Source organism: Pantoea sp. X-Soil-OKNW-713, from assembly GCF_059730685.1.
Window position 1 is genome coordinate 1 of sequence record NZ_AP035997.1, and the last position, 229,795, is coordinate 229,795.

The 229,795-nt window shown below is 53.8% G+C and carries 220 protein-coding genes and 1 pseudogene (1 of these 221 cut by a window edge); 104 read left to right on the plus strand and 117 right to left on the minus strand.

Translation table 11 applies throughout. The annotated features are described in order from the left end of the window. The 6 genes from AC6I8R_RS23635 to AC6I8R_RS23660 form a co-directional block, all read left to right on the plus strand. Positions 1-180: hypothetical protein (locus AC6I8R_RS23635; RefSeq protein ID WP_497833068.1), on the plus strand; the 180-nt coding region annotated here is incomplete at its 5' end. A 23-nt stretch (positions 181-203) separates the two neighbouring features. Continuing rightward, complete coding sequence (locus AC6I8R_RS23640; protein ID WP_021186305.1) at positions 204-1,223, plus strand: RepB family plasmid replication initiator protein; 1,020 nt, start codon at positions 204-206, stop codon at positions 1,221-1,223. A 1,360-nt stretch (positions 1,224-2,583) separates the two neighbouring features. Further along, positions 2,584-3,792, plus strand: a complete 1,209-nt coding sequence (locus AC6I8R_RS23645; protein WP_036627981.1) for an AAA family ATPase — start codon at positions 2,584-2,586, stop codon at positions 3,790-3,792. Further along, entirely contained in the window at positions 3,789-4,772 is a 984-nt protein-coding gene (locus AC6I8R_RS23650; RefSeq protein WP_497833069.1) for a ParB family protein, read from the plus strand. Before AC6I8R_RS23645 ends, AC6I8R_RS23650 begins: the two co-directional genes overlap by 4 nt. A 156-nt stretch (positions 4,773-4,928) precedes the next feature. Next, positions 4,929-5,537, plus strand: a complete 609-nt coding sequence (locus AC6I8R_RS23655; RefSeq protein WP_208727274.1) for a TetR/AcrR family transcriptional regulator — start codon at positions 4,929-4,931, stop codon at positions 5,535-5,537. Positions 5,538-5,539: 2 nt separating this feature from the next. Further along, a complete protein-coding gene (locus AC6I8R_RS23660) occupies positions 5,540-5,722 on the plus strand; it encodes a hypothetical protein (protein WP_021186300.1) in 183 nt (60 codons plus the stop codon). Positions 5,723-5,733: 11 nt separating this feature from the next. Here AC6I8R_RS23660 and AC6I8R_RS23665 read toward each other — a convergent pair whose 3' ends face one another. Continuing rightward, positions 5,734-7,134, minus strand: coding sequence for an aminotransferase-like domain-containing protein (locus AC6I8R_RS23665; protein ID WP_415174560.1), 1,401 nt, complete (start codon positions 7,132-7,134; stop codon positions 5,734-5,736). A 368-nt stretch (positions 7,135-7,502) separates the two neighbouring features. Here AC6I8R_RS23665 and AC6I8R_RS23670 point away from each other — a divergent pair, with 368 nt between their 5' ends. The 8 genes from AC6I8R_RS23670 to AC6I8R_RS23705 are packed head-to-tail and all read left to right on the plus strand — an operon-like array spanning position 7,503 to position 14,838. Then, entirely contained in the window at positions 7,503-7,985 is a 483-nt protein-coding gene (locus AC6I8R_RS23670) for an MSMEG_0572/Sll0783 family nitrogen starvation response protein (RefSeq protein ID WP_021186297.1), read from the plus strand. Between the two features lie 13 nt (positions 7,986-7,998). Further along, on the plus strand, positions 7,999-9,000 hold the full coding sequence (locus tag AC6I8R_RS23675) for a Nit6803 family nitrilase (RefSeq protein WP_415174561.1): 1,002 nt from the start codon (positions 7,999-8,001) through the stop codon (positions 8,998-9,000). Beyond that, on the plus strand, positions 8,960-10,069 hold the full coding sequence (locus AC6I8R_RS23680) for an MSMEG_0568 family radical SAM protein (RefSeq protein WP_415174569.1): 1,110 nt from the start codon (positions 8,960-8,962) through the stop codon (positions 10,067-10,069). Before AC6I8R_RS23675 ends, AC6I8R_RS23680 begins: the two co-directional genes overlap by 41 nt. 10 nt (positions 10,070-10,079) lie before the next feature. Continuing rightward, positions 10,080-10,643, plus strand: coding sequence for an MSMEG_0567/Sll0786 family nitrogen starvation N-acetyltransferase (locus AC6I8R_RS23685; RefSeq protein WP_208727351.1), 564 nt, complete (start codon positions 10,080-10,082; stop codon positions 10,641-10,643). Next, positions 10,640-11,599 carry a sll0787 family AIR synthase-like protein gene (locus AC6I8R_RS23690; RefSeq protein WP_415174562.1) on the plus strand — a complete coding sequence of 320 codons (960 nt, stop codon included), beginning with the start codon at positions 10,640-10,642 and terminating at the stop codon, positions 11,597-11,599. The genes AC6I8R_RS23685 and AC6I8R_RS23690 overlap by 4 nt, the downstream gene beginning before the upstream one ends. Positions 11,600-11,613: 14 nt before the next feature. Further along, positions 11,614-11,904: an MSMEG_0570 family nitrogen starvation response protein gene (locus AC6I8R_RS23695; RefSeq protein WP_415174563.1), complete on the plus strand. Its 291-nt coding sequence runs from the start codon at positions 11,614-11,616 to the stop codon at positions 11,902-11,904. A 17-nt stretch (positions 11,905-11,921) separates the two neighbouring features. Then, positions 11,922-13,187: an MSMEG_0569 family flavin-dependent oxidoreductase gene (locus tag AC6I8R_RS23700; protein WP_021186291.1), complete on the plus strand. Its 1,266-nt coding sequence runs from the start codon at positions 11,922-11,924 to the stop codon at positions 13,185-13,187. Beyond that, positions 13,168-14,838 (plus strand): AMP-binding protein, encoded by a 1,671-nt coding sequence (locus tag AC6I8R_RS23705; protein WP_497833070.1) that lies wholly within the window; start codon positions 13,168-13,170, stop codon positions 14,836-14,838. Before AC6I8R_RS23700 ends, AC6I8R_RS23705 begins: the two co-directional genes overlap by 20 nt. 65 nt (positions 14,839-14,903) lie before the next feature. Here the strand turns inward: AC6I8R_RS23705 and AC6I8R_RS23710 are convergent, their stop codons facing one another. Then, positions 14,904-15,302 carry a hypothetical protein gene (locus tag AC6I8R_RS23710; RefSeq protein ID WP_235056635.1) on the minus strand — a complete coding sequence of 133 codons (399 nt, stop codon included), beginning with the start codon at positions 15,300-15,302 and terminating at the stop codon, positions 14,904-14,906. 728 nt (positions 15,303-16,030) lie between these two features. On the opposite strand from AC6I8R_RS23710, the gene AC6I8R_RS23715 reads away from it, so the two are divergent. The 10 genes from AC6I8R_RS23715 to AC6I8R_RS23760 all read left to right on the plus strand — a co-directional run bounded on the left by AC6I8R_RS23715 (position 16,031) and on the right by AC6I8R_RS23760 (position 24,746). Continuing rightward, positions 16,031-16,870, plus strand: a complete 840-nt coding sequence (locus AC6I8R_RS23715) for a DeoR/GlpR family DNA-binding transcription regulator (protein WP_021186286.1) — start codon at positions 16,031-16,033, stop codon at positions 16,868-16,870. Between the two features lie 4 nt (positions 16,871-16,874). Then, positions 16,875-17,858: a substrate-binding domain-containing protein gene (locus AC6I8R_RS23720; protein ID WP_021186285.1), complete on the plus strand. Its 984-nt coding sequence runs from the start codon at positions 16,875-16,877 to the stop codon at positions 17,856-17,858. A gap of 1 nt (position 17,859) precedes the next feature. Further along, positions 17,860-19,368, plus strand: coding sequence for a sugar ABC transporter ATP-binding protein (locus tag AC6I8R_RS23725; RefSeq protein ID WP_021186284.1), 1,509 nt, complete (start codon positions 17,860-17,862; stop codon positions 19,366-19,368). Next, the gene (locus AC6I8R_RS23730) at positions 19,361-20,350 is read left to right on the plus strand and encodes an ABC transporter permease (RefSeq protein ID WP_021186283.1); all 990 of its coding nucleotides are present in this window, start codon (positions 19,361-19,363) and stop codon (positions 20,348-20,350) included. Before AC6I8R_RS23725 ends, AC6I8R_RS23730 begins: the two co-directional genes overlap by 8 nt. Positions 20,351-20,364: 14 nt before the next feature. Next, entirely contained in the window at positions 20,365-21,414 is a 1,050-nt protein-coding gene (locus tag AC6I8R_RS23735) for an ABC transporter permease (RefSeq protein ID WP_021186282.1), read from the plus strand. Further along, the gene (gene alsE / locus AC6I8R_RS23740; protein WP_021186281.1) at positions 21,414-22,106 is read left to right on the plus strand and encodes a D-allulose 6-phosphate 3-epimerase; all 693 of its coding nucleotides are present in this window, start codon (positions 21,414-21,416) and stop codon (positions 22,104-22,106) included. Before AC6I8R_RS23735 ends, alsE begins: the two co-directional genes overlap by 1 nt. Then, the gene (alsK, locus tag AC6I8R_RS23745) at positions 22,103-22,993 is read left to right on the plus strand and encodes an allose kinase (protein WP_497833071.1); all 891 of its coding nucleotides are present in this window, start codon (positions 22,103-22,105) and stop codon (positions 22,991-22,993) included. The genes alsE and alsK overlap by 4 nt, the downstream gene beginning before the upstream one ends. A 2-nt stretch (positions 22,994-22,995) precedes the next feature. Beyond that, positions 22,996-24,000, plus strand: a complete 1,005-nt coding sequence (locus tag AC6I8R_RS23750; protein ID WP_415174567.1) for a ribokinase — start codon at positions 22,996-22,998, stop codon at positions 23,998-24,000. A 191-nt stretch (positions 24,001-24,191) separates the two neighbouring features. Continuing rightward, positions 24,192-24,434 carry a type II toxin-antitoxin system CcdA family antitoxin gene (locus AC6I8R_RS23755; RefSeq protein WP_036624317.1) on the plus strand — a complete coding sequence of 81 codons (243 nt, stop codon included), beginning with the start codon at positions 24,192-24,194 and terminating at the stop codon, positions 24,432-24,434. Positions 24,435-24,437: 3 nt separating this feature from the next. After that, complete coding sequence (locus AC6I8R_RS23760) at positions 24,438-24,746, plus strand: CcdB family protein (protein WP_021182259.1); 309 nt, start codon at positions 24,438-24,440, stop codon at positions 24,744-24,746. 10 nt (positions 24,747-24,756) lie between these two features. On the opposite strand, the gene AC6I8R_RS23765 is transcribed toward AC6I8R_RS23760, so the two are convergent. The 3 genes from AC6I8R_RS23765 to AC6I8R_RS23775 form a co-directional block, all read right to left on the minus strand. Further along, positions 24,757-25,710 (minus strand): aliphatic sulfonate ABC transporter substrate-binding protein, encoded by a 954-nt coding sequence (locus tag AC6I8R_RS23765; RefSeq protein ID WP_021182260.1) that lies wholly within the window; start codon positions 25,708-25,710, stop codon positions 24,757-24,759. Between the two features lie 214 nt (positions 25,711-25,924). After that, on the minus strand, positions 25,925-26,608 hold the full coding sequence (locus tag AC6I8R_RS23770; protein ID WP_497833072.1) for a type 1 glutamine amidotransferase domain-containing protein: 684 nt from the start codon (positions 26,606-26,608) through the stop codon (positions 25,925-25,927). Positions 26,609-26,634: 26 nt separating this feature from the next. Next, positions 26,635-28,062 carry a coniferyl aldehyde dehydrogenase gene (locus AC6I8R_RS23775; RefSeq protein WP_497833163.1) on the minus strand — a complete coding sequence of 476 codons (1,428 nt, stop codon included), beginning with the start codon at positions 28,060-28,062 and terminating at the stop codon, positions 26,635-26,637. 115 nt (positions 28,063-28,177) lie between these two features. Here AC6I8R_RS23775 and AC6I8R_RS23780 point away from each other — a divergent pair, with 115 nt between their 5' ends. After that, positions 28,178-29,068, plus strand: coding sequence for a LysR family transcriptional regulator (locus AC6I8R_RS23780; protein WP_415175578.1), 891 nt, complete (start codon positions 28,178-28,180; stop codon positions 29,066-29,068). Between the two features lie 27 nt (positions 29,069-29,095). Here AC6I8R_RS23780 and AC6I8R_RS23785 read toward each other — a convergent pair whose 3' ends face one another. Both AC6I8R_RS23785 and AC6I8R_RS23790 read right to left on the minus strand, forming a co-directional pair. Continuing rightward, positions 29,096-30,880, minus strand: a complete 1,785-nt coding sequence (locus AC6I8R_RS23785; RefSeq protein ID WP_497833073.1) for a tannase/feruloyl esterase family alpha/beta hydrolase — start codon at positions 30,878-30,880, stop codon at positions 29,096-29,098. Between the two features lie 294 nt (positions 30,881-31,174). Beyond that, positions 31,175-31,513 (minus strand): DUF488 domain-containing protein, encoded by a 339-nt coding sequence (locus AC6I8R_RS23790; RefSeq protein ID WP_497833074.1) that lies wholly within the window; start codon positions 31,511-31,513, stop codon positions 31,175-31,177. 208 nt (positions 31,514-31,721) lie between these two features. Here AC6I8R_RS23790 and AC6I8R_RS23795 point away from each other — a divergent pair, with 208 nt between their 5' ends. Beyond that, complete coding sequence (locus AC6I8R_RS23795; protein ID WP_497833075.1) at positions 31,722-34,013, plus strand: FepA family TonB-dependent siderophore receptor; 2,292 nt, start codon at positions 31,722-31,724, stop codon at positions 34,011-34,013. 504 nt (positions 34,014-34,517) lie between these two features. On the opposite strand, the gene AC6I8R_RS23800 is transcribed toward AC6I8R_RS23795, so the two are convergent. From AC6I8R_RS23800 to AC6I8R_RS23820, 5 genes are all read right to left on the minus strand, one after another. Then, positions 34,518-34,715 (minus strand): hypothetical protein, encoded by a 198-nt coding sequence (locus tag AC6I8R_RS23800; protein ID WP_021182267.1) that lies wholly within the window; start codon positions 34,713-34,715, stop codon positions 34,518-34,520. A 107-nt stretch (positions 34,716-34,822) separates the two neighbouring features. After that, positions 34,823-35,404: a flavodoxin gene (locus AC6I8R_RS23805; RefSeq protein WP_497833076.1), complete on the minus strand. Its 582-nt coding sequence runs from the start codon at positions 35,402-35,404 to the stop codon at positions 34,823-34,825. A 303-nt stretch (positions 35,405-35,707) separates the two neighbouring features. Then, on the minus strand, positions 35,708-36,925 hold the full coding sequence (locus AC6I8R_RS23810) for an OprD family outer membrane porin (protein ID WP_235056546.1): 1,218 nt from the start codon (positions 36,923-36,925) through the stop codon (positions 35,708-35,710). A gap of 275 nt (positions 36,926-37,200) precedes the next feature. Continuing rightward, positions 37,201-37,848 (minus strand): Rossmann-fold NAD(P)-binding domain-containing protein, encoded by a 648-nt coding sequence (locus AC6I8R_RS23815; protein ID WP_415174232.1) that lies wholly within the window; start codon positions 37,846-37,848, stop codon positions 37,201-37,203. Between the two features lie 14 nt (positions 37,849-37,862). After that, the gene (locus AC6I8R_RS23820) at positions 37,863-38,816 is read right to left on the minus strand and encodes a LysR family transcriptional regulator (RefSeq protein ID WP_415174233.1); all 954 of its coding nucleotides are present in this window, start codon (positions 38,814-38,816) and stop codon (positions 37,863-37,865) included. 143 nt (positions 38,817-38,959) lie between these two features. Between AC6I8R_RS23820 and AC6I8R_RS23825 the strand changes: the two genes are divergently transcribed. After that, complete coding sequence (locus AC6I8R_RS23825) at positions 38,960-39,250, plus strand: DUF1330 domain-containing protein (RefSeq protein WP_021182273.1); 291 nt, start codon at positions 38,960-38,962, stop codon at positions 39,248-39,250. A gap of 50 nt (positions 39,251-39,300) precedes the next feature. Further along, positions 39,301-39,825: an NAD(P)H-dependent oxidoreductase gene (locus AC6I8R_RS23830; RefSeq protein ID WP_415174234.1), complete on the plus strand. Its 525-nt coding sequence runs from the start codon at positions 39,301-39,303 to the stop codon at positions 39,823-39,825. Positions 39,826-39,868: 43 nt separating this feature from the next. On the opposite strand, the gene AC6I8R_RS23835 is transcribed toward AC6I8R_RS23830, so the two are convergent. Both AC6I8R_RS23835 and AC6I8R_RS23840 read right to left on the minus strand, forming a co-directional pair. After that, positions 39,869-41,224, minus strand: a complete 1,356-nt coding sequence (locus AC6I8R_RS23835) for an MFS transporter (protein ID WP_497833077.1) — start codon at positions 41,222-41,224, stop codon at positions 39,869-39,871. A gap of 166 nt (positions 41,225-41,390) precedes the next feature. Beyond that, positions 41,391-42,359 (minus strand): AraC family transcriptional regulator, encoded by a 969-nt coding sequence (locus tag AC6I8R_RS23840; protein ID WP_021182276.1) that lies wholly within the window; start codon positions 42,357-42,359, stop codon positions 41,391-41,393. A gap of 178 nt (positions 42,360-42,537) precedes the next feature. Here AC6I8R_RS23840 and AC6I8R_RS23845 point away from each other — a divergent pair, with 178 nt between their 5' ends. Further along, positions 42,538-43,728 carry an MFS transporter gene (locus AC6I8R_RS23845; RefSeq protein ID WP_415174236.1) on the plus strand — a complete coding sequence of 397 codons (1,191 nt, stop codon included), beginning with the start codon at positions 42,538-42,540 and terminating at the stop codon, positions 43,726-43,728. A gap of 17 nt (positions 43,729-43,745) precedes the next feature. Here the strand turns inward: AC6I8R_RS23845 and AC6I8R_RS23850 are convergent, their stop codons facing one another. The 7 genes from AC6I8R_RS23850 to AC6I8R_RS23880 all read right to left on the minus strand — a co-directional run bounded on the left by AC6I8R_RS23850 (position 43,746) and on the right by AC6I8R_RS23880 (position 51,154). Beyond that, the gene (locus AC6I8R_RS23850) at positions 43,746-45,002 is read right to left on the minus strand and encodes a chloride channel protein (RefSeq protein ID WP_021182278.1); all 1,257 of its coding nucleotides are present in this window, start codon (positions 45,000-45,002) and stop codon (positions 43,746-43,748) included. Between the two features lie 110 nt (positions 45,003-45,112). After that, positions 45,113-45,328, minus strand: a complete 216-nt coding sequence (locus AC6I8R_RS23855; RefSeq protein ID WP_021182279.1) for a hypothetical protein — start codon at positions 45,326-45,328, stop codon at positions 45,113-45,115. Positions 45,329-45,501: 173 nt separating this feature from the next. Further along, complete coding sequence (locus tag AC6I8R_RS23860) at positions 45,502-45,900, minus strand: (R)-mandelonitrile lyase (RefSeq protein WP_415174238.1); 399 nt, start codon at positions 45,898-45,900, stop codon at positions 45,502-45,504. Positions 45,901-46,044: 144 nt separating this feature from the next. Beyond that, a complete protein-coding gene (locus tag AC6I8R_RS23865) occupies positions 46,045-49,188 on the minus strand; it encodes an efflux RND transporter permease subunit (RefSeq protein ID WP_497833078.1) in 3,144 nt (1,047 codons plus the stop codon). Then, on the minus strand, positions 49,188-50,348 hold the full coding sequence (locus tag AC6I8R_RS23870; RefSeq protein ID WP_497833079.1) for an efflux RND transporter periplasmic adaptor subunit: 1,161 nt from the start codon (positions 50,346-50,348) through the stop codon (positions 49,188-49,190). Before AC6I8R_RS23870 ends, AC6I8R_RS23865 begins: the two co-directional genes overlap by 1 nt. A 36-nt stretch (positions 50,349-50,384) precedes the next feature. Continuing rightward, positions 50,385-50,735, minus strand: coding sequence for a helix-turn-helix domain-containing protein (locus tag AC6I8R_RS23875; RefSeq protein ID WP_208727225.1), 351 nt, complete (start codon positions 50,733-50,735; stop codon positions 50,385-50,387). A gap of 164 nt (positions 50,736-50,899) precedes the next feature. Continuing rightward, positions 50,900-51,154, minus strand: coding sequence for a YdgH/BhsA/McbA-like domain containing protein (locus tag AC6I8R_RS23880; protein ID WP_208727227.1), 255 nt, complete (start codon positions 51,152-51,154; stop codon positions 50,900-50,902). A gap of 281 nt (positions 51,155-51,435) precedes the next feature. Between AC6I8R_RS23880 and AC6I8R_RS23885 the strand changes: the two genes are divergently transcribed. Next, positions 51,436-52,329 carry a LysR family transcriptional regulator gene (locus AC6I8R_RS23885; RefSeq protein ID WP_415174241.1) on the plus strand — a complete coding sequence of 298 codons (894 nt, stop codon included), beginning with the start codon at positions 51,436-51,438 and terminating at the stop codon, positions 52,327-52,329. A gap of 36 nt (positions 52,330-52,365) precedes the next feature. Here the strand turns inward: AC6I8R_RS23885 and AC6I8R_RS23890 are convergent, their stop codons facing one another. Beyond that, complete coding sequence (locus AC6I8R_RS23890) at positions 52,366-53,421, minus strand: NAD(P)-dependent alcohol dehydrogenase (protein WP_208727230.1); 1,056 nt, start codon at positions 53,419-53,421, stop codon at positions 52,366-52,368. Between the two features lie 24 nt (positions 53,422-53,445). Next, complete coding sequence (locus tag AC6I8R_RS23895) at positions 53,446-54,102, minus strand: carboxymuconolactone decarboxylase family protein (RefSeq protein ID WP_497833080.1); 657 nt, start codon at positions 54,100-54,102, stop codon at positions 53,446-53,448. 320 nt (positions 54,103-54,422) lie between these two features. On the opposite strand from AC6I8R_RS23895, the gene AC6I8R_RS23900 reads away from it, so the two are divergent. The 3 genes from AC6I8R_RS23900 (at position 54,423) to AC6I8R_RS23910 (ending at position 57,385) form a co-directional block, all read left to right on the plus strand. Next, positions 54,423-55,694, plus strand: a complete 1,272-nt coding sequence (locus tag AC6I8R_RS23900) for an NTP/NDP exchange transporter (RefSeq protein WP_415174085.1) — start codon at positions 54,423-54,425, stop codon at positions 55,692-55,694. Positions 55,695-55,744: 50 nt separating this feature from the next. Next, positions 55,745-56,419 (plus strand): NADPH-dependent F420 reductase, encoded by a 675-nt coding sequence (locus AC6I8R_RS23905; protein WP_415174086.1) that lies wholly within the window; start codon positions 55,745-55,747, stop codon positions 56,417-56,419. Between the two features lie 138 nt (positions 56,420-56,557). Beyond that, the gene (locus AC6I8R_RS23910) at positions 56,558-57,385 is read left to right on the plus strand and encodes an SDR family oxidoreductase (RefSeq protein ID WP_208727237.1); all 828 of its coding nucleotides are present in this window, start codon (positions 56,558-56,560) and stop codon (positions 57,383-57,385) included. Between the two features lie 3 nt (positions 57,386-57,388). Here AC6I8R_RS23910 and AC6I8R_RS23915 read toward each other — a convergent pair whose 3' ends face one another. From AC6I8R_RS23915 to AC6I8R_RS23930, 4 genes are all read right to left on the minus strand, one after another. Beyond that, positions 57,389-58,216, minus strand: coding sequence for a PRD domain-containing protein (locus tag AC6I8R_RS23915; protein ID WP_208727239.1), 828 nt, complete (start codon positions 58,214-58,216; stop codon positions 57,389-57,391). A 22-nt stretch (positions 58,217-58,238) separates the two neighbouring features. Beyond that, positions 58,239-59,705 carry a glycoside hydrolase family 1 protein gene (locus AC6I8R_RS23920; RefSeq protein ID WP_497833081.1) on the minus strand — a complete coding sequence of 489 codons (1,467 nt, stop codon included), beginning with the start codon at positions 59,703-59,705 and terminating at the stop codon, positions 58,239-58,241. After that, complete coding sequence (locus tag AC6I8R_RS23925) at positions 59,702-61,507, minus strand: beta-glucoside-specific PTS transporter subunit IIABC (RefSeq protein ID WP_497833082.1); 1,806 nt, start codon at positions 61,505-61,507, stop codon at positions 59,702-59,704. The genes AC6I8R_RS23920 and AC6I8R_RS23925 overlap by 4 nt, the downstream gene beginning before the upstream one ends. 182 nt (positions 61,508-61,689) lie before the next feature. Next, positions 61,690-62,703, minus strand: coding sequence for a LacI family DNA-binding transcriptional regulator (locus AC6I8R_RS23930; RefSeq protein WP_415174090.1), 1,014 nt, complete (start codon positions 62,701-62,703; stop codon positions 61,690-61,692). A gap of 271 nt (positions 62,704-62,974) precedes the next feature. Here AC6I8R_RS23930 and AC6I8R_RS23935 point away from each other — a divergent pair, with 271 nt between their 5' ends. The 9 genes from AC6I8R_RS23935 to AC6I8R_RS23975 all read left to right on the plus strand — a co-directional run bounded on the left by AC6I8R_RS23935 (position 62,975) and on the right by AC6I8R_RS23975 (position 71,105). Beyond that, on the plus strand, positions 62,975-63,295 hold the full coding sequence (locus tag AC6I8R_RS23935; RefSeq protein ID WP_013512635.1) for a PTS sugar transporter subunit IIB: 321 nt from the start codon (positions 62,975-62,977) through the stop codon (positions 63,293-63,295). Beyond that, positions 63,295-64,611: a PTS sugar transporter subunit IIC gene (locus tag AC6I8R_RS23940; protein ID WP_208727244.1), complete on the plus strand. Its 1,317-nt coding sequence runs from the start codon at positions 63,295-63,297 to the stop codon at positions 64,609-64,611. Before AC6I8R_RS23935 ends, AC6I8R_RS23940 begins: the two co-directional genes overlap by 1 nt. Then, positions 64,611-64,943: a PTS lactose/cellobiose transporter subunit IIA gene (locus tag AC6I8R_RS23945; RefSeq protein WP_497833083.1), complete on the plus strand. Its 333-nt coding sequence runs from the start codon at positions 64,611-64,613 to the stop codon at positions 64,941-64,943. The genes AC6I8R_RS23940 and AC6I8R_RS23945 overlap by 1 nt, the downstream gene beginning before the upstream one ends. 38 nt (positions 64,944-64,981) lie before the next feature. Continuing rightward, positions 64,982-66,421 carry a 6-phospho-beta-glucosidase gene (locus AC6I8R_RS23950; RefSeq protein WP_415174092.1) on the plus strand — a complete coding sequence of 480 codons (1,440 nt, stop codon included), beginning with the start codon at positions 64,982-64,984 and terminating at the stop codon, positions 66,419-66,421. Positions 66,422-66,490: 69 nt separating this feature from the next. Next, the gene (locus tag AC6I8R_RS23955) at positions 66,491-67,291 is read left to right on the plus strand and encodes a Cof-type HAD-IIB family hydrolase (RefSeq protein ID WP_415174093.1); all 801 of its coding nucleotides are present in this window, start codon (positions 66,491-66,493) and stop codon (positions 67,289-67,291) included. Positions 67,292-67,426: 135 nt separating this feature from the next. Beyond that, complete coding sequence (locus tag AC6I8R_RS23960; RefSeq protein WP_415174094.1) at positions 67,427-68,836, plus strand: 6-phospho-beta-glucosidase; 1,410 nt, start codon at positions 67,427-67,429, stop codon at positions 68,834-68,836. A 74-nt stretch (positions 68,837-68,910) separates the two neighbouring features. Continuing rightward, entirely contained in the window at positions 68,911-69,360 is a 450-nt protein-coding gene (locus tag AC6I8R_RS23965; RefSeq protein ID WP_497833164.1) for a MarR family winged helix-turn-helix transcriptional regulator, read from the plus strand. A gap of 19 nt (positions 69,361-69,379) precedes the next feature. Next, positions 69,380-69,715, plus strand: coding sequence for a hypothetical protein (locus AC6I8R_RS23970; protein ID WP_415174096.1), 336 nt, complete (start codon positions 69,380-69,382; stop codon positions 69,713-69,715). A 4-nt stretch (positions 69,716-69,719) separates the two neighbouring features. After that, positions 69,720-71,105 (plus strand): DHA2 family efflux MFS transporter permease subunit, encoded by a 1,386-nt coding sequence (locus AC6I8R_RS23975; RefSeq protein WP_497833084.1) that lies wholly within the window; start codon positions 69,720-69,722, stop codon positions 71,103-71,105. A gap of 135 nt (positions 71,106-71,240) precedes the next feature. Here the strand turns inward: AC6I8R_RS23975 and AC6I8R_RS23980 are convergent, their stop codons facing one another. Together AC6I8R_RS23980 and AC6I8R_RS23985 are read right to left on the minus strand one after the other, a co-directional pair. Beyond that, positions 71,241-72,476 carry an MFS transporter gene (locus tag AC6I8R_RS23980; RefSeq protein WP_208727249.1) on the minus strand — a complete coding sequence of 412 codons (1,236 nt, stop codon included), beginning with the start codon at positions 72,474-72,476 and terminating at the stop codon, positions 71,241-71,243. 63 nt (positions 72,477-72,539) lie between these two features. Continuing rightward, on the minus strand, positions 72,540-73,490 hold the full coding sequence (locus AC6I8R_RS23985) for a sugar phosphate isomerase/epimerase family protein (RefSeq protein ID WP_208727250.1): 951 nt from the start codon (positions 73,488-73,490) through the stop codon (positions 72,540-72,542). Between the two features lie 235 nt (positions 73,491-73,725). On the opposite strand from AC6I8R_RS23985, the gene AC6I8R_RS23990 reads away from it, so the two are divergent. Both AC6I8R_RS23990 and AC6I8R_RS23995 read left to right on the plus strand, forming a co-directional pair. Next, positions 73,726-74,607, plus strand: coding sequence for a MurR/RpiR family transcriptional regulator (locus AC6I8R_RS23990; protein ID WP_208727251.1), 882 nt, complete (start codon positions 73,726-73,728; stop codon positions 74,605-74,607). A gap of 10 nt (positions 74,608-74,617) precedes the next feature. Further along, positions 74,618-75,550, plus strand: a complete 933-nt coding sequence (locus AC6I8R_RS23995; RefSeq protein ID WP_497833085.1) for a ribokinase — start codon at positions 74,618-74,620, stop codon at positions 75,548-75,550. A gap of 47 nt (positions 75,551-75,597) precedes the next feature. On the opposite strand, the gene AC6I8R_RS24000 is transcribed toward AC6I8R_RS23995, so the two are convergent. Beyond that, a complete protein-coding gene (locus AC6I8R_RS24000) occupies positions 75,598-76,251 on the minus strand; it encodes a GntR family transcriptional regulator (RefSeq protein ID WP_415174099.1) in 654 nt (217 codons plus the stop codon). A gap of 281 nt (positions 76,252-76,532) precedes the next feature. After that, on the minus strand, positions 76,533-77,417 hold the full coding sequence (locus AC6I8R_RS24005; RefSeq protein WP_497833086.1) for a transporter substrate-binding domain-containing protein: 885 nt from the start codon (positions 77,415-77,417) through the stop codon (positions 76,533-76,535). 204 nt (positions 77,418-77,621) lie between these two features. Here AC6I8R_RS24005 and AC6I8R_RS24010 point away from each other — a divergent pair, with 204 nt between their 5' ends. From AC6I8R_RS24010 to AC6I8R_RS24025, 4 genes are all read left to right on the plus strand, one after another. Next, on the plus strand, positions 77,622-79,058 hold the full coding sequence (locus tag AC6I8R_RS24010; protein ID WP_415174101.1) for a protoporphyrinogen/coproporphyrinogen oxidase: 1,437 nt from the start codon (positions 77,622-77,624) through the stop codon (positions 79,056-79,058). Continuing rightward, entirely contained in the window at positions 79,055-80,092 is a 1,038-nt protein-coding gene (locus tag AC6I8R_RS24015; protein WP_415174102.1) for a Gfo/Idh/MocA family protein, read from the plus strand. Before AC6I8R_RS24010 ends, AC6I8R_RS24015 begins: the two co-directional genes overlap by 4 nt. 167 nt (positions 80,093-80,259) lie before the next feature. Next, the gene (locus AC6I8R_RS24020; protein WP_013508023.1) at positions 80,260-80,469 is read left to right on the plus strand and encodes a YdgH/BhsA/McbA-like domain containing protein; all 210 of its coding nucleotides are present in this window, start codon (positions 80,260-80,262) and stop codon (positions 80,467-80,469) included. A 123-nt stretch (positions 80,470-80,592) separates the two neighbouring features. Beyond that, positions 80,593-80,808: a YdgH/BhsA/McbA-like domain containing protein gene (locus tag AC6I8R_RS24025; RefSeq protein WP_497833087.1), complete on the plus strand. Its 216-nt coding sequence runs from the start codon at positions 80,593-80,595 to the stop codon at positions 80,806-80,808. Positions 80,809-80,925: 117 nt separating this feature from the next. On the opposite strand, the gene AC6I8R_RS24030 is transcribed toward AC6I8R_RS24025, so the two are convergent. From AC6I8R_RS24030 to AC6I8R_RS24050, 5 genes are all read right to left on the minus strand, one after another. After that, on the minus strand, positions 80,926-81,888 hold the full coding sequence (locus tag AC6I8R_RS24030) for a dihydrodipicolinate synthase family protein (protein WP_415174858.1): 963 nt from the start codon (positions 81,886-81,888) through the stop codon (positions 80,926-80,928). Between the two features lie 149 nt (positions 81,889-82,037). After that, a complete protein-coding gene (locus tag AC6I8R_RS24035) occupies positions 82,038-82,943 on the minus strand; it encodes a dihydrodipicolinate synthase family protein (protein WP_415174857.1) in 906 nt (301 codons plus the stop codon). A 25-nt stretch (positions 82,944-82,968) separates the two neighbouring features. Next, positions 82,969-84,033, minus strand: a complete 1,065-nt coding sequence (locus AC6I8R_RS24040; RefSeq protein ID WP_497833088.1) for a proline racemase family protein — start codon at positions 84,031-84,033, stop codon at positions 82,969-82,971. Further along, on the minus strand, positions 84,026-85,138 hold the full coding sequence (locus AC6I8R_RS24045) for a mandelate racemase/muconate lactonizing enzyme family protein (RefSeq protein WP_415174855.1): 1,113 nt from the start codon (positions 85,136-85,138) through the stop codon (positions 84,026-84,028). The genes AC6I8R_RS24040 and AC6I8R_RS24045 overlap by 8 nt, the downstream gene beginning before the upstream one ends. Positions 85,139-85,258: 120 nt before the next feature. Further along, on the minus strand, positions 85,259-86,479 hold the full coding sequence (locus AC6I8R_RS24050; protein ID WP_021186476.1) for a D-arabinono-1,4-lactone oxidase: 1,221 nt from the start codon (positions 86,477-86,479) through the stop codon (positions 85,259-85,261). Positions 86,480-86,659: 180 nt separating this feature from the next. On the opposite strand from AC6I8R_RS24050, the gene AC6I8R_RS24055 reads away from it, so the two are divergent. From AC6I8R_RS24055 to AC6I8R_RS24070, 4 genes are read left to right on the plus strand one after another with little or no spacing between them, the layout of a single operon-like run. Continuing rightward, positions 86,660-87,544: an amino acid ABC transporter permease gene (locus AC6I8R_RS24055; protein ID WP_235056642.1), complete on the plus strand. Its 885-nt coding sequence runs from the start codon at positions 86,660-86,662 to the stop codon at positions 87,542-87,544. Between the two features lies 1 nt (position 87,545). Further along, positions 87,546-88,337, plus strand: a complete 792-nt coding sequence (locus tag AC6I8R_RS24060; protein WP_021186474.1) for an amino acid ABC transporter ATP-binding protein — start codon at positions 87,546-87,548, stop codon at positions 88,335-88,337. A 21-nt stretch (positions 88,338-88,358) separates the two neighbouring features. Then, positions 88,359-89,831, plus strand: a complete 1,473-nt coding sequence (locus AC6I8R_RS24065) for an aldehyde dehydrogenase (protein ID WP_497833089.1) — start codon at positions 88,359-88,361, stop codon at positions 89,829-89,831. Positions 89,832-89,843: 12 nt separating this feature from the next. After that, positions 89,844-91,421 (plus strand): aldehyde dehydrogenase (NADP(+)), encoded by a 1,578-nt coding sequence (locus tag AC6I8R_RS24070; RefSeq protein WP_415174852.1) that lies wholly within the window; start codon positions 89,844-89,846, stop codon positions 91,419-91,421. Between the two features lie 72 nt (positions 91,422-91,493). Here AC6I8R_RS24070 and AC6I8R_RS24075 read toward each other — a convergent pair whose 3' ends face one another. The 7 genes from AC6I8R_RS24075 to AC6I8R_RS24105 form a co-directional block, all read right to left on the minus strand. Further along, positions 91,494-91,931 carry a 6,7-dimethyl-8-ribityllumazine synthase gene (locus AC6I8R_RS24075; RefSeq protein WP_021186471.1) on the minus strand — a complete coding sequence of 146 codons (438 nt, stop codon included), beginning with the start codon at positions 91,929-91,931 and terminating at the stop codon, positions 91,494-91,496. Between the two features lie 33 nt (positions 91,932-91,964). Then, positions 91,965-92,933, minus strand: a complete 969-nt coding sequence (locus AC6I8R_RS24080; protein ID WP_021186470.1) for a sugar-binding transcriptional regulator — start codon at positions 92,931-92,933, stop codon at positions 91,965-91,967. Between the two features lie 121 nt (positions 92,934-93,054). Then, positions 93,055-93,912 carry a phosphogluconate dehydrogenase C-terminal domain-containing protein gene (locus AC6I8R_RS24085; RefSeq protein ID WP_013512673.1) on the minus strand — a complete coding sequence of 286 codons (858 nt, stop codon included), beginning with the start codon at positions 93,910-93,912 and terminating at the stop codon, positions 93,055-93,057. Positions 93,913-93,914: 2 nt separating this feature from the next. Then, entirely contained in the window at positions 93,915-94,727 is an 813-nt protein-coding gene (locus tag AC6I8R_RS24090; protein WP_497833090.1) for a sugar phosphate isomerase/epimerase family protein, read from the minus strand. After that, positions 94,727-95,503 carry a triose-phosphate isomerase family protein gene (locus tag AC6I8R_RS24095; RefSeq protein WP_497833091.1) on the minus strand — a complete coding sequence of 259 codons (777 nt, stop codon included), beginning with the start codon at positions 95,501-95,503 and terminating at the stop codon, positions 94,727-94,729. The genes AC6I8R_RS24090 and AC6I8R_RS24095 overlap by 1 nt, the downstream gene beginning before the upstream one ends. 3 nt (positions 95,504-95,506) lie before the next feature. Further along, the gene (locus tag AC6I8R_RS24100) at positions 95,507-97,252 is read right to left on the minus strand and encodes a dihydroxyacetone kinase family protein (protein ID WP_497833092.1); all 1,746 of its coding nucleotides are present in this window, start codon (positions 97,250-97,252) and stop codon (positions 95,507-95,509) included. Then, positions 97,252-98,595: an MFS transporter gene (locus AC6I8R_RS24105; protein WP_021186466.1), complete on the minus strand. Its 1,344-nt coding sequence runs from the start codon at positions 98,593-98,595 to the stop codon at positions 97,252-97,254. The genes AC6I8R_RS24100 and AC6I8R_RS24105 overlap by 1 nt, the downstream gene beginning before the upstream one ends. A 434-nt stretch (positions 98,596-99,029) precedes the next feature. On the opposite strand from AC6I8R_RS24105, the gene rpiB reads away from it, so the two are divergent. The 3 genes from rpiB (at position 99,030) to AC6I8R_RS24120 (ending at position 102,662) form a co-directional block, all read left to right on the plus strand. Continuing rightward, positions 99,030-99,488 (plus strand): ribose 5-phosphate isomerase B, encoded by a 459-nt coding sequence (gene rpiB / locus AC6I8R_RS24110; protein ID WP_208727258.1) that lies wholly within the window; start codon positions 99,030-99,032, stop codon positions 99,486-99,488. 31 nt (positions 99,489-99,519) lie between these two features. Then, positions 99,520-101,511 carry a transketolase gene (gene tkt / locus AC6I8R_RS24115; protein WP_497833093.1) on the plus strand — a complete coding sequence of 664 codons (1,992 nt, stop codon included), beginning with the start codon at positions 99,520-99,522 and terminating at the stop codon, positions 101,509-101,511. A gap of 164 nt (positions 101,512-101,675) precedes the next feature. Then, complete coding sequence (locus AC6I8R_RS24120; RefSeq protein ID WP_036627312.1) at positions 101,676-102,662, plus strand: Rpn family recombination-promoting nuclease/putative transposase; 987 nt, start codon at positions 101,676-101,678, stop codon at positions 102,660-102,662. A 103-nt stretch (positions 102,663-102,765) separates the two neighbouring features. Here AC6I8R_RS24120 and tal read toward each other — a convergent pair whose 3' ends face one another. The 5 genes from tal to ptsP form a co-directional block, all read right to left on the minus strand. Next, the gene (tal, locus tag AC6I8R_RS24125) at positions 102,766-103,716 is read right to left on the minus strand and encodes a transaldolase (RefSeq protein WP_497833094.1); all 951 of its coding nucleotides are present in this window, start codon (positions 103,714-103,716) and stop codon (positions 102,766-102,768) included. Positions 103,717-103,792: 76 nt separating this feature from the next. After that, on the minus strand, positions 103,793-105,043 hold the full coding sequence (locus AC6I8R_RS24130) for a class II D-tagatose-bisphosphate aldolase non-catalytic subunit (RefSeq protein WP_497833095.1): 1,251 nt from the start codon (positions 105,041-105,043) through the stop codon (positions 103,793-103,795). Between the two features lie 9 nt (positions 105,044-105,052). Continuing rightward, positions 105,053-106,156, minus strand: a complete 1,104-nt coding sequence (locus tag AC6I8R_RS24135) for a PTS fructose transporter subunit IIC (RefSeq protein ID WP_021185452.1) — start codon at positions 106,154-106,156, stop codon at positions 105,053-105,055. Positions 106,157-106,330: 174 nt separating this feature from the next. After that, the gene (locus AC6I8R_RS24140) at positions 106,331-106,651 is read right to left on the minus strand and encodes a PTS fructose transporter subunit IIB (protein WP_021185453.1); all 321 of its coding nucleotides are present in this window, start codon (positions 106,649-106,651) and stop codon (positions 106,331-106,333) included. A 59-nt stretch (positions 106,652-106,710) separates the two neighbouring features. Beyond that, complete coding sequence (gene ptsP / locus AC6I8R_RS24145) at positions 106,711-109,221, minus strand: phosphoenolpyruvate--protein phosphotransferase (protein ID WP_497833096.1); 2,511 nt, start codon at positions 109,219-109,221, stop codon at positions 106,711-106,713. 396 nt (positions 109,222-109,617) lie between these two features. On the opposite strand from ptsP, the gene AC6I8R_RS24150 reads away from it, so the two are divergent. Beyond that, positions 109,618-110,367, plus strand: coding sequence for a phosphatase (locus tag AC6I8R_RS24150; RefSeq protein ID WP_497833097.1), 750 nt, complete (start codon positions 109,618-109,620; stop codon positions 110,365-110,367). Here the strand turns inward: AC6I8R_RS24150 and AC6I8R_RS24155 are convergent. From AC6I8R_RS24155 to AC6I8R_RS24175, 5 genes are all read right to left on the minus strand, one after another. Then, positions 110,364-110,753: a PTS fructose transporter subunit IIB gene (locus tag AC6I8R_RS24155; protein WP_021185456.1), complete on the minus strand. Its 390-nt coding sequence runs from the start codon at positions 110,751-110,753 to the stop codon at positions 110,364-110,366. The genes AC6I8R_RS24150 and AC6I8R_RS24155 overlap by 4 nt on opposite strands. Continuing rightward, on the minus strand, positions 110,750-111,604 hold the full coding sequence (locus tag AC6I8R_RS24160; protein ID WP_021185457.1) for a helix-turn-helix transcriptional regulator: 855 nt from the start codon (positions 111,602-111,604) through the stop codon (positions 110,750-110,752). The genes AC6I8R_RS24155 and AC6I8R_RS24160 overlap by 4 nt, the downstream gene beginning before the upstream one ends. An 8-nt stretch (positions 111,605-111,612) precedes the next feature. Then, positions 111,613-112,632 (minus strand): PTS fructose transporter subunit IIC, encoded by a 1,020-nt coding sequence (locus tag AC6I8R_RS24165; protein WP_021185458.1) that lies wholly within the window; start codon positions 112,630-112,632, stop codon positions 111,613-111,615. A gap of 26 nt (positions 112,633-112,658) precedes the next feature. Continuing rightward, positions 112,659-114,221 (minus strand): PTS sugar transporter subunit IIA, encoded by a 1,563-nt coding sequence (locus AC6I8R_RS24170; protein WP_497833098.1) that lies wholly within the window; start codon positions 114,219-114,221, stop codon positions 112,659-112,661. Between the two features lie 275 nt (positions 114,222-114,496). After that, positions 114,497-115,384: a LysR family transcriptional regulator gene (locus AC6I8R_RS24175; protein WP_021185460.1), complete on the minus strand. Its 888-nt coding sequence runs from the start codon at positions 115,382-115,384 to the stop codon at positions 114,497-114,499. A 365-nt stretch (positions 115,385-115,749) separates the two neighbouring features. Between AC6I8R_RS24175 and AC6I8R_RS24180 the strand changes: the two genes are divergently transcribed. Genes AC6I8R_RS24180 through AC6I8R_RS24195 form a run of 4 tightly spaced genes read left to right on the plus strand, consistent with a single transcriptional unit; the run spans position 115,750 to position 120,830 of the window. Then, complete coding sequence (locus AC6I8R_RS24180; RefSeq protein WP_021185461.1) at positions 115,750-116,208, plus strand: (2Fe-2S)-binding protein; 459 nt, start codon at positions 115,750-115,752, stop codon at positions 116,206-116,208. Then, the gene (locus AC6I8R_RS24185; protein WP_497833099.1) at positions 116,205-118,445 is read left to right on the plus strand and encodes a xanthine dehydrogenase family protein molybdopterin-binding subunit; all 2,241 of its coding nucleotides are present in this window, start codon (positions 116,205-116,207) and stop codon (positions 118,443-118,445) included. Before AC6I8R_RS24180 ends, AC6I8R_RS24185 begins: the two co-directional genes overlap by 4 nt. Positions 118,446-118,463: 18 nt before the next feature. Beyond that, positions 118,464-119,792, plus strand: a complete 1,329-nt coding sequence (locus tag AC6I8R_RS24190; RefSeq protein ID WP_497833100.1) for a c-type cytochrome — start codon at positions 118,464-118,466, stop codon at positions 119,790-119,792. Between the two features lie 18 nt (positions 119,793-119,810). Further along, the gene (locus tag AC6I8R_RS24195) at positions 119,811-120,830 is read left to right on the plus strand and encodes an XdhC family protein (RefSeq protein ID WP_497833101.1); all 1,020 of its coding nucleotides are present in this window, start codon (positions 119,811-119,813) and stop codon (positions 120,828-120,830) included. Here AC6I8R_RS24195 and AC6I8R_RS24200 read toward each other — a convergent pair. Next, positions 120,782-121,726 (minus strand): GlxA family transcriptional regulator, encoded by a 945-nt coding sequence (locus AC6I8R_RS24200; protein WP_021185465.1) that lies wholly within the window; start codon positions 121,724-121,726, stop codon positions 120,782-120,784. The genes AC6I8R_RS24195 and AC6I8R_RS24200 overlap by 49 nt on opposite strands. A gap of 178 nt (positions 121,727-121,904) precedes the next feature. Here AC6I8R_RS24200 and AC6I8R_RS24205 point away from each other — a divergent pair, with 178 nt between their 5' ends. Beyond that, complete coding sequence (locus tag AC6I8R_RS24205) at positions 121,905-122,711, plus strand: SDR family NAD(P)-dependent oxidoreductase (protein WP_415175535.1); 807 nt, start codon at positions 121,905-121,907, stop codon at positions 122,709-122,711. Position 122,712: 1 nt separating this feature from the next. Continuing rightward, positions 122,713-123,255: a carboxymuconolactone decarboxylase family protein gene (locus AC6I8R_RS24210; RefSeq protein ID WP_497833102.1), complete on the plus strand. Its 543-nt coding sequence runs from the start codon at positions 122,713-122,715 to the stop codon at positions 123,253-123,255. Between the two features lie 49 nt (positions 123,256-123,304). On the opposite strand, the gene AC6I8R_RS24215 is transcribed toward AC6I8R_RS24210, so the two are convergent. Continuing rightward, positions 123,305-123,934, minus strand: a complete 630-nt coding sequence (locus AC6I8R_RS24215; RefSeq protein ID WP_208727359.1) for a LysE family translocator — start codon at positions 123,932-123,934, stop codon at positions 123,305-123,307. Positions 123,935-124,049: 115 nt separating this feature from the next. Here AC6I8R_RS24215 and AC6I8R_RS24220 point away from each other — a divergent pair, with 115 nt between their 5' ends. From AC6I8R_RS24220 to AC6I8R_RS24240, 5 genes and pseudogenes are all read left to right on the plus strand, one after another. After that, positions 124,050-124,445 (plus strand): ACT domain-containing protein, encoded by a 396-nt coding sequence (locus tag AC6I8R_RS24220; protein WP_497831352.1) that lies wholly within the window; start codon positions 124,050-124,052, stop codon positions 124,443-124,445. A gap of 7 nt (positions 124,446-124,452) precedes the next feature. After that, positions 124,453-125,175 (plus strand): metallophosphoesterase, encoded by a 723-nt coding sequence (locus AC6I8R_RS24225; RefSeq protein ID WP_497833103.1) that lies wholly within the window; start codon positions 124,453-124,455, stop codon positions 125,173-125,175. A 67-nt stretch (positions 125,176-125,242) separates the two neighbouring features. Continuing rightward, positions 125,243-125,374 (plus strand): annotated as a pseudogene (locus tag AC6I8R_RS24230) (DUF924 family protein); the annotation flags it as partial. 103 nt (positions 125,375-125,477) lie between these two features. After that, a complete protein-coding gene (gene vapB, locus AC6I8R_RS24235; RefSeq protein WP_415175562.1) occupies positions 125,478-125,708 on the plus strand; it encodes a type II toxin-antitoxin system VapB family antitoxin in 231 nt (76 codons plus the stop codon). After that, the gene (locus AC6I8R_RS24240) at positions 125,705-126,124 is read left to right on the plus strand and encodes a type II toxin-antitoxin system VapC family toxin (protein WP_415175538.1); all 420 of its coding nucleotides are present in this window, start codon (positions 125,705-125,707) and stop codon (positions 126,122-126,124) included. Before vapB ends, AC6I8R_RS24240 begins: the two co-directional genes overlap by 4 nt. A gap of 182 nt (positions 126,125-126,306) precedes the next feature. On the opposite strand, the gene AC6I8R_RS24245 is transcribed toward AC6I8R_RS24240, so the two are convergent. Beyond that, entirely contained in the window at positions 126,307-126,456 is a 150-nt protein-coding gene (locus tag AC6I8R_RS24245; RefSeq protein ID WP_497833104.1) for a hypothetical protein, read from the minus strand. 154 nt (positions 126,457-126,610) lie between these two features. On the opposite strand from AC6I8R_RS24245, the gene AC6I8R_RS24250 reads away from it, so the two are divergent. Genes AC6I8R_RS24250 through AC6I8R_RS24265 form a run of 4 tightly spaced genes read left to right on the plus strand, consistent with a single transcriptional unit; the run spans position 126,611 to position 129,464 of the window. Further along, positions 126,611-127,666 carry a catalase family peroxidase gene (locus AC6I8R_RS24250; protein ID WP_021185474.1) on the plus strand — a complete coding sequence of 352 codons (1,056 nt, stop codon included), beginning with the start codon at positions 126,611-126,613 and terminating at the stop codon, positions 127,664-127,666. Next, on the plus strand, positions 127,663-128,202 hold the full coding sequence (locus tag AC6I8R_RS24255) for a cytochrome b (RefSeq protein WP_497833105.1): 540 nt from the start codon (positions 127,663-127,665) through the stop codon (positions 128,200-128,202). The genes AC6I8R_RS24250 and AC6I8R_RS24255 overlap by 4 nt, the downstream gene beginning before the upstream one ends. 9 nt (positions 128,203-128,211) lie before the next feature. After that, the gene (locus AC6I8R_RS24260) at positions 128,212-128,721 is read left to right on the plus strand and encodes an RNA polymerase sigma factor (RefSeq protein ID WP_021185476.1); all 510 of its coding nucleotides are present in this window, start codon (positions 128,212-128,214) and stop codon (positions 128,719-128,721) included. Continuing rightward, positions 128,718-129,464 (plus strand): anti-sigma factor family protein, encoded by a 747-nt coding sequence (locus AC6I8R_RS24265; protein WP_021185477.1) that lies wholly within the window; start codon positions 128,718-128,720, stop codon positions 129,462-129,464. Before AC6I8R_RS24260 ends, AC6I8R_RS24265 begins: the two co-directional genes overlap by 4 nt. Before the next feature lie 93 nt (positions 129,465-129,557). Here AC6I8R_RS24265 and AC6I8R_RS24270 read toward each other — a convergent pair whose 3' ends face one another. The 5 genes from AC6I8R_RS24270 to AC6I8R_RS24290 all read right to left on the minus strand — a co-directional run bounded on the left by AC6I8R_RS24270 (position 129,558) and on the right by AC6I8R_RS24290 (position 135,874). Beyond that, on the minus strand, positions 129,558-130,106 hold the full coding sequence (locus AC6I8R_RS24270) for a GNAT family N-acetyltransferase (protein ID WP_497833106.1): 549 nt from the start codon (positions 130,104-130,106) through the stop codon (positions 129,558-129,560). A gap of 95 nt (positions 130,107-130,201) precedes the next feature. Further along, on the minus strand, positions 130,202-131,563 hold the full coding sequence (locus AC6I8R_RS24275; protein ID WP_497833107.1) for a putative bifunctional diguanylate cyclase/phosphodiesterase: 1,362 nt from the start codon (positions 131,561-131,563) through the stop codon (positions 130,202-130,204). Positions 131,564-131,803: 240 nt separating this feature from the next. Further along, positions 131,804-133,423 carry a methyl-accepting chemotaxis protein gene (locus tag AC6I8R_RS24280; RefSeq protein WP_021185481.1) on the minus strand — a complete coding sequence of 540 codons (1,620 nt, stop codon included), beginning with the start codon at positions 133,421-133,423 and terminating at the stop codon, positions 131,804-131,806. A 111-nt stretch (positions 133,424-133,534) separates the two neighbouring features. Beyond that, positions 133,535-134,611: an alpha/beta fold hydrolase gene (locus AC6I8R_RS24285; protein ID WP_497833108.1), complete on the minus strand. Its 1,077-nt coding sequence runs from the start codon at positions 134,609-134,611 to the stop codon at positions 133,535-133,537. Between the two features lie 276 nt (positions 134,612-134,887). After that, positions 134,888-135,874 (minus strand): nitrilase family protein, encoded by a 987-nt coding sequence (locus tag AC6I8R_RS24290; RefSeq protein WP_415175544.1) that lies wholly within the window; start codon positions 135,872-135,874, stop codon positions 134,888-134,890. 93 nt (positions 135,875-135,967) lie between these two features. Here AC6I8R_RS24290 and AC6I8R_RS24295 point away from each other — a divergent pair, with 93 nt between their 5' ends. Further along, a complete protein-coding gene (locus AC6I8R_RS24295) occupies positions 135,968-136,834 on the plus strand; it encodes a LysR family transcriptional regulator (RefSeq protein WP_497833109.1) in 867 nt (288 codons plus the stop codon). Between the two features lie 173 nt (positions 136,835-137,007). Beyond that, a complete protein-coding gene (locus AC6I8R_RS24300) occupies positions 137,008-138,390 on the plus strand; it encodes a diguanylate cyclase (RefSeq protein ID WP_415175546.1) in 1,383 nt (460 codons plus the stop codon). A gap of 106 nt (positions 138,391-138,496) precedes the next feature. On the opposite strand, the gene AC6I8R_RS24305 is transcribed toward AC6I8R_RS24300, so the two are convergent. Beyond that, on the minus strand, positions 138,497-138,856 hold the full coding sequence (locus tag AC6I8R_RS24305) for a helix-turn-helix domain-containing protein (protein ID WP_021185486.1): 360 nt from the start codon (positions 138,854-138,856) through the stop codon (positions 138,497-138,499). Between the two features lie 189 nt (positions 138,857-139,045). On the opposite strand from AC6I8R_RS24305, the gene AC6I8R_RS24310 reads away from it, so the two are divergent. Then, a complete protein-coding gene (locus AC6I8R_RS24310; RefSeq protein ID WP_021185487.1) occupies positions 139,046-139,675 on the plus strand; it encodes an ECs1377 family protein in 630 nt (209 codons plus the stop codon). A gap of 41 nt (positions 139,676-139,716) precedes the next feature. Here AC6I8R_RS24310 and AC6I8R_RS24315 read toward each other — a convergent pair whose 3' ends face one another. From AC6I8R_RS24315 to AC6I8R_RS24330, 4 genes are all read right to left on the minus strand, one after another. Beyond that, positions 139,717-140,043 carry a hypothetical protein gene (locus AC6I8R_RS24315; RefSeq protein WP_021185488.1) on the minus strand — a complete coding sequence of 109 codons (327 nt, stop codon included), beginning with the start codon at positions 140,041-140,043 and terminating at the stop codon, positions 139,717-139,719. Between the two features lie 31 nt (positions 140,044-140,074). Beyond that, a complete protein-coding gene (locus AC6I8R_RS24320; protein WP_497833110.1) occupies positions 140,075-141,742 on the minus strand; it encodes a methyl-accepting chemotaxis protein in 1,668 nt (555 codons plus the stop codon). Positions 141,743-141,901: 159 nt separating this feature from the next. After that, positions 141,902-142,906, minus strand: coding sequence for a GlxA family transcriptional regulator (locus AC6I8R_RS24325; protein WP_208727155.1), 1,005 nt, complete (start codon positions 142,904-142,906; stop codon positions 141,902-141,904). A 369-nt stretch (positions 142,907-143,275) separates the two neighbouring features. After that, entirely contained in the window at positions 143,276-144,061 is a 786-nt protein-coding gene (locus tag AC6I8R_RS24330; RefSeq protein ID WP_497833111.1) for an SDR family oxidoreductase, read from the minus strand. Between the two features lie 149 nt (positions 144,062-144,210). Between AC6I8R_RS24330 and AC6I8R_RS24335 the strand changes: the two genes are divergently transcribed. Beyond that, on the plus strand, positions 144,211-145,104 hold the full coding sequence (locus AC6I8R_RS24335) for a LysR family transcriptional regulator (protein ID WP_497833112.1): 894 nt from the start codon (positions 144,211-144,213) through the stop codon (positions 145,102-145,104). Positions 145,105-145,138: 34 nt separating this feature from the next. Here the strand turns inward: AC6I8R_RS24335 and AC6I8R_RS24340 are convergent, their stop codons facing one another. The 6 genes from AC6I8R_RS24340 to AC6I8R_RS24365 all read right to left on the minus strand — a co-directional run bounded on the left by AC6I8R_RS24340 (position 145,139) and on the right by AC6I8R_RS24365 (position 150,580). Beyond that, complete coding sequence (locus tag AC6I8R_RS24340; RefSeq protein ID WP_415175550.1) at positions 145,139-146,128, minus strand: aldo/keto reductase; 990 nt, start codon at positions 146,126-146,128, stop codon at positions 145,139-145,141. Positions 146,129-146,230: 102 nt separating this feature from the next. Further along, positions 146,231-147,082 (minus strand): aldo/keto reductase, encoded by an 852-nt coding sequence (locus tag AC6I8R_RS24345; protein WP_415175551.1) that lies wholly within the window; start codon positions 147,080-147,082, stop codon positions 146,231-146,233. A gap of 125 nt (positions 147,083-147,207) precedes the next feature. Then, positions 147,208-147,951, minus strand: coding sequence for a carboxymuconolactone decarboxylase family protein (locus AC6I8R_RS24350; RefSeq protein ID WP_415175552.1), 744 nt, complete (start codon positions 147,949-147,951; stop codon positions 147,208-147,210). After that, positions 147,929-148,396 carry a (R)-mandelonitrile lyase gene (locus AC6I8R_RS24355; RefSeq protein WP_497833113.1) on the minus strand — a complete coding sequence of 156 codons (468 nt, stop codon included), beginning with the start codon at positions 148,394-148,396 and terminating at the stop codon, positions 147,929-147,931. The genes AC6I8R_RS24350 and AC6I8R_RS24355 overlap by 23 nt, the downstream gene beginning before the upstream one ends. 65 nt (positions 148,397-148,461) lie before the next feature. Beyond that, on the minus strand, positions 148,462-149,895 hold the full coding sequence (locus AC6I8R_RS24360) for a heavy metal sensor histidine kinase (RefSeq protein ID WP_497833114.1): 1,434 nt from the start codon (positions 149,893-149,895) through the stop codon (positions 148,462-148,464). Between the two features lie 7 nt (positions 149,896-149,902). Further along, positions 149,903-150,580 carry a heavy metal response regulator transcription factor gene (locus AC6I8R_RS24365; RefSeq protein ID WP_497833115.1) on the minus strand — a complete coding sequence of 226 codons (678 nt, stop codon included), beginning with the start codon at positions 150,578-150,580 and terminating at the stop codon, positions 149,903-149,905. Positions 150,581-150,782: 202 nt separating this feature from the next. On the opposite strand from AC6I8R_RS24365, the gene AC6I8R_RS24370 reads away from it, so the two are divergent. Further along, positions 150,783-151,832, plus strand: coding sequence for an alpha/beta hydrolase (locus tag AC6I8R_RS24370; RefSeq protein ID WP_497833116.1), 1,050 nt, complete (start codon positions 150,783-150,785; stop codon positions 151,830-151,832). A 163-nt stretch (positions 151,833-151,995) separates the two neighbouring features. On the opposite strand, the gene AC6I8R_RS24375 is transcribed toward AC6I8R_RS24370, so the two are convergent. The 14 genes from AC6I8R_RS24375 to AC6I8R_RS24440 form a co-directional block, all read right to left on the minus strand. Then, a complete protein-coding gene (locus tag AC6I8R_RS24375; RefSeq protein WP_497833117.1) occupies positions 151,996-153,207 on the minus strand; it encodes a multidrug effflux MFS transporter in 1,212 nt (403 codons plus the stop codon). Positions 153,208-153,447: 240 nt separating this feature from the next. Further along, positions 153,448-154,476: a tyrosine-type recombinase/integrase gene (locus AC6I8R_RS24380; protein WP_497833118.1), complete on the minus strand. Its 1,029-nt coding sequence runs from the start codon at positions 154,474-154,476 to the stop codon at positions 153,448-153,450. Positions 154,477-154,826: 350 nt separating this feature from the next. Continuing rightward, positions 154,827-155,219 carry a putative quinol monooxygenase gene (locus AC6I8R_RS24385; protein WP_036627224.1) on the minus strand — a complete coding sequence of 131 codons (393 nt, stop codon included), beginning with the start codon at positions 155,217-155,219 and terminating at the stop codon, positions 154,827-154,829. 52 nt (positions 155,220-155,271) lie between these two features. After that, entirely contained in the window at positions 155,272-155,676 is a 405-nt protein-coding gene (locus tag AC6I8R_RS24390; protein ID WP_415175557.1) for a nuclear transport factor 2 family protein, read from the minus strand. A 151-nt stretch (positions 155,677-155,827) separates the two neighbouring features. Then, positions 155,828-156,745: a LysR family transcriptional regulator gene (locus AC6I8R_RS24395; protein ID WP_208727140.1), complete on the minus strand. Its 918-nt coding sequence runs from the start codon at positions 156,743-156,745 to the stop codon at positions 155,828-155,830. Between the two features lie 134 nt (positions 156,746-156,879). After that, complete coding sequence (locus AC6I8R_RS24400) at positions 156,880-157,203, minus strand: hypothetical protein (RefSeq protein ID WP_497833119.1); 324 nt, start codon at positions 157,201-157,203, stop codon at positions 156,880-156,882. A gap of 321 nt (positions 157,204-157,524) precedes the next feature. Then, a complete protein-coding gene (locus tag AC6I8R_RS24405) occupies positions 157,525-157,725 on the minus strand; it encodes a hypothetical protein (protein ID WP_415174393.1) in 201 nt (66 codons plus the stop codon). Between the two features lie 411 nt (positions 157,726-158,136). Beyond that, positions 158,137-159,246 (minus strand): M24 family metallopeptidase, encoded by a 1,110-nt coding sequence (locus tag AC6I8R_RS24410; protein WP_021185510.1) that lies wholly within the window; start codon positions 159,244-159,246, stop codon positions 158,137-158,139. After that, entirely contained in the window at positions 159,246-160,472 is a 1,227-nt protein-coding gene (locus tag AC6I8R_RS24415; RefSeq protein WP_497833120.1) for a M20 family metallopeptidase, read from the minus strand. Before AC6I8R_RS24415 ends, AC6I8R_RS24410 begins: the two co-directional genes overlap by 1 nt. A gap of 10 nt (positions 160,473-160,482) precedes the next feature. Further along, the gene (nikE, locus tag AC6I8R_RS24420; RefSeq protein WP_497833121.1) at positions 160,483-162,120 is read right to left on the minus strand and encodes a nickel ABC transporter ATP-binding protein NikE; all 1,638 of its coding nucleotides are present in this window, start codon (positions 162,118-162,120) and stop codon (positions 160,483-160,485) included. Continuing rightward, the gene (locus tag AC6I8R_RS24425; protein WP_021185513.1) at positions 162,120-162,947 is read right to left on the minus strand and encodes an ABC transporter permease; all 828 of its coding nucleotides are present in this window, start codon (positions 162,945-162,947) and stop codon (positions 162,120-162,122) included. The genes nikE and AC6I8R_RS24425 overlap by 1 nt, the downstream gene beginning before the upstream one ends. After that, positions 162,940-163,887 (minus strand): ABC transporter permease, encoded by a 948-nt coding sequence (locus tag AC6I8R_RS24430; protein WP_021185514.1) that lies wholly within the window; start codon positions 163,885-163,887, stop codon positions 162,940-162,942. The genes AC6I8R_RS24425 and AC6I8R_RS24430 overlap by 8 nt, the downstream gene beginning before the upstream one ends. A gap of 9 nt (positions 163,888-163,896) precedes the next feature. Next, a complete protein-coding gene (locus AC6I8R_RS24435) occupies positions 163,897-165,495 on the minus strand; it encodes an ABC transporter substrate-binding protein (RefSeq protein ID WP_021185515.1) in 1,599 nt (532 codons plus the stop codon). 21 nt (positions 165,496-165,516) lie between these two features. Further along, positions 165,517-166,797, minus strand: a complete 1,281-nt coding sequence (locus tag AC6I8R_RS24440) for a M20 family metallopeptidase (protein ID WP_415174397.1) — start codon at positions 166,795-166,797, stop codon at positions 165,517-165,519. A gap of 79 nt (positions 166,798-166,876) precedes the next feature. Here AC6I8R_RS24440 and AC6I8R_RS24445 point away from each other — a divergent pair, with 79 nt between their 5' ends. From AC6I8R_RS24445 to AC6I8R_RS24485, 9 genes are all read left to right on the plus strand, one after another. Beyond that, the gene (locus AC6I8R_RS24445; protein ID WP_021185517.1) at positions 166,877-167,647 is read left to right on the plus strand and encodes a GntR family transcriptional regulator; all 771 of its coding nucleotides are present in this window, start codon (positions 166,877-166,879) and stop codon (positions 167,645-167,647) included. Between the two features lie 74 nt (positions 167,648-167,721). Continuing rightward, positions 167,722-169,806, plus strand: coding sequence for an AAA family ATPase (locus tag AC6I8R_RS24450; protein ID WP_497833122.1), 2,085 nt, complete (start codon positions 167,722-167,724; stop codon positions 169,804-169,806). 33 nt (positions 169,807-169,839) lie between these two features. Further along, the gene (locus AC6I8R_RS24455) at positions 169,840-170,820 is read left to right on the plus strand and encodes a helix-turn-helix transcriptional regulator (protein ID WP_497833123.1); all 981 of its coding nucleotides are present in this window, start codon (positions 169,840-169,842) and stop codon (positions 170,818-170,820) included. Continuing rightward, positions 170,817-172,049: a hypothetical protein gene (locus tag AC6I8R_RS24460; RefSeq protein ID WP_497833124.1), complete on the plus strand. Its 1,233-nt coding sequence runs from the start codon at positions 170,817-170,819 to the stop codon at positions 172,047-172,049. The genes AC6I8R_RS24455 and AC6I8R_RS24460 overlap by 4 nt, the downstream gene beginning before the upstream one ends. Beyond that, positions 172,046-174,022 carry a hypothetical protein gene (locus AC6I8R_RS24465; protein ID WP_497833125.1) on the plus strand — a complete coding sequence of 659 codons (1,977 nt, stop codon included), beginning with the start codon at positions 172,046-172,048 and terminating at the stop codon, positions 174,020-174,022. The genes AC6I8R_RS24460 and AC6I8R_RS24465 overlap by 4 nt, the downstream gene beginning before the upstream one ends. Next, positions 174,015-176,549 (plus strand): helicase-related protein, encoded by a 2,535-nt coding sequence (locus AC6I8R_RS24470; protein ID WP_497833126.1) that lies wholly within the window; start codon positions 174,015-174,017, stop codon positions 176,547-176,549. Before AC6I8R_RS24465 ends, AC6I8R_RS24470 begins: the two co-directional genes overlap by 8 nt. Positions 176,550-176,551: 2 nt before the next feature. Next, positions 176,552-178,915, plus strand: coding sequence for a dynamin family protein (locus tag AC6I8R_RS24475; protein WP_497833127.1), 2,364 nt, complete (start codon positions 176,552-176,554; stop codon positions 178,913-178,915). Further along, positions 178,912-179,817 carry a diguanylate cyclase regulator RdcB family protein gene (locus AC6I8R_RS24480; protein WP_036627241.1) on the plus strand — a complete coding sequence of 302 codons (906 nt, stop codon included), beginning with the start codon at positions 178,912-178,914 and terminating at the stop codon, positions 179,815-179,817. The genes AC6I8R_RS24475 and AC6I8R_RS24480 overlap by 4 nt, the downstream gene beginning before the upstream one ends. Then, on the plus strand, positions 179,814-180,899 hold the full coding sequence (locus tag AC6I8R_RS24485) for a patatin-like phospholipase family protein (RefSeq protein WP_497833128.1): 1,086 nt from the start codon (positions 179,814-179,816) through the stop codon (positions 180,897-180,899). Before AC6I8R_RS24480 ends, AC6I8R_RS24485 begins: the two co-directional genes overlap by 4 nt. A gap of 73 nt (positions 180,900-180,972) precedes the next feature. Here AC6I8R_RS24485 and AC6I8R_RS24490 read toward each other — a convergent pair whose 3' ends face one another. From AC6I8R_RS24490 to AC6I8R_RS24500, 3 genes are read right to left on the minus strand one after another with little or no spacing between them, the layout of a single operon-like run. After that, the gene (locus AC6I8R_RS24490; RefSeq protein ID WP_497833129.1) at positions 180,973-181,683 is read right to left on the minus strand and encodes an ArsR/SmtB family transcription factor; all 711 of its coding nucleotides are present in this window, start codon (positions 181,681-181,683) and stop codon (positions 180,973-180,975) included. Continuing rightward, complete coding sequence (locus AC6I8R_RS24495) at positions 181,680-182,072, minus strand: amino acid-binding protein (RefSeq protein WP_415174405.1); 393 nt, start codon at positions 182,070-182,072, stop codon at positions 181,680-181,682. The genes AC6I8R_RS24490 and AC6I8R_RS24495 overlap by 4 nt, the downstream gene beginning before the upstream one ends. Continuing rightward, entirely contained in the window at positions 182,065-182,388 is a 324-nt protein-coding gene (locus AC6I8R_RS24500; RefSeq protein WP_415174406.1) for an antibiotic biosynthesis monooxygenase family protein, read from the minus strand. Before AC6I8R_RS24500 ends, AC6I8R_RS24495 begins: the two co-directional genes overlap by 8 nt. Before the next feature lie 386 nt (positions 182,389-182,774). Between AC6I8R_RS24500 and aegA the strand changes: the two genes are divergently transcribed. From aegA to AC6I8R_RS24520, 4 genes are all read left to right on the plus strand, one after another. Further along, positions 182,775-184,724, plus strand: coding sequence for a formate-dependent uric acid utilization protein AegA (aegA, locus tag AC6I8R_RS24505; RefSeq protein WP_497833130.1), 1,950 nt, complete (start codon positions 182,775-182,777; stop codon positions 184,722-184,724). A gap of 388 nt (positions 184,725-185,112) precedes the next feature. After that, on the plus strand, positions 185,113-186,456 hold the full coding sequence (locus AC6I8R_RS24510) for an MFS transporter (RefSeq protein ID WP_497833131.1): 1,344 nt from the start codon (positions 185,113-185,115) through the stop codon (positions 186,454-186,456). 277 nt (positions 186,457-186,733) lie between these two features. After that, positions 186,734-187,417: a helix-turn-helix transcriptional regulator gene (locus AC6I8R_RS24515; protein ID WP_036627247.1), complete on the plus strand. Its 684-nt coding sequence runs from the start codon at positions 186,734-186,736 to the stop codon at positions 187,415-187,417. 6 nt (positions 187,418-187,423) lie between these two features. Continuing rightward, a complete protein-coding gene (locus tag AC6I8R_RS24520; RefSeq protein ID WP_036627251.1) occupies positions 187,424-188,071 on the plus strand; it encodes a PAS domain-containing protein in 648 nt (215 codons plus the stop codon). A 44-nt stretch (positions 188,072-188,115) separates the two neighbouring features. Here AC6I8R_RS24520 and AC6I8R_RS24525 read toward each other — a convergent pair whose 3' ends face one another. From AC6I8R_RS24525 to AC6I8R_RS24550, 6 genes are all read right to left on the minus strand, one after another. Beyond that, positions 188,116-189,351 carry an MFS transporter gene (locus tag AC6I8R_RS24525; protein ID WP_415174409.1) on the minus strand — a complete coding sequence of 412 codons (1,236 nt, stop codon included), beginning with the start codon at positions 189,349-189,351 and terminating at the stop codon, positions 188,116-188,118. 10 nt (positions 189,352-189,361) lie between these two features. Then, on the minus strand, positions 189,362-190,498 hold the full coding sequence (locus AC6I8R_RS24530; RefSeq protein WP_415174410.1) for a metallo-dependent hydrolase: 1,137 nt from the start codon (positions 190,496-190,498) through the stop codon (positions 189,362-189,364). A gap of 287 nt (positions 190,499-190,785) precedes the next feature. Continuing rightward, positions 190,786-192,054: a histidine-type phosphatase gene (locus tag AC6I8R_RS24535; protein WP_415174411.1), complete on the minus strand. Its 1,269-nt coding sequence runs from the start codon at positions 192,052-192,054 to the stop codon at positions 190,786-190,788. 23 nt (positions 192,055-192,077) lie between these two features. After that, entirely contained in the window at positions 192,078-193,436 is a 1,359-nt protein-coding gene (locus AC6I8R_RS24540) for an MFS transporter (protein ID WP_208727354.1), read from the minus strand. 105 nt (positions 193,437-193,541) lie between these two features. Then, positions 193,542-194,351 carry an inositol monophosphatase family protein gene (locus AC6I8R_RS24545; protein ID WP_497833132.1) on the minus strand — a complete coding sequence of 270 codons (810 nt, stop codon included), beginning with the start codon at positions 194,349-194,351 and terminating at the stop codon, positions 193,542-193,544. A 124-nt stretch (positions 194,352-194,475) separates the two neighbouring features. Next, positions 194,476-195,456 carry a LacI family DNA-binding transcriptional regulator gene (locus tag AC6I8R_RS24550; protein ID WP_497833133.1) on the minus strand — a complete coding sequence of 327 codons (981 nt, stop codon included), beginning with the start codon at positions 195,454-195,456 and terminating at the stop codon, positions 194,476-194,478. Positions 195,457-195,713: 257 nt separating this feature from the next. Between AC6I8R_RS24550 and AC6I8R_RS24555 the strand changes: the two genes are divergently transcribed. Continuing rightward, positions 195,714-196,877, plus strand: coding sequence for an AAA family ATPase (locus AC6I8R_RS24555; protein WP_497833134.1), 1,164 nt, complete (start codon positions 195,714-195,716; stop codon positions 196,875-196,877). Between the two features lie 15 nt (positions 196,878-196,892). Here AC6I8R_RS24555 and AC6I8R_RS24560 read toward each other — a convergent pair whose 3' ends face one another. After that, on the minus strand, positions 196,893-197,228 hold the full coding sequence (locus AC6I8R_RS24560) for a hypothetical protein (protein WP_497833135.1): 336 nt from the start codon (positions 197,226-197,228) through the stop codon (positions 196,893-196,895). A 93-nt stretch (positions 197,229-197,321) separates the two neighbouring features. On the opposite strand from AC6I8R_RS24560, the gene AC6I8R_RS24565 reads away from it, so the two are divergent. Beyond that, positions 197,322-197,588, plus strand: coding sequence for a DksA/TraR family C4-type zinc finger protein (locus AC6I8R_RS24565; RefSeq protein ID WP_036627261.1), 267 nt, complete (start codon positions 197,322-197,324; stop codon positions 197,586-197,588). A 15-nt stretch (positions 197,589-197,603) separates the two neighbouring features. Here the strand turns inward: AC6I8R_RS24565 and sgrR are convergent, their stop codons facing one another. Continuing rightward, a complete protein-coding gene (sgrR, locus tag AC6I8R_RS24570; RefSeq protein ID WP_497833136.1) occupies positions 197,604-199,304 on the minus strand; it encodes an HTH-type transcriptional regulator SgrR in 1,701 nt (566 codons plus the stop codon). A gap of 96 nt (positions 199,305-199,400) precedes the next feature. Between sgrR and AC6I8R_RS24575 the strand changes: the two genes are divergently transcribed. After that, a complete protein-coding gene (locus tag AC6I8R_RS24575) occupies positions 199,401-200,222 on the plus strand; it encodes a shikimate 5-dehydrogenase (RefSeq protein WP_497833137.1) in 822 nt (273 codons plus the stop codon). On the opposite strand, the gene AC6I8R_RS24580 is transcribed toward AC6I8R_RS24575, so the two are convergent. From AC6I8R_RS24580 to AC6I8R_RS24595, 4 genes are read right to left on the minus strand one after another with little or no spacing between them, the layout of a single operon-like run. Beyond that, positions 200,219-200,521: a PTS lactose/cellobiose transporter subunit IIA gene (locus tag AC6I8R_RS24580; protein WP_036627274.1), complete on the minus strand. Its 303-nt coding sequence runs from the start codon at positions 200,519-200,521 to the stop codon at positions 200,219-200,221. The genes AC6I8R_RS24575 and AC6I8R_RS24580 overlap by 4 nt on opposite strands. Further along, positions 200,521-201,912, minus strand: coding sequence for a glycoside hydrolase family 1 protein (locus AC6I8R_RS24585; RefSeq protein WP_021185545.1), 1,392 nt, complete (start codon positions 201,910-201,912; stop codon positions 200,521-200,523). The genes AC6I8R_RS24580 and AC6I8R_RS24585 overlap by 1 nt, the downstream gene beginning before the upstream one ends. Then, positions 201,893-203,239 (minus strand): PTS sugar transporter subunit IIC, encoded by a 1,347-nt coding sequence (locus AC6I8R_RS24590; protein ID WP_021185546.1) that lies wholly within the window; start codon positions 203,237-203,239, stop codon positions 201,893-201,895. Before AC6I8R_RS24590 ends, AC6I8R_RS24585 begins: the two co-directional genes overlap by 20 nt. Positions 203,240-203,249: 10 nt before the next feature. After that, entirely contained in the window at positions 203,250-203,567 is a 318-nt protein-coding gene (locus AC6I8R_RS24595; RefSeq protein WP_021185547.1) for a PTS sugar transporter subunit IIB, read from the minus strand. A gap of 336 nt (positions 203,568-203,903) precedes the next feature. Here AC6I8R_RS24595 and AC6I8R_RS24600 point away from each other — a divergent pair, with 336 nt between their 5' ends. Next, complete coding sequence (locus AC6I8R_RS24600; RefSeq protein ID WP_021185548.1) at positions 203,904-204,845, plus strand: LacI family DNA-binding transcriptional regulator; 942 nt, start codon at positions 203,904-203,906, stop codon at positions 204,843-204,845. Here AC6I8R_RS24600 and AC6I8R_RS24605 read toward each other — a convergent pair. Beyond that, entirely contained in the window at positions 204,828-205,016 is a 189-nt protein-coding gene (locus AC6I8R_RS24605; RefSeq protein ID WP_415175808.1) for a hypothetical protein, read from the minus strand. The genes AC6I8R_RS24600 and AC6I8R_RS24605 overlap by 18 nt on opposite strands. Here AC6I8R_RS24605 and AC6I8R_RS24610 point away from each other — a divergent pair. The 4 genes from AC6I8R_RS24610 (at position 205,002) to AC6I8R_RS24625 (ending at position 209,607) form a co-directional block, all read left to right on the plus strand. After that, positions 205,002-205,172, plus strand: coding sequence for a hypothetical protein (locus AC6I8R_RS24610; protein ID WP_415175807.1), 171 nt, complete (start codon positions 205,002-205,004; stop codon positions 205,170-205,172). The two genes, AC6I8R_RS24605 and AC6I8R_RS24610, sit on opposite strands and share 15 nt — an antisense overlap. 299 nt (positions 205,173-205,471) lie before the next feature. Then, entirely contained in the window at positions 205,472-207,340 is a 1,869-nt protein-coding gene (locus AC6I8R_RS24615) for a beta-glucoside-specific PTS transporter subunit IIABC (RefSeq protein ID WP_497833165.1), read from the plus strand. Continuing rightward, a complete protein-coding gene (locus AC6I8R_RS24620; protein ID WP_497833138.1) occupies positions 207,337-208,761 on the plus strand; it encodes a glycoside hydrolase family 1 protein in 1,425 nt (474 codons plus the stop codon). Before AC6I8R_RS24615 ends, AC6I8R_RS24620 begins: the two co-directional genes overlap by 4 nt. A gap of 3 nt (positions 208,762-208,764) precedes the next feature. Further along, positions 208,765-209,607 carry a PRD domain-containing protein gene (locus tag AC6I8R_RS24625; RefSeq protein WP_021185552.1) on the plus strand — a complete coding sequence of 281 codons (843 nt, stop codon included), beginning with the start codon at positions 208,765-208,767 and terminating at the stop codon, positions 209,605-209,607. Positions 209,608-209,753: 146 nt separating this feature from the next. On the opposite strand, the gene AC6I8R_RS24630 is transcribed toward AC6I8R_RS24625, so the two are convergent. The 7 genes from AC6I8R_RS24630 to AC6I8R_RS24660 form a co-directional block, all read right to left on the minus strand. Further along, on the minus strand, positions 209,754-211,397 hold the full coding sequence (locus AC6I8R_RS24630) for a GMC family oxidoreductase (RefSeq protein ID WP_021185553.1): 1,644 nt from the start codon (positions 211,395-211,397) through the stop codon (positions 209,754-209,756). Next, positions 211,394-211,924: a sugar dehydrogenase complex small subunit gene (locus AC6I8R_RS24635; RefSeq protein WP_497833139.1), complete on the minus strand. Its 531-nt coding sequence runs from the start codon at positions 211,922-211,924 to the stop codon at positions 211,394-211,396. The genes AC6I8R_RS24630 and AC6I8R_RS24635 overlap by 4 nt, the downstream gene beginning before the upstream one ends. After that, positions 211,914-213,323, minus strand: coding sequence for a c-type cytochrome (locus tag AC6I8R_RS24640; RefSeq protein ID WP_497833140.1), 1,410 nt, complete (start codon positions 213,321-213,323; stop codon positions 211,914-211,916). The genes AC6I8R_RS24635 and AC6I8R_RS24640 overlap by 11 nt, the downstream gene beginning before the upstream one ends. A 118-nt stretch (positions 213,324-213,441) precedes the next feature. Beyond that, the gene (locus tag AC6I8R_RS24645) at positions 213,442-214,149 is read right to left on the minus strand and encodes a hypothetical protein (protein ID WP_415175798.1); all 708 of its coding nucleotides are present in this window, start codon (positions 214,147-214,149) and stop codon (positions 213,442-213,444) included. Positions 214,150-214,230: 81 nt separating this feature from the next. After that, complete coding sequence (locus tag AC6I8R_RS24650; protein WP_415175797.1) at positions 214,231-215,379, minus strand: lactonase family protein; 1,149 nt, start codon at positions 215,377-215,379, stop codon at positions 214,231-214,233. Positions 215,380-215,416: 37 nt separating this feature from the next. After that, positions 215,417-216,055, minus strand: coding sequence for a 3-oxo-tetronate 4-phosphate decarboxylase (gene otnC / locus AC6I8R_RS24655; RefSeq protein ID WP_497833141.1), 639 nt, complete (start codon positions 216,053-216,055; stop codon positions 215,417-215,419). A gap of 11 nt (positions 216,056-216,066) precedes the next feature. Next, the gene (locus AC6I8R_RS24660; RefSeq protein WP_415175795.1) at positions 216,067-217,374 is read right to left on the minus strand and encodes an MFS transporter; all 1,308 of its coding nucleotides are present in this window, start codon (positions 217,372-217,374) and stop codon (positions 216,067-216,069) included. Between the two features lie 265 nt (positions 217,375-217,639). Between AC6I8R_RS24660 and AC6I8R_RS24665 the strand changes: the two genes are divergently transcribed. Next, positions 217,640-218,674 (plus strand): LacI family DNA-binding transcriptional regulator, encoded by a 1,035-nt coding sequence (locus tag AC6I8R_RS24665; RefSeq protein WP_021185561.1) that lies wholly within the window; start codon positions 217,640-217,642, stop codon positions 218,672-218,674. Here AC6I8R_RS24665 and AC6I8R_RS24670 read toward each other — a convergent pair. Then, positions 218,671-219,360: a molybdate ABC transporter substrate-binding protein gene (locus AC6I8R_RS24670; protein WP_497833142.1), complete on the minus strand. Its 690-nt coding sequence runs from the start codon at positions 219,358-219,360 to the stop codon at positions 218,671-218,673. The two genes, AC6I8R_RS24665 and AC6I8R_RS24670, sit on opposite strands and share 4 nt — an antisense overlap. After that, positions 219,360-220,610: an alpha-hydroxy acid oxidase gene (locus tag AC6I8R_RS24675; protein WP_415175793.1), complete on the minus strand. Its 1,251-nt coding sequence runs from the start codon at positions 220,608-220,610 to the stop codon at positions 219,360-219,362. The genes AC6I8R_RS24670 and AC6I8R_RS24675 overlap by 1 nt, the downstream gene beginning before the upstream one ends. Before the next feature lie 206 nt (positions 220,611-220,816). Between AC6I8R_RS24675 and AC6I8R_RS24680 the strand changes: the two genes are divergently transcribed. The 4 genes from AC6I8R_RS24680 (at position 220,817) to AC6I8R_RS24695 (ending at position 223,521) form a co-directional block, all read left to right on the plus strand. Then, on the plus strand, positions 220,817-221,482 hold the full coding sequence (locus AC6I8R_RS24680) for an aspartate/glutamate racemase family protein (protein ID WP_021185564.1): 666 nt from the start codon (positions 220,817-220,819) through the stop codon (positions 221,480-221,482). Further along, positions 221,476-222,747, plus strand: a complete 1,272-nt coding sequence (otnK, locus tag AC6I8R_RS24685; protein ID WP_497833143.1) for a 3-oxo-tetronate kinase — start codon at positions 221,476-221,478, stop codon at positions 222,745-222,747. Before AC6I8R_RS24680 ends, otnK begins: the two co-directional genes overlap by 7 nt. Positions 222,748-222,868: 121 nt before the next feature. After that, positions 222,869-223,225: a type II toxin-antitoxin system RelE/ParE family toxin gene (locus AC6I8R_RS24690; RefSeq protein WP_415175812.1), complete on the plus strand. Its 357-nt coding sequence runs from the start codon at positions 222,869-222,871 to the stop codon at positions 223,223-223,225. Beyond that, positions 223,222-223,521, plus strand: a complete 300-nt coding sequence (locus AC6I8R_RS24695; RefSeq protein WP_208727324.1) for a helix-turn-helix domain-containing protein — start codon at positions 223,222-223,224, stop codon at positions 223,519-223,521. Before AC6I8R_RS24690 ends, AC6I8R_RS24695 begins: the two co-directional genes overlap by 4 nt. Before the next feature lie 38 nt (positions 223,522-223,559). Here the strand turns inward: AC6I8R_RS24695 and AC6I8R_RS24700 are convergent, their stop codons facing one another. The 6 genes from AC6I8R_RS24700 to AC6I8R_RS24725 all read right to left on the minus strand — a co-directional run bounded on the left by AC6I8R_RS24700 (position 223,560) and on the right by AC6I8R_RS24725 (position 229,263). Continuing rightward, positions 223,560-224,858: an MFS transporter gene (locus AC6I8R_RS24700; RefSeq protein ID WP_021185566.1), complete on the minus strand. Its 1,299-nt coding sequence runs from the start codon at positions 224,856-224,858 to the stop codon at positions 223,560-223,562. A gap of 207 nt (positions 224,859-225,065) precedes the next feature. Then, complete coding sequence (locus tag AC6I8R_RS24705; protein WP_437180300.1) at positions 225,066-226,247, minus strand: pyridoxal-phosphate-dependent aminotransferase family protein; 1,182 nt, start codon at positions 226,245-226,247, stop codon at positions 225,066-225,068. 58 nt (positions 226,248-226,305) lie between these two features. Then, positions 226,306-227,043, minus strand: coding sequence for an amino acid ABC transporter ATP-binding protein (locus AC6I8R_RS24710; protein WP_013512794.1), 738 nt, complete (start codon positions 227,041-227,043; stop codon positions 226,306-226,308). Beyond that, positions 227,021-227,710 carry an amino acid ABC transporter permease gene (locus AC6I8R_RS24715; RefSeq protein WP_021185568.1) on the minus strand — a complete coding sequence of 230 codons (690 nt, stop codon included), beginning with the start codon at positions 227,708-227,710 and terminating at the stop codon, positions 227,021-227,023. Before AC6I8R_RS24715 ends, AC6I8R_RS24710 begins: the two co-directional genes overlap by 23 nt. Next, positions 227,710-228,378, minus strand: a complete 669-nt coding sequence (locus tag AC6I8R_RS24720; protein WP_497833144.1) for an amino acid ABC transporter permease — start codon at positions 228,376-228,378, stop codon at positions 227,710-227,712. Before AC6I8R_RS24720 ends, AC6I8R_RS24715 begins: the two co-directional genes overlap by 1 nt. Before the next feature lie 66 nt (positions 228,379-228,444). Beyond that, positions 228,445-229,263 (minus strand): transporter substrate-binding domain-containing protein, encoded by an 819-nt coding sequence (locus tag AC6I8R_RS24725; protein WP_497833145.1) that lies wholly within the window; start codon positions 229,261-229,263, stop codon positions 228,445-228,447. Between the two features lie 158 nt (positions 229,264-229,421). Here AC6I8R_RS24725 and AC6I8R_RS24730 point away from each other — a divergent pair, with 158 nt between their 5' ends. Continuing rightward, positions 229,422-229,706, plus strand: coding sequence for a (2Fe-2S)-binding protein (locus AC6I8R_RS24730; protein ID WP_021185571.1), 285 nt, complete (start codon positions 229,422-229,424; stop codon positions 229,704-229,706). Continuing rightward, a protein-coding gene (locus AC6I8R_RS24735) for an FAD-dependent oxidoreductase (RefSeq protein WP_497833146.1) crosses the window boundary here: on the plus strand, positions 229,693-229,795 show its 5' end (the start). The gene runs 1,313 nt beyond the window's last position; only the first 103 of its 1,416 coding nucleotides appear in the window; its start codon is at positions 229,693-229,695; the stop codon falls past the right edge of the window. The genes AC6I8R_RS24730 and AC6I8R_RS24735 overlap by 14 nt, the downstream gene beginning before the upstream one ends.

The following is a 229,795-nucleotide window of genomic DNA, read 5'->3' on the forward strand; positions in this document are numbered from 1 at the left end:
TCGCTACAGGCCTTGGTATCTCTGGGTTACGTTAAGGTCTGGGTTATCCGTCATATGCAAAAGGTTTCCGTCCGTATGCAAAAGGTTTCTGGTCATATGCAAAGGGTTATCTGTCAGGTGCACTTTGATTTCCGCTTATATGCTGGTAAGGTTATCGGTCATATGCGGTGGCAAATTTAACTGTTGATAAATGGATCCTGTTTATGGCTAAGAAAGTCAATGACTTAGATAGCATGACCGAGGAAGTTAATAAGAAAACGGGCGAAGTTGTCCACTTAAATCCTTCGGCAACTGCAACGGTGCAGCCTGTAGCTCTGATGCGGCTAGGGCTTTTCGTGCCAAATACGGATCACGCGAAGGCTAAGAGCTCCGTCAATACGGTTAAGTCCACCGTGGATGCTACCGAGGATCTTTACCATCTGGAAGTCGTAAAGCGGGAAGGGTATAAAGATATCTCTATCCGCTCTGAACGCCTTGATATGGCGACAGATTTCCGTGTCTGGCTGGGGATCATTCGTTCGATCTACGATAACGGTACCTTTGCCGGTAAGTTAAAACTCCCTTTCACCAAGTTTTTACAGAACTGTGGGTTCGACTCAAAACGTTCAAACAAAGACATGAAGAAGCGTATCGATGACTCATTGATGCGCCTGCGTGGTGTGACAATTCAGTTCCGTAATGACACGGGTTCTCTGACTACCGGCCTGGTCAATAGCGCGCATTACAACATGGCGAAGAACGAAGTCGAAATTGAGGGAGATCATCGGCTGGCTGACCTCTATCAGATGGATTACAAGGTTTATCTGCGTCTCAAAGCTATCGATCATTTGCCCCGTAAAGAGTCTGCACAGGCCCTCTACACGTTTATTGAAAGCCTCCCCAGAAATCCGGCCCCGGTCTCAATGAAACGCCTGAGAGAGCGTCTGAGGCTGAAATCGCGCATTGCTTACCAAAATCACATTGTGCGTAAGGCGCTGGAGGAGCTCAAAGAGATCAATTATCTCGAATACACCGAAACCAAGCGGGGCAGGTCGGTCTATTTCAACATTACCAAGCGAAATCCAAATCTTATCCCGGATAAATCGTTGAAACTCGACAGGAGCACGGAGGATGAACCTCAGGTTGTTGATGAGGCAATGATCGCCAAAATCAGTAAGCTGAAAGATTCCGGCTTTAGCGAGGAAGAGATAGCCAAGATCCTGATCAGTCTCGATTCCCGGTGAGTGGCATCTCAGTGATAACTTTGCCAGCATACCACGGCTAACCTTTCTAATTTCATCAGCTCATTCAGCCAGTTATGGATGAGCTGATTGCTTTTCTCTGGTGCGAACCATCGCTTTCACAGTGCGGTTATCTGCAAACATAACTGCAAAACAGCATACAACCGATAACCTTTCCGTTTATTCAAACCTGATAAGCATACGACCGATAACTTTTAAAACCCCATATGCTCCATCAATACAATATCTGCGTACGACAGCCAACCTTCCAGTTATGAAACCCTGAAAGATAAACCTAATATTCTGATTTTTAATGGGAAAACCAGCATCACACGTTGCCACAATGCATCAATAAATGCGGTATCTTCAGCATACGGCAGATAACCTTTTAGCATACGACTGAAAACCTTTTATGCATCATATGGCAAAAAACAGGAAGTTAACGCATTTGCGTCATTCCGGGTGACTGGCATATGACGGGAAACTTTTTGCATACGACAGATAACCTTTTGACCCGGCAAATACCCTGTCTGCGTACATTGTGTTTAAACTTCAAACGGCCAGAGGATCCTCGACGTGTTTAGAGCATATGACGGGAAACCTTTTGCATATAACAGCCAACCTTTGTTGATCAGGAAAGGGCCGTAAACGATCTTCACACGACCGCCAATACTGCTAATTTCTGGCATATGACAGATAACTTTTTGCATACGACTGGAAACCTTAAAAGATAGAAAGTGAGTGAGTTGACTGATAAATAAGAAGAAGTCATTTTGCATATGACTGATAACCTTGCGCTCCATCCTGGTGAGTGATCTACGTCACATTTTTCCAGATCGCTGAATTATCAAAGGGTAGAAGCGTATGAATGCCAATTTTCAGCATACGACTGGAAACCTTTGAGCAAACTCTGCGGTGTAGCTTTAAAAGATCGCAGCCCGGATCCGATATGTGATCCTGTCACGTTGAACGTTTTGGCATATGACCGATAACCTTTTTGGGGGATACCCAGAAGATCCGGCCGTGGAGTATTAATGTATCCATATGAATTTTATATATTTACAATAAAATTCAACTCATATTTTGTTCATTTTAATCCGTCAGACCGTGTGTCACTGAACCCTACGGAGCATATAACTGGAAACCAATGCGCAAATATTCATCAGCAATGTGACAGGATCACAAATTGATTCTTGTGACACGGCATAGTTGAGAACAGAACCCTCCATTTAACGCACACCTCTTGTTCAGGAGATGTACTGGCATTGTCGGCGCGTACAACTTTTTTCTGAAAAACGAAAAATGTTGCACGTAGCAGAATGCCATGTACACTTAGGAAAAATTTTGCCAATGGAGTAATGGTATGAAAAGTAACTATGGTGGCGTGGACGAAACTGCCCGCAGGGCGAACGCTATGCTGCGCAGTATGAGTGACGACATCATCGATAAACGTCATGAATTTGGACTTGACCGTTACTATCAAACCTTTACCCGAAATTCAGTTGCAAACATGCCGAAACTCAGCCGTCGTGCTGTTGAGCAGGCCATTGATGAAATGGAAGCCGCCGGTCATGAGTTTGGTAAGAAAGATGCCGGTAATGCCCGACATTACGCGCTGACCGTGCAGGATGTGGTGGATATTTATGCCCACCGCAAGGTGCCTAAGTATCGCGATATTCACGCCGGTAAAGGCCCGTTCGTTATCTTTGTGGTGAACCTGAAGGGTGGGGTATCTAAAACCGTCAGCACCGTAACGCTGGCGCACGGGCTTCGCGTGCATCCGGATCTGTTGCAGTATGATCTGCGTAACCTTGTCATCGATCTCGACCCGCAGGCTTCCAGCACCATGTTCCTGAACCATACCAACAGTATCGGTTCCATCATGGAAACAGCGGCACAGGCTATGCTGAATGACCTCGATGCCGAGCAACTGCACAAGGACATCATCCAGCCAACCATCATTCCTGGTGTGGATATCATCCCAGCCTCCATCGATGATGGCTTTGTCGCCAGCCAGTGGAATGAGTTAGTGCACGAACATTTGCCTGGCCTGTTGCCCTCTGAGGTGCTGCGTCGCAATATTATCGACCGTGTCGGGAACGATTACGATTTCATCTTCGTGGATACCGGGCCGCATCTGGATGCCTTTATGCTCAACGCGATTGCGGCAAGTGATTTGCTGCTTACCCCGACGCCACCGGCCCAGGTCGATTTTCACTCGACACTGAAATACCTGACTCGTCTGCCAGAAATGCTGGAGCAACTGGAAGAGGAGGGGATTAACCCGCGCATTAAGGGCAATATCGGATTCATGTCAAAAATGACCACCAAACGTGATCATGAGATGACACATGGTCTGGCCCGCGACGTATTCACATCCTACATACTGGACGCTACTTTGCCGCGTCTTGACGGATTCGAGCGTTGTGGGGAAACCTTCGACACGATAGTAAGTGCTGACCCACAATCTTATCCTGGCAGTGCTGAAGCGCTGAAAAATGCTAAGCGCGAGGCCGAGCGATTTACCCAGGCGGTTTTCAAAAGGATCGAATTTGTGAGGGGTATCAAATGACCAAAGTCATGAAGAAAATGGGCCGCACATTAGGGAACTCTAATTTCTCTAAAATGCTGAGTGAAAGCGAAGGCGCCCGAGTATTCGTTCTCAAGTCTGGAAAAGAAGCCCGTTTTGTCCTCACGAAAGTACTGCACGACGACATTGAAGCGCAGACCTATATCGATTCTTCCGTTAATGGACGTGATCAGTCGTTGCTGACACCTGAATCCGTGGCGGATATTTCCCGTACCATTACGTTGCAACAGTTCTTCCCGGCGATTGGCAGGGAAGTCGATGATCGTATCGAAATTCTCGACGGATCGCGTCGCCGTGCTGCCTGTCTGTACAACGGGACGCCATTCGAGGTTCTGGTGACCAAAGATGAGCTGGATCTGGCCGATGCGCGCCAGCTGGCCGTGGACATTCAGACCGCCAAAGAACATACCCTGCGTGAACTGGGTAAACGTCTTGAACTGATGTATCCCGATGATATGAGCCAGGCAGAGATTGCGAAATCAGAAGGGATCTCTGCGGCAAAAATCACCCGTGCATTCCAGGCGGCATCCGTCCCGGAAGAGATGATCGCCGTTTTCCCGTCAGGCAGCGATCTCGCGATTGCCGATTACCAGTTTTTGCTCGATGTGGCGGAAAAGGCCAAAAGCAAAAAGCTGGCTATCAGCGACATTGTGGCTGGGGTGCGCGAGCGTATTGAGAAACAGGGCGAAACGGAATTTGATGATCCGGTCACCAAAGCGAAAATCATTGGCTATTTCCGGGCCGAAAGCAGCCGTCTGAAAACCCCCAAAGCGACCAAAAAAGCGGCGGCGGAAAATCTGGTGGTGTTTAAAGACAAGAAACAGTTTGCCCGTAAAAAGGTCGATACGGAAAAACGTCTGGTGACGTATGAATTCTCGCGTATTTCTGCGGAATTTCAGGCCGAGCTTGATGCGGCGATCCGGGCGGTGGCTGAAAAAATGGTCGCGGATAAACAATCTTAACGACCACATTTCCCGTAGCGTCGCGATTTATCGCACTGTTTAAACCTGCGCGATAAATCGCGACGCTACGGATTTTTCAACCTGCTGATTTTTTGTTTTCAATTGTAGATTGATCGATCTACAATTGTCGCAACATCCACCCAGAATGATGCAATCATGAAATCAGGACCAGGCAGACCCAGAGAATTTGATCCGCAGGTTTTCCTCAATTCAGCGCTCGAATGCTTCTGGCAAAAAGGGTATCGATCGACATCAATGGCCGATTTAATGCAGGCATCCGGGTTAGCGAGCGCCAGCATTTACAAACTCTATCCCGATAAGCGTTCAATCTTTCTCGCTGCTCTCCAGCAATACATGGATGCCGGACTGGTTCGCGGTCAACAACGTGACGAGGAACTGGCACCAGAAACTGCATTGCGGGAAACGCTGGAATTTGTCGCGCTGTTTTCTTCCGGGCCACAAGGCGAGAAGGGGTGTTTCACCATCGCTGCGGCCTGCGAGTTGCTGCCGGGTGATGATGAAGTCAGAAGCCGGGTTGAATACAAATTTCGCGGGATAGTGGCGCGCCTGAACAGCATCCTGCGCAAAGGTCAGGAAACGGGGGTATTCCGTTCTGACGAACCGGCAGAAGTGATGGCGGAATGCATTTTTATGCTGCTGGAGGGCATGCGCGTCTACGGCAAAATCAAACCGGAGATAAGCGTGCTGAGAAAAAGTAATGAATTCATTATCCAGTCCGTACTGGCCGGTGCGGGGCAGAGGTGAGCATGCTGATGCCCGGGGCGCTGGTTCGTCGCCAGAGAAGAAGAAAAGTGATGGTGGTCCTGCAAACTGAGGGCGATAGCATCACCTGTGGCTGGACAGACAATGGCCGGTTTTATAAGCGACGTTTTCCGGCCGACCAGTTGCGCTTGTGTATGCCCTGGTCGGATATGTGGCCCATGACCTGAAGATCAGATCTTCACAGGATCACGCTGCCAAAATGCAGCGGATTACGCATGACATGAGCAATAGTTTGCAGGTTCTCTGCGCACATCTCGCGTGACCAGGAACCACCGAGGCAGATACGCAACGCGTCCGGGGGATTATTATCGGTACAGAAAGCCGCGCTTGAAACCGCGCTGACCCCCAGTTCACGTAACCGTACCGCCATTTCAGCCGGATTCCAGTCAAAATGACGTGGCAACAGTAACCAAAGGTGAAAACCCTGCGGCGTGGCGCGGAAAGTAAACTCCTTCAGGATCTCCGATGCCATTTTCTGACGAATCACCGATTCCGCGCGTACCGATTGCAGCACCCGGTCAGCGGTGCCGTCGTTGATCCACTGCGAAGCCAGTGCGTTGGTGATCGGACTGGCCATCACATTCAGGGCGCGTAATGCCCCCGCCAGCAACTGTGTCTGGTGTTTGCCCGGACCTTTAATAAAGGCGGTGCGCAGCCCCGGACCAAAGCATTTTGACATGCCGGTAATGTACCAGGTGAGTTCAGGGATCAGTTCACTGAACGACGCAATATGTTGGGTCGCCAGCGCCGCATAGGCTTCATCTTCAATTACCGGAATGCTGTAGCGTGCTGCCACATCAGCCAGCGCTTCGCGTCGCCTTAACGGCAGGGTCAGGGTGGTGGGATTCTGGATCGTGGGATTGATATACAGGGCGCTGATGTTACCGGTCTGGCACTGGTATTCAAACACCCGCGGCAGCGGGCCATCTTCATCACAGGGCAGGGATTGCAACGTAATATTCAGTTGGCTGGCGATGGCTTTCAGGCCGGGATAAATCAAATCACTCACGCACACGCTGCCTCCCTTGCGGCACAGCAGCGTCAATAATCCCACCAGCGCGCTGTGAATACCCGGTGCTATCAGGATTTCATCCATATTCACCGAGGGTAGCTGCTTCTCCAGCCAGACTTTCGCCATCGCTTTATCATCCGCCTGGCCGCCGAAGTCCTGATAACGCAACAAGCCAAGAATATTTTTTTGGCTAAAGAGATTGATTGCTCCCTGACTGATGGCCTGCGCCAGCTCTTCTCCCGGCTCAATCGGTGAATTCATGGTCATTTCATAGCTGCTGCCGCCACTCAACGGTACCGCAGGCACCTTACCGCGAATATAGCTGCCGAGCCCCCGGCGCGAGTCGATCAAGCCGCGCCGGGTGGCCTCGGCATAGCCACGCGTGACGGTGGTGTAATTCAGGGCGAGCTGGATCGCCAGTTCGCGCAGCGGCGGCAGGCGGTCGCGCGGTTGAAACTCGCCGCTGTTGATGCCATCAGCAATGATGTCAGCAATCAACAGATAAGCCGGACGTGCGGTGTTCTGACTTTGGTGGTGATGCCAGCGGCTGACGAGTTTAGTAAGCATGGATTCGATTCCGACAAATGGAGAAGAGAGCCTCACTATTGCCTGGTGGAGGTTATTCTGCAATCACCTTTATCATTGATTGCATCAATGATTGCATAATGATTTTTATTGTGTGCATTTTTGGTGCGAATTGGCATCAATCTGGTGCAAAATTCCGCGTAACGCCGTTGTGCCCCTGCGCTAATCCCGTGCCATTCACAGGGTTTAAAAATTTTTTAGCTCACAAGTTGAGCAGTTGATGGGATCTTGATTGCATCCCTGCATTTGGCGGCTGGCACGACCCTTGCTCCATTCTCCCTGCATCACCTGCGGATGTGCCATAACGGGGAGCGTGGCTCCCCCCTGATAAAGACTGGGAGAAAAGTGCTATGCCAAAAGTTACGATGCCTGCCCACCAGACCGGTGATTTCTTTGTTGACTACGAAGAGAAGGTTTTTGAGGACGTAAAAGCGGAACCGGGCCAGAAAGCGTTGGTGACCTTTCATACGGTCGCGTTTGAAGGTTCCATTGGCTTCGTCAATATGTTGCAGGCAACTCGTCTGCAACGCAAAGGCTTCGAAACCTCCATTTTGCTGTATGGACCGGGTGTGCTGCTCGGCGTACAGCGCGGCTTTCCTACCCTCGGCGCGGAAGCTTTTCCGGGGCACCAAAACTACGCCAACCAGCTGAATAAATTTATGTCGGAAGGTGGCAAGGTTTACGCCTGCCGCTTCGCGCTCCAGGCGCTCTACGGTCACGGCGAACCGTCGCTGCTGGAAGGCGTGCGTCCGATCAATCCGCTTGATGTGCTGGATCTGAAGCTGCTGCATGTCCGTGACAACGCGGTGATTATCGACACCTGGACCATGTAAGCGGAGGCGCGCTATGGCTGGATCACGCATTATCCGTGCCGCCGCCGCCCAGATTGCGCCAGATCTCCATGAGGCCAGCAAAACGCTGGCCCGGGTACTGGAGGCAATCGATAAAGCGGCAGAGCAGGGCGCAGAGATCATCGTTTTCCCTGAGACTTTTGTGCCTTATTACCCTTACTTCTCGTTCATCACACCCGCAATGACTGCCGGTGCCGCCCATCTGAAACTTTACGACCAGGCGGTGGTGGTCCCCGGTCCGATTACCCACGCGGTGGGGGAGCGCGCCCGGCTGCGCAAAATGGTGGTGGTGTTGGGCGTCAATGAACGCGATCACGGCACGCTTTACAACACCCAACTGGTGTTTGATGCCAGCGGCGAGCTGGTACTTAAGCGCCGCAAAATTACTCCGACCTACCATGAACGGATGATCTGGGGGCAGGGTGATGGTGCCGGGCTGAAAGTGGTCGAAACCGCTGTCGGGCGCGTGGGGGCGCTGGCCTGTTGGGAGCATTACAATCCGCTGGCTCGCTACAGCCTGATGACGCAGCACGAAGAGATCCATTGCAGCCAGTTCCCCGGTTCACTGGTGGGACCGATCTTTGCCGAGCAGATGGACGTCACCATCCGTCATCACGCGCTGGAGTCCGGCTGCTTTGTGATCAATGCCACCGGCTGGCTGACTGAGGAACAAATCAATGAACTCACTGCGGATCCGGCGTTGCAGAAGGGGCTACGGGGTGGCTGCAATACCGCCATCATTTCCCCGGAGGGACGTCATCTGGTGCCACCGCTGACGGAAGGTGAAGGCATTCTGATTGCCGACCTGGATATGGCGTTAATCACCAAACGCAAACGCATGATGGATTCCGTCGGGCATTACGCGCGCCCGGAATTATTGAGCCTGCGTCTGGACGCGACCCCTGCCCGCTACGTGGTGGCGCGTGATGATGAATCCGAAACCGGAGGAGAGCGCGATGCAGAACGTTCCGTCTACTCGCCAGCAGCTGATCACTGAGTTACTGACCCAGGGGGTCAACGTCATCAACCCGCAGCAGGAGCATGTCAGTCGTCATGGTGGTGCCGGGCCGTCCGACCACCAGGCGATGAACATTGATGGCGTGACCGTGATGGTGCCGATCTACACCCATTCCGCCCGCCAGTCGCCGTGGCAGGTGAAGCATGAGACGTCCGGGGCCACCCGGCTCTACAACAACACCATTCCGGTGCGGGAAATCAGCATCGCCCATAAGCCCAGATTTTATGAACGGCAGACGGCGGAGGGGATTCCCTATTCACAGATCGCCACGTTACACGGCACCGATGTGCTGGCGACCACCGTGTTGCAAACCTGCATCCGCTATGAAAATCGCGCGAAGGCTTGCCAGTTCTGCGCCATCGGCCAATCGCTGGCGGCGGGCAGCACCATTGCGCGTAAAACACCGGAACAACTGGCCGAGGTGGCGAAAGCGGCGGTTGAGTTGGATGGCGTCAAGCATATGGTGATGACCACCGGCACGCCATCCGGTAGCGATCGCGGTGCACGCATTCTGGTGGAAAGTGCGCTGGCGATTAAAGCCGCCGTGGATTTGCCTTTGCAGGGGCAGTGTGAACCCCCTGGCGATGCGAAGTGGTTTCAGCGCATGAAAGATGCCGGGATTGATGCGCTCGGCATGCATCTGGAGGCGGTAACCCCGGCAGTGCGCGCCCGCATTATGCCGGGCAAGGCGCAGGTCAGCGTTGATCAATATCTTGAGGCGTTTGCCGATGCGGTGGCGGTGTTTGGTCGCGGTCAGGTCAGCACCTATATCCTCGCGGGACTGGGCGATACCCCCCAGGCGATTCTGTCGCTGTCGGAAACCCTGATCGCGCTTGGTGTTTATCCATTCGTCGTGCCGTTTGTGCCGATCAGCGGCACGCCCCTGGAACACCATCCGGCACCCGACAGCCAGTTTATGTCATCCATTTTGCAACCGTTGGGGCAGATGCTGAGTCAGGCCCGTTTGCGATCCAGTGATATCAAGGCGGGTTGTGGTCGTTGCGGTGCCTGCTCGTCACTTTCCAGCTTCGAGCAGGCGATGGCGTAAGGAGTGAATGATGAACGAGTACGCGGGTTACACCATCAAGTGGGTGACGCTGCCGTGGGAACGGGAGCAGGCTTATGCGTTGCGCCAGCGGGTATTTTGCCAGGAGCAGGGGCTATTCGCCGGACATGATCTTGATGATATCGATCGCCATGCCCGCCTGCTGGTGGCGCTGGGCAGTGTTGGCGGGTGGCACGATGCGGTGGTCGGTACGGTGCGTATTCATGAGACAGCTCCCGGCATCTGGCAGGGATCGCGTCTGGCGGTGGATAGCGACTACCGTCGCCAGGGACAGCTTGGCCCGACGTTGATCCGCCTGGCGGTGTGCAGCGCACATGCGCTGGGCTGTCGGGAATTTTATGCGCAGGTACAGCATCAAAACGAACCGCTGTTTCGCCGTATGCACTGGCACACGCTGGACTGGCTGGAATTGCGCGGCGTGCGACATGCACGCATGCAGGCCGACCTCAACTTCTACCCGCCCTGTCACGATCCCCTCAGCGGCATGGTCATTAGCGCGGCGACACGCAGGCGGGTTGTGGAGATGCCAACCTTTTTAACGGGGGCGACGGTATGAACCTGAGTTTACCGGCGCTGATTGAGCGCCTGCATACCTTCAGCGGCATCGCACACAAGCGAGATATCCAGCAGGTGGCAAAACAACTGCGGGAAGCCTGGCCGAACCCCAACCCGAATGGTGACGACTGTGCGCTGATCCCTGACGGCGACGGCTACAAGTTGCTGGCGATGGAGGGCTTCATCAACCGTTTTGTGGCGGATGATCCCTGGTTCGCTGGCTGGTGCGGGGTGATGGTGAATCTGAGCGACATCGCGGCAATGGGAGGACGTCCCCTGGCGGTGGTGAACGCTTTGTGGGATGACGCGTTGCCCCATGCGGAACAGATTTTACAGGGCATGGCTGCGGCCTCACGCGCGTATCAGGTGCCGATCGTGGGTGGGCATACCAATTTGCGTAGCGATCAGCCGCAACTGGCGGTGGCCATTTTGGGCGAAACCCGCACCCCGCTCAGTAGCTTTGCGGTGCAATCGGGGCAAACGTTGATGGTAGCCATCAATCTTCAGGGACGCTGGCATCCCCCCGGTTACAACTGGGATGCCGCCACCGAGGCGTCTCCTGCGGCACTGCGCCAGGCCTGGTCATTGCTGCCCGAGCTGGCGGAAACCGGGTTAATCCACGCCGCGAAAGACATCAGCCAGGCGGGTCTGACCGGGACTCTGGTGATGATGCTGGAAAGCTGTGGTCTCGGCGCTGAACTGGATTTGGATCAGATCCCGATACCGCCAGATGTCACGCTGGAGCAGTGGCTGTGCGCCTTTCCCAGCTTTGGTTTTTTGCTGGCGGTGGAGGAAGAACATCGCGAGGCGGTACAACAACGCTTTGCCCACTGTGACATCGCCTGTGCTGCGGTGGGTCGTTTCACCCCGCACAGAAAGCTCGACCTGCATTTCCGGCAGCAGCACGCCTGCTACTGGGATCTTACACAACAATCCCTTACCGGGATGACCTGTTAACAGAGGAAGACATCATGCCTGCTATGCACTTTGTCGTTTGCTGGCCTGACGGCAGCAAAGATACTTGCTACTCCCCCTCCACCGCGATTGAGAAGCACCTGGAGGTTAACCATCCTTATGCTCTGGAAGAATTCGTGGCTATCACCACCCGCGCCCTCGACGAGGCCAGTGAGCGGGTGAAAGCGAAATTCGGCTATTTCTGTTCCAGCGCCCAGGATCAGTCAGCGGTGATCGTGCAAAAAGCCCGGCAGTTCGGGGCCGAGCAGCAGGTCATAGTCGAAAAGATCACTCCCGTCCCGGCCTGATAACCAGCGAGAAAACCATGAACAACAACCATTATCCTGTCGTCATTATTGGCGGCGGGCAGGCCGGTCTCGCCATGAGCTGGAACCTGGCACAAAAAAATATCCGTCATCTGGTGCTGGAACGTCACCGTCTGGCCTGGGCGTGGCGTGAGCAGCGTTGGGACAACTTTTGTCTGGTGACGCCGAACTGGCAATGCAAACTGCCCGGTTTTCCCTATGACGGTGACGATCCGCACGGCTTTATGCTGCGCGATGAGATCGTCGATTATGTCGAACGTTATGCGCGGAGCTTTGACGCGCCGCTGCGTGAAGGGGTCAATGTACTGCGGGTAGTGAAAACCGATGGCGGCTTCCTGCTGCATACTTCGGCAGGTGAATTTAGCGCGGATCAGGTGGTGGTTGCCGTCGGTAACTACCATCGTCCACGCTTCCCGGCGATTGCCGCAGAGCTGCCCGCACATATCATGCAGGTGCATTCCGCCAACTATAAATCGGCGCAGCAACTGCCGGCAGGCGAGGTGCTGGTGGTCGGTTCAGCGCAATCTGGTGCGCAAATCGCTGAAGATCTGCATCTGGCTGGTCGCCGCGTCCATTTGTGTGTGGGAAGCGCACCGCGTGTGGCGCGTTTCTATCGCGGGCGTGACGTGGTGGACTGGCTGGATGATATGGGCCATTACCGGTTGACGGTGGATGATCATCCACTCGGTGAAGATGCGCGACGCAAGACCAACCACTATGTCACCGGACGTGATGGTGGACGTGATATCGACCTGCGCGCCTTTGCGTTACAAGGCATGCAGCTTTATGGCCGTCTGCTGGGTTATGGCGATGGCGAGTTACTGACCGCTGATGACCTGCAACAGAATCTTGACGGCGCGGATGCGACCTCGCAAAAAATCAAAGACAGCATTGATGTCTGGATTGCAGAACAGGGTATCGATGCACCGGAAGAGGCACGCTATCAACCGCTGTGGCAACCGGAGAATCCCGCCACCCGCATTGATCTGACCGCTATCTCCGCCATTATCTGGGCGGTCGGTTTTCACACCGATTTTAGTTGGATCGAGGCGCCTGCATTTAATGATAACGGCTATCCCCTGCATAGCCGGGGTGTTTCGGTACAGCCGGGCCTCTATTTCCTTGGCTTGCCCTGGTTGTGGACATGGGGTTCCGGCCGTTTTGAGGGGGTAGGGGAAGATGCGGCCTGGCTGGCAGAGGCCATTGCCGCACACCCGCTGCAAGCCACGCATGCGGAGGGTGTTTATGTCCACGATCACCGTTAATGACGCGGCTTTCTGGCAACAGGAGGCGCAGCGTCTCGACTGGCAGCAGGATTTCACCTCCGTGGTAGAAGAGATCGACGGTGGGCCACGTTGCCGCTGGTTTCCTGGCGGGCGCACCAATCTGAGTTATAACGCGCTGGACCGTCATCTGGCGGAAAAAGGCGATCGCTGTGCGATTATCCAGCGTGACTACCGGGGAGCGACGCAGCGACTCAGCTACCGTGAGTTATGGCAACAGGTGAATGCGTTAAGCCACCTGATGATCAGCTGGGGGATACGTCAGGGTGACCGGGTAATGATTGTGCTGCCGATGACGCCGTTGGCTGCCGTTGCCATGCTGGCCTGTGCCCGATTAGGGGCGGTGCATGTGGTGGTCTATTCGGGCGTGACCAGCGATGCGCTGGCGCAACGTGTCGCTGCTTGTCAGCCTGTGCTGCTGCTGCATAGCAGCGAACCCCGTGGCCGTCAGGAATTACCGTCGATCCTGACAGCCAGCGCCACCTTACGGGCGGTGGATTGCTATTCCCCGGACTTTACCCAGGCACTGGCACAGCATATCGGTTGTGTCGTGCCCTGCGTCTGGCTGGAGGCTTCTCAGCCCTCACATCTGTTGTTTACCTCCGGCACCACCGGGGCACCAAAGGGGATTGTGCGGGATACCGGCGGCTACGCGGTGGCTTTGCTGGCCAGCCTCCGACATCTGTTTCATGTTCAGGATGATGAGATCTTCTTTACCACTGCGGATGTGGGTTGGGTCACGGGCCACAGCTACGGTATTTACGCGCCGTTGCTGGCGGGGATCACCACGGTGATGTACGAGGCCAGTACGGTCAATACCCCTGGAGAAAGTTGGTGGCAGATGGTGGCGGAGCTGGGGATCACCCGTATGCTGACCATCGCCGGGGCGATTCGTCTGGCACGGCAGCAGGGAAAACCCCATGCCAGTCTGGCATCGCTGCGTTCTCTCTATCTTGCGGGGGAACCGCTGGACCCTGCGACCCACGGCTGGGTCACCCGCGGGATGGGCGTTACCTGTGAAAATCACTACTGGCAGACTGAATCTGGCTGGCCGTTGCTGGCAGGCACCGGCAGCGGTTTAGCGCCGGTATTTACGCGCGCGGTGGACATTGTTGATGCCACCAGCGGTGAGTCCTGCGCGCCGGGGCTGGCCGGTATGCTGGTGATTAAGGACACCCTTGGGCCAGGGGGAATGTCTACCCTATGGCAGGACGACACACAACATGATCAACGTTACTGGCTGCGGCGTGATGGGCGGTGGTTTTACGCCACGCATGATTGCGCGGTACGGCAAAACGACAGTATCGTCATTCAGGGACGGATGGATGATGTGATTAATATCGGCGGTAAACGTCTGGCGACAGCCGAGGTGGAAAATGCTCTGGCTGGTATCGCGGGTATTATTGAAGTCGTCGCTACCCGCACGCCGCACCATTTACTGGGCGAAATGGTGGCGTTGTTTGTTGTCACCGAGGGGTTAACCGTGCAGCAGGAAGGGATGTTGAAACAGCAGATACGTGAACGGTTGGTCAGTCGTTGTGGCCGGTTTGCCTTGCCGAGAAAAATCCATTTCCGTCGTTCATTGCCGAAAACGTTTTCGGGCAAGTTTCTACGCCGGATGCTAACGGCATAGCCAGACGCGGGTAATGCGATATCGCACGCTGAATATCGCATTGCACCTGCCGGTAAACACCGTATTTATGCCAGATTCATGGGTTTAGGTTGATAACGTTGTGCCCAGCTATCCAACACGTCGGTGTCGCCATCAAGGGTACCGAACACAATCACCGTGGCTTTGCGACCATGTGATTCAATGACATTCAACAGCTCCGCGTTGGGAAACGTCACCAGATAAACAGCGTCCAGCAGGATATGTTCTTTCCTGAGCGTCTGACTTGAGAACAAACCGATCTTCACGCCTGATGAGATCAGTTGTTTTTTATTACGCATCGCGCGGTAAATTTGCCCGTCAAACACCTGACTGAGAAAATCTTCACAGAATGGGGAAGATTTGTTTGGCACGCAAATCCTGACGTTACGCCCGGACTGGCTGGCATGGTTGATGGCAAATGCAACCACGTTGTTGTACTGCGACACCAATTCATTCTGAGGTTTAACAAGGATAAATCTTTCTTTCAACGGCATGATTTTATGTAAAGTTCCTGAGCAAAAAAACGAAGCCCCGACGTTAATCGGCGAGGTTTTAGTTAGCGCATCATCTCATCAGGAAGATAACGACACAGATAATGGTGCGAACTGCCTTCAGGGCGACCAGCATATTTTCCTTTCTGCTGCTGTTCTGAGTTTGGGGCATCGCCTTGTGCAGTCAGTTGGAGGAATCCATTACTTTGATAATAGCCTGGGCTATGATTTCGCGCCATGAAGGGCAGCAGGTTCTTATGACGTTATGATTGGGCTGTCGCTAATTTTTTAATAGCCGGCGCATTGTCTAAAGATTGATCAGTAATCATTCTCATCATTCCATTCTTTTCCCGCACTTAACGCAAATCATCTTGTCGGATTTATTTATTTCCAAAGTATGCTTTTGTTCGCAAAACGGTCATTCACACACAAACGGTCAAACTCGGTCATGATAGTTTCATTTTAAAATTATTTCGCACCGTTGCGATTTGTTCTGCGTTTTTATTAAAACAGCCGTTATCTGTGATGAAGGTCGCGTTATTAAATGTATATAAATCATTTTTTCATTTTTTATTTAATGAAAGTCACTTTTTTGGCGGCGGTAAATTCGCTGCCTGACACTTTTGCCTGGTGCACATTTTGCACCGGTCGAATCCACTAACTTAATGGCATCGGAGGTCACCATGTTACCGATTGAACGTCACCGTCAGATCATGGAGGAATTAAATTTACATGGTCGGGTATTGGTGGTTGAGCTGGTTAAACTTTGTCGGGTTTCTCAGGAAACCATTCGCAGGGATTTATCTCAGTTAGAAAAAAAAGGATTATTACAACGCAGTCACGGCGGTGCGGTGATGGCGCAGAAACACCAGGGGAATCTGGCAGGAAAAAATAATAAACCGAACGAGTATGAATCTACATTTCGCCTGCGCATGAATGAAAACACCCAGGCAAAAACATTAATCGCAAAAAGAGCGCTCGATTTTATCACGCCGGGCGACTGTATATTGCTGGATAGCAGTACCACCTGTTGGTTTTTGGCCCGGCAATTGCCAGACATCGAACTGACGGTGCTGACTAACTCGCTACGTATCGTGCAGACACTGGCCGCCAAAGGCCATATCCGCACCATCTGCCTGGGAGGAGAGTATTCCGATCACAATGAAGATTTTAATGGCATCGTTGCCGAGCAGCCGCTGAAAGATTATTTAATCAACAAAATATTTTTCTCCTGTAGCAGCCTGGGCAATGACGGATATTTACGTGCGGCGAACGAAAATAACGCACATCTAAAACAACAAATGCTGATGGCATCAGAAAGAAAATATCTGCTTATTGATGCGGGGAAATTCCTTCGGCCATCTTTTGCCAGAATCTGCCATTACCGTGAAGTGGATTTTTTAATTACCGACAGTATGAAAGATAAAGAATTACAACAGGAACTGGCCTGGAACGGCGTCAATATTATCGATTGTTCACAACGCCAGAATACCATGCAATTAATGAACTCTCAGGATATTTAACCCTATGAAAAAAACATTTATCGCCTGTTCCCTGCTGGCGCTGTTTGCTGCCACCACCGCCCATGCTGCTGACAAGCTGCGTATGGGGATCGTGGTCAAAGTGGGCGGCATCCCGTGGTTTAACGCGATGGAAGCGGGCATCAAGAGCGAAGCGGCCAGGGAGGGGATCGATGCCTGGATGGTTGGCCCTACCTCGGCTGACCCGGCGTTGCAGGTCAGGGCGATTGAAGATCTGATTGCGCAGAAAGTTGACATCATCGGCGTGGTACCGAATGACCCGAAAGTGCTGGAGCCGGTGCTGAAACGCGCCCGTGATGCTGGTATCCGCGTGCTGGTGCATGAATCGCCGGATCAGAAGTACGCCAACTGGGACTTTGAGTTGGTCGATGCCAAAACCCACGGCGAAAACCATATGAAGGCGCTGGCCGAATGCATGCACGGCGAGGGCAAATATGTCGCCTACATGGGCGGCCTGACGGTGCCGCTGCACAACGCCTGGGTGGATTCCGCCGTGGCGTATCAAAAAGCCCATTTCCCGAAAATGCAGATGGTTGGCGACAAGTTTGGCGTTGGCGAATCACTGGATGACTCCATCCGTACCACCAACGAAGTGATGTCTAAATACCCGGATCTGAAAGGCATCATCGCCTTTGGTTCACAAGGGCCAATCGGTGCCGGTCGCGCGGTGATGGCGCGTAACAAAATTGACCAGGTCTGCGTGATCGGGGCCTTTAGCCCAGGGCAGGGTCAGATGCTGGTTAACCGTGGTGCCATTAAAGGTGGCTACATCTGGAACCCGATGACGGCAGGTGAAGTCTTCGTGCGTCTTGCGGGCATGATGCAGAAAAACCAACCGATTACCGACGGCATGACCATCGAAGGTCTGGGCAAGGTGAAGGTCGATGAGCAGACCCACACCATCCTCGGCAACAACACCGAAAGTCTGGACAAAACCAACCTGCCAAAACTGGTCAAACTGGGGCTGTAATATGCAACTGATCGAACCACAGACGCTGATTGCCCTCGAGAGCCTGTCGAAAACCTTCGGCGGCAACCGGGCATTAAGTGATATCTCACTGTCGTTAATGGCTGGGGAAGTGCATTGCCTTGCTGGTACTAACGGCTGTGGTAAGAGCACCCTGATTAAAGTGATCTCCGGGGTGCATGCCCCGGATGCAGGTAGCAAAATCATCCTCGGTGACCGTGGCGAACGCTTTCCGCGCCTGACGCCAAAACAGGCGCGCGATTTTGGTGTGCAGGTGATTTATCAGGATCTGTCGCTGTTTCCCAATCTCAGCGTCGCCGAGAACATCGCGTTTGAGCACAACCTCGGTAACCTGCTTGGCTGGTACAGCAAGAAAAAACTGCGTGCCAGCGCTGAGAAAATCATCACCGAACTGAAGTTTGACCTGAATCTCGATGCCAAAGTGGCTGAACTGTCGATTGCACAACGTCAGCAGGTGGCGATTTGTCGTGCGCTGGTGGCGGACGCCCGTCTGGTGATCATGGATGAGCCAACCGCGTCGCTGACCCGCACCGAGGTGAATCAGCTGCTGCGTACCGTGCGTTACCTGAAAGAGAAAAATATCTGCGTGGTGTTTGTCAGCCACCGTCTGGATGAAGTGCTGGAGATCTCCGATCGCGTCACCGTGATCCGTGATGGCCGCAAAATGGGTACCTGGCCTGCCAGCGAAATGGACGGCCATCGCCTGACTGAACTGATGACCGGGCTGACACTCGATTATCACCTGAAAACCCCAACCCTGAATCCACATCGCAAGCTGCTGGAGGTGGAAAACCTCAGTCGCAAAGACCAATACCATGATGTCAGTTTTTCGCTGCATGAAGGCGAAGTGCTGGGGCTGTGTGGCCTGCTGGGTTCCGGGCGTACCGAACTGGCGTTGTCGCTGTTTGGCATGACCAAACCGGACAGCGGCAAGATCTGGCTCGACAGCAAGCCGGTGCGTTTTCGCAACCATGAAGATGCTATCAAATCTGGCATTGGCTACGTCTCAGAAGACCGTCTGACGCTCGGCCTGGTTCAGCAACAGTCGGTCGCCGATAACATGGTGCTGTCGATTCTCGACCAACTGCGCAACCGCTTCCACATCATCGATGAATACCGCAAAAACAAACTGATCCACGACTGGATTCAGCAGTTGGGCGTTCGCGTGGCCGACCCGGAACACGCCATCTCCACGCTCTCGGGGGGGAACCAGCAAAAGATCGTGCTGGCGAAATGGGTGCTGACCCAGCCCAAAATCCTGATCCTCGATTCGCCGACCGTCGGCGTCGATGTCGGCGCCAAGGCGAGTATTTACACCCTGATCCATCAACTGGCGAAAGAGGGGCTGGCGATCATCCTGATTTCCGATGAAGTGCCGGAGGTTTATTACAACTGCGACCGCATTCTGCATTTCCGTGACGGCACCGTGCATGCCGAGTACCAGCCACAACAGGTGGCGCAGCAGCAACTGGCGGAGGTGATTAATGCCTGATTTATCGTTCTTCAAACCCCAGTCGAGTCAGGGCTGGCTGGCCTGGGTGCTGGTGTTCTTCTTCGTAGTGTTCTCCCTCGCCAGTGACCAGTTCCTGACATTGCAGAACCTGCTCGACCTGACGGAAACCTATGCTGTCACCGGCATCTTCGCCCTCGGCCTGTTTGTGGTGCTGGTCACTGGCGGGATCGACATCTCCTTTGCGGCGGTGGCTTCGGTGGTGCAGTACGTCATCGCCTCGTTGTTTGTGCAGTTCGGTTTCGACAATGCCCCGCTCAGCATCCTGCTGGCGATTGCCTGCGGCACGTTGTTTGGGGTGATCAATGCGGTGCTGATCTACTGGCTGCGCATTGTCTCGATCATCATCACCATCAGCATGCAGTCGCTGCTGTTTGGCATGTTGATGTGGATTACCGAGGGACGCAGCCTCTACAACCTGCCGGAGTGGTGGGTGACGCTGCATAACATCCTGCCGTTTAGCGTCCACGGCCAGACCTACCAGATTGGCCTGCCGCTGACCATCATGCTGGTGATTGCCGCCATCACCTGGCTGCTGCTGAACAAAACCCATCTGGGCCGTCAGTTGTACGCCACTGGTGGCGATCAGGAGTCGGCTCGCCGTATCGGCATTCGCGTCGGATTGATCCATATCCTTGCCTACGGTTGGCTGGGCGCGCTGGCGGCGGTGGGTGGCCTGGTACAGGTCTACCGGGTCGGTGAAGTGGTGCCCAATGCGTTGGTTGGCGGCGAGCTGGATGTACTGGCGGCCACGGTGCTGGGGGGGGCCAGTCTGATGGGCGGCAAAGGCACCGTCACCGGGACACTGATGGGGGTCTTCCTGATCGCCATCCTGAAAAACGGCCTCAACCTGGTCGGTGTCTCCAGCTACTTCATGAACATTGTGATCGGCGTGGTGATTATGGTTGCCATCACCGTCACCCATTACAAAAAGCGCAAAGAAACCGACGTCAGCTTCGTCTGATCGGGGAGAGTGTGATGAAACATCTGAATTTTCTGACCAGTGAAAAAGCGCATCCCGGATTGCTGTTGCTGATTGCGCTCGGCGTTGCGGTGTTCAGCATTATGCTGCCGGGCCGCTTCCTGACCGACTCTACTTTTATGAGCATGGCTTTCCAGTTGCCGGAACTGGGCCTGCTGACGCTGGCGATGTTTATCGCCATTCTCAGCGGCGGTCTTAACCTGTGCATCATCGCCACCGCTAACCTGACGGCGCTGTTTATTGCCTGGGTGTTGTTGAACTTTATGCCTGCCGGGGCGGGCACCGGGCTGCAACTGTTGTGGCTACTGATGGCGCTGGTGGGTGCGGCATTGATCGCCACGCTGATTGGGGTGATCACCGGGCTGATGGTCAGCCGGGTTGGGGCGCACCCGATTCTGGTGACGCTGGCCACCATGATGACGGTCAACGGCATTGGTATCTGGCTGACACGCGGCGCCGCCGTCAGTGGTATGCCGGATGTGGTACGTGCACTCGGTGCAGACACCTTCCTGACCATTCCGTTGCCGCTGTGGCTGTTCTTCGCCACCGCCGGACTGATGGCGCTGTTCCTTGGCAAAACCCGTGCCGGTAAATGTATCTACATGGGCGGCAGCAACATCAATGCCACCTGGTTCAGTGGCGTGAATACCCATCGTCTGCTGATTCTGGTCTACGTCATCTCCAGCCTGCTGTGCGTGCTGGCGGGGCTGGTGATGATGGCACGGTTTAACTCGGCGCGTATGGGCTATGGCGACTCTTATCTGCTGATCACCGTGTTGGCGATCATTCTCGGTGGTACGGATCCCAACGGCGGTTTTGGTCGCGTCACTGGCGTGGTGCTGTCGCTGATTGCGCTACAAATCCTCTCCACCGGCTTCAACCTGTTAAATATCAGCCAGCACTTCAGCCTGGCGATGTGGGGTGCGGTACTGATTGTGGTACTGGGCCTGAAGTTCTTTAAAACCAAATTCACTCATTCCCGTGCGGTGCGTCGCAGTACTTTACTTGCACGCCAGGCCGGCCTGACTAAAAAAAAGGAAGTCTGATGCGTACCCAAATTTCTCCCTCTTTGATGTGCATGAACCTGATGGAAATTAAACAGCAGTTGGCCGTGCTCGACACCCGAGCTGATTTCCTGCACATCGACATCATGGACGGTCACTACGTCAAAAACATCACCCTGTCGCCGTTCTTTATCGAGCAGATCCGCCCGCACACCAAAGTGGCGCTCGATGTACATCTGATGGTGGAGGAACCGACCGACTTCATCGAGGTGATTGCCAAAGCAGGCGCGGATTACATCTGCCCGCATGCGGAAACCATCAACCGTGATGCGTTCCGCGTGATTAACCAGATCCGCTCACTCGGCAAGAAAGTGGGTGTGGTGCTGAACCCGGCAACGCCGGTGTCATACATCCATCACTACATCCATCTGCTGGATAAGATCACCGTGATGACCGTTGATCCTGGTTATGCGGGCCAGCCGTTTATCACCGAGATGGTGAAGAAGATTGAGGAGCTGCGCGACCTGAAAGCACGCCACGGCTACAACTATCTGATTGAGATTGATGGCTCCTGCAATCAGCGCACCTACCGTACATTGCTGGAAGCGGGCGCAGAAGTGCTGATTGTCGGCACCTCCGGGTTGTTTAACCTCGATGACAACCTTGAAACCGCCTGGGACCAGATGATGGACAACATCGAGCAGGCAAAAGGTGCGTTACGGGAGTCAGCATGAGTCGAACCTGGCTGGGTATAGATATTGGTGGTACCAGCACCCGGTTGCTCACCCTGCGCGGAGAGGATCAGTGGGCGGGATTTCGCAAATTGCCGACCGCCAGCTGGGCACAGTCAGTCGATGCGCTGGGTGCACTGGCGGGGTTGATTAATGAGGTGCTGGCACAGCAACCGATTGATGGCGTGATGCTCGGCCTGCCGGGCATCCTGAGCCGCGATCGTCAGCATGTGGTGTCGTTACCCTTTATCCAGGCGCTGGACGACACCCCGGTGGCGACGCATCTCAGTGAGATGACCGGTATCCCGGTGGCGATGGATAAAGACGTTAACCATCTGATGTTATGGGATTTAATGCAACTTGATACGCTGCCGGATAACGCCGTGGGTTTATATCTGGGCACCGGCATGGGCAACAGTTTGTGGCTGAACGGTCAGTTCTACCACGGCGAGCACGGCGGCGCGGGCGAGATTGGTCATATCCCGCTGGCAAATAACGATCTGCCCTGTCCGTGCGGGAATCACGGCTGTGCCGAAACCCTGACGTCAGGACACTGGCTGAGCCAGTGGGCGCGTCAGCACTGCGCACAAACCGATATGTCGCAACTGTTCACGCTGCACGGCGATCATCCTGATTTGCAGCAGTTTGTCAGCCGCCTGGCAAAAATCATCGCCAGCGAGATGAACATTATTGACCCGCAATATCTGATCCTCGGTGGCGGCGTGCTGGCCATGAATGATTTTCCGCTGGCGTCGCTGCGCAACCAGCTCGTGCGGCATTTGCGCCCACCGGTAACCCGCAGTGGATTGCGCATGGTAATCAGCCACGCCACCGATCAGACCGGTTGTCGTGGCGCCTGTCTGGCGGCTGCTCGGCAGTTTGGGAGGTAAACATGAAAGGCAAAGTGTGCGTGTTTGGCTCGTTCAACCTCGATATCGTCACCAAGATGTCGCGGTTTCCGCAGCCTGGCGAGTCACTGGTTGCACACAGCAGCATGATGGGGCCGGGCGGTAAAGGCTCGAATCAGGCCACGGCGGCACTGCGAGCCGGTGCCAGGGTGCACTACATCGGCAAGGTCGGTAATGACGACTTCGGTCTGTTCGCCCGTCGCCATCTCGAGAAGACCGGCTTTGACGCCATCACGTTGTTCACCTGCAAAGAAAAACCGACCGGTAACGCGATGATCTACGTGGCCGGTGATGATGCCGAAAACATGATCTCGGTTTATCCCGGCGCCAACCTGATGGTCACGGCGGCGGAGGTGAACCGTTGCCAGCCTACAGTGGCGGCCGCTGACATTTTGCTGGTGCAACTCGAAAACAACCTGAGCGCCATTCAACGGATGGTGGATAACGCCCGTCAGGCGGGAACCTATGTGATTGTGAACCCGGCCCCGTGGCAAAAGGTGAGCGATGCCTTTCTGCGTCATGTTGACCTGCTCACGCCGAACAGCACGGAAGCCGGCCAACTGACCAACACCAAAGTGACCGACCTGGCTTCAGCACAGGTGGCGGCGCAGATCCTGCACGGCAAAGGGGTGCGTCAGTTGATCATCACCCTCGGTATCCAGGGCGCGCTGCTCTCAACCGGTGAACGGATGTTGCTTGTGCCGGTCTTTCCGGCGCAACCGGTGGACAGCACTGGCGCGGGGGATTCCTTTAACGGCGCACTGGCGGCGCGCCTGGCGGCCGGAGAACCGCTGGAGCAGGCGGCGCTGTTCGCTTCGGCGTACGCCTCGGTGTGTGTCGAACGAGCCGGGGCAGCGAACTCAATGCCGCGTTATGACGACGCCGTAAAACGGATGCAGCAATACCCGGAACTGGCGATCAGCGAGATCGGTGTTTCCGCCAGCGCCATACCGAAGAACCGGCAGTACCCTACACAGACAATGCGTTAGTTGGGGGGGGTTACCGAGATGGCGACAGGCATTGAAACCCTGGGTCGGTTAACCCTCGGACAAACCGTGCCACTGTACAACACGCCAGCCAATGTGCGCGTATGCCTTAATAGTCTGTGTCAGACATGCGTTTCCATAAGTGTATAATACTGTGTAGACTACACATGTAACGGTATGGACGGAGGTGCAGTATGCCAAACGCAGTGCTAAAAACACGCAAGCAGAACGTCACACTAACTCTGGAACCCTTGCTACTTCAGCAGGCAAAGGAGGCAGGGTTAAGTTTGTCTCAGCTATTAGCCAATGCGATAGCCGAAAAACTACGTGAAAATGCGGTTGAACAATGGCAGCGGGAAAATACAGATGCCATTTCAGACTTGAACCGACACATGGCGCAAAACGGCGTATTTTCAGACATGCACAGGAAATTTTAACTGATGCAGTATCGGGTGTATAAAAACAAAAATGCGTCTAAGTTTTATCCACTGTTGCTGGATGTACAGAGCGATATTATTGAAAGTATTGATTCGCGCATCGTGATCCCGTTGACCCCAATTGAACTCTATCAGGGAAAAGTTGTGCAGCGTCTAAACCCAACTCTACATGTTGAAGGTAATGATTATCTGATGATGACGCATGAGCTGGCAGGTGTTCAACTCACTGTTCTGGGTACAGAAGTCTGTAGCCTTGCCAGCCAGCGTGAAACGATCAGGACCGCTCTGGATTTCATTATTGACGGATTCTGAACCGCCAGAATTACGGCTTACCCGGCTGCCATATCCCCACATCCTGCGCATCAATTCGTTTTGGCAGCAGTTTCGCAGCATAAAACGCATCGGCAATCTTCTGCTGTTCGCTCAGGTCGCTGCTTTTCACCGGTTCAATCTGGTAGCTGCGCTGAGCATTGGCCTGCTCCACGGTCGCGACGGGTAGATTCCCCCATAACGGTGACAGGATTTTTGCCGCCGCCGCAGGGTGGGCTTTCAGCCATGCCGCTTCCTGATGCAGGGCGTTAAATACCGTGTTCAATACCTGAGAATGCGCTTTAGCGTAAGGCGTCGAAACCAGATAGTAGCGTTGATAGCTCGCCAGACCTTTGCCGCTTACCAACACGCGCGCGTGCTGCTCTACCTTCGCGCTGGTGACGTAAGGTTCCCAACTTACCCAGGCATCAACGCTGCCATTTTCCAGTGCCGCGCGCCCGTCAGCCGGTGTCAGCCAGGCGGTGTTAACATCGCTGAATGTCAGCCCGGCCTTTTGTAAGGCGGCGATCAACAGGTAATGGCTGCCTGCCGCTTTAGTCACTGCGATCTTTTTGCCTTTCAGATCCTGCAACGTTTTAATCGGCGAGTTGGCGGGAACCAGAATGGCCTGCGCCGTGGGTGACGGCGTTTCTCGCGCGTAATAGGTAAGATCGGCTCCTGCGGCCTGAGCGAACACCGGCACGGTATCGGCTACGTCGGCAGAGAGATCGACGTTATTCAGATTCAGTGCTTCAAGCAGCGGCAGACCGCTGGAAAATTCGTGCCAGCTGACTTTTATCCCCTGATCGGCCAACGTCTTGTCCAAATCGCCCCGCTGTTTGATCAGCGTCAGCAGGGTTGACGATTTTTGATAGCCGATACGTAAGGTTTCTTCTGCCTGAGTGGTCAAAGAGAAAAGGGCAGTGAGCAGCAATGCTCCTGCCAGCAATGGACGTCGCGTGTGCATGGCCGTTCCTTTTAATGTTTAACATTAAAAGGAGGGTAAGATGGGGACGGCAGTGTTCCAACTGCCGTGTTGGTATAAGGTTTGCCGGATTTTGACTTAGTAGCGGCGCGATTTATCGCGCAGGTTTTGTCGGACTGCGCGATAAATCGCGCCGCTACGAATTTATGTAATCTGAGGCCCGAAATGATTGCGCTTCCGGGCCGGATATCAGCAATCAGTTGCCCGCAAGCTTACTCACCAGAAGCTTAGCCACTTCTTCTGAACTGGCCGGGTTTTGCCCGGTAACCAGATTGCCATCCTCAACCACAAACGGCATCCAGTCAGCGCCTTTCTGGTAGTGCGCGCCAAGGGCGATAAATTCGTCCTCGATCAGGAATGGCACCACGTCGGTCAGTTCGACGGCAGCTTCTTCGCTGTTGGTAAAGCCCGTCACCTGTTTACCTTTGACCAACGGTTCACCGCTGGCGGCTTTAACATGACGCAACGCGCCCGGCGCGTGGCAGACGAAACCAATCGGTTTACCGGCGCGATCGAAGGATTCAATCAGGTTAATCGACTGAGTAGATTCCGCCAGATCCCACAATGGACCATGACCGCCAGGATAGAACACGGTATCAAACGCGGCCTGATCAACGCTTTCCAGTTTCACCGTCGTTGCCAGCGCCTGTTGCGCGGCCGGATCCGCCTTAAAGCGGTCGGTCATCGCGGTCTGAAAATCGGGCAGGTCGCTTTTCGGATCAAGCGGCGGCTGTCCGCCTGCCGGTGAGGCCAGCACGATCTCTGCTCCTGCGTCTTTAAACACGTAGTAAGGTGCCGCAAACTCTTCCAGCCAGAATCCGGTTTTCTTGCCGGTATTACCCAGCGCATCGTGGGATGTCAGTACCATTAACACTTTCATGATAAATCCTTTTTTTACACAGTAACTTACTGTTGTTGATCGAGCAGGGATGTCAGTAACGCCATCTTGTCCTGATAAGGGGCGCGCAGCCGCAGATTGGTGGTGCCCGCCTCGTCCTGCACCACCACAGGTTTGGCATGGCTGAAGCGGCGGAAACCGTGAATGCCGTGATAGGCGCCGGTACCGGATGGCCCGACGCCGCCGAACGGCAAACTGTCGAGAGAAGCATGGGTCATGACGTCATTAATCACCAATGCGCCCGAGGTGGTGCGTTGTGCCATCTGTTGTTGACGTTGTGCATCGTTACCAAAATAGTAGGCCGCCAGCGGGCGCGGGTGTGCGTTGATGTAATCAATCGCTTCTGCCACCGACGTTGACCAGGTCTTGACAGGCAACAGTGGGCCAAAAATCTCCTCCTGCATCACCGCCATCTCTTCCGTCACCGCCAGAATTAAGTGCGGGGCGATTTTTCTGCTATCGGCATCGAAAGCCGGTTCACCCTCGGGGGCCAGACTGATAATGCGTGCGCCTTTATTTTGCGCATCCACCAGCAGATTGATCAGCCGTTGATAATGGCGATCGCTGATGATAGCGGTGTAATCCGGGTTCGACTGTACGGTCGGGAATGCCTGCTGCATAAAGCTGCGAGCGGCGGTGACAAAGGCGTCTTCGGCACCCTCCGGCAGCAGCAAATAATCGGGAGAGATACAGATTTGCCCGGCGTTAAAGGTTTTGATGGTCAGGGTTCTCGCTGCGGCCAGCGCCGGATCTGCATCCACATCGACCACCACCGGCGATTTACCGCCCAGTTCCAGCGTGACCGGCACAAGATTTTCCGCCGCCGCACGCATAACGTGTTTGCCGACATTGGTGCTACCGGTAAACACCAGATGGTCGAAAGGCAGACGGCTGAAAGCCTGTCCGACATCGGCATCACCCAGCACCACGGTTAGCTCCTGGGGATCAAAATAGCGGGCGACCAGCTCGGCCAGCAGTTCCGAGGTTTTCGGCGTCAGTTCTGAAGGCTTCAACATCGCTGTATTCCCGGCAGCGAACACGCCTGCCAGCGGGCCAAAGGCGAGGTTAATCGGAAAATTCCACGGGCTGATAATGCCGACCACCCCGAGCGGTTGCGGCACAATCCATGCCTGCATGCCCGCTACCGGTACGTCGGCGCTTTCCGCTGCCATCCAGCTTTCAAGATTATCAGCGGAATGTTGCAGCATATTGATGGTGGTGACCAGGTCTGCCGCCATCGTCTGGTAAGCGCTGCGATGGCCGAAATCGGCGCTAATTGCGTTAGCGATCGCAGCATGATTGTCGCGAATCAGCGCGATGCTGCGTAGCAGACGGTCGCGACGTAATGCCGCAGAGGCTGGACCTGCCTGCAAATGGGCGTTTTTCATGCTGTGCAGAATGTGCAGCAACTGCTGATCGTGTTGGGTAGCGTTCATCATGTTGTCCTGTTAAATCGGGTCACTGATTAAGATGCGACGAGCTTACCTGCGCTAGATTTAGCTGGCTAACAAGGCTATTTTGGTGGGGGTATAAATTTATTTATGGGGTCTTATGTCACTGGTCCGTTTGCGTACCTTTATGGAGGTCTACCGTCAGCGTTCAATATCCGGTGCCGCCAGAGCGCTCAATCTGACGCAGCCTGCGGTTTCTCAACATATCAGCGGATTGGAAGTGGCCATCGGCCGACCGTTGTTTGAACGCCAGCCACAAGGGGTCTTGCCCACGCCAGCAGCCGAGGATCTGGCGGCGGATATTGGCAACAGCCTGGACACCGCGGAGTCGGCGCTGGCATCGGCGAGAGCGCGTTCTATGGATGTCAGCGGTACGCTGCAAATCATCGGTCACGCCGATTTTATGGCGGATAAGCTGGCGGGGGAGTTGCTGCCGCTGCTGGAGAGTGGCATCCGGGTTCATATGCATACCGGTGACGGACCGCTGGTGACGCAAATGGTGGTTGAGGGGCATTGCGATTTAGGCATTACGGCCCATCCGGTGACGGATAGCCGATTAAAAGGTGAAGTGATATTTCGCGATAAGGTTCTGGCAGTTGCCTCACCGGGCGTGGCGTCGCGACTGAATGCCAGTGCGGATTTTGCCACTGACTTACTGCGAGAACCGCTCCTCGCGTATAACCTGGAATTGTCGCTGATTGACCACTGGCTGGAAAAAAACCGCATCAGCTACCAGACGCTGCTCCCGGCGATGGTCGGTCAGGATTTACGCGGTCAACGTAGTTTGCTGGTCCAGGGGTTTGGCTGGTCGGTGATGCCGCAGTTTCTGTGCCAACAGCAGATCGAGCAGGGGGCGCTGGTGGCGCTCCACGCCCCGGTGGGGGACACCGAGATTCGCTACAACCTGGTGTGGCTGGCCAGCGCGTTACGTCAGCCCCGAGTCGCCCATGCCCGCCAGACGCTGGTGTGGCGGCTTAACCGGGCCGAGTGACAACTCACCCGCCCGGTCAGGAGATCATTACGGCTGAATCTCCAGCCTGCCGCCTTTGGCGACATAGTTCTTTTGATTGTCAGGACCAATAAAGTCGCTGGCCGGCTTACCCACCAGCAGATTGTCATAGGCTGCTGATTTCACTGGCACATAATTCTCCGCCTTGTCGGGTGAGCCTGTACCCTTGTATTGCGCGATATACGGATAAGGGAAGACCGGTCGGGTGGCTTTTAAGGGAGGCATGGCAGTGGCTAGCGGTGAGCTGGCGCGCTGAACGCCGTGAAATTGCACTTCGGCGCTTGCGTTGCCCGCGGGCATTTTGCCCTGGGGCGGCATCGGCGGCATATCCATGTTTGCCTGTTGAGCTGACTTACCTGTCATCAGCGCTTGCGGTGCAACCTGTTGCTCGGTCCATGCCATCAATGGCGTCAGCAAATCGATCTGATCAAAACCTTCGCCGCCGCCACAGTGGGCCACACCAGGTAACAGGAACAGGCGGATAAACTTCTCCGTGGATTGTTTGCCAAGATAAGCCTCAACGCCACGATAATAGGCGATGGAGAATGCCGGACTGACAGAATCATCCGCCAAACCGTGCCACATAATCAGCTTTCCGCCACGCACCATATAGCGGTTCAGGTTGGTGTTGGCGGCGTTATACAACGGAGCCAGCTGTGCGACCGCCGTGAAGTTCTGCTTGTTCAACGGAAAATCGCGCATCGTGGTGATATTCTGTTTGCCACCCGGCAGCAATACCGATTGCAGCGCGGGCAGTGCCATCATCTCCGACATCGAGTGGCCATTGGCGCTTGCTGGCACCGGCCAACGTAACTCTGACCCCAGGGGCAGACCGGCTGGCACAAATTGATTGCCTGCGCTGTCGTAAGCTCCCCGATAGAGTTTTTCCGCCACACTGATTTCTTCTGCGGTCAGGCAGTCTGATTTATCGCTTTGATTGGCGGCACAGGTCTTCACCCAGTTGGGGGAGAAGGTGCAGGCATACGGATTTGCCAGCAAACCATCGTTGACGCCAGAAAGTGTTGGACAGTGCGCCAGCACCGCACGATGGAGAATCGGCAGGCGGTCTTTCAGTAGGATTGCGCTGCCATCCGCGCGTTGATTGGCGACCACATTCCAGCCGTGGAAAAAGGAGTTTTGGAACTGGAAAAACGCCGCCGGTGCGCCGGCGCTGATGCCATCAAAATCATCCGGGAAGCGTTGTGCTTCCATCAGCGCTTCGCGTCCGCCATCGGAGCAGCCCATAAAGTAGGCGTATTTTTGCGCCTGGCCGTAGTACGCCTGGATCAAGGCTTTGGCCAGTTGCGCGGTGAGATGATTGGCGCGATACGCAAAATCGATACGTTTTTGTGGATCCTCTGCCCAACTGGCATCCATCATGCCGCCGCTATGGCCCATATCTGTCGCTGCAACGACAAACTCGCCCTGAGTGGCGGGCACACAGCCGTTGGCATTCGACAGGCTGAGGTTAATTTGGCCGCATAATCCGCCACAGCCCACTTGCAGAAAACGTTGTGTCCACTGCTGTTGCGGTAGCGCTACCTCAACACCGATCGCCGGTGCGATGTTGGCCTTAACCTGGCAGAATGTCCCTTTATCAGTTTTCAGGGACGTGGCAGATGTGAGGGTGACTTTCTCACCAAGTTTGTCGCTAAAGTTAACGGTCGTTAACTGGCCACAGTCCAGCACCGGCTTCACAATGGCTAAGTTCACGGACGCACTCACCTGCGTCGCAAGTAGCATGACGCCAATGGCGATCAGCCATCCTGAGATTCTGGTTGTTATCGTATTCATGGTATCGGTTCCCGTTTTGTCACCGTGTTGCTGTGGTTTTAATCTGGGAATGATAGCCAGAAGCAAAATTTTAACGTGGATTTTTTCGGTATTTTAACGAATCAATCTGACTAACCTGCGCCCTCAGTTCTGGTCCAGCCAGCCAATAAAAAATCACTAAACGCCGCCACTTGCAGCGGCTGAGAGCATCGCTGCGGATAAACGAACTGCAATCCGACCAGGCGACTATCGTTACGACTGAAACCGATAAAGTGGTCGCCAAACAGAGCTTTTGTTATAAGGCTACGTAAGCGTTTAGGGTAATGAACGCAACCATTCCGCCAGTACTTCAGCGTGATTCTGTGTCGTATTCTTTGTCGCATAAAGCAGCGTGACGTTTCCTTTAGCGACCAACTGACGTCCTTCAGGCGCATGCCCGGCAAGCTCCTGTAAATACGCTTCACGAAACGCGGTGAAATCGATTAAATCAGCATGGAATGCTTTACGTAATTCTGTGGAGGGAGCCAGGTTTTTATTCCACTCATCATATTGAAGATCGGTCTTCTTCATTCCGCGCGGCCAGAGTCGATCGACCAGCACTCGATAGCCGTCCTCAGATGATGCGGGTTCATAAACGCGTTTACAGTGGATCACGTTAATTACTCCCTTTCTTTTTCGTATCTCCTTATTTTATCCATAATTTTAATTGTTCGGTTATTAGCATCAGGATTGGGATAAAGGAGGTAACCTAATGCGATTAGGTGTGTCATTTTGTTTCGGTTATGTCAATTATCGGAATGATTATGATAATTATTCGCATGCTCATTTCTGAGTATGGAAAATAATAACTGGACGTAACAAAATGTCTCACTTAATTGGAAAAAGGAAAACGACCCTTTCATTGCTGATTGGGCTGGTCATCCACAGTGGCTTCTCTCTGGCAGCCGAAACACCATCAAATGTTTTATCGTTACAGGAGCAGGGGGCAGCAACCGCAACTGACGCTGACTCCGCGCAGAAAAGCAAAACCGAACCGACGGTCAATCCGACCAACGAAGACACTATGGTCGTCTCGGCCAAAGCTGAAGAGAAACTGAAGCAGCAGCCTGGTGCATCGCTGATTACCAAAGAAGATTTGGAACGCAATCCGCCGGTCAACGATCTGTCCGAAATCATTCGCAAAATGCCGGGTGTGAACTTAACCGGTAACAGCGCAACCGGTAGCCGTGGTAACAACCGTCAGATTGATATTCGCGGTATGGGGCCAGAAAACACCCTGATCCTGATCGATGGCGTGCCCGTCTCTTCCCGTAGTTCCGTGCGCTACAGCCGCACCGGCGAACGTGACACCCGTGGCGACAGCAATTGGGTTCCGCCGGAAATGGTCGACCATATCGATGTGTTACGTGGCCCGGCGGCGGCACATTATGGTTCCGGCGCGATGGGCGGCGTGGTGAACATCATCACCAAACGTCCCACCAATGACTGGCATGGTTCACTGTCGCTCTACACCAATCAACCGGAAGACAAGGATGAAGGCGCGACCAAACGCATGAACTTCAGCCTGAGCGGTCCACTGGTGGATGATGTGCTCACCATGCGTCTGTACGGCAACATCAACAAAACCGATGCTGATGCCTACGATATTAATACCAACGAAAACGGTTCTTACGCGGCAGGTCGTGAGGGCGTGCGCAACCGCGATATCAACGCGGCGGTGCAGTGGAAGATCAATCCGCAGCAGTATATGGATTTCAACTACGCCTACAGCCGTCAGGGCAATATCTATGCCGGTGATACCCAATACAGCAACAGCAACCTGAGTACCCTGGTGCCGACCTTATACGGTCAGGAAACCAACCGCATGTATCGCCAGGCTTACAGCGTGACCCATAACGGCATCTGGGACTGGGGCCAGTCCAAACTGACCCTGAGCTATGAAGATACCCACAACACGCGCCTGGACGAAGGCTCTACCGGCAAAGTGGAAGGGATGATCAACAGCGACACCTACAACACCAGCCGTTATAAAACCTGGCGCATCAATAATGAGTACACCATCCCCTTCACCCTGCTGGTGGACAATACTCTGACGCTGGGAGCTGAATGGAATAAGGAGCAGCTGGACGATCCGGCATCAATGCAGGAAACGGATGCGACCGGTATCGATATCAACGGTGTATCGGGTGATCCTTCCCAGCGCAGCAGCAAAAACAGCCAGGAACTCAGCGCCATTTACCTGGAAGACACCATTGATGCCTTCGACGCCACCACATTGATTCCGGGCCTGCGTTTTGATTACAGCGATCGCTTCGGCAGCAACTGGAGTCCCAGCCTGAACATTCAGCAGGAATTGGGTGATCACTTCACGCTGAAAGCCGGTATCGCGCGTGTGTTCAAAGCGCCAAACCTGTATCAGTCCAGCGAAGGCTACCTGCTGGCGAGCAGCGGCAACGGTTGTAACATTGGAGGCAGCAACGGCTGCTATCTGATGGGTAATAGCGACCTGAAACCTGAAATCAGCGTCAACAAAGAGGTTGGGCTGCAATGGACTGATGAAGGTTACAGCGCCGGACTGACGTATTTCCGCAACGATTATCAGAACAAAATCGTCGCGGGGGATAATTCGCTGGGTACGGTGAGTGTGGCAAGTTCCTGGTATTCTTCCACTTATGATATCTACCAGTGGCAGAATGGTGGTAAGGCGCTGACGCAGGGCCTTGAAGCCAACCTGACCATTCCGTTGGTGGAAGATACCCTGAACTGGCGTACCAACGCGACTTACATGTTCACCTCGAAATATAAATCGACCGGTAACCCGTTATCGTTGATCCCGAAATATACGGTAAACAGCTGGCTGGATTGGCAGATGACCGATGCACTCTCCGCCACCTTAAGCTGGACCATGTATGGCCGCCAGCATCCGCGTACGACAGCAGAAATTCGTAAGGAAGCCAGCGGATTGTCGGAAAATGAGGTGGGGGCTTACGCCATCTTTGGTGTCGGTATGAACTACCAGTACAACAAGAACCTGCGATTCACTGCCGGTATCAGCAACCTGCTGAACAAGCAAATCTATCGTGAAAACGAAGGCGCTTCGACCTATAACGAACCGGGTCGCGCGTATTATGCAGGTGTGACAACTTCGTTCTGATTACATTGAGCATATGGCCTCATCGTCAATGATGAGGCCACATTTTGAACGGTTTGTCATCTATCCTTCATCAGTCGGAAATATTCCTTTAACCAGATAATCCAATTTTTTATGAATAAGGTGCATCTGTTGCGAATTATGTTTTGCGGCACCCTGCTCACCAAACATATCGGAATGGTCGATCATGGTGAGGATAGGCAGGACCGGATGTTCAAAACCGTCTCGCTCTTCAAATGAAACGACGGCAATGGATCATGTTCATCCGGGTCATCCAGTACGCGGGTATGGTGTAAACCGATATAAAGAGGGACCAGACTACCGTCACCTTTGAGATGGGATTCTTTCAGCCAGCCATGTTGGTGTTTTTCGCCCTGTGAATAGATTCAAACTTCATTGTTTGTTTCCCACAGTTGCTGGAGTTCATCAATATCCTGGAAGTAAGAAAGTACGATCTCATTATCAAAGCCATATTCAGCGCTGATTGCTGTGAATAGGGCGCTGGTTTCAACGTGCGAAATCTTTTTTCTTCTGGCCACGGGTCGTTCCTTCAACCATAAGATTGTCATCCATTCCCAGGACGTCTTTCATGAACTGCGCGCGGCGCTCATCATACGTGCCACCGGCGATACGAACGGTTCCGGCTTTACGGGCCTTAGCCAACATGCCCGAGAGATTTTCAGCATTTACTGGGGTATGTTTCATACATCCTCTTGTTCATTTCTTCGTCACTATACCATATCTGGTGCGGCCCCAAAACCTGGCTTGTCTGTGTTTTATACGATTCATTTTCTGAGGAAGCTTCATGGCGGTTAGCTTTTATGTTGCGCTGCTACCAACCAGTCGAGGGTTTTTTCCATGGTCTGGCGTTCCTGATCGGCCTGCATAATAAAAGGCGCAAGGAGATGGGCACCCGGCGCTGATTTTTCCAGCACGACCAGACTGTCCCCGATGCCATAACCACCATGCGTGATAAACGGAACAATCGTTATTCCCGAGAAATCATGACGCGTTAAAAAAGAACGGACGATGGCAGGCAAACTCATTCCCCAGATTGGATAGCCAAGGTAGATGGTTTTATAACGTTTTATCTCAGCCAGATCATGCAGCAATGGTGGATTAAATCCGTTTTTGCGTTCATCGCTTGCCTGTTCAACCATCTGGAGATAATCAGCCGGGTAGGGTGTTTGCGGCAGGATTTCATGTAGATCGGCTTGCAGGGCGCGCTGAAGAATCCCGGCAATCACCCGCGTGTTGCCGCTGCGTGAATGATAAGCCACCAGCGAATCCGACTGACCGGTGATGATTGCAGCTGCGGCTGGCTGCGTCAGCAGGGAAATACCCGCGAGAAAAGGCAGTAGCTCCCTGCGAGACAGGTTAATGTTATCGTCCATACGACCTCATCATAATTTATCCAACTCAAACAACCTTAAAGGTTAATCTGCGCGGATAAATACACGATTTGCGGCATTATTGATGAACGAAGATCATAGGCCTTATTTTATATTTGGCCGCGAGCGTGACGATTGGTGGAAAAATGGCAGCACAGGGCTTACTGCTTTGCAGTGAAGGCACATTCCGTAGCGGCGCGATTTATCGCGCGAATTGCAGGCCCGCGCGATAAATCGCACCGCTACGAATGAATGCCAACACGCTGACTTCAGACAACCATTACAGCACGCGGCTACCTTTTTAAATCAGAGAATCGAGAACGGATATTCAACAAATACACGTACTTCATTACCACCGACATTATAATCAGCAGCGTCTGAGGAAACGCGCAGTGAAGAGAAGCGCAGCTTCACTTTCAGGTCTTTAGCGGCGCCATCAGGCACCTTGTACTGCACCTGATTAAAGAATTCATGTTCGTGCCCATTATCGGTGGCCGAGGTTTTGATATTGTCACCACGGACATAAGCAACGTCATAGCTCAGACCGTTAATGCCGACACCACTCAGGTCGATCGAGTAAGCAACCTGCCACGAACGCTCGTCCTCGCCATTAAAGTCAGACCAGTAAGAGTTCGCCAGCCAGATGGTGCTGCCGCCATCACCGACGCCGCCCTGATTGCGGTAGCCGCCATAATGGTAACCAGTGCTGCCGCTGCTTTGCTGATAAGCCACCTTGAAGGTATGAATATCAAAGGTATAGCTTGCCGCCAGACTCCAGATGGTATTGCTGCGGCCAGTGTCGAGTTGATTGGCGTATTCCTGGTTCAGGCGCGAGTTATAGCCGTTGAAGTCGAGGCCAAAGGATTGATTGTCTGCCAGCGGCGTTTTGTAATTCAGGCCAAGGTATTGCTTATTAATCACGTCTTCGACATTGGAAGCGTAAAAGGCACCGCTCAATTGATCGGTAAACTGATAACTGGCACCGGCAAAACTCAGCGATTTCAGGCCGGTATCATGGCTGTCGTCGCTTTTCTGTTGTTCATCGGTAAAGTAACCGGCGGTGACGTTTAATCCTGCCACTTCCTGCGAGTTCAGCATAAAACCGGTATAGGTTTCATCCAGCAGACGCGAGTCATCTGCTGTCAGGATCGGCAGCATCGGGCGCTGAGTACCGTAGCTGAGCACGGTATTGGAAAAGCGCATTTTGGCGGTGGCGCCAAATTTCGCCAGATCAGATTTGGCTTTGCCATCGTTATCCTGAGCAAAGAAATCGATACCACCTGCGCCGCTACGGCCGCGACCGCCATCCAGTCTGACAGCATATTGCGCCAGACCATCAACGCCAAAACCTACCGGTCCCTGAGTAAACCCGGAAGAAAAGTTGGCAATGATGCCTTGTCCCCACTCACGACGAGTGCGAACACCTTCGTCTTTATAATCCCTGTTGATATACGCATTGCGTAAAAGTACATCAAGATGACTGTCTTCAAGGAAGCCGTTTGATTCCTGAGCCGCAGCGGCCATTCCAGAGAGGCCAATTAATGATGCCACCAGTGAAAGTTTGAATATCTTTTTCACGTTATGTCTGCCTTATAAATTCGATATTATTTTGTTAATGCTGAAAGTGCGCGCGGGATATTAACATTTTACGCTTCGTGAAAATGGGCTCATTTTTATCGATTTATGCGGTTTTATTACGGTCAAATAATGACGGGGTGTGACGATATTATTCGCGAGTATTGATGCCTGCTGCCGAATATAAAGAGAACAGGCATACCTGAAGGGGCAATCAGGGGTTATCAGTGGCGATCAGACTTGACCAGCAGGTCTGAGGTAAGCACCACCAGGCCATTGGCTGTCGGTACGGTGTTGACCAGTGCTCGCGCCACTGCCCGTGCCGACACCGGGCGGTAAGCGCCGGGCAGGAGGGGGGCGAAGAGTCTGGCAATCGGGCTGGCAATCATTTCACCCAGTCGCCGCGGTTGTTGCAGATGCGCCCGCGAACCGAGCAGCAGCGAGGGTTGGGCAATCACCAGCGCGGTGAAATCCATCGCTTTCAGCGCATCCTCCAGTTCTCCTTTCACCCGGTTATAGAAAATAGCGGATTTTGCATTGGCAGCGGCAGCGCTGACCAATCCTACCCGCCGTGCGCTTGCCGCTCTGGCGACCGCCAGATTGGCCTCGAAGTCGACAGCACGAAACGCGGCCTGGCTGCCAGCGACTTTAATGGTGGTACCCAGCGCCAGATAGACTTCATCCGTCGGTGGCAGCGCAGGTAACTGGCTAAAATCCACAACATGGACCTCAAGTTTTGGGTGTTGAAGGGGTAATGGCCGACGGCTGAGAGCATGCACTGCCGAGACGGTCGGGTCGGCCAGCAGGGCCTCAAGGATCAATCCCCCCACCAGGCCGGTGGCACCGGCCAGTAGTACTGTTCTTGTGGACATGGCGCAATGCTCCTTTAGCCGCGAAACTGTTCAAGTTCTTCATAATTAATAGTCAATTTCCGGTCATCCCGGAAGGCGTTCAGCAGGTAATCAACGACAACCTTAACGCGTGGAGCAATCAAGGCGCGATGGGGATATTGAATCACCATCTCGTAATTGCCGGGGTCATGCTGACCATAAAGTACGATTTTGAGCTTGCCGGATTGTAAGTGGTCGAAGGCGTTGTGAACCCCGACCTGAGCAATGCCGTAATCCAGTAACGCAGCATCGACCAGGGCTTCGGGGGCGGAAACCGTCAGGATGTTCCCTTCCGGCTCCAGAACTGAGTAGCTGCCGTCCTGGTTCCTGAATCCCCACGGTGAAACCCGTCCCCCGAGGAAGCGGCGGGTGATCAATCTGTGGTTGCTTAACGCTTGTGGATTGACAGGGATGCCATAACGATCGAGATAGGCGGGCGAGGCGACCAGAACCATGTTCATACGGCAGACTGAACGAGAAACCAGTGAAGAATCAACGATTCGGCCGCCCCTGACCGCCAGGTCGTAACCCTCTTTGATGATATCCGTCACTCTGTCATCAAAGTCCATTTCTACCGTCAACGCGGGGTATTGCTCGGTCATACCTGGCAGCACGGGCAGAATGTGGATGCGGCCAAAAGCGGAACTGGTTGAAATCCTGACGTGCCCGCTGATTTGCGCCTTCTGTGCCACCAGCGTATCAACTGCTCCCTCAAGTGCGTTCAGGGCAATGCGCGCCTGATGAATAAACGCGTTGCCTTCTTCAGTCAGCGTCAGGCGGCGCGTTGTCCTGTTAAGCAGGCGCACCCCAAGCGCCTGCTCCAGACCGGCAATATTTTTACTCACAGCGGCAGTGCTGATCCCAAGCTGCCGGGCACAGGCAGCAAAACTTCCCTTATCCACCGTTTCCACAAAGGTGAGGATGGCACGGACATGGCGTGAAATCTCCAACCTACTCTCCCATAATGCGATTAATAACCTTAAGTTAACTCAAGTTCAACCACGGGTGTAGTTCAGGTTAATAATATTATTTTTTATACTTCCCCACGTCGTACCGCCTTCCCGTGAATATGCTTGCTATCTGGAGAGTTCCTATGAAACCCGCCTTCATTATTTTTACTTTCACCGTGACCGATCCTGAAGGAATGAAACCCTATCTGGCAAAGGTGGCAGAAACACTGAAAACCTTTAATGCACAACTCCTGGTACAGGGTGCGGAAAGTTTCTGTCTGGAAGGAACCGCACCAGAAGGGAAAACGGTGATTTTGCGCTTTGCCGACCTTGAAACCGCCAAAGCCTGGTATTACTCGCCAGCCTATCAGGCAATTCTTCCTTATCGCCTGACGTCAGCCATTACCCATAGCTGGATTGTTGAAGGTGTGTAATTTCACTCTCAGAAAATGCGTTAATTAATTCAGACTGCAAGAGATACCCAATGAAAACATTAATTATCGTTTCACATCCGTATAAACAACGCTCTCATGTGATTAAAGCACTTGAGCATACCGCTGAAGCACAACCCAATGTCGTGGTACGTAACTTAGACGATATTTACGGTGATGATGTCACCGCTTTCGATATTTTACTGGAGCAATCTTTCTATGCCGATGCTGAACGAGTGGTGTTTATTTTCCCCATTCACTGGTTCAATCTCACGCCAATGCTTAAGGCTTATTTAAATGAGGTCTGGACCTATGGCTGGGCATTTGGTCCGGAAGGCAATGCGCTAAAAAATAAGCAATTGTTGGTTGTTGCTTCGGCCGGTGCCAGTGAATTTACTTATTCTCATGCCGGTTTGATTAACAGCACTTTCGCAGAAGTGATGACGCCGATGAAAGCGACAGCGCTGTATTGTGGTATGCACTACCAATCGCCTCTTTCCTTCTATGGTGTGGCGGGTGCAGGTCCCGATAAAATTGCGGAATACCAGGATGTGTTAGCGCAGAAATTGCGTGCCTGATGCAAAAAGGGCCGGATCTGTATTCCGGCCCCGTCACATCGCGTTAAGCAGGCAAACGTGTTCGGCTGATCATCCACCAAATCAGTGACATCAGCATCGCCATCGCCGCAATCAATTTCAGCCCGGTAACCAGGTTCTCATCACCAGCGTAGCTAATCAGCAGGCCAAAGACCGCCACCCCCGTTACGCCACCCATCTGCCGCGCGCAGGAGAAGAGTGCTGAGGCAGATCCGGCTTCCTCATTGGATGCCTGAGAAAAGATCAGGTTTGCTACCCCAGGCATCGCCAGGGAGGTTCCGGCCCCCAGCAACATCATCGGCAGGAACAATTGCCAGGCGCTCCAGTCCGGCTTTATGAATAACAGCAGCGCGAAACCGACACAGCTCACCAGACTGCCCAGGCAGGACAGCCAGCGGAGGCGAAAACGTCTGCCGAGCTTACTACTGCTGAAATTCACCACGGCGGTAAACAGCATCATCGGCAAAAATGCCAGACCGGTCTGCAACGCGGTCAGCTTCAGCTCGCTCTGGAAAAAGATACTGAAAATGAACACGGCACCGTAAAACACCATGTTGCACACAAAGCCGATGATCACGCTGCTGACGATCAGTTTATTGCGTAGCACGGATGGCATCACCACCGGATCGGCGGATCGCTTCTCGTGCAGCACAAATCCCACCAACGCGAGCAGCCCGACCAGCAAAGCGGATAAGGTGATCGGGCTTCGCCAGCCGAAACGGGCGGATTCTGTCAGGGCAAAGGTCAACAGGCCGAGAGCGAGTACAATCAATACCTGACTGGAGAGATGAATTTTCCGCTGAAAACGCGGGCTGACAGGGGCAAATCGTAACGTGAAGTACACGCTCACCAGGCCGACAGGCACGTTGATGAGGAAAATACTATTCCACCCCAACAACTTAATCAGCAAGCCACCGACAACCGGGCCTGCGGCCAGCGCGAAGCTGCCAGATGCAGCCCACATGGCAATCGCCCCGGCGCGTGCGTGAGCATCTGAAAAATATTGGCGCAGCAAGGTTAGTGAGCTGGGAACCAGCAGCGCAGCGCCCACTCCCTGAACGCCACGGGCGGTATCCAGCCAATATATGCTGGGTGCAAAGGCGCAACTGAGTGAAGCGCCGATGAAAATCAAAATCCCGGCGATAAAAACGTTTCTGACCCCAAAGCGATCGCCCAGGGTGCCAGCCCCCAACAGCAACGCAGCAAACAGCAGGGAATAGGCATTCATCACCCATTCCAGATCGCTGATTCCGGCATCGAAATGATGGCGGAGCACCTCCAGGCCAACGTTAACGATACTGACATCCAACTGGACCAGAACAAAACCCAGACATACGGCGGCGGTGAATAACCGGTCCCGGCCTGTTTTATTTATAAGCATGATAATTCCACAGATAACCGGGCCAACATCGGTTGGCCCCTGAGCGATGATGAAACAGAGAAAACACCACCTGAAAAACCCGGTCAGGTCAGCGTTGGGGGAGGATGTTAGCGCGCGGTGATGGGATTATTAATAATCAGAAATCCACATTTGTTTGGTGAAAGTCTCATTCCTGCTTATCAGATGCAGCATGTTTATCCCTGAAGGAGGACAGTCGATACAGCGGTCCATCGCGCGATGCAGCCCGATGCGCGGAAGGCGAGACACCGTAAACCCGCCGGAAGACGGTGCTGAAGGTGCTTTCAGCGGCATAGCCCAGGCGAAACGCCAGATGCTTGATCGGTTCGGTGCTAAGTCGGAGGGCTTTGCTGGCGAGCTGCATTCTCCAGTGGGTGACATAATTCAGGGGCGATGTTCCGGTCGTTTCAGTGAAACGACGGGCAAAACCGGCACGCGACAGGCCGGCAATCGCAGCCAGCTCCATCAGTTGCCAGCTTTTGGCCGGTTCCGCATGAATTGCCGTTACCGCCCGCATGATCCGTGCGTCCTGCAAGGCGCCGATCCAGCCATGCAACTGTGCCTCCTCAGAAAATAACCAACTACGAAACCCTTCTATCATCACCAGATGCATCAAATGGTTGCCCGCCAGCGCCGAACCGGGACGATTTGACTGGCTTTCATCATGCAGCCTGGTCATCAGCCAGTTAAGTGTGGAGGAGGACTCAGAAGTGGAATGCAGAGGAATCACCACCGGCAAAACGTTGAGAAGTTGTTCAGCGGAAACCGGATCAATCTCCATTTTTCCCGCCAGCAACAGGCTGTCTTCACCGCCATAATCGGCCAGGCCATTTTTTCTCACATAAGGCACGCTTTCTGATGAGACAGGCAGCAGTGCCGGGTCGGAGGCCATGATAAAAGGTGCGGATCGCGTAATAATGACCCCGTCACCCGGCGACAACGCTCGCCAGTGGTTCTCTGCCTCCAGACGAAACCAAATTTTTCCCTGCCGGACCGCCATAAATTTCATGCCGGAAAAGCCAGGGTAACGCATCGACCAACAGGGGCCGGTGGTCTGCCCGGTGGTCACATAACTTTGTGCCGACAGCAGTTGAAGCACATCAGACAGCAGGTCCATAAGACTTTCACCAAAAAAGAGTCCCATTAGATTAGCAAAAGACTCATCAGCAAGCGCCTGGCTATTGATGATTTTATTTCATAACACCATTGGTTTTTAACGGCTTAATTTCACGATGGATGTTTGCTAAAAAGGCCGATTATCCAGCCAATTTCCGTTATGAACAGAAGGAGAACGCGTGACCAAACTGGCACCCTCAGTGGGGATGTCCCAAAGCCTGACCCTGTTATTCTCCATTGCTGGCGGTATGGCGGTGGGCAACCTGTATTGGGTACAGCCGCTGCTGCACGACATCGGTGATGCCTTCCATATCTTGCCGGGCCATGCGGGTTTGTTGGTGACGCTGACCCAGATTGGCTATGCCGTGGGTGTGATGCTGATTGTCCCCCTTGGCGATAGTCACAATCGCCGCCGCCTGATCCCGGCGATGATGGCGGTTTCCGCGCTTGCGCTGCTCGCCAGTGCGCTTTCTCCCTCCTTTGCTTTCCTGCTTGTCTCGCTGTTTTTGGTGGGTCTTACCACGGTGACGGGGCAACTGCTGATTCCACTGGCAGGTGACCTGGCGGCAGACAACCAGCGGGGCAGGATCGTCGGGACGGTGGTTTCAGGGGTGTTGACTGGCATTCTTGCGTCACGCACCGTCAGTGGGCTGGTGGCCGATGCATTTGGCTGGCGGGCTATTTATCTCTTTGCTGCGGTGATGACGCTGGTGTTGGCCGCGATCTTATGGCGTGCTCTGCCCGGTGATCGGCCACGTCAGGCGGGTTCATACCTGCAACTGTTGAGCTCCGTGGTGACGGTGGTGCGGCAGCATCCCACCGTGCAGGTGACACTGCTATTAGGTGCCCTCGGTTTTTCGGTTTTTACTCTGTTCTGGACCGGACTGACGTTTTTACTCAGCGCGTCCCCGTTTGGATTTAGCGCCAGCCAGATTGGTCTGGTCGGCCTTGTGGGACTGGCCGGTGCGCTGGCAGCACGACGAGCCGGGCGCTTGCACGATCGGGGATGGTCGGTCGGTGCGACAGGGGCTGCGCTACTGCTGGTGATGGTTTCACTGGTCATCGCGGAGGCCGGTGCAACATCCATCATCGCGATTCTGGTGGCGGTGTTATTGCTGGATGTGGCGATTCAGGCGATCAACGTACTTAATCAAACCCGGTTGTTCGCGGTGGACGCACAGGCCCGCAGTCGTCTGAATACGGCTTTTGTGGTCAGCAACTTTATCGGTGGGGCGATCGGTTCCGCGCTTGCCGGTACATTGTGGCAACTGGGTGGCTGGTCAGGCATCACCACCGGGGAGATGATGCTGACCGCCTGCGCGCTGCTGATCTGGCTGGCACAACGCAGGCGGCTCAGGGGATTAAGTTAGGGCAGGGCGATGTTAGATTAACGCTGCGTTTTCTCCAGTACCCGGCAGGTGATCACCGCACCTGCGGCGCACAGCAGGGCGGGGACAAAATAGTCATGGTTCATATGGGTAAACTCCATCACCAGCGTTACGGCGGTCAGCGGCATTTGCATCGAGGCGGCGAGGAAGGCGGCGCCGCCCACCAGCGCAAAGCTGCCGATGTCGCCACCGGGGAACATCAGTTGCCAGAGTGCGCAGAGCAGCAGGCTGAGCAATCCACCGACCGTCAGACCAGGGGTCAGTAACCCGCCTTCGGCACCACCGCGTAACACCGCCAGAATCACCACCATTTTCAAACCTAGTAACCACGCCGCATGGTGAAAATTGATGCTGTCGCTCAGCGCCAGTTGCATGGGGCCTTTGCCGTTACCCGGTAGTTCCGGGAACCAGAGGCTGAGAACGGCCAGCAGGGAAAATGCCAGCAAACAGAATACGGGCATCTGCCAGTTGTCTTTCACCCCGGCGCGGGCGGCACCGGTGGTTTTACGGAACAACCACGCACCAGCTCCCAACACCGGGCCAGCAACAATCGCCCACGCCAGAAATGACGGAGACAGGACACCAGAGGCAAAGTGATATTGTGATTCATTGCCCAAACCCAGCGTGGCGGTCCAGGCAGCGATGGCCGAAGTGATGATCGCCGCCAGCGTTTTCTCCCAACTGAATGACAGCAACAACACTTCGAGGGTAAACAGCGCACCAGCCAGCGGCACGTTATAGACGGCAGCCAGACCGGCACCGGCACCACAGGCAATCAGCGTGCGCGCCTCATCAGCCGCTAATCCGAGGCGACGGGCCATAAAGCCGCCTGCCAGCGCCCCCATTTCACGCGGGGCAACTTCGCGCCCCAGCGGCGATCCCAAGGCAACGGTGACAATTTGCAGCAGTGCGTGCAGGGTGGTGGTGCCTGGCGGCATCGGTGTGGCGTTGGATGAAACGGCGGCTTTGATAGAAACCCGTTTGCGTCCATAGCGTCCCAGTAACCACCAGCCACAACCCGCCACCAGGCCGCCGGTGATAATCGCGGCCAGACGCCGCAAGTGATCGGCATCGGTCACGCCCTGGAGAAAGGATTCGGGACTGATGATGCGGTCCATGCTGTAACCAAATGCGAGATGCTGAATGCTGTGCAAGATCATGGCGAGAAGCATCCCCGCCAGACCGGCGAGGAATCCGGTCATCACCACAGCGACCAGACGTATTAGCGGCTTCGTTTCGCCAACAGGATGAGTCATTACCTGGCGTCCTTGAAGAATTGAAGACGCAAAGATAACAGGAACTTAGTAAATATTTCGTCTATCAAGACCAATCTGCCAGCGCGCAGACACGTCTGAAGGGGGGATGCTCAGGGATCGAGAGATTCAGGGATGCTGATTTTTTTGAGTTTTATCATGAATCGATCGCCCTCTTTTTTAATCTTTGCTCCCCGCTCACACCAGTAATCAGAGAGGGCAAAAAAGTCATCGCTGCTGATATCAAAATCAATGATGACTTCTTTATGTTCACCGCTCAGCAGCTTGTCGTTAACGTCACGAATTGAGATCGCTTTTACGCTTTTCATCTCGTTCCCCGGATTTTAGAAAACAGATCGTAGCGGCGCGAGTTATCGCGCCGCTACGAGTACGTGCAAACACTACGCTTTTTTTAGCACAGTTTTTTGGCCGCTTCGGAAAATTCGGAGTAAACCACGCGAAATGTTAAGCGCCGCGGCAGCTTAACGGCTGAGCGTAACGGTTACTTTTGGTACTGTTCGTCGGTGACTTTTTCCATCCAGTCAACCGGGCTGCCATTCAGGGATTCGGCAATCGCGATATGCGTCATGGCATTGTCAGGTGTAGCGCCATGCCAGTGCTTCACCCCTTCCGGGATAAAGACGATGTCACCCTGATTCATTACCACCGTTTCTTCACCTTCACACTGAATCCAGCCCTGGCCGTGGGTGATGATCAGCGTTTGTCCCAACGGATGGGTATGCCAGGCGGTACGCGCACCCGGTTCGAAAGTGACCGTCGCGCCACCGACACGCGCTGACTCCGTACCGCTGAAGGGGGCATCGATCCTCACCGTACCGGTGAAATACTCTTCCGGGCCTTTACGTGATGGAACGGAGCCGTTAGCGATAATTTTCAACATGTGATGTTCCTCTTTTGTCGTTCACGAGTGATGCAATCACTCTAGCAAAGGCGGTGTTAAGTGATTAGATAGCGTAATGCGATTAAACCTATGAGCATTGCTCATGAGTTCCGCCCAGCCAGAAATACTGACTGGGCGGGACGATCACACGAGGATGTCCTCTTCGTCCTCATCGTCGCGGGGCTTGCCGCCAAAGCGGTTACGCACCACCACAAAGAACACCGGGACAAAATAGATAGCCAGCAGGGTTGCCGCCACCATCCCGCCGATTACCCCGGTGCCGACGGCATTCTGTGCACCGGAACCGGCACCAGAACTCAGTGCCAGCGGCAGTACACCGAGAATAAACGCCAGCGATGTCATCAGAATCGGACGCAGGCGCATACGGGCCGCTTCCAGCGTGGCTTCCACCACGCCTTTACCTTCTTTCTCGATCTGGTCTTTGGCGAATTCAACGATCAGGATGGCGTTCTTCGCCGACAGACCGATGGTGGTTAACAGGCCAACCACGAAGTAAACATCGTTATTCAGCCCACGCAGCATGGTAGCGACCAGCGCACCAAACACGCCAAGCGGCACCACCAGCATCACCGAGAACGGAATCGACCAGCTCTCGTACAGCGCCGCCAGGCACAGGAACACCACAATCAATGACAGGGCGTACAGCGCCGGTGCCTGTTCGCCGGTCATGCGTTCCTGGTACGACATGCCCGTCCAGTCAAAGCCGACACCAGGTGGCAGTTGTTTCGCCAGTTGTTCCATCAGCGCCATCGCTTCGCCCGAACTTTTACCCGGTGCCGGTTGACCGAGAATTTCCAGGGAAGACAGGCCGTTATAACGTTCCAGACGCGGTGAGCCGTAAACCCACTCGGCTGTCGAGAAGCTGGCAAACGGCACCATCTTGCCGTTGCTGGCGCGCACGTACCAGTTATCCATATCTTTTGGCATCATGCGATACGGCGCGTCGCTCATCACGTAGACCTTTTTCACCCTGCCGTGGTCAATGAAGTCGTTAACATAACTGCCGCCCCAGGCGCTGCTCAGGGTGGTATTGATGTCGGACAGATCGACGCCCAGTGCGGTGGCTTTCTCCTGGTCAATGTTGACTTTGTACTGCGGGCTGTCTTCCATGCCGTTCGGACGCACGGCCACCAGCGTATCGGGATGCTGGCGTGCCAGATCCAGCAGCTGGTTACGTGCGGCCACCAGTTTGTCATGCCCCAGACTGCCCTGGTCAATCAACTCAAAGTCAAAACCGGTCGCGTTACCCAGAGCAATGATCGGCGGCAGGTTAAAGGCCACCACATTGGCATCCATGATTTTGCTGAACGCTTTAGCGGCACGGCTGACAATCCCGTCAACTTTGTTCTCTTCACCCGGACGCTGTGACCAGTCCTTCAGGCCGATAAAGGCGATTCCCACGTTCTGGCCCCGTCCGGCAAAGCCGAAGCCGTTGACCGTGAGCACGTTCTCAACGTTGCTTTTCTCGTTGTTCAGGTAGTAATCATTGACCTGATCCAGCACTGCCTGGGTACGTTCCTGGGTAGCACCGGCCGGCAGGATGGCCTGGGTGGCGAGCACCCCCTGATCTTCCGACGGCAGGAACGAGGTGGGCAGGCGCATAAACAGCACCGCCATCCCGGCGACCAGCACACCGTAAATCACCAGATAGCGCCCGCTCTTGTTCAGCATACGCGCCACAGAACCGGTGTAATGATGTGCACTTTGCTCAAACTTGCGGTTAAACCAGCCGAACAGCCCGCGATGTTGCCCGTGGCTACCGGGTTTAACCGGCTTCAGGATGGTGACACACAGCGCCGGAGTGAGGATCAACGCCACCAGCACCGAGAGCGCCATCGCGGAAACAATGGTGATGGAGAACTGGCGATAGATTACCCCGGTACTGCCGCCAAAGAACGCCATCGGCACAAACACCGCCGACAACACCAGCGCAATGCCGACCAGCGCTCCCTGAATTTGCCCCATCGATTTACGCGTGGCGGCCTTCGGTTTCAGGCCCTCCTCAGCCATCACGCGCTCGACGTTCTCCACCACCACGATGGCGTCATCCACCAGCAAACCGATCGCCAGCACCATGCCGAACATGGTCAGGGTGTTAATCGAGTAACCGAAGGCAGCGAGGATGCCAAAGGTACCCAGCAGCACCACCGGTACGGCAATGGTCGGGATCAGCGTGGCGCGGAAACTCTGCAAAAACAGGTACATCACCAGGAACACCAGCACGATGGCTTCAAACAGCGTTTTCACTACCTCGTGGATCGAGATACTGATAAACGGCGTGGTGTCGTAGGGATAGACCACCTTCAGTCCCTGCGGGAAGTAAGGTTTTAATTCATTAATTTTCGCGCGGATGGCATTGGCGGTATCCAGCGCGTTAGCGCCTGCCGCCAGTTGAATACCCAATGCTGACGCCGGTTTGCCATTTATTTTAACCACAAAGTTATAGTTCTCACCGCCGCGCTCGATCCGCGCCACATCATGCAGACGCACCTGCGAGCCGTCGCTGTTCACTTTCAGCAGGATGTTGCCAAACTCTTCCGGCGAGGTGAGTCGGGTCTGGGCAATGATCGAGGCGTTAAGCTGCTGACCTTTTACCGGCGGCGCGCCACCGAGTTGACCGGCGGCAATCTGCGCATTCTGGGTTTCGATCATGCTCATCACATCCACCGGCGTCAGCTGGTAGTTGTTCAGCTTGTTGGGGTCGAGCCAGATACGCATCGCGTACTGCGAACCAAACAGCGTGGTATCCCCCACGCCGTTGATACGGCTGATGGGATCTTTCAGGTTAGCCGCCACGTAATCGGCAATATCTTCCATGCTCATGCGGCCGGTTTCATCGACGAAACCGGGCACCAGGAAGAACACGCTGGAGGATTTGCGCACGGTGATGCCCTGCTGCTGCACTTCCTGCGGCAGCAGGGGGGTGGCGAGCTGCAACTTGTTCTGCACCTGCACCTGAGCGATATCCGGGTCAGTGCCGTTCTCAAACGACAGCGTCAGCTGAAGCGTGCCGGATGAATCGCTGGTGGAGGACATATACATCAGGCCATCCAGCCCGCTCATGTTCTGCTCAATCACCTGGGTCACGGTGTTCTGCAACGTGGTGGCATCCGCACCCGGATAGGTGGCACGGATTTGCACTGAGGTGGGTGCAACGTCCGGGTATTGCTCCACTGGCAGTTTCAGGATTGAAATTCCCCCGGCCAGCATGATGATAATTGCCAGCACCCAGGCAAAGATCGGGCGGTCAATAAAGAATCTGGACATCAGTCGGCGGTTCCTGTGGGCGAAGGGGCGGTGAGAGGTTTAACGGTCATACCGGGTTGGGCACGTTGAATGCCGGAGACAATCACGCGTTCGCCGGATTGCAGACCGCCAGTCACGCGCCATTTGTCACCTGCGGTCTGCGAGACGCTGATGGTGCGCACTTCTACCTTGTTAGCGCTGTCAACCACCAGCGCGGTGGCGTCACCGCGCGGCGTACGGGTCACCGCCTGCTGTGGGATCAGCAATGCATTGGGATCGGTGCCTTCATCCAGGCGGGCACGGACAAACATACCGGGCAGCAACGCGTGATCCGGGTTGGGGACAATAGCGCGCAGGGTGATGGAGCCGGTAGTTTGGTCAACGGTGACATCAGAAAATGCCAGCGTGCCGCTATGGGGATAGACAGATCCATCGCCAAGGATCACGCTGACCACCGCTTTACCGGCATTCTGATGCAAACGACCGGAGGCCAGTTCCTGTTGCAGACGCAGGAAATCCTGGCTCGACTGGGTGACATCGACGTACAGCGGGTCCAGTTGTTGCACAGTAGCCAGCGCATCGCTTTGCGCATCCTGTACCAGCGCACCTTCAGTCACCGATGAACGCCCGATGCGGCCACTGATCGGCGAGGTAATGGTGCTCCAGGCGAGGTTGATACGGGCGGTTTCCAGTGCGGCATTAGCTGCATCCACGGCGGCACGCGTCTGGGCGGCGGTGGCCTGTGCCTGGTCATAATCCTGACGGCTGATGTAATTTGTCCCGGTCAGCGAGCGATAGCGATTCAGGGTCACCTGTGCCATGCGCGCGTTGGCTTCCGCTTCATTCACGGCTGCCCTGGCATTGTTGTAGCTGGCGCGGAAAGGGGCAGGATCGATCTGGTACAGCGTCTGACCGGCCACCACATCGCTGCCCTCGGTGAAGGCGCGTTTTAAAATTATGCCTGACACCTGTGGGCGAACTTCTGCTACACGGAATGCCGAGGTACGTCCGGGGAGTTCTGTGGACACGGGCAGTGACTGGATAGCCAGAGTCTGGACCTGCACCTCGGGTGCGCTCTGCACTTCGGCAGCTTTTCCGGCTGAATCATCACATCCTGTTAAATTTAAAATGACGAACGCGCATAGCAAAGCCAGAGGCTTAAGTGCCACGTTATGGGGCATTGTTATTTTCTCCCGGAAACCGGTAATGACGATGAGTTAAACCAGAAAATTTAAATGATGTGTTTGTAAACGCCGCCAGGTTGCGGGTGGCACATGGTATTTTCTGGCAAAAGAGCGGGTAAATGACTGCTGGGAGTCGTAACCATATTTAACGGAAATATCAATGACTGTTTCACGGCTTTGAATCAAATCAAGCGCGGCCATTTCCAGCTTTTTATCACGAATATAATTTCCCAGGCTGATATTCATAATGCGCTGAAACATTCTTTGTAAGTGCCATTTTGAATAGCCGGATCGCTGAGCAACGTCTTCTATCTTAAGAGGGCGGCGAATATTTTCGTCAATCCACGCAATTAAGTCATGGATGATAACTTCGTGTCGATCCATTTCTTTTGCACCTTATTAATAAAATTAAGGTTAGAGATGAAGGAAGACGAAATAAAGCACAAGCGAAACGGGCAGTGAACACACCAACAAAGAGTATGCACAGCAGGGCTAAGGAAATCGGGCAGTGAGCTTGTTCAGGGATATTTCGTCTTTAGAAGGGGTGGTTATTTATAAATCTCCGCCACACCATAAAGTTTATTTTCACCACCGGCGGCGATGATTTTCATCGAGGTGGCACCTTCCGCCTCGGCTTTGTCAGCAAGTTTGTTGGTCAGGCCATCAAGCGAATAAGCACCAGACGCAGAAACAACACCGACTTTTTGTTTGCCAGCGGCATCATTGATGACATCGACGGCAAAGGCGCTTTGAACCGCAAAGACGCTGGCCAGAGCAAAGGCGGAAGCAATTAACGTTTTCATGGAAACCTCACATAATCATAAAGGGAATAACGAACTACGGAATAATAGTATCATTACAAATTACACTTTATTAGCGGCTAAAAATTTATAACCGTTATGAGAGAGATTCATTAATCACGCTACAAAAGGTTAAGTATCGGCACGGAATCTGGCTTAGAACATGACACCCATCACACGCGATGAGTTTTTTCTGGTCAACTCGTGAGTAACTCACATATATTTCAGTTTATGTATAGCCGTCAAGGCCCGAGCCTGACAAAAGATGACAAAGAGGCACACTGATGCTCAGGGAAAATTTTAACGACCTCATCTATCTGGTGATGGTGGCGCGCGAGCAGAGTTTTACCCGCGCCGCCGCCAAACTCGGGGTGTCGCAATCGGCGTTGAGCCACTCCATTCGGGGACTGGAAGAACGGCTCAATACACGATTATTAACCCGTACCACCCGCAGTGTGGCCCCCACCGAAGCCGGTGAGCGGTTAATTCAAAATGTTGGGCCAATGATCGCCGATATCGAAAAGGCCCTGCTGCAATTGTCCGACGAACAGGGAAAACCCTCCGGAAATATTCGAATTACCGCGGGAGAGCATGCGCTGGCATCGACACTCTGGCCGCTGTTGAAACCCTTTTTACAAGCCTATCCACAAGTCAACGTTGAATTGTCCGTCGACAATACCTTAACGGATATTGTCAGTGGCCGGTTTGATGCCGGGGTTCGCCTGGGTGAACAGGTTGAAAAAGATATGGTGGCGGTCAGAATTGGTCCCGACTGGCGCATGGTGGTGGTGGCAGCACCGGAATATTTTGTCCAACATGGTATGCCTGAGACGCCGTATGAACTCCAGAACCATAACTGCATCAATATGCGTTTACCCACTCTGGGTGGCATCTACAGTTGGGAATTCCAAAAAGATGGCAAAGAGATTCGGGTAAAAGTGGAAGGACAGCTAATTTTTAATAACCTTGCCTCGCGTGTTGATGCTGCTTTAACCGGAATGGGCGTGGCCTATGTGCCGGAAGATTGCGTACGAAAATACGTGGATGAAGGCAAACTGCAAATTGCGCTGGATGACTGGTGTGCGCCTTTTGCCGGGTATTATCTTTACTACCCCAGTCGCAAACAACATACGGCTGCGTTTTCGAAATTGATTGAAGCGGTGCGCTATCAGGCGTAACGCGAAAGGGCAGTGGCGAGCCACTGCCCTTGTTTCTTAAGCCTTCAGCGAAGCAATATCGATAACAAAACGATACTTCACATCGCTTTTTAACATCCGTTGCCACGCATCATTAATATCTTGCATGTTGATCATTTCGACGTCTGACGTGATGCCATGTTCGCCGCAGAAATTCATCATCTCCTGCGTTTCCGCAATCCCGCCAATCACCGAACCGGCGACCGATTTACGGCCCAACACCAGCGGGGCGCTATTCAGTACCGGGTCCAGTTCGCCCAGGTAGCCCACCAGTACCAGGGTGCCGTTCAGCGCCAGGGTAGGGATATAAGGTTTCAAATCATGGACATACGGCACAGTATCAATAATCAGATCGAACTGGTTATACACCGCCTTCATCTGCGCATCGTCGGTGGAAATCACGATATGTTCAGCACCGAGACGGCGGGCATCTTCCGATTTATTCGGTGAGCGGCTGAACAGGGTCACATCTGCCCCCAGCGCTTTGGCGAATTTCAGCGCCATATGCCCCAGGCCGCCAAGACCGACCACGGCAACTTTGCTGCCCGGTCCCACATTCCAGTGACGCAGTGGCGACCAGGTGGTGATTCCGGCGCACAGCAGAGGCGCCGCGCTTTTCAGATCCAGACCTTCTGGCACTTTGACCACGAATTTTTCCGTGACCACGATTTTGTCGGAGTAGCCACCATAGGTCGGCATCTGGTCATGACGATCAACGTCGTTATAGGTGAGGGTATTCCCTTCTTCGCAGTACTGCTCAAGCCCCTGTTCACAGGCGCTGCAATGCTGACAGGAATCCACCATACAACCCACGCCGACATGATCGCCAACGCTGAATTTGGTCACGGCTTTACCCACATGCGTGACACGACCAATAATTTCGTGGCCTGGCACCATCGGGTATTTGGCCCCGCCCCAATCGTTGTAAGCGTTGTGAATATCGGAGTGGCAAACACCGCTGTAAAGGATCTCAATGACAACATCATTGTCACGCGGATCGCGACGCACAAAATTATGCGGCACCAAATCTTCTTTGGCGGCAAAAGCGGCATAGCCTTTTACATTTAACGTCATTCTGTTTCTCCTGAAAGCATTCTATTAACGCGGGCGACTGGCCATCACGTCATCCAGCAGCTGCATGCCGCGTTGGGCTTCATGGCTGACGACGGTGTCACCATAGACCACAAACAGGCTTTTCACCTGCTGTTCAGTCAGCCCGACATTGAGACCACCACCAATGTGTGATTTCAGTTGGGATTCCACACCGCCAAGACCGGTGAGCGCGGCGATAGTGGCGATTTCCCGTTCCGGTAAACCGAGGTTGTCGCGGGCAATCACATCAGCAAAAAGATGTTCTTGCAGGAACTGGTTAATTTCAGGCAAAAATTCGATGAAATTGCCTTTCTCAGCTTTCAAAACCCGTCCTGCAATGAGCGTCTGAATATCAGACCCTACTTCAGTCCGTGATTTATCCTGCGGTGCCGGGGAAGGGGCTTTACCGACAGGATCGTTGATCCCTTGTTCAGCGCGCTGTTTAATCACGCTCATAAAAGTTGTAATGCCATTCAGGCTTCTGGGAAAGCCACAGTAGGCATACATTTGCAGCAACACTTCTTTTATTTCATTGATGGTCAGACCGCTGTCTAACCCTGCGTTGAGTGCCTGAGAAAGTGCGGGTAAATCACCTTTGGCGGTCCAGGCCGCAATGGGAATAATGGCCCGCTGGGTGGCATTGAGTGATGCTGTTGTATTCATATTGATATTGCCTTTATCACCTGACGCATAGATAAGTCGTGACGTTGCTGTCAGCAGTCACGCGTCCTTCACCTTAGAATAAAAATCCGCAGGAATCAGCCCGTTATTACCGGTTTATGCTGAATGACGTTATGAATTGAACTCATCATTAATGCCGCAAAATGCTAATCCAACAAGGCTTAATTTCCGCAATTCTACCGTAGCGGCGCGATTTATCGCGCTATTACCTTGCGCAATTCTATCGCGCTGCTACGGATTCGCGTAAATATTATGCACTTTAAAATATCTTCTGGTGAAATACGACATTCGGGTGACGATGAATGTGTTTTGATAAATATTATCAATTTTTAAATGTCAGGCCGAAAGAGCTGAAAACGCTGGCATGGTCGATGTTGTATGTCTTTTCTTTATTTGTTGCTTATTATCTTTTGCGCCCGGTACGTGACGAGTTAGGTGTGGCGGGAGGGGTGAATAATCTTCCCTGGTTGTTCAGCGGTACGCTCGCTGCGATGTTGCTATTGACACCGTTATTTTCTTTTCTGGTAAAACGCTATCAGCGAATAACTGTCATCAGGATCAGCTACCATTTTTTTGCCAGCAATTTGCTGCTGTTTTTTGTGTTGCTACTCCCTGCGTTCAGTGAATATCGTATCTGGACTGGCCGGTTTTTCTTTATCTGGTTATCGGTATTCAACCTGTTTGTCGTTTCCCTGTTTTGGTCATTGATCGTTGATATTTTTACCTCCGAACAGGGGATGCGGCTATTTGGTATCCTTTCTGCTGGGGCGACACTGGGGGCGCTAATCGGGTCTTCTCTGACGCTGATTTCAGTGGATCGTATTGACCAGCGCGGCCTGGTGTTGCTGGCGTTTTTGCTGTTGGAAATCAGTCTGCTGTCGGCTCAGCGGGCTGCTGCGCACAGTACAAATTTTGCCGGGAAAACAACGGAACGTCCTGTTGGGGGATCGGTGCTCGCCGGGATCACCCACACGCTGCGTTCGCCTTACCTCTCCGGTATCGCCCTGTTTATGATGCTGTATAGTCTGACCTCCACCTTTCTCTATTTTGAGCAGGCGTCGATTGCGGCAAATGCCTTTTCTGACCGTGCCTCGCGTACCGCGTTTTTCGCCACCATCGATTTGTGGGTCAATCTGCTCACCTTCATCGCACAGATCTTTTTCACCTCACGGGCGTTGAAAGGATTGGGTGTCTCCCTGACCCTCGCCATTTTACCGCTGGTAACACTCGCGGGATTTTCGCTGCTGCTGGCATTTCCTTCCCTGATTATTTTTGTCGTATTCCAGGTTGCACGCCGCATCAGTAACTTCGCTTTCGCCCGACCCGGCAGAGAAATTTTATTTACCCGTGTGGCGAAAGAAGAACGCTATAAGTCGAAAAATTTCATCGATACGGTGGTGTATCGTCTCGGCGATCAGATGGGGAGCTGGAGTTATGCCGGGCTGATGGGATTTGCCGGGAGTTCCGGCCTGCTGGCGTATATTGCGATCCCTTTGTCTCTCGTCTGGTTGGCGCTGTCGGTCTGGCTGGGCCGTCAATCACCTTTAATTTCCCTCAACTCAGGAGCTGACTAATGTCCCTCTCACGACGTCAATTGATCAAGTTAGCCGCAATTACAGGAGCAATGAGTATGACAGGTAAGGCGATAGCTATCAGTACCGGCCAATCGTTGAAAATTGGCGTGATCGGAGCAGGTTGGCTGGGGGGCACAGTGGCTAAACTGTGGGTAAAAGCCGGGCATCAGGTGATGTTCTCCACCCGGCATCTGGATGAGTTGCAACGCGAGATCGCGCCCTTAGGTGCCAATGCCAGCGTAGGGACACCGGCAGAGGCTGCGGCATTTGGCGACATTCTGTTATTCGCCGTCCCCTATGATGCTTTGCCACAACTCGGCCAGCAGCTCGCTGCGGCGATGAAAGGCAAAATCGTGCTGGATGCCTGTAATCCTTCCGGCTGGCAACAAAGCGACCTTGCCAGGGAAGCGAACCAAAATGGGGTGGCGGAAACCAGTCAACGATTGTTGCCCGGCACTCGGTATGTCCGGGCTTTCAGTGCGGTTGACGCCACCGCCATTGAGGCATCCGCCAGTGCCAGCGCGGCGAACAAGTTAGGTGTGCCGATCGCCAGTGATGATGCCGAGGCATTGAAGACAGTGGCGAAGCTGGTTGAGGATGTCGGTTCGGTTCCGGTGATCACCGGGAATCTGGCGAGTGCCAGAAGTTTCCAACGCGGTGGCCCTGGTTTTCGGGCGAATACCAACGCTCCGGCGCTACGCGCTATTCTGCATGTGGATGTGTAGCGACGCGATTTATCGCGCAGATTTATGATCGCCACTCATAAACTCATGCTGATTATCCCTAAAGTCATTGCACGCCGGAACGATTATATTTTCCCCATCGACATTGTTGGTGAAACATAACTTACCTTCGGAGTGACTATGAAAGACGTGATTGTGGTGATTGGTGCGGGTTCAATCGGGCAGGCGATCGCTCGTCGGGTCAGCCAGGGCAAAACGGTACTGCTGGCGGACCTGCGTGCTGAAAACACCGAAGCGGCAGCGAAAGTGCTACGCGATGCCGGTTTCGTGGTATCCACCAGTCAGGTGGATGTCTCGTCGCGCGACTCCATTCAGGCGTTGGTGAAAACGGCTACGGCGCTAGGCGCGGTAAAAGGGGTGATCAACGCGGCTGGGGTGTCGCCTTCACAGGCCTCATCTAAAACGATTTTAAACGTCGACCTTTATGGTACGGCGGTGATCCTTGAAGAGTTCGGTCAGGTTATTGCTGAAGGTGGTTCGGGTATTATTATCGCCTCCCAGTCCGGTCACCGCCTGCCGCCGCTCAGCGTAGAGCAGAATGAAGCGCTGGCGACCACGCCCACGGAAGACCTGCTGGCGCTGCCGTTTTTGCAGGAAGACACCATCACCGATCCGCTGCTGGCGTACCAATATTCAAAACGCGGCAATGCGCTGCGCGTGATGGCCGAAGCAGTGAAATGGGGCAAACGCGGTGCGCGCGTCAATACCATTAGCCCTGGCATCATCTATACCCCATTGGCAAATGATGAGCTGTCCGGACCACGCGGCGCAGGATACCGCAATATGCTGGAACGATCCCCGGTTGGTCGCGGCGGCACGCCGGATGAAGTGGGCGCGCTGGCGGCTTTGCTGATGGGACCGGAAGGCACCTTTATCACTGGCAGTGATTTCCTGATGGATGGTGGCGTGACAGCTTCATACTGGTATGGCGATCTAAAACCAGCCTGATTATCAGTGGCTTAATCGACTGATATGCATACTCAGCCAGGTGAGTTCTTCCCTGGGGAGTGAAAGCTGATATTTCTCCTGAATATAGTCGCGAATCGTCCAGGCGACGGACATGGCTTCAGGGTGGAATTTCAGCAGCTCCTGATAGAAGTCCTCGCCGGCTCCGGTACTGATTTTGCCCGCCAGGATACGCTCCGCGAAATAGCGCAAATGCGTAATAAAACGGTTGTAGTTAATCGACGTGACATCGATCGACCGGTTTAATTTGTAACGCACAATCTCGGCGATACGATTCACCAGCTGTACCTGCTGGTGAGCCGTGTCCTGACCTGCACTGCCCGAGGCATTAATCAGATGAAAAGCGATGTGTACTGCCTCATCTTCACCCAGTTCCAGCTTAAAGCGTGCTTCCACCATCGCTCTGGCCTGTAAACCAATGGCGTACTCTTTCTGGTAATAACGCTGCACTTCCCAGCTCAGTTTATTGGCGATCACCTGACCCGCGCGGGCGCGTTCGGCGGCGAACCACAGATGCTCCGCCAGGGTGAAAAACAGCACCGAGTGCAGTTTTTCGCTGTACTGCGCCTGCGCCAGGGCAATGATGTCATGGGTAATATCAAACCAGGCAACGGGTATGGTGTTGGTCAGCGAGAAATAGTGGCGCGACTTGAGATGTTCCAGCGGGATAAACACCTGCTCAATCCCTGCCGCGTTCACCTGGGTGCCGGGTCTGGCGCCAAAGCCAATCCCTTTACCAAACAGAATCATCTCCTGCTGGTCATGTTCCACCAGCAACATGCTGTTGTTCAGCGATTTCTTCACGGTAATCACGTCAATACCCGTCCCTGTGTCGTTAATTCAGGTCGCTGCCGTTGGTGGCAATGACCTTCTGATACCACCAGAACGAGTCTTTGCGCAGGCGTGCCAGCGTGCCGTTGCCTTCATCATCCTGATCGACATAGATAAAACCATAGCGTTTGGTCATTTGTGAGGTGCCCGCGCTGATGATATCAATGGTGCCCCAACTGGTGTAACCCATCAGCTCGACACCTTCATGTACTGCCTCGCGCATTTGTTCAAAGTGAGAACGGAAATAGTCGATGCGGTAGCTGTCGTGAATTTTTCCGTCTTCAACCACATCTTTGCAGCCAAGTCCATTTTCCACAATAAACAGCGGCTTGCGATAGCGATCATACAGCTCCAGCAGCGAAATCTTCAGTCCCACCGGATCAATCTGCCATCCCCAGTCGGAGGCCGGTAAGTAAGGATTCTTCACCCCCAGCACAGTATTTCCGGCGGTACGTTCGGCGTCCGGTTGGGTCGATTCGGTCATCGACATGTAATAACTGAAGGAGACGAAATCAACGGTGTGCTGTCGCAGGATGTCGAGGTCATCAGCGGCCATCACCAGCTCAATGCCGCGCAGTTCCAGGTCGCGTTTGATCAGCGGTGGATAGCTGCCAAACACCTGAACATCGGCATAGAACAGATTTTCGAGGTTTTTTTTCAGGCTGGCTTGCACATCATCAGGATGGCAGGTGCGCGGATAGGTGGTGAGTTTGGTCAGCATACAACCGACCTGGCTGCCGGGGATTTTGGCATGGCAATCACGCGTCACCAGCGCCGATGCGACAAACTGATGGTGCAGTGCCTGATAAATATCCTGCTTTTCCTGGCCCGGTGCGCATTTATCTTCGCGGATGCCTGCGGTGGTAAACGGATGACGATGGATGCTGTCAATTTCGTTAAACGTCAGCCAGTAACGCACCAAATCTTTATAACGGTCGAAGCAGACGTTGCTGAAACGAACGAAGGCATCGACCACATTGCGGTGCACCCAGCCGTTATAACGTTCGCTGAGTTTGAGCGGCATCTCATAATGTGACAACGTCACCAGAGGCTCGATGTTTAACCGGCGCATTTCACCAAACAGGCGCTCATAAAACGCTAAACCGGCTTCGTTTGGCGCAGACTCTTCGCCATCGGGGAAGATACGGGACCAGGCAATGGAAACACGTAGCACTTTAATCCCCATCTCGGCGAACAGCGCCAGGTCCTGCGGATAGTGATGGTAAAAATCGATGCCGCGGCGCTTCGGGTAGAAGGCATCATGAGTGCCATTGAGCGCATCCGCCACATTCTCATCGGTCACCGCCATGTGTGCGGTGAAATCCTTGAGATCCAGATTGGGTTTCCAGTTGATGGCATCCGCTACGGATGGTCCTTTACCGTCCACATTCCAGGCGCCTTCGGCCTGATTCGCCGCAATCGCGGCACCCCATAAAAATCCTCGTGGAAAGGTGGCTTTCGTTACCGTCATACAGACTCCTTTAAGGTCATGATCGGGGAATGAAGGGTGAGTGGGGTGTCAGCAGCGTTAGTGGTGAAGGAAAAACGTTCGCTATTGGTAATAACCATCACAATGACGGGATCAAAACCTGCCGTGTTGATGGCATCAAGATCGAATTCCACCAGCAGTTCACCGGCCTGTATGGTTTGTCCCGCCGTGACGCGTGGATGGAAACCTTTGCCGTTAAGTTTGATGGTGTCGATACCAATATGCAGGATCACTTCTGCCCCCTGAGTCGTCAGCAGGCTTACGGCATGCCCACTGTCAAAAACGTTGCTGATTACTCCATTGGCCGGTGCGAACAGTTTGCCGCTGGTTGGTATCACGGCGATGCCGTCACCCATAATACCGGCAGAAAAAACATCGTCTTGCACCTCGGCCAGCGGGATCAATCGCCCTTCAGCCGGCGTAACAAAGTGGTTGAAGTCGGTCACCTGAGCGGCTTTTTCCCGCCAGAAAAACAATGTGGCAACAAATGAGATGACAAATGCCAGACCGGCGCCCAGCAAGGCGTACAGGATATTCCACGGGCTGGTGGGCGAGATAAACATCGAGATACTGGCAAGGCTGGGGCTGACCAGCGCGAAGGCTTCCACCGTCATCCAGCCTAAAAAGCCACCGCCGATCACGCTGGCTGCAATCACCGCGTACAGCGCGGTTTTATTCAGCAGCGTGATGCCGTACAGCGCGGGTTCGGTGATGCCGCATAAGGCAGAGATCCCGGCTGAGAGCGCGGTAGACTTCATCACCTTGTCTTTACTGCGCAACGCAATCGCCAGGCAGGCACCCGCTTCGGCAATGTTATGCGCCAGCGAGGCGGGCAGATACAACATCTCACGGGAGAACTGCCCCATAGACGCCACGACATAAGGGATCATTGGTTTATGCATTCCTGCCGCGACCATAAAGGGTAATACCCCGGCCAGCAGAGCGGTGGCGACAAATCCCAGCTTGCTGTACAGCCACAGGATCACCGTCGCCAACCCGGAACCCAGCTCAAAACCGAGTGGCCCGAGGAGCAACAGCGTCACTGGCACGGTGACCAGCAGAGATAACATTGGTGACAGGAAAATGCGTAGCGCCGAGGGGGAGTAACGATTGAAGAACCGTTCCGCGCGGGAATAAAACAGTACGCACAAGATGGCGGGGAACACCTGTGAGGCATAGGCGATATTCTTCAGGTCGAAGGAGAACAGCGTGATACCTTCCGCCAGCTGCTTTGACATCATCGGCAGTACCATCACCGACACGGCGGATACCGCGACCAGCACATTCACTTTAAGTTTGTTGGCAGTGGTAATGGCGACCAGAATGGGCAAAAAGTACAGGGGTGCCGAGCCGATATTGTCCAGTATTTTGTAGGTATCGCTGCTGCGCGGCAGCCAACCGAGTAGATCAAGCAGGATTAGCAGTGACTTCAGTACCCCGCCACCCGCGATGGCAGGCACCAGTGGCTGAAAGACGCTAATCACAAAATCTACACAGCGCGCTGCCCAACGGGCTTCACTGTGGCTACCGGTTGCTGGCTGTCCGGCTGCCAGCGCTTTCACTGCGTCATAGATCTCCACCACATCCTTGCCAATGATTACCTGGCATTGCACATTGACGCGTACCCCCAACACGCCGGGAATGGCAGCGAGAGCGGGTTGGTCGATACGCGTATTGTCACGCAGGGTCAGACGCAGTCGGGTGGAGCAGTGTTCAATGTGATCGATATTCCCGGCACCGCCGACATGCGCAATGACGGCTTTCGCTGTGGCTTGATAATCCATATACCACCCTCTTTTTTTGCCAAAAAAAAGACCTGAAGCCGGCTTCCGATTTGGAAGCGAGCTTCAGGTCTTGCCTGGTTACCCAGTTACACGCCTGACGACAGTTCTAACGTCAGCGGCAAAGTGCTGTCAAAACAATCCCGAGCGGTTAATGATGAATTGTGATGTACACGACGTTTTACTTAACCATAGGGGCCATCACCAACGGATTGTCGATGGATCAATTCGCCACACATCAGGGACAACGCGCTAACCTCCTCGCCATCCAGCATTTTCGTGAGTTGCGCGAGGGCGCTGGCGACCATTTCTGCCATCGGAACATGCACCGATGTCAGCGCCGGGATGGTGTAGGAGGCGATGGGAATATCATCAAAGCTGAGCAGCGACACATCCTGCGGAATGCGTTTGCCCGCATTGTACAGGGCAGAGGCGGCCCCGATAGCCATATCGTCGTTACTGGCAACAATCGCCGAGAATGTCACGTTGCGTGCCAGCAATTCTTCAGCGGCTTGCTTACCGCTTTCCATGGTCCAACTGCCATCCAGCATCAACGCCGGTGCCATTGGCAAATTATTTTGGGTCATCGCGGCCTGAAACCCTTTTAATCGACTGAGACCGGTGTGAGAGCTGCCCATCCCTTTGATAAACGCGATATCGCGATGCCCACGGCGAATCAAATAATTCACCGCATCGAAAGTGTCTTTCTCATGGTCGGCACAGACGGAATATTGGGGAAACTTTTTTAGCCGGCGGTTCAGGATGATCAGGGGTTTGCTCAGGGTGGGGATCAGTTGGTCGATTTCTTCCACGCTCAGATAACGCGGGTAAATGATCACCGCATCACAACGGCTGTCGATGAGGAAATGAATGGCATCGCGCTCTTGCTGCGCGCTGTGTTTACCGTCGGCCAGCACCAACTGGGAGCCGAGCTGTTCGGTCAGGGTCGCCACCTGAAACATCAGTTCGCTGAAAAACGGGCCATGATAAAGGGTGTTAGGCACCATCAGGCCAATGCTATGCGAACGGTTGGTCGCCAGGTTACGTGCCACCAGATTGGGACGATACCCCATCTCGTCGACTGCCTGCATCACTTTGTCGCGCACCGTTTTGGACACATAACTGTGTCCGGCCAGTACACGGGATACGGTTGCCTTCGAAACGCCTGCGCGTTGGGCAACATCAAGCATGGTAATCATTCGTGTTCCTTGTTAGCTCACCTGCCTATTGTAACCAATAATCCCGGCAACAGTAAAAGCCTGCCTTAAAATAACGCGTTATCTATGTTGTTAAAATTAAATGGCATCGGGATGGGATAATCTGAAACCGGTTGCAGATTATTTTAACTTTATCACAAAATAAGCCGATACTTCGTTTGAGTTATAGATCACAAAAAAGATAAATTGAATCTGTAACCGGTTGCAGATATGGCGAGTGACGCGTAAGAATTTAGAAAAAAAGGAGGGTGTCATGGTTAAAATCTTATTGTGTTGCTCGGCAGGAATGTCCACCAGCATGGTGGTGCAGCGAATGGAAAAAGCCGCGGTGCAGCTGAGTCTGGATGCCCGTATCGAAGCGGTAGGCATGGAGGAGTTCCGGGATAAAATCGCCGATTACGACTGTTGTCTGCTCGGTCCACAAATTAAATACAAGCTGGCGGATTTCCAACAACGCGCAGCAGAATTTAATAAACCTGTCACCGTCATTAACACCATGGATTACGGCATGCTGAATGGTGAAAAAATTCTGAAGTCTGCCCTTTCCCTGATTGATTCTCATAAGGGGGCATAATGAGCACACTGGCTGATTCATTATTTGGGGTGATCGAGAATCGTATCAGTCCCATTGCCGCGCGGCTCTCCTCGCAGCGACATGTGGTGGCGATAAAAGATGGCTTTATTGCATCGATGCCATTTTTAATTGTTGGCTCTTTTATGCTGCTGTTCTCGCATCCTCCGTTCAGTGAAACCAGCCAGTGGGGATTTGCCCAGTGGTGGCTGGGTATCGTTAAGCAATACAACGATCAACTGATGATGCCCTACAACATGACGATGGGCATTATGGCGGTGTTTATTACCGGCGCGATTGCCTATAACCTGGCCCAGAGCTACAAACTTAACGGCCTGATGGCGGCGCTGCTGGCGTTGATGACGTTTCTGGTGGTGGCCGCACCTGCAAAAGATGGGGCGCTTTCCGTCGCTTCGCTGGGTGGGGAGGGGATTTTTACCGCCATTCTAATCAGCCTGTACTGTACCGAGGTGATGCATCTGCTGGTGAAGTACAACATCGGTTTCAAACTGCCGGAGCAGGTGCCGCCGAAAATTCGTCAGTCCTTCGATCTGCTGATCCCGATTGTGGTGATCTTCCTGACGCTCTATCCGCTGAATCTGTTTATGCAGAGCCACTTTGGCTTACTGATTCCGCAGGCAATTATGGCGGTATTCGCACCGATCATTTCCGCGGCTGATTCCCTGCCTGCGGTGCTGATTGCGGTGCTGCTGTGCCATCTGCTGTGGTTTGCCGGTATTCATGGCGCGGCAATTGTCGGCGGTATTTTGCAGGCATTCTGGCTGAGTAATCTGGGGCTTAACCAGGAAGCGTTAACCGCCGGGGAGCCCATTCCGAAAATCTTTATCGAACCTTTCTGGCAGTTCTTTATTACCGTCGGCGGTTCAGGTGCGACGATGGGGCTGGTGATTCTTTACCTGCGCAGTCGTTCCGCTCATCTGCGTTCTATCGGGCGTCTCGGCCTGGTGCCCGGCATGTTCAACATCAACGAACCAATTATCTTCGGCTCACCGGTGGTGATGAACCCACTGCTGTTTATCCCGTTTATCACGACGCCGCTGCTGAACGCCATCATCGCCTGGACAGCCACGCGTACCAATCTGATCAACCATGTGATTTCACTCGCCCCCTGGACCACGCCCGGCCCAATTGGTGCGGCCTGGTCTACCGGCTGGGACTGGCGTGCAGTGGTACTGGTGCTGTTCCTGATTGGCCTGTCGACCCTGATTTATTACCCGTTCTTCAAGATGTATGAACGCCAGCTGCTGCAACAGGAAGCGGAGATGGCCCACGAAACCCTGGCAGAGGAGATGAAGTGATGAACGATATGGAAACCACGGTGATGGAACTGATTATCCATGCCGGAGAAGCACGTTCCTCGGCGATGCAGGCCTTACAGGAGGCACGCAAACACAACTGGAGCGTGGTGGAGGCGATGCTGGAAAACGCCAGCCAGGCGGCACGCGAAGCACACAAAATTCAAACCTCACTGATTGGTGCGGATGAAGGCTGCGGCAAGATTCCGGTCAATCTGATCATGATGCATGCGCAGGACCATCTGATGAACGCCATGCTGTGCCGTGACCTGGTGGAAGAACTGATTTATCTGCACCGCGAGGTGCAGGAACTGAGCAAAACCCAAACGCATTAATGTCGCAAGACGTCGTTAATCTACTTAAAGGAAGGATTATGTCTGACAAATTACCGGCAGGTTTTTTATGGGGCGGTGCCGTGGCGGCCCATCAGGTAGAAGGTGGCTGGAATGAGGGCGGTAAAGGTCCAAGCATCGTTGATGTGTTAACCGGTGGCGCACACGGTGTGGATCGTGAAATCACCGACGGCGTGATAGCGGGAAAACATTACCCCAACCATCTGGCGACCGATTTTTACCATCGCTACAAAGAAGATATCGCGCTGTTTGCTGAGATGGGGTTCAAATGCTTCCGCACCTCAATCGCCTGGACGCGCATCTTCCCCAAAGGGGACGAATTAACCCCGAACGAAGCAGGCTTGCAGTTCTATGACGACATGTTCGACGAACTGCTAAAGCACGGTATCGAACCGGTGATTACCCTGTCGCACTTTGAGATGCCGCTGCATCTGGTGAAGCAGTATGGCGGCTGGCTGAATCGTGAACTGATCGATCTGTTTGTGCGTTACAGCGAAGTGGTGCTGAAGCGCTATAAACACAAAGTGAAATACTGGATGACATTCAACGAGATCAACAACCAGCGCAACTGGCGCAGGCCGTTGTACGGATACAGCAACTCCGGGGTGATTTTCACTGACCATGAGAAACCGGAAGAGGTGATGTATCAGGTGCTGCATCATCAGTTTGTCGCCAGCGCTCGAGTGGTGAAACTCGGTCATACCATCAATCCCGATTTCAAAATTGGCTGTATGCTGGCGATGGTGCCGCTCTATCCCTGGTCCTGCAACCCGGATGATGTGATGTACGCGCAAAAAGCGATGCAGGAACGTTATCTGTTCGGCGATGTGCATATGCGTGGTGCTTACCCTTCTTACATTAAGAAAGAATGGGAGCGTCGCGGATTCCACATTGAAATGGCCCCCGGTGATGAGCAGACGCTGCGTGAAGGCTGCACCGATTATCTCGGCTTCAGCTATTACATGAGCAACGCCGTGGAATACGCAACGGCGACGCAAACCGCGCATACGCCGCTGGAAGCCTTTCCCGGCAGTCGCAAAAACCCGCATGTGCCGGCATCAGACTGGGGCTGGCAGATTGATCCGGTCGGACTGCGTTACACCCTTAACGCGTTGTATGAGCGTTACCAGAAACCGCTGTTTATCGTGGAAAACGGTTTTGGTGCCATCGATAAAGTGGAAGCCAATGGCGAGATCAATGATGACTATCGCATCAGCTACCTGCGGGCGCACATCGAGCAGATGAAGAAAGCAGTGCTGGAGGATGGTGTTGACCTGATGGGCTTTACCCCGTGGGGCTGTCTGGATTGCGTGTCATTTGGCACCGGCCAGTACAGCAAACGCTACGGTTTTATTTATGTCGATCGTAATGATGATGAAACCGGCGATTTCTCCCGCAGCAAAAAGAAAAGCTTCGACTGGTATAAAACCGTTATCGCCAGCAATGGTGAGCAACTTTAAGTCACTCAATTAACACGTCGCGGCGCGTTTTAAATCGTGCCGCGCCGGAATATATTATGGAATCATGTTTTGATTAAATTAATTATCAGCGATCTGGATGGCACCTTTCTGAATAGTCAGGGCGATTATGATCGAAAATTGTATCGCGAAGTTCGCCAGTTGATGCAGGAAAAAGGTGTCCATTTTGCCGCCTGCACCGGTAAACAATGTGAACGGGTGGAGGAGTTATTTGGCGATAATTCGCGTGATATCTGGATTTTGGGAGACAGCGCCACCCGCATTAAACGCAACGGCGAATTTATTTATCAGTCGCTGATTGATAATCATCTGGGGCAGCAAATCATCGCCGCCCTGCACCAGGCGAGTTCCCGGCATGTGGTGATCGCCTGTACCCCATCTGGTGCGGTGATCCGTCAGGATACCCCCGCCCATCTGGCCGAGCGTGTTCGCCACTCTTATGCCAGCCTGCGGAAGGTAGCGGATCTCAGCAGCCTGACTGACGATTTTGTCAAAATTACCGTCTATGACGAAACGGGAAACTGCCCGCAAACGCGTCCGTCTCTGACGCCGTTTGAACATCAGGTGTATATCGTGGTAGCCGAAGCTGCGTGGATCGATATTGCCAATGAGGGGATACATAAAGGCAGCACCATCCGGCGACTTCAGGAAATGTTAAATATTGGTCGTCATGAAACCCTGGCGTTCGGTGACGGTTATAACGATATTGAATTACTTTCTGAAGCGGAATACAGCTTCGCCATGCGAAATGCATTTGATGAAACCAAAAAAGTGGCGAATTTTATTACAGGTTCTAATGATGAAAATGCGGTGTTAAATACTATCAAACGTATTTTGTCGCTACAAAATTAATAAAACCTGCGTCCTGTTTTCAATAAAAATATTCAGTCTCCAGGAAAAATATCATCCACGAGGTGAGGGCGAATGCTGGTCATTATCAGGCTGGCACGCTGTTGCCTGACCTGTAACCTGACGGAGTGCTGTCCTATGCAAAATAAGATAAAAATTGTCACTATCGGTGGAGGTTCAAGCTATACCCCTGAATTGATCGAAGGGTTAATTGTCCGGCAGGCACAATTGCCGATTGCCGAATTGTGGCTGGTCGATATCGACGCGGGTGCGGAGAAAATGGAGATCGTCGGCAACATGGCAAAGCGTATGATTGCCGCCGCAAAACTGGACTGGCAGGTACATCTGACCCTCGACCGGCGTGAAGCCCTGAAAGATGCTGATTACGTCACCACCCAATTCCGCGTTGGTTTACTGGATGCCCGACTGAAAGACGAGGTGATCCCGCTGGCAAACGGGCTGCTCGGCCAGGAAACCAACGGTCCTGGCGGTATTTTTAAAGCTTTCCGCACCATTCCGGTGATCCTCGATATCATCAAAGATATGCGCGAACTCTGTCCGAATGCATGGCTGGTGGATTTCACCAATCCGGCCGGGATGGTGACCGAAGCAGCGATTAAACAAGGCAAATGGGAGAAAACCGTCGGCTTGTGTAATGTGCCATTCGGCCATATCAACCAGGCGTGTGAAGTGCTGGCGAAAGAGGAAAAGGATCTGTTCTTCAAATTTGCCGGTCTTAACCATTTTCACTGGCACCGCGTGTGGGACCAGCAGGGTAATGAACGTACCGCCGAGTTGATCGAGAAAATCTATGCGCCGGAGCACCGGGCGAAAACGGATGAGGGACTGAAGAACATCCACCAGATCCCGTTTCATTATGAGCAGGTGAAACACCTCGGGGTGCTGCCTTGTGGTTATCATCGTTATTACTACCTTCAGGAGCCGATGCTGGCCCATGCGGTTGAGGAGTTCGAACGCTATGAAACCCGTGCTGAAGTGGTGAAAAAGACCGAGGCACGCCTGTTTGAACTGTATAAAGACGTTAACCTGAACTACAAGCCGGAAGAACTCAGCCAGCGTGGTGGCGCGCATTACAGTGATGCCGCCTGTGATCTCATAGCATCGATTCATAACAACAGCGGCAAATTAATGGTGGTGTCCACCCGTAATAACGGGGCAATTGCCGACCTGCCGTTTGACTGCATCGTGGAGGTGACGGCATCGATTACCTCACATGGCCCTGAACCGTTGCGCTGGGGCGCATTGCCGTCTGCCGCACGCGGCATGATCCAGCTGATGAAAGCGATGGAAGAGACGGTGATTGAAGCGGCTGTTACCGGTGATTATGGTGCGGCGTTACATGCCTTTACCATCAATCCGTTGATACCGGCGGGCGACACGGCGATTAAAGTGCTGGATGAACTGTTGTACGCGCACAAAGCCTGGTTGCCGAAGTTTGCAGATAAAATCGCCGAAATAGAAAGAAATAAGCCGGAAGTCGTGCAGTTTGTGGATCAACTTTTGGCTGACAGAAAGGCGCACGCCTAAGCGCGTATAGCAACCGCAGCTAAAAACAACAGGTAAACTTGCAAGTTTACCTGTTGTTATCTATGTTCATTGTTATGAATACATCCCCTGACGAAATTCCAGCAATCGATATTGTGATCACCGAGCTCTCCCTGGCTGTGGGGCAGTTGTTGCGTCGTTTGCGCAGTGAAACCAACATTGATGGCCTTAGCTGGTCACAAACCTCGGTGCTGGCCTGGCTGGATCGGGACGGATCGATGACGACGGCTGAATTGGCACGTAAGGAAGCCGTTCGCCCCCAGTCGATGGGGGCTACCCTTGCCGAACTAACAGAACGGGGATTTATCACACGTCATCCGCACCCTACTGATGGTCGGCAGATTCTGTTTTCGCTGACGGCATCGGGGCTTGAGGCAAGGCATCAACGCACCGCGGCTAAACAGGCATGGTTGCTGACCGCCATGACAGAACTTAACCCTGCCGAGTTGCGCACTTTGCGCGAGGCTTCAGAGCTTTTGCGACGCATCAGCGGATCTTCCGAATAGCCACAATGGAATCTCGTATATGCATGTCATCCACGATCTGGCGTACCTTTTTGGTGGTGTGTTTCTTGCTAATGCTGTGCCGCATTTTGTCAGTGGCATGATGGGGCGCTCATTCCAGAGTCCATTCGCCAATCCCCCTGGCAAAGGGTTGTCTTCATCATGTGTTAACGTGATATGGGGATTTGTGAATTTCCTGCTGGCTTATTTACTGCTTGCGCAGGTGGGGCATTTCAACCTGCGTAACGCTGAACAGGCTCTCAGCGCCGGATTGGGTATTCTGCTGATGGGGCTCTATTCGGCTTATTCCTTTGGCCGTTTCCACGGTGGGAATCTGTCCTCCCACCAGGAGCGTTAGGCTGATGTCTCTCTCTGAACCGGCACCCAAAGAACGTCTGAATCCGCTCATCTGGCGGGTTGCTCTCGTCGCGCTCAGTGGTGCCTTGCTCGCGCAGATCGATGCCACCATCGTCAATGTCTCCCTCTCCAGCCTGGCGTTCGATCTCGGTGTGCGTTTCCAGCAAATTCAGTGGGTGGTAAGCGGCTATTTGCTGGCATTGGTGTTTGCGATCCCGCTCACTGGCTGGTTGGTTGAACGCGTCGGGGCAAAGTCGGTTTATTTAGGGGGGTTCGCGGCTTTCACTGGCGCATCTGTTTGCTGTGGGCTGGCCTGGTCTGCACCGGTGTTGATTGGATTTCGGGTATTACAGGGACTTTGCGGCGGGGTTCTCATCCCGATGGCACAGATGATGATTGCCCGCACGGCTGGCGCGAAAATGACAAAAGTTGCCGGAATCATGTCGGTTCCGGTGCTATTGGCCCCAGTATTTGGCCCTGTACTGGCGGGGATGATTGTGCAACATCTCTCCTGGCGCTGGCTGTTTTTTGTCAATATCCCCATCGGTTGCCTGGGTTTTCTGCTGGCTGTCTGGCTTTTACCGCCTGAGAAGGGCAACGACCAACCAAAAGCATTGGACTGGGCTGGGCTGGCCTTGCTTTCTCCCGGACTGGCACTGTTGTTGTATGGCACAACGGCAATAACCAGCGTGCCAGGCATCATTACACTGATAGCGGGGGCCGCACTGATCGTGACATTTATCTGTTTAGCACGGCAGAAGGGAGCGCAAGCGTTGATTGATCCGCGCTTGTTTTGTCACACGCAATTCTCCTGTGCAACGGCTATTCAGTTTTTATCTAACGGGGTGTTATTTGCCAGCCAGGTGCTGATTCCGGCTTATCTGATTACGGTGTGTTCCCGGTCCCCCTCCCAGGCCGGTGCCCTGCTCACAGCAATGGGACTGGGAATGATGGTGACCTTCCCTTTGACAGGTTGGTTGTGTGAGCAGTTTGGTATCCGACGTGTGGCCGCGAGCGGAGCATGGTTGGCAGCGATAGCAACTCTCCCACTGATCTTTCTGACGCTGGCAGGGTATCAGGCATTTATTCTGGTGATTGCGTTGTTTCTGAGGGGGGCAGGGATGAGCGCTGTCTCCCTGCCTGCGATGACCGCTGCTTATTCGTCCGTGAGTAAGGCGGAGTTGCCGATGGCAACCACTTCAGTGAATCTGGTGCAGCGGTTGGGTGGTCCGGTGATCACTACCCTTTTTACACTTATTTTGGCCTGGCAAACCACGGCTAAGGGTACACCCAGTCCCGACACCTTTATGTGGTCATTTGTATTGCTTTGCTTACTTAATATTGGCATAGCGCTGATCGCCCTTCGCCTGCCGCGCCAGATTGCAGATTAACTAACTTATTGAGATCACTTTCATTAAGATTGCTGGTTGCGTCTGTCCACCATGCTCATCCATAAACTCATCCCGCCTCGGTTTGAGCAGCTGATGTGTTCCGTCATCCCGCAGGCAGGGATGACGGAGACATTATTATGCGGCTTTATCTTTCATTGCCACCTGGGAACCCAGCTCATCCGGGGTTTTCAGGAACGGTGTCAGTACTGCGCTCAGAATATATAGCCCGGCGTAGATACCCAGTACACCGCCAGCACCTAAAGAGGTATAGAACAGGGCGGTGATTGCCGGGGCTATAAAGGCACCCAATCCGGCACCGAGGTTGAGTACTGACATGGCGGCACCTTTACTTTCAGGGGCCAGCATCGGGAACAAGGCAGAAAGCGGTACATAACCCGCCATCGTAACCCCGCACAGGCAGAGGACAAACGCCATGACATAGAAGTTATGGCCCAGCAACTGAGGCACCAGCCAGACCAGAACCAACACAATGGCATAGCCCACGCCACCGACCCAAAGAATGGTATTACGCCAGCCAAATTTGTCGCCAAAGAAGCCAAAGAAGAGGTTGGCGAAAATAGCCACGACAAACACAGCCGACCACATATGCAACCACTCGGTTTTGCTGTAGCCAAAACTGATCAGATACAGCGGCAGAAAGGTCGCCAGCCCATATTGTGCGACGCCATTGATTGATTTGACCACCAGCCCCATTGCAATCACCGGGCGTTGCAGGATAGTGATGCCCTTCATCAATTCAGCGGCACTAAAAGGGTGGATTTCTGATGCAGGAACCTTGTCGCGATTTACCCAAATTGCGAGGGTGGCGCCCACAATCACGAACCCCATCCCGGTCCACAGCACATGGATCTCCCCCATCACCGGAAGCGCCAGCGAGGAGAAAAAAGGCCCAATCACGCTCAAGCCCAGGGAGAAGGTAAACCAGAACCAACCCACTGCGGTTGAACGGCGTTCCAGCGGCGTACTGTAGTTAATCCACACAAGAAAGGAGTAAGCAAAAAGTGGATAGCCGATGCCGCGAATGGCATAGAACGGCAGCATCACGGCCATGTGCATCGAATGTAAGCCGATACCGATAAAGCCAATGCTTCCCACGACAAAAGCAATCAAACCATACAGCATCACTTTGCGCGGCCCCAGTGTCTGCACAAAGACCCCAGTGACCCAGGCCGCCAGCGTTACCGCGATGCCATAGGCGGTAATCAGGAACGAGGCTTCAGCAACGGATAACCCTTTTTCAACTAACCAGATAGATATCCATGCCTGTTCAACACCGTCACCAATCATGAATATTGTCAGACCAATATAACCCCACAACAAATTTTTAGGTAAACCCAGTAGATTAAACATAGTTCCCCCCAGTGCAGGACACTGTATGGATAAAGAGACGAGGTAAGATAAATATAATTTTTATTAATTAATCATCTTCAGAACCAGGGATTGAACTTTAATCGCATCCTGATCTCTGATCAGACGTTCCATTTCTTCCAGACCAATTTGATCAATAAAGTTCGACAGTGTTTTATACATGCGAATATTTTGCGCGCATTCTGCTACCGGATCTTCCCGGCTGGGGAACGTATCAAAATAAACCAGTCCGTCAAAATTCACACGCTTCGCGTAATAGATATATTCCAGCGTCTGCATCAGATGAACAGAACCCAGCATTAATCCATCATCAAAATGACCATAGCCATCATTCAGATGAAATCCAACTAACTTGTTTTTACGCGCCGACAGGAATAATGAAAAAGCCGGGTTCTCTTTTTTCATGATCATGTGACAGAAATCAAGAGTGATACCGAAGTTTGGCGAACCCACATCGTCGATCAACATTAATGTTGAAGAAACATCCCCGATAAAGGAAAACGTCCTCGGCTCATAAGGTTTGTATTCAAAGCTGAACTGCATATCCGGGTGAGCTTGAGTCACCTGTTGCAAGGCGTTAACCAGTAATTCGTAGGCTCTGAAGTAATCCTGCTGGAAGGGATAATCGTAGCCGTCATAGCCGAACCAGAGCGTGACCGTGTTGCCGCCGAGGAATTTACACATTTCTGCGGCTTCCAGCGTAATGCGGATGGCCTTATTACGCAGTGCCTCATCGGGATTGGTAAATTCGCCGTTAATAAACTCTTTGTTATAACGCAGGGCAATGCCGCCAACTTTTAAACCGTTATCGGCGATGCAGGATTTAATCACAGACTTGTCCTGACCGATAAAATGTTCAGGATAATTCAATTCAATGTGGGTAAGACCTTCAGCCTGACCCATGCGAGTAATAAGATCACAGGTGTCCATATTATTCTTTGCTGAGAATAATTCAGGGCGAGATCGAAATGAATTGATACGGGACGAGAATTTCATGGCTTTTACCTTTAATGGAACGTCGGCAGAGTTATAAGGCAACTTGCTTTTGGGGTAAATGCCATGATGCAAATGATACTGAAAGTAAAATCATAATCAGAGAATGACGGTTAAAATTTTACTCCGAGTAAAATACAAAAATAAAACATTTCACAACCTGTGACGTAGTTAACATTTTCGCGCTGAGAGCACATGCTAACCTTTTCCGCAGAAGGTTATTTGGTGGGTGAGTAGTATGCATAATCGTTTAAAAGGAAACGAAATATTTTTACTGGCGCGTACGCTGGCACCGGAGTTAGGAAGAAAAGAAAGGTCCATTGCACGATTTATTGATGATAATCCCGAAACGCTGGCTTCCATGTCTATCAGTGATATTGCCGATTATCTCGATGTCAGTGTCGCCAGTATTACTAAGGTGGCGAAAAAACTCGGTTTTACCGGTTTTCATGATTTAAAAATGAATATCGGGAAGAATGTCACTGTCTCTGAAGAGTTTATTGATGTCCCTCCGGTTTCCGGTGGTGAGTTTTACACTGAAAAGATTGTGGAAAGTACACTTTATAACTCCATTCTTGCCCTACAGGAGGCGTTGAAGGCGATAGATATTGCGGTGGTGAAATCAGTTGCCGCGCTGTTTATTCATCGCAGTGAAAACGCGCGGATAGTCATTGCTGGATGTGGTGGCTCTGGATCGATATGCGAAGATTTTAACCACAAGCTACTTAAAATTGGTATTTTCTCGTCGGTATTCAGCGATAGCCATAAGCAATTGATGAGCGCCTCATTGATGAGGCCGGGCGATATTTTATTGACAGTGTCTCATTCCGGGCAAACAACCGATATTATCAATATGACCAGGATGGCGAATGAGAAAGGTGCGGAGACGATTTGCCTGACTAATTATCCTAACAGCCCATTAAGTCATATCTCGCGCCACGCGATTATCTCATCGGTAAAAAACAATCCGATCACGGGTGAGAATGCAACAACGCGCATTGTTCATCTGAATATTCTGGATGCCATTTTTACCATTATTGCCAGCAAGACCAGTGAATTTAGTCAGGAAAGTTTACACAATACCAGAAACGCTGTGACGTCTAAACGCACAGTCAGTTAAGGATTTTATTATGAATGTTGATGTGGTTGTTATCGGCAGCCTGAACTATGACATCCTGGTGCAACAGGATCGTCTGCCTGATATTGGTGAAACCTTCACGGGTAATGAGTTAATGTTGATGCCAGGCGGGAAAGGGGCGAATCAAGCCGTACAATGTGCCAGGCTCGGATTAGCGGTTAGCATGGTAGGCTGTGTTGGTAATGATATTTATGGCCGTGAATTAATTTCATCGCTGCATGAGAACCATGTTGGCGTCGATCATATTGCCGCGCGCGGCAATAACTCAGGCATCGGCATTGTCCAGATATTAGAATCAGGCGATTACTGTAGTACGATCATCAAGGGTGCAAATTATCTCATCACCGAAGACGACATTACTGATGAGTTGTTTGCAAATAAACCGTTGGTCATCTTTCAGTCAGAAATTCCGGCCAACATTGTGGAATATGCTATTCAAAAAGCGCACAAGTGGGGCAGTAAAATTCTGGTCAACAACGCACCTGCCCGTGATATTCCCGATGAAACGCTAAGGCTGATCGATTATCTGGTGGTCAACGAGACCGAGGCGAGTTTTATGCACGCTGCGCCCGTTAACTCGGTTGAGGAAGCTCTGAGCTGCGCCGTGCAGCTGAAGAAACGCATCGCAGGTGAGGTGATCGTCACGTTAGGCGAGAAGGGGGCGGTCATCTCTGGCGACGTGAGTGCGCAACATTTTCCGGCGGTTTTCTGTCCGGATGTTGTGGATACCACCGGGGCAGGCGATTCCTTTATTGGCGGGATTGCTTACTGTCTTGTGAAGGGGATTTCATTGGCGGAAGCCGTACCGTTTGCTGCCGAGATCAGCTCCTGCTCAATCCAGAAATACGGTGGACAAAGTTCTTTCCCTATGTTGCCTGATGTGGCTCATGCGCTGCAAATTAAGCAATCCGAACTGAGTCACTGAACCCGGTTTAAGCAACAGCCCGTTCGCTGACGGGCTGTTGTTATCTGTCAGCCCGCCCAGTCACCCACCATATGGCTGAGATGGCTTTTCATCAGTTCGCCAGTCAACTCGGTGTTACCTGCCAACATCGCATCGAGGATCGGCTGGTGTTCTTCAGCGGATTTGACCAGGCCGCCACTTTCGCGCAGCGCCTTCAGGCCATACTGGCGTGACTGGTCGCGCAGGTTCTCCACAATCGCCACCAGCGGTTCATTTTCCAGTAACGATAACAGGCCAAGATGGAACTGATGATCCATCTCCAGGTAGCCTGCAATATCGCCGGTTTCCGCGAACTGCACCATATCAGCGGCAATTTTAGCGAACTCATCTTTACGCGGCTCAATACGTTCTTTCAGGCCGGCCAGTTTCATCATCGACGGGATTTCCAGCAACATGCGCAGTTCATAAACGTTCTCACGCTCTTTATCGCTGAAGGGCAGCACGCGGAAACCACGATTGCGCACCGCTTCCATCAAACCCTGGTTCACCAGCGTCAACATGGCTTCGCGCACCGGGCTGTTAGAAACACCCAGCTCTTCCGCAAGCGCGGAAGCCGAGTAAATTTTGCCCGGCGCAAGATCGCCCGATAACAGACGCAATTTCAGAATGGAAAGTGCCTGATCCCTCAGATTGGTTTGCCGTAATTGATTTACGTTTTCCATAGATACTCCAGTAAAATCCGCAGTAAACGATAACATGCTACATGCCAGTAATTTTGACACGTTTCCTGACAAAGAGCCATCTCTGCTGGTATGACAATAATGCACTTGTGTTTCTATCTAATTAATGAGCAATAATTAATTTTTAACTCCGTATTATGGTGATTGGTCAACACTTTTACGCGGCTAACCTTTCCTTTGCCAGCGTAATGATTTCTCCTGGCAATAGATTAATGACATCTCCCCATATAAAAAAACTCTCCCGGCTGGGAGAGTTTTATGGGTCAAAAGCTGTAAGTCGGCGGGGTGGAGCCTTCTTTATAGACTTCTATCGTTTTCACCGCACCGTAGGCAGTGTCATTGTTAGTGAGAATTTTCGCGTAATCACCGCTGGTGATCAGATGTTCATAAGCCCCTTTAAGCGCTTCCAGTAGCTGGGCGGAATTGTCGTTGCGCGCCACGGCCGTGGCCGTCGGACCGCCACCAATGGCCCCGGAGGCATCCAGACCCTGATCCAGGCGAATCGATTCCTGTGCGCCGCCACGGTTGATCAATACCCCATCTACGCGGCCACTGTTCAGAGCCAGCACGGCATTATTAATAGAAGGAAATGCACTGATGGCGGCGGCATTGCTGCCACATTTATCGGAAGCGGTTTTCAGCGTTGCCAGCTCGGCGGAACCAGCCATAGCACCCATCTTGTGACCACAAATATCTGCCAGGGTTTTCGGGCTGAAGCCGCTGGATTTTTTCACCAGATAAGTACTGTAATCCTGCCAGTTCGAGACGAAATCCGCAGTTTTCAGCCGTTCAGCAGTGACATAAAACTCGCCATAAGAAATATCAAACTTATTCGCCTGCAAACCGGTCAGGGCGGCGGAGAAGGGGATCAGGCTGATCTCCGCTTTTAGCCCCATAGTCTGAGCGACGGCATTCGCCAGTTCGACATCCATTCCTTTTAAACTGCCGCCTTCTTTATAGGCCAGCGGTTTACCGATATCCGGTACCGCGATACGTAGCACCCCGGCGTCTTTAATTGCAGGTGGAACCAGAGCAGCAACGGCATCTACTTTGGCGACGGTCATCTGTGCATAGCTTGTTGTTATAGAAAACGCACCCGTCGCCATCGTGGCTGCCAGGCACAACAGACGGAAACTGAAAACTTTCATTAACGCTCTCCTCAGGTTGATTTTGCGGCACGACGGTGTTGTGTAAAAAGCCAGTCCATTGACAATGCGATGTAACGGGTAATATATTACCCATTATACACAGCATTGCAAGTGTCCCTGGTTTTCGCTTTACTCACCCGTGGAGGCGAGGTTATGCCGCTACGGCTATCACATTGAACATGCAGGCAATTGAGGTGAAATAGAATGGAAGTAACTGATTTTGATGTCATTGTTATTGGTGGTGGTCCTTCAGGTTGTTCCGCAGCCTGGGAACTGAGAGATCGTAATATTCTCGTTCTGGAAAAAACGCATCGTCTTGGCGGTCGCCTCTATTCCATGTCGCGTGGTGATTACTGGCTTAACCTCGGGGGACATCTGTTCCCACCTGCCGGTTCGCATATGCGTAATATCCTGCATTCTATTGGTCTGGATGTGATCACCATCCCCGGCAACAAATTTGCCATCTGCTGGGGCGGCAAAGTGTACAAACCCAACGCGGTATCCGCGCTGCCGCTGACCATGTCGATGACGCTGCGCGAACGTTTTGCGCTGGCTATGCGCGGGTTAAAAATTCTCAAAGCGGTGAAGGGTTGGCAGCAGGCGATGAAACCGGTGTATGGCGAAAACAATCAGCGTCGCCGCGCCCGTGTGGCGAGTTATCTGGCGGATGAGTCATTCCGTGATTTTATGGGGCCATTGCCGAAGCGCCTTGAAGCGCTGTTCCAGTCTGCCGCGCGCCGTGCGGCTGCGGAGATGGAAGATCAGCACGCTGGGGTTGGCGTTTCGTTGTTTGGTGCGGTGTGGGCAGGTAAAGGCGACTCAATGGCGCTGAACCTGAACGGTGGTTCTGGCCGTTTTGGCGAAGTCATGATGGAAATGTTGGGCGACCGCGTGCGTTACCACTCGACGGTGAAATCAGTGACGAAAGTGGGCAATAAAGTCTCGGTGGTATTCGAAAGCGAAGGCCGCGAGCAGACAGTCACCGCGGCAGAGGTGATCGTGGCAGTGCCGGCGCATTTCGCCGATAAGATCGTACAGGATATCCCCGATGATGTTCGTACCACGCTGAAAAATGTCCAGTACGGACCTTTCCCGACGATGGGCATCATCACCGATGAAACCGGGCCGATGCCCTATGACGACATCTATGCCATCACGACGCCAGATGCTTCCTTCGATATGTTCTTTAACCACGCCAACCCACTGCGTACCGGACCACGTAAACCGGGCGGTAGTCTGATGGTTTATTCGGGTGGGGCACCCGCGCGTGAAATGCTGAAGTTGACGGATGAGCAGATCCGCGATCGCTATCTGGCTGATGTTTATAAAATGTTCCCGGAATTACAGGGGCATGTGAAAGAAACCATCGTGCAGCGTTGGGAACCAGGGAACACCTACCGTCCGGCGGGCTTCGATTTTCAACCGATGCTAAGTTATTGCGAACGCCGCGATGTGAATATTCATTTTGCCGGTGATTATTTTGCCGAGATTGGCAATATGGAAATCGCCACCGGTACCGGTCACGAAGCTGCCCGCCGGGCGCGTACCCATTTGATGGAGCAGGAAGCGCAGCAACTGAAAATGCGGCTGGCCGCCCTGACGCAGCGTGGCACCCTGTCCGCGGTAAAGGAGAAAGCATGACCTCTACCCGCACAATTCGCTTTGGCATTATTGGTGCGGGGGTGGCAGCGGAAACCCATGCCCGCGAGCTGGCAAAGGTTGCAGGCGCAAAACTGAACGCCGTGCTGGCACGGGACGGTGATAAGGCGGCAACCTTTGCGACCCAATATGCTATCCCCAGATCATTTAACGAGCTGACGGCGTTTCTTAATGAGGGGGAACTGGACGTGGTGATTATCACCACCCCCAACGGCTTGCATCGTGAGTATGCCGTGGAAGCGGCGCGTGCCGGGAAACATGTGGTGATTGAAAAGCCACTGGAGATCAGCGCGGATCGTGCGCAAAACATCATCGACGCCTGCCGGTTGGCAGGCGTGGGGTTGTTTGTGATTTATCAGCGTGTCTATTCCGACGCCGCCCTTCAGGTGGCAGAGGATATTGCCGCCGGGCGACTGGGTGATATCACACTGGTCAATATCGTTGATAACCAGTTTCGTCCTCATTTGTACTACACCCGCGATGCCTGGCGTGGCACGCAGGCGCTGGAGGGTGGGGGCTGCCTGATCACCCAAACTACGCATTTGATTGATCTGGCCCAGTTTTTGTTGGGGCCGGTGCGTTCGCTGTATGCCGCTACGCGTACCGCATATCACTCGATTGAAACCGAAGATGTTGCCGTGGCGGTGCTGCATTTCGCATCCGGTGTGCTGGGTACGTTGTCATCTTCGACCTGTGCCTACCCCGGACAGCGTCATCTGTTGACCATCAGCGGCACCCGGGGATCGGTGATTATCAATGGTGAGCATGATCAGATAGTGTTCCGCAATACGTCCGAAAGTGGTCAGACCCATGCGATCCCGGCCAGTTTTAGCTTTGCCGATCCGACGGACCCGCGTGACTACCCCACGGGCGGTCAGTTGCGCCAGTTACAGGCAATTGTGGAGCGTTTGCAACAAGGGGAAGTGGCGGCCGATGGTGAGCGCGCTATGTTGTCGGTGAAGGTAGTGGAGGCGATGTATCTGGCGGCACGGGAAGGGAAGGTGATCGACGTTTAATCTAAGCCCGCTTTGGAGCGGGCTTTTTTGCAGTTAAATTTTTCATTCAATTTTTTTGAATTCTTTCAGCAAATCCCTCAGCTTTTCCTCATCCGGCGACAGGTCTATTCTCTCTCACATCGAGGCACAACGCCTCACCGATTAAACAAACTTCTGAGGAAATGACCATGAAATCTATCAAAACTTTCGTTGCAGTTGCCGCCCTGTCACTGGTTTCTTTCGGTAGCTTTGCGCAGAGCATCACTGCTTCCGCTTCTACCCTGGATGGCGCAGAAGCCAAAATCGCTGCGCAGGCCAAACAGGCAGGTGCGTCATACAAAATCACCGGCGCACGCGTAGACAACGGTGCTTACCTGTCAGCTGAACTGACTAAATAAGGTAATAATTAGCACGATTACAGTTATCGCACTAATTATCAATCATGAAACGATAACTATGGTTATTATTACTTTCATCGAAGGCACACAGCCTTCCAAACAAACAAATTAAGGATTAAGACCATGAAAACTATCAAAGCACTGTCAATCGCCGCTGTAGCCGCTCTTTCCCTGATGTCAGCAGCCAGCTTCGCGCAGAGCATCTCTGTCACCTCTTCAACCCTGGACGGTGCAGAAGCGCAAATCGCCGCACAGGCCGCACAGCAGGGTGCACAGTACAAAATCACCGAAGCGAACACCAATAACCGTGTTCACATGACCGCAGAATTGTACAAATAATAAATGTTGAGATGTATCAAGGCCGCCTGTTAAGGCGGCCTTTTTGTTTCTGGCATCGCTCGGGGACGTACGTTAATGGGAGGTAGTTGACCATCCTGCCTTAGTCCGGGTTGTACATCAGGCTTTTGTTTCCTGAACAACACCCGGCAGTTGACTCCAGTCGGCGTACCATGTGTTAAACAGCTTCAGTTGATGCTCCACATAACCGCGTTGGCTGGCGCTCAGTTCGTCACTGCTGTTGAAGTGCAGCGCGTATTCCCTGTCTCCCTGCAATACCATCATGTACTTGAAGAACAGCACCAGGTCCGGTCCCGCATCGAAGGATGACAGAATCGCCAGCGCCTGTTCCAGCTCTTGGGCGCGCTGGCGGGCTTCCGCATGGCCTGTTGCCGCAGTGCGTGACAGGTTGCACAGATGAATCACCTCTTTTGGCAGCACGTTGCCAATCCCGGTAATCGCACCGGTGGCACCACAATTGACAAAACCATGAACCACTGCGGTATCAACGCCCACCATCAAGGTGACATCATCATCGCGGCTGGTGATATGTTCGGCGGCGTAGCGCAGGTCATCCGGACCACCAAATTCTTTAAACCCAACCAGATTGGGATGCTCAGCGCGCAGGGCGAAGAACAGATCGGCGCGGGTGGCAAAGCCGTAATAGGGGCTGTTATAGATCACTGCCGGTAAATCCGGTGCCGCCGCGAGGATGGCTTTGAAATGTTCTTTCTGCGCGGAAATGACCGAGCCACGAGAGAGGACGCGCGGAATGACCATCAAGCCTTTTGCGCCCACCTGCTGGGCATGACGGGCATGGGCTACCGCAGACGCGGTATTGACGGCACCGGTGCCAACAATTACCGGCACTCCGGCCTTCGCCAGACGCTCAACCCCTTCCATGCGCTGCGCATCGGTCAGCAGCGGCCAGTCGCCCATTGAGCCGCAATAAACGACGGCCGACATACCCTTAGCTAATAATTGCTGTGCTTTACGCACCAGCCCATCAAAATCCGGCTGACGTTCCGCGCTGCAGGGCGTCATTAATGCGGGAATAACACCGGAAAATATCGCTGACTTCATGTTTTCATCTCCAGTTAATTTAAATGAATCACTTACGCGACAGCGAAAACGGCGCAGGGAAGGTCATCGTCAGAATAAATCTGAACGGCCCACGCAGGGTTTTTGGTTGTCGCGCCGCCTGGTAAGATCAGGCGGCAAATAAAACTGAATTAACGTGCAGCACCGGTCAGGAGGACCGGATCGATTTCCGCCAGCACATTTTTCAGCACCGCTTTTTGTTCATTGGTGTATTGCGGAATCGGTGCACGTACTGGCCCGACTGACAACCCCAGCAATTCGCATGCGGCTTTCACACCGCTGTTGTAGCGGCCTGATCCCAGCAGGCAAATCAGCGGATAAATCTGTCGCCAGACAGTCACCACCGTCTGGTCATCGCCGCTCTGGCTGGCCTGATGCAGCTTCGCCAGCGCCGGTGCCATAAAGTTGGCAATCCCCATCACCATGCCCGGTGCTTTCAACATTAATGCCGGCAGCATTAAAACGTCTTCGCCATTCAGGAAATGGATTTCATCGGCATGTTCATTAATTAATGTACTCATCTGCATAATATTGGCAGAAGAGTCCTTCACATATTTCACCTGTGGAATTTCACGCGTCAGTTTTAATAAAAAATCGACGTCAAGATGTAATCCGGTAGCCGGTGGGAAGTTATAAGCGCAAATTGGCAGATCGGTGGCGTCTGCTACGCCTGCGTAATAGGCGAAGGCTTCGTTAAAGCCAATCGGCTCATAATAGGGGGTAGCGAGCATAATCGCGCTGGCTCCCACGTCCTGTGCGTGTCTGGAAAACGCGATGGCTTCACGCGTGGAGGTGGCACCGGTATGGGCCAGCACCGAAGCACGGCCAGCGGTCTGGTCCACCACAATTTCTACCAGACGCAGACGTTCATCGTGGGACAGCACCGAGAATTCTCCGGTACCGCCTGCGGGAACGAAACCGTCGACGCCATCTGCAATACCCTGCTCAACCAGATTACGCAGTGCAACTTCATCGATTTTTTCACCGTCAGCGGTGAAAGGCGTAACGATGGCAGAAAGTACACCCTTAAGGATCATGTGCTGAATCTCCGTTAATAAATGATTAAAGCGGGGGAAAACCATCTGCGAGTGCGTCTTCCGCATCGGCAGCAAGGATAAGAAAACCGTTGATATAGGCCCGACTGGTGATTGCCGGTTTGATATACAAACGATCGGTGGTTTCGCGCACCTGTTGCGCGGTGACGCTAAAGGTCGATCCGATAATGCTGTGGGTCGTGACGGTGGAGTCGGGTGCGACTTTGCCTTCACTCACCAGCTTGGCGAACAGCGCGCTGGTGCCGGTGCCGCACGGCGAACGATCTATCGCCCCTGGTGGGGCCACCACCACAATGCTGGCATCCTGCGGCTGTGCGGCATCGTAGTGATAAAACAGCACCTGATAGACATCCAGTTCCTTACCGGACAGAGGATCGCCTACCCCACCGGCGGTATATTCCGCGCGCAGCAGGCGTGCCAGCCGGACGATTTCCGTGGCGTTGTCTCGATCCAGCGATAACCCGATCTGGCTGGCATCTACCGAGATGTAGTAATCGCCACCGTACAGCAATTCAACCGGCATGGTGCGGCCATCAACCTGATACGGTTGTGGGGTTTTCACCACAAAGGATTCAACATTCACCATGGTCACGGTGGTGAAGCGCTCACCTTCACGGCGTGCGGTGATGCCAATCGGGCCAGCCGGGGTGCGGATGCGGAAAGCAGTTTGCTGCGGATGGTCCTGCCACAATCCTGGCAGCAGGTTCATCTCGACAATCACCGAGGCAAAACCAATCATGCAGTGGCCGCACATGGGGGGGTAAGAACCTGGCTCCATGATCACTGCGCCAATATCACAGTCGTCTTCCTGCGTGGCAATCGGCAGTACCGCGCAGGTCAGGCCGCCACCACGCGGCTCATGTACCAGACGACGCCGCCAGTGGTCGGCATGGTCGCGCAGCCACAGGCGCGCCGCATCCACCCCCTGCACGTTCTCCGGCAATGTGATTCCAGACAGCACGATGCGTGTCGGGTTGCCGCAGGTATGAGAATCCACCGCCAGAATCTCCTGGCGATCAGCGCGGTCGAGCCATGCCAGCGCGCTGGCGGGTAAAATGTGGCTATTATTCATGGCAATCCACCCGGAACAGCGGCTGACCGAGCAGGTCGCGATCAACCTTGATACCCAAACCAGGGGCTTGTGGTGCGGTACCGCGACCCTGTTCTGAACGGGGTTGATAACCGGCGACATGTTCTTTGGTCCAGTCATTAAAGAACGAGGCGTGCAGCAGCGCCTCCGCGCGGGTACTGGCTGCCACATGCGCCACCGCTGCCGAGGTGACATCACCACCCCAGACATCTTCAATCACGATGGTCATACCGAGATCCTGCGCCAGGTCGCGCATGCGCACCGCACCGGTGATCCCGCCAACCCGCGCCAGTTTGATATTGACTGATACCGCTCCGGCATCATATTTGGCGCGATACAATTCGGCGGCGTTGACCACCGATTCATCCATCGATAATGGCAGGCTGCTCATGCGTTGGACCAGTGCACAATCCGCAGTGTCGCGGCAGGGTTGCTCAACAATAATGTCCAGTCCGGCCATTTCACGTACCGCCACCACCGCTGCCTGCACGTTCCAGCCGCCATTGGCATCGGCAACAATCACCGCATCTTTATCACACGCCTCGACGACGCGACGGGTGCGCTCTGCATCTTCATAAGGATCGTTACCCACTTTCAGCTGGAAGCGGTTGATGCCTTCGCGTTGACGCAGGCGCACAAACTCCGCCATCGCCGCAGGTGAGGAGAGTGGCACCGCCTCATACAGCGGAAAATCCGGCTGCGCAATACCGCCAATCAGTCGGGCAATCGGCAGACCGGCGGTTTTTCCCAACAGGTCCCAGCAGGCGATATCGATCGCGCTTTTGGCGCTCTCCTGGCCGAGCAGCACCGCGTTCATTTGCTGGTGGATCAACGCCAGATTGGTGGGGTCAAGACCGATAAGTGCCGGTGCCATCGCCCGCACGCTCTCCCGGGTGCCACCGGCAAACGCGGGCAGGTAAGTTCCCCCGAGGGTGCAGCTCTCTCCCCAGCCTTCCTCACCACTGTCCGTCACCAGACGGACCAGGGTAGACGCCTGGCTTTGCGCAGCGCGCCCACCTGACATCACGTATTCACCGTGGGCGTAAGTCAGTTCATAGCCATACACTTCGATTGCAGCGATTTTCATCTGTCGGTGCCACCTTGCGTTGTTGGTAATGGGTAATATATTACATTCGACACTTGGGCTGTCAATCTGCTTTTTTCTTGCTCAATCCGCCGTTGTAGCGCGCCGAATCTGAATCGGTGATCAACTAAAGAGGGGCGCCAGGTGCGGATTGAGGAACAGGTTATGTGGGTCCATCTCACGACGCAGTTGCACGAAGCGGTTGAAATCCGGATACAGCTGAGCCACGCGCTGACGACTCAGAAAGTGCAATTTGCCCCAGTGGGGTCGCGCCTGAAATTCAGCCAGAGTGCTGTCCACCGCGCGCAGGAATGGCAGGTAGTTTTTACCAATTTCGCCGGAGACGGAGAGTGAGGTCGTGTCGCGGCCTGATTGCGCCGAAAGAAAACCCTGATCGGCTTTTTGCCAGCGCACCTGCAATGGTGACTGCGCATCGGGGAATTGTGTCAGCATCAGCTGTTGCAATGCCTGTACCGCCGCGCGGGCATCCCCGGCATCGACCATGTACTCCAGCTCATGGAATTTTGATTCGGTGGTGCCATCGGGGTAAATCCGCCAGGCCTGATCGGTACGGCGGTTAATCTCACCCACGGGAGTGCCGGGTGCGGCATGGGGGACTTCGCGTAGTAACTTCACGAAGCAGTGCCCGGCAGGTACTGCGCCCAATTGATAGAGGTCGGCAGAATGCGCTCCCGGCATCCACCAGAAGGAAAAATGACGGTACTCACGCAGCAGAAAGTCCCACTGACTCCACACTTCCTCCATCGGCAGGATGATGTTTTCTTCGCGCAGGCTGTAGGCGGGAATCAGTTGTAGGCCAACCCGCAGCACCGGACCAAACATCCCCAGCGACACCTGCGCCGCACGTAACAGCTCCGGCGTGCTGGCATCGATATCCATCACCTCACCACGCCCGTTAACCACCCGCAGGCTGGTCACCTGGGATGAAATCGAACCGTAGTGAATGCCTGAACCTTTGGTGCCGGTGGCAATCGCCCCGGCTATCGACTGCGCATCCACATCCCCCTGGTTGGCGATTGACATGCCCGCCTGCCACAGCGGTGCGCCGAGCGAGGCCAGTGTCGATCCGCCCCACACCTGCGTCTGCAACGTATCTGTGTCGCAGGCGATCACACCGTGTAACGCCGACAAATCCAGCAGCAGATTTTTGGTTGCCACCACCGGGGTAAACGAGTGGCCGCTACCCGCCACGCGCACGCTGTTTTTGGCTGCCAGCGCTTGCTGAATCAGGGCAATAGCTGTGGCTTCATCGGTGGGCCGGGAAAGACTGTCGCAGTCGAATGCCTGATTACCGCCCCAGTTCTGCCAGTGATGTTTGGTCATGTGTTGCTCTCCGCAATTTGTGATTAAGAGGTATTGACGCATAAAAAATAAACCAACATTATGTTAGCGGCTACCGGTTATCGATTACCAGGTGATTTTATCGCCTTACCAGGTTTAAACATGTTCAGGGGAACGCAAGTGACACAGACACAACTGTTAAATCGGCAGGTAATGAAAGATATGAGAGAGCTTGAACATATGCCCGTCGTCCCGTTGAGGCACCGTGGTCGCTGGTTTGCTGCGGGGGTTTTGCTGGTGATCGCCATCGGTTTGATTATCTCTGCCATCACCAATCCGCGCTTTCACTGGGACGCCGTAGGGCAATACCTTTTTGATGATTCGATCATCAGTGGACTCTACACTACCGCCTGGCTGACGCTGGCCTCTATGGCAATTGGCATCGTGCTGGGAACGGTGATTGCGCTGATGCGCATGTCGAAAAACCCGGTACTGTTCACCATTGCGTCGACCTATCTGTGGTTGTTTCGCGGTACACCGTTGCTGGTCCAGCTGATCTTCTGGTTCAACCTGTCAGCGCTCTATCCGCAAATCACTCTCGGTTTTCCGTTCGGCCCGAGTCTCGGGGCGTTTGATGCCAACAAGGTGATTACCGTCTATGCCGCCGCGCTGCTGGGGCTGGGCTTGAATGAAGGCGCGTATATGTCGGAGATTGTGCGCTCCGGCCTGAGTGCGGTGCCGAATGGTCAACGTGAAGCGGCAGAAGCGCTGGGTATGTCGAGCTTCCGCGTGATGTTTCGCGTTATTTTGCCCCAGGCGATGCGTATCATTATTCCACCTACCGGTAATCAGCTGATTGGCATGCTGAAAACCACTTCGCTGGTGAGCGTGATCGCGATGCAGGATCTGCTTTACTCCGCGCAGCTGATTTACACCAACAATTTTCAAACCATCCCGCTGCTGATCGTGGCTTCGCTCTGGTATCTGGTGCTGACCACGGTGCTGTCGGTGCTGCAACATTACCTGGAAAAATATTTCGCGAAGAGTGAACAGCGCTCCACTGCGCCCGCCGCTGTTACGCAGGACCAACCGGAAAGGAGCTGTTGATATGGCCTCAGCCTATTCCCCCGTTATGGCCGGACAGTTTGCTGTCGTGGCACGGGGTATCGAAAAGTCCTATGGCAATCTGGCGGTGCTGAACGGCATCGACCTCACCGTTGAGTATGGTCGCGTGTGTTGCATCCTCGGTCCTTCAGGGTCCGGTAAAAGCACCTTTCTACGCTGTATGAACCATCTCGAGCGCATCGATCGTGGTCTGTTGCAGGTGGGGGGCGAGATGGTGGGCTACCGCGAACATCACGGCAAATTGTACGAAATGAAGAAGTCCGAAGTGGCACGCCAGCGTGCCGACATCGGTATGGTGTTCCAGGGTTTCAACCTGTTTCCGCATATGACGGTGCTGGAAAACATCATCGAAGCGCCGATCAACGTGCGACGCATGCGCAAGGCGGAAGCCATCGACCAGGCGATGACGCTGCTGGCAAAAGTAGGCCTGAGCGCCAAAGCCAATGCCTATCCGCGCACCCTTTCCGGTGGGCAGCAGCAACGCGTGGCGATCGCACGCGCTCTGGCGATGAAACCCAAACTGATGCTGTTTGATGAACCCACCAGCGCCCTCGACCCGGAACTGGTGGGCGAGGTGCTGAGCGTGATGCGCGAGCTGGCCGCTGAAGGCATGACCATGATTGTGGTGACACACGAACTCGGCTTTGCCCGCGAGGTGTGTGACCAGGTGGTGTTTATGGACAAAGGCGTGGTGATGGAACAAGGCTCGCCGTATGAATTCTTCCAGAACACACAGAATGCGCGTGCCAAAGCCTTTCTTGGCAAAGTTCTCTAACTCTAATCCGCTGGAGCGTTTATGACTTCCTTACCTGAGACTGTTCGTACCCAGGCATTGATCAATGGGCAGTTTGTTGCTGCCGAAAATGGCGCCGTGTTTGATAACTTCAACCCGGCCACCGGCCAGGTGCTGAACCAGATCGCTGCCTGTTCTGCCGGTGATGTGGATAAAGCGGTACAGGCCGCACGCGAGACCTTTCAGGCCGGGGTCTGGAGCCGTCTCGATCCGCGTGAGCGCAAACGTATTCTGCTGAAGTTCGCCAGCTTGCTGGAGCAGCACACCGCGGAACTGGCGCAACTGGACTCCATTGATGCCGGTAAGCCGATTACCGATTGTGAGAGCTTCGATATCCCGGACGTAGTGAATAACGTGCGTTGGTATGCCGAGGCCATCGATAAAGTCTTTGGCAAAGTCTCACCAACGGGGGAAGGCAACCTCGGGCTGATTGTGCGTGAGCCCATTGGGGTGGTCGGCATGGTGCTGCCGTGGAACTTCCCGGCGGCCACTCTCTCATGGAAAATCTCCCCGGCACTGGCGGCAGGAAACTCGATTGTGGTGAAACCGGCCGAGCTGGCATCGCTCTCTACTCTGCGCATTGGTGAACTGGCACTGGAAGCGGGTATCCCGGCAGGTGTGTTTAACGTGGTACCGGGACTGGGCCATGTCGCGGGCAAGGCGCTCGGGTTGCATCAGGATGTGGATGCGCTGACCTTCACTGGCTCCACGGAGATTGGCCGTCAGTTCCTGCGCTACTCTGCCGACAGCAACCTGAAGAAAGTGGTGCTGGAGTGCGGTGGCAAAAGCCCGCAAATCATCATGCCGGATGTATCAGAGAACCTCGACAGCATCGCCGAAAACCTGGCAAACGCGGCCTTCTGGAATATGGGGCAGAACTGCACCTGCGGCTCACGCATTCTGGTGCATGAATCGATTAAAGATGCCTTTATGGTGGCTTTCACCAAAGCGGCGGCCATCTGGAAAAACGGTCAACCGGGCGATCGCGCCACCAAACTGGGGCCGATGATTGAACCCTCGGCGCTGAAACGCGTGCTGGGTGCCATCGAACAGGCGGTCAGCGAAGGCGGCAAGCTGGCACTGGGAGGCAAGCAGGTGCTGACCGAGTCCGGCGGCTGGTTTGTTGAGGCGACGATCATCGATCAGGTCACCGCAGAAATGACGCTGGCGCAGCAGGAAATCTTTGGCCCGGTGGTGGCTGTCATGACCTTTAGCAGCGAGGAAGAAGCGGTCGCGCTGGCGAATAACTCGGAATATGGCCTGGCGGCAACGGTGTTCGCCAATGATATCAACGTAGCTATCCGCATGGCGCGCCAGATTCAGGCAGGCACCGTGGCAGTGAATGGTTACGGCGAAGGGGATATCACCACGCCCTTTGGCGGCTATAAAACCTCTGGTTTTGGCGGCTACGACAAGGGTATCGAAGCCTTTGATCAATACACCCATGTGAAAACCGTCTGGGTTTCGCTTAGCTGATAAGGTCGTGTCATGAATCTGATGGGAAAAAACTATATCGGCGGCGAACGCAGCAGCCAGCATGCGCCGGAGCTGTGCAGCGTTGATGCCTGGAGCGGTGAGGCGCTGCCGTACCGCTTTAGCCAGGCAAGTCACCAGGAAGCAGAGCAAGCGTGTTTCGCGGCTGAGCGTGCGTTTGCACCTTACCAGGCACTGTCACCTGAACAGCGAGCGGTGTTTCTCGATGCCATCGCCGATGAACTTGATGCGCTGCCGGATGACTTTATCCAGTTGGTGATGCGGGAAACCGCGCTGCCGGAAGGGCGTATCCGCGGGGAACGCGCACGCACCAGCGGCCAGATGCGTTTGTTTGCCAGCGTGCTGCGGCGGGGCGATTATCTCGGCGTACGTATCGACACGGCATTGCCCGATCGCCAGCCGCTGGCAAGGCCGGATCTGCGCCAGCTTAAGGTCGGTGTCGGCCCGGTGGCGGTGTTTGGTGCCAGCAACTTCCCGCTGGCCTTCTCCACCGCCGGAGGCGATACCGCTGCCGCGCTGGCCGCCGGTTGTCCGGTGGTGGTGAAAGCGCACAGTGGCCATATGGCGACGGCGGAGTGCGTGGCGGATGCCATCATCCGCGCGGCAGAGAAGACCGCGATGCCGGCAGGTGTGTTTAACATGATTTATGGCGGCAGCATCGGTCAGGTGCTGGTACGTCACCCGGCAATCCAGGCGGTGGGTTTTACCGGTTCGCTGAAAGGTGGCCGGGCGTTATGCGATATTGCCGCCGCCCGTCCACAGCCGATTCCGGTGTTTGCCGAGATGAGCAGCATCAACCCGATGATCCTGCTGCCCGGCGCACTGGCGGTGCGCAGCGAACGAATCGCACGCGAACTGACCGATTCTGTCGTAGCCGGATGCGGCCAGTTCTGCACCAATCCCGGGCTGATTATCGGCATTGCCTCTCCTCAGTTCTCCGCTTTCCTCGCCATGATGGCGGAGAATATTCGCACCAGCCCGGCGCAGACCATGTTGAACCGTGGGGTGTTAAGCAGCTATGAACATGGCCTGTCGCAACTGCATCAACACCACGGCATCCATCATCTGGCCGGTGCGGTGCAACAGGGTAATCAGGCCGTGCCACAACTGTTTGCAGCGGATGCGTCGCTGCTGATTGATGGTGATGAAGTGTTGCAGGAGGAGGTATTTGGTCCGGTGACCATTGCCGTCACCGTACGCGACGAAGCGGAATTAGAGGCGGCGTTGCAGGGAGTACGTGGACAGCTGACCACCACGTTACTGGCCGAACCGCAGGATTTGCAGCAATTCGCTCATCTGGTGCCGCTGTTGCAGCGTAAGGCCGGACGGTTGCTGTTCAACGGTTATCCCACCGGGGTAGAAGTAAGTGATGCGATGGTACATGGCGGGCCGTATCCGGCCACTTCTGACGCACGCGGCACCTCAGTGGGAACGCTGGCCATCGACCGCTTCCTGCGTCCGGTGTGCTATCAGAACTACCCGCCGGAACTGCTGCCGGAGGCACTGAAACCTGATAACCCGCTCAAATTGCTGCGGTTGGTGAATGGGGCTTATAGTCGCGAAGCGGGTTGATAAAGCCCGGCGCCGGGCACTTAAAACGGCGAAAACCCTGATGCGTCATTATCCTCAGGGTTCTCGCCGGTATCAGTCGAGAGATAACTGGGTTATCGCCAGCACCGCGCGTGCCGCTTCTGCGCCTTTCTTCACAAAATGCTTTTCATAAAACTGAATAAATTCGTCGGCGGGTTGGAAATTGTGTGGCGTCAGTGAAACCGAGAATACCGGGACATTGGTGCTTAATTGTACATTCATCAGGCCATCCACGACCGCCTGAGCGACAAAATCATGACGATAAATGCCGCCATCGACCACCAGCGCGGCGCAGACAATGGCGTCATAGTGGCCGGTTTTTGCCAGGCGTTGTGCCAGTAAAGGCATTTCAAACGCACCAGGGACGTCCAGCGCCTTCACCTCGGCAGCGACATTTTGCAGCGTAAGTTCCTGCTGAAAACCTTCCAGCGCCTTACCGACAATCTCTTTATGCCAGCTGGCTTTAATAAAGGCGATATTCAATTTCTTCATAGTGACTCCAGTTTTCCACTGCAATTTCGGTATTTATTGTTTTGACAGGCTAAGAATAGTGCGAATATTTTGTGCCGTGGTGGCGATAATATCGATGGCACCGGTGCGCAGCGCGCCGAGAATCGCCATTGCTTTGGTATTCTCCGAGGCCACGGCGATGACACAGGGGATCTTACGGAGTTCATCAATACTGAGGCCAATCACCCGATCGTTCATCACAGTATCAACTTGTTGTCCCTGCGCATTAAAAAAAGCATAACCCGCGATGTCGCCAGTCACGCCCTGATTAACGCTGGCATCAATGATTTCATGGGGCGAGAACCAGCCCAGCTTCACCATATAACTGTTTTCATTCATATCACCGATGCCTACCAGCGCAATATCGGCTTTGCGTGCGCGATCCAGCGTCTCTTTAATGGTGCCGTTCTGCATAAAGGCATCTTTCAGCGCGCGGTTTTCCACGTAAGCCGGTGCATACAGTGTTTCGCTGGTGCCACCAAACTTTTTCGCCAGACGGCGGCTGATATGGTCTGCATTGATGGCATCACCAGGCCGGTGTGTGCCACCGATCCCGCAGATGAACTGACACTGGCGCATTGGCACCTGGCCGGGATGATCGGCGACTGCCGCCACGTTGCTGCCCTGACCGACGGCAACCACGGTGTTTTCTTTCAGTGACTGCGCCAGATGGGAGGAGACCAGCGCCGCCACCTGACGGCGTTGCTCGTCCGTATCCTGAAGGTCCAGCGCGATCAACGCGCGTTGCAGTTGCGGGAAACGTTCCAGGAGTTGTTGTTCGAGGCGGGTGCTAAATACCGGATGGTAACGCACGTTGATTTCAACGATGCCTTCTTCACGCGCGCGCTTCAGCAGACGGCCTACCTTAATGCGGGAGATACCAAACTTTTGCGCGATCTCTTCCTGAGTGATTTCGTCCTGATAATAGGCAACCGCAATTTCCGTCAGCAGCTCGGCATCCTGAGAGAGCGTGTTTTTATTCATGGGTTAACCTGCCTGACAGCGTGATATCTGAGTGAATCAATATGCGATAGGGGGGAGTTATATCACTGATACGACTCGCTTTACCAGACGGTGGCACAGCGAGTCGCTATAGGCATCACGTTTAGCGGCGGATCGCGTCGATTTTCAGCATACGGGCGATCACGATATCCAGTTCTTTCTGATCGAAGATCTGTTTCCAGTCAGGTTTCACGATTTTCTCACGTCCGTACTCCATCGCGATCATACAGGCATCTGAGAACGGGTTGGTGGCACGGAACGCCACGGCCAGCGCAATCTGAATATGGCCGTACAGCATCGCTTTGGCGGCTTCTTCGGGCACGCCGCTGTGTTTCACGGTTTCATCCAGCGCTTCTTTCATAAAGGCACCGACCATGCAGGCCACGGTTTCCACCAGCGTCGGCTCCAGATAAGCCAGTTGCGTCACCGTTACCCAATGAACCTGCTCAACCGGGCCGTACATCACGCTGATCACTTTGCTCAGTTCAGCTTTTTGCGCGTCGCTGCCGGTTTCATAAGACGCGGCGACATGCTGGACGGCGGCCACACCACCAAAGGCGTCGGCGTGTTCTTCCTTGGTGTAACGCGCCAGGAAGACTGAAGGGTGGCAGGGATGGGCCACGGCGTATTCAATTCCGTCACGCTGTGCAATCAGGTTGGCGTACGCTGCTGCCGGATCGAGGGTCAGCAATACCGCACCTTTTTTCATCTGCGGCACAACGCCTTCAGAGACTTTGCCCAACACAATATCCGGCACCGCCAGAATCACCACGTCACTCAGGGGCACCACCGATGCCGCATCTGACAGCTCACGCCCCTGGGCAGTAACCTGTTCCTGCGCTTTGGCTGAGTTTTCACAGTAAAACACCTGATAGTCGCTTTTCTGGAAATTGGCAGAAATGCGCATGCCCATTTTACCGCCTGCGCCAATAACGGTGATGGTTTTCAGTGTATTGCTCATGGTTATGACTCCTGATCTTGTTTACTACGTAAGAATTCCACGGTGCGGCGCGTCCATTCGGCTTCGCGCTCACAAGTAAGGGCTGCATCGTCCTGCCACGGCAGCCAGTGTTCGACGATCTGATTAATGTCCCGTTCCGCCGGGCGCACGCTGGCAATCATCCGGTCGTAATCGAGCAGGCCGTCACCCATCGGGCAACCGGCAAAGGTAAAGCCGACCCAACCGTCGCGGCGGGTGAAAGCGAAGTCTTTGATATGCAGATTGCCGACGCGCGCGGCGGTATTGGCAATCACCTGTTCCGGCAACTCCAGCCCGGCTACGCAGTTCGCGGGGTCAAGGCAGACGCACAGCCAGGGGGAGAGAAATTTGTTGATGACTGACATCATTGCGCCGCTGTTGACCTGCTCATAGGTTTCCAGGCACAGCCGCACCTGCTGACGGGCAAAATCCGGCAGCACGGCGGCGATAAGCGAACTGGCTTCTTCCAGTGACGGGCGATGGTCAGCGGTGTAGAACATCGAACGCACCACGCGGGCATCGAGGATTGCGGCCATATGCAGGTAACGGCGCAGATGCGCGGTGCCGAGGCCACGGGTGCCCAGCTCCAGCGTGATGCCCAGCGCATCCGCCTGCTGGCGCAGCGTCTGCAACTGTTCATCTGACCAGCTTTCAATCGCCGGATAATCGCAGATCTGGAAAACTGACACGTCCAGCGCCGCCGTCTGCTCCAGCATCTGGCTGAGCGTGAGTGGCTGAGGGACTTTCGCTGACATGCGCCAGAAAAACGCATAGGTACTGAGTCCGATACGGCTCATTAACGGATCTCCTTTAAAAGCACACTGGCTTCATCAACAATTTGCGCCAGCGCCTGCGGGTCATGAGCAAAACGCCCGAGAAACAGCCCATCTACGCTGCCGCCCAGACGCTGAATCAATCCCGGCCCGGCGCTGCCGCCGTAAATCACCTGTAAGGTAATGCCTTGTGGCGTGGGTAACTGGCGCAGTCCGTCACAGACCGCCCGGATATAGCTGTCCGGTGCGGGCTGCGGCGCGCCAATCGCCCACTGCGGTTCGTAAGCAAACAACAGGCTGCCTTGCAAACCCTGGTGTTCCGCTTCTGCTAATGCTTCTGCCAGTTGCTGCGCACAGAGCGCAATCGCCTGCTCAGGTTGGCCTTGCTGTTCTTCACCGATGCACAGCACCGGGGCCAGACCGTGGCGCAGTGACATCGCCACTTTGGCGGCGATCTGGGTTTTATCTTCATGGAAGTGACGGCGGCGTTCGGCATGACCAATTTCCGCCAGTGAACAGCGCAACTCCTGCAACATGCTGGCGCTGACTTCACCGGTCCATGCGCCATTTGCTGCCTGACATACGTCCTGTGCGCCAAAACGCACCGGGGTATCGGCAAAGATCTCTGCCACTGCCGGGATCGCCGGGAAGGCGGGCAATACAAACAACCCGATGTCGCCTTGTTGAATGGCCGGATGGCGTTGCGCCAGCGCGGCGACTTCCCGACACCATGTCAGCGTTTGCTGATAGCCAAAGTACATTTTCAGGCTGACGCCAAGCCAGACTTTCGGTTGCGCCATCGGTCAGGCTCCCTGCTCGCTGGTGGTTTGCTGTTTCAACAAATCACCCACGGTATTGACCACCATCGCCAGCGAAATGGCCCCGGCATCCGGTGTACCCAGACTTTTCTCGGCCAGCGGGCGTGCACGTCCCATCTTCGGCAGCAGTTGAGCGGTGGCCTGCGCGGCCTGTTCGGCCACCCCGGCTGCCGTCAGCCAGGCATCGGTCAACGACACGCCTTTGGCTACCGCCGCACTCAGGCTGTCGCTGAAGGGGACCAGCACATCCACCATAGTTTTGTCACCCACGCGGGCTTTGCCAAAATGCATAATGCCTTCTTTGGCGTGCCGCACACCGTTGGCGACGCGTCGCGCATCAGGTGCATGCTGATCGCCAATCGTGGTGCCGAGTGCAGTCAGCGCCACGCCCCATAACGCACCGGAGGTACCACCGGCTTTATCCGCCCAGGCATCCGCTGCGCGACACAACAGGCTGCCCGCTCCGGCACCGCGAGCAGCGACGTCACGCGCTTTCGCCACGGCACCGAGTGAACCACGTTCCATACCAATGCCGTGATCGCCATCGCCAGCGACCGCATCGATATCGCCCAACTGCTGCGCATTGCGTTGCAGCATGGCGGTCACCGCTTCCAGTAGTTGCAGCACGCGCTGCGCACTCTCCTGCGATTCGGCGGAAGCGGGCGGCAGCGGTTCTTCCGCGCTTTCCAGACATTCCGCCACGCTGAGCGGCTCGGCGGCAATCACGCTACCTTTGCGATAGGCAGGGGTATTGGCCGGGGCGCGCCAGAAGGTTTCCAGTTCATCATCCAGCCACATCAGCGTCAGGGATGCCCCGGCCATATTGAAGCTGGTGACAAACTCGCCGACATCCGGCTCCACCACCTGCAATTGCGCCTCGGCCAGCAGTTGTGCCACCCGGCGATACACCACAAACAGTTCTTCGTATTTCACCGAGCCGAGGCCGTTCAGGATTACCGCGACCCGTTGACCGGCGGGTTTCTCGATGCCCGGTGGCAGTTCACCCAGCAGACGATCGACGAAGATCTCCGCAAGCACATCGGCGCGCGGGACATCGTCTTCTTTAATACCGGGTTCGCCGTGGATCCCCATCCCCAGCGCCATCCGTCCTTTTTCTACTTCAAACAACGGATGTTGCGCGCCCGGCAGACTACAGCCGGAAAACGCCACGCCAAATGACCGGGTGCGTTCATTGGCGTGTTGCGCCAGTTTCAATACCGCAGCGAGGTCATACCCGGCTTCTGCTGCGGCACAGGCGGCTTTGAACACCGTCAGGTCCCCCGCCACGCCGCGACGTTTTTCACGTTCGTTGACGCTGGCACTGGAGATATCGTCGGTGACTGCCAGCACTTCGCAGGCAATGCCTTCAGCGCGCAGACGTTCACAGGCCTGGCCGAAATGCAGCACATCACCGGCATAGTTACCGAACATCAGCAGCACGCCTGCGCCGTTATGGGCAGCGCGCGCTACGTTGTAGATTTGCTGCGCCGATGGGGAGGCGAACAGGTTGCCCATCGCCGCACCGTGTGCCAGACCTTGTCCAACCAACCCGGCGAAGGCCGGGTAGTGACCGGAACCGCCTCCCACCACCACCGCGACGGTATCAGCCTGGCTGCGGGTGCTGCGTACCACGCCGCCCGGTACCTGACGCACTTTGTCAGCGTTTGCCGCGACAAATCCTTCTATCAGTTCTGCGGCAAAGGCCGAAGGTTGGTTAAACAGGTACGTCATTATTGTTGCTCCTGTGCGAGAGAAGTTGGCTGATGCAGAGGTTGTGGACGGCGGCGGTTAAGCAGCAACATCAGGACGGCTGACAGCAACATGAATCCTCCTACCACAAACATCGGCAGGGCATAGCTTTGGGTCGCGTCGTGCAGCGCGCCGGTGATATAGCCGGCAGAGAAACCGGCCACGTTGCCCAGGGTATTGATCAGGGCAATGGCGGCGGCGGCTGAGGCACCGGTCAGGAATTGCGTCGGTAAGGTCCAGAAATTAGGTAAGGCCGCAAAAATCGAGCTGGCGGTGATGGCGATCACCAGAATGGTGGTCAGTGGCGAATCCATGTAAAGCGCCAGCGGTACGCTGATGCCGCCCGCCATCGCCGGAATCGCGATGTGCCAGGTTTTGCAGCCACGACGGGTAGCATCTTTTGACCAGAAGAACATCACTACGGCGGCAATCAGATAGGGCACGCCAGTAATCAGCCCTTTCTGCATTACGTTAAAGGTGGTGCCAAACTGCTGCTGGAAGCCCGCGATAATGGTAGGCAGGAAGAATGCCAGCGCATACAGACCATAGATAAAGCCGAAGTAGATCAGGCACAGCATCCAGACGCGGCCATTGCCCATTACCGAACGTACGCTGTGGTGAGCTTTGTGTTGTTTCTGCTGATGCTCGGCGTCCAGTTCGCGGGTCAGCCAATCTTTCTCCTCAGCATTGAGCCATTTGGCCTGACGCGGGGAATCCACCAGCCAGAACAACGCCGCGATACCAATCAGAATCGCCGGAATCGAGACACCCATAAACATCACGCGCCAGCCTTCCAGACCGAACAAACCGTGTTGCTCAATCAGGCCAGCGGCCATCGGTGCGCCAAACACCACCGTCAGCGGCTGGGCGAGGTAGAACAGCGACAGGATCTTGCTGCGGTGGCGTGCCGGTACCCACATGCTCAGATAAAGAATTGCGCCGGGGAAGAAGCCCGCTTCGGCAATACCCAGCAGCAGACGCAGGGTGTACAAGCCTTCTACGCTGCTGACCCAGGTGAACAGCAACGACACAATTCCCCAGCTGATCATGATGCGAGCCAGCCAGCGGCGTGCGCCGAAGCGATGCAGCGCCAGGTTGCTTGGCACTTCCAGCAGGATATAACCGATAAAAAACACGCCAGAGGCCAGGCCAAACTGCAACGCGGTGAGGCCCAGATCCTGGGTCATACCATTCGGACCGGCAAAGGAGATGGCGGTGCGATCAAGGAAGTTGATAAAGAACATCAGCGCGACGAACGGCACCAGGCGCCAGGATATTTTGCGGATAGCGGATTGCTCCACCGCCGCCAGATTTGGCTGACTCATAACGCACCTCCATGACGTGCGTGGTTGAACTTGATAAGCGGTGTTGGCCAGACGCAAACGGCGCGATGGCGGCAGGTGATACAGGGCTGATTACACATATTCGAGTCCTTCAAGGGTCTTCTTGTGCTTTGGTATCTGTAGCGAACAAATGAACATTACACGGATAAATGAGCAGCTCTCAAGCGCCATTTTTGAAAATTGTGAGACGGCTCATATGTTATGAAACTGATCAATAATTCGGAGTTCGTGGCGTAAAAAAGCGCTGTGCCTTGTTTTGTGCGGCTCTTGTGGCGAGTGGCTGGCAATATTTCAGCAACAAAACAAAAGAACTCATATTGAACATATGAACGATATTGTGGCAGGCTGTAGGCGAAGAAGAGTTGATCGCCTGTGTCGCACACAGGCATGAGCGCATAACCTGCTGGAGAATATGCATGAAAACCATTGCTATTGGTGCCGATGACGCGGCTATCGATCTGAAAAACCTGATTAAACGCTATCTGGAAGAGAAGCAGTACGTTGTCCAGGATTACAGCAACGACGCACAGAATGATCGTCCGATGTATCCGGATGTCGCGTTTGCGCTGGCAACCGCCATCCAGCAGGGCGAGCATGATCGTGGCATTCTGCTGTGCGGCACCGGCATTGGGGTGGCGATTGTGGCGAACAAAGTCGCTGGCGTGCGCGCGGCGCAATGCCATGACACCTTCTCAGCGGAACGCGCGCGCAAAAGTAACAACGCGCAAATCATGACGATGGGATCGCGCGTGATTGGACCGGAGCTGGCAAAGAATATCGTTAATGCCTGGTTGGCGTCGGAGTTTGAAGGCGGGGGTTCAACCGCGAAAGTCGAAAAAATTGGCTACTACGAACAGGTGTGTCAGGCGAAGTAACTCACCGCCATCTTTATCTCTGGAGAACCTTATGTCATCACGCCGTGAACGGGCCAATGCCATCCGCGCGCTCAGTATGGATGCAGTACAGAAAGCCAAATCGGGGCACCCGGGTGCCCCGATGGGGATGGCCGATATTGCTGAAGTGCTGTGGCACGATTATCTCAACCACAACCCGACCAACCCGCAATGGGCGGCGCGCGACCGCTTTGTGCTGTCTAACGGTCACGGTTCGATGCTGATTTACAGCCTGCTGCACCTTACCGGCTACGATCTGCCGATGAGCGAGTTGCAGAACTTCCGTCAGCTGCATTCCAGAACGCCAGGTCACCCGGAATACGGCTACACCGCAGGCGTCGAAACCACCACCGGCCCGCTGGGTCAGGGTATCGCTAACGCCGTCGGCTTTGCGATTGCCGAACGCACGCTGGCTGCGCAGTTCAACCGTCCGGGCCACGACATCGTGGACCACAACACTTACGTGTTTATGGGCGACGGCTGCATGATGGAAGGTATCTCACACGAGGTATGCTCCATCGCCGGTACGCTGAAGCTGGGCAAACTGGTTGCCTTCTATGACGACAACGGCATCTCCATCGACGGTCACGTCGATGGCTGGTTCACCGACGACACCGCAAAACGCTTTGAAGCCTACGGCTGGCATGTGGTGCGCGGCGTGGACGGTCACGATGCCGACGCCATCAAAAAAGCGGTGGAAGAAGCCAAAGCCGTTACTGACAAGCCATCCCTGCTGATGTGCAAAACCATCATCGGTTTCGGTTCCCCGAACAAAGCCGGTACCCACGACTCCCACGGCGCACCGCTGGGCGACGCCGAAGTGGCGCTGACCCGCAAACAGCTGGGCTGGGACTACGCGCCGTTCGAGATCCCGGCAGACATCTACGCTCAGTGGGATGCCAAAGAAGCGGGCAAAGCGAAAGAAGCCGCATGGGACGAGAAATTCGCGGCCTACGCTGCTGCGCACCCGGAACTGGCTGCCGAATTCAAACGTCGCATGAACAACGAACTGCCGGCCAACTGGGCTGAAGAGTCGCAGAAATTTGTTGAGCAGTTGCAGGCCAATCCGGCGAAAATCGCCAGCCGTAAAGCGTCGCAGAATGCCATCGAAGCCTTCGGCAAAATCCTGCCGGAATACCTCGGCGGTTCAGCTGACCTGGCACCGAGCAACCTGACCATGTGGTCCGGTTCTAAACCGATTAACGAAGATGCGGCCGGTAACTACATCCACTACGGCGTGCGCGAATTCGGTATGACCGCGATTGCCAACGGTATCGCCCTGCACGGCGGTTTCCTGCCGTACACCGCCACCTTCCTGATGTTTGTGGAATACGCGCGTAACGCGGCACGTATGGCGGCGCTGATGAAGATCCGTCAAATCATGGTCTACACCCACGACTCCATCGGTCTGGGCGAAGACGGCCCGACGCACCAGCCAGTTGAGCAGATGGCGAGCCTGCGCACCACCCCGAATATGAGCCTGTGGCGTCCGTGTGACCAGGTGGAATCTGCGGTGGCGTGGAAATACGCCATCGAGCGTAAAGATGGCCCGAGCGCGCTGATCTTCTCCCGTCAGAACCTGGCGCAGCAGGATCGTAGCGCTGAGCAGCTGGCAAACGTGGCACGCGGTGGTTATGTGCTGAAGGACTGTGCCGGTCAGCCGGAACTGATCCTGATCGCCACCGGTTCAGAAGTGGAACTGGCGGTCGGTGCTTACGACCAGCTGACCACCGAAGGCCGTAAAGTGCGCGTGGTTTCCATGCCGTCCACCGATGCGTTCGACAAACAGGATGCGGCTTACCGTGAATCTGTCCTGCCGAAAGCAGTGGCTGCGCGTGTGGCGATCGAAGCGGGTATTGCCGATTACTGGTTCAAGTACACCGGCCTGAACGGTGCAATCGTCGGTATGACCCGCTTTGGTGAATCAGCCCCGGCAGAGAAACTGTTCGAAGAGTTTGGTTTCACCGTTGCCAATGTAGTCGCAACCGCGAAATCGATTCTGTAATGCTTTTGGGCGGTCAGCTGGCCGCCTGCCAGTTGCCTTCGGTGGAAATCAATCATATAGATTCAGAAAAAATAGCGAAAACCGGCAGTGAGCCAGCGGGGAAATTTTCTGATAAAGTCAAATTCCAACCGGAAAGATGTCACCATTCATGCCAGGGAGAAGGTATGTCAGACAGGAAATCAAAGGGCGCGGAAAATGCCACGCCAACGCCGCATGACCTTGCATTTAAGCAGTTCCTGACCCATCCCGATACGGCCCGAGATTTTATGCAGCTACATATTCCAATGGAGCTGCAGGCCATATGCGACTTCACGACCCTTAAACTGGAGTCAGGCAGTTTTGTTGAGGAGAATCTTCGCCCGTACTTCAGTGATGTGCTCTACAGTCTGAAAACCACGGCTGGCAACGAGGGCTATATTCATGTCCTCATCGAACATCAGTCCACACCGGATAAACATATGGCGTTCAGGCTTCTGCGTTACTCGGTGGCCGCCATGCAACGCCATCTTGATGCAGGGCATAAAAAGTTGCCACTGGTAATTCCGGTCTTATTTTACACCGGCAAGCGTAGCCCCTATCCATATTCAACACGGTGGCTGGATGAATTTGATGACCCGGTTCTGGCTGTAAAGCTCTACAGTGGTGATTTCCCTCTGGTGGATGTGACAGTCATTCCTGATGATGAAATCATGGGCCATCGAAGTATGGCAGCCCTGACCCTGCTACAGAAACACATTCACCGACGGGACATGGCAGACCTGTTGGATAAACTGGCCACATTGCTTTTGACGGAACACATCACAGGACAGCAGCTTGTTTCGTTGATAAACTACCTTATTCAGGCCGGCGAAACTTCAGACGCAGAAGCCTTTGTACGCGACCTGGCACAGCGGATGCCGCAACATGAGGATGAACTGATGACTATCGCACAACAGCTTGAACAGAAAGGCATCGAGAAAGGCATCGAAAAAGGCCTTGAGAAGGGCATTGAACAGGGTATTAAACTGGGCGAACAGCGCGGGATCGAGAAAGGGCGCAACCAGGCTAAACTTGAAGTTGCCAGCACCATGCTGCAAAACGGTATCGATCGCAATACTGTTATGAAAATGACCGGCCTGACTGAAGATGAGCTGGCCCAGATTCGCCATTGATCATCTCTCTGTATGTTGTTCCTGCCGTTCCCTCTGCTCAGAGACAGCCTTCCTTCAGACACCGCCCCGATTAATATTTTGGGCGGTGTCCCGAGCGAAAAGTTTAAAGATACTGCATCAGCAAACCTTCCAGACTATTCTGGTCCACCGCAAACAGGCGAATCCCTTCGGCGAGTTTTTCTACTGCCATCGCATCCTGATTGTGCGCCCAGTAAAATTCAGCTTCGGTGATGGCATCCGGTTTTGGTTGGCCGATTCCGTCCCAGGCCAGCGGGGCCGGGATGTTTGCCTCGCTCTGTTGCAGCTGTGCCAGCAGTTGCGGTGAAACGGTCAGGCGGTCGCAACCGTTCAGCGCCAGTACCTGTTGCGGCGTACGGAAGCTGGCCCCCATCACCACCGTCTGATAGTCGTGCATTTTGTAGAATTGATAGATTTTCCGCACCGACGCCACACCAGGATCATTATCGATGGTAAACAACGTGTCCGGTTGGTTCTTTTTGTGCCAGTCATAAATACGGCCCACAAAAGGCGAAATCAGGAACACACCGGCATCAGCGCAGGCTCTGGCCTGGGCGAAGGAGAACAGCAACGTCAGATTGCACTTGATCCCCTCTTTTTCCAGCATTTCAGCCGCACGGATCCCTTGCCAGGTCGCAGCCAGTTTGATCAGGACGCGGTCTTTGGTGATGCCCCTCTCTTCATAAAGGGCAATCAGTTCCCGTGCCTTGTGAATGCTGGCATCGCAGGCAAACGAAAGCCGGGCATCAACCTCGGTTGAGATCCGTCCCGGAATGCTTTGCAAAATCAATGCGCCGATGCTGACCGCCAGATAATCGGCCACTGCGGAGGGGACTACTGCTTTGCCAGGCTGACGTGATTTCACTGCACTCACCGCCTCTTTGATCAGCTGTTGATATTGCGGCAACTGGGCGGCTTTATAAATTAATGAGGGATTGGTGGTCGCATCTTCGGGTTGATACGCAATGATGCTGTCAATGTCGCCACTGTCAGCAACAATAATGGTGTGCTGCTTTAATTTCTCAAGCTGGTTCATAATCTTAACCCTGATAATGATGGATGTGCATAACAGGAAGCGCCAGGCTTCCTGTTATGACGTGATGAAAAGATTATTATGCTTGAGCGACGCGCGAGGTCAGGCCAGGCATATTGAAGCATTCCGCTTCGTTCTGGATCATGTCTTTAATTTTGTTCACGACATAACGTTCTGGCTCCACGCCAAATGCGCGCAGGTTGGCAAACAGGGTTTTCATCTCTTTCACCACCGGGGGCTTTTCATAATTATAATGGCCGCTGAGTTCAAGGATTTCTTTCAGTAACTCCGGCTCATTGAAGATCTGCTCTTCAGACTTATTTTTATGCTCGTCGGTCATCCATTTTTCCCATTTGTGGCTCAGTACACACTCGCGGGTCAGCACACTTTTCAGGTTAGACGCTGACTGGATAAGTCCTTTCGCGGCTAAATCTTTTTCGACTTCGGCCAGTTTGAGATAGGCACGGGTTTCAATGGTGCCATAAGCCGGGGCGACGTTCATGGCGGTGATCCCCAGACCCGGATGTTTCAGCAAAATATCATCCGGCAGGTAGTCGCCATTATGTTCTTTCAAACCCACACCGTAGCGGGTACTGATTGCCGACAGTTCAGCGGATTGGGTGTCATTGAAGTGTCCGACATTTTTGGTCAGACGCGTCAGGGTGCCGGTTTGTCCAACGATAAACAGCGGTTGCGGTAACCCTTCGGCAGAGAGCCGTTTATTCAGTTCGATAATGAAACCTTCATAGGCGCTGATGTCAGTCAGGCCACCGTTGGTTTCTTCTGTTCCCACTTCATAGAAAAACTCTTTCAGGTTATTGGCCTTACGGTAATCTTCGCAGAAGCGGATCAGTTCAACGGTACGGCTCAGCACCAGTTCGATATCGATAACTTTACCCACCACATACGGATCTTTGGTCGGGTCGATATGCAACAGGTCAAACCCGGCATCCATATCGACCTGATAGGAACGACGTGCCAGCTTCATCGCTTCCGCTTCCGGAATATGATCCTTACGTTCTTTGTCACGCTGCCACGGGCCGCCGTGGTCCCGGCACAGGAAGTAGTCGCCATCAAAACCCACCTTCTCTGCCATGGCTTTGAGATCGGCGGCAAAGCGGAACTGGTCCCAGTTATTGACATAACCGGCACCGAATTCATCGGCATCGACCTGATTACGGCTGGCAATAAACATCAATGGCAGGTCTTTTTCTTTGCCCAGTTCAAAACATGCCTGAATAAGGGCAGGTGACATCGGGCCTATACCCAGCATCGTTGATTTACCACCGTTGACGATATAATCGACGTACTGCTTCATGGTATTTTTCATGACAACTCCTTAGGCTTTATTCATATCAGAAGTGATAGTTTTCTTGACGGTTTCGTTTTTAACCGCGTCGCTAATGTTGGGACGTAAAATATGCAGACAGATAGCGGTGACAATGACGCCAATGGCCATATCGATGACGTACCAGATTGCGCCTTTATTTACGCCAGCAATGGCAATTAATCCGCCATGCGGCACCATGGATTCAACGCCGTGAATCATCGCCAGACCGGCACCGACGGCGCTGCCGATAATAATGGAGGGGAGTACGGTTTTAAGGTTTTTAACTGCAAAGGGAATGGCGCCTTCGGTAATCCCGATTAACCCCATAAAGGCGGCAGAGGTGCCCATACGTTTTTCATCTTCGGCCCATTTATTGCGGGAAATAAAGGTTGAAAGCGCAATACCCAGCGGCGGAATAGCACAGGCGATACGATAGGCACCGTTCGGGCCATAAATCCCCTCTGCCATTAATGCCAGGGTAAATGCCGTGGCGGTTTTATTTACCGGTCCACCCATATCAAAGGCAGCCATTGCCCCGAGGATCAGACCCAATACCAGGCCGCTGCCCCCCTGCATATTTGACAGCATCGACACCAGCCACTTCATTGCCATCCCAATGGGGCCAATCAGCACGTACAAATAAAGCATGCCGACCAGGCAGGAGGTGACGATAGGAATGATCAGGATCGGCATCACCGGCATCAGTACTTTGCCGACTTTCCAGGTCTTCACCCATTTAGCAACGTAACCACTCAGGATACCGAGCAGCATCGCGCCAAGAAAACCGGTCACCACATGGGCTTCTCCCAGCGGTGTGGCAGCCATAAACCCGGTGACTAAACCCGGTGTCAGACCGGGTTTACCGGCAAGGGAGTAGGCAATATAGGCGGCAAGTACCGGGATCATCATGCCGAGCCCCGCACTGCCGATCGCCCCTAAATTCAATAAAAACGGATTGGTGACGACAATCCCTTTACCGGGCGTGGGTTCACCCCCCACCAGAGAGAGCGCCAGGCAGATCCCGCCCACCACCACCACTGGCATCATGTATGACACACCGGTACTGAAGGCTTTGACTAAATCATCCTTAATGGTTTTCATCTTATCCGACATGTTTATTCCTCCCGAACGCCCTGTTTTCCACAAGCGGTGCGCTGACTTAGCGCGTGTTTATCCGCAGGCAGAATGGCCCGTTTGCAGAAATACGGCGTTCACAGAAATCTATGAGATGTTGTATTACACGATTATTTCGTCGTTAAAATAAACGGGGTCTATTTTATTCAGACGTTATTGTGTCAATTTTTCGGCTTTATCAATGATCGCAGCCGGATTACGAATCACCTCAGCCGGATTCAATGAAATAATACGCCCGGCGTCCTCTTTTTCTTCAAAACGCTCGACGCCTTCAATACCAATCGCCACTGCCAGAATGACCACATCCGCGTCAGCAATTTCATCTTCACTTAATTCGTTTTCAATTCCCATGCCGCCTTGCGTCTCGACTTTGACGTCATAACCTCTTTTTTTGCACTCCTGCTCAATCGCTTCCTGCGCCATATAGGTATGTGCAATACCGGTAATACATGCTGCGACTCCGACGATTTTCATGATTAACTCCTGGCTATGCTTCTTTGGCTGTTTATTAAAATATTGATCTGACCTTGAATTTATACGTCTAATGTTCTGGTCATCAGGTTGTAGAGTAGGGTGACGTTATCGGCATTCTTTATTGCATCGCGGAACTCCTCTTTCATTAATGTTCTGGCAAGAATGGAGAAATATTTCATATGTTGTTGGGGATCGGCAGATTTGTTGACCGTCAGCATGAAGACGGTAGCCACTTCCTGGTCTCCCCAAAGAATGGGTTTCGCAAGTGTTGCCATGCTGATGGTGGAGTAGCCAATATGATCGGATTTAGTATGCGGGATGGCGAAGCCATAGCCAACGGCAGTGGAGAAGGAATCTTCCCGCGCCCAGATATCGTCACATAACTGTTCCCGGTTATCGGTGCGATGGTGCAGCCAGAGGTTATCGGTCATCTTTTTAATGACTTCGTTTTTATCGCTGGCCTCAAGACCGCACAGGATAAATTCGGGTGCCAGCAGCGGTCGGGTGCTGACCGCTTTGACATCCGGCGTTTGCAAGGCGGCTTTGACTGCCGCTGAACGTTTAAGCTGCACCGTCTGCCGGGCTAACTGCTGGCATTTGGTGAAATTCAATTCGCGTAGTGCATGCTTGACGCCAGGAATGGCGGTGCTGCTCATGCTGAGTTCGTCAAAGCCCATACCGGTGAATAACGGCAGGAAGTCCGGGCTGGCCCCCAGTTCGCCACAGATGCCGATCCACTTGCCTGCGCGATGTACTTCCTGCGCCGCGAATTGCATAGCCCGTATAAATGAGGGCGCATAGTTGTCATAAACCTCTGCAACCTGGCGATTGCCACGGTCGGCGGCAAAAAAGTATTGCGTCAGGTCATTGCTGCCCACACTAAAAAAGTCAGCATATTCAGCGATTTCCGGGATGGCGAAGATGACGGAAGGCACCTCCAGCATCACGCCCAGCTCAATACCCGCGTTATACGCCAGCCCTGCGTGATTCATCTCCTGCATAACACCTGCCAGTACCTCACGACACCAGATGACCTCCTCGACGTTCGAGATCATTGGAATCATGATTTTGGCGTTGCCGTGTGCCGAGGCGGTCAGAATCGCTTGCAACTGCATGGCGAATAAATCCTGATAGCGCCGATAGGTACGGACTGCGCGAAAGCCCAGGAACGGGTTTTCCTCGTCGCCGATACTGAGGTAGTCCACCGGTTTATCGCCGCCGATATCGAAGGTGCGAAAGATTACCGGCTTGTTTTCTGCGCGAATGGCGACCTGGGTATAGAGTTCTGCCAGTTCGGCATAATCAGGCGGTGTTTCCCGGTCCATAAATGACATTTCGGTACGAAACAGGCCGATGCCTTCGGCACCGTTATCAAACGCCGCGTTAGCTTCTGCCAGACTGGCGATATTGGCGGCAATCTCCACACGGTGCCCGTCGGCGCTAGTGGCGGTTTGGTTGACCGTCGCCAGCATCTGTTGCTGCATCTTCTGCTGAACGGACATTTCATGATGGTAATAGCGCAGCACGCGCGCATCAGGCGCAGTAATTAAGATGCCGGGGGTACCGTCAATAATAATGTCCTGCTGTGCGTCAAGACGTAGTGCGTGAAAATCAATATCCGTTAAGGTTGGAATACCCAACGAACGCGCCAGGATTGCGGTGTGTGATGTTTTTCCCGTGGAGGATAACACCAGACCGGCCAGCCAACGTTTGTCGATGCTGAGAAATTTACTCGGTGTCAGGTTGTCGGCTAAAATTATTGACGGTTGTTGTAAATTGAGGTCGTTTTTCGGTAAGACATCATCACCATACAGGGTGACTAACAATTGGCTGGTAATATCAAAGACGTCGAGGGTTCTTTCTTTGATATATTTACTGGCTGACCGGTTGAGCACGTCACAAAAATCCATAGCAGATAAAATAATGGCCTGCCAACCATTTTTACCTCTGTCGATATAATTTATGATGGCATTTTGGAAACTGACATCTGTCATGATCGATAAATGAGCCTGGACAATATCGTGCTCAACGCCAGATGTGCTTTCCACCGCAGAGATTTTTTCATTTTTCAGGATTTCGATACCTTCAATGACGGCATTTTTTTCTTGTTGCAGCGGATATTTCTGTGTTGGGCTGCGCGTCAGCATCTCAGCAAAAGAAAGGCTGCGAATCACCACCGGTTTGGCGATCGCCACGCCGCCACTGATACGTGAACCCTGAATAAAACTGAGTTGTGTTTCTCGCAGTGAGCGTGGCAAATAGCCCGCTGGTGCGGCGCTTTCCTCGGTGGGGGACACCTCAAATTCAGGCAGTTTCTTCAGTAAGGCAGATAACTGATTTGCCGCAGCCAGGGCATCCTCTCCGCTAATGGTAATGGTGCAGATGTCATTGAATAAGGTATCGGTGCCGACCAATGACAAGGCACTTCTCGCATTTCCTTCAAGACCAGTACGGCTATTTTTCCAGCACACGTTGGATTGAAAAGAATTACAAAGACGCTCGATGTGCCCCGCCGGTCTGGCATGAATTCCCTCGCTGAGATCACATTGATAGCTTATTAATTCTGACATAACCACTCCCAATAAATCTTTAAGGTAGATGCTGATGATTTTTTTTGGTCAGGCGCGCAATTCCGTACTTGATGATTTATATCCTTCCGTTTTCATCGAAGGCTTTGAATAGAAAAAAAGTGCCATTTACTTAAAAAAAGCACTCTGATTACTCATTTGTGAGCATGGTCATAAATTAATTAATTGCGTGGGGGGGTGTGACAAAATTGCTACTGAATGATCATTTTTACCCTTTATTTTTACCCTCCAGAGGTAGCTTAATGTTGGTACTGTGCGTAGCGGCGCGATTTATCGTGCTGTTTAAATACGCGCGATAAATTGCGCCGCTACGAAATTATGCAGGATGAATCAGAAAGAAATTATTGCGTGACAGTTCTGACAATAAAAGGAAGGATGATGTACAACGTTGATCTTCATATGCATACCGTAGCCAGCACCCACGCTTACAGCACGGTGCATGATTATATTGCCGCCGCCACGCGTAAAAATCTTAAATTAATCGCCATCACGGACCACGGACCGGAAATGGTCGATGCTCCTCATGCTTTTCACTTCAGCAACATGCGTATTCTGCCGCGGGTAGTCGATGGGGTGGGGATTCTGCGCGGTATTGAGGCGAACATCAAAGCGGGCGGTGAGACGGATTGCAGCGAGAAAATGCGCGCAGCGCTGGACCTGATCATTGCCGGGTTTCACAAACAGGTGTTCGCACCGGCGGATATTGTGACCCATACCGATGCGCTGATCGCGGCGATGACCAGCGGTAAGGTGCATATCATCAGCCACCCGGGCAATCCCGAATACCCCATTGATATCCCGGCGGTGGTCGAAGCGGCGAAAGCCTGTAATGTGGCCCTCGAGGTTAATAACGCCTCGTTTGTCCATTCCCGACGTGGCAGTGAAGGCAATTGTCGCAAGATTGTCGCTGCTGTGCGCGACGGTGGGGGGCTGATCTCCCTCGGCACTGACTCTCACTCCGCCTTTACGCTGGGCGACTTCAGTGCCTGCCTGCCGCTGCTGCAACAGGCAGATTTTCCTGCCGACAGGATTTTGAATGCTTCGCCGTGGCGCGTCCTTGCGTTTCTTGAGCGGCACGGCGGGGAAAGAATCGAGGAAATTTATGCGGCGTTGAATGCGGCAGGCTAGAGGTCGATGACGTTGCCTCTGGGCAGGCTCAGTGACTTGCGAATCGCGGAAATCACTTCCGTCGGCCGCAGCAGCAGGGAGTTAATGCAGATGTTCAGCACCCGACAGCCTTCGAAGCGCAATGGCTGATCGATAGTGATATCAGAGGCGATGATCACCAGGTCAGCATCGAGGATATTTTTCCCGCTAATCTGATTTTTCAACCCCAGTACGCCCTGAGTCTCGATTTTGATTGAGAAATTATAGGTTTTCGCCAGCTTTTCCAGTTGTTCGGCTGCCATATAAGTATGGGCCACACCGGTGGCACAGGCGGTAACCGCCACGATATACAGGTTACGTTCGCTGGAGAAGGGGTGTACTTCGTCTTTTGCTGCTCGGCTCATCATATACTTACTCCCTTATTCTTACGCCGGTACTCAAGCGGCGTACAGTCATTGATGTCCCGGAACACCTTGCAGAAATAGTTGGTATCGGTGAAACCACACTTCTCTGAGACTTCGTTAATTTTCAGGTTGGTGCTGGTCAGCAAGGTTTTCGAACGCGAGATCCGGGCTAACTTGAGGTATTCATTAAATTTTACGTCTGACTCTCGGGAAAAAAGGCGCGACAAATAACCGGGGGAGATGTTGAACGTCGCTGCGACGCTCTCCCGATTAATATCCGCCTGGTAATGGCTATCAATATGACTTTTGATCTCATCCAGCAGGGAGAGCGGCCCCTGCGCATTGCTCATGCCATCGGTGATTTGGTGCAGCAGGTCATTCAGCAACGCATAGACAATATGGGCGAAGGTTTCACCCCTGTTGTTGTGCGCCCACGCCAGCGATTCCGCCAGTTCAAGCAGACGGTCGCGCACCGAGCTGCTGGAGTTCTCAAGATTAAATTTCTCCACTTCTTTGAACTGCGTACCATCCCAGTTGCTGATGCTGAAACCCACATCCTGCTTCCAGAACACAATCGACATGCAGATCACCGGGGTGCCCCATAACGGAGAGTTCCAGCTATTGGCGGGGATATAGGTGACCGTGCCGACCGGCCGTTGATATTTGACGATCTTATCTTCCCCTTTCGGCAGCAGCATGCTGAGGCTGCCTTTCACCGTCAGCTCGATACGCGGCACATGCAGATGGTAGGCCATCGCCGGTGGCTGGGCGTTGCCATTTGCCACCAGCACGCTGTCGCTGGTGGAACATTGCATACTGAACTCGCTCAAAATCGACTGGATAAATGCGCTCATAGCCTGCCTTATGCCTGCGGTTTAACGACGGTTTTCAGCACCTTAACCGCCAGTGCCGTAGTGACGGTCCCGGCGGCGACGGCCACGATATAGCCCAAATGATTACCGACCACCGGCAGGACGATCAGACCGCCCCAGGGGGCAGCATTGGTGGCACCAAACCACAATGAGATCACGGCAGCCACTGCGCTGCCGAGCATAATCGCCGGGATCACCCGCAGCGGATCGGCGGCCGCAAACGGGATCGCCCCTTCGGTGATACCCATGAAACCCATAATCACCGCAGGCTTACCCGCCTCGCGTTCAACGTCGTTAAAAATCCCCTTAAACAGGAAGGTGGCCAGCGCCAGTCCGAGGGGGGGTGTACAGTCGGCGGCAGCGACCGCAGCCATCAATTGTGGGTTGGTGGAGATGAGCGCGACGGCAAAGAAAAACGCGGTTTTATTCATTGGGCCGCCCATATCCACGGCGATCATGCAACCCAACACGCTGCCGAGAATGATAAACGACGCCCCTTGCATATTGCTGAGCCAGACACTGAGCCATTTCATTAGCCCGGCTACCGGATCACCGATAATGTAATAAACCGCCATCCCGGTGAGAAAAGTACCGACCAGCGGGATGATAAAAATCGGCAGCACCATGCGCAGGAAATGCGGGATTTTCAGGCGGTCGATGATCGTCAGCAGTCCCCAGACAATCAGCCCGGCCAGCACGCCAGCCAACATACCACCTAAAAATCCGGCCCCCATTTGATACGCCATCAGCCCACCAATGGCACCGGGAGCGATACCGGGTTTATCCACCATCGAATAGGCGATAAAACCGGCGAGAATTGGGATAAACAGGGTCAGACCCGCCAGACCGATCTGCGACATCGCTTTTAGAAAGCCGTGATCGGGGATCGCCGCCTGGCCGTTGAACATCACCGCCAGCGCCAGCAGGACACCGCCTGCCACCACAAACGGAATCATGTACGACACCCCGGTCATAAAATGTCTTTTGGTATTTTTTAATAGTTTTAACATACCCGCCTCATCATCGCGTTTGGCAACTAGCACGCTAAGGTACTGATTATCAGGTGGTAGAGCGTATCAGGTGTGGCTGCGCTTTTGGCTTTGGCGACAAATTCGTCGTTCATCAGCATCCGCGCCAGCGTGGAAAAATATTTCATATGTTCGTTTTCCGCTGCGGCCTGGTTGATGGTCAACATAAACACCGTATCCACCGACACCCCGCCCCAGACAACGGGCTGGCGCAGTGTCGCGACGCTGATGGTGGAATCGAGAATGGCATCGCTGCGGGCGTGCGGAATAGCAAAGCCAGAACCGACCACGGTGGGGAAGGGAACCTCCCGTGACCAGATATCCTGGCACAGCTTATCCCGGCAGTCGGTGCGTTGGTGCAGCCACAGGTTATCGACCATTTTTTTAATCACTTCGTTTTTGTCGCACGCATCCAACCCCCACAGGATCATGTCCGGCGTCAACAGAGGCTTATCTGTGCGGGTGGAGGGCCCCTTCAGGCGCATTTGTTGTTGCACGTCTTTTTCATGACGGTAATAACGCAGGATCTTGTCATCCGCGCGGGTGATCAGCAGCCCCAGATCACCATCGAGCACCATCTCTTGCTGAGGTGAAAATGGCTGAGTGGCAAAATCAAGATCAGCAAGGGTAGGGATGCCCTGAGAACGGGCGAGAATAGCCGTATGCGATGTTTTACCGGTAGAGGACAAGATAAGACCGGCGAGATGTTGTTTGTTGAGCGCCAGGAACTGGCCGGGCGTCAGGCTATCGGCGATCACCAGGGCCGGTTCATCTAATGACAGCGCAGGTGGCAACCCAGACTGAGCACCGTATATCTCGACCAGCAGTTGCGTGGCGATGTCCAGCATATCCAGCGTGCGTTCCTGAATATAATGGCTGGATGAGCGTTCGAGGATGGCGCTGAAGCCCATCGCCGCGTTGATAATGGCAGACCAGGCATTCATCGGGGCATCAAGATAGCTGATGATGCTGTCGCGAAAGGCACTGTCGGTAATAAATAACAAATGGGCTTCGAGCAGGTCCTGTTCAATACCCCGGGCGGCTGCCAGCGCCGCTTCTTTGTTGATCCGCAGCGTTCGCAGCCCCTCCGTCAGACGCGCTATCTCCGTCTCCCGGTTAGCGGTAGTGCCAGGGCTACGGATCAGTAACTCACCAAAGGTCACCCCCTTGAGCACTCGCGGTTTGGCGATGGCGATACCGCCGCTGATACGAACGCCGGTCAGATATTGCGGTTGCAGTTCGTGCAGACAGCGCGGGAGGGAACCGTTAGTGACGGCCAGCGCCGGCTCAACAAGGGTGGTAAACGCCGGAAGGTTATTCAGCAAAGCTTGCAGGGCGACAGAGGCGGAGAGCGCGTCAGCACCGTGCAGCGTAATCAGACAGCTATCGTCCAGCAGCGTATCTGTGGCGATCAGGGAGAGGGCACTTTTGGCGTTTGCTTCCAGCGCGGTTCGGTTGTTTTGCCACACCACCTCGCACTGAAAGGTGTTGCACAGACGCGCGATATGCCCGGCAGGTCTGGCGTGGATCCCCTCGCTTATCTCGCATTGATAAGTTATTTCCACCACCATTCTGACTCCAGGCATAAGGTCAATACGCGGTTTAACCGGTTTGAGTTATCTCTCCGGTGGCGGGTATCTTTAACCGTTTAAGTAAGCGCTAATATAGTAAAAACGTTACCTTTTCTGGAAAATAGTGACCTGATGATGAATTTGTGACACTTGTCATATTAAAAGGCGACCGCATCCAGGCGGGCGCATTGTTTTTATTATCAATATTGATTGGGAGCGATCAGCGAGGGATTGCGGCACAGGTCACAATTTTAAAGTTTTTGCCTTTTTCAGCATCAACGAATTTTTCCCCGGTATCTGACGGCGTCAACAAAGGCGGCGAAGGCGGAGGAGGTATTACGCCGATTCGGATAATAAAGATGAAAACCTTCAAACATCGGGCTCCAGTCAGACAGCACTTCCACCAGACGTCCGGCTTCAATGTGCGGCTGAGCCATCGAATCTGGTACATAGGCCAGCCCGATACCATCCAGCGCGCCATTCATCACATGCAGGATGCTGTTCGATATTAACGGGCCGTTGACCCGAATATTCAATTTCCGCCCTTCCTTTTCAAACTCCCAGGCATAAACACTGCCTGCGGGAGAGTGGCGGATATTGATGCAGCGATGCCGGGCAAGATCCTGTGGGGTCAATGGCGCAGGATTGGCCTGAAAATATTCCGGTGTGCCGACCACCGCCAGCCGCCAGTCAGGTCCCATACGCACCGCAATCATATCTTTGCTAATCGACTCACCCAACCGGATACCGGCGTCAAAACGTTCGGAGACGATATTGGTAAAACCATAATCAATGCAGATCTCAATACTGATATCCGGATATTGCGCCAGAAAAGCGGGCAACATCGGACGTAATAAATCTTCAGCTGCATTATCAGAACAGGTAATACGAATATTGCCTGCGGGTGTGTCGCGTAATTCAGCAATCCGTTCTATTTCACTGTTTATCTGCTCAAACAGCGGGGCGACGGAGAGCAATAATTTCTCACCGGCTTCTGTGGGAGCAACATTGCGCGTGGTACGCGCCAGCAAGCGCACGCCAATTCTTTCCTCCAGATTGCGCATGGTATGGCTCAGAGCCGAAGGGCTGACACCAAGAAGGGCCGCAGCACGGGTGAAGCTTCTCTCTCTGGCTACGGTGATAAACGCCTGGATATCATTCATTAAATCTGCGCCTTATTTGTGATTATTTTTCACAACCAGGTGCAAATTATCCCATTTGTTCAAGGTAATCCACGTCATTTACCCTTGGGGTTGTTGTTCAGCACAGAATATTAAACAGGAAGGTTGAATAAGAATATTTCTCATTGGTGGGCCGGTAAACCTTGATTGGTGAATTTTTTTCATAACGGCATTTCGATATTCACTATTAAACATTGCGCTACGCTTAATAATAATCAGGACTTAGGTATGTCCACGATTCCTTTCCGTGCGGAATTCGATGTCGTTGTAGAAAACATTATATTACGACTTTCCATTCTGGCTATTTTCCCGCTCTGACTTTTCTCACTTTTTAATACCGGAGACCTATGGAACTGCACATTAATAACAAAATCTGGCAGGTCGATGCAGAGGGTGATACGCCGCTGCTGTGGGTAATCCGCGACGATCTGGGGATGACCGGGACCAAGTATGGCTGCGGTCTGGCGCAATGTGGCGCCTGCTCGGTAATGATTGACGGTCAGATTACCCGCGCGTGTGTCACGCCGATTGATAAGTTGGCTGGCAAGCAAATCACTACCATTGAAGCGATTGAAGCCGATGAAATGGGTAAACGCGTGGTCGAGGCCTGGGTTAAGTATCAGGTGCCGCAGTGTGGTTATTGTCAGTCAGGTCAGGTGATGGCGGCGACAGCGTTACTCAAACAACATGCCCATCCCTCAGACGCACAGATTGCCGCCGCAATGGTGAACCTGTGTCGCTGTGGCACCTATAACGCCATCAGTGCGGCCATTCATGATGTGGCTGGTAAGGGAGAAACAGCATGAGCGACCACGACGAGGTGATGGCATCGCTGAGCGAGGATCGGCCCGCGAACCTCTCCCGGCGGCGTTTTCTGTTGGCAACTGGCAGTGTGGCGGGTGCGTTGGTGCTGGGTATTGGCTTACCTGTTGCGCAAAGCCGTGCACAAACCACGGGCGCTGTACCCGCTCCGGGCACGCTGGTTCCGGCTTTTCTCGAGATTCGACCGGATGGCTCGGTAAAGTTCCTCTCGCCCTTTATCGAAGGCGGGCAGGGCATTTTTACCGCGATGGCGCAGATTGTCGGTGAAGAACTGGATGCCGATCCCGCCACCTTCGCGGTGGAAAATGCACCGGCAGGTTCCCAGTATAAAGTGATGGATAGCGGGTTGCGCATTACCGGCGGTAGCCAGTCGGTGCGCACCAGCTACACCACCATGCGCCGTCTCGGCGCGCTGGCGCGGCAGATGTTGCTTCAGGCGGCGGCCACTACGCTGTCTGTCCCCATTGAGCGTCTGCGTACCGAACCCGGCAAAGTGATCCATGACGATTCAGGCCGTTCGCTCTCTTATGGTGAGCTGGCTGCGCGGGCGCGTGATTTGCCGGTTCCGCCACCGGATTCGGTGCGCCTGAAGGACCCCGCGCAGTTTCGCTGGATTGGCAAACCGGTACCGCGTCTGGATATGCATGAAAAATCGACCGGTCAGGCGATTTATACCATCGATTGTCGTGTAGATGACATGCTGCATGCGGCGGTGCAGCATGCGCCACGCCTGGGGCTGAACGTTGGCCCGTTGCGCAATGCCGAGCAGGTGAAGGCGATGAAGGGGGTGCATTCGGTGCATGTGCTGCCGGGTGCGGTGGCGGTCGTGGCCGAGCGTTGGTGGCAGGCGAAGCGTGCTGTTGAAACCTTGCAGGTCGAGTGGCAGGAACCTCAGACGCCGGACGGTCGTTACATGCCTGCTGACTTCTCCTCAGCTGACTTTGCCGATGCGCTGGCGAAAGAACCGGGTAACGGTGAAGACGCGGAAGTCACAGGTAACATCACCGAGGGAATGTCAGCGGCGAAAACCACGCTGAGCGCGACCTATCACAGCCAGTATCTCAATCACGCCCAACTGGAGCCGCCCTCCGCGCTGGCGCGCTTTAATCCCGACGGCACCCTGGAGTTGTGGCTACCTAATCAGGCACCGGAAATGTTCCAGGCCGATGCGGCGAAACGGACCGGTTTGCCCGCAGAAAAAATCATTATCCATTCGCCCCTGCTGGGGGGCTTTTTTGGCCGCCATTTTGTCTATGACACCGCTATGGTCTATCCCCAGGCCATTCAACTGGCACAGGCGGTCGGTCGCCCGGTTAAGGTGATCTGGAGCCGCGAAGAGGAGTTTTTACGCGATACCCATCGACCGATGGCAGCGGTGCGTTTTCGTGCCGGTCTGGATGATAAAGGCTATCCGCTGGCGCTGGAGGCGATCAGCATTTGTGAAGGCCCGACAGAAGGGCTGGCCGGGAAACACGGTGCCAAACTGGACCCAACGGCAGTGGAAGGGCTGGCGGGGAAATCCTACTCAATCCCCCATGTACGCATCGCCCAGATCTACAAAAAAGGCCCGGTAAGGCTGGGTTACTGGCGCTCAGTAGGCAATTCGATGAACGATTTTCTCTACGAGTGTTTCCTTGATGAGATTGCTGATCAAGGCAAGATTGATCCCTTCGCTTTGCGTCTGCATTTGTTACAGGGTAACGAACGGCTGACCAAACTGCTCAATACCGTGGCGGAGATGTCCGGGGGATGGCAGGCCGGGCCTTACACCGCCGCAGATGGCAGCCGCCGCGCCCGTGGTGTCGCGATGGCTTCGCCGTTCGGCACTGAAGCGGCAGCGATTGCCGAAGTGTCGATTGAAAACGGCCAGGTCAAGGTTCATCAGGTGTGGGAAGCCGTTGACCCTGGCAGCATCGTTAATCCGGCGATCGTCGAGGCGCAGGTCAATGGCGCGATAGCGCTTGGACTTTCTCAGGTACTGCTTGAGGAGAGCGTGTATGAGAAGGGGCAACCGGTGGCGCGTAACTACGATATGTACCCGATTCTGCCGCCCTCACGCATGGCAAAGGTAGAAGTACGCATCGTGGAGAGCGGGGCGAAGATGGGGGGTATCGGTGAACCGCCATTGCCTGCGATTCCTCCGGCGGTCGCCAATGCGGTTTCCCGGTTGACCGGGCAACGTATCCGTTCAATGCCGCTTTCACACTATGATTTCACCTGAGCCTGAGGGATGGATGACATGACGATTAAAAGGCTTAGCCTGATCCTGATTGGTGTGTTGTGCGTGGTCGCAGGCGCGCTGCTGTGGTTGCTGCGCACGCCTTCTTCCACCTTTGATGGCGCAAATGCGGATCAACCTCCGGTTTCTGCCGAATTGATCCGTCGGGGCGAGTACGTTGCCCGGCTTAGCGATTGTGTGGCCTGCCACAGTACCCCGGACAGTGCGCCGTTCAGCGGTGGGCTGGCGATGGCGACACCGGTGGGTAAAATCTATACCACCAACATCACTCCGGACCCGGAAACGGGAATCGGTAACTATTCACTGGCTGATTTTGATCGCGCCGTGCGACATGGTGTGGCGCGTGATGGTCACCGCCTCTACCCGGCGATGCCTTTTCCTTCCTATCAGAAGCTCACGGATGAGGATGTTGCGGCGCTTTACGCCTTTATGATGCATGACGTCAAACCGGTATCCCGCCAGAATCGCGCCAGTGAGATCCCCTGGCCGCTGAATATGCGCTGGCCGCTGGCGGTGTGGAGCGCGGCTTTCTCGCGTGGTGGACCGCAACAGCCGGTGGCAAATCAGGATGCGGTGTGGAATCGCGGTGCTTATCTGGTGGAAGGTCCGGGACATTGCGGCAGTTGCCATACGCCGCGTGGACTGGCGTTTAATGAGAAAGCCCTCGATGCCAGCAGCCCGGATTATCTGGCGGGAGCGCTGCTGGATGGTTGGTATGCGCCCAGTCTGCGCAACGATGCCAACACCGGCATCAGCCGCTGGAGCGAAGCGGATGTCGTTGAATTCCTGAAAAAAGGCCGCAACCAGCATGCCGTGGTGTTTGGTTCAATGGCTGATGCATTTAACAACTCGACGCAGTTTATGCGTGACGATGACCTGCGCGCCATTGCCCACTATCTGAAGTCTCTGCCGCCGGGCAGTCACAACAGTGGCAAGGGTTGGCAGTATCAGCATGACGATGCGCCAGCCACCCCCGGTAGCCAGACCTATATGGCGCGATGCAGCAGCTGTCATGGCCCGGATGGACGAGGGCAGGCACCGTGGATCCCGCCGCTGGCCGGGGCAACGTCGATGCAGGTCGATACCGCTTCCTCAATCAACGTGCTGCTCAACGGTTCGGCACGCGTGGTGGCGGATGGCGTGCCTGATGCCTATCGTATGCCGCCGTATCGGAAACAGCTTACCGATCAGGAAGCGGCGGATGTGCTGAATTTTATTCGTTCTTCATGGGGCAATCAGGGTGAAAAAACCGATGCGCAGGCGGTCGGCGAATTACGCGCCAAAACCGACCCGGCCAGCAGCAACGTCATCATCCTGCAAATGCGATAGCCACAGCCGTCAGGAGAAATGATGCAGAATCTTGATGTGCAGGTCATCAGTACCGCCCGGCAGTGGGCGGAAGCGCATGAGCTATGGTTGTGTACCGTACTGAGCACCTACGGCTCCTCACCGCGACCACCGGGGGCGATGATGGTGATCCGCAAAGACGGGCAATATTGTGGTTCGCTTTCCGGTGGCTGTGTGGAAGAGAGTTTTATCGCGCGGATTCGTGACGATGCCTTTTCGGCGTCGAGCCAGCTGGTACGTTATGGTGATGGCGGGCTGGCACCTGACCGGGCGCTACCGTGCGGTGGGGTGCTGGATATTCTGGTGGAAAGGCTGCTCCCTGGTCGTGAGGCTATTGGTTATCTGGGGCAGATGCACGATGCCCTGATCAGTGCGACGGCGCTGACCAAAAGGATTACCCTGCCTGCGCCATGTATTTCACTCGAACCGGCTGCGTACCGCAGCCGGACCGCGACCCACATCGAGGGGGATGAGGTGACGTTGACCCTCTCTGCACCGCCCAGGCTGGTTATCGGTGGCTTGTCGAGCGTCGCGGTATATTGCGCCAATTTCGCGCTGGCGCTGGGGTTTGAAACCCTCGTCTGCGAACACCGGGAAGATGTTCTGAGCAATCTGGCTGCGGATCTGGATGCTGGCGTGACGCTGATAAAACTGTTCCCGGCGGTTTATCTTGAGCGCGAGGGGTGCCATCCGGCCACCGCGATCCTGTCGTTAACCCATGATCCGCGTATCGATGATCTGACCATGATGGAAGCCGTCAACCTGCCGGCTTTCTATATCGGCGCAATGGGTTCGCACCAGAACAGCCAACGCCGCAAAGAAAGGCTGGTGCGGTATGGCGATGTTGCACCGCATCAGTTAAGCCGCCTCCATGCCCCGGTTGGGCTGGCGATTGGCAGCAAAACCCCGGCGGAAATTGCGTTGTCGATTATGGCCGATATCGTGCGCCATAAAAATGGTCTGGCGAGTGATCAGGCATCCTTCTTTCCGGTGCGCAGCGCCTGCGGAGGGATGCCGTAGCCCCGCATAAAAACATCACGCATGTGGCGGCGATCGCGAAATCCTGAATCTCGCGCCACCACGTCCAGCGACAGTCGGGTTTGTTCTATCAACAGCCGCGCGGCTTCAAGGCGTAAACGCTCGATGACGCGCGCCGGTGATTTCCCTGTCTCAGCCAAAAACAGGCGGTTCAGTTGCCTCGAACTCAGATGTACTGCATCCGCGAGTTGCTCGACGGAGAGTGATTTGGTGAGGTTGCTGCGGATATATTCAATCGCGGTTTGCAGGCGATCGCTGCGCGGTGACAGGGCCAGCAGTTCGGAATGCTGGCGCTGACCGCCCGAACGTCGCTGGTTCATAACCATACGCTGAGCAATGCTGCGGGCAACCTCGCTACCATGATCTTTTTCCACCATCGCCAGCACCATATCGAGGCCAGCCGTCATCCCGGCAGAGGTCCAGATCTGGTGATCAATGATATAAATCAGGTCGTCTTCGGTTCTGATGGTGGGATGCAATGTTTTCAGGCTCTGCGCATAAGCCCAATGGGTGGTCGCCCGGCGTTCAGAAAGTAATCCGGCCTGCGCCAGTACGAAAGCACCGGTGCAAATGCCTGCGACGCGGCGCGCCCGCAAGGCGTGATTTTTCAGGAAATGAACCACCCGCTCGCTAGCCGGAAGTGTGACCGGCGTGAGCACCCCGCCAATTAGCCAGGTATCAGCAGAAGCCTCATCGCTTAAGGCAATTGTCGTCACACTGATGCCAAAGGAAGAGGAAACCTGACCGCCGTGCTCGGAGTAAACCGCGCATTGATAAAAAGGCTCGCCAAGCACTAAATTGGCAAACTCGAAAATGGTCAGTGTCGATAACGCCAGTGACTGAAACTGGTCGGCAATCAGCAATCCAACCCGATGCATTTTGGGATCCTTGTATTGGCAACCACATCAATGGGCAAACCATCCTGAAAGAATCAGGCCCTGCAATCAATCTCTTTTGGGCAAAAAGATGTCCGAAATCGTACCCTTCTACGTCATTTTCTCCCTGCGGCGATGGCGTAACCTCAATGCATCCAACACATCATGCAAGGTGAATGAGATGAGTGATGCAACGAAAGGCACTGCGGTGGTGACAGGCGCGTCGACCGGGATGGGGGCCATTTATGCCGCCAGACTGGCAAAGATGGGATATGACCTGATCATTGTCGCCCGGAACCACAATCGTCTGAACCAGATGGCCAGCCATATCACGGCGGATAGCCAGCGTAACGTGGAAGTGGTGGCCGCCGACTTGAACGACGCCGGGCAACTGGCGGCGCTGGAGATGAAGTTACGCCATGATGCCAGCATTACGTTATTAGTGAATAACGCCGGTATCGGCACACACACGCCATTGGTGGACAGCGATGTCGACCAAATGACGACGATGATTAATCTCAACGTCACCGCGTTGACCCGGCTGACTTACGCCGTTGTGCCAGGATTTATCAGCCGGGGGCGGGGGGCTATCATCAATATTGCTTCGATTGTCGGCATCGCGCCTGAGATCCTGAACGGGGTGTACGGTGGGAGCAAGGCCTATGTGCTGGCATTCAGCCAGTCTCTTCATCATGAGTTGGCGGATAAAGGGATTCAGGTTCAGGTGGTGCTGCCCAGCGCGACAGCGACCCCCTTCTGGGATAACGGCGGTTTGCCGTTAAGTCAGCTCGACCCGGAGATTGTGATGAAAGCCGAAGACATGGTCGATGCCGCCCTGACCGGATTCCTGCATGGTGAGCTGATCACCATCCCGTCACTGCATGACGAAAGCCGTTTGCAGCAATGGGAACAGGCACGTCAGGCCGTGATTCAGGACTTTTCACACAATATCCCGGCCGCGCGTTACCTGGGATCACAGGAGAAATAAGATGAGTCGTTTGCATACGGATTCACTTGAGGAAGCCAGTGGCAAAGCCGCAGAACTGTTCAAAGGTATTAAGCAGGCGATGGGTAAAGTCCCCAATGCTTATCTGACCATTGGCAGCAATGCCCCTGATATTCTGGCGCAAACCTTACAGCTTAACGCGGCGCTGTCCAGGAGTAGTCTCAGCGCGCGTGAGCGAGAGGCGATTAACCTCGCGGTCAGTGAGGAAAGTGGCTGTGATTATTGCCTTGCTGCACATACGCCGCAAGCGATCAAAGCCGGTTACAGCGAGGCGCAGACGCTTGAACTGCGTCAGGGATTTCTGGTCGATGATGCCAGAATCGATGCGCTGGTGAAGTTTGTACAACTGTTGGTATCAACGCGCGGCACGTTATCCGCCCATCATGTCAGTGCATTGCGTGACGCCGGTTTTAATGACCAGCAAGTGGTTGAAACCATCGGTGTGGTGACCGCGATTCTGTTCACCAACATGATTAATCGGGTCAATGATACCGAAGTAGATTTTCCGCCGATTCCATCACTGTAGGGTTATGACCAGACAGGCTTTTCAGCACGTAAGCCTGCCTGGTTGATGGTTATTTCTGAAACGCGGTGAAGATAATTTTAACCCCTAACAACACCAGGATCGCCGAAGAAATGGTGTCAATGGCGCGCTTAAGGCGCAGGTAAATATCTCGTGGTCTTTTCGAGGACAATAAAATAGCCACCAGTGAATACCATCCGGCATCAATCACAAATGCCATCAGCGGAATAATGTAATAGAAATAGCCGGGGATCTCTTTGGGCAACAACGCGGTAAAAATGGAGGCAAAGACCAGGGCGGTTTTCGGATTACTCAACTGGGTCAACAATCCGTCACGCCAGGTGCCCAGCAAGGAGTGCGCTTCGGATAAGGATTCAGACGTCACGCTAAAGGGTTTTGATGCATTCTTCGCGATCTTATAGCCCATCCAGATAAGATAGAGGCCACCAGCAATTTTCAATCCGGTAAATAATTCGGGCAATGCAATCAGAATTCTTTCCAGACCAAACATCGCCATGATGGAAAAGATCGCCGCCCCGGTTCCCATGCCGAGTGCAGTTAACAGGCCATGTAATCGCGAGCGTGCGACGGCATTACGGGCAACGTAGATAAAACTTGGACCAGGGCTGATCACGCCCATAATTAAAACCGCAGCAATCGCCATCAAACTCGACAACAACATAGTTTCTCCAACCATCACCCTGAAATTATAGGATGCAGAATACACGCCAGGCAGGACTGGGGCTATCCTGTTGTTGGGATCGCAACCAACGACCATGATGACAAGAGAGAAAATGATGTCAGGTGAAAATAATCTCCAGGTTTTGCTGCGCACGGCGACGCCCCGACGCAATGAGGGGCAATATGTATTTTGTACGTTGCAGCAACCAGCGGCTGAGTTGCTGGCACAGGCGGTGGTTGTGGTACAGGAGCGTGAAGGGACTACGCTGGTGCTGCCGCAGGCGGTGGCGCAGGCACGGGACATCGATTATGACTACCTCGCCGGATGGATCACTCTCGAAGTCCATTCTTCACTCGCCGCCGTGGGCCTGACTGCGGCATTTTCTACGGCTCTGGCAGAGGAGGGCATCAGCTGTAACGTGGTGGCGGGTTACTACCATGATCATATTTTTGTCGCCTGGGACGATACCGAGCGCGCCATCGCCGTGATTCGTTCTCTTGCCGCACGCTGAGGTCAATATGCTGGTCGCGCAAGTTTCAGATATTCATGCTTCCCCCGACAATGACAATCTGCAACGGTTTGATAAGGCGCTTGCCTGGCTCGATCAGCTTAAGCCGGACGTGCTGGTGCTGACCGGGGACTTGATTGATAACCAGTGGCTTGCAGGGTATTCGCAGATTGCAGAGCGGCTGAGCCGGAAAACCTGGCCTTCGCGGGTACTTCCCGGTAATTCCGATGATCGCCGCCAGATGCGTGCTGTCTGGGGGGCTGCTGCCGCAGATGAGTTTCTGCACTTCAATTATGATGCTGGAGTTCTTCGTCTGATCGGCCTGGACTCCACGTTGGTGAACACGACCGCAGGTAGTGTAGTCAACCATATTGCCTGGCTGGAGCAACAACTCCGGGATATCCATACGTCACCAGCGCTGCTATTTCTGCATCATCATGTTTTTGCTTCGGGGATCCCCTCGCTGGACCAGACGATGTGTGCAGGGACTGCGGAACTGGCCGCACTGCTCAGGCATATGCCCGGCAAGGTTCTGGCAATTGCCACCGGGCATGTCCACCGACCGATCGCCGGGTCATTAGCCGGTGTTCCGGCGTATATCTGCGGCTCGCTGTGCCCGGCAAATCCCGTCTGGTTTGGTACAGATACGATCCCCCCGGTTAACGATCCGCCGGCGCTGATGATTCATCGCTATGTGGATAATGTACTGACCAGTCACCATGTTTCCATTTAACACCGGTGCATATGACGTAGCGGCGCGATAATGACGGTAGAGGCTAAGCAAAGGAACCTCGTACGCGCAAAGTGAACGGGTACATCGCGAAATTATCCTCAGGTTAGGCCGCTATCCGCATCGCAATACGCTGTTGGGCAGGACGTTATCTGCCGATGAACAGGCCTTTCTGGAGAAACAGCGCTTATCTTTCTTCTGAATTCAGCCACATACCCAGGAACTATACATATGCTTAGCATCTGCATATACTGTGCATATGCGCGTGGTGTGCTTTGGTCAGGCCGAACGGAAAGGAGAATATGATGAGAACCGTTTCTATTTTTAAAAATGGTAATAATCGCGCTATTCGTTTACCGCGCGATCTCGATTTTGAAGGTGTTAGTGAATTAGAGATTATTCGTGAAGGTGACAGCATCATTTTACGTCCCGTTCGTCCGACCTGGAGTTCGTTCAGTCAATTTGAAAAGGCTGACGCAGATTTTATGAAAGAGCGCGGGGACATTGTCAACGACGAAGGACGCTTTGAACTGTGAATAAGACCTACATGCTGGACACGAACATATGCTCATTTATCATGCGTGAACAACCGGAGGCGGTGATCACTCGTCTTGAGCAAAGCGTGTTGCGCGGACACCGCATCGTAGTGTCCGCTATCACCTATGCTGAAATGCGCTTCGGCCCGATTGGCAAGAAGGCTTCTCCGCGTCATGTGCTGCTTGTTGACGCATTCTGCGCCCGTCTTGATGCCATTCTCCCTTGGGATAAAGCAGCTGTTGATGCGACCACGGAGATCAAGGCATTGCTGGCGAGCGCCGGAACCCCCATCGGACCTAACGACACCGCCATAGCCGGGCATGCAGTGGCTGTGGGTGCCATTCTGGTCACTAACAATACGCGGGAGTTTGAGCGGGTAACCAATCTCATGCTGGAGGACTGGAGTCACCAGTGATTTGGCCTGGAAAAGACCTCCCGGACCGCTGTCATGCTGTTTCCCGCCCGCGAAAAGGACCCGCTATGGTAAGCTTCCAAAAAGGTACGTAAGTGTGCAAGGTGGCTCATAATGTTACCTGTCCATCATGATTGCGCGATAAATCGCGCCGCTACATCATCAGCGCCGTTCAGGCGCTTTTTTCAGTGCCCTGCGTCAACGGCTGTTCGTAAGGTGATATCACCGCCGCGCCTGATTTGTGCCACCAACAGCAGCCCCGGTAAGGAAAGCGTTGCTCCGGCCAGACCGACCCAGATGATCCCCTGCACCGACATAACACCGAAAACCAACATGAACAAGCTGACGGTGCTGCCTGAAACCTAAGTCACATTTAACTTATATCTCATGGTTAGCTTCATCCATTGTTTAAAAATTTTTTAATGCCGTGGGAATAAACCTGCCGCTCATTCGTCTTATGGGCTCAATGTGAGCAGGGTGAGCTAAAAAATGATTCCAACTCCACTTTCCACTGGTCAGAAGACGCTACGTTTGTTGCTAATCGGCCTGGTTCCACTGGTTATACTCGTGTTGTTTTTATGGGCGGGAGGCTGGCTGACGCCAGAGCGACTGACTTCCGACAAACTGGTTTCGGTGTTGCAGCAAGCGGGGGGTGAGCATCCGGGGTATCGCCGTAACCATGCCAAAGGGATCTGCGTGATTGGCACCTTTGCCTCCAACGGCAACGCCAGCGCGTTATCACGCGCTGCCCTTTTCGCGCCGGGTGATACCCCGGTAACCGGGCGTTTCGCCATCGCAGGGGGGAATCCATCCGCGCCGGATTACGCGGTGCCGGTGCGCAGCATGGCGCTGGCGTTTCAGCAAAAAGATGGTGAGCAATGGCGCACCGGGATGAATGCCATGCCGCTGTTTCCGGTGGCGACGCCGGAAGGATTCTATGCGCTGCAAACCGCGACGCTGCCCGACCCGGCGACCGGCAAGCCGGATCCACAAAAGTTAGGAGCCTTCGTCGAAAAATATCCTGAATTCAAAGCCTTTCTCGCCTGGGCGAAACAATACGTTCCTTCGTCCAGTTGGGCCAGCGATCGTTTCAATAGCCTGAATGCGTTCCGGTTCATTGATAAAACGGGCGCTGCGCATCTGGTGCGCTGGAGTATGGTGCCTCATGCCGCTTATCAGGCGATTAGCGCGGCGGATAAAAATAACAAAGATTTTCTTCAGCAGGACCTGCAACAACGCCTGAACCAGGGGCCACTGGAATGGGACCTGGTGATCACCGTTGCGCAACCGGGTGATGATGGCAGCAATGCAACAAAAGTCTGGCCTGCCGATCGCCAAACCATCAATGCCGGAACCCTGGTGTTAACCCGCGCGGTGCCGCAGCAGCAGGGGCCGTGCAACGACATCAATTACGATCCGCTGATCCTGCCTGATGGGATTGCTGCCTCCGATGATCCGTTGCTCAATGCGCGCTCAGCAGCCTATGCCAAATCCTATAACCTGCGTACACATGAACAGGCGCAACAAGCGGGGACGCACTTATGAAACATGTCGGTTATTTTCACCCTGCGCTGCGCGTGATCCATTGGTTAATGGCGGCGGCGATTGTGGCGATGCTGTTTATTGGCGTGGCGATGGTTGCCACCGTGTCGTCACTGCATAGCCTGCTGGTGACAATCCATAAACCATTAGGCCTGATGATTCTGGTGTTGGTGGTGGTGCGACTGTGGTTGCGCTTCACTACCGTCACTCCGGCACTGCCCTCAACCATACCCGCCTGGCAACGTGGCATGGCGCATCTTTCGCACTGGGCGCTGTATGCCATGATGCTGATTCAGCCGTTGATCGGCTGGGCGATGCTGTCTGCGGCGGGAGTGCCGATCGCTTTAGGGGGGAAATGGCTACTGCCGCCGATTTTGCCGGTGAACAATGATTGGTATGCCATACTGCGTCCTTTGCACACTCTGGTGGCGCTGATGTTGTTTATCACCGTGCTGCTGCACCTGGCCGCCGCGTTGTTTCATGCCCTGGTGTTGCGCGATGGGGTTTTTGCCAGCATGTCTGGCTCCCGCAGACGCTAAAGGAGAGTCATGCCACAGCTGACTGATGATGAAATTCGCCAGGTGATGCCGCATCTTGAACGCTTTGCGCTGTGGTTGACGCGCAATCCGCACAGCGCGGAAGACCTGGTACAAAGCTGCCTGACGAAAGCGTTAACTCGCCAACGTCAAAGCGAGGGGGATCAAAGTCTGCGTGCCTGGCTGTTTGCCATCCTGTACCGTCAGTTTGTTGATGGGGAACGGCGGCGCAAACGCTATATGAAGCTGCTGACTTTTTTCACCGGCGAGGAGATGTTCGCGCAATCCAGCGAGTCGATGGCGATTGCCGACGATACGTTGGCGGTATTTGCTGCATTACCGGAGGATTATCGCGTCATTTTGTTGCTGGTCAGCGTTGAGGGGCTGAGCTATAAAGAGGCGGCCGAAACGCTGGATATTCCCCTGGGCACCGTGATGTCACGGCTCTCAAGGGGACGTAAGTTGCTGCATGAGCAACTGGAAGGTAAGGCGACGCCGCTGCCGCTAAGGAGACTGAAATGACTTTGCCCCCTGATGAACACGAACTCCATGCCTGGATGGATGGGGAAGCGGATGAAGCAACGGCAGAGCGCGTTGAACGTTATCTGAAGGACAATCCGCAGGCTGCCGCGCAAGTTGCGGGCTGGCGGGCTGACGCACAGCAATTACGTCAGGCCATCAGTCGACACTCGCTAACGCTTGACCGTCCCCATCCGCAATATCTGCGGCGTCGGGTGCGGCAGCAGCGGTTACGGCAACTGGCGACGGCGTGCATGCTGGTGCTGGCGACAAGCGTTGGCGGTTTCGCGGGTTGGCAACTGAAGGAATCGCAGGTCATCGCCAGCCCGCAGCCGATGGAAGATGCGGTGCAGGCCTATAAAATTTTTGATAACCAGACCCAAACCCCAATGGACATGGTGGCAAGCCAGCACGCTGAACTCAGTAGCTGGGTGGCACGTTATTTTATCAATGGTAATCCGCCACCCAACCTCGAGCAGTTTGGTTTCAGGCTGGTCGGCGCGCGGCTGATGGCGACAGCGCAAGGGCCAGCCGCGCTGATTATGTATCAGGATCCACAGGGAACTCGGGTGGGGTGGTATATCCGCCCACTGGACCCGGTCAAATTGCCTCATGGTGAACGCCGGGCTGATGATGTGATGGCGCAGTACTGGAGTGACCAGCATTATAACTACGCGCTGGTAACGCCGATCAATTCATCCGGGGTGAGCGGGTTACGCAAGGCGGTGGCGTTGGCAACGAGTTAATATTATCGGGCAGTATTCAAAGGGAATAACAACGGAGGTTTACCAATGGCAAAGAATGCTAATTTCAACAGGAAAAGAACGCCCTGTTTGCTGTCAGATATTCTCATCTAAGATAAGCGCATTAAGCACATGGTCCTGCCAGCTACCGTTGATTTTGAGGTAGGACTTTGCAAAACCCTCCTGGCTAAATCCAAGTTTAGTCAGGGTGTTGCTGCTACGCAGGTTGCCGGGAAGGTGATTCGCCATCACCCGATGCAAACCATACTCTCTCTGCACATAAGAAAGGGCTATCTCCAACGCTTCGTGCATTAATCCTTTGCCCTGATAAGCGTGGTCAAGCGAAAACCCCAGATAGCAGGCCTGGAAAACGCCATACACGAAGTTGGTAAAATTGATGCTGCCGATGATTTTGTCTTCATCTTTGGGTGTGAAAACCAGCAGCAGATTCTTTCTGGCGGCAAAATCAGTGGCTGAATCGGCAATCCGCTGACGGGTGTGTTCAAGGGTGAAATATTCTTCAGTGCGTAGGGGTTCAAAGCGGGAAAGATGATCCCGGTTATTTAGCAAAAAGGCGAGATAAGCCTCGGCGAAATTTTCTGTCAGCAGATAAATATCGGTACGTGCGGTGGAAAGTAAACGCATTTTCTTCCTTGAAGCGAGATAACAATGAGGGGAATTATAGGTTATTTCGGTCCAGCGCTCCAAAGGTTAAATACCGTGAGGGGCCGGTTTTCCCATTACAATCTTTGCTTTTTAATCCATGTCAGGGCATCTGCCGCAGGTAAAGGGCGAGAAAAGTGGAAGCCCTGAAACAGGTGGCAACCCATATTTTTCAGATATTCGAAGTATTCTTCATTTTCAATTCCCTCGGCCAGAACATTTAACCCCATCTCACGGGAGAGTTCGATGGTTTTTTGTACCACCAGCGAGGCTGATTCATTTTTGAACACCTGCATAATAAGCGACTTATCGATCTTGATATCATCGACGGCGAAATCACTGATTGATTTTAACGATGAGTATCCGACACCAAAGTCATCAATCGCCCATTTAATACCCAACCCACTAAAATGTTGCATGACTTCAGCAATTCTGTCCTGGTCGTAAATGAAGGTGGTTTCGGTAATTTCAAACTTGATTCTTTCCGGCCGGATTTTTGCCTGAGATAACGTCAGCAGCGTATCCTGAGTAAAGTCTCGGTGCATTAATTGTAACGGGCTGATATTGATAGAGAAGGCGATGTCGCCGAGGTGATGAAGACGTTCCCATTCCGCAATCTGGCGCAAGGTCTGCTCCATTACCCATCGCCCTATCTCGATAATTAAACCACTCTTCTCTGCAATTGGAATGAAGACTTCAGGGGAGATAAATCCTTTCGCCGGATGTTTCCAGCGCAGCAAAGCTTCGAATCCAATCAGTGCTTTATGACTATCAAGTTGTGGTTGGTAATACAGTTGTAATTGATTCCTTTCAATAGCGAGGGAAAGCTCACGTTTAATCAAGTCGGTTTCAGAATAATTGCCGCGTGCGGTAAATACGGTTAATAAAAGCGCCACAACCGGCACAGAACAGTTCGCGATATAAAAGCCGGAGACATGTGCCATATCAGTCTGGAAACGGCCATCCTGCCAGATGGTGCCGGTCGAAACAAAAAAGAGATAGGCCAGCAGACAGATGAGAGGGAAAACCTGTTTCAGATACCAGGATTGCTGTCGTAATACCAATGCACCACCAATGGTCAAAGCCACAAGATAATTGTATTCAGAATGTTTGGCGAAATCATGATTATTATCAAAGAGACAAAGTAGAATGATGCTAATCAACAAACTATGCGTAATGATATAAATGTGACGATTGATATTGTTCCAGAAGGCAGCCGCTGAAATATATATGCCCAATATTGTGGTCATACAATAAAACAGTGAAATGAGGTGTTCTCCGATGGAGAAGTTCAAACTGGCCATGTATAAACCGGCCAAAATGCTGGAGGTGCCAGAGATGAGAATGGTCAGGCGTAGCTTTCTCTCAGCGCTATTGCCTTTGAGAATGAATGGTAAATTCTTTACTTTTGCGTATCTGGTGGCGAAATAAGCATTCATTCTGTTGTCTCTTTTTTTAATGTTATAGCTGGTGGACAATCATACTATAGCGAGATTGCAGTTGTTGGGTGTCATAATTTTTTTTAATTATTTTATCGTTGGCGTCGGGATTAAAGATATATCTTGTGTGCTGCGAGTTTAATTTGGCGGAGTACAGAACGGTTTTTGTGCAAGAAAGGCGAGGAAAGAATAATTTATCCGGGCCTTTTATCAAAAGATAAAAGGCCCGCGAGACGGTAATCAGTTCAGGTTAATCAGCGCCAAATCACGCGGGCCGCTGTAGAGATCATGGCCCAATGTGGCTTTATCGTCATCCACCTGGAAGCGGGTCACCGACTGTTGCAGGTTAACCACCTGCTCTTGCAGGGAACTGGCGGCGGTCGCCACTTCTGACACCAGCGAAGCGTTCTGCTGGGTTACGCCGTCCATCTGCTGAATGGCGATATTGATCTGCGAGATGCCACGGGTCTGCTCTCCGGAAGCCAGCATCACTTCATCCATAATTTCGACCACTTTCTTCACATCAACCATCACTTCATTCATGGTGACGCCTGCCTGTTTCACCAGCCCGGAACCCTGTTCGATGCTGCTGAGCGAATCATTAATCATGGTGCCAATCTCTTTGGCTGCGGTGGCGCTACGCTGTGCCAGCACGCGAACTTCTGAAGCCACGACCGCGAACCCGCGCCCGGCTTCACCGGCTCGTGCTGCTTCAACTGCGGCGTTCAGCGCCAGCAGGTTGGTCTGGAAAGCGATGCCATCAATAACACCGACGATGTCACCAATTTTTGCCGAGCTTTTCTCAATTGAGCTCATGGTGGAAACCACTTCAGACACCACATTGGCCCCGCGTGAAGCGGAATTTGAGGCTTTCTGTGACAGCGCGTTCGCCTTACGGGTGTTGTCTTCGTTATTTTGCACCGTCGCCATAATCTGTTCCATGCTGGAGGCGGTCTCATCCAGTGAAGCGGCTTGCTGCTCGGTACGGCTGGAAAGGTCGATATTGCCGGAAGCAATCTCTTCCACACCGGTGCCAATTGCATCTGTACCACTGCGCACCATCAGCACCATATTTTCCAACCCGTCGCGCATGCGCTGCACGGCGGCAAACAACTGGGCTATCTCGTTTTTCCCGCTGATATCAATGCGATCACGCAGATCACCCTCCGCAATGCGGTCAAATACATTAATCACATGATTCAACGGCTTAACGATCAGATTGGTCATTACCGACCAGGCCAGACCGGCCAACACCACAGCACAGGCGATGGCGAAGTACAGCACCCACTCCATACGTTTTACCCGGTCGCTGGAGTCGTCATAGGCGACATCAATGCTTTTCAGTTTAAAGGCAACCAGCGCTTTGGAGGCGGTATCAAATGCGCCATACAGCGCCGTCGATTTTCCGGCTCGCTGACGATATTCGTCCAGCTTACCGGCTTCCAGCGCGGCAAAGGCGGGATCAATGAATTCTTTCATTAACGCGTCACGGGTGGAGGCCATTTTAGCCGCAATGGGCTGCTCTTCTGCGGATTGCGGGTATTTCAGATAGTCCTGCCATTTTGCGCTGGCGCTGTCAATTTTACCGCGGGCGCGTTCCAGCGCGACTTTGGCTTTTTCTGTGTCGCCGCTACCCATCAGTGATTCATATAAACGCAAATCCAGCCGGCCGCGTAATAAGAGTTCTGAACTTTCATTCAGCGCCACTAATCCCGGCAAAACTTCGGTATCTACCGTGGCAAAGGATTTATTTCCCGACTGCACGGCAAATAATCCCAGAACGCCTACGAAGAGTAATAATGCAGTCAATGAAAAAATCATTATGCTGAGTGCAGTACGGATCTTTATTCTACGAAACATAGAGTATTCCCTGCTAACGATTAAATGATAAAAAGGAGTGTGCTGTCGAAAATAATTCCTTTATTAAAAAAACAGGAAGTAACCTGAGTGACTTCCTGACCAGAGTGGCGATTAATGACTTTCCGTTGCGACAGGCGTGTGCGTTAAAAACGTTTTCAGTTTTTCATGATAAAACTTTGCCTGCATCATGGTGCCGTGGCCGCTGGTTTCTGCGCTCGCCGGAATGAGCAGCAACTCAGCCTGTTTTATTTGATTTAATTCACCTTGCAGAATGCCGGTTTCAACCGGATTGCGTTCATCATCCGCAGAATTAATAATCAGCATCGGCGCTTTGATGCGATGCAAAGCGGGCAACGCATTGTAATTTGCTGACGAACCCCAGATATAAATAAGGTCGTTAGCATCGGCAGTGACCGGTGCCGCGAGACGTTCATCAACCAGCTTATCCGCCAGCGCGCGCGTTGGTGCTTTGTGTTGATAAGCCAGCGTGCCACCTGTTGTGGCGATACTGAACATAATATTGGCGGTTTTAAGTACCGATGGCTGCTGGCGGTAGTTGCCTTCGGCCCAGGCCGGATCGCCTTTGATGGATTCAATCAACATTCGGCGCAGCATCCAGTTGCGTCCCGATAATTCATTGGGCTGTGAGGCCATCGGCACTAACGCATCCATCATTGACGGGTATTTTTCACCCCATAGCCAGGTCTGCATTCCCCCCATCGAATATCCCATCACCAGTCGCAGATGAGAAATCCCCAGACCCTCTTTAATTAAACGATATTGGGCAGTAACCATATCGTCATAATCATAGTGGGGAAATGCCATACGCAAACCATCCGAAGGCTTGGATGATTTTCCGGAGCCAATACTTTCCGGGATGATAATAAAATATTTGCTGCTATCCAGTGCCTGTCCCGGACCGAATAACTCACCGGCAAAACCCTGGGCCAGTAAGGCTTTGATGGGTTGATTAGTTCCGTGCAGTAATAATACCGCAGGTTTACTGCGGTCGCCGAGCGTGTAGTAATGAATGCGGAGATCTTTTAGTTTTTCGCCGTTATTAAAGTTAAATTCTTTGGCGACCCAGTCAGCTTCTTTTGGTGTGGGTAATGCATTCGCTGCCTGGGCTAAAGGTGATAAAGCTAACAGAATGGCGCCCGCCATTCCTGATATCGTGCGACTAATCATAAAAGCAACTCTTAAGTTATATGTAGTCCCCTGGAGGCCTGATATTAGTTTCAATTAAGAAAAATCCCAATGGACATCAACAACATCAGAGAAAAAACATACAATGCTCTTAATTTTTGAGTTTTAACAAGACGATTTTTAGTCGGTTTTTCTTAGGATAATACATCCGTGTATTATTTTTGCGGTCCGGTTCAGAGGATTAGTTCAGCCTGATACAAGTAAAGGCCCTGTTTTCTCCTTTACACCTGTTGCATTGCTTAAGCGTGGTGCTTGCGGCTATTTCTTCTTACCAAAAGAGGGCGTCTCGCTGGAGAAACGTGCTTCGCGCGCATCGCGCTCATAACCTTGCGGTTCGCACAACATGCCGTAGAGATCAGGACGGCGGCCGTGGATCCAGCGCCGTCCGGTCGACATTGTCAGCAAACGGGTGTCCAGTTCTGCGACCACCAGCGTATCCTCAGCAGACCAGGTTTCATTGATGATCCTGCCGTAGGGATCCAGCACCATCGCGTTGCCGGTGCGGATCTCGCCGTTATCCAGACCCACGCCATTGCTGAACAGAATAAACAGCCCATTATCGTGCGCTCTGGATGGTAGCCAACGCATTAACCAACCCCGGCCGCTGTCACCCCGCAAGGCAGCTTCCAGCGCTTCGGGTTGCTCGCGGCGGTTTTCCCACAGACTAACGGGAATCGGTTTCATGCCAAACGGGCTGCGGGAGTGTGTACCGCCGGTTTGATGGGGGGCGATCAGAATATCTGCGCCCATCAGCGCGGTAATGCGGGCGTTTTCAACCAGATTGTTATCCCAGCAAATCAGCACCCCGGCTTTAACGCCCCAGGGGGTGTCGAATACGGTGAAGCGATCGCCACGCGCAATGGCGGGATGTTCAAATGCGTACATTTTTCGATGCACATGGACGCTACCATCCGGCATACAAACCGCGTAGGCATTGTAATTGAGTCCATCTTTCCCCCGCTCGATGAGACCCGCGCCAATCGCCATCTCATGCTGTTTTGCCAATGCCAGGAGTAGGGCCAGTGAGGGGCTATCCTCGATGGATTCAGCCAGATCGCTTACCTGGTCAGCAGTGAGATCGGGAACATGCCAGTAGCCGGTAATGCACATTTCGGGAAAGGCCAGAATCTGGATGCCCTGACTGGCGGCTTGCTGAATAAAGCCTTTCATCACACCAAGATTGTACGCTTTGTCGCTGGCACGATGACAAAACTGCACGGTGGCAACCCGGATTAACTCGTCCATCGTTTTTTCTCCTCATTCGAAAGTGTTGAGATTTCATCAGAGGGAAAGCACCGGGTATAATCACCAATTATCCACTTTTGATAACGAACTGGAATGGATATCAAACTGCTGCGCGCATTCGTCACCTTAGCCGAGCAGGGGCGCTACCATCAGGCGGCAGAAGCCCTGTGCATCACGCAACCGGCCCTGACGAAACAGATTCAGACCCTGGAGCATTTGATCGGGCTGACGCTATTTCAACGCGGGCGTCACGGGGCAAAACTCACGGTCAGCGGGCAGCAACTGTTGCCTGGCGCCCGCGACCTGTTACAACGTCACGAAATTTTCCGTTCTGACGTCGCAGGTTTGCAAAACGGTCACGCGGGAGAGTTGAAACTGGGGTTTGGTATCTCTTCTTTTCAACTCGCCCCGTTGAGCGTGGCGGCTTTTCGCGCCCGTTATCCATCCGTCAAAATTTTGCTGAATGACCTGCCTTCTGCCATGCAGTTTCAATTGCTTACTGATGGCCAGTTGCAGTGTGGATTTGTCCGGTTGCCCGCACCGGAGCATCTGCAAGCGGCGGTGCTGGAGGAAGAGGCATTGGTGCTTGCCGCACCAGAGCGTTTCGCCGCGATGGGTGACTTTCGCCAGGTGATCGAAAGCAATCAGCTATTGCAGCTCAGCCCGACCCGGGGGGAAGGGCTGGTGGCGCAGGGAGCCGCTTTTTTGCGTGCGCAGCAACTGGCTGCACAAACCCTTGCTGCGGCAGATGATATTCAGACGCTGCTGGCGCTGGTCGCTGCCGGAGAGGGCGTGGCATTGCTGCCTGCCAGCGTCAGGCATATCCAGCCATCAGGGGTGGCATTGTTGACGTTGAGTGGTGAACAGACACGCTGGAAAACCGGGATTGCCTGGAATCCTCGAATCCGGGATCCACTGCGTGATAACTTTCTGAGTGTGGTGTTGACGCCAGACAAGTGATGTATGGCTTAGCAAAGGAAATATATTAGCGGATGGGAAATTGCATTTAATGCTGCAAAACTCTTATTTTTGTTTTGGAAGTGTTAAAAGCCCAGGGCCACCGAATCAGGTATGCTACGATAGCCGCTTTTATTTTCACCAGACTATCCAGCTAACACTTGGTTAATTAAAAAATGCAGGAAGAAATTAAACAATACATCTCTGTCATTCTTAAAGAATGGCAGCCTTTACGTGCAGAACTTCCACAAAATGTAATAGTCATTCTGCGAAATATTGCAGAAGAACAATCAGACAATTTAGCGCATCGATTTTATGAAAGTTTGTTTAAAGATCCAGCAATTGCCAGGCATTTGTCCTATGAGTTGGTAGAAGAACAACTTAGTCGCTCTCTGTCTAAATGGGTGAAAGCGATCCTGACTCAGGACGAAAGCCAGTTTGAAACGCTGGCGCAACAGCAATATCACGTTGGGGGCGTGCATGCGCGCATTGGTATTCCGGTGGAATTTGTCCAGCGCGGTGCCCGGCAACTTAAATATGGTATTTACGACTACATCACCCAGCACAATATTGAAACCGAGCTGGGTTTACAGGTGATGCACTATGCCGCGATGGCCATTGATATCGCTATCGAAATGATGAGTCACGCCTATGCGATGTCGCATTATCGGGCAACGCGAAATGAAGAGGCGTATCGCATGCATGTATTGATGAATAACGCCTGGCAGGAACAAGGTAAACAGCAGTCAGCACTTTCCAGTTGGGAAAACTCAGTGATCTATGGACTGGTCAGTGGCGTACACCAGACGGAAGCGTTGATAAAAATTTCCGACTCTAACTTTGGCTTATGGTTCCGTCATAAATGCGTTCGTCAATTTGGTGAAACAGAACAAATTCAGCAGATACGCCTGCTGATGACAACCATTGATCAAAAGATGGCTAGCCTGGATATCACCACGGATATACCCGTAGAAAAATTGCAAGATCTGTTACGTATCATTCATGCCTGCTGTCAGAAAATTAGCACCTATATGGAGATGCTGTTTAACGACGTGTCGCATATGCAGGACGGTAAAGACGCTCTGACGAATTTACTTAACAAACGTTATTTGCCGATTGTTCTGAAACATGAAGTCAGCCTGGCGATGGAAAACCATTTGCCATTAAGCGTGGCAATCATCGATGTGGATTTTTTCAAAAAGGTCAACGATGAATGGGGACATTCGGTTGGCGATCGCGCATTAACGCATGTTGCCAATTTACTCAGCGATAATATTCGCGCCAGCGATTATGTTTTCCGCTATGGCGGAGAAGAGTTCCTGATTGTGCTGGTGGAAGCGGGGCAGTCCGAGGCGTATATGCTACTGGAACGTATTCGCCGCATCGTCAGTAGCACACCTTTTGAAGCGGTTTCCGGTCAGAACCTCCCCATCACAGTCAGTATTGGTTATACCGTTCATGATGGACACCCTGACTATAATCAGTTACTCAATCGGGCAGATGTTGCGTTGTATGAAGCTAAACGCAACGGCAGGAATCGTATCGAGCAACATAAGTAGGGGAGACTCAGGCTGCTTAAGATACCTTTGCAGACTCTGGTCAACAGTCTGACCAGACATCATGAAAAAACCGCCTGTTAAAACGGGTTAACCCTTTGCCAGGGTATTAAGGTTCGACATCGGGGTTACGCTGTCCCAGCCTGGCACAAGAACGAAAGCGTGATGGCTGCATGTTCTGCCATTTCATAAAGGCCCGGCTGAACGTCTGCTGCGACCCAAAACCGTGGCGTAAGGCAATAGTTGTAATGCTATCCTGGCTTTCAGCCAGTTCTTGTGCCGCCCGTTCCAGACGTTTCTGCCGAACATAGCCTAAGATCGTCATTTGGTTGACCTGTTTAAACATATGCTGGATATGCCATCTGGAATAACCCGAGCGCGTGGCAACATCATCAATGCTGTGCACTCTGTGCAAGTTCATATCAATCCAGCGTGTCAGGTCTTCAATGATTTGCTTTTTATAAGGCACAATCTTACTTTCCCGGTTTTGTTGCAGTGAGTGGTGTTCACTACGAAATCATAACGTTTCTTAGGTTAAAAGTAATCGATTACTTTTTTTCCTTGTTTCTTTGATTATGTCGGGATGGCTAATCGGTTATATTCGTACGTTGATAATCTAAACAGCAGGTTGTGCAACAGAATAACAAGGGAATTCAGGGTGACCGGGAAAATTGAGTATCAGATTGAAAAGTACAGTTTTACCGAAATTGCTGAGCCAACCCGACTGACCGCGCAGTGGGGAGAAGTGCTGGAGGAGTGCCGTCAGTTACCAGCGGGTGCAGAAGAACGTCTGCGCATCGCATTGCTGAATGTCGACTATGTCACCAGCTTTGAACTTCCCTTCAGACTGCTGCTGACGCGCGCACCTCAACTGATTGCCGGGTTGCGGGATGAATTTCAACTTCAACAGAAAAACGTGCTCTTTAACGGCAAGCGTTTTGGTTGCGTTTACAGCCTGAACACCGATTTGAATAGCATACCGGACGAGTTCCAGTATCGCCTCTCAACCCGCATCCGCCGCGTCGATGCAACTGGCGGGAGTGCCGCCCCTTATCAGCAAATCGCCAAAGAGGTCAAAGCTCCGCGTGAGCGGCTCAAACTGGCGCTTGAATCGGCATTGCAGGTTACCGCGCTGGATGGGCTGTTTTGGTTTGGAATTCAGCGTATTGCCGCAGATGTGCAACGCTTAAGAAAAACGGGGATGAGAATCGCCACTGCCGAAATCGAGGTATTCGATAATCTCACCGGCACCACCCGACGCGTTCCGTTCTACCGGCTTGAAAGTTAATCGCGTGTCCCGAACCGCAGCGGTTCGGGACGTGCACAACCTTAAGACGTTTCCAGCAGCGAACGCTTCATGGTCCCGGTGAGGTTATCCAGCAGGTTCTTCAGCAGTTGTACCGCCAGCATCACGCTCTGCAAATTGTAATAAAGCGCCACATCATTCTGGATAAGATACTCTGTAAATTCGCGATTTTTCAGCAATGACAGCGCCCGGTTAACCTGCTCACGCAGGTGATTACAGTTATTCAGATAAACGTCCAACGACGAATACATGCCATCCATCAGTTGATGAAGAAGGGCATTAACTTGCTCAAATTCTGTCACCAGTTCGTGGTGGCGCTGGCCGTGCTTTACAAAACCATTGATACCCATTGGGATCTTCCCTCTGTCACGCCATCACCCGTCAGAAACTCTGCCAGTTCGTATCATTCCCTTTATTCAGGGAGGCGGGCAGTGGGGCTAACGCCTTTAACACCGGTTGTGGCCTGACGGTATCTGCAAGCTTCGCTATCGGCAGCGCTGCGCCGGACAGGACGAACTGGCTGACCAGCCCGGACAGCGTCTGCGCCTGCTCCTGAAGTGAGGCGGAGGCGGCGGAGGCTTCCTCTACCAACGCAGCATTCTGCTGGGTGACGTCATCCATCTGACTGATAGCCTGATGCACCTGCGTAATACCGGTATTCTGCTCTTCGGCCGCCGCGGCGATTTCACTGACCAGATCGTTAACCTGCCTGAACGCGGTCTTCAAACCGGCCATGTTTTCTTCCACGGTTTCCGCCTGAACGGCACCGGATTCCACCAGGTTATAGGAGCTGTCGATAAGCTGCTTGATTTCCCTGGCCGCCTGGGTGGAACGCTGTGAAAGACTGCGCACTTCACCTGCGACAACCGCAAAGCCTTTGCCGTGTTCTCCAGCCCGTGCGGCTTCTACCGCGGCGTTAAGCGCCAGAATGTTGGTCTGAAAGGCAATGCCCTCAATCAGCGTCACGATTTCCGTAATTTTTTTCGAACTGCTTCTGATCTCCGTCATAGTACCCAGCATGCTGGCCAGCGATGCTTCACTGGCGTCCGAAAGCGCTGTCGCATTGCTGGCAAGACGGCTGGCCTGGCGGGTATTATCCGCCGTCTGTCGCACGGTTTCGCTCAGTTCGGCCATGCTGGCTGCCGTCTGTTCCAATGAGGCAGCCTGCTGTTCTGTTCTCGATGACAGATCTTCATTCCCCGCGGCAATTTGGGCCGAAGCGGAGCTGACAGAATGGGACGCCGTACTGACCGAGGTGAGTGCAGATCCCACACGCGTCAGAAGTTGGTTGAATGAACGGGCCATAATACCGACTTCATCTTTTTTGCTGTCGTCTGCGGTGACGCTCAGGTCCAGGTTTTCACCCGCATGGTTCATAATATCGCCAATGCGTCGCAGGCTGTGACGAATACGCAGAATTGTCATGGCAGCCAGGGTGCCGAGAATAATCAGAGCCGCGGCTACCCCCAGAGTCATGCCCCACAGCGTACGCTGATAAGTGTCATGATTGATGGTTCGCAAGTTATTTCCCAGCGAGATATTCAGTGCCAGCTGCTTGCGATAATTTTCCTTAAGCGAATAGATAGCTCCGGCGATGCCATTTTGGTTGTCGTTATTAAGCAGGTTCAACGTAACATCATCCTGATGCGCTCGTGATGCGGTAAGAAATTCAGGCAGGCGCGATTCAATCACTTTCAACTTGGTTAATGCGTTTTCCGCCATTTGTCTGTCTTCATCGCTGGAGATATCGTTTTTTAAGTAATAATCAGCGAGGGTTTTAATACCCGACAGGCGCTGCGAAATTTCTTGTTCAACGGCTGGCATTTTGCTGTTATCGGTCTGACTCTGGTGTCGGTATAGCGCAACTGAAAGCCGGTTGCTGCGATCTATTAACTCGCCCAGATCTTTAATCGAAGGAATCGCATTGACCTGCACATATTCAAAACGATCCTGAAAACCGGCCAATAGTCGGAGAGAAGTTATGCCGATAATAACAAGTGAAGCAGAGAGTAGAACGAAAGCCAGCGTGAGCCTTTGTGTGATATTCATCATTTTCTACCTGGTAAAATGTTAATAAAAATAATCTGTCACTTCCGAACCATCGGCAGGGACGATAGAACTTTTATTTCAAATAAAATGACTTAATTTATTTACACCTTTCACTTTTTTTGACTGACAAGAATTTCCCTGACAGTGTTTTTTTCTATATCAACTGCGGTGGTCTGATGCGCGAGCGGCCATCCATTGACGGTATTGCGCCGGTGACATCTCCATAATTTGATTAAAGGCTTTACGGAAAGCGGTTTCTTCCGAGTAACCACAATCTCTGGCAATCTGACGAATGCTGACACGGGTGCTAATGAGCATGGTACAGGCCGTTTCAATGCGGACCCGCGTAATAAATTCTTTCGGTGTTTCCTGCGACAGTGCTTTAAATTTGCGCTGGAGGGTTCGCTCTGTGGTGTTCAGCGCAGAGGCGAGCTGTGCCGCATTGATGGAGGGATTTTGCATGCGAATAATCTCCTCGGCGCGCACTAAAAATGGTGTCCCGGAGTGAATGGAACCTGGCGATGCGCTGAGATGCTGACGCAAAAAATGGTTATCGGTAAGTGACATCTCTGAAGTGAGATTTGCCACCTCTGTACCTGCCGCTTTTTCGATAATATTTAGGGCCAGTGAAATCCATGAAAAACACCCGCCGGTGGTAAGCACTCCGCGATCCTCCTCCAGCATTTTGCCTCGTGCCGGGATGGCGTCAGGATAACGTTCCTGCAACATATGACTGACCCACCATGTGGTGGCGTATGACCTCCCTTTGAGCAACCCCGCCTCCCCGAGAACAACCCCACCGGTACCTGAAGCGGCCACCAGCGCGCCATTGTCATACATTTTTCTGAACCAGGTGGCGGCCAGGTTAATGTCCGCTAAGTTCAATGGTTGCAGATCCGGGCCCAGCAGCATGCCGGGCGCAATCACGACATCGGGTTGGCCCGCACCCTGAAAGGAGCTGTCAATATGAATAAGCCGGCCTTCGGTATCCCAGACCGGCGCACCATCGGCGCTGACAATCAACGTCTCAAAGGTTTTTTCGGGAAACTTGATGGCATGAGCGGGGGAGGCGGCTATCGCTTTATTGGTTATCCAGAACAAGTCTGCCAGGCCTGCGATGGCCGAAAGCACGCTGCCTTCCAGGGCCAGTATGGCAATACGCATTTATCTCTTCCTGTTGTTAAATTGTCGTAAATTGCGTGAAAAATGTGACTTTTTTACCTGCTGATTTTCGTAATGCTTATCGGCCTCGCTGGGATTTTGTGAATTTGTCTGAGTAAAGTTTTGAATGGACCTGATTATTTCATGAAATCAACAGATACGGCTGCGTTTAACAACCTTTTCTGCTGGCAGGAAGTGAGGGAAAGCTACGCAGCACTGACGTCTGGATAAGGTATGAACAGAAAAAACACCATGCTATAGGCAAGGTTATTTGCACGAGTGAAGGGGATTAGTGGTTACTGAAGGACAACAGTATTCAGGCATCAGGTGCCTGAATAGAAAGCGCTGCGCCCGGCAGCGATATTAAGAGGATCAGATTGATACGGCTGGTTTTAAAAATAAATTCAATTCGTCAATAATGTATCCAGGTTCTTCCTCAAGCGGCATATTATGTAAATCTAAAATCCCTTCGTTTTTTCGTGGGTCATCAGCCTGCAAGGTGGCAAATAAAGGCGTCAGGTTATTTTGTTCTTCCCCGTGTTCTGCCACCAGTTCAAACGTTTTATTTATTGCGGCGTCGCTAGTCAGGGCGCTAACCAAAACACGGGCGATTTGTGCGCGGGATATTACGCCATCTTCTGGCGTACCGGCATGGCGGCGGTCGCCCTGGAGCATGACGATGTGATGTTGATCATCATGGTTATAATCAAACCAGCCCGGTCTGACGATGGTATAAGGATGGCCACTTGCCCGGACCAGGCGCTCGGCACGCCTTTTCCAGTCATGGACCTCTGTCTGCTGATTCCAGCTACCCAGCCGTTCGGTGACACCAATGGTAGTCATTAACACGATACGTGCCTGCGTGCCGCGAAACCTTTGCAGGACATTACGTACTCCGCCATAATCAATTGCCCTGGCGCCGATACGTCCCTGCCCATCAGAACCCAGCGTAAAGATAACGGCATCAATATTCTCTGCCACGTCAGTTAATGTTTCGGGCTGAGACACATCGCCGTAGAATATGTCAGTGCCATGTGGGAGAAGTTTTACTTTGCGCTGATTCCTGATCAGTGCTCTGGGTTGGTGACCCATTTCTATTGCCGTCTTCATAACATGAAGACCAATACTTCCGGTCGCCCCGGCAACAAGTATTTTCATGATAAACCTTCTGTTGCTTCAGATATATTTTCACTACAGATAGAATATCAACCATCATTGTTATCAGTAACGGGGTTAAAATGATTGTGTCTATGAACACCCCTCATAAATATGGTTTGTCGGGGCGGAGATGAATAAGGAAATAACCGATGCTTAAAGAAAACTTCAATGAATTGCAGATTTTCCTCGTGGTGGCAAGAGAGCGAAGTTTTACCAAAGCAGCCGCAAAATTGGGTGTTTCGCAGTCAGCTCTGAGCCATGCGATGAAAGCGCTGGAGGAGCGCCTGAACATCCGTCTGTTGACCCGTACCACGCGCAGCGTTGCGCCAACCGAGGTTGGCGAAAGAATAATTGCCTGCCTTGAGCCTCGTCTCGCCGATCTTGAGCAGGAACTGGCGTCGCTTATTCAACTGGGGGGCACTGCCTCAGGTAATATCCGCTTATCAGCCGGGGAGCACGCCGCACGCAGCCTGGTGTGGCCCAGGTTGAAATCCTTCCTCCGGGAATACCCGGAAATCAATGTCGAGCTGGTGGTGGATAACGGTTTTGTCGATATCGTGGAAGGGCGTTTTGATGCCGGCATCCGCCTTGGCGAAAGCGTTGATAAGGACATGATCGCCGTCAGGATTGGGCCGGATATGCGGATGGCGGTGGTTGGATCGCCAGCCTATTTTGCCGCTAACCCGGCCCCCCACACGCCACATGAACTGCAAAATCATCGCTGTATCAATATGCGTTTGCCGACTGCGGGTGGGCTGTATCATTGGGAATTCGAGCGGGAAGGCAAACCGTTGCGTGTCAGAGTGGAAGGGCAACTGACGTTTAATCTGTTAGCGGAAAGAATCGATGCGGTATTGTCGGGATTCGGTATCGCCTGTGTGCCAGAGAATATGGTGCAGGACTTTATCAAATCAGGCGAACTGGTTCAGGTGTTGCAGGAGTGGTGTCCCTCTTTCGCCGGATACTATCTTTACTATCCCAGCCGCAAACAGCACCCGCCAGCCTTCGCGCTACTGATTGATGCACTTCGTTACTCGGAATAACTGGCCTGCGCTGAAAAGCAGGCCAGTTTCAGCCTTAGCGACCTACCCGGGACTGTAATGAGGCCGGATAACGTTCACCGACGATTTTCACTGTTTCGAGCGCCTGCGTGATTTTACCCAACTCATCCGACGCAAGGATAAGGTCTGCGGCCGCCAGATTCTCCTCCAGTCGGTGCAGTTTGGTCGTGCCGGGAATCGGTACAATCCACGGTTTTTGTGCCAGCAGCCAGGCCAGGGCGATCTGAGCAGAACTGACGCTTTTTGCGGCGGCAAGCTCCGCCAACAATGCAACCAGTTTTTCATTGGCTGCAAGAGCTTCGGCTGCAAAACGTGGCACTTTGCTGCGGAAGTCATCCGCACCGAAAGTTGCCCCAGCCTTGATGGCACCGGTCAGGAAACCTTTACCTAACGGGCTGAATGGCACAAAACCAATCCCCAGCTCCTCCAGTAAAGGCAAGATTTCCTGTTCAGGCTCGCGCCACCACATCGAGTATTCGCTCTGCAAAGCGGCAACCGGTTGGACCGCATGCGCGCGACGAATGGTCTGCACACCGGCTTCGGACAGGCCGAAGTGTTTGACCTTACCTTCGGCAATCAGGTCTTTCACCGTACCCGCGACATCTTCAATCGGCACCTCAGGATCGACGCGATGCTGATAGAGCAGATCAATCACGTCGGTGTTGAGGCGGCGTAATGATCCCTCAACGGCGGTACGAATGTGTTCAGGGCGGCTGTTTAAAATCTGCTGCTTGTTGTCATCACCGAAGGTAAAGCCAAATTTGGTGGCGATGACCACACGGTCACGCAGCGGTTTTAAGGCTTCGCCCACCACTTCTTCGTTCAGATACGGGCCATACACTTCGGCGGTATCGAAAAACGTGACGCCACGTTCTACCGCAGCACGAATAAGTTCGACCGCCTGACGGGTATCCGTAGCCGGGCCGTAGCCGTGGCTCAGTCCCATGCAACCCAGTCCAAGCGCCGATACTTCGAGTCCGGATTTACCGAGATAACGTTTTTGCATCAATCTGTTCCTCTTCAAAGGCAATCATGTTTGCAAAAAATCGTAGCGGTGCGATTGTCCATCATCGGAAATGCGCGATAAATCGCGCCGCTACGGATGAATTTAAACGTCGAGTTTGCGGCCAGTCAGCCATTCCACCATCGCAGGGTCGCGATGTGAGAAAAATGCGCTGGTTGCCGTATCGAGCGCGGTAATTTGCTGCATATCTTCCGCGCTGAGTTCGAAATCGAGGATATTGATATTTTCTGCCATGCGCTCTTTTCGCACTGATTTTGCCAGCGAAACGATGCCGCGCTGGAAGATCCAACGCAGGACCACCTGACCCACACTTTTGCCATACTGGTTACCGATCGCCGTTAATACGGGATGCTGGAACAAACCGTTTCTCCCTTCGGCAAAAGGTGCCCAGGCTTCAGGCTGGATCCCACGGCTTTGCATCCACGGCGCTGCCTGTAGCTGCTGGGTAAAGGGGTTGACTTCAACCTGGTTGACAGCCGGCACAACCTTATTAAAGGCGATAAGATCAGCCAGTCGATCCGGGTGGAAGTTGCTCACACCAATCGCCCGGATTTTCCCTGCCTGTTGCAGTTCTTCCATAGCGCGCCAGGCACCGTGGACGTCACCGTAAGGCTGGTGAATCAGATACAGGTCAACATAATCCAGTTGCAGTCGATTCAGTGAGCGCTCGAACTGTGCCTTAGCACCGGCGTAATGGGTGTCCTGCAACCACAGTTTGGTGGTGACAAAGAGTTCATTGCGGGCAATGCCGCTTTGCTTCAGCGCATTCCCGACCTGGGTTTCATTCTGGTAGGAAGCCGCCGTATCAATCAGGCGATAACCGGTTTCGATAGCGTCAATCACCGCTCTTTCGCACTCGGCGGCATCCGTCATCTGGAATACACCAAAGCCCAACAGGGGCATGTCGATACCGTTGTTCAGTTTTACTGTTTGCATCAGGTTGTCCTTCAGATGTGCTTGTGTGCCAAGCATAACGCAGCGAGATTTATTCGATTAGAGGGTGCAATCAGCTAGGGTTAATTAGCAGGGTTCATTAATAAATGAACCCTGCCGTTGGTGGATTACGCGTTCGCCAGCGCTTGTTGCAGTGCGTTCCCCGCCCGCATCGCTGCGTCGGTTTCGCCGTGTTGACGCAGGATCTCTACCAACTGGCGCAGTTGTCCTGCCGTCAGACCGACGCGTTGGCTGGCGCGCATATGGGATAACAATTGCGCCTCAACGCCGGGCGTGGCAGCTAATGCGCCCACCGTTGCCAGTTCGCGGCTTTGCCAGTCGAGGTTGTCACGGGCAAAAATGTCCCCGAACAGATGAGTTTGCAGGTACTGATTAATCACCGGCGCGAAATCAAATAACGGTCCCTGGACAGGTGCACCGGATATTTTGGTCTGATTGGCGGTACCAACGCGTCGCAGTTCATCCCCGACAGGAATGGTGCTGGCTGGCTCATTACCCGCCATATCGTGGACTCCACGTTGTTGTCGCGTCTCAACCACCTTCATCAGGGCATTTAACGCATTTAAACTGCGCGGAAAGCCGGTGTAGGCATACAGCTGAACCAGGACTTCTTTGATTTCGTTGACCGTCAGCCCGGCGTCCAGCCCCTGATTAAGCGCGGCATCGAGTTTTTCCATCTGGCTGGTTGCCATATACGCAGCAATCAATGGGATGGCCTGCTGGCGTGCCGACAACGTGGGTGATTCTTCATCCGTGCCGGTTGTCGCTGGTGCAGCGTGGACCGTGAGACTGCAACCCAGCATCAGCAGGAGCGCCGCAATCAAGACCTTAATGGGCGTGGTATTGTTCATCCGTCACTTTCTCCATCCAGTTAACGTTGGTTCCATTTACCCTCCCGGTTATCGCCAGATGTGTCATGGCACTGCCCGGGGCTGCGCCATGCCAGTGTTTGACGCCAGGCGGGCAGAAGACGACATCGCCAGGGCGAATGATCTGTATCGGCTGGCCCTCCTGCTGCGTCAGACCCACACCGGCAGTGACAATCAACCGTTGACCTGCCGGATGCGTATGCCAGGCGGAACGTGCGCCTGGTTCAAAGGTGACATACGCCCCCGAAACCTCGATGCCGTGATCAAGCTGAAATAACGGATCAACCCGGACGCGTCCGGTAAAGTTCTCCGCTGGCCCATACAGGGCGTTTTGACTTCCGGCAGGGGCGATGATTTGCGCCTCAGCCGCGAATGCAAGAGTGAAGAAGGGCAGTAACAGCCCGAGGTAACGTTTTTTTCCGGTCATGCTGCGCGTCCTTTTCATTGATGAAGGGGAGAGTCAGCCATGATATTAACGAGGGTAAAATGTCGTCAGACTGACGCTTCCCTGACAATTTTGTCAGTTGGGCATCTGGCAAGTGGCTGGGGATCCGTTTGCATGGCAAAGGTCAACCCAAAGGTATTCATGCCGTCTTCACTGCGTGCAAAGACCTCCCCCCGATGCATAATCGCCACGGCGCGAACGATCGACAGCCCCAGTCCGTGATGGGTATCGCTGCGGGTGCGGGAGGCGTCGGCCCGATAAAAACGTTCAAAAAGGCGAGGCAACTGATCGGGTGCGATGGGGGCACCCGGATTGGAAACTGCAACCCTGGCCTGATTATTTTTCTGGCTTAACCGGACAATCACCTGACTGTTGGCTGGGGCATGTCTGGCGCTATTTTCCAGTAAATTGGCCAGCGAACGATGAAATAAACGCCGGTCAATCTCGACCGTGACATCACCCTGTACATCCAGAGAAAGGTGTTTTTCCGCGAATGAGGGTTCTACGTATTCGGCTGTTTTCAGCGTTTCTGCGCGCAGGGACACCTGCGTGAGCTGCGCAGCATGTTCACCGGCGTGAGCATGGGACAGAAACAGCATGTCATTGACGATCGAGGCCATGCGCTCAAGTTCTTCAAGGTTTGAGCCAAGTAACTCTTCCAGCTCATCATGTGAACGTCGACGTGAAAGCCCCAGTTGCGCTTGACCAATCAGGTTGGTGAGCGGAGTGCGAAGTTCATGGGCGACATCCGCGTTAAAATTTTCGAGCTGCCGCCAGGCAACCTCCTGACGCGCCAACACGCCGTTGAATGAAGATGCCAGTTGCTGCAACTCTCCGGGTAAGGCGGTGGTATCCAGCCGTTGACCATGATCGCCCGGCGCGAGCCGTTGCGCCTGTCTGCTTAATGTTCCCACCGGTCGCAGACCAATTCTTGAGACGCCATAACCCAGCAACGCGACGATCACTACGCCCACCACGGCGATAATCAACAACGTGCGGGTGAACGCATCCAGCGTGCCCATGTAGGGCGTAGAGTCGATGGCCACGATGTAGCGCAACGTCGGTCGTTCACCATTGGCAGGGAGGGTTTTGACCAACAGAAAAAGCGAGCAGACCCCTTCCGAGGCGCCGGGCATCTTGTTAAAACCTTCCTGCAAAGATGACCACTGCACCCCCACCGGTGGCGCGCCACCGACATTAAAGCGCGGGTCTGCGCTGACTATCCAGTAGCGTACGCGCTCCCCTTCAGAATTGGTTAATACGGTGAATTTATTCGCCAGCCCAGACCAGTCATGCGCGGAGGTTCGCGCGGTGATCCACGGGCTCATTAAGGACTCCCGAAATAACAGCTCGTTATGCATCTGTTTTTGCAACGACTCATGCAACGAGCCGCGCAACAAAATGCCGATCACAGCGACAATCATCAGGGCGGATAACGCAAACATCAGCGCAAGATGGAGCGAAAGAGAACGTTTAAACATGCTGCTCTCAATGCCTGACTTCAAGCACATAGCCCATACCGCGCACGGTATGCAGTAACCTGAGCGCAAACGGCGTATCGACTTTGGCGCGCAAGCGTTTAATCGCCACCTCAACCACGTTAGCGTCGCTGTCAAAATTCATGTCCCATACCTGTTCGGCGATCATCATCTTCGACAAAATCTCCCCCTGATGGCGGGCCAGCAGACTCAGCAAAGCAAACTCTTTCGCCGTCAGTTCCAGTCGGATACCCGCGCGAAATACCCGTCTGGACAGCAAATCTAACTGCAAATCATGAATTTGCAGTTGGGTGATATCGGTGCCATCGGTTGAACGGCGACGAACCAGCGCCTGAATGCGGGCGACTAACTCAATAAGTGAGAAGGGCTTAGGGAGATAATCATCCGCGCCAAGCCGCAGTCCTTTCACGCGCTCATCAACCGAACCGCGGGCAGATAACATCAACACCGGCGTCTGTTTACTGGCGCGCACACCTTCCAGTACCCGGTAGCCATCCATTCCGGGCAGCATCACATCAAGGATTATCGCGTCGTAGTCAAACTCCAGCGCATAATGCAGCCCTTCAGCGCCATTGGCCGAAACGTCTACCGTGAACCCGGACTCGCCCAAAGCACGACGAAGATAGGTTGAGGTTTTTTCTTCATCTTCGACTAACAACAGGCGCATAACGCTTCTTCCTCTTGAACATAATGGGGGCCATTCTGCTGCTGACTTGCCAACATCACGCTGACGATTTTCTGACAGCGCTGTCAGCAAGCATGATTTTCCTGACAAAAATGTTATTTCCCCGTCACCCTGCTGACAGTCCTGTCTGCCTAATCTGGCCGCGCATATTTGCTATCGCGAGCCAGATAAAACGGGAGATACCATGAAATTTACGCTTTTAAATGCAATGCTGATTACCGCAATGGCCAGCGTCACCGCTGTGCATGCGGCTGATTACAAGAAGAATCCGTTCACCCTCGTCTATGACGACGCGATCACCGAGAACGTCGAGGGAAAGGTCAATATTCATCCGGTGAAATATGATCTTCATGGCATTCAGATCGCCGCGAATGTCTACACGCCGGCCGATTACGACCCTGCAAAAAAATATCCGGCGGTGGTGGTGGCTCACCCGAATGGCGGCGTCAAAGAGCAGGTCGCCGGGTTATATGCTCAACGTCTGGCCGAGCACGGATACATCACCATCACCGCCGATGCGGCTTATCAGGGAGCCAGTGGGGGGATGCCCCGTAGCGTTGATAAACCGGCTAACCGCATTGAGGATATTCACGGTATGGCTGACTACATCAGCCAGTACCCTGGGGTGGATAACACGCGCATTGGCTTGCTGGGCATTTGTGGTGGCGGTGGTTATTCCTTAAAAGCCGCGCAGACTGATAAGCGGTTTAAGGCGTTGGCAACGCTGAGCATGTTTGACTCTGGTCGTGTGCGCCGTAATGGGTATCAGGACTCGCAGATTGCCACCATCCAGACACGCCTGAAGCAAGCCAGCGATGCACGCGCGCAAGAAGCCGCAACCGGGGAAGTCAGTTATTCCGGCGATGCCAACCTGACCGATGAACAGATCGCGAAACTGCCGTTTGATCTCTACCGTCAGGGTTACGAGTATTACTGGAAAACCCATGCTCACCCGAACTCAACGTTTCGCTATACCACCAGCAGCCTGGTGGATTTGATGAGTTTCGATGCGCAAAGCAATATGGATCTCATCAATCAGCCGCTGTTAATGATGGCCGGTACAAAAGCGGATTCGCGTTACATGACCGAAAGTGCCTTCAAAATGGCCACCGGAACGCAAAATAAAGAACTGTTTCTGATTGATGGTGCAACCCATATCGAAACTTACTGGGTACCACGCTACGTTGACCAGGCGATGAGCAAGTTAGATACCTTCTTCGATAAGAATATTTAAACCGCTTTCCTGATGCCCGTAGCGGCGCGATTTATCGCGCTTCTAATCTGCGCGATAAATCGCGCTGCTACGGGCAGATTATCCTGGCTGGCTCTAAAGATAATTGCGCCTGGTGAATAGAGGTTATGAGAAAAATTCATCAATAACGCCAGGCGCGGCACAGTCACCGGCGTTCTTTTTGCGCCTGAACCGTCAGAATGATTAAGGCGCTGGCGAGCGTAAACACGGCGATGATCCAGCCCATGGTCCAGGGGGTGCCATCGCTAAACAATGCCAGTAACAGCGAAGAGATGATCCCGCTGCCGTACTGCAATGAACCCATCAGCGCAGATGCCGAGCCTGCCGCATTGGGTACGGCATCCAGCGCGCAGGCCGTTGACGTTGCGGCGATGATGCCATTCATCGAGAAGAACACCAACACGGTCGCGACGATGATGCCCATTCCGCCGATACCCAACCCGCTTGCGACAGCAAGGACTATGGCCGCAAGGGCCGCGACGGAGACGGCAACTTTTAACAATGCTTCCAGTGGAAAGCGGTGCACCAGGCGGCGATTCACCATGCTGACCGCCATCAATCCAACGATATTGACGGCAAACAGCCACCCGTAATGTTGTGGGTCAACACCAAAGAAAGTGATGTAAACAAATGGGGAGCCGGTGATAAAGGCATAAGCAGCGATGTAGTAGAACGTCAGACAAAGCGTAAAACGCATATATCTGGCGTTAGTCAGTAAGGCGTAGTAATTGCCAAAGGCGCTGGATACGGACGTCGCTGATCGTTTGTCTTCCGCTAAGGTTTCCGGTAGCCACAACAACGAAAACAGCATGAACGCCCCGATAAGGGCGAGCAGCCAAAAAATGGCATGCCATGATGTCACCTTAATCATTTGGCCGCCCAGCAGCGGTCCGGCGATTGGCGCTATCGCCATGATGATCATCAGGGTCGAAAGCATTTGTGCGGCACGCGTACGGCTAAACAGATCGCGGATCATCGCACGCGCCAGCATTGGACCGGTACAGGCACCTAAAGCCTGAAAGACACGCCAGAAGACAATTTGACCGATATCGGTTGATAATGCACAACCCACTGAGCCGATCACAAACAAAACCATACCGATGAACAACGGCAGGCGTCGCCCGTAGCGATCGCTGATCGGCCCCCAAATCAACTGTGCAATGCTAAAGCCGATCAAAAATCCGGTGATAGTTAGCTCGGCATTTCCCCGCAGATCCTTTGCCATGACGGGCATCGCGGGAAGGTAGATATCGGTTGATAAAGAGGTGACAGCCATTAATGCGCTGAGAATAAGAACGAATGCCAGGCTGGCTTTATTAACCGTCGCTGACTGCGTTCGTGCCTGTAAATTAAGCATGGTGACCCGTCTGGATATAAGAAGATGCGAGCATGTTAACGGGTTTGTGCGGTGAGATAATGTCAGGTAACGGGATAGGGATTATGAGTTTTTTTCATTAATCTCAGTGAGGCGAACTGGCGGGTTGTAGTAGTGGTGGGATTCCTGCGCATATGTTTAAAATAATGGTTTATTTAAACATATCATCGAAAAGCCCTCCCACTCTCCACCAATCCTGCACCAGAATGCATCGTGGAGAGTTTATTCATCATCTTCCATCAACCCGATCATCGCCCCTTTGTGGGCTTCAACCATGCGTATATAACGCATGACGGTTTCCGTTCGGGTCCAGGTGCCTTCCTGCATAATCTGCGCCACCGAAAATCCTTTTCTTGCCATGTCCTGAGCGGCACCCACGCGGGCGCTGTGGCCGCTCCATCCGGCATACCGACCTTTATTGGTTCTGCTGCGAGCCACTACACCGACTGCATTCCGGGCGCGAAGAAAGATTTCTTCGAGGCAGGGGGTACTCATCGGTGCCAATCTCGGTTTCGTCACGCAATTGGCGCGGTGAACCGGACAAAAAATCATAGCATCCGGTTCACCGCTCAGTCCGGCAGCGATAAGCCATTCCGTCAGGCGCTGGCTTGACTGCCTACTCAACGCCTTCACGATGCCGCCGGACTGAACGATGGTTTTAGTCCAGGCCACGTCGAGAATAATGCGGCCATCAGCCGCGCGTGAAATATCGCGTACCCGCAGGCGGGATAATTCGCTGAGACGAAGCAGCGTGCTGTAGGCAATATGCATAAAGGCAAGGTCACGCAACTGTTGTAGCCGAGGGGAACCCTGCCAGGCTGCATCGAGTTTTTTCAGGTCCTGTCGGCAGAAGGGCACGGCCTGCCCGGTGCGCTCACCCGCGATCACCGCCGCGCGATTGATTTTCTTAACCACACGAAACACATCGGGAGAAACGTTCGGCGGCACCAGCCCCGCGTTACGGTGTAACATTGAGATCAGCGCTGCATGGGTGGCAATGGTGGAAGACGCGCGACCAGCGGATTGCAGATACAGTAAATAATCCCGCAAGTCTTCCGGTGTCATGGGCAAAAAAGAGCGGCGGTTTTCTTCAGCCCAGCGCCAACAGATCCGCATGACGCTGAGCAGTTGCCGCCAGGTGTTAGAGGAAAAAGCCTCACGATCGCGAACGAAAGCAGCCAGCCTGGCTGAAATATCGTCGTTGGTGCTGAAGGGTTGTAGCAACGGATTTGCGACGGTGATTTCGGTCATTTTTGTTCAGTTTCCATCCGTTACCGGTAAGATCGCGCTACGTGAAATCTGGCAAAAGCGCAGGGGAGTTATACGTCAGATTTCACGTACGAGCGCCTGATTTTTATACGGGTTTTCTGCTACCGAGTCCTCAGAGCCATATGTCAGCCGCCGGACGGAAGAGGAAACTGATAATACAGGCTTTCCTGACCTAATATAAGTGTAATTATATTAGGTTAGAGGATCGAGTGAGATTATCGGTGTCTCAGTGAGAATCTGGCAAATCAATCAGTGCAAAAACCATTCGGCCAGTAGAGGGGTTCTACTGACCGACGCTTTGGAGACTTAACCGCGAAAACGGATCTTAGGTGTCACGATGAAACCTTTCCCCGAGGATCATCAATATGCTGTTTCGCCACGTCATAACGGATGCCTTCGCGATGCAGAATACGCACGTTTTTAACCACCGTTGCCAGCGCCTGTAAAAACGTTGCTGAATGTTCATGTCGCTCATAGGCTTCAATATCGGCCCAGCCCTCGGACAGATGGAAGGCATCCGGGTTTACCAGGTCTTGCGAAAATGCATAGAAAACGCAACCGGGCAGTTGTTGTGCCGCCTGCATTTCAGGCTTCACCGCATCGATAAACGTTTGGCGGTCATCCGGGTGCACGCGATAGTAAGCGCTGACAATGATTTCGGTAGCTTGCGTTTTGTCATGGTCGCCCGCAGACGAGATACGTGCATCGGGGGTATTTACACTCATTTTACTCTCCAGAAATTCGCTGATGATTGATGTCATTACCTTAACAACGCATTCAGGCAGGCTGATCGCCGTTAAACGCGCGCCAGGCGGCGAGCGTATCCAGTGATTCACGCAGTAACTTTATTTTTCCCTCTTCTGCCACCAGGCGTCCGGCATAGGTTTGTTTATACAAACGATCAGTGCCGGTTATTGCCGCTTCGACGCTGTATTCACCGAATGCCTGCGTCGGGGTATCGATAAAAAACTGGATATTGCGGAAGCGAAAATCAGGCACCTTTTTCAACAATCCGGCGATAAACGCCGCAATTTCCTGTGGCCCCTGGACCCGATGTGGTAGCCCCAGCGTCTTAAGGTAAGGTAATTCCAGCACGCCATCTGCGGCAAAAAGCGCGGCGGCAGCATGGGGATCCTGAATATTGTCGAGGTAGTTCTGAAGTAATTGCACGGCGGTTTTCATGATGAAAGCTCCTGTCATTGTCGGTGCCAGACCGTATCGTTGGCGTGCAGCAACAATAAACAAACTCAGAAACTCGCAAAATAGCAAAGAATGAAATCCATCATTTCAAAATTGCAATGATGGATAACCGATCAGGACGGCTTGACCATGCTCAGACGGGCCAGCGCCATGCGGGTTCGCTGAGGTGCCGGGCAAAAAAGTCAGACAGTACCCTGACTTTTAACGGGCGACTGCGCGCGGTGGGTGTCACAAAGTACAGTCCTCCCTGTGTCATCGACCACTGATCAAGCAGATGAACCAGACGACCCTCTCTCAGATATTCGGCCGCGATAAACTCCGGCAATTCAGCAATACCCAAACCGGCCAACAGGGGAGGAAGCAGAGCATCTGAATTTGTCACCCGCAACGGGCCATTCGGCACAATATCTTCCTGGGTGCCAGATGTATGGGTAAAGCGCCAGACCTGGCTGCGCGCCCGCCAGGCATAGCTGAAACAGGCTCGGCCAGACAGTTCGCGGGGATGTTGTGGCGCACCGTGCTCAGCAAGATAGGCCGGAGAGGCCACCAGATACTGCGTTACCGCACAAAATTTGCGAGCCACCAGGGAGGAATCCGGCAGCGCCGCAATGCGCAATGCAGCGTCAAAGCCTTCGGCAATCAGATCGACTGACGCATCGGACAGATGAAGGTCCACGCTGAGTTCGGGAAATTGACGAATCAGTTCAGGCAGCAGCGGTGCAACCCAACGTAATCCGAATGACATCGGCACTGCCAGTCGCACCTGACCGCGAGGTTGCACCGACAGTTCATGGGCCTCACTTTCGACTTCTTCAGCCTGGCGATACATTTCCGACGCCCTGGCGGCCATGCTTTGTCCAAATTCGGTCAGGGCCAACTGCCGCGAGGTGCGGTTGAATAGTCTGCCCCCCAGACGTTCTTCAAGTCGCGCCACGGCGCGCGACACCGTGGGCACCGACACCCCCATCACACGGGCGGCGGCGGCGAAGGAACCTTCCTCGGCCACCTTTGCAAACATCGCGAGTCCTTCAAAATCAGGAAATCTGGTCATTTCAATTCTGCAATGATGAGTTTCAAATCATTCTATTTTGAAAATCATCGCAGGTCGATAAGCTTCTTCCATCGCGGCAACCCATGCTGCCGCTCACGACAACTATCTGATAACAGGGAAATTCAAATGAAAACTCATCGCATCGCTTCCACGTTGTTCGCTTCCACATTATTGCTGGGGGCCGTCAGCCTGTCTGCCTCAGCAGCGCCGACAGTGAGCATTTCCGGCGTTGACCATGCGGGCATCAACGTGCCGGATCGGCTACGGCGATTACGTTTTTCCAGACCACCTTTGGTGCGAAGCTGGAATCCGACATCACTCCCGGTGCGATTCCGGATGCGTGGAAAACGGCGTTTAACTGGCGTCAATCCAGCGAGCTGAAGCGCTTTGTCATGATGCGCCTGCCAGATGGCACAGGGGTGGAGCTCTTCCAGTACAGCGGTAAGCAAATCGATCACCAGCGCCCACATCAGGATGATGACGCAGCAACCTACCGTCAGTCACGGCAAGCTGGCGAGTGCGCGGGTTTTTCTCAGTAAATAATCCGCATTGTTAAAACGGTAATTGGCGTAGCGGCGCGATTTATCGCGCATCATCCAGCGATGGTGACGTAAAACCCGCGCGATAAATCGCGCCGCTACAGGTGGGGTGTAGGTTTGTGGTCAATCGGATATCGTATTTAACATAAGATACATTTCGCGATCCGAGATATAGATGCAAAGCTGACCTGACCATATATCCCGATGATATCAACGCGTTACTTGCTGCTTGCAGGTCAGTCAACTGCGATGATTCTGCACAAGTTGCATGGGTTCTTCGTATTTGCCAGCCATTTTTTCGCGATGAGGTATCGCTTCCACCACATTTCTCTTCTCAGTGATCTGCGAGGCGAGAGCATCAAAAGAGACTGAACTCACAATGGGATCTTTCATGTGATTGATGTAAATGTAGGTTTTGTCGCCATCGCCTTTAACATACATTACTGATTCTTTTTTTATCAGGTACTTACACCCGCCAACCGCATTTATATAAAGCATAAATTCAACTTCGAAGGGAAACGAGCAGTGAGATTATTCCTAATGTCGTCAAATGGATATGATCCTGCATAATCTTTTCGTTTTCTTTAAAAATGAACTCAGCAAAGAAAAATCGGCTGCGACACAAGTTGTCATATCGGGGAGGACAATAGGCGTTTTAAAGGAGAGAACCATGCTAAACGCCAAAATGATTGAACAGCAACCGACCCCGGAAAACCAACACACTCTCGAACTGTGGATCGCTTGCTGGATGAAACTGCGGACTGGCTTGGGCTGGTGACCTCGGTCAATACACGCTGTGAGCCTGCACAGCACAGCTTCAATGATTACGCCCATCTGCCGGCGGTTAACGTGTTACTCCGGCAACGCTAATAGTTGACGCGGCAACATTGTCAGCCGTTCAGCACCCTCCGGAGTGACGCGCACCGTTTCACTGAACGCCAGGCTCTGGGCCGAGATATACATATGGAACACCATGTCTGATTCCAGTACCCATGTCGCACTGGCATGGAAACTGGTGGAAAAGTCACTGGGGCGCGGCGTACGCGTATACAGTCCCAGCGCATATCCGGTGACGTTGGGATAATCCGTGCGCAATCCGCGGCTGAGTATCGTTTCCCGCACGATGGCATCGATTTCGCCTGCACTGACACCGGGTTTCATCGCACGGAGTTGTTGATCCTGGATCGCGATCAATTGCTCGGCGAGTTCAGCGCGGTGTGACGAGATATCACCGACGATAAACGGACGCATCAGGCGGGCGCTGTAGTGCCTGACCTTGGGGATGAGTTCAACGTGCAGGACATCCTGGCGCTGCAAGCGTTGTTCATGGCCACTGGCATGCAGAAATCCGTTGTCACCACTGGCAATGACGATGGGACCGGTTTCACCGGTATCGGCTCCGAGACGCAGAAACTGCCCGGCCGCCAGCGCTGCAACATCACGTACCCGCCAGCCACCCTGTACTTCATTACCAATGCGGTTGAGTGTGGCATCGGCAATCGCCGCCGCCTGGCGCAAGGCCGTCAACTCAGCGGGGAATTTGACACTGCGCAGCCGATCGCTGATGGCGGAGAGATCGCACCACTGCACATCAGGCAGGTGACGAGCTAGCTGCTGCCAACTGTGTACCGTCATGCCATAGGAGTAAAAGTCAGCGCCAATGCGTGCCCGTTGGTAACCGCGCCGCACGAGGCTGTGCGCCACAGCAAACCAGGGGTCTTCATCGTCACGATATGTCTCCACCACCAGTTGCGGCGACTGCGTACGGCAAGGTACTTCATCTAACTGACGTAACACCATCCAGGGTTCCCCATTAAGGGGAACCAGGCAAGCGCGATATAAGGTTTCAGAGACGGTATAACCGGTCAGCCAGGCCAGCAACTCGCCGTGGTCGACCACCATAATATCAACCTCTGCCTGCTGCATGGCGGCACGCAGACGACTCAGCGCTTCAGCAATCATTATGCACCCTCAACCGGCTGGCAGATCGCCAGAATGGCGAGGAGATAAATGCGTACCATATCGAGGAATTCGCTGATTTCTACTCGCTCATCCGGCATGGTGTTGTATTTTCCGCCAGGACCGCAGACGATACCCTCCATACCCGCATGCTGATAAAAATGTGCAGCATCAGTACCATAGAAGGCGGGTGGCGTGATCACTCCGGTGGGTTGTTCGGTACCGCGCACGGTTTTCCACGCTTGATTCACCGCTTTGACGATCGGCGATTCCGGGGAGACTTCAAAGGGCAACATCGTGGGTTTATCGCGGATACCGTCATCGAACAACACGGCCTGAAGGCCGGGATAGCGTTGACACAGCGTATCCAACAATGCCTGTAAATCGGCCAGAACGCCTTCCACGGTTTGCCCTGGGGCGAAGCGTGCAGAACCTTTTAAGCGCACAAAGTCAGACACCTGCGGTGGGCGCCACTCTTCCAGTTCACGCCCCAGCGCACCGTGTACCACGCCGATGTGCCCCCGGTTAATTTTACGATGCTCAGCGGTTTTCGCGCCGCTAAAGGTCATGTTGTTGATCTGCGGGATCAACTCGACCGCCGCGCTGATGGCATCTACCGCTTCTTCGCGTTTTGACAGATGACGCGTATCACCGGTCAGTTCAATGGTGAACATCAGCGAACCGGCGTGCATGGTCAACGCCTGCAAATCGGTTGGCTCCGCATTAATGAAATAGTCAGCGCGAACCCCCTGCTCAATCGCTGCCAGCGTGCCAATACCGCCCTGCAATTCGCCAACCACATAAGTGAGGATCACATCGCCTTTCAACTTTACACCGGCATCAATCAGCGTTTTTAGTGCGCAGAAATAGGCCGCGTCCCCCGCTTTCATGTTGGACACGCCGATACCGTAAATAAACTGGTCGTCAATTTTTCCTTCCCAGGGATCGACGGTCCAGCCTTCGGTGACCGGGTTAGTATCAAGATGCCCGTTAAACAGCAGACTGTTACCGCCGCCGCTGCCCGCCAGGCGACCGATGGCATTCAGCCTGTCGCCTGGGACGTTTTGCAATTCGGTGGTCAGGCCCAACTCTTTCATCTGCCCGGCCATATATTTTGCTAACTCGCGCTCGCCGTCGGTGGCGCTGTAACTTTTGTGTTGCACCATTTTTGCCAGAAAAGAGAGACAAAACTCGCGATCAATGTGGTGAATTAACTGTTCAGGATTCATGCGCTTCTCGTTAAGCAACGGACTGGGATAGGTCGGGAACGTGCACTGCATCAAGCAACGCACGGGTATAATTGTGTTGTGCCAGCTCGGCCATATTCTCGCCGGGTAGCACCTCCACCACGTCACCGCGATACATCACCGCCACGCGATGGGCGATTTGACGGATCAGGTTGAGGTCGTGGGTGATAAACAGATAAGCGGTGCCGTAGCGGCGACGTAACTCCAGCAACAGCTCGATAATGGTGGCCTGCACAGAGACATCCAACGCGGCGGTTATCTCATCACAAATCACCATGTCAGGGGGATTCGCGAACGCACGCGCGATGGCAACGCGCTGTTTCTGGCCGCCCGACAATGCGTGAGGATAGCGGCTGGCAAATTCAGCCGGCAGGCGCACCTCCTCAAGCAAACGCGCCACCGCCTGCGCCTCGGTTTCTCCGGGTGGCAAACCGTACAGGCGTAACGGGCGGGCAATAATCTCGCCGATGGTCATCCGTGGATTGAGGGAGGCGTCAGGATGCTGGAAGATCATCTGCACACGGCGGCGATACTCTTTATCCATCTGCGCCCGACCCTGTACGCTGTAGCCGCAAAAGTCGATCGCACCCTCAAACGGCACCAGCCCGGTTATGGCTTTACCCAACGATGATTTCCCGGAGCCTGACTCCCCCACCACACCGAGGATTTCGCCCTGGTGCACGGTCAGTGAGACGGCATTGGCCGCGCGGGTGGTATTGGCTTCACGCTTCAGCAGGCGATCAATCAAGCCCTGCTGACCATAATCAATGGTTATCTTCTCAAGACTGAGGAGGGGTTGCGTTCCTGCGCCATCCTGTACCAGCCGCTGCTGCGGATTAGGCACCGCAGCGATCAGCTTGCGGGTGTAGCTATTGCACGGCGCGTTAAACAAGCTACGCGTCTCAGCCTGTTCCACGATGCGCCCCTTTTCCAGCACGCAGACCCGGTCGGCGACTTTCGACACCAGGGCCAGATCGTGGGAGATGTAGAGCGATGCCACGCCAGTCTCTTCGCGCAGCCGTTCATACAGGTCAAGAATTTGCGCGGAGCTGATCACATCCAGTGCCGTCGTTGGCTCATCAAAAATCATGCAATCCGGCTGACAGGCAAACGCGGTTGCGATCAGGATCCGTTGCTTTTCACCACCGGAGACCTGGTGCGGGTAGCGGCGCATCATGCGTGCCGGATGTTTCAGCTCCACATCATGCAGCAGCGCTTCACCCAACTTCTGCGCCTCACGCGCTGATAAGCCACGATGACGACGCAGCACTTCAGTCACCTGTTCGCCCAGCGTCAGCGTCGGGTTAAGCGAGGCACTGGGATCCTGAAAAATCATACCGAGCTTTTTGCCGCGCAATGCCATCAGTTCAGGTGCGGGCATAGCGAGCAGGCTGCTGCCATGCAGACGGATATCACCTTGTTTTTCCCGTGCATTGCTGGCCAGCCAGCGCATAATTGCCCAGCCAAGCGTGGTTTTACCGGAACCAGACTCGCCCACCAGTCCCAATACTTCGCCCGGCATCACTTGCAGGTTGATATCGCGCAATACCGGCAGTGTCTGACCATGCTGTAACGCGTAATCGAGGCTGTAATTTTCTACCGACAGCACCGGTGCAAGGTTGTCACGCATCAGTGGCTCCTTGGGTTAAGTACGTCACGCAAACCATCGCCGAGTAAATTAAACCCGATAGCGACCAGCGCGATGGCCAGTCCGGGGATCATCATCATCCACGGTGCATTGAAGAAATAAGCCCGCGCTTCTGAAACCATCAATCCCCACTCCGGTTCAGGGGGTTGTGCACCCAGGCCGAGAAAACTCAGCGTGGCAAACAGCATGATGGCGAAGGCTACGCGGATGGTGGCCTCCACAATGATCGGCGCGAGAATATTCGGCAGCATCTCCCGCAGGATGATGTAGTGCCCTGCTTCCCCGCGCGCGATCGCGGCGTTGATGTAATCCTGTTGACGTGCTGCCAGCGCCACGCTGCGCGCGATCCGTACCATGCCAGGCACGAACGCGATGGTGATCGCCAGCACCGCATTCATGCTGCTTTGCCCCAGTGTGCTGACAATTAACAGCGCGAACAGCAGGCTGGGGATCGCCATCACCGCATCCATAGTGCGCATCATAAATTCATCGATCTTGCCGCCCAGATAGGCACTGGCAGTACCGAGCACCGAACCGATGATCATCGCTAAAGCGGTTGCCAGCAGCGATAACAAGATGGTGGAGCGTGCACCGACCATGACCCGGCTGAAGATGTCGCGCCCCATCTGGTCGGTGCCAAACCAGTGTTCGGCACTGGGGGGCTTATAACGCGTCAGAATGGAGATCGCCTCAGGATCAAAGGGCGCTACATGGGCTCCCCCTACCACCATCAACAACGCCAGCAATAAAATCAGTAATCCGGCGGCACCCTGTGGCGAACGCACCAAACGTTTCAAAATCTCAGGCATAGGAAATCCGTTTATCCAGAATCACGTAGGCTAAATCGGCCAGAAAGTTCACCACCGAATAGGTTGTGGCGAGGATCATTACACCCGCCTGAATGGTGGGCAGATCGCGCGCCTGTACCGCAACAATCAGCTCGCGGCCAATACCCGGAATGGCGAAAATCTCCTCCACCACCACAATGCCGCCCAGCAGATAACCAACATCTAATGCCACGATGGTGATAGTCGGGAGCAGGCCATTGCGCAGCGCATGCCGCCACAGAATGCGGCGACGCGTTAACCCCTTCAGCCAGGCGGCGCGGATGTAATCCGTGTGCAATACATCCACCATTTCCGAGCGCACCATGCGTGAAACATGCGCCACCAGAATCAGCGCAACGGTGATCGACGGCAGAATCAGGTGCTGAACACCGCTGACGAAGTTCTCACTCAGCGGCACATAACCAGTGGCGGGCAAAATCTGCCAGACATCGGCAAACAGCAGCAGCACCAGGGTGGCGGTGACAAATTCAGGAAAAGAGATGCCAATGTAGGAGATCACGCTGACCAGCACATCGGCGGTTTTGCCACGCCGTACCGCTGCCCAGATCCCGAGGGGAATGGCGATCACCAACATCAACAACAGTGCACACACCGCCAGCAACAGCGAACGCGATAACGCTGTCAGCAACGTCGGGCCAACCGCCAGGCCATTACGCATCGACACACCAAAATTGCCCTGCAACGCCTGCGTCAGCCAGTGCCAGTATTGCAGCCATGCGGGGGCATCCAGCCCCAGACGTTCACGCACAGCGGCTAACGCTTCCGGCGTCGCGTTTTGTCCCAATAAGGTGACAGCCGCATCCGCTGGCAGCAGTTGGGTGATACCAAATACCAACAGTGACACCACAAGTAAGGTGTAAATCATCAGCAGAAGGCGTTTAAGCAAATAACTCGCTGTCACGTTCGCTCCTTACACTGCGCGCTTGGGGGCTTTGTCGGTCAACCACGTATGGTCGAGACGGAACACCGCTCCGCGCGGGTGCAGATGATAACCACCAACATAATCGCGGCTGGCTGCCAGCAGGTCGAAGAAGGTCGGTATCAGCGATGGCACCCCGTCATGCATCAGTTGTTGCGCTTTGCCATACAGCGAGGTGCGTTGGGCTTCGTCGTTGGTTTCTCGGGCGGCGCTGACCGCAGCATCAAACTCCGCGTTGTTCCAGCGAGTTTCATTCCACGATGCCGTTGAGGTGTAGAGCAGCGAGAACACCGCATCCGGGGTGGGCTGCATGTTGTAAAAGCCGACGTAAAAGTTGCCTTTCTTCCACACCTGGTCGAGATAGGTGCTGTGCGCCATGGTCTGAACCTCGATGCGGAAGCCTCCCTGTTTTGCCATTTCGCGCAGCGCGATACCCAACTGGGTGCGGGTGGCCGGTTTGTCCGAGGCGATCAGGGTTAAATCGAGGCCGTTCGGATAACCTGCTTCCGCCAGCAGGGCTTTGGCTTTGCTGTAATCCACGGCTTTTTTCGCCAGGTTGGCGAAGTAAGGATAGGCGGCGTTGATCGGTGTATCGTTACCTGGCGAACCCAGACCATCCGCCACGAAATCCACGGATGCCTGGCGATCGACGCACAGCGCCAGCGCCTGACGTACGCGTTCATCATTGAACGGTTTCTGATCGCAACCCATGTTGACATTGAGGAACTGACCGGAGGCCACCCGTAGCGGCAGCACACCGGATGATTTAGCAAGACGAGCGAATTCACTCGACTGCGCACTCAGCATCAGATCGGTGTCACCGGAGATTAACGCTGAGCTTTCGGCAATACCGTCGGGATAGACCACCACCTCCACGCCATCCAGATACGGACGTGCCGGGTCGTAATAATGTGGGTTACGCGCCACCACAATTTTGCGTTCAGGATCGTATGACACCAACTGGAAGGGACCGGCACCCAGCGACGCTTTGCTGAGTTTGTCAAACTGCCCTTGGGCTATGCTGGCTGGAATAATTTTCGCATCGGGATAGGCGAGCATCACCGGCAAGTCGGCATAGGGTGCATCCGTTTCAATCAGCACCGTGTTGCTGTCTTTAGCGCTGACCGCTTTAATCGGCCCGATGTTATGCAGGGCTGGCGAGGCATTTTTCGGGTCGAGCAACGCTTGCAGACTGGCGACCACGTCGGCGGAGGTCAAGGCTGAACCATCGCTGAATTTCAGATTAGGACGCAAGGTAAAGGTCCATTGTTTCAGGTCGACGCTGGCTTGCCAGGATTGCGCCAAATCCGCTTCGGCTTTCATCTCCTGGGTCAAACGCGTCAGACCACTATACAGCAGCTCCGCCACCAGATATTCCGGGTTAACGCGTACCTGGTGGGGATTCAGCACGCTGACTGCCTGATCAACGCTGATGCGCAATACACCACCCTTACGCGGGGTACCGCCCGGTGTGGCGCTGGCGACCTGCGCGGCATGGGCTGAGAACGACCAGGGTATCATCGCCGCGCCGGTCAGAGCTGTTGAGCTGGCGATAAACTGTCTGCGGTTTAACCCTTTCATTGCACACATCTTCTCTTCCTCGTTAGTTTGTTAACTACCCTGGGGTTGCTGAAAATCATCGGCGAGATACGCCAGAATCGACTGCGAAAGTGCCATGACATCTGCCATCGTTGTGTACTCATCGGCGGCATGAATGCGGTTGTCGGGACGGGCCAGGCCGCCCAGTAAAATCTCCTGAATACCGGCTTGCTGTACCCACCCCATATCGGAGCTGGTCGAGGATCCCCAGGGTTTAAATTCCTCAGCGTTAAAGCCAAACCCCTGACTCAGTGCTGCCTGCCAGCGTGGCCAATGGGGTCCAACGGGATCGCTCACCGGAGCCAGGTGCCCAATCATTTGCAGGGTGACATCAAGGGCGGCGCTGCCCTGCATGGCGTTATGCACGCAGAGGGTCAGCTCCTGCCAGACTGCGTCAAAGGTTTCTTCGGGGGCGTAGCGGCGGTTAATCAACAGCTCAAAACGTTCGGGAAGGGTGGAACCTTTGCTACCGCCGTGGGCGGCCGCCAGTGTCAGGCGTGAGGTGAGAGGTTTGCCGTGATAATGCGGTGGTGCAGGCATTGCAGAGGTGCGTTGTTCAACTTCGGCTTTCAGCTGATACAAGGCATTCATCAGTGGCAGCGCGCTCTCAATGGCATTAATACCGTTAACCGGATCGCCCGAGTGTGCCGAGCGTCCGGTAATAATCACTTTGAGATCGATACTACCGAAACAACCTGACCAGATACGTGGCACCGCGCCGCCGTTAAAGCTAAGTAAATGGCCTGCGAAGTGCTGCTGCTCAGCAAGATAGCGAATGCCGGGATAGAGCCCACCCTCTTCATCGGTACAGAGTAAAAACACCGGGTTGAAGCGCAAAGGCAGATCGCAGGCCTGAGCGGCACGAATCGCCGCCATCGCCGCCACAATCGTCCCTTTCATATCCGCCGCGCCGCGGCCAAACAGCTTGCCTTCCGCCTCCGTAAGCGCCAGCGGTGAGAAGCGCCAGCCATCCCCAGCAGGCACGGTATCGGTATGAAAGTAGAGATTACAGTTTTCAGCTGCACCCGCGTCGAGCGATGCCAGCAGATTGACCCTTTCGCCATGCGCACTGCCATCAGGCGCTTGCCACAAATGTTGCGGCACAGACACGCGCTGGAAGCTGAATTTCATGGGCGCTAACAACTGCGTCATCAGATCGGCAAACTGCGCGTAACCGTTGCCGGGTGGAAAGCAGGTATCCACCGCCAACATCAGTCGCATGTCATCGGTGATCTGATCCCCATCTTGAGTTATCTTCTCTAACGCGTTGTTAAAGCGGGAATTATCTGTCATAGGTATATCGTCTTTTGCATTTCTATATAGTTTATAGATAATGCAATTCAACGATTCAGGTCAATCGGTAATCATAAACATGCAAAAAAACTATGACGCAGGCGATGCGCAACCCTTCGCCCGGTTAAACGAGGGAGAAGGCGCGCCGCTTTATGAAGTGGTTAAGCGCCATATCAGTGAATCCATCCTGCAAGGTGAGCTACCGGCGGGGACCATCTTGCCGAGTGAAAACAGCCTGGCAGCAAATTTTGGCGTGTCGGTTGGCACGGTGCGTAAAGCGCTGGCAGCGTTGACCACGGAGGGGATGCTGATGCGTCGCCGCAAAACCGGCACGGTGGTGACTGGCTGGGCGCCCCTGCATAACCTCAGCCACTTTTTCCAGTACTTTCGTCTGCATGACAAAGCGGGTGGCCTGCTGCGCTCCGAGACGCAGTTGCTTGATTATCAGCGCAGTGGCGCCAGTGAAACCGAAGCGGAAAAGCTCCAGATTGGGGTGGGTGATGAAGTCATCCGGTTAAAACGCCTGCGCCGGGTAAAAGGCATCGCCGCCATGCACGAAACCCTGGTGTTACCTGCCGCGCGCCTGCCTGATTTTCCTTCCGCCGAACAATTACCTCCCCTGCTTTATCGATTTTTGTTTGAGCGCTACGACCTGCGCGTTGCTGCCGTAAGGGAACAGATTACCGCCACGCTGGCAGACCAACAGGATGCCGCGTGGTTAGAAGTGGCGTTGCCGCATGCAGTGATGGTGATTGATGAAGTCTCTTTCGACCAAAGCGCGATCCCGGTGATCCTGGCGCATCATCGTTTCAGTACCGAGCATTTTATGTATGTGAATGAGGTGCGGTAAGCAGCGGCTAAAAATCGCCTGCGACACAAGTTGTCATATCGGGGAGGACAATTGGCGTTTTAAAGGAGAGAACCATGCTAAACGCCAAAATGATTGAACAGCAACCGACCCCGGAAAACCAACACACTCTCGAGCTGTGGATCTATCGTCTGTTATTCCGCCTGGGTACCCATAAGCAATTTATCACCCAGCATGGCTTCAGCCATCCGGCGTTAGCGGAATTTTTCCATCTCACCCACTATCAGGATCACGAATTTACGCCGCAGTTACAGCAATCGATTTTGCGGGAACTCCGTCTGCGTCATGCTGAACGGGAACAACAATTCGACTCATCCCCCTTTTCGGTCTTTCAACAGGCGGTAGCCACCTTATCCAGCCGCATTGAACTGAATGCGGCTGAAAGCGCCATTCTGGCATTCACATTACAACTCCATCAGGAACGCTTGCTGGATGAAACTGCGGACTGGCTAGGGCTGGTGACCTCGGTCAATGTGTACCGAATCCTGGCGACTTTGCTCGATTTCCCGGAAAGCGAGATGCGTGCTGCGCTTGGTGCCGACAGTTTATTGATGCAAACCGGCCTGATCAGCCTGGAAACCAGCGGCTCGCACTCGCTGCGTAATAAGCTCGAACCCTTTTCACCCACGCTGTGTGAACGCTTGTATGCCGGTGAGACCGAGCCTGCCAGATTATTGCAGGGCATCATTACACGCTGTGAGCCTGCACAGCTCAGCTTCAATGATTACGCCCATCTGCCTGCGGTTAACGTGGTGCGCCAGTGGCTGGATGTTGCGCTGCAATCAGGTCGGGTGGGGGTCAATATTCTGATCCACGGTCAACCCGGCACCGGGAAAAGCCAGCTTTGTCGCCTGCTGGCAGATGAACTGGACAGTACGATTTATGAAGTGGCCAGCGAAAATGCGGCCCTGCGCCCGATCCAGGGTAGCCGCCGCTTGCACGCCTGTCGGGGAGCACAACGTTTCTTTCGTGGCGAGAAAGCCCTTGTCTTGCTCGATGAGGCGGAAGATGTGTTTATGGAAAGCGCGGGAACCTTCAGTGGGTTGTCACAACCGGTACCAAAGGCATGGATTAATCGTTTGCTGGAAGAGAACGCCGTCCCGACGTTATGGGTGTCCAACGATATCAGCGTCATGGACCCGGCGTTTATTCGCCGCTTTGATATCGTGGTTGAGTTGACCTCTCCCCCCCTGCAACAACGGGAAGCCCTGCTTCAGGAAACCTGCGGCACCCTACTCACCCCTGGCGAAATTTCTCAGTTGGCCAGCACGCCGTGGCTGACACCTGCGGTAGTGGAGCGCGCCGGAACAGTCATGACCACCCTTAGCGCCACATTGCCGGACGAAAAGGCCAATGAATCTTTAATCTATTTAATCAATAACACCCTAAAGGCTCAGGGGCATGCGCCGATAAGACCAACAAGTAAAGCCAGCAAACCTGCCGTTTATGATATCGCGTTTATTAACAGTGATATCTCACTTGGCGCGGTAACGACCACCCTTTCGCCACATGATTCGGCGCGCTTTTGTCTGTATGGCCCGCCGGGAACCGGTAAAACAGCCTGGGCGCAGTGGTTAGCCACTCAGTTGGCATTGCCGTTGATGGCGAAAACGCCGTCGGATTTTTTTGGTCGCTATGTTGGTGAGAGCGAACAGAATATTGCGGCGATTTTTGAACAGGCCAGACGCGATAAGGCTGTGCTGCTGATTGATGAGATCGACAGTTTTCTTGCGACCAGGGATGGCTGTCAGCATCGTTGGGAGGTGAGTTGCGTGAACGAAATGCTCAGTCAGATCGCGCACTTTGACGGGATTTTAATCACTACCACCAACCGTTTTGAGGTGCTGGACGCCGCAGCCTTGCGCCGTTTTGATCTCAAGGTCCGGTTTAATTATCTCTGCGATTACCAATCCGTGGCCCTGTTGAATCTTTATTGCGACAAGTTACAGCTGGGGGAAGCGTCTTCTGCGGCGGTCACTGCTTTAACCAAATTATACGAATTGACCCCGGGAGACTTTTGCGCGGTGGCGCGCCAACACAGCATCACCCCCTTTAGCTCCGCGAGTGATTTTGTTACCGCGCTGAAAACGGAATGCTGGCTCAAAAAACGCGATAAGCCGGCTATTGGTTTTTTGCATTAAACCGCGCCGGATAAATAACACAGGGAATCAAACGTGGCTAAAAGACCCGAGACAATAGAAACCACATTGCTGGCCATCGAGTTATTGCGACGCATTCCGCGCGGCCGAAAAATTACCGCCCGCGAACTGCATGAACAGTTAAGTCATGCAGGCATTGAGCGCGATCTGCGCACCATCCAGCGCCATCTGGAGATGCTGTGTAACCATTTTGATATTGAATGCGACTTACGCAATCGCCCCTATGGTTATCGCTGGTTAGAGAATTCTCGCGGCGTGTCGCTGCCGGTGTTAAACCCGCAGGAATCGCTGCTGTTGGCGATGGCGGAAGCGCACCTCAAACCCATTCTGCCGACCCGGTTGATCAAATCCATGACCGGCTTTTTTACCCAGGCGCAACGCAATCTGCATGCCAGTGGACAAAGCCGTCTCGAAGCGGAGTGGCCAGATAAGGTCCGCGTAGTGGCAACCAGTCAGCCACTGTTGCCGCCCCCCATCGCGGAGGGGGTGTTTGAAGCCGTGAGCGAGGCGCTGTATCTCAATCGCTGGCTAAAACTGACCTACCGTAACGCAGCAGGTCGCGAGAGTGAAAACAAGGTCATGCCGCTGGGTCTGGCGCAGCAAGGCCCGCGTTTGTATCTGGTGTGCCGTTTTGACGGTTACGACAATGAACGCAGCCTGGCACTAAACCGCATTCTGGCGGCCAGCGTCAGCACCTTCAGCTTTGAGCGGCCGGCCGGGTTCAACCTGAAAAAATATGATGATGATGGCCGTTTTGGTTTTGGTGAGGGCCATCAGATCTACCTGACTTTTGAAATTGACCGGGCAGCCGGGCTGCATCTGCTTGAGTCCCCGCTGTCGACCGACCAGACCCATCGCGAAATCCCGCCCGACCGGCTGGAGATTTCCGCCACCGTGGTTGATAGCGCCATGTTGCAATGGTTTCTGGCGGCATTTGGTGATGCGGTAAGTCATGTACAACGCCAACCCGTGCCAGAAGGCGATGCCATACGATGAACAGCATGACCTGGGGCTTGTGTGCGCCTGCCACTGTCCCCTCCATCCGCAGAACCCGCACGCTGCAACTGAACGAGATAGCCGCACGTTTCAATCAGCTTGCCGTACCGGGCCTCGGCGGGGTGTGGTTTGCCCGGCAAATCGTTATGGCCTTACAGGGCGTGTGGATTGCGCGCCAGTTAAATAACGGCACCAGCAATATTGAAGCGGCGAATGCGATTGAGGCGCTAAGCTGCTGGAAGGGATATGTTGAGGGAAAGCAGAGAGATGCGCGTCTGCGCGGTTTTAACAAGATTCGCAAACTGCATGCCAAAGACCTGACGTTTAACGCTGCCCGGAAACGGACATTTTATGTCACCATTCCAATGCGGATGGGGACGGTTGAGGCGTTACCCGCGCTGGGTTTTGTCACTCCACAACGCAGCTTTAACGCGTTTGACTGCACCGCCACAGGCGAACAACTGCTCAGGCTGGATAAAGGGCAACAGGCGTTGTTCACCCGCTGGATCGCCGCGCCAGACTCGATAGCCACCAGGGCGGTGCAGCCCTCGTACGAAGCGCTGTCATCGGATGCCTGTCAGCTGATTCGAAGCCAACTGCAACACGCGGGGAGCGAAACGGATAGCCAGCGACGCAGTGCTGCTCTGGCCTGGATGGATCGGCTGCGCCAGTCGCGCCCCGCGCGCATCCGTTGGGAAAAGCGTCCGGCAGAGATTACCGTTGAACACTGGCATGATTTGCAAGCCGGCGCGTATTTTTTTGCCACCCGTGCTGCCGCGCTGGATCTGCTGGAACGTCTCGAAGTCGAGATGGCGCAACACCGTTCCGGTGTGTGTCACGATTTACGCTCCCCTCTTTCGCCGCCTCTGCTGGATGCGATACAGCATTTGCGCCAGCGCGCGCAGGCATTTTTGCTGTTGCAGCATCCTGATGCGGCGGCCAGGCAGTTCTGCCATGAGTGTGACCAGCCACCCGCAGCCGTGTTGCGTGCTCTGGTGAAGCGCGATGGCCATATCCTGAAACTTAACGCTGAACAGATTGAACCCGGTAACGCCTTTCGGGGAAATAGCGCTGCTGACACGAACCAGGACGAGGACGCGGTGGAACCGCCATCTGCGCAGGACTTCTGGCCCGAACATCTCTCCAGGCGGATGCACAATCTTTTTTTACTCAATCTGGACCTGCATGGTGAGCTGTCGACCTGGCTCGATAAGGGGAAAGTCGCATGAGCGGTTATGCAAAACTCCCCCCGTCACTGGTTGACTACTTTGATGCGCCTCGCGGCTACAGTGGGCATTTCGGCTGGTTGTGCGGCTATTCAGCCAGCGAGGATTTTCTGGAGTCGGCGCTGGATCGCTTCACCGGTCTGAATAAGGCCGCGCGTGCGCATCACGGACATATCAAGCTGGCGCTGTTTCTGGATGCGGGCAATCGGTTTATTTCGCCGCTGACGGTGCCCGGCGTGATGCATTGTCAGATGTCTGCCGCACCGCCACTGAATCTTCTCCATGCCAAAGTCGCGATCCTCGGGTTCAAACCCCATGACGAGCAGCATGGCTGGCGCTTGCGGCTGTTGGTCAGTACTGGCAACTGGACCCGGCAATCCCTGGAGGAGAGTCTCGATCTGGTCTGGTGCCTCGACCTTTCCGCGGAAGCCTTGCATCAGCCGGGAGAGGCATGGCGGCAAAGCTGTGCCGATTTCCGGGCTGCACAGGCGCTCTTTGATGAGATTGCCGGTTGGTGTGATACCTCACTGCTTTCTCTGACCATCAATGATCAACCTACCCTCAGCAGCCTTGCACGGCGGGAAGTGGAGTCCTGGCTCAGCCAATGCCGCAAATACGCGAGGGGCACCCCACGGTTGGTGGATAACCGCAGGACATCGCTGTTTAGCCAACTCAAGCGCTGGCTTTCCGATGCGGAACGACAGGGAAAACGTAATTATCTGGCGATGGGGTCTGGCTTCTATGAAGGCGGCAACGGCTCGGCGCCGTTGGTGCCAGAAAAAATTGTGCAACTGTTGCAGGAAACGGCGGCATTAACCCATAGCGCGCAGATTGATCTGTACGTTAATCCGCACGCCTGCCAGGCCGTCGCCCAGCGAGTCGAAGCCTTACAAGCACAGGGTATTACCATCAGGCCGCCCGCCCAACTCCGCCAGGTTGAGCGCACGCTGCATGCCAAGTTCATTTTCAGTGCCAATCATCGCAGCGTGAGCGACATGCTGACACGCGGTTGGTTATATCTGGGATCCGGCAACCTCACCGGACCGGGGTTTATGCAACGCATGAAACCCGCCGTGGGTAATCTGGAGGCGGGAGTGTTCTTTTGCCCTGACCGCCTGGCGAAGACCCCCGCCGGGAAACAGCCAGCAGAGAACACCCTGAGCTGGTTGCTGCCCATTCAATCCGACAGCGACTGTGACGATCTGTCAATTCCCTTGCAGGCTGGTGAGGAGATGACTGAACGCCCTCCTCACTATGCACCGCCCATCAGTGGGTTGTTGTGGCAACCTGGCGCGCGGAATCAGGGGCTGCTTTCCCCACCCTCTGCTTCGCCGATAACGATCACCGTGCTGGATATGGCGGGCGTGCCCTGCCCTGAAGTGACGCAGGGGTTTGTCTGGCAGGGTGAAATGCCACGCAGCGTGAGCATCCGTTGGCAGTCAGAGGGGGTTAGCTTCGGGGCGGATATCCCGGTTATGGATGAACTGGGTCGTATTGCCGCCACGCCGCTGCGCCAACTGAACCTCGATGAGGTGCTTTGGCAGTTAACCCATTTCCCCCAACCACCTGACCTTGATGTTGTTGACCCGGAGGGTGAGCAAGCTGGCCTGCTCCCCGACATGCTGCAAAGTCACCCCGAGGACATGTCACTGACTTCACAACCGATCCGCCAGGTGATGTCCCTGATCGAAGGGATTGCCGAGTGTCAGACCCGTCTGAGTGAAGATCAATGGCTTTACTGGTGCCGTAGCCTTGAGCAAACGTTGCTCCAGGCCAGCGGCAACGCCGATTTGGCCCGTTTCACCGATTTGGGCATTAACCCGTTGAGTGCGTTAAAAGCCGCGCCTTTCCGCCCGGCGTTTGCCGAAGATGACGACAGCCTGGCGGGTCAGGATTATTTGCAGATGTTGCGACGTATCGAAACGGCCTGGGGTGTCAGTGATCTGTACGCCTTTACGGAGACAGCCAATGAATAACAGTTTCGCCGGTTGGCCGGTGGTGGCGCAATCACTGCGCGCGGTGGTGAAGAGCGACGTCGCGTTAAATGCCGGGCAGAAAGCGACATTGTTGGCGATAGCCGCAAGAATTGAGCAGCACGGCGTGATTCTGGCCGATGAAGTGGGTATGGGCAAAACGCGCATTGCCACCACGCTGGCCCAATGCGTTATGGCTGCGGGAGGCCGGGTGGCGATACTGATCCCCGGTGGGTTGGCGGCCAACTGGCGTGCAGAGTTGCAGGTCTCGGGCATTACGCCGGGTGCGCCTTTGTTAAGCCTGCGGCAATACAAAGCGGCCTGGCACGCGGAGGCGGCTTCACGCCCCTGGTTTGAAGAACCCTGCCTGATGATCTCTCATGCGATGGCCAACTGGCGTCTGGGCAGGAACAGCCTTGAATGGCGCTGGGGATGGCTTCCGGCGCTGGTTCACCGCTGGCGGGACAAAACCGATTGTCCCCAATTATCCACCCCTGAACTCAGCCAGGCGGCGCGACTGATTTGCCAGGCGATCCGCCGCCTGCCCGCAGCACATCCCGCCCGCAAGCGAATCAATCAGCTGGTCAAAGAGGTGGGTAATCAGCCGCAATATTCCGAGCAAAACTATGCGGTCGGTTCGCCACAACGTCGCCAGCTTGCGACCAGTGTCGGATTGGGGCTGGGGACCTTTGAGTTAATCATTGTCGATGAAGCGCACAAAAGTCGGGGATCAGACAGCAGCCTCAACCGTTTGTTGGAAGAGGTGATTCAACCGGCTCACGACGCCCGCCGTCTGGCGATCAGTGCCACGCCGATTGAGCTGGACAGCCATCAGTGGCAGCAGATGCTGAGCCGCATTGAGGTTAACGCGACACCCCTGCTGCCGGTGATTGGTGAGTATCAATCCGCGGTGGCAGAGATTCGCCATGACTATGCCGACAGCCGGGTACAGCAACGCTATCGTCAGGCCGCTGCCGCTTTCGAGCAGGTGCTTGCCCCTTATCTGCTGCGGCGTGACAAACGTGAAGACGAGCTGGTGCAAAAATTCCATCAACATGCCGGACAGGCTTACCGGCGTGAACAGGAAATCGTGGTGGATACCTTCACCCTGCCGATGAACTGGAAACAGGCCGTCTGTGCCGCAGAAGCGCTCTCCTTTGTCAGTCGATTACATGAAAACAGCAGCGCCAAACGGGTGCGGCTGACCTTCGGCAACGGTCATGGCATCTCCTCACTGCTTAATCATCCTCAGGAAGACGAAGATGAGAAGGACCCCGCCGTTGTGCTGGACGACAAACGCCAGCAGCGCGCGGCGTGGTGGCAGCAGCGGCTGAGTGCCGCCATGCAGGCGGATGCAGGCGGTTCATTGTTTAACCACCCTGCGATTCTGGCGACGGTAAAAGCCGTCGAAGCGGTCTGGGGCAGTGGGGAAAAGGTGCTGGTGTTTGGTCGTTTCACCCAGCCGATGTCTGCCTTAACGAAGTTACTGAATGCGCGTGCCATGTTACGCACGCTGGCGGCGGGTAAAGAATACTGGCCACAGGAAAAAGTACATGCCGATGAATGGCTTGCCATCCAACATGCCTGGCGTCAGTTGTATCACGGCGAAGCGAACAAGCGTGAAATCGACGCCCAACTGGCTAAACAGTACAAAAAACTCGAACAGCAGCGACGTTCGTTGCGCAGCCATCTCCTTTCCCTGTTGCAACAAGGCATTGCTGCTGGCAACGACCTGAGCCTGCAAGCGGTATTCACGGTATTTGAGCAATCGGTGGCGCTTGAGCGGCAAACCAACGATTTGACCAACGTTGCCAATGCGCTCTACGCATTAACCGGCTCCGCAGAGGAGCGGCGTTCACCTTCACATCTTGCTGAAGCCTTTGGCGAGTTGGTGAACGCGGCACGCAACCGTGACCATATCGAGCCGGTTGACGAGGATGAAGATGAGAGCCAACTGGCGGAACAACGCTGGCAACGGGTGCTGGAGATTCTTCAGGAGGAGTTCAGCCGACGCGAAAGTGGCTTTGCCCGACTGATGGACGGCAAAACCTCAACGGCGACCCGTAATCTCCTCAACCTGGCCTTTAACCGCCAGCACAGCCGACCTGGTGTGCTGGTGGCTCAGTCGCGGGTCGCCAGGGAGGGACTGAACCTCCATTTGGCCTGCCGCACGGTGATTATGCTGCATCTGGAGTGGAATCCCGGTGTGGCAGAACAACAAATTGGCCGGGTCGATCGTTTAAATAGCCTGTGGCACAAACTGTTGGACGAGGCACTGGCCGCAGGTAAACGCGGGGCAGCGCTGCCGACGATTAATTTCTCCCCGGTTATTTTCAAAGGCACCTACGACGAACACCACTGGCAGGTTTTACGCCAGCGTTGGGACAATTTACGCGCCCAACTGCATGGCAATCCTTTTCCCGTCAGTGCACTACAGGGGGATGCCACTGGCCGGGAGGTTATGCAGTCAATGCTCGATGCCGCACCGAATTTTTCCCCGCTGCGCAAAGTTAACGTTTACAAGGGATAGATATGTACGAAACCACCATCGCTCTGCTTTGTGATGAAGCCAGTCGCTTGTTGCAACTGAATATTGATCTGCTGCACAAGATGACCGATGAACCTCAGATGCTGCCTGAGACAAAACCGGGTGACCAGGAACAGTTATTTGATCGCCAGCAAGCGGCGAAGAAGAGAGAAGAACTGGCCGGGGAACAACAAAAAATCGCCCAAAGAGAGATGGTGTTGGCGATTGTCGGCACCATGAAAGCCGGTAAATCCACCACCATTAACGCGATTGTTGGCAAAGAAATTCTGCCTAACCGTAATACGCCAATGACGTCGGTACCGACCCTGATCCGTCATGTGCCAGGTAAGATTATCCCGGATTTAACCGTGCGTAACACTGAGGTGCTGCGGTCGCTACTGGCTGAGTTAAAGGAAAAAACCGCCGGTGATAAAGCGAGAAAAGGCCTCTTCGGCCTGATGAAAGATGACGAGAAGAGCAGGCTGCTCAATGTTATCCGCGATCAGCACTGGCTACAGGACAATTATCAAGGGGAAGAGGCTATCTTTTCCTTCCTGAACCATCTGAATGATCTGGTGCGTTTGTCCGGTGAGCTGAACGTGATTTTTCCTTTTGACGCGTTTAATGAATTCCACGAATTACCGCTGATTGAGGTGGAATTTAGTCATTTAACCGGTATGGATGACAGCCAGGGCACCCTCACCCTGCTAGATACCCCAGGCCCTAATGAGGCGGGTCAACCGCATATCCAGGCGATGATGCGCGAGCAGTTGCAAAAGGCTTCAGCGGTGCTGGCGGTGCTGGATTACACACAATTAAATTCGCTAGCCGACCAGGAAGTGCGCAACGAGTTGAATGCCTTCACCGCCACCGCGGCGGGACGTCTTTTTGTGTTGGTGAATAAGTTTGATCAGCAAGATCGCCACAGCGATGATGAAGCCACGGTGAAACGCCGGGTGCCGTTAATGTTTGATGATCATGTGGTGAGCGCTAAACGGGTTTATCCGGGTTCGGCGCGTCATGCTTACCTGGCAAACCGTGCCAGAAGTACGCTCAACCGTGGCGGCTCACTCTCGGCCAGTGAAGAATGGGTGGCCGATTTTGCCCAACTGGCATACGGACGCCGCTGGAAGGAAAAACTCGCTGACGGGGCGCAAACGTTGAGCCTTGCTGAAGACATCTGGCAGGAATCTTTGTTTGAACAATTGATTGCCGAAGTGGTTCAGGCAGCACATAACAAAGCTGCCGCGTTGGCCGTCGATTCTGCGGTGGCCAGGCTGGTGCAAAATGCGCAAGAGGTCAGCGCTTATCTCGCGGTTCGTCATCAGGGACTCAACGCTGACGTGGAAGCGTTTCAGCAGCAAATTGATGCGTTGCTGACCGACAGCGCGACAATCACTTCGCACCAGCAAGTTATCGCTGAGGAGGTGACGGCCTCCCAACATCGTATTGAACAACAAACGGTTGAGTTGCTCGATGACGTGCAGCAGCAACTGGCGGATGAGATTGCCTGTTACTTTCGTGAAGGTAAGTTACGGGACGAACGCGATCCCCGACAGCAACGTACTGCCTCGCCAACCGAATCGTTTATGCACTTTTTTGCGCAGGGCCATGCCGATGGCAGAGACTTTGATCCCCGCCAGCCGATAGTTAAATTCAGTAGCCGCAAACAAGCTGAAGATTTTATTACCAACGTCGAAGACGCGATGAAGACGTTACTCACCCCGATTGAAGAACAGGTAAAAACCCGGCTGAACGCCATTGTTTCCGGCATTGAGCAGAGTTTCCAGGGTAACGCGATATCTGCCGTGGCAGGCATCGCGCAGCAAATCAATACGCGCCTTGGCGAGGAGGGTTTCTCGATGACGATCGCGTTCCCCGAGGTTGCCCATTTACAAGCCAATCTGGCGGTGGAAACACGCATCGCTCATCTGCTGGAAGCCAAAAAAATCCGTGAATCCCGTCGTCGTCGTGCTGATGGGGTATGGGGTACCGTGTGTGGCTGGTTTGATTCCAGTGACTGGGGCTGGGAGGACTTCAGCGTTGATGTGGTGCATGCCGAGGTGGATGTCAGAAAAATAAGGGAAGAGATCACCACGCATACTGATCACTATTTTGCGGAGTTGGAAAGTCACATCGAGGCGCAAATCATTAATCCGATTATCAACGAAATCAACCAGTTCTTTGAGCAATTCAGAAGCAAGGTGGAGCAATTGCGCAATACGCTGATTCAAAGCACCGAGGATCAACGTGCTGATCAGCAACAACGGCTGCAACTTACCCGCTGCTTGCAGGAGCTGCAACAACTGACGCCGGAATTAATGCGTGACGCCAAAGCGTTAAAAGACGAACTGGGGATGGTTTTCTGATGTCGCTATTTAAACAATGTTTTCCCGAGATGCAGGCATGCCAGGTACTGGAGAGTATTCCGGAAAAGTTTATCGTGGATTTCGCCAACGGTCTTGATGTGGTTGATGATCATCTGCGCCATCAGCAAAACCGCCCCTTTTTCCAGCGGCTTAAAGAGGGGATAAGTGGTCAGTCTGCGGCACGCCAGCAGGCGATCAATGCCGCTGTGCATGACGGATTGCAGGCTTCGCTCACCTGGTTGACAGAATTGACGCTTTCTCAGGCTAAAACCAATTTCGCCGTGTCGCAGGTGAACGATCGGGTTAATGCCCTGATGCAGGATACGGCCAACATTGCCCATTATTCTGCGGATACGCGTGAGTTACTGCTCGAACTGTCCGACAAAGTCCACCTGTGGATGGCAAACAACGATGAACAGTTGAAGCGTATCGACAGCGTTCAGCGCGGTCAGTTGCATCTTGATCGCGTCCTTTCTCAGTGGAGCGCAGGCCGTTATGCCGCCATTCCCATCGCCAGTCGTTGCTACGTCGCGCTTGAGGAGTTGCGTTGGGGGGCATTCGGCGAGGTGATTCGCGACGGTGAGGTGCAACAAAGTCAGCAATTAATCGAAACGCTAAAAAATCGTGTGCTGACGCAGATGGCGCAGGATTATGGCCGTAATGGCCACGCACGCCATGACATCCGTAACTGGTTGAGCTGGCAACAGGATACGCTGCAAACCCCTGACTGGCCGGAAACCCTCAGTTGGCTGGCTGACTGGAGTACCGATGTACGTCAGCCGATGTGCCGGGCGGTGACGCAACCCGGAGCCGCATTGCCGTTGCGCATTCCACGCATTTGTTCAGCAGAACGTATTGCCGCTACCCTGGTCGATGAAGTCTTTAGCAAGGAGCACGCATGAATCAGACACTTAAGGTAGGACTTGCCCTCTCTGGCGGTGGTGCCATTGGTGCGTATCAGGTGGGCGTAGTCAACGCCCTTGCTGAATCCGGTACCCAGGTGGATGTGATTGCCGGCGCCAGTATTGGTGCGCTGAATGGCGCGATTCTCGCCTCGTCGCCTTCGCTGGATGCAGGTGCCGCGCGCCTGCGGGAGATATGGCAACACTTAGGCAGCAACAACGTTCTGCAACTGAATAAATCGATCTATCTGCGCTTTATCACCCAGTTTGGTCTGTCGATGGGGCTGACCCCGGTGTTAGGCAAAATGGGTTGGTTGGTCAGCAATTTGATGGCACAACTGGGCGTCTCCAGGCTGACCACTCTCCAGCAGGATGAATCCTTATTGTCGGATCAGCCGCTGATGGATTTAATGAACCGGTTTCTGGCACCCGACGAGTTAGCGAGCGGCATTCCGTTGCATGTTTCTCTGTATCCAACGGACGGGGGTATTGCCGATATCCTGCGCTGTTTACTGGCTGAGGTTGGGGTAAGTGAAACCAATGCCTCAGAATTTCAACTCGTGCAGGCGCTGCCAACAGCGCTGCAAAAGGAGGCGCTGCTGGCTTCGGCTGCTCTGCCGCTGTTGTTCAAACCACGCGAGATTAACGGCAAGCGTTACAGTGATGGCGGGATGGGCGGGTGGAGCACCGTGCAGGGCAACACCCCGGTCACGCCGCTGGTTGCAGCCGGTTGTAACTGCATAATCGTTACCCATCTGAGTGACAGTTCATTATGGGATCGCCACTCATTTCCTGACACCACGATCCTCGAAATCAGGCCGCGAACCACGTTACGCCGTAATCAAGGGACGCTGGGTGGCGCGAAAGACCTGCTGGGCTTTAGCGCAGAGAATATCCAGTCTTGGAGCGAGCAGGGTTATCTGGACACGATCGCTGCACTGGAGCGCATTAGGGCTCCCATGCAGGCGCGCCAGCAGTTACAGGCATCACATACGCGGTGGGATGAAAGCACCTCACACGATAGCGAAAGCCAGGATCGGTTACAGGATGCACTGGCGCGGATAAAACCATCCGGACGGTGACGGTAGCCGGTTTGTCACTTTATTGTCAGCGCGTTGTGGGTCCCAGGCGGATAGATTGGCGTTGTTTAAACATTCACGGACTCATTACCCCAAACTGCCGCTGTAACGCAATTTTGCCCCTGGCGGTGAAGGTCACCTCCCGATATCCGGGCGTGATGGCTATCCATGCTTTTTGCCGGAACAGCGTCAGCAGTGCCGCACCGGCATCCCCTCCCAGATGAAAGCGTCTTTCGCTCCAGTCGAGGCAGGCACAGCAAGCTTTACGCCGGGATAAAGGATTCAGCACCGCGCCCAGATGCAAAAAATGGGTTTTGCCCGCAGGTGTCAGTGCTGCACCCCCGGGTTCCAGCCAGCCTTCCTGCTGCATAAAGTCGTAAATCTTCACAGCGATTTCACCTGCGAGGTGGTCATAGCAGGTTCTGGCATGGCGGAGATGCCGAGGTGTTCGTGATACCGCTGACGTGCCGGGGGTTATCGTCACGCCCATCAGCGTTTCCAGCAGCCCGGCAATTTCACGTCCGGCAAGGCGATAATAGCGATGTCGCCCTTGTGTCAGGCAGAGGATTAGCCCGTTACTGAGCAGCCGCGAGAGATGACCACTGGTGGTGGATGGCGCAATGCCCGCTACCGCACTGAGTTCGGTCGCGGTCCAGGCGCGCCCATCCATTAATGCGCAGAGCATACTGACCCTCGACGGGTCAGCTATGGCGGCGGCAACGGCTGACATGGATTGTTCCAGCGAACTCTCCGGCAAGTCATCGGATGCGATATTCAACAGGTTCATGCAGGGGGTGTTTCCCATTCTCGCGTCACTTCGGCGGCCCGTTCATCATTGTCAGTGACAAGAATGAGCCGGTTACTGTGATCGCTGTACTGTACCAATATGTTCACACCGCTACGGGCAATCGCATCGGCAATTTCCCCCAGTTCTCCGGGACGTTCCTGGCGTAATTTTCTGATCAATGGACGGCAAATGTTCCTGACGTCAAAGCCTGCGTCAGCCAGTACCTGAAGCGCTTTTTCACCGTCTTCAACCAAAAAATGAGCATGCCCTTCTTCGGCGGTTGTAAACATCCCACCCCCTTCCAGGCCAACACCATTTTTACCCAACAGTTTACCAAAAGCAGCCAGTGAGCCGGGGGTATGCTTAAGAACAACGTGAATATCATACATGGTGTAGCGACTCCTGATCTGACGAGTAATCCCGTAATACGTGGGCAACGCGAATTCTGTAAAACGCAAAAATCGAACTTTTCCCCTCTTCCTGTGCAGACTGATGCATCAGATTGTCTTTCCAGCGGGCCACCGACGTCTCATCCTCCCACCATGACAGGGAAAGTATCTTTTCGGGATTATTCAGGCTCTGAAACCTTTCCAGGGAGATAAACCCTGGCGCATCTGCCAGCAAGGGTTTCAACTCGGAGGCGAGTTGCAAATAGCGCGCCTGGGCAGCGGGTAAGGCTTCTGCTTCAAAAAGAACCGCAATCATTTCAACACTCCATCATTAAGATGGCGTCAGTTTAGGTCCGGCAGAACGCAATGCTTCGGTCGGCACCGAAATATGGAAAGTGGTCATAGTAAAAATGCCAACGTTTGCGGTTTCTCGATGATATTAGTTACAACAGACAAAAGGGAAAACAAAAAAACACTGGTTTGTGACACTGGCGAAAGATGCCCTGAGTCTCGCAATCAGGAAAAGTTTCCTGCTGACCGAAGGCCTATTTTAACGGAAATGATTAGGTTGTTGTAACTAAGAGCACAGCGTTAATATCCTGCTACCGAAAGACCGATATGGGCAAATGAACATTGTCAGTGGCAGGTGTTGCGGATAACCTTAATAACCATATAAATTAAATGGGTATTGGGAAGGTTGTCATGAACCGTTTTATGATGGCAAACAGCCAGCAATGCATCGGATGCCGAGCCTGCGAAGTCGCCTGTGTCATGGCTCATAATGATGAGCAACATGTGTTAACCCCTGAGCAGTTCACTCCTCGTATTACGGTGATTAAACATCAACAACAGCGTAACGCTGTCACCTGTCATCATTGTGAAGATGCACCCTGTGCCCGTAGCTGTCCAAATGGCGCAATCAGCCGCGTCAATGATTCCGTGCAGGTTAATCAGCAGCTGTGTATCGGCTGTAAATCCTGTGTCATCGCCTGCCCTTTTGGCACCCTTCAGGTGTTAATCACCCCCACTGGCAAAGCCACCGCGCACAAATGCGATCTCTGCCTTGAACGCCGGGATGGGCCGGCCTGTGCGCAAAATTGTCCTACGCATGCTTTGCAACAGGTGAATAACGTTACCTTGACCAAACTGGTGCAATCACGCCGCCTGCGTGCCGCCAGTCAGGAGGCGCAACCCTGGCTCCAGGTTGCTGTGCTGCCACCTGTATCTGACCATGCCAAAGTACGGCAAATGAAAGCATCGTCGCCACGGGGGGAAGCAGACAAACTCCCGTTGGTAATGCGCCAACAAAGCTTTGATGAAATCTACCTGCCATTTCGCGTAGAGCAGGCACAACGTGAGGCACAGCGCTGCCTCGCTTGTGGCGAGCATAGCATTTGCGAGTGGACCTGCCCCCTGCATAACCACATTCCGCAATGGATAACGCAGGTGAAAGCAGGCAATATCGCCGCCGCCGTGACGCTTTCACATCAAACCAACTGTTTGCCCGAAATCACTGGTCGTGTGTGCCCGCAGGACCGCCTGTGTGAAGGTGCCTGTACGCTTCACGACGAATATGGCTCAGTTACCATTGGCAATATTGAGCGATTTATCTCTGATCAGGCACTGGCGCAGGGGTGGCGGCCCGATTTAAGCACGGTGCAACAGGTGAATAAACGCGTCGCCATTATTGGCGCGGGTCCAGCCGGGCTGGCCTGCGCGGATGTGTTGGTGCGCAACGGCGTAAGCGCGACAGTTTATGACCGCCACCCGGAGATCGGCGGTTTACTGACCTTTGGTATTCCTTCTTTTAAACTGGATAAAGCGTTACTGGCGCGTCGGCGTGAGATCTTCAGCGCTATGGGCATCCGCTTTGAGTTGAACTGTGAGATTGGCAAAGACATCGCGCTGGAGACATTGCTCAGTGACTATGACGCCGTATTTATTGGCGTCGGAACCTATAACTCGATGAAGGCAAACCTGCCTAACGAAGACGCCCCCGGTGTCTGCGATGCACTCCCCTTCCTGATCGCCAATACCAGACAATTGATGGGGCTGCCACCCGCTGCCGGACAACCGTTTATCAACACCGCCGGTCTGAACGTCGTGGTGTTGGGAGGGGGAGATACCGCGATGGACTGCGTGCGCACGGCGCTACGCCACGGGGCGAATAAAGTGACCTGTGCGTATCGTCGCGATGAGGCCAATATGCCTGGCTCCAGGAAGGAGGTGAAAAACGCACATGATGAGGGGGCAGAGTTTGAATTCAACGTACAGCCGGTGCAACTGGAACTGGACGACAGTGGCAAGGTTTGCGGTATCCGTCTGCTGCGCACACAACCGGGTGAGCAAGATGCAACGGGCCGCCGTCGGCCAGTGCCGATTGAGGGAAGCGAGTTTGTCATGCCTGCCGATATCGTGATTATGGCATTTGGTTTTAATCCTCACGCCCTGCCCTGGCTGGTGAGTCAGAATGTTCAACTGGATGCCCGTGGCCGCATTGCCGCCAACGTTAACAGCACCTACCGTTACCAGACCAGCAATCCGCAAATTTTCGCTGGCGGTGATGCGGTGCGCGGTGCAGACCTGGTGGTGACGGCGATGGCCGAAGGTCGTCATGCGGCACAAGGTATGATGGACTGGCTGGAAATATAAGATGGGGTGTGCAACCGACCAAAATATGAATTAATTGTTTCTGAATATCGATAATAACGGTTAAATTCGCCACATCTGGTGGCGAATTGAAATCCCGACAGACAGTTAATATTTATAAAATATGTGATCGACTTCAAACAAATTTTAAAATGCCGTAAATACCTGAAAAAAATAATAACTTTATTATGCAAATGCACATTGCCTTGCGCCAGGGTAAACCTTATCGTTTTCTGGTGGAGAAATAAATAACAACGTTAAATCAGGATTGATATGTGCAAAGCGACCTGCATTCTTCCAGTGTAAATAATTAATTTATTCCAGGTATCCCTGACTTGAAGAATTCATTATTTACATTTTTAAAATTCTATCAAGTTTAAGGTGGTGCCAGATGGCTCAAGTCAATGAAGTCGGCGATGTTGTTCATGCCAGGAAAACCAATGTCAGGTGGCATGTTGTTATTATCCTTTTTATCATAACCGCCGTGAGTGTTGGCGATCGCTCCACGCTGGCAATTGCCGGTAAAGATATGACCACCTCTCTGGGAATTAACCCTGGCCAGATGGGATGGGTATTCTCAGCATTCGCCTGGGCATACTGTATGGCACAGATTCCCGGCGGCTGGTTACTGGACCGTTTCGGTTCAAAAAAAATCTATCTCTGCGGCCTGTGTTTGTGGTCAGTGTTTACTTTATTGCAGGGTTTTGTGGAAGTTTTCCACGGTTCCACTGCCATCATCTGTTTCACCGTTCTCCTGTTTCTGGTTGGCCTGTGTGAGGCGCCGGTCATGCCGGGAAACAGTCGTTTTGTCGCCGCCTGGTTTCCCTCCAAAGAAAGAGCTACCGCCGCCGCAGTTTTTAATTCGGCACAATATTTCGCGACAGCGATTTTTGCACCCATAATGGGTTGGCTGACACTGAATTATGGCTGGCAATCTATTTTTATCTTTATGGGTCTGTTGGGTATCATCATTACGTTCTCTGCGGCCAGAGTGATCCATAATCCATTGAACCATCCCCGCGTGAATGACGAAGAGATTGAGTATATCCGTGAGGGCGGCGCACTGGTGGATATGGATCAGGGCAAGTCAAAGACAGCTTCCGCATTCAATATCAACGCCTTCAAGCAATTGGTCACTAATCGCATGTTATTAGGGATTTATCTTGGTCAATATTGCATCAACGTTTTGACGTTCTTTTTCATTACCTGGTTTCCGCTTTATCTGGCAATGGATAAGGGTCTGGATATCAAAACGGTTGGATTTATTGCGGCCATCCCGGCAATTTGCGGGTTTCTGGGCGGATTGATGGGCGGTGTGATATCGGACCGTATTTTACGCATCACAAAATCACTGTCTATCGCACGTAAAACGCCAATTGTCCTCGGCATGCTGCTCTCCATGGTGATGGTGTTCTGTAACTATGTCGACTCGATTTACCTGGTTGTCTTATTCATGTCACTGGCTTTTCTTGGCAAAGGCATTGGCGCACTGGGATGGGCAGTGATGTCAGATACCGCCCCGAAAGAGATGGCAGGTGTCGCCGGTGGGTTGTTTAATTTGTGTGGTAATTTCGCAGGCATCATTTCTCCGGTTGTCATTGGCTATATCGTAAAAGCCACAGGACATTTTGAATGGGCGCTGGTATTCGTTGCTATCCATGCGCTCATCGCCATTTTCAGCTTTGTGGTCATCGTGGGTCCGGTTAAACGTATTGAACTGAAAAAGGCGCTTTAAGCCTTTACCATGCCACGGATGGCACCGGGTCTGATTCCAGTCAACCTTCTCCTGACAATCCGCATATTTATTACCTCAGAAAAAAGCCCATTTCCAAAACAGAGATGGGCGAATTCACTTCCTTTTTTTTGTTTTTTTACTAGTATTTCCCTGATGCTGCTTTTTCAGCTTAAAAGTATGCCGTTTCAGTACAGATGTGAAAGGTTGACTTCAGGTAGGGTTGGATTTATGTAGGGTTATTTTTATGTAGTTCTATGTCAACGGAGAGACAAAAACGATGAAATCATTATCAATACCCCATAATTTAATTCAGATGTTTGAAAATGACACCGTGGTAGGCTGGGCGATCAAAGACCGCACCTCAAAATTTGTCTATGTAAATAAAGCATTCAAGATCTGGCAAACTATCGCCACCTCTTATGATTACGAAGGCCGTAAAATCCACGACGTTCCGGTACCAGTCGCTGAATTTGCCGATATATTTGAACAGCAGGAAAGGTTTGTAGAAAGCTCAGGAACTATTTTAAGAGCCATCACGACGCATATTCAGGGTCGTGAAAAGATAATGCAGCCGGTTTATAATATTCAGGAACCACTTTATGACGAAAGCGGCACATGCATAGGGACAATAATAAGCGTAAGACACGTTAATATCCTTACACCCACATCATTATTAAATGGCAAGCTGAATCAACACGCCACTTTTCAAACTCCATCTGATATTTTTACAGAAAAGGAATGGGAAGTAATGTATTTATTACTTTGTAATCTCAGCCTTAAGGAGATAAGTAATGTTCTTGGCATTTCTGTGGATGCCGTGAACGGGAGGCTGAGAAGCTCCTTCAGAAAAACCGGTGTAAACTCATCGGCGGCATTAGTTGATTTTTGCAGAACCAGTAGATTTGATAACTATATTCCTCAGTTTTTCCTCAAAAAAGGCCACATCGTCATAACTGGTTGAGAAAAAATGGAATTTTACTTCAAAAATTCATTGCTGGGATGGGCGGTAAAAGATCACTCATCCCGATACGTTTATGCCAATGACCGAGCCTGCAATTACTTCAACATCCCTTCTGATAAAATAAATGGGTGTACAGACCGGGATCTGATTAAAGATATTGATAGTGTTTACCACAGCATCATACTCGATGATCAAAAAATCGCCCGCACCGGCAGGATGAGTGTTGTGGTGAAAATCGTGAGTTATGGCGGAAAGGATGAACGCAAAGCATTCAGGGTTGAAAAACGCCCCTGGCAGTTCAAAGATGGCTCAGTCGGCATCATCTGCACTTACATTGAGTTGGCTAACGTGTATTTTTCAACGTTCATCACGCATTCCAGTCGAAGATCACTGGTATTCACTAAACCTTCTGATTTTTTCACCGACCGGGAATGGGAAGTGATTTTGCTATTATTTTGCAGTGTCAAACAGAACATCATGTCAGACATGCTCGGTATTAGCGCATTCACGTTAAGGAACAGGATAATACGTTGTTGTCAGAAGGCGGGAGCACTGAATACCTCGAGTCTGCTGCAATATTGCTATTGTAAGGGGTGGGATAATTATGTCCCACCTTACTTTTTAAACAAGAGATACCTGGTCATTGAACAATAATGGGACAAGCACTGGCGGACCTTAAGCCCGCCAGCATGTCACCGTTAAAACGGTGCCACCTGCGCCAGACTCACGGGGTGCCGCTGCCGCCACCAGCCAAAGCTCAGTAAAGAAAATCCACCGATGATGACCAGAGCGCCCAGCAAGGTGAAGCCTGACATATAACTTCCCGTACGCGCATACAGAATCGCGACCATGAAACCCGCCAGCGTACCGCCACCACCGGCACCAATGCCATTGACGATGCCCGATGCAGCCCCCACCGCATGAGGACGCACACTTGACTGGATGATCGACCAGATATTCGGCGTAAAGCTACTGGCGTAATAGCCCATTGCCAGGGTGATCAACGTCATTTTCACCACGGCGCTCTCGACCCACGGCAACAGCAGCAACATCGCGCCAGGGATCAGCAGACCCAATGCGGCGATTAAAATCCGCTTACCGGTTTTGTCACTCAGCCATGACATAGGGATAGCCAGCAATACGGCCAGCAGGTAGGGCAGCGCGCTGGCAAATGCCTGGCTCCATCCGGTGAAGCCGAGGGATGTCACCACCATTGGAATCCAGAGCGTAATCCCCCAGAACAACATCCCCTGCGTAAGATAAGTGATGATCAGCAACACAAACGACATGCCGCCAAAATCCTCACGGGTCAGACGCACTTTGCGCGGGGCCACCTGCGCCTGCTGCAACGGCGCATCACGCGTATTCAACAGCACGCGGGCATAGAGCGGCACCATCACAAGTAATCCAATGCCACCACAGAGGAAAAAGAGATTACGCCAGCCCATCATATTGTGTAGCGGTGTCAGGATGATAAATCCCAGTCCGAGCGCTAAAAACTGGCCGTAATAATGGATAAGGCTGTTGGCGCGGGTCAGTTCTGCCGGAGAGAACCACAGCCGCACAAAGCGGGATTGCTGCGGCCAGTAAATCCCTTCCGCCACCCCCAGCACGAAGCGACAGGCGACCAGAAAGGCCACGCTGCTGACCAGGCCGGTGGTGAGGGTAGCCAAAGACCAAAGTGCCATCATCCCGATCGCAATGGTTTTAGGGTCAAATCGGGTGGTGAAGATACCGCCGGAGATATTCGCAACGATATAACCGATGAGAAAAGCCGTCAGTACCAGGCTTGAGGTGGTGGCAAACCCTGCCCCGCTAAAACCGAGATCCTGAGCCACGTCCTTCAGCGTAACGGAGAGATTAGTGCGGTCGATGTAAGAGATAAACATACCCAACATCAGCGTACCGCCAATACGTAACCATGGAGATTGCATAGAGATGACCTCAGTAAAAGTCAGCAGCGCGCCACAAAGGAACGCCTGCTTTCAGGGTGAGTTGAGGCATCAGCAACTGGCTACCTGTCAGGGTATGCTGATGGACATCGGTAAAGGTAACCGAACGATTTTCAAGCCGAAAAAGCGCCACATCGGCATAACTGCCCGGCGCCAGGGTGCCTATCTGATGTTGCATTCCCAGTAAGGCCGCAGGCCGGGCGGTACAGCGGGCAACCACCTGGTGCAGCGACAAACCCAGCGCAAGAAACTTCGACATCACCCAAGGCAAGCCATACACCGGTGCACGGTGTAACGTCATTGATGACAGATCGCTACTGATGATATCCGGCAGAAAATCATCCTCCACGGCACACTGAGCCACCCGCTGGGAAAAGTTATTACGGCCATGAGCACAATCAAAGATCACCCCGCGCTGGCGTGCCAGGCGCGCCGCAGGCTTAACGCGCCCCTGTTCATCAAGCAGTGTGTCCCCTTTGCCGTGGTAGCAATGGGCGAACACATCCCCGGCACGGAATATCTCCAGCAGTTGTTCGGTGGTTTGCACCGGGTCAGTCATGTGCACGGCGACACGACAATTAAGCATCTCAGCCATCTCAACGGCACGTATCATCGGACGGGAACCCAGTTCACCGACAATGCCGCGTTCTTCTTTCAATTTCAGACCGAGCAGGACATCGGGATACTGGCGGAAAAGTTGCTGTAATCGGGGGAGGTCGAAATACGCCGGATCGTGATTCTCTTCTTGCCAGAGCTGGCCTGCCGGATACGCAGCGACATAAGCTTTAATACGTACCAGGCTACGGGGGATCTGGTCGCGCAAAAAGCTTTCGACATTGGCGCTCCCGGCAGAACCGGCATCAACCACGGTAGTGACACCAAACGGCAGGGTGGCAAGATCGGGAGGTACGCTACTGTGGGTGCCGCCATAAAATACATGGGCGTGATAATCAATTAACCCGGGAAACGCATAGCAACCGGCAGCGTCGATAATCTCAGTCGTGCTGCTAACAGGCGTATCCTCCGGGGCAATGACATCATTCAGGATATGGATATCCTGACGGCATTCCGTTCCTCTGGCGGGATCAATAACAATGGCATTCTTAATTAACAGATGTTTTTCAGGCATAGGGGCAGACCTTATTTGTGGTTATTCACCTTTTATTCCCTCTAAGCCTGGTGTTAAACACTGAATTAAGCATCGTTCATCTGCCCGGATTTAACGCCATCAGGAGCTTATTCTCTGTGAAAATAACCAATTTGATTTTAACTGCTTCACACTATTTTTTATTTTGTGAGCAACTCCGTGTTGACACAAAAAATAACAAATTTACATAAAATGACGAACGGAAATAGCAAAATTGCTGAGGTGACATAGCAGCAGACTTCTCAGTCTGCTGCCCGCCCATCAGGGATTTACGGGTAACTCACCGATGTTATTGCGCTCGGGTCGAGATGTTTACTCAATGTCTTGATTGCCGACTTCATCGGGCACAACGTACCGACGTCAGTGATACGACAGTCGGCCTGACGCCACTCTTCACGCAGCAACGGATGAGCCTGGTCGACTGACTGTAAATGACGCAGGTCGTCCAGACTTTGTCCCTGAAAGAAGACATGGATAAACCGCTCACCACTTTGCGTGTCACGCCAGCGCTCAAAGACCAGACTGCTTCCCGGCGGAATATTGCCACGCGTATAGCCCGGCAGCGTCCAGCTGAAGCCCATCAGCGTGCGCACCATCGCGATATTGGTATCATGTGCAACCAGCAGTAGCCAACGCGTATCCGGCATCGACGCCGGGGGATGATCCACCCCCTGCAACATGGCGTTCAGCAATATGGAACCCCGTTTCTGCGCGGTATAAAGCACGTCATTACTGAGATCATAATTGGCGGTCAGCAAGGGCAAGATCTCGGTTATCTGTGCAGCCGTTGTGATTTTCCCCCAGGCGAGCTGACTGAGCGGCAAATTTTCATTCCAGCCAAGCCGCAAGGTTTCCACCATATTAGCCAGCACGCTCAGGCCCTCAACATAGGTTTTGCCACTTTTGCTTTGTTTTATTTGCCAGGGTTTATCAAAAAAAGAGCAGTCCGTTCCGGGAGCGCATACCGCGGCCTTCAGTGCGCTCACCGCGGGCTGCAATGCCTGTTGTCGTGCCGCCAGATCTCCCGCTTTGGCCTGTACCGCAGCCAACTGTGTTGCCGGTTCGGTGTTCGTCGCCGGAAACGCTTCGGTCTGGAACAACGGATCGTTCTCCTCCTTCACGCGGTGAATGGCAACACCACAACCGGGAAATGCCCCATCAACCAACGCCAGGGCTGTCGCCTGGGTACGTTGTAACGGACTTGCTCTGACATAAATATCCTGTGGCTGCGGGCAACCGGCGGTCAGTAAACCGAGCTGGCGATAGTGTTCACCCTCCCAGCGTCCTTTGTTTACCACCGCCGCATAACCATGTCCGGTCAGTTCACCGTCACGGGTGACCCAGGTGGTCCAGTGACGATGCGTGGCGGCCTCGATGTCCTTGCGGTTATCCGGCGTGGGTGGCCGGATGCCGTGGCGGCTGAGTTCCACCACTTTCTCCAGTTGATAATGTGCTGCTGCGTGGGTTTGCGTTGCGCATAACCACAGTGCTCCGGCGATGAACAGGCGTGCAGCGGCCTGATGTCTGCGTGGCATCATAATCTCTTCCTTTATTGAGGTAATTAAGATGAAAACAGGGTGCGGTGTTCGCTGGCGTTGCGTCTCGCCACCATCACAGCAGTGACAAAACACAACAACGCGGAAACAAGACCGGCTGCCACCCAGAACAGGGACAACGTGTGAAAATCGTAAAGTTTTTTGCCGTTTTCCATCACCGAGGTTTTATCGATGATAAAGCCGGTCAGGAACTCACCAAAACCCGCGCCAGCGTAGCTGACAATACCAATGGTGCCCAGCGCAGCGCCTGCTGCTTTGCGCGAGGAGATATCCACAGCGAGCAAACCGCCCAGAAAACAGGTCAGCGCGCCAATGGTGGCACCGAAGATCACCATCGACAGAATATCGGTGTAGTAGCTGTGTGGGGACCACAGCATCAGGGCAAATCCGGCGGTGTTAATCAGACTAATAAAACCCGCCATAATGCTGCGATTGCGGGCAAAGAAACGGTCTGATAACACGCCAGCGAGAATGGTGCCAACGATGCCGGCAATCGCATTTACACCAATAATGGCGGAGGCTTCGACGGTGGTGTACCCCTTGCCTTGTTGCAGGAAAAAGATGCCCCAGGAATTCACACCGTAGCGATCGATATACATAAATGCCGAAGCCAGCGCCAGCGTCCAGAGCGCCGGGTTGCGCAGCGCCATCAGTTGATTACGCAGCACCGAACTTCTGGCTTCTTCTTCTTCAAGCGGTTCATCGCTGATGGTATTGATTGAGGGAAAGCCACTGCTCTGCGGCGAGTCACGCATAAACAACAGCATGATCACCACGCCTGCGGCACCCAGCGCCGCGGTGGAGAGATACCCCATATGCCAGCCGTAACCGGCAATAACCGCAGCAATCACCATGTAGGTCATGGCTTCGCCGATATTGTGCGCCGTTGACCAGATGGAATAGAAGGTGCCGCGCTCCTTCGTCCCGTACCAACGTGCCAGCGACACGGCGCAGGGCCCGACCCCCATTGACTGTGCCCAGCCATTGATGCCCCAGAAAATCGCCAGCATCATGGCATTGGTGGTCATGCCCATCATCAGGTTCATGCCCGCACTGAGCAATAATCCCAGGCTCATAAAGCGCACCACGTTGGCATGATCCGCGAGAAACCCGTTCACAAACTTACCGATGGCATAACTAAAGAAGAGTGCAGAACCAATCATGCCCAATTCTGACGGTGAAATCCCTAAATCCACCAGCGCACTTTTGGCAACGGTAAAGGAAAGACGGCACACATAAAAGGTGACGTAAGCCAGTGTCATCGCCAGAAAGGTCTGCCAGCGCACCACGCGAAAACGGTTTTCATTAAAAGTTATGCCGTCTTTCGCCGGGCTGGCCCGGAAAAAGCTGAGTAATCCAGACATCATCGTATCTCCGTTGGCGGAGGCGGTGCTGATTGATGTGTTTCATCCCTGAGAGCGTGTTCCCTGTTGTGTAGAGTACATAATCAGATGCCCTGGCCGTGCAGGTTAAAGTAAGGGTTGTTTAACCCATTGTTTTAATTGTGGGTAAATCTTTTCACTTGCCAAAAGAACAACATTTCCGCGCGCGATCCCCTCCGCCGCCAGATAATCGTTGGTGATACCACCCGCCTCCCGCATCAACACGATCCCCGGTAATCCATCCCAGGGGTTCATATGCGGCTCGTAATAACCAATCAGACGACCCGCCGCAGCCCAGGCGCTCATTAACGCGCCAGAGCCATTGCGCACGAACATGCCGCCATGTTGCAGAAGTTGGTCAAGAAACGGCAGGAAATCTTCAGTAGAAACGCGATGCGACGTGCCGACACCCATCACTCCATCCGCGACGGTGGTCGCCGGATGCGGCGAGATTTGCTGATCGTTCAGCCACGCGCCCTGCCCTTTGCAGGCATGGAACAGCTCGTGGTGATTGGGGTCATACACCACGCCGATCACCGGTTCGCCGTCAATAACGATGGCCAGCGAGAGACACCAGGTATGCAGGCCGTTGAGAAAACAGCTGGTGCCATCGATAGGGTCCACTACCCACAGCACCGATTTCCCCTCATCGGCCGTGCCGCTCTCTTCGCCGAGGAAACCATCGTTCGGAAATGCCTCCGCTATCCGCGATTTTACGAAGGACTCCACCTCACAATCGGCGCGGCTGACCACATCCTGCAAGTCGCTCCCTTTGTGCAGGGTTTGCAGACTGTCACGCTGTTGATAGAACTCATACGCCAGTTTTCCACCTGACTCAGCAAGACTACAGGCGAAGCGATAGCGCGCCAAAAGCGAATCATTTTCACTGGTTAACATAACCTCTCCCTAAAATGCACACGCGTGCATTATGCGATAAAAAATTAGCCCCGAAGGGCAGAGAGAGTGTGGCGGCAGTCGGCAGATTATACTGTGACCGATGCCACATAAAATTAATTTTCCATTAAGCGCTGTTACGGATAATTAATTTCACTGGTACGGCACGCTGCCGTGAAGGGAGATCAAACTGTGCAATCCGTGTGATAAGAAGATCGACCGCATGGTGTGCCAGTGCGTTGGTATCCTGTTGAATTGTCGTGAGATGATAGGGATCCCATTCTGCCTGGGGTATATCATCGAACCCAATGACAGCGGGGAGCACCGTCCCATCATTAAGAGAACGAAGACCGTCAATTGCGCCCAGCGCCAGCATATCTGTGGCACAAATCAGCACATGGCAGCGACTCAGGGTGATGGCTGCGGCACGCCCTGCCGCATAACCACCACCCGCGATAAATTGTGGCGTAATGTTAAAATCAGGGGCGGCTAACACCAGCGCCTGGTAACGTTCGCGAGTGCTGAAATTCGACGCATCTTCTCCAATAAACCCCACCTCCTGCCAGCCTCGTTGCCGGCAGTAATCCGCCATCAGCTGCATTCCCTGCGCATTATCGCTGGCAACACGATCGCAACCTTGCAGACTGGCATCACGGTTAATCAGCGTGACCGGGATTTTGCGCGCCAGATACTCTTCCGCCAGGGAGAGTGGTGGCGCACCTGAAGTAATAATCACCCCCGCCACATGGTAACTCAGCAGTTGTTTCAGCGAAGGCGCAAGCTGTTCGGGATCGTCGGCGTTCATCAGCAACGGCATAAACCCCTGCAACGCCAACTGATGCACCAGCGGCGAAAGCAGCTTACTGCGGAAAGGGTTGTCAAAACCGGAGGTAATAATACCGATGAAATTGCTGCTCCCGGTATTCATCGTGCGAGCGATAATGTTGACCTGATAGCCCAATTGTTCAGCGGCCTGTAATACTTTGGCGCGCGTTTTTTCCGCAACGGATGCCCCGGGAGTAAAGGTGCGTGACACCGCAGAACGTGAAACACCCGCCAGACGGGCCACATCTTCGGCCTTCACCCAGTTTTTGTTTTTCTCACTCATGCTGAGTCTTCACTGTGGTCATCCCTTTTTGTGGAGAAACATTCACATTATCAAATCTGTGAGGCGTTGCAATCTCATGCATCTGTCGCCACGCGGGAATTTCAGGTTGAAATATGCGAAATAATTTAATAACTATCAATAAATTATATATTTCAGTGTATGGGAAAAATCTCGTGTTTTCCCCTGTTGTTAGCCGTTAAGGTTGTGAATCGGCAGTGGACGTTGTTTACTGAGGCAATCAAGGGAGGGACCAGCCTATGTTAACCTGCTTTTCAATCGCCAATTATCGATCCATCCGCGATCTGACCTTGCCGCTGGAACGCTTGAATGTGATTACCGGCGAGAATGGCAGCGGTAAATCAAACCTCTACAAGGCGCTGCGCCTGCTGGCCGAGACAGCCAAAGAGGGGGTGATCAATGCGCTGGCAGAAGAAGGCGGGCTGACCTCAACCTACTGGGCAGGTCCGGAAACTCTGTCGCGCAGTATGAAACGTGGCGATGTGCCAATCGAAGGTGGGCCACGCCATCATGTGGTGCGCCTTAAGCTGGGCTTTGCCAGTGACCATTATGGTTATGCCATTACCCTGGGCTTGCCGACCCCGAGTTCATCAGCCTTTGCTCATGACCCGGAGATCAAGCGAGAGGTTATTTTTAATGGTCCGTACTACCGCCCGGCTTCCTCATTAGTCGAGCGAAAAGGCAATCTGCTTAAAGTCCGCGCAGACAGACAATGGCAGGTCGCCGCACAGAAAGTACCGGTCTACGGCAGCATGTTCGACCAACTGGCCGATCCCACCACTGCGCCAGAGGTTTTCCAGGTACGTGAAATGATACGCAACTGGCGTTTCTACGATCATTTTCGTACCGATAAAGACGCCCCTGCACGCCAGGGGCAACTGTTAACGCGCACCCCGGTTCTGCACCATGACGGCAGAGACCTGGCATCAGCAATTCAAACCATTATTGAAACCGGCGATCGCCAGGCGCTTGCCCATGCAATTAACGATGCTTTTCCTGGCAGTCGGCTGGAGGTCATACAGCCAGGCGAGGGACGAGGTGCGATCGCTTTCTACCAACATGGTCTGCTACGTCCTCTTTCGGCCGCCGAACTCTCTGACGGCACGCTGCGGTTTATTCTTTGGGTAGCCGCCTTGCTGACGCCACGCCCACCCGAATTGATGGTGCTGAACGAACCTGAAACCAGCCTGCATCCAGACCTGCTACCTGCGCTGGCGCGCTTAATTCTTCAGGCCTCGCAACATACGCAAATTTGGGTAATCTCTCACGCCAGCCGTCTGGTTAATGCGCTGATGCAAGACCCAGAATGTCACCTGATTGAGCTGGAAAAGGAGCTGGGGCAGACGCAGATTAAAGGACAGGATATTCTCGACGTACCCGCCTGGCATTGGCCTGATGAGTGATGTCACACCGTCACGTCAGGTAAACGTCATTGCCCAGGTGATCACCCCAGCCACTACCGTGGTGAAGGTCAGCGCGATGAGGAAAAGAATATCGACCATTTTTTCCAGCCGGTGATTGCGCCGCTGGTTGCGCGTGCGTAGCGCCCAGTAAGACATGATGGTGGTTGCCAGATAAAGAATGGCATTGATGGCGAGCAGATCATCGCCAAGCGTATCTTCACGTCTCAGGGTGGTCACAACCTGAAAAATACCGATAACCGTAATACAAACGCCGACCATCGCCGCCGACGCCATAAAGATATGCACACAAATATCTTCATCCAGCCTGTTACTGATTTTGGGTTTGATCATCAGCATCACCTTAAAAAGAGCAACGTTCGATTTCTCAAATAGTGGTGATTCACTCTAACCTTATAAGGTTAACTCAGACTGAGGAGAGAGAATATGGCTAGCGGCTGGTCTGGTGATGGCGCCGTTCAGGATCAGATTGACGCCACTGTTGATGATGCCGTTGCCCGGGCACGGAGCCATCTGGGCCAGGGTGAAAGCGCCCACTATTGCGACGAATGTGGTGAGCCGATTCCCGAGGCTCGACGGCTGGCATTACCTGGGGTTCGCTACTGTATCAAATGCCAGAGCGAGCGAGACAAACATGAGGCCAGCCACAGCGGGTACAACCGCCGCGGCAGTAAAGACAGCCAACTGAGATAGCCTCTCAGGGCAGCGTTATTCCGGCTCTATCCAGGTTGAAGTAAAGTCGAACCAGCCCAGATTATTAAAATGCATCCCCTGTGCCTGCTCTGGCCCCTGCAAACGCATCCAGTGGTGAAACAATGGCTGCAACCACCCTTCCCTGATAATGATCTCCGTCAGTTGCCTGGCAGGGAGTACACCCGCACGCCACTGCTGCTGCCAGTGGGAAAATAAATGCTCATCGCCACCAGAAATGGAGGTTTTTAATAATGGCATACCGGTCAGCCAGGCACCGACATTCCAGGCCTCCGGCAAGGTAAAATTCACCGTGCCTAACCATAAATCCGCATCACCGGCGCCTGCCGCCCAGGCTTCATAGGGCATTTCAATCGCCTCAACGTCAACACCACTGGCTGCCAGAATCTGCTGACATGCCCGAATTAACACGGGAAATTCCCAGTGTTGATGGTGGTACGCCAGGCGCAGGCGCTGAAGGCCCGGAGTGTGCATCCTCCCTTGCGCAATCTGATGCGACCAGTCGGAAAGCAAGCTCTCTGCGGGTAGCCACAGCGCCCGGACCGCTTCCGGCATCTGTTGCCTGATAGCTTGCGGGGCCAATTGCGCCCGAATCCAGCGTCGGTGTGCAGGGTTATGCCACAAGGGCGAACGGCTGTCGCACAGCAAAAAGTAGCCGCCGCGCTCCAGTACCGGCTCTTCTGCTGACGCGGTAAAGTGCGCACCCAGCGCGGCGACGTACTCGATATCGCTCATCCCGGAACTCAGCAACGCCGAAGGTCGGTCGGAAGGGACAGGTTCCAGGCAGGTAATGATATCAATTTCGTCCAACAGGCTGCGAAAGCCAAAGTAGCGATCAAACGCGGTCAGGCGCAGGTGCCATTCGTTATTTTCCGCGACCTGATAAGGCCCGGAACCGACAGGGTGCGAGGCAAAATCAGGCCGCTGTTGATGGTCGGCGGGCAGAATCAATGCGGCGGCATCCGCCAACAATTGTGGCAACAACTCATCCGGGTGGCTCAGTTCAATCATGACGCTCAGCTCACCCTGCGCCAGCACGCTTTTAAGATGAGAAAAAAGTGGAGATTGCGCGCTGCGGGTCAGAGAAGCCACCACATCGTGGCTGGTTAATGACGTGCCATCGTGAAACAGCACTCCGGGACGCAGGTAGAATCGCCAGTGCAGCGCATCAAGCCTGCGCCAACGGTGCGCGATATCCTGCTCAACCTGCCCGGAGTGCTCATCAATACGTGTCAGCCCGCTAAATATCTGCCGGATCAGGTGAATTTCCGTACGCCGCAACGCCGTTCCGGGATAGAGATTTTGCAGAGGTCGATAATAAGGCACACGCAGCGACTGGCGTTCATCCTGCACGCTGTGGCCCAGGCGACCGCGCAGCAGGGAGGCCAGATGGTGTTTCTCATCACCCAATAATGTCAGGACGCCACGCATATCGTTCAGATCCAGCAGGCGTTCAGCCTTTGCCAGCATCAGTTGCTGTTGTGAATAGCGTAGCTCCAGTTTTGCCAGATGCCCGCGACCGGGGCGGGCATGCCAGGCCAGCCACCCGGCAGATTGCATCTGGATAATCAGGGTGCGCATATGTCGTTTGCTGCAAAACAGCGCATCAGCGAGGGTTTGCAGCGTGGTCAGTGCCTCGCGCTGCGGAAACAGGGTTAACAACTTTTGATAATGCTGCTCAAGACGTTGGCTACTCATAAAAGATGAACTCTATAGCGCAAAAGACATCAATTTTTCATTTCCTCTTTTTAACGCACTATTTTTCCTCAGGCAATCTAACCGACGGGAACCCCCATGAGCAGAATGATCAACAAAGACACCCGCATATGTATGTCACTGGCGGCGCGACCAACCAACTTCGGTACCCGCTTCCACAATTACCTCTACGAGGCGCTGGAACTCGATTATTTGTATAAAGCGTTCACCACTCAGGACCTGGCGGCGGCCATCGCGGGTATCAGAGCGTTGGGGATTCGGGGATGTGGGGTATCAATGCCGTTTAAGCAGACGTGCATTCCGCTGATTGACGAGCTGGCCCCCTCCGCCGCCGTGATTCACTCCGTGAATACCATCGTCAATAACGACGGCTATCTGACCGGCTACAACACCGACTATATCGCCATCGAAAAATTGCTACAGAAATACGACGTTGCGCCGCAACTGACCTTTGCCCTGCAAGGCAGCGGCGGCATGGCCAGCGCCGTCGCCTGTGCGTTAAAAAATCACGGATTTCACCACGGCTACATCATCGCCAGAGATGACGAGAGCGGCAAAGCCCTGGCGGCGGCGCACGGCTATCAGCACCACCATACGATGGAAGGAGTGACGGCTGACGTGTTGATCAATGCCACGCCACTGGGAATGGCGGGCGGTCCGGAGGCGGAGACGCTGGCGTTCTCATCCACGGCGATTGCGGCCGCTCAGGTGGTGTTTGATGTTGTAGCGCTGCCGGAACACACACCGCTGATCCGTTCTGCCCGTGAGCAGAACAAAAAGGTGATCAGCGGTGCGGAGGTTTTTGCCATTCAGGCGGTTGAGCAATTCAGCCTGTACACCGGTGTCCGTCCTTCCGATGAACACTTCCGTCAGGCCGCCGCCTGGGCAAGGCAGGTTTAACGCTGATACAGATGGACGATCTCCGCCGATAACTCTCGCGCCAGCAACGATGTCATTAAATGGTCCTGCGCATGGACCATAATCAAGGTCATGGGCTGGCGACCTTCTCCTGCATCCTGTTCAATCAGGCGGGTTTGCATTTTATGTGCCTGGCGGGTGAAGGTATCGGATTGCTGCAACAGCTGTTGCGCCAGGGCAATATCTCCCGCCCTGGCAGCCTGCAACGCCTCAAAGCACAGGCTGCGTGCCTGACCTGCGTTAACGATAATCTCCATCACCGCCTCTTCTAAATCGATCATCATTGCTCTCCGTCAAAGCCGTTATTTGCCGCCGTGGCAGCAAACCATTCACCGCTTTTTTTCACGCTGCGCGTCTGGCTGGCGAGATCGAGCTGTACAAAACCGTAGCGGTTTTTGTAGCCGTTACACCAGGACCAGTTATCAATAAAGGTCCACATGTGGTAGCCAAGGCAGTGGCTGCCCTCGGCAATGCCTTTGTGCAGCCACTTCAGGTGATCGGAGATAAAATCGATACGGTATTGGTCGTTAATCTGCCCGTCTTGCGCAAAACGCTGCTCGTTTTCCACCCCCATGCCGTTCTCGGAAATAAAACAGCGTGGGTTGCCGTAATTCACTCGCAGATTGGTGAGAATGTCATAGATGCCCGGCGGGTAGATTTCCCAGCCACGATACGGGTTCATGGTGCGTCCCGGCATTTCATAATGGTCAAAGAACCACTCCGGCATAAAGGGTGCCGCTGGGTTGACCGCATTTTCGCGGCATTTAACCCGCCGTGGTTGATAGTAATTGATACCCAACAGGTCGATTTTTCCTGCCGCGATCAGGGCGCTGTCCCCCGGCAGGCACGCCGGTAATTGATCGTACTGCTTCAGCAACGCCACCAGATCTGGTGGATACTCCCCCAGCAGCACCGGATCGAGAAAGCTGCGATTAAACAGCAGATCCGCATGATGCGCGGCGGTAAGGTCGGCAGGGTGTTGAGAACGGGGGTACGACGGTGTCAGGTTAAGAATCACACCGATCTCGCCGCGATAGTCCCCGGCGCGATACGCACTCACCGCCGCAGCGTGGGCCAGTACGGTGTGATACGCCACCGTGGCGGCCCGGCGAAAATCGACCACATTGGGATAGTGGAAATCATAAAGATAGCCACCTTCCACCGGCACGATCGGCTCGTTAAAGGTGAACCAGTGCAGCACCCGATCGCCGAACAGGTCAAAACAGACCTGCGCGTAGCGACCAAACGCTGTCACCACGTCACGGCTCTCCCAACCGCCTTTCTCCTGCATCGCCAGCGGCATATCGAAATGAAACAACGTCAGGAACGGCGTGATGCCCTGCGCCAGTAACTCATCAATCACGCGGTTGTAAAACGCCACCGCTTCCGCATTTACCTCACCCGTGCCATCCGGTATCAGCCGCGACCAGCTGATGGAGGTACGAAAACTGTTGTGATTAAGTTGCTTAAGTAAGGCAATATCCTGCTGCCAGCGCTGGTAAAAGGTCGAGGTGTGCTGTGGCCCGACCTGCTGATGAAAACGCCACGGTTGCTGTGCAAACCAGTGGTCCCAGGTGGTGGCGCTTTTTCCGCCGCTATCGCTGGCACCTTCTGTTTGCAGGGCCGAACTGGCACTGCCCCACCAAAAATTCTCAGGAAACTGATACTTCATTACGTTTCTCTCCGGATTGAGTTGTCGCCGCCTGTTCCTGGGCTTTTTGTTCTTCAGATTTCATCAGGGAACGTTCATACGCACGCAGGAAAGGCAGGTACATCAGGGCTGACATCACCATGCAAATCAGGCACATCACCACCGGACTGATCGCCCAGTTGGCAGCCCAGGATGCACCAATTGGTGCCGGTGTGGTCCAGGGCGTGAGCGACACCACCTGGGCCAGCCAGCCCATCCTGGTGGCGGTCCAGGCGAGGATGGCGTTAACCATCGGTACGCAGACAAAGGGGATAAACATCATCGGATTCATAATGATCGGCGCGCCGAACATTATCGGTTCATTGATGTTGAAGAAGCTCGGCACGATACCCATTTTGCCAATGGTGCGCAGATGGGTGGTGCGGCTGCGCAACAGCAGGAAAGCCAGCGGTAAGGTGGAGCCCACACCCCCGATCAACAGGTAATGATCCCAGAATCCCTGAAGGTAGATGTGCGGCAACGCGGTGCCCGCCGCCAGTGCCGCCTGATTAGCGGAGAGGTTAGCCATCCAGAATGGGTTCATAATCCCGGTGACGATCAACGCCCCGTGAATACCGGCAAACCAGAACAACTGACAAAGCAGCACCGACAACAAGATCGCTGGCAGCGAGTCAGACGCCGACACCAGTGGCTCAAGCAGATGCATAATCGCTTCGGGAATAATCATCCCGGTCTGCGCCTGGATAAACAGATTGAGCGGGTGCAGCGTGCCAATGATCACCACCACCGGGATCAGGATTTCAAAAGAACGTGCCACACCGGTTGGGACTTCTTTGGGTAAGCGGATGGTGATGTTGTTGTGCTTCAGCCAGGCGTAAACCCGCGTCGAATAAATCGCGGTGATCAACGCGGTAAATATCCCCTGCCCGGATAAATAGGCTGTGGAGATAGTACCGTTGGAGTAAGGTGCGGCCACCAGCAGAAACGCCATAAAGGCCAGTAACCCCGACATTACCGGATCGAGCGAGAACTGCCGCCCGAGGCTTGCGCCAATCCCCACCGAGATAAAAAAGGTCATGACCCCCATGCTGAGGTAAAACGGCAACATCAGTTGCTCACGGTAAGTCGCGGAAAAATCCAGCCAGGCACGGGCAAAGCCGTTGGTGGTGGTGGCCGAGAATGGCGGGAAGATAAATACCAGCATGAAAGAACCGATAATCATAAACGGCAGCGCGGCAGTAAAGCCGTCGCGGATCGCTATGATGTATTTCTGTTGCCCGAGACGTCCGGCCAGCGGCGTGATCGCTTTTTCGATAACGCCAATCATCGACTGATATAACGAACTCATACCATCACCTTTATTCGTGAGCCGCCTCAATAAGCGAAAGCGCGAAATCCAGCACTTTGTCGCCGCGCTGCATACCGTAGTCCATCATCTCGATCGGCTGGACCGGGATCCCGGCGCTTGCCGCTTTGTCGGCCAGCGTTTTCAGCATGTATTTCACCTGAGGTCCCAGCAGCACCACCTGATAACGCGCAAACTGCTCGTCAAATTCGGTCACGCCATACGCATCAATTTCAACGGCCAGACCGCGTTCCTGCGCCACCTCTTTCATTTTGCGTACCAGCATGCTGGTGGACATCCCCGCCGAACAACACAACATAATCCTGATCATCGTCATCCATCCTTCAAAGCTATGCCTCAATGTGGTTACGATTGGATATCATACGGAAACCGGTTTCCATGAAAGGTTGAACGAAGTGTGACCCGCATCAATTTCTGATAAATCGGCGCTTTTTTTATTAGATTCGCATCACAAAACATCATTATTTCAACCCGTAGCGGCGCGATTTATCGCGCATCTTTTTGGCATAGTTAAAAAACCGCGCGATAAATCGCGCCGCTACAGGGATGGTGATTTTGCGCGAAAATGGAAAACCGGTTTCCAACAATAAGGGAAGTCGTTATACTTCTGCTGGCTAAAGTTTGCTCAGGGTTTCCGGAGAGAAAGATGTCTACGATCAACGATGTATCGCGCTTAGCCGGGGTGTCAAAAGCCACGGTTTCTCGGGTGTTGAGTGGTTCGCGCGGAGTGAAGGAAGCCAGCCGTCAGGCAGTGCTCAAAGCGGTTGACGAACTCAAGTATCGACCTAACGTTATTGCTCAGTCACTCTTCAGTCAGTCTACCGGTTGTATTGGCGTCATCTGCGCCCAGGAAAACATCAACCAAACTACCGGCTACCTGTATGCGCTGGAAAAACAACTCAGCCAGCACCAGAAACATCTCCTGTTACGCTTCGCCAACAACAAAGCCGATGTGTTACATGCGCTCGATGAACTGAGCTGTGGCTTGTGCGATGACGTGCTAATCATTGGCGCGCGCTTCCCGCTCGATATCCAGGATGACAATGTGATTCTGGTCGATTGTGCCGAAACTGACTGGCCCAACAGCATCCAGTTTGACCACGGTTTTGCCGCTGAGACCGCCTGTAACTATCTGATCAGCCAGGGTAAGCGCCAGATTGCTTTGATCTATCCCGAGGCCGGTAACGCAGGCGAGCAGGTACTGAGTGGTTATAAGCTCGCGCTGGAAAATAACCTCCTGCCCTATAATCGTAATCTGGTGTTTATGGATGCGCCCTCTGCATCGGTCGCGCTTCAGGTGCTGCTCAACAATGCCAGTACCCTGAATTTTAATGCGTTGTTGACGGCCAACGACCAGGAAGCACAACAGGTTATTGCCCAGCTACAGGCCTTTAATAAATCGGTGCCGGGCGACATTATGGTGTTCAGCTTGGCCGGTTCAGTCCATTTACCGGGCATTCCCACCATTCCAGCCATTGAGTATTCACTGGATGCGATGGCAGCCAGAATTGTTGGTTGGCTGACGAGAAAGACGCAAGATATGTTGGGTTCCTGTACGTTACGCGGAAACTTAATCATTCCGCGCTGACACCACCGGAGTGAGGAGACGGATAAGCTGCTGGCAAGCTGTGGTATCGGCACCACGAGTCGCACCGGGATCGCCGCCACCGGTGACCGTTTCAGCCTGGCCACTCTCTATCCCCGCGACAAACTGATCGCGCTGGGCGACCGGTTTTCCCTGACGGTGGGCTACTATCACACGGTGGTCAGCTGGCTGGAGCGTCTCAAATGCGGCATCACCAGCGGTGAACTGTATCAGACGGTGGAAAATGTGTTGCCGAAGGAGCGCTGGCACTGGCACCTGAATCCGAACGATTTTCCTATTACCCACACCGTTTGCGGTGAGCGTTTTTAGCCGCAGACGTGCGCTACCCCATCTGAATTATCATATTTTCATATAGATGAAGATGATTTCTCGGTAATCTCCTGTCTGATGCGCTGAGAAATAATTGCGCAGCTTCACAATTTTTATTATTAGTAATTGCCAATGTTGCAGAGCGTGCTGAATACTCCCGCCGCAACATCCACATACGTTTTATTGCGGCGTGCTACTGCTTCGGCAGGCAAGACCAAAATAAAAATGCCAGCTCCAGTCTTTTCTGGAGTGCATTTTTGTTTTGGTCTTTTTTTTTGCCTTAACGAAAAGGGAAAATGATGAGTCATAACGAGTTAGCTGATGAAATCCTGCGTCTGGTCAACGGAGGCGAAAACATCCGTACCCTGACGCACTGCGCCACCCGACTGCGGATGGAGTTTAACGATCGTGCTGCGGTCAACAGCGAGCAGATTGAAAAATTACCCGGCGTGATCAGCGTGGTGGAACGCGGTGGACAGTTCCAGATTGTGGTGGGTAACGATGTACAACGGGTATTCCGCGTACTGGAAAAAGCCACCAGCGGCAACAAACCTACGACCACGCCCCAGGCCAAACAAGAGCGTGGCGGTATCGTTTCTCAAATCATCAGCGTGATCTCCACCACCTTCACCCCGGTGATCCCGGCGATTACCGGGGCCGGGATGATTAAAGCGCTGCTGGCGATCTGCAAACTCACCGGCGTGATGAACGAGAGCAGCCCAACGTGGCAGTTGCTGAATATCATCTCCGACGCAGCGTTTTTCTTCCTGCCGGTGCTGCTTGCCTATGGCGCGGCATTGAAATTCGAATGTAACGCGATTCTGGCGATGACCATTGCCGGCGCGCTGCTGCATCCGGATCTGGGTAAAATGCTCGCCAGCGGCAAGCCGGTGGATTTCCTCGGTTTGCCGTTCCAGCTGGCGGATTATGCCGGTTCGGTACTGCCCATCATCCTTACCGTCTGGTTGATGTCGTACATCGAACGTTTTGCTGAACGTGTCTCACCGTCAATCATCAAGTTTTTCGTCAAACCGATGATTATCCTGCTGGTCACCGCACCGCTGGCGCTGGTGGTGGTCGGCCCGCTGGGCATCTGGCTGAATGATGTCGTTGCCTCCGGCGCGGTGATTATTGACCGTCATGCCAGTTGGCTGATCCCGATGCTGATGGGTGGCTTGCAACCGTTCCTGGTGATCACCGGCACCGCTTGGGCAATGACGCCAATCGCCACCGGTCAACTGAGCAAGAACGGTTTTGAAATGATTAACGGCCCCGGCATGTTGGCTTCTAACATCGCGCAAGGCGCAGCGACCCTTTGCGTGGCGCTGAAAACCCGCAACAAAAACCTGCGTCAGCTCGCGTCTTCCGCTGGCTTCACCGCGTTGCTGGGCATTACCGAACCTTCGCTGTATGGCGTGACCCTTAAGTTAAAACGACCGCTGATCGCGGCGATGATTGGTGGCGGCTGTGCCGGTATCTATGCCGGGTTAAGTGGCCTGGTCCGTTATGCGTTCGTCTCACCCGGACTGGCCGCCCTGCCTGCCTTTATTGGGGCTAACCCGATGAACATCGTTCATGCCTTGATCACCTGTGTGATTGCGATCGTGGTCACCTTCGCCCTCACCTGGATACTGGGTTTTGACGATATCCCTGATGGCGACACTCAGCCCCTCAAAGCCACACCGGCACCGGTAAACCTGAAGCCCGGTACCATCATCAGTCCGTTGCGCGGCGAGATGGTGCCATTAGCTGAAGTCAAAGATGATGTGTTCTCCCACGGTCTGCTGGGCCAGGGCGTGGCGATCCGTCCCGAGGAAGGTGTGTTGCGCGCCCCGGTGAGCGGCAAAGTGATGACCTTCCTGCCCTCCTGCCATGCCGTGGGCCTGATGAGCCACGATGGTATGGAAGTGTTGGTGCATATCGGTCTGGATACCGTGGCGCTGGGCGGTCAGCATTTCAGTTCGTCCTTACAGGTGGGCGATGAAGTTCAGGCGGGGGATGAGCTGGTGCGTTTCGATCTGGCAGCAATTGCAGCCGCCGGTTATGACCTGATCACACCGGTGGTGATCATTAACAGCGATGAATATGCCGTCACCACGGCCCCTGCCGCACCGGTCGATTTCGGCCAGCCGATTATGGAACTCAGTCTCAGGGAGCAAGCCGCATGATCTATCAGACACAAGCCGCGTTTCCTGACGGTTTTCTGTGGGGTGCCTCTACCTCGGCTTATCAGGTGGAAGGCAGTTGGGACAGTGACGGCAAAGGCCCGTCGGTGGTGGATATGCTGACCCATCCGGCGGGCAAAGCGGATTTCACCGTCGCCAGCGACCATTATCAACGTATGGAAAGCGATGTGGCGTTGTTTGCCCAGCTTGGCCTGAAAGCCTACCGCTTCTCCATTGCCTGGTCGCGGGTGATCCCCGACGGCGATGGTAACGTTAATCAGGCGGGCCTGAATTTTTATCGTCGCCTGGTGGATACCCTGTGCGCGCACGGCATTGAACCGATCGTCACGCTGTACCATTTCGACCTGCCCTGGGCGCTCGAGCAGAAAGGCGGCTGGCTGAATCGTCACACCATCGACGCCTTTGTGCGCTATGCCGATGTGCTGTTCCTTGCGTTAGGCAACAAGGTACGTTTCTGGCTGACGATTAATGAGCAGAACACCATGATTCTGCATCCCGGTGCCATTGGCACACCGCCGGGGCGCGAGTTACCGGATAAAAAATCACTCTATCAGCAAAGCCATCATATGTTGGTGGCGCAGGCACAGGTGATGCAGCGTTGTCATCAACGACTGCCCGAGGCGAAAATCGGTCCGGCGATCAACACCACCTCGATGTATGCCGCCACCTGTCGCCCGGAGGACGCCATCGCCGCGCACAACTGGGAAACGCTGCGTTGCTGGAGCTTTCTCGATGTTGCGGTACATGGCCGCTATAACGCCCTGGCCCTGCGTTATTTGCAGGATCGTGACCTTGCGCCACAGATGTTGCCGCAGGATGCGGCGCAACTGGCGGCGGCACGCCCGGATTTTGTCGCCATCAATTACTACTCCACCGCCACCATCGCCGCCAGCCGCGGTGATGCCTCCGATGTCGCGCCGCGCGCCGGCGATCAGCAGATTATGTTAGGAGAACCCGGCGTGTACCGGCCAGAGGAGAATCCTTATACCGCCAAAACCCCGTATGGCTGGGTGATTGATCCGGTTGGATTGCGTTTAACGCTGCGCAAAGTCTGCGAACGCTATGGCCTGCCGGTGATGATCACCGAAAACGGCATCGGGGCGCCTGACACCCTGGCGGCCGACGGCACAGTCGATGATGGCTACCGCATCGATTTTCTGCGTCAGCATATTGAGCAAATTCAACTGGCGCTGGCCGACGGCGTTGAGGTCATCGGTTATTTCCCGTGGTCAGCGATTGATGTGGTTAGCACCCATCAGGGCTATGCGAAACGCTATGGTTTCATTTATGTTAATCGCCACGAGCAGACGCTGAACGATCTACGGCGCATACCCAAACGCAGTTTTTACTGGTACCAGCAGGTGATCGCCAGTAACGGACACCAATTACAGGACACCCGTTAGCAGATGAAGGTCATTAAAGTCCTGAACAACAGCCTGGTGCTGATCGAGGATGGCGAAGGTAAAGAAGCCATCGTGATGGGTAAAGGCATTGGTTTTAACAGCCATGTTGGTGACCTGATCCCGCGCGAGAAGGTCGAAAAGTTGTTTATGGTGCAGGAAAATCTGCCCGGCGCGGAGTATCTGAACGCCTTCGCCGCCATGCCGGAAGAGATTTTCCAGATGACCGCGCTGGTGATGCAGATGGCGCAGCAGGAACTGAGCCATCCGCTGCGTCCGCAAATCTTTTTTACCCTGACCGACCACCTGATGTTCGCAGTGGAGCGCAGTCGCAAAGGGATCATGCTGCAAAACCGCGTGTTGTTTGAAGTACAGCGTTTCTGGCCAGCAGAATTTAACCTTGCACAGCAGGTGGTCGCGCGACTCAACAGTCAGTTCCAGCTTGAATTGCCCCCCGAAGAGGCGGGCAACATCGCTTTTCATCTGGTAAATGGTCAGTCGGAGCACAGCGACACCAGCCAGACATTGCTGGCGATGCGCATGCTGAAAGATATCTTCAATATCATTCAGTACCACGCCTGGATCACTATCGACACCTCTTCGCTGAATTACTCACGCTTTTTGATCCATATGCAGTTCTTTATCCAGCGGATGTTCGCCGGGCAGCTCAACCACAGCCAGGGCAATGCGTTGCTGCCACAAATCATCCGCCAGCACCCGCGTATGCACCGCTGTGCGCTGGTGATTAATGATTATGTGAAGAAAATGCTGGAGGTTGAGATGACCGATGATGAGCTGCTGTGGCTGATCGTCCATCTGGTGCGGATTGCAGAGGCACCGACGGATTAATTGAGGAAGGCTGGAGCATTACACAGAAAAGTATTTTGATTCCCCTATGATTCATTAACCGATTTAATGGCTTATATAAAACCCATAAATTCGTTAAGAATTGTTGAGCACCTCCTGGCCAGGCAGGTGCTCAGTCTTAAGCTATATCAACTCACCTGCATTGACTTCAGCATATGGTCCGCCAGGCGTAAGCTCAGAGCCGCGCCGGTCAGTGTCGGGTTCATGCAGGATGCCGAAGGCATCACGCTGGTGCCCGCAATCCACATATTGGGGTGATCGTGGGTACGGCAGTTACTGTCCACCACCGAATTCTTCGGATCATCACCCATAATGGTGGTGCCCATGATGTGCTGCCTGTCCTGATACTTGGTATCAATCGACAAAATTTCCGCGTTGAGCAGCTCGGCAAACTTGTGGAAATCCTTAATACCTTCATCCTTACCGGCATGCCAGTAATCGGTCACGCTGTAATAAATTTCCGGCAGCGGAATCCCAATCGCATCCTTTTTGGTTTTGCTCGGCGTCACGCGGTTTTCTGGCAGCGGCAGGGTCTCAAAATCGATGGCGAAGTTAAGTGAACGTGCCGACTGACGTCGAATCTCCGCGTCAAGTTTTGAGCCCAGCACCCCTTTTGCGATCAGCGACGCGGCATAATCGGCGGTCGGCACCGTATTACGCACCTTGATTTTGTAGCTGGGGAAATCCTTGCGGAACGCGCCATCACGATTGTTCAGATAGACCAGCAGTTCGGTGGGGCCCTGACCCGGCCACACATCTTCCGACATCATCACATTCATGCTGATGCCGGTGTGTCCCATCAAATTGCGCCCGACCTGGTCAGAAGAGTTAGCAATGCCGTTGGGGTACTTCTCTGACGTGGACATCAACAGCAGTTTTGGCGATTCAATACCGTAGGCCGCCAGCACAAAGTAGTTCGCCGTCAGATGATGTTCGGAGCCATCCGGCTTCTTATACCAGACGCCGGTAATCTTACCGTCATCCGCCGCTTCGATGCGATATACCACTGCGTTATCCAGCAGCTTTGCGCCGAGACGCTCGGCTTCATCGATATGCATCGAGCCATCGTACTTGGCAGCAATCGGGCACACCGGATTGCAGTTGTTGTTACCGGCGCACATCGGGCGTTTGCCCCACGGCTTGGTCGCACGACCGTTCGGCTCCAGCACTGGGTTGTAGCCCCCTTTACCGAGCAGGTCGCTGAGGCGATCAAACAGGTAACTGGTCGGCAGACCTGGCATCGGGAACGGGGTGGAGCGTGGCGGCCAGGCTTTTCCGCCCTGTCCACTCTCATCCTGACCATCCACGCCGGAAACGCCCAGCTCATGCTCCGCTTTGCCATACCACGGCTCCAGCTCATCGTAACCAAACGGCCAGTCACGTCCCCGGCCATACAGGCTGTTGAGCTTGAAATCGTTCGGGATCATACGCCACAGCGCAGAGCCGAAGTGCCAGGTGGTACCGCCGACCACGCGCAGGTATTTCGTCGGATACTTCACCGGCCCAACCTGTTGCAAATAATCGCCGTAGGTCGAGGGAATATGTGGTGGGTTCGGATAGGGTGAACCCACGCCCTGTAATTTAATGTTGGTCAGTGACATTTTGAACGGTGAGTTACGGAAGCGCTCGACGATCTCCTGACGTGACACCCGCGGTCCTGCCTCAAGGATGATCACCGATTTACCGGCCTTCGCCATTTGGGTCGCGATCAGGCCACCCATCACTCCTGACCCGATGATGATCACATCAGCATCGACTTTTTGTGCACTCATGCGTGTTCTCCTGTTGTTGCCACCTGACCTTTTTGTGTCACTGCCCAATAGAACGGCCCGCCGCCGTAGGTCGGCACCACGAGGATATCTTTGGTGGGCAGGTACATCATGGCATCGGCATAGGCGATCAACTCCAGATCGCTGCCGCTACCCACTACGCCGGTGTACCAGGCAGAAATAAGAGTTTTGGCGGTTTGCCAGTCGCTGTTATCCGCGGTGAAGGCCGCCAGGAATTCATCAACATGAGAAAAATTACGCTGCTGCAACAATGTCTTCAGGCTACTGAGCTTCTGACTGAACTGCGCATCATGACGCGTCAGCGCGTCGTAATAGCGTTGCCCCAGCAACGGACCGCACGGACGGCTGACGAGAAATTGCGACACCTGAAGAAACCCCGAATCAGCCAACTGATCTGCCGCCAGCGCTCGCGCCGGAAACAGTGAATTGCACATCGCGCCGAGAGACAGGATGCCCATCCCTTGCAGCAGTCGGCGACGGGAGATGGCGGAAGAGTTGTTATGCGCCATGTTTTTTCCCCCTGCGCGAAAGTGAAACTAACAGCACCAGCAGAATAATCACCACGATGGCTGCACCGCCCCAGACTGCGGGCTGGGCCAGACGCGCAATCAATGGTCGTTCACCACCTTCACGCACGGTTTTCACCTGCTCGGCCGTCACGTTCAGCTCGGCGTTGCCAAAGTTTTTCAACACGTAGTTGCTGACATCCGCGATTTGCTGATCGGTCAGACGATCGGTAAACAGCGCATCCGGGCCGAAACCTGGCATATCAATATCTTTGCCGTCGACCTGACGATGAACCCCATAAACGATAGTGGCGATCAAATTGTCAGCCTGAGCGGCACCGGTGGTGGTGTTATGGAACAGCGAGGGATAGATAGTGTTGCCGGAACCATCCGCCTGATGGCAATTGGCGCAGGTGCTGCTGTAGACTTTCCAGCCCGCATCCGGATCTTTCACGGCGCGTTGCAGTGCTTCACTGGTTGCCGGTTGGCCGATATTATCGCGCGCCTGGCTGACCGGCTGACTCACCGCCGGAACCTGACGCAGATAAGCCACCATCGCCTGGATATCATCATCAGACAGATATTGCAGGCTGTGTTCAACCGCTTCGGCCATCGGGCCTGCGGCCTGAGCTTTGCCCGCCACATGACCGGTTTTCAGGTACTGCGCGACCTCTGCATCGCTCCAGTTACCAATACCGGCTTGTTTATCCGGCGTGATATTCGGCGCATACCAGCTACCGAGACTGCCGCCGCTTAAGGCCTGATCGTTATTTTGTCCCATCAACGCATTACGTGGCGTATGGCAGGTATCGCAGTGCGCCAGCGCATTCACCAGGTAATCACCGCGATTAATTTCAGCGGATTTATCGGCAGCAGGCGTAAAAGGTTTGGCATCCGCGAATAACATATTCCAGAAGAACATACTTGAACGGATATTAAACGGGAATGGCAAATTTGTTGGTGCCGGTACATTATCGTCAGCTTTCACGCCGTGCATAAAATACGCGTACAAGGCATGAATATCGCTATCGGTAATTTTCGCATACGAGGTGTAGGGCATCGCCGGATAAAGATGCTGTCCCTGTTTATTAATCCCCTCTCTGACGGCTCTGGCAAAATCCTGTTCGGTATAATCGCCAATTCCCGCTGTTTTCGATGGGGTGATATTGCTGGAAACGATATTTCCGAGTGGCGAAGAGATAATATACCCCCCCGACATTGCTGCACCGTGATCAGGTGCGGTATGGCAGGCCCCACAGTCTGCTGCAATAGCCAGATACTTGCCTTTCGCAATAAGCGATGCAGAGTCAGTCGCATTTTCAGCATGGGCTGAAAATGTCGCAGACATCAGAATGCTCAACGCGAAAGGCAGACAACTCTGTCTCACCTTTCTTGCCTTCATGGTAATTGCTTCCGGTAAATAATTATTAGTGTTATTAAAATAAGAAATGCACATCTGTAGCAATGCCACAGATGCGCAAGGTTAACAGATTGTAAATCTATACAAAATACAAACGGTGCTATAACAGTTCGTAATCATTGAAAACAATATTTTCACCACTGGCCGCCGTGATATCAACTTTGCCAGGTTCGGTCAAAAACGCATCGCCGGGATGAACCCACACTTCTTTTACCCGGTTTACATGGGTTGGGTCGGCTAACAACACCCGTCCTTCTGTGAAGAACACCCGCACTCCCGGCCCATGCTGGGTATATTCGCCGGTGCTTTCACCCGGTTTAAGGGTCACTTTCCAGCCTTTTACGGTTTTCTTATCCAGCACCTGCTGGAAGGCCTCGTTTGACGGGCGTGTGGCGCCGCCAAAATGTTGCGGCCCCGGAATATTGATTTCAAACGCCACCTGATGATTAACGTTATTGCCGGTGTTGGTGACTTTATCGGTATCAGATTTCCCCTGATGTTCCCCGAACTTCACATTGCCAGTTTTCATTTCGGTGTTGTTGGCTGGTTTGTCCGGATATTCGATTTTCACCGGGCTGCCTTCAATATGAGTATTAACGTAATCCAGATGTTGTTCGTGATACAGCGTGGAATGCCCGGGCTGGATCAGCACCCGCATCACTGTGACATACTTATTTTCCAGAATAACGTGATGCAGCGGTTCCAGATCCGTTGCCACCACTTTTTCCGCCGCACTGGCTTGCACACTACCAGCCAAAATGGCAGAGGATAATAAGGCGTTCAGCAACGCATGACGAATTTTAGGCATGACAACTCCTTTATTTAACGCATAAATATCATTCAAAGTCAGGCTGAATGAATAATGTAACATGATGGTGGTGATTGATATTTACTCAACAATGGTGACCCAATTTGCACCTTTCCCGGTTGGCACGCGTTCAATTAATGAAAGCTTGCCGGTGTTTTGGTCAATTGCATACAACGCCACCTGGGTTGATTTTTGCCCTGACTCGATCAAATAACGACCCGAATTATCAATAGCAAAACCGCGTGGTTGGGTTTCGGTTTTGGTGCTGTTAATTAACGTCAGTCGCCCATCAACCGGAGAAACACGAAAAGCCGTGATATTGCTGCTGGTGCGTTCGGTGGAATAGAGAAAACGACCGTTCGGGGTGATATGAATGTCCGCCTGCCACAAACGCGGCTTGGCTGACTTCGGTAAATCATCATCACCGGTCAGTGGACGCGCTTCACCGCGTTGCATATTGCGGGCAATGGCCGGATCGAGCGATGGCGTCGCTTCATGTTCTGTCATGGTGCCATCCTGATTCAGCGTCAGGCGCGAAATATTGCCCGCCATCTCAGTCAGCAAATACATGTTTTGCGCGCCCTGCTCATCGCGTTGCGGCGCGAAGACAAAATGGCGAGGACCGGTAGCCGCTTCACGCTGAATATTCACAAACGACGGGATATTGGGCGTCACCTTGCCGCTGTGGCTGTCGAAGCGGTATTGCAACAATTGATCGGCACCGAGTAACGGAACAAACAGGAACTGGTTGCTGGGATCGGTTTGAATCGAATGCGCCCGCTTACCGGTATGCACCACCTGTACCGGTGCGCTTTCCACTTTGCCGTCGCTGGCGATGCGATTGACGCTGAACAGATCGCCACCATAGGAAGAGGAGAGCAGAAAACGGCCGCTCTTATCCAGCGCCAGATACGCCATCGCTTCCGGCAGTGGCGTATCCGCAAAGTGACTCAGGGTGCCATCCGCCTGAATATGCCAGGCCGAGACGTGATAAGGCTGGCTGCGTACCGACACGTAAAGCGTTTTTTTATCGCTGGAAACGGCCATTGGCATGCTTTTCAAACCGGTGGGATATTCCCCAAGCGGCTTAAGTTGACGCTGCGCTTTATCCAGCGTATAGGCGGTCACCGTTCCGCTGTCGCCATTCGAAACATACACATACGCCTTTTCCTGTGCCATCACAGTGGAAGCAAATAACATCATTCCTGCGGCCATGATTCTCTTTTTCATTTTTTATCGTCACTTATTGTAGGGTTCAGAGATTGAGTTACCAACGGGTGTTGAAATGCTCGCACAGTTCCAGCACCGCCTGTTCCGGTAAGGCCGTTGGCTTCGTTGTGCAGTTCAGCCATAAACGCGCGGTTTCCTCCAACTCTTCCAGCGCAAAGCTGGCTGTGGAGACTGATGCGCCCCAGATAACCGGTCCCAGACGTTCCAGCATCACACCGCGCACCTCGTTAGCCAAACCGGCAACCTGCTCAGCCACCTCGGCGTGGCCTGGACGGCGATAGTCGATCAACGGAATGCGGCCAACTTTCATCACCTGATAGGGTGTCAGCGGCGGCAGGATACTGTCGCGCTGCCAGACCCCCGCCAGCGTCAGTTGCACCAGATGGGTGGAATGGGTGTGCACCACGCCCTGGGCATCGGGATTGCGGTCATAAATCTGGCGATGCAGCAGCAACGTTTTCGAGGGCTTATCACCGGAAACCCACTCGCCGTCGCGGTTAACTTTGGCGATACGCGCCGGCTCCAGATGGCCTAAACAGGCATCTGTCGGCGTGATCAACCAGCCATCTTCCAGGCGGGCGCTGATATTGCCTGCGGTGCCGGTGGTGTAACCACGATTGAACAGGTCTGCCCCAACGCGACAAATCTCTTCCCGTAACGATTGTTCATTTTGCATATTGGTTCTCCTCACTCGCTCGCCGTGGCAACAACCGGCGATTCACTATGGGTATTGACAGGAAGCGGCTCCAGCTTGCCGAGCACAAACATAAAGGTCAGCGCGCCCAGTACGCAGATACCGCCGGCCACCAGTAACGGCACAACAAACGAGCCGTGGCTCAGGGTGAGCATCACGCCGGTAAACGAGGCGGTGACAATCCCGGCGAGATTACCGGCGAAGTTCTGAATACCGCCGAGGGTGGCGACATAGTTGCTGGCGGGTGCCACGTCTGCTGGCAACGTCCAGATGTTGGCGGCGGTAAAGGCCAGGCCCGCATAGGTAATGGAGAACAGCGTCAGGATCACAGTGATGCTGTCGGTAAATGCAGCGAATGCGATCACACTGGAAAGCAACATCCCGGTGATCAGGCAGGTTTTGCGCGCCGCCGTCAGACTAAACCCCTTACGGTACAGCGCATCAGATACCACCCCGCCCAGTAAGCTGCCGGGGATCCCCATCAGCGCCGGAATGGCCCCCAAGGTACCCAGCTCTTTCAGCGAGAAGCCATGCGCCATAGTCAGATAGGTCGGGAACCAGGTGACAAAGAAGTAGGTGGCGAAGTTCATGCAGAAGAAGCCAATCATCATGCCCCACACATTGCGATGGCGGAACAGCGACCACATCTCGATCTTGCCGTTGTTCTGCGTCGCAGGCACGGCGCGATCTTCCAGCAAATTCTGCCGTTCAGTTTCATCCAGCCCTTTCATCTCTTCCGGCTCGCGATAAAACAGCAACCAGATAGCCACCCAAACCAAACCTAACGCCCCGGTCACCACGAAAGAGGTTTCCCAGTCCCAGGTACTGATTAACCACGCCACCAGTGGCAGCGCGATCGCGCTGCCGGCGCGCGGGCCAGCATCAAAGATGCCGCTGGCGGTGGCGCGTTGCTTTTTGGCAAACCAGCTGTACACCACTTTGACGCAGCCCGGGTTTCCCCCCGCTTCACCGATGCCTAATGCCAGGCGAGCGGCAAAAATCGAGGCGAAGCCTTTGCCAAACGCGGTGAATACGGTAAACAGCGACCACCAACCCACGGCCAGCGCCAGTCCGGCACGCGCCCCCAGGCGGTCAATCAGGCGACCGGCCGGGATCTGCATCAGGGCGTAAGTCCAGAAGAAAGCGCCGAGGATCAGCCCCATGCTGGTGTCGTCGATGCCCAGGTCGGCTTTGATATGCGGAGCAGCGATCGCCAGGTTAATACGATCGATGTAATTGATAGCGATGGCGAAAAAGCAGAACACGATCATCAGCCAGCGAATTCGTGGATATCTGCGCATGGTGAATTCCTTTATGATTTATTTATGGGTTACAGGAGGTTTAGCCGCATCACGCGTGCAGCCGCCGCCGGTGTCGTTAAAAATCGGGGACAGACATCATGAAACTGTTAAAAAAACGTGAGCAGGCATCCCCGACCTGATAACATGATGTAAAAAGTAAGCGATTACAAAATACAGTCAAGCCAAAAGTAAGCGCTTTCAAAATTGATGGTGAGTTGTCTGCGAATTTTGTGGACAAGCTCACTCTTTCAGCAGGAGTGACTTGATGAGTGAAAAACAAAATGGATCCGGCCGCGTATCACTGGAAGATGTTGCCCGCCTTTCTGGCGTGTCAACGGCCACTGTTTCTCGCGTGTTGAACGGCAGCACTACCGTTAAAGCGGCACGCCGCGCGGCGGTGGAAAAAGCCTGTGAAGAGCTCGGCTATGTGATTAACCGCGCAGCGCGCACCCTCGCCTCGCGACGCAGCATGACCATTGGTGCCGTGGTGCCAACATTAGCGACGGAAACCTTCTCCCGCGCGCTGGCGGCGTTTCAGCAGTTAATCCATGACGCGGGTTATACGTTGTTGCTGGCAAACTCCAATTTCGACCCGGACACCGAGTTGAAAGAGGTGAACAAGCTGATTGAATACGGCATTGACGGTCTGATGCTGGTGGGCAACACCCACCATCCACGCCTGTGGGAGCGCATCAGTCAGCAAGAAATTGCCTGTATCCAGACCTTCTCCCATGACAGCGAGAAGCCCTGCGTCGGCTATGACAGCGAAGGTGCAGCAGAAACCATTGCCAGGCATTTGCTGGAACTGGGACATCAGCGATTTGCGGTGATTGTCGGTACGCCGCCGTCAAACGATCGTGTTTCGGATCGCCTGAAGGGGACACGACGGGCGCTACAACAGCAGGGGCTGACATTGGCGGATAGCCATCTTGTCGATAACGCGTTTACCATGAACGACGCACGCAAAGCGGTGTTCCGCCTGCTGGACGGACCGGAGCCGCCCACTGCCATCATTTGTGGTAACGATTTGCTGGCATTTGGTGCCATGCGCGCCGCCAGCGAGCGTTATCTGCGCATTCCCGGCGACATCTCCATCGTCGGTTTCAATGACTATGAGTATGCCGAGCACCTGGAACATCCACTGACCACCATGCGCGTAGATCTGGCGTCAATTGGTGAACATGCCGCGCATTATCTGTTGAATACGCTCAATAACCTGCCTGCCCCGCAACACACGCTGATTAAGACTGAATTGATTGTTCGGGGCAGCAGCGGTTCTGTGCCCCGTCAGGAACGCTAATCGCGACGCTGCATACCAAACTGGTTGAAGATGTCTGTCACCGCAGACGTTTTCAGCCAGGCCAGAAAGGCACTGGCCCGTTCTGGCTGTTGCGCACACGTCAGCACCGCCGCCGACAGCGAGATCGGTTGCTGTGCTTCCGGTGGCAGCGGACCCACCACGTCAATCCCTTCCACCATCAGCAGTTCGCTGATTTGTTGCACCGCGAGATCTGCGTTGCCGTTAACCAATTGCTCAGCGGTAAACCCGGCCGGGATCACCGTACCGCGCGCACGTAGCGGCTCATCGATGTTCAGTTGCTTTAACAACCGCGAGAACCAGACGCCGCTGGCCCCCGCTTCCGACCAGGCCACAGAACGCGCCGCCAGCAGGCTGGCAATCAGTCGGTCAAGGTTGCTGATATCCGGCGCTACGGCACCGGCCAGCACCGCCACACCAATCGGAGAGTCGACCACTTCAATGCGGCTGCTGCCATCGGCAATCCCTTTGTCAATCAGGCGATTGACGGTGTCCACCGTGGCGATCACCACATCCGCCTCCGCCCCCTGGTTCAGCTGTTGCTCGATAACGGTACTGGGATGCCAGCGTATTGCCAGCGGCGTATCCGGGTGTGCCGACTGCCAAACATCAATCAGCGTGTTGAACGGTGCGCTCAGGGCGAGCGCGCTATAAATATGTAACGTCATTATTCTCCCTCGCGGGCAAACAGCGGAGCACGGCGCAGCAACGCGGCATCCAGTTGGTCGGGTTTGGTGACACCAATCAGCGCCATATCGCGATCAATCTCATCACGCAGGATATGCATGGCATGCTCGATACCTGCCTGGGCGCCAATCACCGAACCGTACAGAAACGGACGGCCAAGAAACACAAAGTCGGCACCCAATGCCATCGCTTTCATCACATCGGTACCACGACGAATGCCGCTATCGATTATCACCTTCATATTCCCTTTCGCCGCGGCGATTTCAGGCAAGGTATGCAACGGCGGCACGGTGTGATCAAGCTGGCGTCCACCGTGGTTGGAGAGGATGACCGCATCCGCGCCTAAATCACGGGCGATAAAGGCGTCCTCCGGTGACATCAGCCCTTTGATCACCAGGTTGCCTTTCCACTTCTTACGGATGGCCTCAACGTGTTTCCAGCTCAACTTGTCACGCGCGTTGGTGTTACGCACTTTGTTCGACATCATCGGCGGCCCGCGTTCCGCATCGGTGTTTTCAAAATGCGGGGCACCGTGGCGCAGGAAGGTTTGTGCTACGGTGCCGAGCAGCCAGCGCGGGCTCAGGGCGCTTTGCCACATCACTTTCGGCGTGATTTTGATTGGCATGCTGAAGCCGCTGCGGGTGTTGTGTTCGCGGTTGCCAAGCATCGGCGTATCACCGGTGACCACCAGCGTTTTATACCCGGCGCGTTCAACACGCTCGACCAGACGGTCAATACGCGGTTGATCGCCCGCCAGGTAGGCCTGAAACCAGGCATCGGGATTAGCAGCAATCACCTCCTCCAGTGGAATCAGTGACGATGCGCTGAGTATCATCGGCACGTTCATCGCTCTGGCCGCTTTTGCCAGCATCAGGTCGGCGCGGTAGCTGACAAACGACGCGCCACCCAGCGGGGCGACACCAAAAGGATGGGACCAGTTATGCCCCAGCAGGCTGACGTGCTGATCACGCCCTGACACGTCACGAAACATGCGCGGCACAAACACATACTGCTGATAAGCCTCATAGGCTGCGGCGATGCCTCTGCCGGTCTCCACACCGCCTTTTACGTACTGAAAAATCATATTTGGTAAGCGCTTGCGTGCATGACGTTCGAAGTCGTCCAGCGCCAGCAGATCGCGAAAATGGCGCGGTACGGTATTAGCGGGACGAACCTGCACTTCTGGCGTCACGGCGATGTTAATAGCGGTGGTGTCTCCACGAGTTGTCATAGTGCGTTCTCAATTTTATGGAAAGTAAGCGATTTCAAATCAGGGGTTATTACGAGGCTATCCTGTTTATATCCTGACAGACGCGCAGTTTTTTTGTGTGATCGCCGTCACCATATGAACAGAAATGTAAGCCCTTACATTTTAAAGCCGGATTAAGTATGGTGTGCTGTAATCCACTTTGATCGTCGCTGCTGACGGAGATAACCATGAACCAACGCATTGTTTTATTGCACGCTACCCCGGTGGCGATGACCCCGATTCAGGAGGCTTTTAACGACTTATGGCCCGAGGCTGAGGTAGTCAATCTGCTGGATGACGGGCTGACCATTGACCGCGCCAAAGAGGAGCAACTGTCGCGTCGATTGACGGATCGCTTTGTGGCTTTTGGTCGTTACGGCTACAGCATGGATGCCCGGGGTATTCTGGTCACCTGCTCCGCATTCGGTCCGGCGATTGATGAACTGGCAGCCGCCGTGCCGGTGCCGGTGTTAAAACCCAACGAAGCGATGTTCGAAGCCGCATTGCAGCAGGGCCAAACCATCGGCATGTTAGCGACCTTCGGCCCGTCACTGGTGACCATGTGCGCCGAATTCGATCAGTATGCGGCGCAAATCGGATCTGGTGCCCGGCTGGAAACCGTCCTGGTGCCGGACGCCATCGATCGGTTACGTAAAGGGGATGTCGACACCCACAACCGGCTGGTCGCCGAATATGCGCCACAACTCAGTCATTGTGATGTGATCATGCTGGCGCACTTTTCCACCTCTCGCGCCGCAGATGCGGTGCGTGCGCGTGTCGATATCCCGGTGCTGACGGCCCCGCATGCGGCGGTGCAGAAAATGAAGGCAGCCACAGGAGCATCATCATGTTGATTGGCGTTATCGCAGATGATTTTACCGGAGCCAGTGATATCGCGGTGACGCTGTCACAAGGCTTACCCGGCGAAGGTGGCTTGCGTACCACGCAATATCTCGGCGTGCCACAACAACCTGCGCATGCGGCAGTGGAAGCCGGCGTGATTGCCCTGAAATCCCGCTCGCTGCCTGCGTCAGAAGCGGTCGCGCAGTCGTTGGCGGCCTGCGAATGGCTGCTGGCGCAGGGGTGTAGCCAGATTGTGTTTAAATATTGCTCGACCTTTGATTCCACCGATGAGGGGAATATCGGGCCAGTGCTCGATGCGCTGACAGCACGTTTGCAGGCAAAGCGCGTGATTGTCTGCCCGGCGTTCCCGGCGATGGGTCGCACCCTGTATCAGGGTAATCTGTTTGTTCACGATCGACCGCTAAATGAATCCGGTATGGAGCACCATCCCTTAACGCCAATGAAGGATGCCGATATTCGCCGCCTGTTGGCACGCCAGTCCCATACCCCTGTCAGCCATATTCGCTGGCAACAGGTGGTGGAAGGCAGCGAGGGGCTGCGTGAGCGACTGGAAACCCAGGATAATGACTCCGCACAGTTGGTGGTGGTGGATGCCCTGAGCGATCATGACCTGACAATTATTGGTATCGCCGCGGCGGGGCTTAAATTGATCAGCGGCGGCTCCGGCATTGCCCGGGCATTGCCACATAACTTTATCAAGGCCGGGCAGGCACTGGGCCATCGGAGTAACAACCCGGCCGTCAGCGGCGCCACCGCCATTCTGGTCGGCAGTTGTTCCGGTGCCACACGCGGGCAGATCGAGGAGCATCAAAAACACCACGCGGTGCTGGCGCTGGATATCACCGATGTGATGAATGAACGCGTCAGTGCCGATGATGTGGTGAAATTTATCCTGGCACACCAGCAGGAATGCCCGCTGGTGTACTCTTCCGGCGCTCCCGACAGCGTGCAGCAGGCACAGCAACAGTTTGGTCAGCATAATATCTCCCGCCAGCTCGATAAACTGTTTGGCGATGCGGCGCGCAAACTGGTGTACGAGGCGGGTGTTAAACGTCTGGTGGTCGGCGGCGGAGAAACGTCCGGAGCGGTGGTGAGCGCGCTCAATCTGGGATCGTTGCAGGTTGGCGAGGAGATTGACCCCGGCGTTCCGGCGCTGTTCGCACAACCGGAAGCACCGCTGGCGCTGGCCCTGAAATCAGGGAATTTTGGCCGGAGAGATTTCTTTGCGCATGCGTTAAAGGTACTGGCAGGGTAATTCCATCCTTTGTCTCCTTACAGCGCGGCATACCGCGCTGTTTTTTGCTCAACTCTCGACCCTATTGAAATAATAACCTACAACTTATATAGCCCTGATTATAAGATGCAGCTTATAAGGAATTGGCAAGTGGACGGTACTTTTTAGCCCGCTTTTTGATGACTGGCTTCATGTTCAGAAAGATGGGTTACTGGAAAAGATTATTGCAGACTTAGTTAATCTTAAAGCATATGGACCTTCACTCTCACGCCCATATGCAGACACGGTAAACGGTTCCATATATAAGAATATGAAGGAACTGAGGGTCCAATATTCAGGACGTCCTGTTCGTGCATTCTTTGCGTTTGACCCTGTCAGAAGAACCATTTTGTTGTGTGCAGGTGATAAAAGTAATGACAAAAAATTTTATGAACGAATGGTCCGTATCGCGGATGATGAATTTTCGGTCCATCTGGCCAGAATGGAGGTTAACCAATGAGAACGTTAGATGAAGTGTTGGCCGCCCGCTCTCCGGATAGCCAGGCGCGAATCAAAGAAATGGCTGATGAATTGATCCTGGAGACGGGACTCCAGATGATACGTGACGAGTTACAGCTCTCTCAAAAAAGTGTTGCTGAAGCGATGGGAATAAGCCAGCCAGCGGTAACGCAGTTGGAACAACGTGGCAATGATCTCAAAATCGCCACCTTAAAACGCTATATCGAAGCCATGGGCGGAAAACTCAGCCTGGATGTGGAATTACCCACCGGCAAACGGGTTGCCTTCCATATTTAACTACCCTATCAAGCAGGGCAAGCGCCCTGCTGGTGGGATTATCCGTTTCGCTCTGCGGTTTCCGCCTCAAACGGTTCCTCATTCACCATCGTCGCCTGAATCGCGTCTTCCTCCAGCGCCGGGTTCAGCGCGGCACCAATCGGAGATGTCGCCAGACTATCCGGCATCACCACATGCGGCAAAGGGACTTCGGTGGTGGGCAATGGCAGGGCTTTGACCGGGCGATTCATCAGGGCGATCAGCAATGCGCACAAGGTAAACGCCAGGTACAGTACATGGCTGCCGAAGGGTTGCATCAGCGCCCCCACCACCAGCGGACCAATGCTGGCCCCGATGCCGAACGCCATCAAAAGACAGGCGCTCAGGGAGACGCGCCTTTCCGGCATCACCTGATCATTCGCCAGGGCCACCTGAAGCGGATAAAGTCCAAACTGCATCATGCTGACGAAAAACGCGATCACCAACAACATCTGGAACGAGAGAGTCCAGGGCAAACCCAATGTCAGCGCGCCCAGGCCATACAACAACGCGACAAAAAACAGCAGCCGCTGGCGGTCGAAGCGATCCGATAACCAACTGAGCGGGAACTGAGTCACCAGCCCGGCGAAAATGCTGACACTCATAAACAAACCGGTTTGTTCGGTGCTGAAACCCTGACGGCTGGCATAGACCGGCGCTAAGCCATAAAACGCACCGAGCGCCATCCCGCTCACCAGCGTGGTGGCCAGCAAACGCGGGATGGTGCGGAGAAAATAACCCAACTCCATCGGGGCTGGAGACATCGCACGCGCATTGGTTCGCGTGGTCAGGGCAATCGGCACCAGACAGAGCGCAAAGCACAGCGCGACAATCAACAAGGTGCTGATGCCAAAGCCGTCCTGCATCGCGAGGATCACCTGGCCGCCACTCAGACCCAGATAGGTCGCCACCATGTACAAACCAAAAATCGTGCCGCGCTGGGAGGATTCCGCCTGATCGTTCAGCCAACTCTCCAGCACCATATATTGGCACATCATGCACAAACCGATGATCAGGCGTAAAAATACCCATATCGGGATCATGTCCGTCAAACCGTGGCCCAGCACGGAGGCGGTCACGATTCCGGCGCAGGCGACATAGCTGCGGATGTGCCCGACGCGGGCGATCAGGTTGTGTCCGACTTTGCCGCCAATCACCAGCCCGACATAGTTAGCCGCGGTGATAGCGCCAATCAGCGTGCCGTTCACTTGCTCATGCGCCAGGCGCAATGACACATAGGTCGTGAGCAAACCAGAACCGAGCAACATCAGCAATGTCGTGACATATAACGGAAGAAAAGCGTTGAGCACTTTTCTCATAAGATGCTCAGTGAGGATGGTACAGCAGAACCCGGCATAGAAACCTCATCAGTAAACAGCTTAAGTAACAACGGGTAAAGATAGACGATACCCGCCAGCTATGCTTACGAATTTTGCTGAACTCCAGAACGCACCGCGTCTGTAGCGGCGCGATTTATCGCGCTGAACCTCGGATTAAAAGATGCGCAATAAAGTGCGCCGCTACGATCAGTTAGCGTAGCTATTCCACGCGGCTTCCATCCCTGCCCCTTGCACCGTTTTAAAACCATAACGATTAAGCGTGGCTTCCAGCGCCGCCAGGGTTTGCAACACGCAGTCTTTGCGCGCGTTGTAGCCCATAGTGCCGATACGCCACATCTTGCCTTTTAACGGGCCAAAAGAGGTGCCGATTTCGATACCAAAATCGTTAAGCATGCATTCACGTATTTGCTGATCATGCAGCCCGTCAGGAATGTTAATGCCCAGCACGTTATTCATCTTATGCCGTGGGTCGCCGAACACCTCCAGCCCCATCGCTTCAACCCCGGCACGCAATGCAGCGCCATGCAGTTGGTGTCTGGCGATACCGGCTTCCACACCTTCCTGCACAATCAATCGTGCGCACTCACGGGCACCATACAGCGCCGAGGTCGCCTCAGTGTGGTGGTTCAGGCGTTCGCTGCCCCAGTAATCCATGATCATCGCCAGATCAAAATAGTTGGACGAGATAATGGGTTCGTCACCGTCCTGATGACGGTTATCGCGGATCCCCTCTTCCACATGACGTCGACGGGTGATCGAGTCTGCCATCTGTTCACTCAGGGTAATAGGCGAAGTACCGGCTGAACCGCCCAGACACTTTTGCATTCCGGCTGAAACTGCATCCAAACCCCATGCATCGGTTTCGAGCGGATTGCCACCGAGAGTCGCGGTGGCATCGGTATAAAACAGCACACCATATCGCCGACAAATTGCGCCTAACTCTTCCAGCGGCTGACGCATGGTGGTGGAGGTATCACCGTGTACGGTTAACAGCATGGTCGGCCGCACCCGTTTGATCGCCTCTTCGATTTGATCGGGAGTAAACACCGTGCCCCACGGGGTTTCGATGGTGTGAACTTCCGCCTGGCAACGACGGGCGATTTCACACAATAAATGACCAAAACGACCAAACACCGGCACCAGCACTTTATCCCCAGGCCGAATGGCTGAAACCAGAATCGCTTCAATCCCGGCACGCGATGTGCCATCCACCAGCAACGTCCAGTCGTTGCTGGTGCGGAACACCGAGCGGTACAGCATCATCACTTCGTTCATATACGCCGTCATTGCCGGATCGTATTGTCCGATAAGGGGGGCTGACATGGCGCGCAACACGCGTGGGTCGGCATTGATCGGGCCAGGCCCCATTAACAGGCGTTGCGGGGGATTGAGCTGGCTAAAAACAGGCTTGTTCAAAACATCTTCCTTAGTGACGTAAAATTTTGCTGACAAACTGCCGCGTGCGTTCGTGCGTGGGCGCGTCAAAAACCTGCTGTGGCGAGCCGGTTTCCACCACCTGACCATCGGCCATAAACACCACCTTTGATGACACCTCACGAACAAAACTCATCTCATGGGAAACGATAAACATCGTGATCCCTTCTGAGGCCAGCTCGCGAATGGTATCCAGTACTTCGTTCACCATCTCGGGGTCGAGCGCCGCCGTCACCTCATCCAGCAACAGGATGGTGGGCTTCAGCGCCAGCGCGCGGGCAATGGCAACGCGCTGTTGTTGACCGCCGGAGAGTTGGTCCGGATACGCATTGATACGATGTGACAACCCTACCCGTTCCAGTAAACGGCGTGCGTCCTGCTCCACCTGCTGCTTTGGCCAGCCTTTAATTTTGGTGGGCGTAATCATCACGTTTTCCAGTACCGTCATATTCTGGAACAGGTTGTACTGCTGAAATACGATGGCGATAGATTCACGCAGCTGGCGCAACTCGCCTTTATTGGCGTAATCCACCGCGTTATTTTCCAGCAGAACCTGTCCCTCTTTCGGCAGCAGTAAACCCATCAGCACCCGCAACAAGGTACTTTTGCCGGAGCCGGACGGCCCGATCAGGCTGACGATATCGCCTTTCTCCACCGATAAAGTGACGTTCTCCAGTACCGGTTGGTCGTTATAGGCGGCTTTTAAATTAATGATGTCGAGCTGTGGCAATTTTTCTCTCCAGACGCTTACCGAGACGCGATAACGGATAAGACACAATGAAATACAGCATAAGGACGACGGCATAGACCAGCGTGGCCGAGTAGCCTTTATCCGACAGGATTTTGCTGGCGGAGGTCAGTTCCATCACGCCAATCTGCGAAGCCAGCGTCGTGTCTTTGATATACATAACGAAGAAGCTAAAGGTTGGCGGAATCACCACCGTCAGGGACTGCGGAATGATCACGTAGCGCAGCGTCTGCAAATAGGAAAAGTTCAGCGTCACCGCCGCTTCCCACTGGTTATGGTGTACCGATTCCAGCCCGCTGCGGATGATCTCGCCAAGGTAGGCGGCAGCGATAATACACACGCTGATCAGCGCCACGGTAAAGGTGGAGAAGCGCAGGCCGGAATACTGGCTGATAAAAAACACCAGAAATAACGTCACCAGGAACGGGATGCGCCGGAAAATAAAGAAATACACATGGACCACACCACGCAGCGGTGACAGGATCGCCGCTTTAGTATTGATGGTCACCGCCAGCACAAAGCCCGCCAGAAAACCAATCAGGCAGCCAAACGCCGACAGCGCCAGCGTGATGCCTAACCCCTGCAATAACAACAACAGATTGTAGTACGAGAACAACCCGGTAATTTCCGACCAGTCGAAGTAGCTCATCAAAATACCCCTGTTCTGGCACGGAAAAGAAACCGGCCCATAATCGCCAGGGCAAAGGTGGCGACAATGGTGATCAAGATATAAATCACGGCAGCGACGGAGAAAGACTCCACTGACAAATAGGTTTGTGAGCTGAGGTTATAGGTACGGCCAGTAAGTTCTTCGACACCAAACATCGAGGCCATTGACGTACCCAGCGTCATCACAATGAACTGGTTGGAGAGCGGTCGGAACATCACCTTGATGACATGCGGCAGGATGACGTAACGGATAATCTGCACACGGGAGAAGCCGAGCACTTCTGCCGCTTCAATTTCCATGCGACGGACCGAATCAAAGCCCGCTCGCTGGATTTCACATAAATAAGCCCCGGCATTGAAGGTGGCACCGATCAGCACTGCGGTGAACGGCGACAGCAAAATACCCACTTCCGGCAGAGCAAAAAACAGAAAGTAGATCTGCACCAGTTGCGGCGTGTTGGTGGCAAAAACCACGTAGGCGTTAATAAACTTACCGGCCAGTTTAGGGCCATAGCGCAGGATGCTGGTACAGATCATTGCAATCACCATACCGAAGGCGAACGCCAGCACCGCCAGTTGCAGGCTGATCCAGGCGCCGCCTAACAGGTAAGGCAGTTGATCAAGAATGGGGAAAAAATTCAGGTTCATCAGAACAACGCTCAATCGCTAAAGAGCGCCCCAAACTGCGGGCGCCCGATTAAATCAGAACGAAACTCAGTATTTCGTCGGCGAGGCAGTTGGGTCATGCAACATGGCGTGACCAAACCATTTCTTCCAGCTGCTGCCGATAAAGCCTGATTTATGCAGCGCGGCGATCTCGGTATTTAACTTCTCACGCAGCGCGGTGTTGCCTTTGCTGACGGCGATACAGTCGTAATCCACTTCGATCGGGTCATCCACCACATGCCACTTGGTAGGATATTTTTTGGTGTAATCCAGCATGAAATCGAGCACGTCGATCAGCGCATCAGCGCGGCCCTGCGCAATGGCGCGCACCGCATCCGGGTAGTTATCGAGGATCAACAGCTGAGCTTTGGGAATGTTGTCCTGAATATATTTGATTGGCGTGGTGCCGCGCACCTGCACCAGTTTTACTGACGGGTCATTCAGGTCCTGCCATTTTTTGTACGGTTTTTTATCAGTGGTGAGGATGCCCAGCACTTCGGTGTTAACCGGATCGGTGAAATCCACCACCTTCATGCGATCGTCGTTACGGGTCATTCCGCCCATCACCGCATCAATTTTGTCCGACATGATAAACGGCACGCGGTCATTCGAACCCACCGCCACCAGCTCCAGTTTCACGCCCATAGAATCGGCAATTGTCTTCGCCACTGTCGCATCAAAACCAGAGATCTGATTTTTATCGTCATACACCCCGAGCGGTGGAAGATTCGGGTTCACGCCGACGATCAGCGTTTTCGATTTCATGATCTCATCCAGCGATCTGGCGTTGGCCGTTGCGGCACCCAACAGCGAGCTGGCGATACAGCCTGCGATAACCAGCTTTCCTAACATACTAATTTTACTCATTATTTAACTCCCGGTGTCGTCTGATTGCTTACCCTGGTGTTGGCAAATGACCAACGATATAAACTTCGTATGCTTTACATATACGATTGGTATACGATACCATGCCTTCCATCTTGTCAAGTCTCAATGAGCAGTTGTCGACCAAAAAGGGAGACGTTATGCAGCACACTTCAGGGAAAAACGTCCGTTTCGTTTTTGACAATCAGGGATATATGGCATTACCGGGCCAAAGCATTGCCGCCGCACTTTTTTCCAGCGGCGTCAAAACGTTACGCTTCAGTCCCCATCAACATCAGCCCCGCGGCATGTTTTGCCTGATGGGTTCGTGTCAGGAGTGCCTGGTCATGGTGGAGGGTAAGCGGGTATTAGCTTGCAAAACTGAGGCCAGCGCCGATCTGGTTGTTCACTCTGTTTCGGATAGCGATCCTTATGAATCATTATGATCTGATCGTCCTGGGTGCCGGTCCGGCAGGGGTTTCAGCGGCACTGATGGCTTCAGCGCAAGGACTGCGGGTTGCGTTGTTCGACGAAA

Excerpts from the sequence above, each read along its gene's own strand:
- AC6I8R_RS24515 (WP_036627247.1), top strand. The coding sequence starts at position 186,734 with ATGAAATCATTATCAATACCCCATAATTTAATTCAGATGTTTGAAAAT.
- AC6I8R_RS23770 (WP_497833072.1), bottom strand. The coding sequence starts at position 26,608 with ATGAAAGTGTTAATGGTACTGACATCCCACGATGCGCTGGGTAATACC.
- AC6I8R_RS23715 (WP_021186286.1), top strand. The coding sequence starts at position 16,031 with ATGTTACCGATTGAACGTCACCGTCAGATCATGGAGGAATTAAATTTA.
- AC6I8R_RS23980 (WP_208727249.1), bottom strand. The coding sequence starts at position 72,476 with ATGTTTAATCTACTGGGTTTACCTAAAAATTTGTTGTGGGGTTATATT.
- AC6I8R_RS24435 (WP_021185515.1), bottom strand. The coding sequence starts at position 165,495 with ATGTGTGCAATGAAAGGGTTAAACCGCAGACAGTTTATCGCCAGCTCA.
- AC6I8R_RS23705 (WP_497833070.1), top strand. The coding sequence starts at position 13,168 with ATGTCCACGATCACCGTTAATGACGCGGCTTTCTGGCAACAGGAGGCG.
- tkt (WP_497833093.1), top strand. The coding sequence starts at position 99,520 with ATGTCATCACGCCGTGAACGGGCCAATGCCATCCGCGCGCTCAGTATG.
- AC6I8R_RS24490 (WP_497833129.1), bottom strand. The coding sequence starts at position 181,683 with ATGAACCTGTTGAATATCGCATCCGATGACTTGCCGGAGAGTTCGCTG.
- AC6I8R_RS23910 (WP_208727237.1), top strand. The coding sequence starts at position 56,558 with ATGAAAGACGTGATTGTGGTGATTGGTGCGGGTTCAATCGGGCAGGCG.
- AC6I8R_RS24265 (WP_021185477.1), top strand. The coding sequence starts at position 128,718 with ATGACTTTGCCCCCTGATGAACACGAACTCCATGCCTGGATGGATGGG.
- AC6I8R_RS23860 (WP_415174238.1), bottom strand. The coding sequence starts at position 45,900 with ATGTTGAAAATTATCGCTAACGGCTCCGTTCCATCACGTAAAGGCCCG.
- AC6I8R_RS24285 (WP_497833108.1), bottom strand. The coding sequence starts at position 134,611 with ATGATTAGTCGCACGATATCAGGAATGGCGGGCGCCATTCTGTTAGCT.
- AC6I8R_RS23930 (WP_415174090.1), bottom strand. The coding sequence starts at position 62,703 with ATGATTACCATGCTTGATGTTGCCCAACGCGCAGGCGTTTCGAAGGCA.
- AC6I8R_RS23870 (WP_497833079.1), bottom strand. The coding sequence starts at position 50,348 with ATGCCCCATAACGTGGCACTTAAGCCTCTGGCTTTGCTATGCGCGTTC.
- AC6I8R_RS24270 (WP_497833106.1), bottom strand. The coding sequence starts at position 130,106 with ATGCGTTTACTTTCCACCGCACGTACCGATATTTATCTGCTGACAGAA.
- AC6I8R_RS23920 (WP_497833081.1), bottom strand. The coding sequence starts at position 59,705 with ATGACGGTAACGAAAGCCACCTTTCCACGAGGATTTTTATGGGGTGCC.
- AC6I8R_RS23695 (WP_415174563.1), top strand. The coding sequence starts at position 11,614 with ATGCCTGCTATGCACTTTGTCGTTTGCTGGCCTGACGGCAGCAAAGAT.
- AC6I8R_RS24185 (WP_497833099.1), top strand. The coding sequence starts at position 116,205 with ATGAGCGACCACGACGAGGTGATGGCATCGCTGAGCGAGGATCGGCCC.
- AC6I8R_RS24165 (WP_021185458.1), bottom strand. The coding sequence starts at position 112,632 with ATGTTAAAACTATTAAAAAATACCAAAAGACATTTTATGACCGGGGTG.
- AC6I8R_RS23810 (WP_235056546.1), bottom strand. The coding sequence starts at position 36,925 with ATGGCCGCTGCGGCTCAGGAATCAAACGGCTTCCTTGAAGACAGTCAT.
- AC6I8R_RS24085 (WP_013512673.1), bottom strand. The coding sequence starts at position 93,912 with ATGAGCAATACACTGAAAACCATCACCGTTATTGGCGCAGGCGGTAAA.
- AC6I8R_RS24370 (WP_497833116.1), top strand. The coding sequence starts at position 150,783 with ATGAAATTTACGCTTTTAAATGCAATGCTGATTACCGCAATGGCCAGC.
- AC6I8R_RS24720 (WP_497833144.1), bottom strand. The coding sequence starts at position 228,378 with ATGAACCTGAATTTTTTCCCCATTCTTGATCAACTGCCTTACCTGTTA.
- AC6I8R_RS24530 (WP_415174410.1), bottom strand. The coding sequence starts at position 190,498 with ATGCCTGAAAAACATCTGTTAATTAAGAATGCCATTGTTATTGATCCC.
- AC6I8R_RS24510 (WP_497833131.1), top strand. The coding sequence starts at position 185,113 with ATGGCTCAAGTCAATGAAGTCGGCGATGTTGTTCATGCCAGGAAAACC.
- AC6I8R_RS24475 (WP_497833127.1), top strand. The coding sequence starts at position 176,552 with ATGTACGAAACCACCATCGCTCTGCTTTGTGATGAAGCCAGTCGCTTG.
- AC6I8R_RS23830 (WP_415174234.1), top strand. The coding sequence starts at position 39,301 with ATGAAAACATTAATTATCGTTTCACATCCGTATAAACAACGCTCTCAT.
- AC6I8R_RS24040 (WP_497833088.1), bottom strand. The coding sequence starts at position 84,033 with ATGAATAATAGCCACATTTTACCCGCCAGCGCGCTGGCATGGCTCGAC.
- AC6I8R_RS24050 (WP_021186476.1), bottom strand. The coding sequence starts at position 86,479 with ATGACCAAACATCACTGGCAGAACTGGGGCGGTAATCAGGCATTCGAC.
- AC6I8R_RS23685 (WP_208727351.1), top strand. The coding sequence starts at position 10,080 with ATGAACGAGTACGCGGGTTACACCATCAAGTGGGTGACGCTGCCGTGG.
- AC6I8R_RS24380 (WP_497833118.1), bottom strand. The coding sequence starts at position 154,476 with ATGACCGAAATCACCGTCGCAAATCCGTTGCTACAACCCTTCAGCACC.
- AC6I8R_RS23765 (WP_021182260.1), bottom strand. The coding sequence starts at position 25,710 with ATGCACACGCGACGTCCATTGCTGGCAGGAGCATTGCTGCTCACTGCC.
- otnC (WP_497833141.1), bottom strand. The coding sequence starts at position 216,055 with ATGCAAAATGAACAATCGTTACGGGAAGAGATTTGTCGCGTTGGGGCA.
- AC6I8R_RS24205 (WP_415175535.1), top strand. The coding sequence starts at position 121,905 with ATGAGTGATGCAACGAAAGGCACTGCGGTGGTGACAGGCGCGTCGACC.
- AC6I8R_RS24010 (WP_415174101.1), top strand. The coding sequence starts at position 77,622 with ATGGAAGTAACTGATTTTGATGTCATTGTTATTGGTGGTGGTCCTTCA.
- AC6I8R_RS24090 (WP_497833090.1), bottom strand. The coding sequence starts at position 94,727 with ATGAGCCGTATCGGACTCAGTACCTATGCGTTTTTCTGGCGCATGTCA.
- AC6I8R_RS23850 (WP_021182278.1), bottom strand. The coding sequence starts at position 45,002 with ATGACTCATCCTGTTGGCGAAACGAAGCCGCTAATACGTCTGGTCGCT.
- AC6I8R_RS24470 (WP_497833126.1), top strand. The coding sequence starts at position 174,015 with ATGAATAACAGTTTCGCCGGTTGGCCGGTGGTGGCGCAATCACTGCGC.
- AC6I8R_RS24035 (WP_415174857.1), bottom strand. The coding sequence starts at position 82,943 with ATGATCCTTAAGGGTGTACTTTCTGCCATCGTTACGCCTTTCACCGCT.
- AC6I8R_RS24670 (WP_497833142.1), bottom strand. The coding sequence starts at position 219,360 with ATGACGTTACATATTTATAGCGCGCTCGCCCTGAGCGCACCGTTCAAC.
- AC6I8R_RS24225 (WP_497833103.1), top strand. The coding sequence starts at position 124,453 with ATGCTGGTCGCGCAAGTTTCAGATATTCATGCTTCCCCCGACAATGAC.
- AC6I8R_RS24555 (WP_497833134.1), top strand. The coding sequence starts at position 195,714 with ATGTTAACCTGCTTTTCAATCGCCAATTATCGATCCATCCGCGATCTG.
- AC6I8R_RS24170 (WP_497833098.1), bottom strand. The coding sequence starts at position 114,221 with ATGGTGGTGGAAATAACTTATCAATGCGAGATAAGCGAGGGGATCCAC.
- AC6I8R_RS24580 (WP_036627274.1), bottom strand. The coding sequence starts at position 200,521 with ATGATCGATTTAGAAGAGGCGGTGATGGAGATTATCGTTAACGCAGGT.
- AC6I8R_RS24210 (WP_497833102.1), top strand. The coding sequence starts at position 122,713 with ATGAGTCGTTTGCATACGGATTCACTTGAGGAAGCCAGTGGCAAAGCC.
- AC6I8R_RS24410 (WP_021185510.1), bottom strand. The coding sequence starts at position 159,246 with ATGATTGCTGAAGCGCTGAGTCGTCTGCGTGCCGCCATGCAGCAGGCA.
- AC6I8R_RS24345 (WP_415175551.1), bottom strand. The coding sequence starts at position 147,082 with ATGCAAACAGTAAAACTGAACAACGGTATCGACATGCCCCTGTTGGGC.
- AC6I8R_RS24500 (WP_415174406.1), bottom strand. The coding sequence starts at position 182,388 with ATGATTGCGGTTCTTTTTGAAGCAGAAGCCTTACCCGCTGCCCAGGCG.
- AC6I8R_RS23885 (WP_415174241.1), top strand. The coding sequence starts at position 51,436 with ATGCTCAGGGAAAATTTTAACGACCTCATCTATCTGGTGATGGTGGCG.
- AC6I8R_RS23855 (WP_021182279.1), bottom strand. The coding sequence starts at position 45,328 with ATGAAAAGCGTAAAAGCGATCTCAATTCGTGACGTTAACGACAAGCTG.
- AC6I8R_RS23990 (WP_208727251.1), top strand. The coding sequence starts at position 73,726 with ATGCATAATCGTTTAAAAGGAAACGAAATATTTTTACTGGCGCGTACG.
- AC6I8R_RS24315 (WP_021185488.1), bottom strand. The coding sequence starts at position 140,043 with ATGGGTATCAATGGTTTTGTAAAGCACGGCCAGCGCCACCACGAACTG.
- AC6I8R_RS24635 (WP_497833139.1), bottom strand. The coding sequence starts at position 211,924 with ATGGCGCATAACAACTCTTCCGCCATCTCCCGTCGCCGACTGCTGCAA.
- AC6I8R_RS24405 (WP_415174393.1), bottom strand. The coding sequence starts at position 157,725 with ATGTATGTTAAAGGCGATGGCGACAAAACCTACATTTACATCAATCAC.
- AC6I8R_RS24005 (WP_497833086.1), bottom strand. The coding sequence starts at position 77,417 with ATGAAAGTTTTCAGTTTCCGTCTGTTGTGCCTGGCAGCCACGATGGCG.
- AC6I8R_RS24385 (WP_036627224.1), bottom strand. The coding sequence starts at position 155,219 with ATGAGTGTAAATACCCCCGATGCACGTATCTCGTCTGCGGGCGACCAT.
- AC6I8R_RS23995 (WP_497833085.1), top strand. The coding sequence starts at position 74,618 with ATGAATGTTGATGTGGTTGTTATCGGCAGCCTGAACTATGACATCCTG.
- AC6I8R_RS23775 (WP_497833163.1), bottom strand. The coding sequence starts at position 28,062 with ATGAACGCTACCCAACACGATCAGCAGTTGCTGCACATTCTGCACAGC.
- AC6I8R_RS24650 (WP_415175797.1), bottom strand. The coding sequence starts at position 215,379 with ATGAAAAAGAGAATCATGGCCGCAGGAATGATGTTATTTGCTTCCACT.
- AC6I8R_RS23875 (WP_208727225.1), bottom strand. The coding sequence starts at position 50,735 with ATGGATCGACACGAAGTTATCATCCATGACTTAATTGCGTGGATTGAC.
- AC6I8R_RS24320 (WP_497833110.1), bottom strand. The coding sequence starts at position 141,742 with ATGAATATCACACAAAGGCTCACGCTGGCTTTCGTTCTACTCTCTGCT.
- AC6I8R_RS24155 (WP_021185456.1), bottom strand. The coding sequence starts at position 110,753 with ATGATGAGCCGAGCAGCAAAAGACGAAGTACACCCCTTCTCCAGCGAA.
- AC6I8R_RS24590 (WP_021185546.1), bottom strand. The coding sequence starts at position 203,239 with ATGAGTTCGTTATATCAGTCGATGATTGGCGTTATCGAAAAAGCGATC.
- AC6I8R_RS23895 (WP_497833080.1), bottom strand. The coding sequence starts at position 54,102 with ATGAATACAACAGCATCACTCAATGCCACCCAGCGGGCCATTATTCCC.
- AC6I8R_RS24600 (WP_021185548.1), top strand. The coding sequence starts at position 203,904 with ATGTCTACGATCAACGATGTATCGCGCTTAGCCGGGGTGTCAAAAGCC.
- AC6I8R_RS23640 (WP_021186305.1), top strand. The coding sequence starts at position 204 with ATGGCTAAGAAAGTCAATGACTTAGATAGCATGACCGAGGAAGTTAAT.
- AC6I8R_RS23670 (WP_021186297.1), top strand. The coding sequence starts at position 7,503 with ATGCCAAAAGTTACGATGCCTGCCCACCAGACCGGTGATTTCTTTGTT.
- AC6I8R_RS24675 (WP_415175793.1), bottom strand. The coding sequence starts at position 220,610 with ATGACAACTCGTGGAGACACCACCGCTATTAACATCGCCGTGACGCCA.
- AC6I8R_RS24065 (WP_497833089.1), top strand. The coding sequence starts at position 88,359 with ATGACTTCCTTACCTGAGACTGTTCGTACCCAGGCATTGATCAATGGG.
- AC6I8R_RS23660 (WP_021186300.1), top strand. The coding sequence starts at position 5,540 with ATGCTGATGCCCGGGGCGCTGGTTCGTCGCCAGAGAAGAAGAAAAGTG.
- AC6I8R_RS23975 (WP_497833084.1), top strand. The coding sequence starts at position 69,720 with ATGTCTCTCTCTGAACCGGCACCCAAAGAACGTCTGAATCCGCTCATC.
- AC6I8R_RS23680 (WP_415174569.1), top strand. The coding sequence starts at position 8,960 with ATGCAGAACGTTCCGTCTACTCGCCAGCAGCTGATCACTGAGTTACTG.
- AC6I8R_RS24625 (WP_021185552.1), top strand. The coding sequence starts at position 208,765 with ATGAAGGTCATTAAAGTCCTGAACAACAGCCTGGTGCTGATCGAGGAT.
- AC6I8R_RS23960 (WP_415174094.1), top strand. The coding sequence starts at position 67,427 with ATGCAAAATAAGATAAAAATTGTCACTATCGGTGGAGGTTCAAGCTAT.
- AC6I8R_RS24325 (WP_208727155.1), bottom strand. The coding sequence starts at position 142,906 with ATGCGTATTGCCATACTGGCCCTGGAAGGCAGCGTGCTTTCGGCCATC.
- AC6I8R_RS23725 (WP_021186284.1), top strand. The coding sequence starts at position 17,860 with ATGCAACTGATCGAACCACAGACGCTGATTGCCCTCGAGAGCCTGTCG.
- AC6I8R_RS24680 (WP_021185564.1), top strand. The coding sequence starts at position 220,817 with ATGAACCAACGCATTGTTTTATTGCACGCTACCCCGGTGGCGATGACC.
- AC6I8R_RS24025 (WP_497833087.1), top strand. The coding sequence starts at position 80,593 with ATGAAAACTATCAAAGCACTGTCAATCGCCGCTGTAGCCGCTCTTTCC.
- AC6I8R_RS23650 (WP_497833069.1), top strand. The coding sequence starts at position 3,789 with ATGACCAAAGTCATGAAGAAAATGGGCCGCACATTAGGGAACTCTAAT.
- AC6I8R_RS24335 (WP_497833112.1), top strand. The coding sequence starts at position 144,211 with ATGCTTAAAGAAAACTTCAATGAATTGCAGATTTTCCTCGTGGTGGCA.
- AC6I8R_RS24045 (WP_415174855.1), bottom strand. The coding sequence starts at position 85,138 with ATGAAAATCGCTGCAATCGAAGTGTATGGCTATGAACTGACTTACGCC.
- AC6I8R_RS24245 (WP_497833104.1), bottom strand. The coding sequence starts at position 126,456 with ATGTTGGTTTTCGGTGTTATGTCGGTGCAGGGGATCATCTGGGTCGGT.
- AC6I8R_RS24000 (WP_415174099.1), bottom strand. The coding sequence starts at position 76,251 with ATGGAAAACGTAAATCAATTACGGCAAACCAATCTGAGGGATCAGGCA.
- AC6I8R_RS24365 (WP_497833115.1), bottom strand. The coding sequence starts at position 150,580 with ATGCGCCTGTTGTTAGTCGAAGATGAAGAAAAAACCTCAACCTATCTT.
- AC6I8R_RS24105 (WP_021186466.1), bottom strand. The coding sequence starts at position 98,595 with ATGAGTCAGCCAAATCTGGCGGCGGTGGAGCAATCCGCTATCCGCAAA.
- AC6I8R_RS23865 (WP_497833078.1), bottom strand. The coding sequence starts at position 49,188 with ATGTCCAGATTCTTTATTGACCGCCCGATCTTTGCCTGGGTGCTGGCA.
- AC6I8R_RS24220 (WP_497831352.1), top strand. The coding sequence starts at position 124,050 with ATGTCAGGTGAAAATAATCTCCAGGTTTTGCTGCGCACGGCGACGCCC.
- AC6I8R_RS23835 (WP_497833077.1), bottom strand. The coding sequence starts at position 41,224 with ATGCTTATAAATAAAACAGGCCGGGACCGGTTATTCACCGCCGCCGTA.
- AC6I8R_RS24215 (WP_208727359.1), bottom strand. The coding sequence starts at position 123,934 with ATGTTGTTGTCGAGTTTGATGGCGATTGCTGCGGTTTTAATTATGGGC.
- AC6I8R_RS23780 (WP_415175578.1), top strand. The coding sequence starts at position 28,178 with ATGTCACTGGTCCGTTTGCGTACCTTTATGGAGGTCTACCGTCAGCGT.
- alsE (WP_021186281.1), top strand. The coding sequence starts at position 21,414 with ATGCGTACCCAAATTTCTCCCTCTTTGATGTGCATGAACCTGATGGAA.
- AC6I8R_RS23735 (WP_021186282.1), top strand. The coding sequence starts at position 20,365 with ATGAAACATCTGAATTTTCTGACCAGTGAAAAAGCGCATCCCGGATTG.
- AC6I8R_RS23825 (WP_021182273.1), top strand. The coding sequence starts at position 38,960 with ATGAAACCCGCCTTCATTATTTTTACTTTCACCGTGACCGATCCTGAA.
- AC6I8R_RS24150 (WP_497833097.1), top strand. The coding sequence starts at position 109,618 with ATGTACAACGTTGATCTTCATATGCATACCGTAGCCAGCACCCACGCT.
- AC6I8R_RS24660 (WP_415175795.1), bottom strand. The coding sequence starts at position 217,374 with ATGCGCAGATATCCACGAATTCGCTGGCTGATGATCGTGTTCTGCTTT.
- AC6I8R_RS23935 (WP_013512635.1), top strand. The coding sequence starts at position 62,975 with ATGGTTAAAATCTTATTGTGTTGCTCGGCAGGAATGTCCACCAGCATG.
- AC6I8R_RS24160 (WP_021185457.1), bottom strand. The coding sequence starts at position 111,604 with ATGAGCGCATTTATCCAGTCGATTTTGAGCGAGTTCAGTATGCAATGT.
- AC6I8R_RS24015 (WP_415174102.1), top strand. The coding sequence starts at position 79,055 with ATGACCTCTACCCGCACAATTCGCTTTGGCATTATTGGTGCGGGGGTG.
- AC6I8R_RS23880 (WP_208727227.1), bottom strand. The coding sequence starts at position 51,154 with ATGAAAACGTTAATTGCTTCCGCCTTTGCTCTGGCCAGCGTCTTTGCG.
- alsK (WP_497833071.1), top strand. The coding sequence starts at position 22,103 with ATGAGTCGAACCTGGCTGGGTATAGATATTGGTGGTACCAGCACCCGG.
- AC6I8R_RS24425 (WP_021185513.1), bottom strand. The coding sequence starts at position 162,947 with ATGCCTGAGATTTTGAAACGTTTGGTGCGTTCGCCACAGGGTGCCGCC.
- AC6I8R_RS24715 (WP_021185568.1), bottom strand. The coding sequence starts at position 227,710 with ATGAGCTACTTCGACTGGTCGGAAATTACCGGGTTGTTCTCGTACTAC.
- AC6I8R_RS24550 (WP_497833133.1), bottom strand. The coding sequence starts at position 195,456 with ATGAGTGAGAAAAACAAAAACTGGGTGAAGGCCGAAGATGTGGCCCGT.
- AC6I8R_RS24190 (WP_497833100.1), top strand. The coding sequence starts at position 118,464 with ATGACGATTAAAAGGCTTAGCCTGATCCTGATTGGTGTGTTGTGCGTG.
- AC6I8R_RS23785 (WP_497833073.1), bottom strand. The coding sequence starts at position 30,880 with ATGAATACGATAACAACCAGAATCTCAGGATGGCTGATCGCCATTGGC.
- AC6I8R_RS23940 (WP_208727244.1), top strand. The coding sequence starts at position 63,295 with ATGAGCACACTGGCTGATTCATTATTTGGGGTGATCGAGAATCGTATC.
- AC6I8R_RS24695 (WP_208727324.1), top strand. The coding sequence starts at position 223,222 with ATGAGAACGTTAGATGAAGTGTTGGCCGCCCGCTCTCCGGATAGCCAG.
- AC6I8R_RS24565 (WP_036627261.1), top strand. The coding sequence starts at position 197,322 with ATGGCTAGCGGCTGGTCTGGTGATGGCGCCGTTCAGGATCAGATTGAC.
- AC6I8R_RS24445 (WP_021185517.1), top strand. The coding sequence starts at position 166,877 with ATGCAAAAAAACTATGACGCAGGCGATGCGCAACCCTTCGCCCGGTTA.
- AC6I8R_RS24290 (WP_415175544.1), bottom strand. The coding sequence starts at position 135,874 with ATGGACGAGTTAATCCGGGTTGCCACCGTGCAGTTTTGTCATCGTGCC.
- AC6I8R_RS24705 (WP_437180300.1), bottom strand. The coding sequence starts at position 226,247 with ATGGGGCCTGGCCCGATCAATGCCGACCCACGCGTGTTGCGCGCCATG.
- AC6I8R_RS24645 (WP_415175798.1), bottom strand. The coding sequence starts at position 214,149 with ATGCCTAAAATTCGTCATGCGTTGCTGAACGCCTTATTATCCTCTGCC.
- AC6I8R_RS24390 (WP_415175557.1), bottom strand. The coding sequence starts at position 155,676 with ATGAAAACCGCCGTGCAATTACTTCAGAACTACCTCGACAATATTCAG.
- AC6I8R_RS24575 (WP_497833137.1), top strand. The coding sequence starts at position 199,401 with ATGAGCAGAATGATCAACAAAGACACCCGCATATGTATGTCACTGGCG.
- AC6I8R_RS24175 (WP_021185460.1), bottom strand. The coding sequence starts at position 115,384 with ATGAATGATATCCAGGCGTTTATCACCGTAGCCAGAGAGAGAAGCTTC.
- AC6I8R_RS24595 (WP_021185547.1), bottom strand. The coding sequence starts at position 203,567 with ATGATCAGGATTATGTTGTGTTGTTCGGCGGGGATGTCCACCAGCATG.
- AC6I8R_RS23905 (WP_415174086.1), top strand. The coding sequence starts at position 55,745 with ATGAGTATGACAGGTAAGGCGATAGCTATCAGTACCGGCCAATCGTTG.
- AC6I8R_RS24415 (WP_497833120.1), bottom strand. The coding sequence starts at position 160,472 with ATGAATCCTGAACAGTTAATTCACCACATTGATCGCGAGTTTTGTCTC.
- AC6I8R_RS23750 (WP_415174567.1), top strand. The coding sequence starts at position 22,996 with ATGAAAGGCAAAGTGTGCGTGTTTGGCTCGTTCAACCTCGATATCGTC.
- nikE (WP_497833121.1), bottom strand. The coding sequence starts at position 162,120 with ATGCGTGACAACCTTGCACCGGTGCTGTCGGTAGAAAATTACAGCCTC.
- AC6I8R_RS23795 (WP_497833075.1), top strand. The coding sequence starts at position 31,722 with ATGTCTCACTTAATTGGAAAAAGGAAAACGACCCTTTCATTGCTGATT.
- AC6I8R_RS23965 (WP_497833164.1), top strand. The coding sequence starts at position 68,911 with ATGAATACATCCCCTGACGAAATTCCAGCAATCGATATTGTGATCACC.
- AC6I8R_RS23815 (WP_415174232.1), bottom strand. The coding sequence starts at position 37,848 with ATGTCCACAAGAACAGTACTACTGGCCGGTGCCACCGGCCTGGTGGGG.
- AC6I8R_RS23840 (WP_021182276.1), bottom strand. The coding sequence starts at position 42,359 with ATGGACCTGCTGTCTGATGTGCTTCAACTGCTGTCGGCACAAAGTTAT.
- AC6I8R_RS24560 (WP_497833135.1), bottom strand. The coding sequence starts at position 197,228 with ATGATCAAACCCAAAATCAGTAACAGGCTGGATGAAGATATTTGTGTG.
- AC6I8R_RS23655 (WP_208727274.1), top strand. The coding sequence starts at position 4,929 with ATGAAATCAGGACCAGGCAGACCCAGAGAATTTGATCCGCAGGTTTTC.
- AC6I8R_RS24080 (WP_021186470.1), bottom strand. The coding sequence starts at position 92,933 with ATGAATAAAAACACGCTCTCTCAGGATGCCGAGCTGCTGACGGAAATT.
- vapB (WP_415175562.1), top strand. The coding sequence starts at position 125,478 with ATGAGAACCGTTTCTATTTTTAAAAATGGTAATAATCGCGCTATTCGT.
- sgrR (WP_497833136.1), bottom strand. The coding sequence starts at position 199,304 with ATGAGTAGCCAACGTCTTGAGCAGCATTATCAAAAGTTGTTAACCCTG.
- AC6I8R_RS24140 (WP_021185453.1), bottom strand. The coding sequence starts at position 106,651 with ATGAAAATCGTCGGAGTCGCAGCATGTATTACCGGTATTGCACATACC.
- otnK (WP_497833143.1), top strand. The coding sequence starts at position 221,476 with ATGTTGATTGGCGTTATCGCAGATGATTTTACCGGAGCCAGTGATATC.
- AC6I8R_RS24520 (WP_036627251.1), top strand. The coding sequence starts at position 187,424 with ATGGAATTTTACTTCAAAAATTCATTGCTGGGATGGGCGGTAAAAGAT.
- AC6I8R_RS24495 (WP_415174405.1), bottom strand. The coding sequence starts at position 182,072 with ATGTATGATATTCACGTTGTTCTTAAGCATACCCCCGGCTCACTGGCT.
- AC6I8R_RS24440 (WP_415174397.1), bottom strand. The coding sequence starts at position 166,797 with ATGACAGATAATTCCCGCTTTAACAACGCGTTAGAGAAGATAACTCAA.
- AC6I8R_RS24200 (WP_021185465.1), bottom strand. The coding sequence starts at position 121,726 with ATGCATCGGGTTGGATTGCTGATTGCCGACCAGTTTCAGTCACTGGCG.
- AC6I8R_RS24260 (WP_021185476.1), top strand. The coding sequence starts at position 128,212 with ATGCCACAGCTGACTGATGATGAAATTCGCCAGGTGATGCCGCATCTT.
- AC6I8R_RS24295 (WP_497833109.1), top strand. The coding sequence starts at position 135,968 with ATGGATATCAAACTGCTGCGCGCATTCGTCACCTTAGCCGAGCAGGGG.
- AC6I8R_RS24330 (WP_497833111.1), bottom strand. The coding sequence starts at position 144,061 with ATGAAAATACTTGTTGCCGGGGCGACCGGAAGTATTGGTCTTCATGTT.
- AC6I8R_RS24630 (WP_021185553.1), bottom strand. The coding sequence starts at position 211,397 with ATGAGTGCACAAAAAGTCGATGCTGATGTGATCATCATCGGGTCAGGA.
- AC6I8R_RS23720 (WP_021186285.1), top strand. The coding sequence starts at position 16,875 with ATGAAAAAAACATTTATCGCCTGTTCCCTGCTGGCGCTGTTTGCTGCC.
- AC6I8R_RS24255 (WP_497833105.1), top strand. The coding sequence starts at position 127,663 with ATGAAACATGTCGGTTATTTTCACCCTGCGCTGCGCGTGATCCATTGG.
- AC6I8R_RS23985 (WP_208727250.1), bottom strand. The coding sequence starts at position 73,490 with ATGAAATTCTCGTCCCGTATCAATTCATTTCGATCTCGCCCTGAATTA.
- AC6I8R_RS24070 (WP_415174852.1), top strand. The coding sequence starts at position 89,844 with ATGAATCTGATGGGAAAAAACTATATCGGCGGCGAACGCAGCAGCCAG.
- AC6I8R_RS24545 (WP_497833132.1), bottom strand. The coding sequence starts at position 194,351 with ATGTTAACCAGTGAAAATGATTCGCTTTTGGCGCGCTATCGCTTCGCC.
- AC6I8R_RS24640 (WP_497833140.1), bottom strand. The coding sequence starts at position 213,323 with ATGAAGGCAAGAAAGGTGAGACAGAGTTGTCTGCCTTTCGCGTTGAGC.
- rpiB (WP_208727258.1), top strand. The coding sequence starts at position 99,030 with ATGAAAACCATTGCTATTGGTGCCGATGACGCGGCTATCGATCTGAAA.
- AC6I8R_RS24725 (WP_497833145.1), bottom strand. The coding sequence starts at position 229,263 with ATGAGTAAAATTAGTATGTTAGGAAAGCTGGTTATCGCAGGCTGTATC.
- aegA (WP_497833130.1), top strand. The coding sequence starts at position 182,775 with ATGAACCGTTTTATGATGGCAAACAGCCAGCAATGCATCGGATGCCGA.
- AC6I8R_RS24055 (WP_235056642.1), top strand. The coding sequence starts at position 86,660 with ATGAGAGAGCTTGAACATATGCCCGTCGTCCCGTTGAGGCACCGTGGT.
- AC6I8R_RS24585 (WP_021185545.1), bottom strand. The coding sequence starts at position 201,912 with ATGAAGTATCAGTTTCCTGAGAATTTTTGGTGGGGCAGTGCCAGTTCG.
- AC6I8R_RS24525 (WP_415174409.1), bottom strand. The coding sequence starts at position 189,351 with ATGCAATCTCCATGGTTACGTATTGGCGGTACGCTGATGTTGGGTATG.
- AC6I8R_RS24300 (WP_415175546.1), top strand. The coding sequence starts at position 137,008 with ATGCAGGAAGAAATTAAACAATACATCTCTGTCATTCTTAAAGAATGG.
- AC6I8R_RS24030 (WP_415174858.1), bottom strand. The coding sequence starts at position 81,888 with ATGAAGTCAGCGATATTTTCCGGTGTTATTCCCGCATTAATGACGCCC.
- AC6I8R_RS24620 (WP_497833138.1), top strand. The coding sequence starts at position 207,337 with ATGATCTATCAGACACAAGCCGCGTTTCCTGACGGTTTTCTGTGGGGT.
- AC6I8R_RS23645 (WP_036627981.1), top strand. The coding sequence starts at position 2,584 with ATGAAAAGTAACTATGGTGGCGTGGACGAAACTGCCCGCAGGGCGAAC.
- AC6I8R_RS24465 (WP_497833125.1), top strand. The coding sequence starts at position 172,046 with ATGAGCGGTTATGCAAAACTCCCCCCGTCACTGGTTGACTACTTTGAT.
- AC6I8R_RS23950 (WP_415174092.1), top strand. The coding sequence starts at position 64,982 with ATGTCTGACAAATTACCGGCAGGTTTTTTATGGGGCGGTGCCGTGGCG.
- AC6I8R_RS23800 (WP_021182267.1), bottom strand. The coding sequence starts at position 34,715 with ATGAAACATACCCCAGTAAATGCTGAAAATCTCTCGGGCATGTTGGCT.
- AC6I8R_RS23945 (WP_497833083.1), top strand. The coding sequence starts at position 64,611 with ATGAACGATATGGAAACCACGGTGATGGAACTGATTATCCATGCCGGA.
- AC6I8R_RS23900 (WP_415174085.1), top strand. The coding sequence starts at position 54,423 with ATGTGTTTTGATAAATATTATCAATTTTTAAATGTCAGGCCGAAAGAG.
- AC6I8R_RS24275 (WP_497833107.1), bottom strand. The coding sequence starts at position 131,563 with ATGAATGCTTATTTCGCCACCAGATACGCAAAAGTAAAGAATTTACCA.
- AC6I8R_RS24250 (WP_021185474.1), top strand. The coding sequence starts at position 126,611 with ATGATTCCAACTCCACTTTCCACTGGTCAGAAGACGCTACGTTTGTTG.
- AC6I8R_RS24130 (WP_497833095.1), bottom strand. The coding sequence starts at position 105,043 with ATGAAAAATACCATGAAGCAGTACGTCGATTATATCGTCAACGGTGGT.
- AC6I8R_RS24095 (WP_497833091.1), bottom strand. The coding sequence starts at position 95,503 with ATGGCGCAACCGAAAGTCTGGCTTGGCGTCAGCCTGAAAATGTACTTT.
- AC6I8R_RS23700 (WP_021186291.1), top strand. The coding sequence starts at position 11,922 with ATGAACAACAACCATTATCCTGTCGTCATTATTGGCGGCGGGCAGGCC.
- AC6I8R_RS24460 (WP_497833124.1), top strand. The coding sequence starts at position 170,817 with ATGAACAGCATGACCTGGGGCTTGTGTGCGCCTGCCACTGTCCCCTCC.
- AC6I8R_RS23665 (WP_415174560.1), bottom strand. The coding sequence starts at position 7,134 with ATGCTTACTAAACTCGTCAGCCGCTGGCATCACCACCAAAGTCAGAAC.
- AC6I8R_RS24485 (WP_497833128.1), top strand. The coding sequence starts at position 179,814 with ATGAATCAGACACTTAAGGTAGGACTTGCCCTCTCTGGCGGTGGTGCC.
- AC6I8R_RS24355 (WP_497833113.1), bottom strand. The coding sequence starts at position 148,396 with ATGACCGGAAAAAAACGTTACCTCGGGCTGTTACTGCCCTTCTTCACT.
- AC6I8R_RS24340 (WP_415175550.1), bottom strand. The coding sequence starts at position 146,128 with ATGCAAAAACGTTATCTCGGTAAATCCGGACTCGAAGTATCGGCGCTT.
- AC6I8R_RS24350 (WP_415175552.1), bottom strand. The coding sequence starts at position 147,951 with ATGAACAATACCACGCCCATTAAGGTCTTGATTGCGGCGCTCCTGCTG.
- AC6I8R_RS23760 (WP_021182259.1), top strand. The coding sequence starts at position 24,438 with ATGCAGTATCGGGTGTATAAAAACAAAAATGCGTCTAAGTTTTATCCA.
- tal (WP_497833094.1), bottom strand. The coding sequence starts at position 103,716 with ATGAACCAGCTTGAGAAATTAAAGCAGCACACCATTATTGTTGCTGAC.
- AC6I8R_RS24395 (WP_208727140.1), bottom strand. The coding sequence starts at position 156,745 with ATGACCAGATTTCCTGATTTTGAAGGACTCGCGATGTTTGCAAAGGTG.
- AC6I8R_RS23805 (WP_497833076.1), bottom strand. The coding sequence starts at position 35,404 with ATGGACGATAACATTAACCTGTCTCGCAGGGAGCTACTGCCTTTTCTC.
- AC6I8R_RS24700 (WP_021185566.1), bottom strand. The coding sequence starts at position 224,858 with ATGAGAAAAGTGCTCAACGCTTTTCTTCCGTTATATGTCACGACATTG.
- AC6I8R_RS23970 (WP_415174096.1), top strand. The coding sequence starts at position 69,380 with ATGCATGTCATCCACGATCTGGCGTACCTTTTTGGTGGTGTGTTTCTT.
- AC6I8R_RS24450 (WP_497833122.1), top strand. The coding sequence starts at position 167,722 with ATGCTAAACGCCAAAATGATTGAACAGCAACCGACCCCGGAAAACCAA.
- AC6I8R_RS24135 (WP_021185452.1), bottom strand. The coding sequence starts at position 106,156 with ATGTCGGATAAGATGAAAACCATTAAGGATGATTTAGTCAAAGCCTTC.
- AC6I8R_RS24075 (WP_021186471.1), bottom strand. The coding sequence starts at position 91,931 with ATGAAGAAATTGAATATCGCCTTTATTAAAGCCAGCTGGCATAAAGAG.
- AC6I8R_RS24535 (WP_415174411.1), bottom strand. The coding sequence starts at position 192,054 with ATGATGCCACGCAGACATCAGGCCGCTGCACGCCTGTTCATCGCCGGA.
- AC6I8R_RS24060 (WP_021186474.1), top strand. The coding sequence starts at position 87,546 with ATGGCCTCAGCCTATTCCCCCGTTATGGCCGGACAGTTTGCTGTCGTG.
- AC6I8R_RS24120 (WP_036627312.1), top strand. The coding sequence starts at position 101,676 with ATGTCAGACAGGAAATCAAAGGGCGCGGAAAATGCCACGCCAACGCCG.
- AC6I8R_RS23890 (WP_208727230.1), bottom strand. The coding sequence starts at position 53,421 with ATGACGTTAAATGTAAAAGGCTATGCCGCTTTTGCCGCCAAAGAAGAT.
- ptsP (WP_497833096.1), bottom strand. The coding sequence starts at position 109,221 with ATGTCAGAATTAATAAGCTATCAATGTGATCTCAGCGAGGGAATTCAT.
- AC6I8R_RS24540 (WP_208727354.1), bottom strand. The coding sequence starts at position 193,436 with ATGTCTGGATTACTCAGCTTTTTCCGGGCCAGCCCGGCGAAAGACGGC.
- AC6I8R_RS23690 (WP_415174562.1), top strand. The coding sequence starts at position 10,640 with ATGAACCTGAGTTTACCGGCGCTGATTGAGCGCCTGCATACCTTCAGC.
- AC6I8R_RS24195 (WP_497833101.1), top strand. The coding sequence starts at position 119,811 with ATGATGCAGAATCTTGATGTGCAGGTCATCAGTACCGCCCGGCAGTGG.
- AC6I8R_RS24615 (WP_497833165.1), top strand. The coding sequence starts at position 205,472 with ATGAGTCATAACGAGTTAGCTGATGAAATCCTGCGTCTGGTCAACGGA.
- AC6I8R_RS23755 (WP_036624317.1), top strand. The coding sequence starts at position 24,192 with ATGCCAAACGCAGTGCTAAAAACACGCAAGCAGAACGTCACACTAACT.
- AC6I8R_RS24375 (WP_497833117.1), bottom strand. The coding sequence starts at position 153,207 with ATGCTTAATTTACAGGCACGAACGCAGTCAGCGACGGTTAATAAAGCC.
- AC6I8R_RS24180 (WP_021185461.1), top strand. The coding sequence starts at position 115,750 with ATGGAACTGCACATTAATAACAAAATCTGGCAGGTCGATGCAGAGGGT.
- AC6I8R_RS23675 (WP_415174561.1), top strand. The coding sequence starts at position 7,999 with ATGGCTGGATCACGCATTATCCGTGCCGCCGCCGCCCAGATTGCGCCA.
- AC6I8R_RS23730 (WP_021186283.1), top strand. The coding sequence starts at position 19,361 with ATGCCTGATTTATCGTTCTTCAAACCCCAGTCGAGTCAGGGCTGGCTG.
- AC6I8R_RS24100 (WP_497833092.1), bottom strand. The coding sequence starts at position 97,252 with ATGACGTACCTGTTTAACCAACCTTCGGCCTTTGCCGCAGAACTGATA.
- AC6I8R_RS23925 (WP_497833082.1), bottom strand. The coding sequence starts at position 61,507 with ATGGATTATCAAGCCACAGCGAAAGCCGTCATTGCGCATGTCGGCGGT.
- AC6I8R_RS24280 (WP_021185481.1), bottom strand. The coding sequence starts at position 133,423 with ATGTTTCGTAGAATAAAGATCCGTACTGCACTCAGCATAATGATTTTT.
- AC6I8R_RS24020 (WP_013508023.1), top strand. The coding sequence starts at position 80,260 with ATGAAATCTATCAAAACTTTCGTTGCAGTTGCCGCCCTGTCACTGGTT.
- AC6I8R_RS24730 (WP_021185571.1), top strand. The coding sequence starts at position 229,422 with ATGCAGCACACTTCAGGGAAAAACGTCCGTTTCGTTTTTGACAATCAG.
- AC6I8R_RS24665 (WP_021185561.1), top strand. The coding sequence starts at position 217,640 with ATGAGTGAAAAACAAAATGGATCCGGCCGCGTATCACTGGAAGATGTT.
- AC6I8R_RS24360 (WP_497833114.1), bottom strand. The coding sequence starts at position 149,895 with ATGTTTAAACGTTCTCTTTCGCTCCATCTTGCGCTGATGTTTGCGTTA.